We start from the raw sequence: 230,686 nt of genomic DNA, 5'->3' as shown, positions 1-230,686 counted from the left end.
ACGAGCGCGCTGGCCTCCTCGCTGCGGCCGGTCGCGGTGCCGACGGCGGTGAGGACGTCCTCCCAGGAGGCGGTGTAGTTCGCCGCGAGGGGGCCGATGGTGGGGGCGATCTTGGAGAGGGTCGCGTACTCCTCCTCGGTGAGGCCCGAGTAGGCGGCGACGATGAGGTCGGGGGTGAGCGCGGCGATCTCGTCGGTGTTGACGCCGTCGGCCTCGGAGTACGTGGTGGGAGCGTTCTCGCCGCCCCAGGCGGCGCCCAGCTCCTCGAGCTTCGCGTCGTTCCAGTCGGTGGAGGAGTTGGCGTTGCCGCCCCACTCGACCAGCGGCAGGCCGACGGGGACGATGCCCAGCGCCAGGACGGTGTCGCCGTTGACCCAGGAGACGGTCGCGATGCGGGTCGGCGCCGCGGCGATCTCGGTGGTCCCGTAGAGGTGCTCGACCGTCACGGGGAAGGCGCCGCTCGCGGCGGAGCCCGCATCGGACCCTGCATCGGACGCAGTGGAGCCGGTGCCGGTGGCGGTGCCGTCGGGGCTGCAGGCGGCGAGCGCGGGCAGGGCGAGAGCGGTGAGCACCACGGAGCGGCGCGAGAGGGACGGGGTCATGGCTGTCCTTGTCGACGGACCCCCGGGAGCGGGGGTGAGGCGAGCCTGACCTTATTACGCGCGAACGACGTTGCTCAATTGCTGGGCGCCGATGCGGCGCGGATCACGTCGGCGACGGCGCGCCGCGGCGGGTGACACCGGGGCACGACGGCAACAGCGACGGCGCGTTAGTCCTGCGCGCCGTCCTCGTCGGCCGCGTCGGCGTCCGCCGGGTCCTCGAGGCCGCCGACGCCTGCCTGGCGGTACAGCTCGATGAACTCGCGCGCCGTGTCGGGCCCGATCATCAGGCGCAGCACCGGGGAGACCTCGTAGTCGTCGCCCTGCTCGTCGAGCAGCCCCGCGCGCTGCAGCTTCGCGATCGCGGCCCGCACCTCTTTGGCGAAACCGGCCTCGTCGGTCGAGGTGGTGCGGCGGTAGGCGGCGAGCGCCTGCTGCAGCTCTGCCTCGGAGACGACGGTGCGCTGACCGCGGGAGGACTGGGTCAGCAGCATCTGACGCAGCACCAGCAGCAGCACCGAGTCCAGCCGGTTCAGGCCCGTCAGGCGGCGCAGCAGCTTCGGGGCGTCGGGATCGTCCTCGCTCTGCCGCACGAAGGCGACCTGGGCGTCGTCGTCGACGACGAGCTCGAGGAAGAGGTCCTCGAGGCGACGCTCGAGCGCGGCCCGGTCGCGCAGCAGCTGCGCGTAGCGGGTGGGGTCGCGGCGTCCGTCGAGATAGGGGCCCTGCAGGAGGTGCACCAGGACGCGGCGCGACTCGTCGACCAGGGCCGAGCCGGGGGCGGTGGGGGCGGCATCGACCTGCTGCAGCTGGTCCTGCGCATCGCTATCGGGGCGGATTCCGGTGCTCGTCACGGCTCCCTACCCTACCGGCGCGCACCGCCCCGCCGAGGCTCGCCCCCGGTCGATTTCCCCGAAAGCCGTGACCACGGCGACGGTGTTTGGTGGAATGCAGGGGCATCCCGTGATGCCTCCCCGACCCGGATGGGCCGGGGACCGACGGCAAGGAGCGACCATGTCCGACATCCCCATTCTTCTCATCATCGTCCTGGTCGTGGTGGTGATCCTCGTGATCGTCCTGGCCGTCGTGCTCGGCCTGCTCGGCGCCCGGAAGCGGCGCGAGGCCCAGCAGGCGGCGGACCGCCAACGCGCCGCCGAGCTGCGTGACGAGGCGCGAGCACAGGAGAAGGCCGTCCAGGATCGTGATCTCGCCGCCCGCGAGACCGAGCTCGAGGCCGATCGCGCCCGTCTGGAGGCCGAGCGCAAGGTCAAGGAGGCCGAGCAGGAGCAGATCGCGGCGGAGCGCCGCCGCGCCGAGGCCGAGGAGCAGCGCGCCGCCGTGGAGAAGGACCGCCCCTCGGTGCAGGAGCGGCTCGCCGAGGCCGACCGGCTCGACCCCGACACTCCCGATCCCGGTACTCCCGATCCCGAGCAGCGCGGCACCGCCGGCACCTCCGGAGCGGGCACCGCGGCCGGAGCGGGCGCCGAGCCCGCGATCGCAGGCGGTGCCGCCGCGGCGACGCACGAGGAGCGGTCCGAGGACCGCGCCGGCCGAGAGGCCGCGCACCGCGGTGATCAGCACGCCGAGGAGCACCCCGCCGGAGGCCACCGCGGCGATCCGCGCGAGGAGGTTCCTGCCCGCGACGAGGACCTCGGACGCCGGGACGACCTCGGACGCGGCGACGACGGCACCGACTATGCCGACCGTGCCGACCGTCAGCGTCACGGCGCCGGATCGGCCGCCGGGGCGGGCGCCGTCGGGGGTGCCGCTGCCGGAGGCTCCGCAGACCGTCGTGAGGGTCGCCCCGATGCACGACAGGACGACGGCGTGACGCGCGACGGCGTGACCGGGGACCGCTCCGTCGATCGCCGGGACGACGGCCCGTGGGTCGGCTCCGCGGCCGACAACCCCGACGTCGTTCGCGACACGCAGGGCGATCTGCACGCCCAGGACCGAGTCCGCGACGAGCAGCGCACCGACTCCCGCGAGGAGCACGTCGGGAGCCACGACGGCCCCGAGCACCACGGTGCCGGGACGCCCGCCGCGGCGGGCACGTCGGCGGTCGGCGAGGAGGGGCAGACGGACCGCCCCGCCCCCCGGCACCGCGGCATGCCCCCGGAGGAGCAGGACGGCGGGACCCCGGTGTTCGACCACCTCGAGTCGACCGAGGGGCAGGACATACGGCCGGCACACGAGGGCACGCGCCCCTCGCCCCATGGCGACGGCCAGTACGGTGCCGAAGCCGTGGAGGTCCGCCAGGCGGAGGAGGGCTACGCGGACCGCGATCACACGTCCCGCGACCGCGCGTCGGCCGACCCCGAGTTCCGCGCCCCCGAGGGCCCGGACGGGACCGAGGACGGCATCGTCCCGCCTGAGGACGGCGAGCAGCCCCGTCGCTGACCGCGGCGGAGCGACCTGACGACGAGGGGCGCCGGGGGCAGGGACGACCTGCCGTCGGCGCCCCTCCTCGCGTGCGCGCCCGTGCCACACTGACCGGCATGCCCGCCGACCCTGCTCCCCGCGCGCACTCCCCCGGCCCGCGCACCCGCATGGACGACCTCACCGTCGAGCGCGTGCTGCGCGTGGTCGAGGCGATCCCCGCCGGGCGCGTGGTCGCCTACGGCGAGGTGGGCGCGATCGTCGGCGTCGGCCCGCGGCTCGTGGGCCGGATCATGGGCACCTGGGGCTCGTCGGTGCCGTGGTGGCGGGTGACCAACAGCTACGGCGACCATCCGCTGCTGGCCCGGGCGCTCCCCCACTGGGAGCGGGAGGGCATCGAGCTGAAGCCCAACGGGCTGGGATGCCGGATGAGCCGCTACGGCGCGGATCTCGAGCAGCTGCGCGCCGACGCCGCGCCCGCGCTCGCGGAACTCGAGACCACGGCTGAGGCTGAGGCTGAGGCTGCGGCTGGAGCTGAGTCGATCTCGACCCCGCCCGTTCACTCCACGGGCAGGTCGTCCAGGAAGTAGTAGGCGGGGATCCGCGCCGCGTAGTCGCGTCCGTCCAGCTCGCGCCAGGTGACGATCTCGGTGGACCCCTCGCGCTCCTGGGCGTGGGAGGTGGCCAGGAACATCAGCCCGATCACGCTCGCGAGGCCCTGCTCGGCCGGCCGCTCCCGCAGCACCTCGCCGATCGACGCCTGGCCCGCGCGGCCGCGGACGTCGTTGACATGGGAGGTGAGGCCGACGAGGTCGATGTCGTTGGTGCGGACCAGGTCGGCGAGCACCTCGACGCTGAGCGAGGTCGCATCGTGCACCTCTGCCTCGGCGGGCGCGCCCGGATCGGTGGGGTCCTTGAGCCGGTGCTGGGCGACGGAGGACAGCCGCACCCGCGAGAGGTCGAGCTCGAGGCCGAAGGGCGCCCGCGTGGACACCTCGTCCTTCTGCGCGAGGGCCACGCCCTGCGCCTCCTGGAGCGCCTCGAGCAACACGCGGTGCTGGCGGAAATCCTGGGAGCGCACGAAGCGGGCCAGCGAGCGGTAGAGCTCCGTCTTGACGTCGAGCACCTCCTGCGCCGGCTCGTAGAGGTCGCTGAAGACGTTCGCGAGCCTCTCCCGCTCGGCCCGGCCGAGGGAGCGGGCGAAGTCACGCTCGAGGAGCCGGTCGACGAGGTCCTGGGTGGTGCGGGTCTGCACCGGGTCGTTGAGCATCCGGAAGAAAGCGGTGAAGGTGCGGCCCACGGTGGACTGCCCCAGCAGGTCGTCGCCCGCGAGGAGCTGCTCGAGGATCTCGCCGCGCGAGGACTCCGGGGAGAGGATCTGCTCGCGCAGGTGCAGGTCGACGGCGCGCAGGTCCTCGCGGTACTGGAGGAAGTCCCCCGAGAGCTCGGCCGCGATCTGCAGGATGTCCCGCAGGCGGTCGACGGAGGCCTCGGGGCTGGGCAGCATCAGCTCGCCCTCGGCGAGGTCGCGGATCTCCCGCTCGATGCTCTCGCGGCGGCGCTGCAGGTCGGCCAGGCGCACATCCCGGTCGGTCTCGGTCTCCTCGGCGAGCCGCTCGAACTGCTGCACGACGAGCTGCAGGCGCGACTCGGTGGTGGTGCGCCGATGCTCCTCGAGCGACGCGATGAACTGGATCGCGTCGATCGTGGCCGGGGACGGCTCGAAGGTGGTCTCGGTGCGCTGCGGGTCGTCGCGACGGGTCAGGTAGCCCTCGCGGACCCAGCCGTCGACGTACTCGGCGGCGCTGCGCCCGGCGCGGCCCTCCCCGAGGTCGGAGTCCTCCTCGATCCCGGCGCCGTCGGCCCGGTGCTCGTCCTCGTCGTGGAGCAGCGCGAGATGCGCGCCGACGCGGGCGATGAGCTCGCTGCGCGGCAGGCGCCGGTCGCCCGCGGGGAAGGTGGCCTGCAGGATCGCAAGGACGGCGGGTGCCTTGGTCGCGGCGAGCAAGCGCCAGGTGCTGGCCCGACGCAGCTGCTCGTAGGCCTCCTTGCGCGCGGACACGGCGTCGCTGCGGCGGTCGGTCCACCGGTTCGGCTCGGTCGTGGTCACGAGGAGCGAGTCTAGCCAGGCGCGGCGGCGCGTCGTGGCACGGCGCCGCGGCGACGTGCCGGCCGGCCTGGTGGTGACGCCCCTGGCTCGTCGTCAGGCCAGCCCCATGGCCACACCCCCGGCCGATGGCCACGCCCCGCCCCGAAGCCACACCGAGTGCTGCCTTTGGACCGTCACCGCAGCCCCGAGGCGGTCCAAAGGCAGCACTCGGCGGCGCGGGACCGGAGCGGGGCGGAAGCGACGGGACCTGAGGAGCGACGGCCCCGGGACCGTCGGCCAGGTCCGGCGCGCGCCGCCCGATCCCTCGATACACTCATCCGTGAACGTTCACGCCTCGCGACTGCCAGGAGACTCACCGATGAGCACACCCCTCCCGACCTCTGACCGCACCGACCGCTGGTGGGAGGAGCTGCCGGCCGGTCGCAGCCGCCTGGCCGGACGCGCCCACCTGAGCACCGACGCGCCCGTGCTCTCCCTCGACGGCACCTGGGACTTCCGCTACGGCCAGCGGGCCGACGGCACGGGCCTCGGCGAGCCCGCCCCGATCGAGGTACCGGGACTGTGGCAGCTGCAGGGCTACGGCGCCCCGCAGTACACCAACGTCATCTACCCCATCCCGCGCGACGTGCCGCACGTGCCGGACGAGAACCCGACCGGTCACTACTCGCGCACGCTCCCCGTCCCCGCCGAGTGGGCGGAGCAGCTCGCCGCCGGTGCCCGGATCCTGCTGCGCTTCCAGGGCGTGGACTCCGCGGCCAAGGTCTGGATCGACGGCGCGGAGATCGGCGTGACCGCCGGCTCCCGCCTCACCCAGGAGTTCGACGTCACGGACGCGCTCGCCGCGCCCACCCCCGAGGGCGGCCACCGCCTCGACGTGCGGGTCGTGCAGTGGTCGGTCAACACCTATGTCGAGGACCAGGACATGTGGTGGGCCTCAGGGATCTTCCGCAGCGTCGACCTGCTGCTGCGCCCCGCCGGCGGGATCCACGACCTCGTCACCCACGCGGACTTCGACCCCGCGACCGGGGAGGGCCTCCTCACCGCGTCCGCCTACGGGGTCGACGGAGAGCTGGTCCCCGCGACGATCCGTGTGCCCGCGCTCGGCCTCGAGGCCGCGGCCGACGGCACGGCGATCGCCGTCGGTGCCGTCGACCCGTGGAGCGCCGAGACGCCGACGCTCTACGACGCGACCGTCACCACCGCCGACGGCGCGGAGACCGTCACCCTCCGCCTCGGCTTCCGCCGCGTCGAGATCGACGGCGACATCTTCCGGGTCAACGGCGAGCGGATCGTCTTCCGCGGCGTGAACCGCCACGAGGCGGACCCGGTCGTCGGCCGCACCCAGCACCTCGCGAACCAGGACCTCGACGTGCAGCTCATGAAGCAGCACAACCTCAACGCCGTGCGCACCTCCCACTACCCGCCGCACCAGCGCTTCCTCGACGTGTGCGACGAGCTGGGTCTGTACGTGATCTGCGAGGGCGACTTCGAGACCCACGGCTTCCACGCCGACTCGACGTGGGGGGAGGACGGCTCGGGCGCCGCGGAGGGTCCCGCCCGCAATCCGCTGTTCCGGGAGTCGCTCGAGGAGCGCAGCCGCCGCTTCGTCCGCCGCGACCGCAACCACGCCTCGATCGTCCTGTGGTCGATCGGCAACGAGGCGGCCTCCGGTCCGGTCACCGAGGCGATGGTGGCCGCGGTGCGCGAGACCGATCCGACCCGCCCGGTGAGCTACGAGCAGGACTACGCCGCCGAGTACGTCGACGTCTTCTCGCTCATGTACTCGACCGTCGACGAGTCTGAGCAGATCGGTCGCCGCGCGCTGAGCGAGGAGTACCAGCAGAAGCTCACCGACATGCTGCGCGGCTTCGCGCTCGACGTCCCCGACGGCCACTTCACGGATCCGCCGGCGCTCACCAAGCCCTTCCTGTGGATCGAGTTCGCGCACGCCATGGGCAACGGCGCGGGCTCGCTGAAGGAGTACATGGAGCTCACTGAGCGCTATCCCGCGCTGCACGGCGGCTTCATCTGGGAGTGGATCGACCACGGCCTCGTCACCACCGACTCCGACGGGAACGAGATCTACGGCTACGGCGGCGACTTCGGCGAGCGCCTGCACGACGGCAACTTCGTGGCCGACGGCCTCGTGCTCCCCGACCGCACCCCCTCGCCCGCGCTGCTCGACGCGAAGCACCACTACTCCCCCGTCGGCCTCTCGGTCGCGCCGGACCGGGTGCGGATCCGCAACCGCTACGCCTTCCGCGACCTCGCCCACCTGCGGGCCGAGGTCTCACGCGACGGCCAGCGCAGCTGGACCCCGCTCGAGCTGCCCGCGATCGCCCCGGGCGCGGAGGCGGACCTGGCCCTGCCCGGCGAGGCGTCGGCCGCCGTCGTGGTGCGCGTCCTGCAGCGGGAGCCGGAGGGCCCGCTGCCCGCCGGACATCTCATCGTCGCCGCGGACCACGTGGACGCCGAGCGGCTCGCCGCCGAGTCCGCCCCGGCCCCCGCACCGGCCGTCGCCCCTGTGTTGGCGGAGGACGGCTCGTGGTCGCTGGGCCCCGCCCGCTTCGACGACCTGGGGCGCCTCGTCGCCCTCGGGGACCTCGCGGTCGAGCACTCCTACGCGGACCTCTACCGGGCGCCGGTCGACAACGAGCGTGCCCGCACCCGCTACCCGCTCGAGGCGCGCTGGAAGCGGATCGGGCTGGACGTGGCGCGTCGGCGGCTGGTCGACATCGCCGCCGACGGCGAGGAGCTGGTGATCCGCAGCCGTCTCGGCCTCGACGGCAGCGCGATCGGCGCCGACGTCCTCGAGCGCTGGCGCGGGGATGCCGACGCCGTCGAGGTCACGGTGACGATCACCCCCTCGTCGACCTGGCGCGAGGACCTGCCGATGCCGCGGATCGGCTGGACTCTCGCGCTCTCCGGCGCGCCGGGCGAGGTCGAGTACGACGGCTACGGCCCGCACGAGTCCTATCCGGACACCGGCGGCGGCACCACCTTCGGCACCCACCGCTCGAGCGTCGCGGACCTGCAGGTGCCGTACGTCTTCCCGCAGGAGAACGGCAACCGGGCGGGCGTGGTCCGGGCCGTGCTCGACGCCCCGGCCGGCGGTCTCGAGCTGCGTGCTCCGCAGGGTCTGGGCCTCGCGGTCCGGCCCTGGTCCACCGCGGAGCTCGACGCGACGGACCACGACGGCGCGCTGCGAGCCGACGGCCGCACCTGGGTGACGCTGTCGGCGGCGCTGCAGGGCGTCGGCTCCGCGGCGTGCGGCCCGATCCCGCTGCCGCAGTACGTGCTCTCGCCGCGGGAGGAGACCTTCTCGTTCCGCCTCGCGCCGCACCGCGGCTGAGGCCCGCTCCCTCGGGACCGATAGCCTGGGGGCCGACGTCGATCACTCCCGGTCGGCGCGGTCTCGAGGGAGCAGCATGTCGCAGGGGTACGGAGCAGGGGACGGACAGCAGCAGTGGGGCGCTCCGCCGCCCCCGCCGCAGGGATCGGGACAGCCGCACGAGCAGGACCAGCCGGGCCAGCAAGCCCAGCAGGCGCCGGCCTGGGAGCAGCCGGCACCCGCCCCGCAGGCGAGCCCGGCTCCGGCCTGGGGGCAGCCCTCCGCACCGGCGGCGAGCCCGGCTCCCGCCTGGGGCCAGGCCTCGCCCCCGCCCGCGCCGCAGCAGTCCGCCGCGCCGATGGGCGGCTACGCGGGCTCCGCGTCCGCTCCCGGTGGCTACCCGGGGACCGCTCCCGCCGCGACCTCCGGCGCGAGCCCGGGCCTGCGCAAGTGGCTGAACATCTCGGTGATCACGCTGCTCGTGCTGCGCACGCTGGTCGGCGTCGGCGCCGTCATCCTCGGCTTCGCTGTCGGATTCTCCTCGGGTGCGGGCCTGGGCTATGACGGCACCATGGCGGTCGCGGGCATCGGGGCGATCCTGCTGTTCCTGCTCCTGGGCGTGGTCGTCCTGGTCACCCTCGCCGTCCTGGTGCTCTCGATCATGGTGGGGGTGCAATCCTCCGGCCGGACCCGGATCGGCGCCTTCGTGATCGCGGGGACCCTGGTGCTCTCCTGGTTCGCGTACCTGATCCTGGTGTTCGCGCAGAACGCCGTGACCGAGTCAGTCGCCGGCTCCGTGGTCGTCCTGATCCTGCAGCTGCTGCACTGGCTGCTGGTGGTCGTCGCGCTCGTGGTGGGCCTGATGATGATCCGCCGCGCGGCCGCGCAGACCGCCTGAGAACCCACCCCCGCGGTGCCGCCGGCACCGCAGCCCCCGACGGGAGCATCCTCAGCCGCCGAGCAGGAGGGTGCTCCCGTCGGTCGTCACCAGGGCCCGGCCGCCGCCCACGGGCTGCACGTCAGTGATCTCCGCGGCGGTGCGCAAGGAGAGCAGCTCCTGGCCGCTCGCGGCGTCGAGCACGCGCAGGCGCTGCAGGGGGCGCGGGTCGAGGGCCCGCTCGCGGGGCAGTCGCTCGAGGACGACGACGCTCCCGGCGCCGAGGCCGCCGCGCAGGGTGCGCGGATCCCCCAGGAGCGGGGCGGTCCAGGTGTTCTCCCCGGTCGCGAGGTCGTGGGCGACGAGCTGCGAGGCGTCGTTGGCGAGCACCATGCGGGAGCCGTCGAGGCCGATCCGGGCGACGGGGGTGAGGATCTCTCCCGCCGCCTCGCCGCCGGGCGCGGTCCAGGCGGCCCGCTCCGCGGAGGCAACGATCTCGCCGGCCACGTCGGTGCCCGCCTCGGTGCCGGTCGCGAGCACCCGGCCGTCCTCGAGCCGCACCTCCCAGGCGCCCGCCGGGGAGGGGTCCGAGGTCCACAGCACGGAGCCATGGCGGAAGGCGGTGACCGTGAGCGCTCCGTCCTCCGCGGAGCAGGCGGTCAGCACGACCGGCGCGTCCTCCTCCAGCGAGGCGGGGGCGGGCGCCGGGGTGGTCGCGGCGATCCGGCAGTCCTGGTCCGGGGTGGCGAGCACCTGGCCGACGGGGAAGCCGGTCGCGGGGTCGAGCTGGACCCAGCCCTGCACCGGATCGGCGTGCAGCGGCACGTCGCCGAGCACACCCGTGGCGGTCACGGCGTCGAGGAGTCCGGCGGGGGCGTCCGGCCGGGCGGGCACGCTGACCCCGACGGGGTCCGGGCCGCGCGACGCCCCACCGCCCGCCCCGTCCGCAGCGTCCGCCGCGCCACCGGTCACGGTCCACAGCGGCTCGGTGGGGGCCTCGAGGTCGACGCCGCTGATCCGGCAGACGCCCTCCGCACAGGCCCGCACCACGAGCACGTCCCCCGCGAGCGCGAGCGGCTCGCCGGCGACCTCGGACCAGCGCTGCAGGCGGCCGTCGGAGGCGGGGTCGATCTCCGTCACCCGGGTGACCCCCGCGCTGACCTGCACCAGGCGGGTCCCGTCGGCGGAGAGCGCGAGCACGTCCCCCGGGGCCGTCTCGAGCTGAACCGCGCCCGCACCGGGGGTGAGCAGCTGCGCGGAGCCGTCGGCCCGGCGCACCAGCACCGGGGAGCCGGCGACGGGGACCGAGGCGACCGCGTCCCCCTCCGCGAGCGGCGCGATCCGCGTGCTCGCCCGCTCCGCGAGGTCGTCGGGGCGGGCGGCGCGCACGGCCGGGAGGATCAGCGCCGCGGCGAGCACCAGCGCGAGGCCGAGGGCCAGCACCCGACGGGCCCGGGGCCCCGGGCGGGCGCCCGGCAGGGCGAGGATCGCGGCGCCGACCGCGCCGCCCGCGAGGACTCCCGCGAGCAGGCGCAGCCAGCCCAGCAGCAGGTGCCCGGCGAGCAGCGCGGCCACCCCGGCGAGCGCCGCGAGCACGACCGCCAGGCCGAGAGCCAGGACCGGGTCGAGGCCGTCACCACGCCTCGTCCCCGCCCGGTCTTCCCCCGCGACGTCCTCACTCACCGCCGGGTCACCGCGGCGAGCCGTAGTAGTCGCCGGTGCGCTCCTCGCGCAGCGCGTCGAAGTCGCCGGTGCCGAGCGCGGCCCGGATCTCGTCGACCAGGCGCACCACGAAGCGCTCATTGTGGATCGTGCACAGGGTCGAGGAGAGCATCTCCTTGGCCCGGAACAGGTGGTGGACGTAGGCCGCGGTGTAGTGGGTGCAGGTGTAGCAGTCGCACGTCTCGTCGATCGGGGAGAACTGCCGCCGGTAGCGGGCGCCGGTGAGGTTCACGCGGCCGGTGCGGGTGTAGACGGCGCTGTTGCGGGCCACGCGCGAGGGTGAGACGCAGTCGAAGGTGTCCGCGCCCGCAGCGATCGCGGTGAACAGGTCGTCCACCTCGCTGATGCCGAGCAGGTGGCGGGGCCGGTCCTCGGGCAGCTCGTCGGTCACCCAGCCCACGATCGTGCCGAGGTTCTCCTTCTCGAGCGCCCCGCCGATCCCGAAGCCGTCGAAGGACCAGCCCTCCACGTCCATCGCCCCGAGATCCTGGGCGGCCTGCCGGCGGAGGTCCTCGTACTGGGCGCCCTGGATGACGCCCCACAGCTGCTGATAGGGGCGGTGGGTGCGCTCGGCCGTGAGCCGGGCGTGCTCGGCCAGGCAGCGCAGCGCCCACAGCCGGGTGCGCTCGAGCGCCCGCTCCTGGTAGCCGCGGGAGTTCATCAGGGTGGTGAGCTCGTCGAAGGCGAACATGATGTCCGCGCCGAGGCCGTGCTGGATCTGCATCGAGACCTCGGGGGTGAAGCGGTGCTCGTCGCCGTTGATGAAGGAGCGGAAGGTGACCCCGTCGTCGTCGACGTGGGCGAGGCGCTCCTTCCCCTCGGCGACCGCGTCGTCCTCGCCGGAGGCGGTACGGGCCTTCTCCCCACCGGAGAACTCGGAGGAGAGCACCTTGCGGAAGCCGGCGCCGAGGCTCATCACCTGGAAGCCGCCGGAGTCGGTGTAGGTGGGGCCGGGCCAGTTCATGAAGGCGCCGAGCCCGCCCGCCTCGTCGACCAGGTCATGACCGGGCTGGAGGTAGAGGTGGTAGGCATTGGCGAGCAGCGCCTGGGCACCGAGGTCCGCCATCGACTCGGGCAGCACCGCCTTGACCGTGGCCTTGGTGCCGACCGGCACGAAGGCGGGGGTCGCGATCTCTCCGTGCGGGGTGGTGATCACCCCGGCGCGGGCCTTCTCGCCGTGGCGGGCGGTGACCGCGAAGCCGGTGCTCTCCCGTCCGGGATGCGCGGAAGGCTCCAGAAGGGGGCCGGAGGGGGCGGCGGGGCGAGCGGCGGGCTCAGGGCTGCTGTCGGCGGAGGTCACCGGCACATGCTCCCATGACCGGGGGCAGCGGGCGGCGCTGTGGGAGGATGCGGGCGGCGCATCCGGTGGGGGCCGGCACGGGGAGCTCCTGCCTCCTCCGCACCGGTCGCGACCGCAGGAGCACCCATGTCCGAGACCCCCTCCCCCGTCCCGTCCCCGGGCGGGCGCCTGCGCCTCTGGGCGACCATCACCGCGATCGCCGCGCTGCTCCACGCTCCGCTGCTCCTGCTCCTCCAGATCCCCGCGCTCTGGGTCTCCGAGGCGGCGGGCGGACTCGTCGTCGCTCCGATCATCGTCGTCGGCACCGTCGCCGGGGTGATCGTCGCCCTCGGAGTCGCGCAGATGCTGCGGCACGGGCGCCTCGACCCGGACCGGGTGGCGATGCTGCCGCTCGTCGCGTTCGGCCTCCTCGTCGGGCGCGAGCTGGTCGCACTGCTCTCGACGCTCGCCCGGATCGTGCTCGCCCTGGGCACCTCCCCGCGGGGCGACGTCGCCGTCCTCGGGTGGCTGAACCTCGCCACGAGCGCGGTCACCGGCCTGATCACCCTCGTCCTCGCCGGGGTGTGCCTGCTCATCGCGGCGACCGCGTCTCGTCCGGCCTCGCGGGGAGCCCGCCTTCCGCTGCGGGTCCCCGCCCTCGTGGGTGCCCTGCTCGTGGTGGTCGTGCTCTCGGCCCTGATCCAGCTGACCCTGGAGTTCGCGATCGATGTCCTGTCGGGGGCGGGCCTGGACACCTTCGCCGCGGTGCAGGCGATGCTCGCCGTGTGGTCCCTGGTCGCCGGGCTCGTGGGCCTCGGTGCCGTGCTGCTGGCCGGACGTGCCGAGTCCCTGCTGCGCTGGACGGCCATCGTCCTGATCGCGCTGTTCCCCCTGATCGGGGCCCTGCAGACGCTCTTCCAGCGCTTCCTGCTGGCACCCTCGAGCGGGCCGTGGTCGGCGGTGCCGTCGGACCTCGCGCTGTTCGTGAACCGCATCGTCGCGCTGCTCCAGCCCGTCGGCCTCGGGATCTGCGCCGTGCTGCTGGTGGTCGGCCTCGTGCTCGAGCTGGGGGGCCGGGGTCGTGCGCGGCGCTGAGCACCCGATGGTCCCGGGCCCTGACGCGCCGTAGGATCGCGGGGTCCGCTCGACCCGATCCCAGGAGTCCCTCCGATGTCGACGCCCTCGGCCCCTCGCCCCGTGGGAGGAGGCGATCGCGATCACCTCGCCCGCTGATCCCCCGGCGCCGCGCCGGGGTGGTCGTCGGGCGCGCGCGCTGAGCGAGGAGGAGACCGCCCGCCAGGAGGCCCTCGCCCGCGCCATCGCCGAGGAGCAGGAGGCTGCGCGCCGCGCCGCGGCACCGGCAGACTCGCTCGAGGACTGGACCCAGGACGGCGAGCCGGTGTCGGCCCCCGTCGACCCCGCCCCCGAACCCGCCCCCGCGGGCGAGGCACCTCCCGCGGGACCGATCGCGGATCCCACGCCCTGGCTCGCCGCCCCGCTGCCCTCGCAGACCTCGACCCTCGACGACTGGCTCCAGGGACCGCTCGAGTCCTACGCCGAGCGGGAGGCGGAGGACGCCTGGTCCACCGCGGGCTCCGTGGCGGGCACGTGGCGGCCGCAACGGGAGCAGGCGGCCCCCGCCCCCGACGAGGACGCCGCGGGGACGCTCCCCTCCGACCCGTCGGCCGCCACCGTCCCCGCGGGCACCCAGCGGCGGGACCGCCCCGCCTTCCGCGCCGAGCTGCACGGACTGCGCGCCGTGGCGCTCGGCCTGGTGGCCGTCTACCACATCTGGCTCGGCCGGGTCTCGGGCGGCGTGGACGTCTTCCTCTTCCTCTCCGCCTTCTTCCTCACCGGCACCTTCGTGCGGCGCCTCGAGAGCGGGCGCCCCCTCGCGATCCCCCGCTACTGGCTGCACACCTTCAAGCGCCTGCTGCCGCCCGCGGCGGTGACGATCCTGCTCGCCCTCGCGGCGACGGCCGCCTTCCTGCCCGCCTCGCTGTGGCCGACGGTGATGCAGCAGGCCGTCGCCTCCGCGGTCTACCTGCAGAACGCGCTGCTGGTGCTGCTGCAGGTCGACTACCAGGCGCGCGATGCGGGAGCCGCCTCCCCGCTGCAGCACTTCTGGTCCCTCAGCGTGCAGGGGCAGGCCTTCGTCGTGTGGCCGCTGCTGTTCGCCCTCGTCGTCCGCCGGGCCCGGCGGGGTCGGCCGATCCGTCGACCGCTGCTCGCGATCATGGCTCTGATCGGGGCGGCGTCCCTCACCTGGTCGGTGCTCTCGACCCAGTCGCAGCAGCAGGTCGCCTACTTCGACACCGCGGCCCGGCTGTGGGAGTTCGCGGCCGGCTCGATGCTGGCCCTGGCCCTGCCCGCCCTGGACCGCTGGACCGGGGCGCGGCGCCCCGAGGAGGAGCGGGCCCCGCGACTCGGAGCCCTGCGCGCCCTGACCGGCTGGGCGGGCATCGCCCTGCTGCTCGCCACGGGCATCGTGCTGGACGTGTCCTCGCAGTTCCCGGGCTGGATCGCGATGGTGCCGCTCGCGGCGGCGGGCGCCGTGGTGGTCGCGGGCCACTCGGGGCGGCGCTGGGGCGTGGACGCGCTGCTGTCGACCCGGCCCGCGGCCTTCGTGGGCGACATCTCCTACGCCCTCTACCTCGTGCACTGGCCGATTTTGGTGGTGTGGCTGCACCACAGCGGCCAGGAGCGGGCGGGCCTGCTCGACGGCGCCGCGGTCCTCGCGGGCTCGGTGGTGCTCGCCTGGATCCTGACCCGGGCGATCGACGCCCCCGTGCGCCGCTCCCGCTGGCTCGAGGCGAGGCCCTGGCGAGCGCTGACCGCGATCGCGCTGAGCCTCGCCCTCGTGCTCGGCGCGAGCGGCGGCTGGTGGACCTGGCTGAACCGCCAGCCCGAGCCGGTCCCCGCGGCCCAGGGACAGGAGCTGCCCACGGACGAGGTCGCGACCGAGGCCCCCGCCGTGCTGCGCCCCGCCGGCTGGCAGCTGGGCGGGCAGTGGCCTTCCCTGCCCGAGTCCTGCAGCGGCGCATGGGCGCCGTCGGTCGTCTTCCGCAACGTCCACTGCGAGCAGCTGCTGCCCGCCGGCTCCGAGCCCGCCGAAACCATCGTGGTGGTGGGCAGCTCCCACTCCCGCCAGTACATCCCCGCGCTGATCCCGCTCGCCGAGGAGCGGGACGCCCAGATCGTGAACCTGTCGATGGACGGCTGCCCGTTCCTCGCCGGGGCGGAACGGGACGCCTACTGCGCGGGCTACGACGAGTGGGTGCTGTCCTACCTGGACTCCGTCGACGTGGACACGGTGCTCGCCACCATGACGCTCACCTCCGCGGACTCCGCCGAGGAGGTGCTGCCCACCGGCGCGGACACCGCCGTGCAGGCCCTGCTCGACCGCGGCCTCGACGTGATCGTCACCCGGGACACGCCCCGCTGGCCCGCCGACCAGTTCCAGTGCGCGGAGTCCGTGGTCGACGACGGCGGCACCCCGGCGGACGCCGACGCCGCCTGCGGCGCGGAGGCCTCCGCGAAGTTCGCCGCCGAGAACCCCGCCGCCCCGCTCGCGGCGCTCACCGGACCGGACGCGAGCGTGACCCTGCTGGACCTCAGCGACCAGATCTGCCCCGACGGACGCTGCTCCCCCGTGCTCGGCGACGTCTACGTCTACATGGACGACGACCACCTCACCCGGTTGTTCGTCGAGGAGACGCTCGCCCTCGCCGCCACCGAGAGGCTCACCGCAGCCGGGTTCTGAGCCGTCGCCGGGCCGCTACGATCGGACGGTTCCGGGCCGAGAGGCGGCCCCGAGCAGAAAGGGGTGCCCGGCGTGGACGCTCTCGCAGTGCCGGCGACGATCCTGGCGGCGCTCGCGGTCGTGGTGATCCCGGGTCTGCCCGCGGTGCTCGCGCTGCGCCTGCGTCCCCTGACCGCCGCCGGGATGCTCGCTCCGATGTCGCTGCTGGTGGTGACCGTCGCCGCGGAGGCGGGGCGTCTCCTCTCGGTGTCGTGGAGCCCGCTGTCGCCGCTCGTGCTGGGGCTCGTGCTCGGCGGCGGGCTGTGGCTCGTCGGCCGGCGCCGCACCCCGCCCGCCGGCCCCGCCGCGCCCGTCGACGCCGCCGCGGAGCCCGCGCCCCGCTGGCTGCCGCGCCTCGCCGTCGGCAGCGGACTCGGAATCGGCGGCGGCGTGCTGCTCGCGCGGTCGCTGCGGATGATGGGCTCGGTCGACGCGCTCAGCCAGACCTACGACAACGTCTTCCACCTCAACGCGGTGCGCCACATCCTGCGCGAGCACGACGCCTCCGCGTTCACGGTGGGCGGGATGACGTCCCTGCCCGGTGAGGAGGCGTACTACCCGGCGCTGTGGCATCAGGCGGCGAGCCTCGTCGTGCAGCTCTCCGGGCAGGAGATCATCCTCGCCTCGAACGTGCTGATGCTGCTGGTGGGCTGCGTGATCTGGCCGGTGGGGCTGATGGCGCTCGTGCGCGCGGGCACGCCGGCGGGGCCGACGGGGGTGTTCGCCGCGGGCGCCCTCGCGGGGGTCACGGCCGCGTTCCCGCTCTCGCTCATGTCCTGGGGGATCCTGCTGCCGTACCTGCTCTCGGTCGCGATGATGCCCGTGGTGGTGCTCGGCGTGGCCCAGCTCGCCGGGCTCACCCCCGCGGGGCGGGAGCGGCTGCGCCCGCTGCAGCTCGCCCTGGTGCTGGTCGCGGGCTGCGGGGCCGCGGCCGCCGCGCACGGCCAGGGGGTGTTCGTGGGCCTCGCCCTCGGCGTGCCGATCCTGCTCGCGGGAGCCGTCGCCGCGACCGTGCGGGCGCGCCGCGGGGAGTCGTCCTGGCGCGCGGTCGTGGTGCTCGCCCTGCTCGGCGGGGCCACCGCGGTGCTCGGCGTGGCCGGCTCCCTCCTCGTGCGCCCCCCGCAGAGCTCGGCCCTCTGGACGCCCAACGCCTCCCTCGTCGAGGCGATCGGGCAGGTCGGCTCGCTCTCCCCGAACGCGACACCGACCTTCGTGCCGCTCGGCATCGTGGCCGCCGGATGCCTCCTCGCGGTCGCCCTCACCGCCCGCTCCCGCTGGATGCTCGCCCCGTACGCCCTCGCCGCCCTGCTCGGGATCGCGACCCGCGCCACCCCGGAGGGGGACCTCCGCTACCTGCTCACGGGCGTCTGGTACAGCGACAACTACCGGGTCAGCGCGATCCTCCCGGTGATCGCGGTGCCGGTGCTGGCCGTGGGGCTCGACGTGATCGTGCGCGTCGTCGCCGCGCGCGTCCCGGCCCTGCGCGACCTCCGCTCCCCGCGCCGACCGCTGATCGGCGCCGTCGCCGTCGTCGCGAGCGTCGCGACAGTGCTCGGCCTGTCCGTGACCTCCGAGGCAGCCCGGGTGAACATGTGGTACCTCGAGCAGGACTGGCACGGCGACCAGCTGCTCACCCAGGACGAGCTGACGCTGCTGCGCCGCCTCCCCGAGCTGGTGCCCGAGGACGCGGTGATCGCCACGAACGCCTGGAACGGCTCCTCCCTCGCCTACGCCGTCTCGGACCGGCAGGTGCTGAACACCTTCATGGGCTTCCAGGCCGAGCCCGAGGTGCACCTGCTCAACGCCGAGCTCGACGAAGCGCAGCGGGACCCCGAGGTGTGCGACGCGGTCGAGGAGCTCGACGTCGAGTACGCCCTCGACTTCGGGCCGCAGGAGCTGCTGGGCCGCTCCGCGACCTACACCGGCCTCAACGAGATCTCCGAGACGGGCGCCGCGGAGGTCATCGCCCAGGAGGGCGACGCGAAGCTCCTGCGCATCCTCCCGTGCCGCATGTCCGATGGTTCAATGACCGGATGAGCACCTCCACGGCCGCCGCGCCCTCCCCCCGTGCCCGCTCCGTCGCCCTGGACCTCGGGGCGTTCGTCACCGCCTCCCCGTCGAGCTTCCACGCCGCCCGCGAGGCGGCCCGCCGGCTCGAGGCCGCGGGCTTCACGGAGCTGGTCGAGACCCGCCGCTGGGAGCGCGAGGACGTCTCCGGGGACCGCTACGTGCTCCGCGACGGATCCCTCATCGCCTGGTCCGCCCCGGAGGGCACGGACGCCGCGACGCCGCTGCGGATCGTCGGCTCCCACACCGACTCCCCGGCCCTCAAGCTGAAGCCGAACCCGCGCCTCGGCGGCGAGGGTCTCGCCCAGGTGGGCGTCGAGATCTACGGGGGGCCGCTGCTGAACTCGTGGCTCGACCGCGAGCTGCGCCTCGCCGGCCGCCTCGCCCTCGCCGACGGCCGCACCGTGCTCGTGGAGACCCCGGGCCTGCTGCGCGTCCCCCAGCTCGCGGTGCACCTGGACCGCGGCGTCACCAAGGACGGCCTCACCCTGGATCCGCAGCGGCACATGCAGCCGCTGCTCGGCTTCGCCCCCGGCGACGTGCTCGAGGTCCTGGCCGCGCGCGCCGGGGTCGCACGGGACGAGGTCGTGGGCTTCGACGTGGTCACCGCCGACTCCCAGGCGCCCGCGCTCTTCGGTGCCTCCGACGAGTTCCTCGCCTCCGGGCGGCTGGACAACCTCAGCTCGGTGCACGCCGAGGTGGAGGCGCTGATCGCGGTCGCCGCCGGAGACCGCGCGGAGACCGCCGTGGGCCCCGCGCCGCTCGCGCTGCTGGTCGCCAACGACCACGAGGAGGTGGGCTCCGCGACCCGCTCGGGCGCGGCCGGGCCCTTCCTCGAGGACGTGCTGGTGCGGGTCCACGCCGCGCTCGGCGGGGACGAGGCGAGCCGCCGCCAGGTCCTCGCCTCCTCGCTCGTGCTCTCGGCGGATGCGGGGCACGCCGCGCACCCCAACTATCCCGAGCGGCACGACCCCGTCACCCGGCCCCGCCTCGGCGAGGGACCGATGCTGAAGATCAACGCCAACCAGCGCTACGCGACGGACGCCGTCGGCATCGCCGCCTTCGTCGCGGCGTGCGAGCGGGCGGGCGTGCCCCATCAGAGCTTTGTCTCGAACAACGCCATGCCCTGCGGCTCGACCATCGGCCCGATCACCGCGACGCGCCTGGGGATGACCACGATCGACGTGGGCATCACCCTGCTGTCGATGCACTCGGCCCGCGAGATGTGCGCGACCGCGGATCCGCTGCTGCTGCAGCAGGCCTGCGCCTCCTTCCTCCGCGGCTGAACGGACCCGCACTCCCACGATGTCCTCCCCCGCGCCCTCCTCCTCCACCGCCGAAGCCGCCGGCGTCGGTGCTCACCCCGCCTCGCACGCGGGCCGCTTCCGGCCCGAGCTGCACGGGCTCCGCGGCGTCGCGATCGGCCTCGTGGTCCTCTACCACGTGTGGTTCGACCGGGTCTCCGGCGGCGTGGACGTCTTCCTCTTCCTCTCCTCCTTCCTGCTGGTGGGCACGTTCATGCGCCGGGTCGGTGCGGGGCGGCCGACGGCCCCGCTCGCCTACTGGGCGCGGACCTTCAAGCGGCTGCTGCCGCCCACGACGGTGGTGGCGCTCGCGACCCTCGCCGGGGTGTACCTGCTGCTGCCCGCGGAGCGCTGGATGACCGCGATCACCGACGCGATCGGCTCGGTGCTGCACGTGCAGAACTGGGTGCTGATCCGGCGCGGCGTGGACTACTACGCGGCGGAGGAGGTCGGCGCCTCGCCCTTCCAGCACTTCTGGTCGCTGTCCATCCAGGGGCAGGTGTTCCTGCTGTGGCCGCTGCTGATCGGCGCGGCGGTGCTCGTGGCTCGCTGGCGGCGCTGGTCCGTGCGCCCCGTCCTCGCCGTGGTCTTCACCCTCGTGCTGGTCGCCTCCTTCGCCTGGTCGGTGGTCTCGACCGCCACCCATCAGGAGATCGCCTACTTCGACACCGCCGCGCGGCTGTGGGAGTTCGCGGCCGGCTCGCTGCTGGGGCTCGCGCTGCCCGCCCTCGAGGAGCGGCGCGAGCGCTCCCGCGGCCGACGGGCCCGGCCCCGCGTCTCCCCCGTGCGCGTCGCGGCCGGCTGGGCGGGGATCCTGGGGCTGCTCTCCTGCGGCCTGCTCGTGGACGTGCAGGGCGCGTTTCCCGGCTGGATCGCCGCCTGGCCCCTCACCGCGGCGGCGCTCGTGCTGTGGGCGGGAGCGACGGGGAGCCGACTGGGCGTGGACCGGCTGCTCTCGAGCCGTCCCGCGGCGCGCCTGGGCGATGTCTCCTACGGCCTCTACCTCGTGCACTGGCCGCTGCTCACCCTGTACCTGGCCCATGCCGGGAAGGCCCGCGCGGGACTGCTCGACGGGCTGGTGCTGATCCTCGTCTCGCTCGTGCTCGCCTGGCTGCTCACCCGGCTCGTCGACACCCCGATCCGCCGCTGGCCCTGGGCGGGGGCCCGGGCCTGGCGCGGCGGTCTCGTGGTCGCGAGCTGCCTCGTCCTCGCGCTCGCCCCGATGCTCGGCGCGCGCGAGCACCTGCTCGGCGAGCAGCGCGAGGCGGAGGCCCGCGCGGTCGCCGACAACCCCGGCGCCCGCGTGCTGGACCCGGGCTTCACCGTCCATCCCGACGCGAACCCCGATGCCGCGCCGCTGCCGTCGACGGCCACGGTCCCCGGCGACTGGGTGGTCAGCGGCACGCTCTGCTCCGGCGACCTGGAGCCACGACCCGACGTCGAGCCGAAGCGGACCTCGTGCGGCATCGTCGAGGGCGATCCGGAGGGAAAGGTCGTGATCAGCGTCGGTAACTCCCGCATCGAGCAGTTCACCGGAGCCCTCATCCCGCTCGCCCAGGAGAACGGCTGGACCCTGATCACGCTGTGGAAGGGCGGGTGCGTCTACGCCCCCGACGCGGAGGTCTCCCCCGACTGCGATGCGTGGAGCGCCCAGGCCCGCGAGTACATCGAGCGGGTCTCACCCGACGCCGTCCTGGTCCACTCCACGTTCCTCTCCCCGGAGCTCGAAGAGACGGTCACGCCCGGGATGGAGACCACGCTGCCCGACCTCACCGCCGCCGGCATCGAGGTGATCGCGCTGCGGGATCAGCCGCGCCTCGCGGTCGAGCCGGTGCCCTGCACGGAGGAGAAGGGCGCCGAGGACCCCTCGTGCGCCTCCCCGCTGCCGGAGCCGCTCTCCCGCGAACGGCCCGATGCGGCGCTGCTCGCGGAGCAACCGGACGGAGTCGTCCCGCTCGACGTCAACGATCTGATCTGCCCGGACGGCGTCTGCTCGCCGGTGATCGGCAATGTGCGGGTCTCGCTGGACCGCGATCACCTCACCGGCACCTACGCCGCGTCGATGCAGGACGCGGTCGCGGCGCGCCTCGAGGAGACCGGCTTCCGCTGGTGAGGGCTCAGGCCCCGTCCTCCACGGCTCCGCCTGCGCGCTCCTCGATGTCCGCCTGCAGGGCGCGGGCAGAGGCGACCACGGGGTGGTCGGGGCCGTGGGTGCGCAGGGCGTCCTTGCGCAGCTCGTCGACCTGGTACCAGGCGTCCTGCAGGTGGCCGAGGTCGGCGGTGGCCCGGGCGAGCTCCTCGCGCACGGCGAGGGTCTCCGCGGTGGTGGCCTCGCCGGCCTCGAGCAGGTCGAGGAGGCGACGGGTGGCCTCGTGGAGGCGCTCCTGGGGCGTGCTCATCGGGTCTCCTCGGCGGTCGGGATCGGAGCGGTGACGGATCGGGAACGGATCGGCGGCTCCCGATCCTACGGGGCGGGGACCGCACAGCCCGCGTCGGGCAGAATGAGCAGGTGCCATCGCCCCGCTCCCGGAGGATCCCATGACCGTCGCCCCGCTCCCCGTCCTGGTGCCGGACGCCGCCGGGGCCGCCGACGACCTGCTCGCCGCGCTGCGGTCGCGGGGCCTCCCCACCGACCACTCCCCCTTCGTGGAGCTGCGCGCCCAGCGGGACGGCGACCTGCGCGCGGCCCTCGCCGCCCTCGCGGCCGGGGAGGTCGACCGCCTCGTGGTGACGAGCCCCCGTGCCGCCGAGGTGCTCGCCGAGGGCGGGGACCTGATCGTCCCCGCGGGCACCGCCATGGCCGCCACCGAGGCCACGACCGCCGCCGTGCTCGCCGCGGCCGGGGTGCCGGATGCCCGGGTGCTCGAGCGGGAGGAGACCGACCCGGGCTTCACCGCGGCCCTCTCCCCAGACGCCGGGGAGCGTCTCCTGCTCGTGGGATCCACCGCGACCCCGCCCGCCCTGCGCCCCGCCCTCGAGGCGGCCGGGGCGCGCGTCACGCTCGTGCTCGCCGTGCGGGTGCGCACCGTCGGCCTCGACCCCCAGCTGGTCCGGGATCTGCGGCGCCCCGCCTATGGCGCGCTCGTGCTGCGCAGCACCCTGCTCGCAGATCTCGCCGGTCACCTGGGCATCCATCGCGACATCCGGGTCGTCGCGGCCGACGACGCGGTGGCCGCGACGGCCGAGGCCCGCGGCCTCGTGGTCCACGCCGTCGCGGGCTCGACCGGGGCCGAGGAGCTCGCCACGGCGGTGCTCTCCGCGCTCGGCACGCGGATCGTGCACGACTGAGCGCGGCGGAGGGAGAGCGCTGATGGAAGTCAACCCCTACGAGGCCCGTTTGCGGCTGCTGCAGCAGATGGACGGCGTCCAGATGCAGCGGGAGGCCGCGCCCGACGAGGAGACCGCCGGCTGCCCCGGCTGCCCCTATTTCTGGACCTGCCCCGTCCCGCATCGGGGTGAGGAGGTGCGCGCCCCCGCGGAGATCGAGCTCGAGGACGTCGCCGAGGCGCTCGGTCCGCGGCGCGCCTTCCGGCCACGCGACGAGTCCGACGTCGGCTGGAGCGACACCTGGGTGGACGAGGAGGGGCTCACCGTCGACGCCCCGGAACCGGCCGAGGAGCTGGAGGCCGCGTTGGACTCCGAACCCCCTGACGGGCCCGCGAGCGAGCCCGCCCGACGCGGCCCGCGCACCTGGTTCAGGCGCCGCCGCTGACCCCGCCGCCGTCCGCGCGGCCGGAGAGACGGGCGAGCAGCGCCCCGGACAGAACGGCGGGCGGCACGGTGCGGTCCACGCGCATCCATCCGGCGGGGACGGGGCTCTCGCCGCCCTGCTCAGGGCCGTGGGCGACCTCCCGACCGGCGGAGATGTCGATGCCGAAGATGGTGTGGAAGGCCTCGACGTAGTCGTCGGCGAAGCCGGTCTCGGCGAGGTGCCGGGCGCGCTCGGCCGGCTGGTGCATGACCTTCGCGAGGATCCGGCGCACGGATCGGTCGAGCTGGTCGGCCGTCTCGGGAGAGACCTCGCGGCGCAGCCGGTCCACCTCGAGGTCCGCGGCCTCGGCGACCTCGCGGCGCAGCGCGGCCATCGCGGGGTCGATGCGCCGCACCTCCTGCTGCACCCGGAAGGCCTCGACGTTCTCGGCGACGATGGCGCGGGCGGTGGCGAGGGCGGGGTCGTCGGCCCGGTCCGCCTCGGTCGCGAGGTCGGCGAGCCCGATCACGGTCACGCCCTTGAGGTGCCGCACCAGCGGGTGCAGGTCGGAGTGCAGGGCGAGGTCGAGCACGACGACACCGCCCGTGCTCGCACCCGCGCCGAGGAACTGTTCGGGGAAGAGGGAGGTGCCGCGCCCGGAGCAGGCCAGCACGAGGTCGGCGGCGGCGAGCGCCTCGTCCAGCTCCCCGGCCTCGACGGCCCGGGCGCCGTGGCGCTGGGCGAAGCCGAGGGCGCGGCCCGACGGGGAGAAGACGCGCAGGTCGCGGGCGCCGCGGCGGGTGAGCTCGGCGAGACCCAGGCGGGCGTAGGCGCCCGTGCCGACGATCAGGGCGCTGCGTCCCTCGAGCCCGCCGAGGGCCGCGGCGGCGCGGTCGAGGGCGACGGCCGCCCCGGAGCGGCCGGCGGCACCGACGGGGGCCTGGGTCGCGACCTGCTTGGCGCAGCGGAAGCCGTGCTGGAAGAGGTCGTGGAGCATCGAGGTGGTGCGTCCGCCGCGGCGCGCGACCTCATAGGCCTGGCGCACCTGCCCGGCGATCTCCGCCTCGCCGACGACGAGGGAGCGCAGCCCCGAGGTCATCTCGTAGAGGTGCTGGGGGACGGGGGCGTCCATCGCGGCGTCGAAGCACAGCGAGACCACCTCGCGGTCGAGGCCGCTGGTGCGGGTGACCGCGTCGATGACGAGCTCGATCCCCTCGTGGAAGCGCTCGGTGTCGAGGTACACCTCGAGGCGGTTGCAGGTGCTCACCACGACCTGCCCGGCGAGCAGCGGCGCCCCGCCGTCGTGACGGGTGCGCTCGAGGGCGAGCTCCTCGAGCACGGCCGGCAGGGAGTCGGCGTCCCGGGTGAGGGCGTCGAGCATGTCGAGGTCGAGGTGCTCGTGGGTGGCGCGGAGAGCGGCGAGCATGATCGCCAGTGTAGGCCCGCCCGACGAGGCCCCTCCCGACCTGGGAGCCTCGAGCGGCGGGAGTGTGCACAATGGGGGCGCCATGGAACAGAACAGCACGTCAGAGCGCACTTTTGCAGACAACCTGTCAGATCGATCGCGACAGTCGTCAGATCCCCGGATCGGTGCAGGCGAGAGCCTCGCGGGCGCCCCGGCGCAGCCGGGACCGGCCCCTGCGGGGACCCCGTCGGACGGCCCCTCGACCCTCCCCGCCGAGCATCCGGCGCTCCGCCCGCAGGCCCGCGGCGGTGTGGCCGACGCCTCTCTCCTGCGGGAGCTGCGAGGTGACCGGGATCCCGCGGCGGCGCCGAGCGTGTGGTTCATGCGACAGGCCGGCCGCTCGCTGCCCGAGTACCGGGCGCTGCGCGAGGGCACGACGATGCTCGACTCCTGCTTGCGCCCCGACATGGCCGCCGAGATCACGGTGCAGCCGGTGCGCCGCCACCGCGTCGACGCCGGGATCTTCTTCTCGGACATCGTCGTGCCCGTGCGCGTGGCCGGCCTCGGCGTGGAGATCCGGCCCGGGGTGGGGCCCGTGGTCGAGCACCCGCTGCGCACCGAGGCGGACATCGACGCCCTGCCCGTCCTCGGGGACGACTACGAAGCGGGCCTCGAGCCGATCCGCGAGGCGGTGCGCCGCACCGTCGCCGAGCTCGGCACCACGCCGCTGATCGGCTTCGCCGGCGCCCCCTTCACCGTCGCCAGCTACCTGGTCGAGGGCGGGCCCAGCCGCGACCACCTGCGCACCCGCGCCCTGATGCGCGACCGCCCTGCGCTGTGGGCGCGCCTCGCGGCCTGGGTCGCCGAGCTCTCGGGCCGCTTCCTGCGTGCCCAGGTGCTCGCGGGCGCCTCCGCGGTGCAGCTCTTCGACTCCTGGGTCGGCTCCCTCGGCGCCGCGCAGTACCTCGAGCACGTGCAGCAGCACTCGGCCGCGGCGCTCGCGCACGTCGCCGACCTGCCGGTGCCGCGGATCCACTTCGGCGTCGGCGCCGCGCACCTGCTGCCCGAGATGCACGCCGCGGGAGCGACCGTGATGGGCGTCGACCATCGGCTGCCCCTGGACCGGGCGCTCGAGCTGCTCCCCGCGGGCACCCCGCTGCAGGGCAACATCGATCCGGCGGTGCTGTTCACCGCAGAGGAGGCCCGCTTCGCCGAGGCCCGCGCGGTGCTCGCCGCGGGCGCCGCGGCCCCCGGCCACGTGGTGAACCTCGGCCACGGCGTCCCGCCGGAGACGGATCCCCAGGTCCTCACCGACCTCGTCGCCTTCCTCCACGCCCAGGGCGGCGCGCGGGCATGAGCTCCTCGGTCCTCGTGGTTGGCGGCGGTCTCGCAGGCCTGCTCGCCGCGCGCGAGCATGCCCGCGCCGGCCGACGCGTGGTGCTGCTCGAGGCGGCCCCCGTGGTCGGCGGCGCGATCGCGCAGACGCATCTCGGTCGGCTCGCCCTGAACGCGGGCGCCGAGGCGTTCTCGATCGGCCGCGGGGCGGTCGACGCGCTGCTCGCCGAGCTCGGGATCGACGGCGCAGCCGTCTCCCCGCGCGAGGGACTCGGCTCGCGGCTGGTCTCCGCGGCGGGCGTGCACCGGGCGCCCGGTGGAGGCCTGCTCGGCATCCCCGGCCGGCCCCTCGCCGCCGACGTCCGCGCGGTCCTCGGCACGGCCGGCGCCCTGCGCGCGGCGCTCGAGCCGCTGCTGCCGGCACGGATCGGGGCGCGTCCCGGGGCGACGGTCGCCGAGACGGTCTCCCGGCGGCTCGGCCGACGGGTGCTCGAGCGGCTGGTCGCCCCGATCGTCGGCGGGGTGCACTCCGCGGATCCCGCGACCCTCGAGCTCGCGGCCGCCTCCCCCGCCCTCGTCGCCGGCCTCGCGCGCCACGGCTCCTTCGTCCGGGCGGTGCGGGAGATCCGCGGCGCCGACACGGCGAGCGCGGGCACCCGGGTGCGCTCCCTCGCCCCGACCATGGCGGCCCTCCCCGCGGCGCTGCGCGCGGACCTCCTCGCCCGCGGCGGCCTGCTGCGCACGGGGGTCGAGGTCGTCGAGGCCGGCCGCACCGGGGACACCTGGTGGGCGCGCACCGCGAGCGGAGAGACCCTCGAGGCGTCGGAGCTGGTGCTCGCCGGCCCGCCGGACATGACCCGCGCCCTCCTCGCCGAGGCGGCGCCGGAGATCGCCGCCGCGATCCCGCAGGCCCCGTCGGCCGCCGTGCGGCTCGTCGCGCTCGCTCTCGACGCGGAGGCGCTGGACGCCTTCCCCTCGGGCACCGGGGCGCTCGTCGCCCCCGGCACCCCGGGGATCCGCGCGAAGGCGCTGACCCACGCGAGCGCCAAGTGGGAACACGTCGGCGAGCAGGTGCGCGCCGCCTTCCCGGACGCCGCCTCCCCGCACCTGGTGCGGCTCTCCTACGGGCGGCCCGGCGAGCCGTTGCCCGAGCGCGAGGGGATCGAGGGGCTCGCCCTCGCCGACGCCTCCCGCATCCTCGGGACGGAGCTCACCCGGGAGCAGCTCCTCGGCGCGGTCGTGATCGACTGGGACCGCGCCATGAACCAGGCCCTGCCCGGCCACCGCGCCGCCCTCGACCACCTCACGGCGCTCCTCGCCGAGGAGCCGACCCTGCACCTGACCGGCTCCTGGCGGGCCGGCACCGGCATCGACGCGATCGTCCGCGCCGAGCACCACCATGGCTCGCACCCCACCGCAGAAGGGACCCCCGCATGACCGAGACCCAGCCCACCGCCCCCGCCGCACCCGACACCGCCGCGGCGGCGTCGGACGCAGCGGATCACGAGCAGATCGCGCAGACCACCCGGTACACGAGCTACACCGTTTTCCGCCGCCTCGCGGGGCTCGGCGACGAGGGGGAGATCAGCGCCGCCGAGGCGACGGCGGCCCTCGCCGAGACCGTGTCCCTCATGGAGGCGAGCGCGGAGGACGGCTCGCTCGAGATCCTCGGCTGGTACGACGTCTCCGGCTTCCGCGCCGAGGACGACCTGATGCTGTGGCTCGCCGCGGACCGTCCCGAGACCCTGCAGGCCGCGCTGCGCGAGCTCGAGCGCTCCCTGGTGGGCTCCTGGCTGCACCGCGAGTGGGCGGCCGCGGGCGTGCACCGGATGGCGGAGTTCTCCCGCGGCCACGTCCCCTCGTTCATGGTCCCGGGCTTCGAGCGGAAGCAGTGGATCACGGTCTACCCCTTCGTGCGCTCCTACGACTGGTACCTGCTCGAGCAGGACGAGCGCAACCGCATGCTGCGCGAGCACGGCCTCCTCGGCCGCGACTTCCCGCAGGTCAACGCCAACACGGTCGCGGCCTTCGCGCTCGGCGACTACGAGTGGCTGCTGTCCTTCGAGGCCGACGACCTGCATGATCTGGTGGACATGATGCGCCACCTGCGCTACTCCGATGCGCGTCTGCACGTGCGCGAGGAGCTCCCCTTCCACACCGGCCGCCGCCTCGACGCCCTCGAGGACGTCGCCGCGCTGCTGATCTGATCCCGCCCGCCCGAGCCCGACCACCGAGCCCGACCCCCTCCACGAGGACACCACGATGACCGACACCACCGCGCCGATGCCCGCGCCCCGCGCCGCGGCCCCCGACTCCCCCACCCATGCGCGACGCGGCGAGGCCCGCCCCTTCGACGCGATCCTGTTCTCCTCCTTCGGCGGCCCCGACGGGCAGGAGGACGTCATCCCCTTCCTGCGCAACGTCACGCGCGGACGCGGGATCCCCGACGAGCGTCTGGAGGAGGTCGCGGGCCACTACCGCGCGCTCGGCGGACGCAGCCCGATCACCGCGCAGAACGAGGCGATGATCGCCGCGCTCGCGGCGGAGCTGGCGCGCCGCGGCGTGGACCTGCCGATCTACTTCGGCAACCGCAACTGGGCGCCCTACAACGCCGAGGCCGTGCGCGCCCTGCACGCCGACGGCCACCGCCATGCTCTCGGCCTCGTCACCAGCGCGTACTCCTCGTACTCCTCGTGCCGGCAGTACCGGGAGGACTTCGGCATGGTGCTCGAGGAGACCGGTCTGGCCGGCGAGGTCACCATCGACAAGGTCCGCGTCTACTTCAACCATCCCGGCTTCCTCGCCCCGGTGGTCGACGGCCTCGGCGCCGCCCTGGCGAGCCTCGCCGCCGAGGGGCACGACAGCGAGCGCGTCGCGGTGCTGTTCTCCACCCACTCGGTGCCGACCTCGATGGCCGAGGCCTCCGGTCCGGAGGAGACGCGGGTCGAGGGCTCCGGCGGCTGGTACGTCGAGCAGCACCTCGCCGCCTGCCGGTGGGTGATGGACCAGCTGCACGACGACGCTCCCGAGCTCCCGGACTGTCAGCTCGTCTACCAGTCCCGTTCCGGGGCGCCGCACATCCCGTGGCTCGAACCGGACGTGAACGACGTCATCGCGCAGCTCGCCGAGGAGGACGCCGCGGACGCCGTCGTGGTCGTCCCCATCGGCTTCGTCACGGACCATGTCGAGGTCGTGTGGGACCTGGACACGGAGGCGAAGGAGACCGCCGCGGAGAAGGGACTGGCCTTCCGGCGCGTCGCGACCTCCGGGGAAGATCCCCGCTTCATCGCCGCCCTCGCGGATCTCGTCCAGGAGCGGCTGGACGCGTCCTTCCCGCGCCAGGTGGTCACGGACTTCGGGGGCACCCCGGACGTCTGCGGGACGAACTGCTGCGCAGGTCGCCTGTGCCGGCCCACCACGAGCGCGGTGGACTCCGCGGCGGACGTCGAGCGGGCGCGGGCGGAGCGTCTCGCCGCCGCAGACGCCGCCGCCGGGGGCGTCGGCACGGCGGGCGCCGGATCGCTCTCATGACCGCCGCCCCGCTGCGGATCGGCACCCGTGCCTCCGAGCTGGCGCTGACCCAGTCCGGGCACGTCGGCGCGGCGCTCACGGCCGGCACCGGACACGAGGTCGAACTGGTGCACGTGAGCACCCACGGCGACCGGGACCGCACCAGCCCGCTCGCGCAGATCGGCGGGACCGGCGTGTTCGTCACCGCAGTGCGTCAGGCGCTGCTGGACGGCGAGGTCGACGTGGTCGTCCACTCCTGGAAAGACCTCCCCACCGCGCCGCTGGACGAGATCACGCTGGCCTGCACCCCGGTGCGGGAGGATCCGCGCGATGCCCTGTGTGCCCGCGACGGGCTCACCCTCGCGCAGCTCCCGGCCGGGGCGCGCGTGGGCACGGGGTCGCCGCGCCGCGGTGCGCAGCTGCTGCGGGCCCGCCCCGATCTCCAGGTCGTGGGGATCCGCGGCAACGTCGAGACGCGCCTGAACCGGACCCTCGGCGAGGACGCGGACCTCGACGCCGTCGTGCTCGCCGCCGCGGGCCTGCTCCGGGTGGGCCGCGAGGCCGCGATCAGCGAGCTCCTGCCCGTCAAGGTCATGCTGCCCGCGCCCGCCCAGGGCGCCCTCGCCGTGGAGGCGACCACCGCCGCGCTCGCGCAGGCGCCCTGGTTCGCCGCGCGGCTCACGGCGATCGACGACCCGGCCACCCGCGCCGCGGTCACGGCCGAGCGGTCCCTGCTGCGGGCGCTCGAGGCGGGCTGCTCCGCCCCGGTCGCCGCGTTCGCCGAGCTCGAGTCCGCATCCTCCGGGGCCGCGTCGCTCGGCGCGGAGCACAGCGCGGAGTCCCCCGCCGTGCAGACCCTGCGTCTGCGCGCGCTCGCGATCCGGCCCGACGGGACCCGGGTCGTCGAGGGCGAGGCCCGGATCGACGTGGACCTCGCCGCCGATGCGCTCTCCGGGCCGGGCTCGGTCCCGGTGGCGCTCGGCGAGAAGCTCGCCGCGGACCTGCTCTCGCGCGGCGCGGGCGAGATCCTCGCGGAGGCCCGCGCCTGATGCGCTCTCCCGGGACGCCCGCCTCGCCGGCCGCGCCGGCCCCGACCGCGCGACCCGTGCTGGTCACGCGGCCCGCCGGACGGGGCGAACGTCTCGCCGCCCTGCTCGAGGCGGAGGGGTTCGCGGTCGAGCACGCGCCGTTGACCCGCCTCGTCCCCAGCGACGGCGAGCAGCTGCGGGCCGCCCTGGTCCAGCTGGCCGCGGGCGGGTTCACCCATCTGGTGGTCACCTCCCGCACCGCCGCCGAGCGCCTGGCGGGCACCCGTGTCCCGTCGGGGACCGCGGTCGTCGCCGTCGGCGAGGGGACTGCCGCGGCGCTCCGGGCGGCGGGGATCCCGCCCACCTCCGTGGCCGACGGCTCCGGCGCGGCCCTCGCCGCCACGATGCCGCCGGCGGCCCCCGGCGACCGGGTGCTGTTCCCGGCCTCCGCCGCCGCCTCCCGCACGGTCCCGGACGGCCTGCGCGAGGCCGGCTACACGGTGGTGGAGGTCGAGGCCTACCGGCCCGAGCACGTCGACCCGCCCCCGTCGGCCGCCCGGGGCCTGCCCGTGGGCCGCTACGCGGCGATCGTGCTGACCAGTCCGATGATCGCCCGGCGCGCCGCCGGGATCGGCGTGCACCCCACGACCGCGGTGGTCACCCTCGGGGACCCGACCACCGAGGCCGTGCGCGCCGCGGGCCTCGTCCCCGCGCGGCAGGCCCGCACCCCGTCCGACGAGGCGCTCGTCCTCGCGGTCCGCGAGGCCCTCTCCCCGCCGCCCGACACCTCCCCGCACCCCCGTTCGAAGGAGACCCGATGACCCGCCCCGCCGCCCCCGGCCCGCTGCCCGTGGACCGACCCCGTCGACTCCGCACCAGCGCGGCCATGCGCTCCCTCGTGCGGGAGACCACGTTGCGCCCCGCCGATCTTGTGCTGCCGATGTTCGTGCGCGAGGGCGCGACCGAGCCCGTCGCGATCTCCTCCATGCCCGGTGTGCAGCAGCACTCCCTGGACTCGCTCGTGCGCGCCGGCGTCGAGGCGGTCGAGCGCGGCGTCGGCGGGCTGATGCTCTTCGGCGTGCCCGCGTGGAAGGACGCCGTGGGCTCGGGCGCGACCGACCCCGAGGGGATCCTCAACGTGGGGCTGGCCCGGCTGCGCGCCGAGCTCGGCGACTCGACGGTGATCATGGCGGACCTGTGCCTCGACGAGTTCACCGACCACGGTCACTGCGGGGTGCTCGACGACGACGGCCGGGTCGATAACGACGCGACCCTCGAGCGGTACCGCGCGATGGCCCTGGCCCAGGCGGAGGCCGGCGCGCACCTGCTGGGCCCCTCCGGGATGATGGACGGCCAGATCGCCGCCGTGCGCGACGCCCTCGACGCCGCCGGGCATCTCGACGTGGCGCTCTACGCCTACACCGCGAAGTACGCCTCCGCCTTCTACGGCCCCTTCCGAGAGGCGGTGGACTCCTCCCTCACCGGTGACCGCCGTACCTATCAGCAGGACCCCGCGAACGGCCGCGAGGCGCTGCGCGAGCTGGAGCTCGACGTCGCCGAGGGCGCGGACCTGGTGATGGTCAAGCCCGGTCTGCCCTATCTCGACGTGCTGCGGGACGTCGCCGCCGCCTCGCCCGTGCCGGTCGGCGCCTACCAGGTCTCCGGCGAGTACGCGATGATCGAGGCTGCGAGCGCGAACGGCTGGGTGGACCGCGACCGGACCGTCCTCGAGTCGCTCCTGGCCTTCCGCCGCGCGGGTGCCTCGACCGTGCTGACCTACTACGCGAGCGAGGTCGCGGGCTGGTTCGCGGACGGCCTGCCGCCGCACCTGCGCGAGTTCCGCTGAGCCCGGCTGAGTTCCGCTCGGCTCGGCGACCCGCACCTGATCTGACCCTGACCTGCCCCTCCACGACCCCGGGAGATCCCTCATGACCACCGCCCTCTCCGAGGAGCTGTTCGCCCGTGCCCGCCGCGTGATCCCCTCGGGCGTGAACTCGCCCGTGCGCGCCTTCGGCTCGGTGGGCGGCACGCCCCCGTTCCTGACCAGCGCGAAGGGCGCCCTGCTCACCGACGCCGACGGTACCGAGTACGTGGACCTCGTCGGCTCGTGGGGGCCGATGATCCTCGGCCACGCCCACGAGGGGGTCGTCCAGGCGGTGCGCGAGGCGGCCGGACGTGGCCTGTCCTTCGGCGCCCCGCAGCCGGGAGAGGTCTCGCTCGCGGAGGAGGTGGCCGCCCGAGTCGCGCCGGTCGAGCGGCTGCGGCTCGTCAACTCCGGCACCGAGGCGACCATGAGCGCCCTGCGGGTGGCGCGCGCCGCGACGGGCCGCGACGTGGTCGTGAAGTTCGCGGGCTGCTACCACGGGCACGTCGACGCGCTGCTCGCCGAGGCCGGCAGCGGGGTCGCGACGTTCGCGATGCCCGGATCGGCCGGGGTCACGGCGGCGACCGCGCGCGACACCGTCGTCCTGCCCTACGGCGACCGTGAGGCGGTGCGGGCCCTGTTCGCCGAGCGCGGCGCGGAGATCGCCGCGGTCATCACCGAGGCCGCACCCGCGAACATGGGCGTCGTGCCGCCGCGGGACGAGGCCGGGATCGGCTTCAACCGCTTCCTCGCCGAGACCGCGCACGCCGCGGGGGCGCTCCTGATCAGCGACGAGGTGCTCACCGGCTTCCGTGCGAGCCGCGAGGGCTACTACGGCATCGACGGCGACGGCTGGGCGCCCGACCTCCTCACGTTCGGCAAGGTGATCGGCGGCGGCCTGCCCGTGGGCGCCTTCGGCGGACGCGCGGACCTCATGGATCTGCTCGCCCCGGCCGGTCCCGTCTACCAGGCGGGGACGCTCTCGGGGAATCCGCTCGCGACCGCCGCGGGCCTCGCGACCTTCGCGGGCCTCGACGAGGCGGCGTACGCGGCGTTGGATCGGGCGTCGGTCGCGCTGCAGCAGCTGGTCGCCGAGGCGTTCACCGCGGCCGGGGTGCCGCACGTGATCCAGACGGCTGGGACCCTGTTCTCGGTGTTCTTCCGCGACGAGCCGGTGCGCACTTACGAGGACGCGAAGGCGCAGGACACCGCCGCGTTCACCCGCTTCTTCCACGCGATGCTGGAGGGCGGGGTGTATCTGCCGCCGTCGGCGTTCGAGGCCTGGTTCGTCTCGACCGCGCACGACGAGCGGATCCTCGACCGGATCGCGGCGGTTCTGCCCGGCGCCGCGCGGGCGGCCGCGGAGGGCTGAGGGTCTCGGGCCGCGACACGGGCCCGAGCCGCTCCGGCCCGGTCTCGCGCACCGTGCCGCCGACGCTCGTCCAGCGGATGCGGTGTCCCTCGAGCCCGAGGACCTTCTCGACGGCGAGGGTCTGCCCCTCCTTGTCGTTGCACCAGGCGCACAGGCCCTGTCCGTTCTCGAGAGTCGTCGGGCCGCCTGCGGAGACCGGGTCGATGTGGTCGATCTGGCGGATCGGCGCTTCGCAGAACGGGCCGCGGCAGGTCATATCCCGCCAGCGGATGAACCGGGCGAGACCGCGCGGGAAGGCGCGGGCGCGGGACTCGACGCCGACCAGCTCACCGCTGGTGGGATGCGTGTAGAGGCGGCGGAGCTGGAGTCTCGCCTCGGCGGCGTCGTCGCCGAGCGACCTGTCGAGCCCGCGGGCGAGGTCGCTGAGCGGCCCGGACATCGCCTCTCGGATCGCCTCGGGCGGGACGACACCGTATCCCTCGAGGTGGGCGGCGTCCCCGCCGCGGGGCGAGAACAGGGTCCGGTCCGTGATGATCACGCCCAGATCGAGGACGGTCGGGTCCATCTCTTCACTGCGGCCCAGGAGGGTATCCGCGAGGACGTCGGCCTGGATCTGCTGGTGGCCGCGCCGGTCGCCGTGCGCCCGCAGACGCTCCGCCTCGAGCGAGAGGCGCTTGCCGATGAGTGCCGCGTCCACCGCCGGCAGATGCGCGGAGACGGTGGCCATGCCGTGATCCCCGGGCCGCACCGTGACGTGTCTCCGGGTGCGGGCGTGCCGGTGGCGGCGGGCCTCCCCGCCCGGATCAGCCAGCTGCACCGCCTCGTCGACAGCACGGCCCCAGCGGGTGCATCCTGCCCCGTCGAGCTCGACGATCCGGATGCCGAGCTGCTCGTCGACCTCGCGCCTCTGCGCGGAGGTGAGCGGGGCGGTGGAGCGCGCCGCACCGTGGACGACCGACGGGGCGGCGTGCCCGGTGGCGAGGGCGCGGAGCAGGTGCGGCATGTCCCGCACCAGCCGCCGGCAGGTGGCCAGGCTGCCGCGGGCCGCGGCGGGCGAGCGCCGGGTGATCATCGACAGCTCCCTCGCGGTGAGGCGGTCCGCCCTCGCCTCGATCTCCTGCTCGGGCGGGATCTCGGCATCCTCCTGGGCGTCCTCCTGGGCGGCCTCCGCCGATGCCTCGGCCCGGCGGTCGCGGGAGATCGCGTCCCCGAGACCGACGACGGCTCGGGCCTCTAGGGCCTCGAGCGCGCTGAGCGACTCGTGGATCACGCCGAGCAGCGCCGAGAAGTCGCCCCGATCCCGTTGCGCCGCGTCGAACATCCCCGCGGGGTCGGTCGCGCACTCGACGAGCAGCTCTCGCACGTCGGCGAGGAGGATCGAGAGGCCGACGGGACCGTCAGCGCGCAGGGCGTCGAGGAGCGGGCGATGGGCCTCCCCCATCGCCCCCTCGATCATCTGCGCGATCCGACTCATACCTAGACCCTACGCGTCGAGAACCAAGAAATCGAGACCTGTTTCGAACTGTGGATAACGTCGTCCGTCCTCCCGCGAGCACCCCCGAGCCACCGTGGACAGCGGGCCAGACGAGCGCCGCTCTGCATATCATGCGCCCAGGTCATCGACCAGGGTGGCCAGACAACGTGGAGAACCATGGACTGGGGAGGAAGCATCCCCCGTGCCACGACGGAGAATCTCGAGAGAATCTCGTCGACAACCGCTAACCCCCACAGACTTGGGGTTATTCGAGCCCTATTCCCCCAAGTCTGCGGGGCTTAGCGGGGACGCGGGGCCATCGGGAATCGTCACCCCCGCCCCGTAGGATCCCCGCAGACCCCGCCCCATCCCCGGACACACAGGACGCCATGGCCCGCCGCACCGCCACCCGCCCGCCCGCGATCACGCCGCTGCGCCTGCACGATCTCGAGCCTGCCGCGGCCGAGGACCTCGACGCCCATCAGCTCCACGAGGCCCTGTCGCTGCACGACGTCGATCTCTCCGGTCGCGACCTCGAGGGGGCGACCCTCACCGAGTGCGAGCTGGTCGGCGTGACCGCGGCGTCGGCGCGGTTGCAGCACGCCCGGATCCTCGAGACCCGCCTCGAGCGCTGGGACGCCCCGGTGCTGGACGCCTCCCGCTCCACCTGGCGAGAGGTGGAGCTGCTCGGATCGCGACTCGGCGCCCTGGACCTCTACGACGCGGAGATCCGCTCGACCCGCATCGTCGGCAGCCGGATCGGCTGGTTCAACCTGCGCGGGAGCACCCTCGAGGACGTGGTGCTCGAGGACTGCACCCTCGAGGAGCTCGACCTCTCCGGGGCGACGGCCACCCGGGTGCGGCTGCGCGGCTGCCGCGTCGACAGCCTGCTGCTCGCCGGGGCGCGGCTGCAGGACGTGGACCTGCGCGGCCTCGAGGTCGGCAGCATCGCGAACCTCGAGGCCCTCGCCGGGGCGACGCTCGACGCGGAGCAGGTCGCCGCGCTCGCGACCGCCTTCGCGAGCCACCTGGGGATCCGCGTCGATGGCTGAGCTCGCCCGGCTCAGCGGCGGCCGCTGAGCTCCTGCCGGCGGGAGCTGATCACGCCGGTGTCGAAGCCGGCGAGGTGCAGGCCGCCGTGGAAGCGGGCGTGCTCGATCTTCACGCAGCGGTCCATGACCACGTCGAGCCCGCCGGCCGCGGCGATCGCCGCGGCCTCCTCGTTCCACGAGGCGAGCTGGAGCCACAGCGCCTTCGCCCCGACCTCGACGGCCTCGCGTGCGACGCCCGGGAGGTCGACGTCCTTGCTGAATACGTCGACGATGTCCGGCACGGCCGGCAGGTCCGCGAGGGAGGCATACGCCGGCTGCCCGAGGACCTCGCTCGCCCGCGGGTTGACGAAGTACACGTCGTACGGCGAGCTCGGGAGCAGGTAGGTGCCCACGAAGCAGCTCGCCCACGCCCTGGATGCTGATGCCGTTGTCGCTGCTCACGCCTGCTCCTTCCGGGTGCAGCCGGTGGCCGCGGTGATCACCTGGTCGAGGCCCCAGGAGATCTCCTCGACATCCTCGAGGCCCAAGGCGATGCGGAGGAGATCCGACCGGACCCCGCCCGCGATCAGCTGCTCCGGGGAGAGCTGCTGATGGGTGGTCGAGGCCGGGTGGATGACGAGCGTGCGGGCGTCGCCGATATTCGCGAGGTGCGAGGCGAGCTGCAGGTTCTCGATGACCGCCTCGCCCGTGGCGCGGCCGGCCCCGGGCGGCTGGTGACGGGTTGCCCGAATCGCCCTCGTTCCCCGGGGCCCGATTGCTACCGTGGCCGGAGCGGCGTACGGGGGCGCGCCGCAGGACCTCGAGGGGGCGGCATGGCATTCCTGGGGATGGATACGGAGCAGGTGCGGGCGCACGCCCAGCAGATCCGCACGGGCCGCAGGCGGCTCGGGACCCGTCGGGCGGCGCTCGAGGGCCTGATCGCGCAGAGCGAGGAGTTCTGGCGCGGGGAGGACGCCGAGCAGTTCCGGCGGAGCTGGCACTCCGGTGCGGGAGCGCTGTGGCGGGAGGGCCTCGAGCGCCTGGGCGGGTTCGCGGACACCGCCGATCAGGACGCGGACGAGCAGGAGCGCACGTCCGATCCCGGCGGCGCGACCGGCGGCAGCGGCGGAAGCACGGGCGAGGCGGGGACGACGGCTGACGGGACCCGGAGCTACGTGCCGCGCGGTCCGCTGTCCTCCGACGGGCCGCTGGTGACGGACGAGGTCGCCGAGGCCTGGAGCGGGATGACCGACGAGGAGCGGCGCACGGTCGCCCAAGAGATCGTCGACTCGCACTTCGAGGACTACGGCATGGAGCCCGTCGAGCTGATCGTCGAGGACAAGGGCGCGGAATGGTCGGGGGGCTGGAGCGAGAAGGACAAGCGCCTGACCATAACCGAGGCGTGGCTCGAGGACCCCTCCTCGACCGCCGTCTTCGCGCACGAGGTGCGCCACGCCGCCCAGAGCGAGTTCGCCCGCCGCACTGATCCCACCGGATTCCTCTGGTGGCGGGACGACAAGGCGGCGGAGTACGCGCAGATCGAGCGCGACCACGGAGTCTCCCGGGAGCAGATCGAGAGCTGGCGGGGGAACATGCCGGAGTACGGCGGTGACTACATCTCGCCGCCGAAGGAGCTCGCCCCGGACGCGACCTCCGCCGAGCGCCAGGCCTACGACGCGCAGTGGAACCGCTACGAGCAGCAGCCGCTCGAGCAGGACGCGCGCGCCGTCGGCGACGGGTACTCCCGGGGCCTGGACCTCGACGAGCTGCGAGAGTTCCAGGAGCGGGCCGGCGTCGACCCCTCCTGATCAGCCCCTCGACCACGACCGCCGCCCCGCCTCGGCTCTGGCTCAGCCTCGGCGCCGCTGTCGTGGGCGATGGCGCGCTGTCCCCGGTCACAGATCGGGTTGATACCCTGCCGACATCGGATTCCGGCGGTCGGGGGACCGCCGATGAGAACGTGTGATCAGGGATGAGCAGGGGGAAGAGCATGGAGTTCCTGGGGATGACCCCGGAGGAGGTGCGCGAGCACGCGCAGCGGATGCGGGACGCGCAGCGGCTGCTCGAGGAGCGGCACGGCGTCCTCGACGCGCGCATCCTCTCGAGCGAGGAGATCTGGCGCGGCACCGACGCGGAGCATTTCCGGGACCGCTGGGGCGCCGAGGTGTCCGTGCAGTGGCAGGAGGCCCTCGCGCGCCTCGGCGCGGCCGCGGACACCGCCGAGACCGAGGCCGACGACCAGGACTCGGCCTCCGACGGCGGAGGCGGTGGGACGCCCGGCGGCCAGGGGCGCTCGGAGGGCGACGACGAGATGGTCGTCGCCAAGGGCGAGCCCGGAGACGGCGTCGCCGGCGACGAAATCCTGGATTCCAAGGTCCAGACGGCGTGGCACGGGATGGAGGAGGACGAGAAGAAGAAGGTCCTCCAGGCCATGTTCGACGAGGAGATGGAGAAGTACGGCCTGGAGCCGGTGGAGCTGGTCTTCGAATCCGACCTGCAGGCAGCCGGGGAGTGGCGACCGGACGAGCGGGTGATCGCGCTGAACGACTCCGAGAGCGCGCTGTCGGACGCCCATATGCTGCTCGTCCCCGTCCACGAGGTGCGCCATGCCGCGCAATGGGATTTCGTGGACCAGACCGAGCCCGGGCGCTGGGACTGGCTTCCGTTCGTCGACTCGAAGGCGGAGGAGTACGAGAGCATCGAGGAGGAGCACGGCGTCACGCGCGAGGAGATCGAGGACTGGCGCGAGAACAGTCGGCCCGGCGAGTACATCGGATGGCGGGAGGACCCCGAGGCCTACGAGGCCCAGCCCGTCGAGTTCGACGCGCGAGAGCAGGAGGACGTCGTCGCGAAGAGCATGACGCTCGAGGATCTGAACCGCCTCGAGAGGAAGGCCGGCCTCCCCGAGTCCCGCGTCATCTGATCTGTCCGCCCCGCACCGTCCGCCCGAAACCGACCCGAGAAGAGGCACCGTGGAGTTCCCCGACATCGTGGAGGCGTTCCTCCTGGACCCGACCCCGGCGACCCGGCGGCCGCTGCGCGCCGCGATCCTCGCCGACCCGACCTTCGACCCGCACCTCTCCCTGCGTGCTCTGCTCGGCGCGGAGCCGACCCCGCAGGCCGTCGTCGATACGATCACCGCCCGGATGCCGGGGCTGCTGCTCTCGCCGCAGGGGCACGGCCTCCTCGCCCGCGCGCATCAAGCCCTCGGCGACGAGGCATCGGCCCGCCGCGAGCGGACGCTGAGCGCCGTCTCCCTCCGCGAGATCGCGGCCTCCGGCGCCGGCACCGAGGACTCCCCGCTCGAGGTGCTCCGGCTCCAGGACGAGTACGACCACCTGCAGGCCGCCGACCGCCGCACCACCGTGCAGAGGCTCGACCGCACCGATGCGGGCGAGTGCGACGTGCACACCCTCGAGGACGGCTCCGAGCTGTGGTTCCGCCTGCTGTGGCGGACCCCCGCGGCGGGCTGACCCCTCCCCCGCTGCGTCTCCGCCTCAGGTGCCGGACGTCGTCCCCTCGAGGATGCTCAGCACGTCCGCCTCGCGGAAGCCGAGCGACCGGTTCAGCGCGAGCATCGGCTCGTTGTCGAGCGCCGTGTAGGTCTGGATCCAGCGCGCCTGCGCCGCCTCGGGCACGGCGCGGAGGTTCTCGAGGTTCGCGAGCTTGAGGGCCCGGCCGATGCCGCGGCCGCGATGGGCGCGTTCGACGAGGGTGTCGTCCTGGGTGAGGATCTCGGGGTCGTGACGGTTCACGAAGATCTCCGTGTAGCCCACCGCTGTCCCCTCGAGAAGGGCGAGGCCGCGCACGAGGGTCCAGCCCTGCTCGTCCATGCGCTGCTCGGAGCGGCGCAGGTCCTCGACCTCGCCGCGGGAGGCGGGGCGGGTGAGGTCGCCCATCGGCACGTCGGCGTCCATCTGCGTTGTCAGCCGTGCCCAGTCCTCGACGAGGTCCTCGGGGCAGGCGCCGTGCCAGGTGCGGATCTCGAGACCGGGCGTCGGGGCGGGGGTCGCGGCCTCTGTCTCGGGCGGCAGTGGCATGGCGCGCAGCAGGCGGTGCTCCTGGTTCCCGATCCGCATCCCCTGGTCCCGGGCGAAGGCGACCCCGGCCTCGGAGGAGGTCTCGGCCTGGACGACGGAGGCGTGCCCGTCGAGCGCCGCGCGCGCGGCGGCGGCGAGCGCGCGGCCGACGCCGCGGCGGCGATGCCCGGGCAGCACGGAGAGCTCCACCTGGGCAGGGTTGCCGGGATCGACCTCGGCGCCGGCCGCGCCGACGGGCTCGTCGTCGAGGCGCGCGAGGAGCAGCACGCTGATGCGGCCCGGCTTCGGGTTGCCGTACTGCGCGAGGGTCGACTCCTCGCTCGCCCACCAGACGGCGTCCCGGCCTGCGGTGTAGCCATCCCGCAGGAGGGCGTTCCAGGCGAGGAGCGCCTCGCGGTCGGCGGGGTCGACGGGGGTGATCTGCACAGCGGTCATGCCCGCCATCCGATCACGTCCCGAGCGCGGGATGCACGGGATTTCCCGAACCCCGGGAACAGGGGGCTCCGGGGGGGGGGGGGGGGGGGAGGGGGGGGGGGAGGGGGTGCCTAAGGTCGTGCCAGGATCGGTGGACTTTCCCCCCCCCCCCCCCCCCCTTCCCCCCCCCCCCCCCCCCCCCCCCCCCCCCCCCCCGCTACCGCGCGGTCACCGACGAGGGGCGGCGGGGGCACGGTGGCGGGCGGCGGCGAGGGGCGGCGGGGGCGCGGGGCAGCGGGGGCGCGGCTCAGGCGCGCGGCGGGCGCGGCGCGGCCAGCCGCGCGTCGAGCATCGCCCGGATCCCGGGCCACTCGAGCGACAGGATCGAGTACACGACGGTGTGGCGGATCGACCCGTCAGGCAGGATGCGGTGGGCGCGCAGGATCCCGTCCTGCTGCGCACCCAGGGCCTCGACGGCGCGGCGCGAGGCGAGGTTCAGGTGATGGACCCGGAACTCGACTCGCAGCAGGTCGAGGGCGTCGAAGGCATGGCCCAGCAGCAGGCGCTTCATCGCCGTGTTCACGCCGGTGCGGTGCACGGAACCGGCCAGATAGGTGTTCCCGATCTCGAGGCCCCGGTCGGCGAGCGCCAGGTTCATGAAGGTGGTCAGCCCCACCACGCGCTCGTCGGCCTCGCGCACGACGGCCCAGGCCAGCCGGGTGCCGGCCTCCACCTCGGCCCGCAGCGCGGCGACGGAGCCCTCGACCGCCTCCGGTGCCGGGACGTGCGGGGCGAAGGGCAGACGGTGGATGGCCCCGTCGGCAACGACCTCGCGGAGCCCGGGCACGTGCCGCGCCTCCAGCGGCTCGAGGCGGAGGCCGTGGCCGGCGAGGGTCACCGGCTCCGGGCGGGCCGGCTCAGACATGCGACCGCTGGGCGTGCTGCTCGATCGCCATCTCGTAGTAGCGCAGCAGGTCGTCGGAGGCGTTCTCCCAGGAGAATTTCTCCGCCTCGGCGCGGGCGGCGGTACGGATCGACGCGCGCAGCGACGCATCGCCGAGCCGGTCGAGCGACCGGTCCAGGCTCGGCTCGTCGTCGTGGTCGAAGAGCAGCCCGTCCACCCCGTCGGTGACCTGCTCCATCGTCGGGCCCGAGCGGGCGGCGACGACCGGCAGGCCGGAGGCCATGCCCTCGAGGATCACGAGGCCGAGGGTCTCGGTGACCGACGGGAACACGAACGCGTCGGCACTCGCGAAGGCGCTCGCGAGCGTCTCCCCGCCCATGAAGCCGGGGAAGGTGGTCGCGGTGCCGCGGAACATCTCCTCGAGCTCCCGGCGGTACGGGCCGTCGCCGACGATCGCGAGGGCCACGTCGTCGCGGCGGTCCATCATCGGCCGCAGCCGGTGGATCTCCTTCTCCGCGGCGAGGCGGCCGACGAACACCAACAGCTTCTTCTCCGGATGTCCGCCGGTGAGCCGCGCGCGCATCTCCTCGCTCGCGAAGCGGGGATGGAAGGTCTGCGTGTCCACGCCGCGCCGCACCACATGGAGGTTCTGCAGGCCGTGCTCGGCGAGTTCCGCCTTCATCGTCTCCGAGGTGGCGATGTTGACCTCGGCCATCGCGTGGTTGCGCTTGATCTGCCACCACACCGCGGGCTTCCCCCAGCTCCACGCCCGGTACAGGTCGAGATAGCGGGGGATGTGGGTGTGATAGCTGGCCACCAGCGGGATCCGCTGCCGGCGCGCGGCGAACGCCCCCGAGGAGGCGAGCAGCAGGGGCTGCGCGGCGTGGACGACATCCGGGTGGAAGCCGCGGATGATGCCGTCCACGGTGGGGCTCGGGAGGGTGAAGCGCCGATGCTTGTAGAACGGCAGCGTCACCGGGCGGATGCCCACCACCCGTGCCCCGTGATGCTCGGTCACCCCGAGATCGGGGGCGATCACCATGACCTCGTGCCCGAGGTCGGTGAACCGCTCGACGGCGTGGCGCAGACGCGTCACCACGCCGTCGACGGAGGGCAGGAAGGTCTCCGTGACGATCGCGATCTTCACGGAATCCGGCTCACTTCCAGGTGACGGTGGGCATGACCAGCTCGCGCTTGACGCGATCGGTGTTCTCGAGCGCCACGTTCAGCACCTCGGTGAGGTGCTCGTCGGTGAGCAGGTGCGGCTGCAGGCCCAGGTCGAGGAGGTTGGTGTTGACCGCGTTGTAGTAGTGGTCGTACTTCTCGACGCGCGGGTTCTCGGTCGGGGCGATCGTCACGTCGAGGCCCACGTCCTTGGCGACCTTCTGCACCTTCTCGGCGAGCTCCTTGACGGAGAACTGCTCGGTGAACTGGTTGTAGACGCGGAACTCGCCGCGGTCCGCGGGGTTCTCGCACGCGATCTCGATGCAGCGCACGGTGTCCTGGATGTCCAGGTAGCCGCGGGTCTGCGAGCCGTTGCCGTAGACGGTGAGGTCGTGGCCGATCGCGGCCTGGATGATGAAGCGGTTCAGGGCCGTGCCGAACACCGCGTCGTAGTCGAAGCGGTTGACGAGGCGCGGGTCGCGGCGGGTCTCGTCGGTCTCGAGGCCGTAGACGACGCCCTGGTTGAGGTCGGTCGCGCGGATGCCCCAAATGCGGCAGGCGAACATGATGTTGTCGCTGTCGTGCACCTTGGTGAGGTGGTAGAAGGAGCCGGGCGCCTTCGGGAACGGCAGCCGGTCCTTGCGGCCCTTGTGCTCGATCTCGATCCAGCCCTCCTCGATGTCGATGTTCGGCTGGCCGTACTCGCCCATGGTGCCGAGCTTGACGAGGTGGCAGTCGGGCGCGAAGTCCTTGATCGCCCACAGCACGTTGAGGGTGCCCTCGACGTTGTTGCGGTGGTTCTCGATCGCGTGCTCGCGGTCGATCATCGAGTACGGGGCGGAGCGGTGCTCGGCGAAGTGCACGAACGACTCGGGCTGCAGGTCGCGGAAGATCGAGGCGACGGCCTCGTAGTCCGTCAGGTCGGCGATGCGGACGGCGATGTCCTTGCCGGAGACCTCCTTCCACGCCGCGACGCGCTCCTCAAGGGAGAGGATCGGGGTCATCGAGTTGGACCCGAGCTCCACGTCGATCTCGCGGCGGACCAGGTTGTCGACGATCGTGACGTCGTGCCCCTTCTCCGACAGGTACAGGGCAGTGGGCCAGCCGCAGAATCCATCTCCACCGGCGACGACGATCTTCATTGCGAGAGTCCTCCAAAGGGTCCAGGTCCCGGCGTGCGAACGGACACCACAGCCGGATTGTGAAACGTCGTGTCCGCTCTTAACGTAGTGCAGGTCGGGTGCCGCTCAAAGACGACGGACGCCCGCGTGAACAGCGGAGGAACAGGCCATGACCAATGCGTACGACGACGGCTCCGAGACGGCCGCTCCTCTCGCTCCCGACACTGTAGCCGCGCCCGGAGGCGCGATCCTGGGGGTCGCCGGAACCGCCCCGACGCCCTCGCAGCACGCCCAGCACGCCCCGCCGCGACCGCGTCCGCTGCCGGACACCTCGCGCCGCGTCCTGGTCATGGGGATCGTCAACCGCACCACCGACTCCTTCTTCGACGAGGGCCGCACCTTCGCGCTCGAGAAGGCGGTGGAGGCGGGCCGGGCCGCCGCGGCCGCGGGCGCCGACCTGGTGGACGTGGGCGGTGTGAAGTTCGCGCCCGGGGAGGCCCTGCCCGTCGCCGAGGAGATCGAGCGGGTGGTCCCCGTGGTCGCGGCGCTCCGCGCCGAGCTCCCGGCCGACGTGCTGCTCTCGGTCGATACCTTCCATGCCGAGGTCGCCCGCGAGGCCATCGCCGTCGGTGCCGACCTCATAAACGACACCACCGGGCTCTCCGATCCGCGGATGTGCGAGGTCGTCGCGCGGACCGGCGCCTCGCTCGTGATCACCCACTCCCTCGCCGCGCCGCGTCAGCCCTATCCGCATCCGCAGTACGACGATGTCGTCGAGGAGGTGCGGGACTTCCTCGCCGCCCGGCTCGAGCGCGCCCTCGAGGCGGGCGTGCCGCGGGACCGGATCGTGCTCGACCCCGGCCCGGATCTCAACAAGAACACCCTGCAGACCCTCGAGATCCTGCGCGAGTGGCGCGAGTACACGGGGATGGGCCTGCCCGTGCTCGCGGCGCTGTCCCGCAAGGACGTGATCGGCGAGACGCTCGGGCTGCCCAAGGAGGAACGGCTCGAGGGCTCGCTCGCGGCGGCCGCCTGGGTGATCGCGCGGGGCGCGCGGATCCTGCGAGTCCACGACGTCGCCGAGAGCGTGCGCCTGGTGCGCATGCTCGAGGTGCTCGCCGGGTGGCGGGAACCGGCCGGCCCCTTGGTCCACAACGTCTGATCGGCCGGTCCACGGGCCGCCGGCCGCGTCTCCCCTCAGGAGTGCGCGGCGAGCACCGCGTCGGCCAGGCGCGGCATGACCTCGCGATGGGCGTCGCAGAAGTCGTGGGAGGTCCCGACCACGAGCGCCAGGTCGGCCTCGCGGTCCACCCAGAAGGCGGTGCCGCGCATCCCGAAGTGGCCGAAGGTCCCCGGGCTGTTGCCCGACCCGGTCCAGTGCGGGCTCTTGTGCCCGCGCACCTCGATCCCGAGCCCGAAGGGGTTGGGGCTCTGCTTGCCGAAGCCGGGCATGATCCCCACCAGCTCGGGGAACGAGGGGGTGGTCAGCTCGGCGTCCCAGCGAGGCTCGAGCAGGGTGGGGCGGAGCAGCTCGGCGGCGAGCAGGGCGAGATCCGCGAGCGGCCCCGCGGCGCCGACGGAGGCGGACCCCTCCCACTCGAGGCGGGTCATGCCGAGCGGCTCGGCGAGCTCGTCCCGCACCCAGTCCTCGAGGTCGCGGCCGGTCGCGCGCTCGAGATGCCGCCCGGCCTCGTCGATCCCGAAGTTGGAGTAGTGCCGGCGCAGCCCGGGCGCCTGCAGCGTCGACTCGGACTCGTAGAAGTACCCGGAGGCGTGCGCGAGGAGATGACGGAGGGTCGAACCGGGAGGCCCCACCTCGTCGTCGAGGCTCATCAGGCCCTTCTGCAGGGCGAGCGCGCAGGCGAAGCCGGTCACGGTCTTGGTCACCGAGCGCCAGGGCCGCACCCGCTCGAGGTCGCCTCGCGCCTCGCGCACCCCCTCGGGGCCGAGCACGATCGCCGCGGCCTCGAAACCGAAGTCATCGAGCGCGCCGAGCGCGCCGAGCTCCTCGTGGGCACTCACGACCGGGCCCCGAAGCGCGCGAGGATCGCGTCGGTCAGCGGGGGCCAGGCGCGCACGTGGTCGGGGCCGAAGGGCCGCTCACCCAGGAAGCAGGCGGTCAGGCCCGCCTCCGGATCAGCCCAGAGGAAGGAGCCGGACTGGCCGAAGTGGCCGACGGTGCGCGGCGAGGAGGCGGAGCCGGTCCAGTGCGGGTCCTTGTGATCGCGGATCTCGAGGCCGAGGCCCCAGTCGTTCGCGCGCTGCCGCCCGTAGCCGGGCAGGATCCCGCCGAGCCCCGGGAACTGCACGCTCGTGGCCTCGCGCCACAGCGCCGGGGAGATCAGGGTGGGCGCGAGCAGCTCGCGGCCGACGGCGAGCAGGTCCCGCACGCTGCCGTGGTAGCCCGCGGCCGGGGAGCCGGTGGGGTCGAGGTCGACGAGGTCGAGCCCGGCCACGACGGTCTGCTCGACCCACTCGGGCATGTCGTAGCCGGTGGCGTCCTCGAGGTGGGCGGCGAGCACCTCGAAGCCGGTGTTGGAGTAGTTGCGCCGCTCCCCGGGCGCGCCGAGCAGCTCCTCCCCCGTGAAGGGATAGCCCGCGGTGTGGGCGAGGAGGTGGCGCACGGTCGACCCCGCGGGGCCCGCGGGCTCGTCGAGCTCGAGCAGGCCCCGTTCCACCGCCACGAGGACGGCGAGTGCGGCGATCGGCTTGGAGACGCTCGCGAGCGGCCAGGCGCGCGTCGCATCGCCCTGGATGTGGAGCACCCCTCTCGCGTCCGCGACCCCGAGCGCGTGGGCGAAGTCGACCCCGACCTCGAGCGGCGTCGGATCGGGCGGCGGGGCGGTCTGCGGCGTCACGGGGCCACTATGGCACGGCGCTGCAACGGGGCCCGTGCGGGTCCCGGCGAACGCCCCGACATCCGTCCAGAAAACCTACCGCCGAGAAACCAGTGCCCGACCTGCGCCGTCACAGAATCCTCACAAACCGCACGTCCGGCCAGCATCTTTTCCCTCTTGTTTACTCTTTCTTGACTCTCGATACTGGATCCACCGCCGACCCCAGCAGTCGCACATCCGATCCCTGAGGGGGGACCGTCATGACCATCCATCTGATCGAGAGACCAACCGCGCCGGAGCCGCCCGACCGGCTCACGCCGGGCCGTCGGACCCTGCTGCTGGGCGTGGGGACGCTCGGCGCGGGGCTCCTCGCCGGCATCGGACCCGCGAGCGCCGCGAGCACCCTGCGCAAGGGATCCAAGGGCGCCGAGGTGACAACGCTGCAGAAGAAGCTGTGGGCACTGCGCTACTGGTGCGGCACGGCCGACGGCTCTTTCGGACATCTCACCCAGCAGGCCGTCTGGGCGCTGCAGAAGTCCGCCGGGCTCTCGAAGGACGGCGTGGTCGGGCCGAAGACCTGGGCGGCGCTGAACAACGGGGTGCAGCCCTACCGCCGGATCACGAGCGGCATCGGCTTCGAGGTGAACCTCTCCCGGCAGGTGATGATCCTGACCACCCAGGGGCGTCTCGGCTACATCCTCAACACCTCGACCGGCAGCGGGGAGCGCTACTACTCCGGCGGGCGCTGGAAGACGGCGACCACCCCGAAGGGCGACTTCTCGATGTTCCGCCTCTACTCGAAGGGCTGGCAGAGCGGCCCGCTCGGGGACCTCTACCGCCCCGGGTACTACGACCGCGGCTGGGCCGTGCACGGCTCCTCCTCGATCCCGCCGTACCCCGCCTCGCACGGCTGCTGCCGGATCTCGACGGCGGCCACCGATCTGCTGTGGTCGGTCTCGTGGTTCCGCGAGGGCCGACGGGTGCTCATCTACTGAGCGGCCCCGCCGAGCACGCCCACGACACGAGCGAGGGGCCCGTCGCGCGCGACGGGCCCCTCTTTCACGCCTCCTGCACGAATCCCTCGCCGCCTCGCCGCGCCGAGGGCGGTCCGGTGACCAGGTCGCGCGCTACGATCAGGAGGGCGACCGGCCCCTCCTCCTGGGGCGACCGACTGGACAGCGAAGGACCACCGTGGGGATCTTGGATCGGATCGAGCGCGGCCTCGACCGCGGCGTGACGAGCGTGTTCTCGCGCGGCGGCGGCCAGCTGAAGCCGCTCGACCTCGCGCAGGGGCTCAAGCGCGAGTGCGACGACCAGATCCAGGTGCTCGACCGCACCCGGACCCTCGCCCCCAACGTCTACACGGTCTACCTCCACTCCCAGGACTACGACCGCTTCGACTCGTGGCAGGACACCCTGCTCGACGAGCTGCAGCGGGTGGTCATGGAGCACGCCGACAAGCAGCGCTACATGTTCGTGGGCGCGGTCTCCGTGGACCTCCAGCGCGATGACGAGGTCCGCGCGGGCCGCTTCGAGACCGAGTCCCGCACCGAGCGGGGCTCCGTCGCGCCCGCGACCGGCGCCGCGCAGTCCGCCGCGGGAGGCAACCCGATCATCGAGATCGACGGCCAGCAGTACCTGCTCACCGGGCCGGTCACCGTGATCGGGCGCGGCGGCGACGCGGACATCATCCTCGAGGACACCGGCGTGTCCCGGCACCACCTCGAGCTGCGCGCCGACGTCGACGGCGCCCTCGTGGCGACGGACCTCGGCTCGACCAACGGCACCTTCGTCGACGGCGAGCGGATCCGCACGCCCGTCACCCTCCACGACCGGTCGCTGCTGAAGATCGGGCGCACCCGGCTGACCGTGCTGCTCCCCGCGGCCGGTCAGGCCCAGTGGTGAGCGGCCGATGAGCGAGCTGACCCTGATCGCCCTGCGCCTGGGCCTGGTCCTCGCGCTGTGGCTGTTCGTCGTGGCGGTCGTGCTGGTGCTGCGCAACGACCTCTTCGGCACCACCGTCGTGACCCGGTCGAGCAAGGACCCGCGCCGCGACCAGCGCCCCGCGAGCTCCCTGCCCGCGGATCCGACCGCCCGCACCGGCGCCGACGGCACCGCGCGCACCGATCCCGAGGTGACGCAGGCGGCCATGGTGGTCACGGCCGGCCCGCTGCGCGGCACCTCCCTGACCCTGGGCTCGACCCCGATCCTGATCGGCCGCGCCCCCGAGTGCACCCTCGTGCTCGACGACGACTACGCCTCCAACCGGCACGCCCGCGTGTTCCAGCGGGAGGGCGAGTGGATGGTCGAGGACCTCGGGTCCACCAACGGCACCCTGGTCTCGGGCCGGCGCATAGAGGGCGCCGTCCCCTTCCGCCCGGGTGCCCAGGTGCGGATCGGCCGGACCGAGATCGAGCTGAGACGAGGACCGCGATGAGCATCGCCCTGCGCTACGCCGCCCGCTCCGACGTGGGCCTCGTCCGCTCCAACAACCAGGACTCCGGGTACGCCGGCAGCCACCTGCTGGTGGTGGCCGACGGCATGGGGGGTCACGCCGGCGGCGACGTCGCCTCCTCGGTCGCGATCGGCCGCCTCGCCCGCCTCGACTCCGAAACCCCCGCCTCCGACATCGTCGCCTCCCTCGAGGAGACGGTGCTCGACGCGAACCAGGAGATCCTGCGCCGCGCCCGGGATGAGCCGCAGCTGCGCGGCCTCGGCACCACCATCACCGCCCTGCTGCGGGCCGAGGGCAAGTTCGCCCTGGCCCATATCGGCGACTCCCGCGCCTATCTGCTGCGGGACGAGGAGACGGTGCAGGTCACCAAGGACCACACCTTCGTCCAGCGCCTGCTCGACGAGGGCCGCCTCACCGAGGACGAGGCGGAGCGCCATCCGCAGCGCTCGGTGCTCATGCGCGTGCTCGGCGACGTCGACGCGGAGCCGGAGCTGGACCTCTCCCTGCGCCCCGCCCATGCCGGGGACCGCTGGATGCTCTGCTCGGACGGGCTCTCGGGCCTCGTCTCCCTCGACACCATCGACGCGACCCTCAAAGCGATCGACGATCCGGGCGAGTGCGCCGACGAGCTCGTGCAGCTGGCCCTCAAGGGCGGCGGACCGGACAACATCACCTGCATCATCGCGGACGTCGTCGACCTGGACGAGCTGCCCCGCGGGGCCGAGGCCCCGTCGACGACCCCGCAGATCGTGGGTTCGGCGGCGCGCAACCGCCACGCCCCGACGAGCGCCTCCGGCCCCGCCGCGAAGGCCGCGGCCCTCACCCGCGAGTCCCCGGAGATCCCCTACGAGGACGAGGACTTCAGCGAGGAGGAGCCGCCGCGGCGCAGCCCCTGGCCGGCCCTCGCCGCGGTGATCCTGCTCCTCGCCCTGATCGGCGGGGCGCTCGCGGCCGGCTACGCCTGGAGCCAGCGGCAGTTCTACGTGGGCACCAACGGCACCCATGTGGTGATCTACCAGGGGATCGCCCAGGACCTCGGGCCGATCTCGCTGTCCGAGCCGCTCGAGGTCACCGACATCGCCCTCGAGGACCTGCCCCAGATCACGCGGGAGCAGGTCGAGGCCACCATCTCCGCCGGCGATCGGGAGGACGCCGACCGCATCGTCGAGCGGCTCGAGGCGGCCGCCGCGGCCGACGCCCCACTGCCGGTCCCGCAGCCGTCCGACGGCGGCGGCGCGAGCGATGCGGGCGGGGCCTCCGACGGCGGGACGTCGTAGTGGCCACGATCGTCTCGTACACCGCGCACCCGCGTCGCCTCACCCAGGCGCTGCTCCTGGTGCTCGCGGCGGCGATCGGTCTGGGCGCCTACTCCCTCGTGGCGCTGGGTCGCTACGAGCAGCTGCCCGAGCAGCTCCCGGCCGTGGCGATCGGCACGGGCGTGCTGATCGTGCTGCTCCAGGCCGCGGTCATGTGGCGGGCCCCCTACGCGGATCCGGTGATCCTGCCGATCGTGGTGCTGCTGAACCTGCTGGGCATCACCGTGATCGAGAGCGTCCACGCGGCCAACGAGATCTACGGGATCCGCACCTCGGCGAGCGCCGACCGGCAGATGCTCTGGGCGATCATCGGCGTGGCCCTGTGCATCGGCGTCCTCGTGCTGCTGCGCGACCACCGCCCGCTGCGCCGGTACACCTGGATCAGCGCCGTCGTCGGCGCGGTCCTGCTGCTGCTGCCGCTGGCCCCCGTGATCGGCGACTCCCGCAACGGCTCGAAGATCTGGATCAACATCGCCGGCTACAGCTTCCAGCCGGCCGAGCTCGCGAAGATCGCCTTCGCGATCTTCTTCGCCGGCTACCTGGTCTCCCGCCGCGACACCCTCGCCCTCGCGGGCCCGAAGGTGCTCGGCATCCAGCTCCCCCGCTGGTCGGACTTCGGACCGATCCTCGTGGCCTGGGGCTTCGCCATGGCGGTGCTCGTGCTCCAGACCGACCTCGGCACCTCGCTGATGTTCTTCGGCCTGTTCGTGGCGATGCTCTACGTCGCCACGGACCGGCTCAGCTGGCTCGTGATCGGCGCGGTCATGTTCCTGCCGCCCGCCGTCTTCGCCGCGACCCAGATGTCGCACGTGCAGACCCGCATCACCTGCTGGCTCGACCCGCTCTCGCGGGAGAACTTCTCCAGCTGCGAGCAGATCGGCCAGGGCCTGTTCGGCCTGGCCAACGGCGGCCTGTTCGGCACCGGGCTCGGGGAGGGGCGGCCCGACGTGGTCCCCCATGCGGAGTCCGACTTCGTCTTCACCTCCTTCGCGGAGGAGATGGGCATGGTGGGCTCCTTCGCCCTGCTGCTGCTGTACCTGCTGCTGGTGCAGCGGGCGCTGCGCGCCGCCGTCGGCATCTCCGACGGCTTCGGCACCCTGCTCGCCGGCGGGCTCGGCTTCGTCCTCGCGCTGCAGGTCTTCGTGGTCGTCGGCGGGCTCACGAGGGTGATCCCGCTGACGGGCCTGACCCTGCCCTTCCTCGCCGCGGGCGGCAGCTCGCTGGTGTGCAACTGGATCATCGCGGGGATCCTGGTGCGGCTCTCGGACGCGGCCCGTCGGCCCGCCGCCCGCCAGGTGCCCGGCGCCGCGGCGCCGCCCGCCCGGCGCGAGGCGGAGGCGAGCGCATGAACAAGCCCCTTCGCCATGTGTGGCTCGTCGTCGGCGTGCTCTTCATGCTGCTGTTCACCTCGACCACCTACTTCCAGGTGATCGCCCAGGACCGGCTGAACGACAACGCGAACAACCGCCGCACCCAGTACAGCGAGTTCGGGCGGCACCGCGGGGCGATCGTCGTGGACGGCACCGCGATCGCGACGTCCGTCGAGTCCGACGACAACTACCGCTACCTGCGCACCTACGACCCGGGGGCGATGTACGCCCCGGTCACCGGCTACTACTCGGTGATCTACGGGTACACCGGTCTCGAGCGGAGCCTGAACGACACCCTCACCGGCTCCGCCGACTCGCTCTTCTACCACCGCATCGCGGACATCCTCTCGGGCCGCGACGGCCAGGGCGCGACCGTCGAGCTGACCCTCGACGCCGCCGCCCAGCAGGCCGCCTGGGATGCGCTCGACGGGCGTCGCGGCGCGGTCGCGGCGATCGACCCGTCCACCGGCGCGGTCCTCGCCCTCGTCTCCTCCCCGAGCTTCGACCCCAACGAGCTGGCCTCGCACGAGGGCGGCTCGGTGCAGGAGGCCTGGGCGGCGCTCAACGACGACCCGGACCGCCCGCTGACCAACCGCGCGATCGCCGGCGACCTGTACCCGCCGGGCTCCGCCTTCAAGCTCGTGGTCGCGGCGGCGGCGCTCGAGACCGGGGACTACACGGCGGAGACGGAGATCCCGGGACCCGGCACGTTCACGCTCCCGAACTCGTCCTCGGTGATGAACAACTTCTCCGGCGGCCGGCAGGACCCGTGCGGGCCCGGCGACGCCTCGAGCCTCGCCGAGGCGCTGCGCCAGTCGTGCAACACGTCCTTCGCGCAGCTCGGCATCGCGATCGGCGAGGAGCAGCTGCGGTCCACGGCCGAGGAGTTCGGCTTCGGGCAGCGGCTCGAGATCCCGCTCTCGGTGACCCCGTCGACCCTCGGCGAGGACCTCGACGACGCCCAGCTCGCCACCAGCTCGATCGGCCAGTTCGAGACCCGGGTGACCCCGCTGCAGATGGCGATGGTCGCCGCGGGCGTCGCGAACGACGGCGTGGTCATGCAGCCGCAGCTGGTGCAGTCGGTGCACACGGCCGACCTCGCCACGGTCTCCGAGCTGACTCCGCAGGAGCTGGGCCAGCCGCTGACCGCCGCGAACGCCGCGCAGATGCGCCAGATGATGGTGGGCGTGGTCGAGGACGGCACCGGCACGGCCGCCGCGATCGAGGGCGTCGAGGTGGGCGGCAAGACGGGCACCGCCCAGTGGGGCGAGGGCCGCGATCCGCACTCGTGGTTCGTGGGCTATGCGAAGGTCGACGGCCGCCAGGTGGCGGTGGCCGTCGTGGTCGAGGAGGGCGGATACGGCTCGCGCACGGCGGCGCCGATCGCCCAGGACGTGATGGAGGCGGTGATCCGAGGATGAGGACCGAACCGGGGCTGATGCTCGAGGGACGTTACGAGCTGACCTCGCTGATCGCGACCGGCGGCATGGGCCAGGTGTGGAAGGGCCTCGACCGCGAGCTCGACCGCGAGGTCGCGGTGAAGGTGCTGCGCGAGGAGTACGCGGGCGACGAGGGCTTCCTCAAGCGCTTCCGCGCCGAGGCCCGGCACACCGCCGCGCTCTCGCACGACGCGATCGCGGCGCTCTACGACTACGGCGAGCTCGACGGCCGCGCCTACATCGTCATGGAGCTCTGCCCCGGCCGACCGCTCTCGGACATCATCGAGGAGAACACGGGGGGCCTGCCCGAGAAGCGGGTCATCTCGGTGCTGATCGACCTCGCCCGGGCGCTGGACGCCGCGCACTCCAAGGGCGTCGTGCACCGCGACGTGAAGCCCGAGAACGTGCTCGTGGACGAGACGCGCGACTGGGCCGTGAAGATCACCGACTTCGGCATCGCCCGCAGCAAGGACCAGGCTCGCCTGACCAAGACCGGGCTGGTGATGGGCACCGCCCAGTACCTCTCCCCCGAACAGGCGATGGGCAAGCAGGCCACCTCGCTCTCGGACATCTACGCGCTCGGGATCGTGGCCTACGAGATGCTGGTCGGCCACCGCCCCTTCACCGGCTCGAGCCAGGTGGAGATCGCGATGGCGCAGGTCAAGCAGCAGCCGAAGGAGCTTCCGGACACGGTCGGCGCCGATCTGCGCAAGCTCGTGATGATGTCGCTCGCGAAGGCGCCCGCGAACCGGCCCCGCTCCGCGGCCGCGGTCGCCCGGATCCTCGAGGCGATCCAGCGCGGCGTCGAGCCCCGCTTCACGACCGGCGCGATCCCCGTCACCCGGGTCGAGGACCACGACTGGACCGGGGAGAACGCCCTGCAGCGCCGGGACGGCGAGGGATCCGGCGGCGCCTCCGGCGGGCCGACGCGCACCGCGGCGATGCCGCTGCCGATGTCGGGTCGCGGCCGCGGGATCCGGCACCGCTCCGGTCCCTCGGCCCGGTCGGCCCCCTCGGGGCTCTCGGCGAGCTCCGCGGGCGGCGCCCCGCGCGCGCGTCCGGCGGGCCCTGTGTCGTCCGCCCGCTCCGCCGCGTCCCCCTCCCCCGTCCCGTCGGAGCCCCGCCCCGCGGCGGATCCGGCGCTGCGCGGCGCGGACCGGGCGTTCACGGCGGGCTCCTTCGACACGGTGGACACCGCCGCCTCGGGGCGGACCGCCCGCGGCACCTCGACCGGTCGCCGGCTCGGCCCGTTCTCCGTGCCGGGGCTGGTCCTGCTGGTGCTGCTGGTGGTGGTGATCCTCGGGGCGGTCGCCGCGGGGCTCGGGCTGCTGCCCCTCGGGGAGCTCGGCGCGGCCGGGTCCGGAGCCCTCGACGGCGTCGGACAGGGGACGAGCGGACAGCTGTCAGCATCTACGATGGTCGGATCAGCCGTGGAGGACCACGGCACGAGGTCAGGTGTTCTGTGAGCGAAGAGAAAGTGGTCCTGGGCGGCCGCTACACCCTGGGGAGGATCCTGGGGACCGGTGGCATGGCCGAGGTGTTCCTCGCGGAGGACACGCGACTGCACCGCACGGTCGCCGTGAAGGTGCTGCGCTCCGACCTGGCGCGCGATGAGAGCTTCCAGGAGCGGTTCCGGCGGGAGGCGCACAGCGCCGCCTCGCTGAACCATCCCTCGATCGTCGCCGTGTACGACACGGGCGAGGAGAAGCAGACCACCGTGACGGGGGCCGAGGTCTCGATCCCGTACATCGTCATGGAGTACGTGCACGGCACGACCCTGCGCGAGCACATCTCCCCCGAGCAGCCGATGGACGCGCACCGGGCCGGGGAGATCATGGCCGCGCTGCTCAGCGCGCTCGAGTACTCGCACCGCGCCGGGATCGTGCACCGCGACATCAAGCCCGGCAACGTGATGATCACCGACTCCGGTCAGGTGAAGGTCATGGACTTCGGCATCGCCCGTGCGATCGCCGACGCCACGAGCGCGATGACCGCGACCCAGGCCGTCATGGGCACCGCCCAGTACCTCTCCCCCGAGCAGGCGCGCGGCCAGCTGGTCGACGCCCGCTCCGACATCTACTCCGCCGCGTGCGTCATGTTCGAGATGATGACCGGGCGGCCGCCGTTCACCGGCGACACCCCCGTCTCGATCGCCTACCAGCACGTGCGCGAGCAGCCGCAGCCGCCGTCGGCCCTGAACCCGGCGATCACTCCCGCGATGGACGCGGTGATCCTCACGGGCCTGGCCAAGGACCGCGAGCAGCGCTACCCGAGCGCCGTGGCCTTCTCCCGCGACATCGCCGCGGTCGTCGCCGGTCGCGCCCCCGCCCTGGTGGGCGGTGCGGTGCCGACGGGCGCGGACGGCGAGACGACGACCGTGCTCAGTCCGGTCGACGATGCGACCGAGGCGATCCCGGCCGCGGCGATGACCGGCGTGCACGGGGCGACCAGTTGGTCCACGGGCCAGCACGCCCCGCTGCGGCAGGGTCCGCCGACGGGGCAGGGCACGGCCGTCGCCGAGGACGAGCACCGGCGCCGCCCCTGGTGGCTGATCGCGCTGCTGATCGTCGCGGCCCTCGCCGTGATCGGCGCCGCCGCCTGGTTCCTGATGCCCCGCGAGCCCGCGGGTCCCGAGATGGTGGCCGTGCCCGACGTGGCCGGCTCCACCGAGGACGAGGCGCGCAGTGAGCTCACGGACCTGGGCCTCGAGGCCGAGTTCGCCCCGACCGAGTCCGAGGACGTCGAGGAGGGCCTGGTCATCGACACCGACCCGCCCGCCGGCCAGGAGGTCGAGGTCGGCTCGACGGTGACCGTGAACATCTCCGCGGGCCCCGAGGCGGTCGAGGTCCCCGACCTCTCCGGCATGACCGAGGAACAGGCGACGGCGGAGCTCGAGCCGCTCGGCCTGACCCTCACCGTCGCCGGCGAGGAGGACGACGCCGAGCGGGAGGCCGGGCAGATCACCCGCAGCTCCCCGCAGGCCGGCTCCACCGCTCAGCGTGGCGACACCATCGAGGTGACCGTGGCGACCGGGGAGTTCACCGTGCCCGACGTGAGCGGGCTGACGCTCGACGCCGCCACCACCATGATCGAGAGCAGCGGCTTCGAGGTGGACTCCACCACCCGTGTCGATGCCGAGGCGACGGCCGGCACCGTCGTCTCGCAGACCCCGCCCTCGGGCGGCAAGGCCCCCGTCGGCTCGACCGTGTCGCTCGTGATCGCGGAGGCCCCCGGGCCGGCGACCGTCCCGAACGTGACCGGCCGCAGCTACGAGGACGCGAAGGCGCTGCTCGAGGAGCAGGGCTTCGGCACCTCGCGGACCGAGGAGGCCTCGGACTCGGTCGCCGAGGGCCAGGTGATCCGCACCGATCCGGGCGCGAACGAGGAGATCGACCGGGAGGGGACGATCGTCATCGTGGTCTCCTCCGGTCCGGAGCCGACGCCCACGCCGACGGAGACGCCGACCGAGACCCCGACGCCGACGGAGACGGAGACGGAGACGCCCACGGCGGATCCGACCACCGAGCCGTCGGCCGGGAACGGCAACGGGAACGGCAACGGGAACGGGAACGGGAACGGCAACGGGAACGGAGCCGGCAATGGCGGCTGAGGGTGCGCGCGCCGCACGCGTGCTGGTGATCGACAACTACGACAGCTTCGTCTACACGATCGTCGGCTACCTGCAGCAGATGGGGGCCGAGACCGTGGTGGTCCGCAACGACGAGGTGCCCGAGGGGCCGGACGGCGCCGTGGACCTCACGGGCTTCGACGGGGTGCTCGTCTCCCCCGGCCCGGGCACGCCCAGCACCGCGGGGCGCGCCCTCGACGTGATCGGCGCCTGCGCCGAGGGGGCCGTACCGATGCTCGGGGTGTGCCTCGGCCATCAGGCGCTCGGCCAGTTCTTCGGCGGCACCGTCGACCATGCGCCGCAGCTGATGCACGGCCGCACGAGCGAGCTCACCCACGAGGGCCGCAGCGTCTTCGCGGGCGCCCCCTCCCCGATGACCGCGACCCGCTACCACTCGCTCACGGTGGTGCCGGAGTCGGTGCCGGAGGTCCTCGAGGTCACGGCCCGCACGGCCGACGGGATGATCATGGGCCTCGCCCATCGCGAGCTGCCCCTGCACGGGGTGCAGTTCCATCCCGAGTCCGTGCTCACCGAGAATGGGCACCTGATGCTGGGGCGCTTCCTCGAGCTGTGCGACGGCCGCGACGCGGTGGAGCGCTCCGCGGGGCTGAAGCCCCTGATGACCGCCGGCTGAGCCGGGGGGTCAGCGTCCGGGCGCTGCCCCGACCAGCCCGTCGTTGAACGGCAGGTACGGGGCGAGCGCCGGGAACACCCAGGTGAAGAGAACCGCGACGATCCCCAACAGGATCAGCACGGCGAGCACGATGCGCAGCCACAGCGGGCCGGGCAGCAGGCGGAACAGGGCGGCGTACATCAGGCCTCCTCGGCGAGCGCCTCGGGGATCCCGTCGGCGCGATCGGTCCAGTACGCGAACTCCGCGTGCACGATGTAGCGCTCCCGCGCGGAGAACATCGGGTGGCAGGCGGTGAGCGTGAGCATCGCCTGCGTGGGATCCTCGCCGGGGCTGCCCGGGACGGGCGCGATCACCTCGACCTGCGAGGGATCCACGACCAGGGTCTCGGTGACCTCGTAGACGTAGAACGCCTCCTCCGTCTCCACCACGATCGGGTCGCCGACCTCGAGGCGGGCGATGTCCTCGAAGGGGCGGCCGTAGGTGTTGCGGTGGCCCGCGACGGAGAAGTTCCCGACCTGGCCGGGCAGCGCGGTCTCGGGGTAGTGGCCCACGCCCTTGACGTTGAGTACCTCCTCGAGGCTCACGCCCTCGGCGAGCGGGACGCTCTCGCGGTCGAAGGCCGGCACGTGCAGGGCGCCGAAGACCATCGTGTCCGCGGGCGTCGCGGGGACCGGCGGCGGGCCCTCCTGGCGCGGCGCGATCTGCTGCTCGTCGACCCCGCCCCACTGCTCCTCGAGGCCCGTGAGGATGCCGTCCTGCTCGCGGCCGGCGAGGACGTCGGTCCACCACAGCTGCCAGAGAAGGAACAGGGCCAGCAACGCCCCGGCGGTGAGCAGCAGCTCGCCGAGCACGCCGACGATGGTCGAGGCGGCACCGCCGCGGCGGCGGGAGGCGCGATGGGTCCCGCGGGTCATTCAGCCTGCTCTCGCCGAGTCGAGCGTGAGGGACCCCTCGAAGGCCGGGAGGGTCGCGGTCTCGAGGGTCTCGACCTTCTCGCCGAGGCCCACGTAGTCCACCCACTCCCGGTACACCTGCACCCCGGGCGCCTGGTCGAGGGCCGCGAGCATCTGGTCGGTCGGTCCGATCACGGTGATCACGAAGGGCGGCGAGTAGACGCGCCCCTCGAGCAGGAGCGTATTGCCCGCGCAGCGGAAGGCGGATCCGTTGACCACCCTCTGGTCCTGCAGCATCATCGCCTCCGCCCCGCCGGCCCAGAGCGCGTTGATGTACGCCTCCATGTCCTGCTGGTGGACCACGAGATCGTCCGGCTCGAGGCCCTCCTGGGTGCCGATCGCCCCCTCGGGCGCGTCGGTGAGGGTGATGCGCAGGGCCGGTCCGGAGACCTCGCTGAGGCCGACGGCGTCGCCGACCCGCTCGGTGCGCTGCTGCACGGAGGCGCCGCCCGAGTCCTCGCGCAGGGACTCGATCTCGGCGCGCTTGTCCGCGTTGTCCTCGGTGAGCCGCTCGATGGTGCGTCCTCGCTCACGCAGCACCCCGGCGACGTCCCCGGACTCGTCGCGGATCGAGCCGCCGCCCGAGAGCCGGCCGGTGGTCGCGAAGAGGACGCCGCACAGCACCATGACCAGGGCGACGCCGAGGCGCCCGGGGCGCGGGGTGCGCCTCGTCGGGTCCGGGCCGTCCCGGTCCGCGTCCTGCGCCATGGGCCCCTCCTCGCGTCGCGCCCTCGGTGAACCACCATTACCCTAGGCCACAGTCCGCACCCGTGGACCCGCGCGGAGCGCCGCGCGTCCGGCCGCCCCCGAGGAGCACCGTTTTCATGGCCAGGAGCACGAGGAAGTCGTCCGCCCGCGGCAAGTCCGCGAAGAGGCGCCCCGCGAGCACGGCGAAGGCCGCCCCCGTGGAGTCCCCGGCGGAGGAGACGGATCTCGACGAGCTCGCTGAGGTGGACGAGGCGGACGAGAAGGACGCCGCGGACGAGAAGAGCGCGAAGAGCTCCCAGGGCGCGAAGAGCGCGAAGGACGGCCCCTCCCGCGCCGGCGGCAAGGACCCTGTCTCGACGAAGGGCGCCGCAGGGAAGAAGGCGGGCGCGAAGAAGGCCGGCGCCAAGGACTCCGCCGACCGCCCCCGCGGCGGCGAAGTCGCCGAGAAGGCGAAGGACTCCACCCGCACCGGTGCGAAGAAGGCCGCGGCCCAGGAGAGCCGGCGCGGCCCGCGCCGCGTCGCCACGGTCACCCAGAACCCGCGCTGGCTGGTGCCGGCCGCCCTCACCTTCCTGCTGCTGGGACTGTGCTACCTGGTCACCTTCTACCTGACCTCGGGGCAGCTGCCCCTGCCGATCGGCGACTGGAACCTCGCGGTGGGCTTTGGCGCGCTGATGGTCGGCGGCGGCATGTTCATGTTCTGGAAGTAGCCCTCCCCCGGCTCCGCGGCCCGGCGATCCCCCGACGGGTATCCTGTGCGAGTGCCCCACATCACGGTGGGCGCTGACCTGCACACCGCATGATCCCCGGGGGAGACCATGACCACCAACTCGGTGCGGCGCCGTCTGGCAGCCGTCCTCGTCCTGCCACTGCTGCTGGTGCTGGCCGGCTGCGGCAGCTTCACCGCCGACTTCGAGGTCACCTCGGCCGAGAGCATGACGCTCAGCTTCGACATGGCGGTCGATCCGACCTATCTCGAGGGCACCTACTCCTCCGCCGAGGAGATGTGCGCGGACACCGAGGACGGCGAGTTCGCCCCCGGCGCCGAGGCCGTCGAGGTCGAGGCCTACGAGGAGGACGGCCTGTGGGGCTGCCGCGCCTCGGGCGCGGTGGACATGTCCCAGCTGGGCTCCGAGTTCTCCGTGACCGAGGAGGACGGTGAGATCCACCTGACGATCGACATGGGCGACTCCGCGGGGCTCTCCCAGGAGGACCTCGAGCTGGTGTTCGGCGATGCGATCGACGACTTCGAGTTCCGCGTCTCCTTCACCTTCCCCGGCGACGTCATCGAGTCCCGCGGCGGGACGATCGACGGCAACACCGTCACCTACACCGACATCATCGACTTCACCCAGGGCGTGGACATCACCGCCGAGGCCGGCGGCGGCTTCGGCTGGCTGATCATCGTCATCGTCGTGGTCGTGCTCGGCTTCCTGCTGCTGCTGGCGATCGCCGCAGTCATCTTCTTCGTGATGCGCAGCCGCAAGAAGGGTGGCTCCGGCACCCCGGGCGCCCCCGGCGGCTACGGCGGCGTCCCGGCCGCCCCGATGGCCCCGTCGGCGCCGCAGAGCCCCGCCTTCGGGCAGTCCCCGCCCCCGGCCCCGCAGCAGGGCCAGGGCCAGCAGTGGGGCCAGTCCTCGCCGCCCCTCGCCCCGCCGGCACCGCAGCAGCCCTGGGGCCAGCCGGGTCAGCAGGGTCAGCAGCCGTGGAACCAGCCTCCCGGCCACAACCAGCAGTACGGCCAGAATCAGCAGCCCGGTCAGAACCAGAACCCGGGTTGGTGAGTCCGGGGCCGGTGCGCCGCCGGACCTCTCCCACTCGTGTGAGCAGGGTCATGGGTCCCGGATTGGCGTCCGACCAGCCGAGGTACTAGTATCGGTGAGGTCGGTTTGACCGGCAGGCGCCCGTAGCTTAACGGATAGAGCATCTGACTACGGATCAGAAGGTTGGGGGTTCGAATCCCTCCGGGCGCACCACGGGAGCCCCGGTCCGACGAGAGTCGGGCCGGGGCTCTTCCCGTTCGTCGATCGCACGTCGACCCGTCGTCGGGCTCCCCCGACCGGAGGAGGGGCCGCCATGAGGATCTCGGCCAAGGCCGACTACGCGGTGCGCGCCGCCGCGCAGCTCGCCGCCGCGGAGGAAGGCCGCACCACCGCCGCGGACGCCCTCGCCCTCGCCCAGGACGTGCCCGCCCGCTTCCTCGAGGGGATCCTCGGGGATCTGCGCCGCCAGGGCCTGGTCACCAGTCGTCGCGGTGCGGGCGGCGGATACGTGCTGGCCCGTCCCGGCGCCGAGATCACCGTGGCCGACGTGATCCGGGCGGTCGACGGCCCCCTCGTATACGTGCGCGGGGAGCGCCCGCACCAGCTCGAGTACACCGGCCCCGCCGAGGACCTCCCCGAGGTCTGGGTCGCCCTGCGGGCGAGCGTGCGCAACGTCCTCGAGCAGGTCACCCTCGCGGACCTCGTGGCCCACGACCTGCCGCGTTCGGTCCGCGCGCTGACCGCCGCCGAGGAGGCATGGCAGAACCGCTGAGCGCATAAGTTCCACTTCGCGCACTCCATATGTCTCACGATGACCTGGGGACTTGATTCCGACCATTCCGGTCGGATTAACTTCCTTCGTGCGGACGGTCCGCATCCCTCTCGGAAGGAGTCGCGCCATGAGACGACTCGTCCTGCTCGCCCTGGTCGGTCTCGCGGCCCAGCTCGTCGACGGCAGCCTGGGCATGGCCTACGGGGTCACCTCCACCACGCTGCTCCTCGCGATCGGCACCAACCCCGCCTCCGCCTCCGCGACCGTGCACCTGGCCGAGATCGGTACCACCCTCGCCTCGGGCGCCTCGCACTGGCGCTTCGGCAACGTGGACTGGAAGGTCGTGCGGCGCATCGCGCTGCCGGGCGGGATCGGCGCCTTCCTCGGCGCGACCTTCCTCGCGAACCTCTCCACCGAGGTCGCCGCCCCACTCATGAGCGGCATCCTGCTCGCCCTCGGCGTGTACGTGCTGCTGCGCTTCACCGTGAAGGGCATCGACCGGCGCAACATGGGCAAGCCGCTGCGCCGGCGCTTCCTCACCCCGCTGGGTCTGGTGGGCGGCTTCATGGATGCCACGGGCGGCGGCGGCTGGGGTCCCGTCGGCACTCCGGCGCTGCTCGCGAGCGGCCGCATCGAGCCGCGCAAGGTGGTCGGCTCGATCGACACCAGCGAGTTCGTGGTCTCGGTCGCCGCCTCGCTCGGCTTCCTGATCGGCCTCGGCACCGCCGGCATCGACCTGGCCTGGGTCCTGGCCCTGCTGGTCGGCGGCCTGATCGCCGCCCCCATCGCGGCCTGGCTCGTGCGCCTCGTGCCCGCGCGGGTGCTCGGCTCCGCCGTCGGCGGCGTGATCGTGCTGACGAACACGCGGACCATCCTGCGCAGCGACCTCGTCGGCGCCGCTCCCGCGGTCGTCTCGGCGGCGCTGATCGCCGTGGCCGTCGTCTGGGCCGCGGCCGTCGCCTGGTCGATCCGCGCCCATCGCCGCGAGCGCGCCGCCCTCGACGCCGAGGCGGAGGCCCTCGAGGCCGCCTCCCGCGACGAGGCCGCCCTCGACGGCGTCCGCTGAGCCCCTCCCCCGCCGAGAGGCCGCGGCTCAGTACCCGTGCGGGTCGTCGCCCTCCGCGACACCGGTGACGTGCTCCGCATGGGAGAGGGTCTCGGTCAGGAGGCGCCGCACGTGCTCGTCGGTGGCGCGGTAGAAGGCGAAGGTGCCCTCGCGACGGCTCGAGACGAGCCCTGCGAGGCGCAGCTTGGCGAGGTGCTGGCTCACCGCGGCGGGCGTCGCGCCCACCGCCTCCGCGAGCGCGTTCACGCTGTGCTCGGCGCCGAACAGGGCCCACAGCAGCTTCACCCGGGTCGGATCCGAGAGCATGTGGAAGGTGCTCGCCGCGATCCGGGCGTGCTCGTCGTCGGGGACGTCGCGGCGGGGCCTCACGTGCATGGCCACACCCTAGCCTTATCTTGCTATCTGCATGTCTGCGCAGATACATTCGCGCCATGGCTCCGCCACACGACCACGACCACGACCACGACCACGACCACGACCATCATCACGGCCCGCTCGGCCGCCTGCGCCACGCGCTGACCCCGCACAGCCACGACCACGGCGAGGCGATCCGCACCGCCGAGGAGGCCAGCGCCGTCGGCATCCGCGCCGCCTGGATCAGCCTCGCCGGCATGGGCGCGACCGCGGCCCTGCAGATCGTGATCGTGCTGCTCAGCGGCTCCGTCGCGCTCCTCGCCGACACCGTCCACAACCTCGGCCATCTCGCCACGACGATCCCGCTGATCATCGCGTTCCGCCTCGGCCGGCGCGCGGCCACCCGCCGCTACAGCCACGGCTTCCGGCGCGCGGAGGACCTCGTCGGCCTGCTGATCGGGGCGATGATCGCGCTCTCGGCGGCGCTGATCGTGGCGGAGTCCGTGCGCGGGCTCCTCGACCCGACGGAGATGACCCATCGCCCCTGGGTGCTCGCGGCGGCGCTCGTCGGCGCGGCCGGGAACGAGCTCGTCGCGATCTACCGGATCCGGGCGGGTCGGCGCATCGGCTCCGCCGCCCTCGTCGCCGAGGGGCAGCACGCCCGCACCGACGCCCTGACCTCGATCGCCGTGGCGCTCGGCGTGATCGGCGCCTGGCTGGGCCTGCCCTGGGCGGACCCGCTGATCGGGCTGCTGATCGCGGCGGTCGTGGTCGCCGTGCTGATCTCCTCGATGCGCACCGTGGTCCGGCGCCTCATGGATGGGATCGAGCCGGACGTGCTCGACCGCCTCGAGCAGTCCGCCCGGGGTGTCGCGGGGGTGCGCGAGGTGCGTGCCGCCCGCGCCCGCTGGACCGGGCACCGGCTCGAAGCGGAGCTGGAGATCCTGGTGGACCCCGCCGCGAGCCTGCGCGAGGGAGCGGCCGTGGCCGCCGCAGTCGACGCGGCGCTCCACGACCGGCTCCCCCACCTGGACCGGGCGCTGATCCGGCCCGTTCCCGCCGACTGAGGCCGGCTCAGCGGCGGGCGGCGATCGCCTCCCGCACGGAGCTCCAGCCCTGCAGGATCTCCCGCGCCTCGGGGTCCGCCTCCGCGGCGACGGCCTCGGTGCGGGCCTCCTCGAGCAGCTCGTCGATCACGACCCGCCCGCCCCGCTCCACCGAGGCCACCGCGGCCTCGACCATCGCGAAGCTGAGGATGTTCTCGTGCACCGCGCACATCGGGGTCCGGCCCTCGCGCAGGGAGGTCACGAACTCGATGATCGAGGCGTCGATCTGGTCCGGCTCCGGGGTCTGCATCGCCTGGTCGATCGCGGCCTGCAGCGCGACGGTCTCCGCCTCGTCCTCGGTGCCCAGCTGCGGGGTGCCGCGGCCGTCCCAGGTGGCCGAGCCGTGCTCGGCCCCGATCCGCCAGTCGCTGTTCCAGAAGGTCGGCAGCCCGCGCGCGTTCCACGAGCCGTTGTAGACGAAGAGGGACGAGGTGCCCTCCCCGTCGGCCATCTCGAAGGTGCAGGTCACGGTCGCGTCCCCGGCGTACACGCTCCACTGCGGGCTCGCGCCGATCGCGGTGACCGCGACCGGATCGGTGCCGGTGATGTAGCGGGCCGTGTCGAAGGCGTGGATGCCCATGTCGCGCAGCAGCGGATGCTGCTGGGTGCGGCGGAAGCCCTCCATCTCCGTGAACAGGGAGAAGAAGGCGCTGGTCAGGGCCGTCGGACCGTGAGCTGAGACGAAGCGCTTGAGCTCCCGCACCTGCGGGAAGAAGCGGCGCGACTGGGACACCATGAAGGGCACCCCGGTCAGCTCCGCATGCGCCATGAGGCTCAGCGCCTCCGGCAGGGTCTCCGTGACCGGCTTCTCGCCGAGCACCGGGATCCCCGCGTGGAGCGCCTTGACGGTCACCGGATGGTGCGCGACCGGCACCGTCGGGTTGATGAGGATGTCCGCGCCGAGCTCGACGGCGAGGTCCACGCCGTCGGTGCCGACGGCCACGGCCGACGGGTCGGCGACGCCGGACTGGGCGATCGCCTTCTCCGGGAGGTCCTCGGCGAGGTCGGCGACGCCCACCAGCTCGGTGACGGGGCTCGCGGCGATCACCCGGGACCACCACTGCCCCATCCCGCCGGCGCCGACGACGACGGCCCGCAGCGGGGCGGCATCGGCGGCGCCGGCGAGCGCGGCGTTCGGATCGGCGATGCGGGGCTCAGATGACACGCGAGACCTCGTCGCCGCGGAACCAGTCGCGGGGGGCGTTGGCGATCTTGATCGGCGCGGCCTCGCGCTCCTCGGGGCGCGCCCACACCGCGGCGTTGGCGAGCACCCGCTGGATCTCCGGCTGGTGGTAGACGGGATACTCCTGGTCGCCGGGGCTGAAGTAGAACACCTTGCCCTTGCCGCGACGGAACACGCAGCCCGAGCGGAACACCTCGCCGCCGGTGAAGGAGCTGACGAACACGAGCTCGTCCGGGGCGGGGATGTCGAACATCTCGCCGTACATCTCCTGGGCGGGGACGATCAGCGGATGCGGGACGCCGCGGGCGATCGGGTGGGAGCCGTTGACGGTCCACACCCGCTCCTCCTCGCCCTCGTTGCGCCACAGCAGGTTGCAGGTGGTGCCCATGAGGGCCTTGAAGACCTTCGAGTAGTGGGCGGAGTGCAGGGGCAGCAGGCCCATGCCCTCGTGGACGCGGCGCACCACGCGCTCGACGACCGCGTCGGGCACGTCCTCGTGCGCCATGTGCCCCCACCAGGTCAGCACGTCGGTCTCGGCGAGGACCTCCTCGGAGAGGGACTCCTCCACGTCGTCGAGCAGGGCGATGCGCACCTCGGCGGCGACGCCGTCCTCGGCGAGCACGCGGGTCAGGCCCTGCGCGATCGTGGTGTGCATGCCCTCGGGGTAGATCTCCTGCACCCGGGGGTCGACCTTCTCGTGGCGGTTCTCGCCGTACACGGTGATGCGCAGCGGCGCATCCTTGCTCGCCGTCATTCCAGTCCTCCAGAGGTCTGTGCTCAGCGTCGGGAACGTTCCCGGCGCGTTCGGTCCGGCCCATCGTAGGGGCGCGGAGGGCGCGCGTCAGCAGAGGATCGCCGCGTGATCACCACCCGATCCCCGCGACTCCTGATGGGTTACCCGGAGGTAGAGGAACCGTGACCAAGGCGTGACCGACGCCTCATATCCGCTGGGCTATGGTCGTCCGCAGGTTCCCTCAACGGCGAGGGAACCTGCCCCTCTCCCCCGCGCTCAGCTGGTGCGGGAGCGCTCGAGCAGGCCGTCGCGCGCGGTCCGCTCGCGGAGCGCCTGCGCGGTCTCGCCGTGGACGCGCATCGCCCGCTGGCGGCCCATCGTCCCGCCGAGCACCAGGCCCGCCCCCGGGCCCCAGCGGTAGACCACGTCCGTCGCATGGTCGCCCTCGCGCACCTCGAGCTGGGCCGTGAGGTGGAAGGCCCCGCCCGCGAGGGCGCCGAGCAGGATGGTGCGGCCGCGGCTGCCCCGCTCGTAGTCGATCCGCGTGCCGTCCTCGCGCGCGAGCGTCCAGCCGCGTGCGGTGAAGAAGTCCGCGAGCAGGGCGCGGGTGGACTCGCCGTCGCCGCGGAGGGTGAGGATCAGCTGGTCGCCGCGGGGCTGGTTCATGCGACTCCTCCGACGGGCGGCCTGGCGTCGCCCAGGCGGCGCAGCTCGGCGTTGACCAGATGGGGCTGGTCCCGGTGCTCGTGCGGGTCCCGTCCGGCCCCGAGCGCGAGCGCGATCTGCAGCACGTCCCCGTGCGCGACGAGCACCACGCGGTGGCCGTAGCCGCCCCTGGCGAGCTCGTCGGCCGCGCGGAGCGCCTCGGCGACCCGTGCCGCGACGGAGGCGACCGGCTCGACCGAGCCGCCCTGCTCCGCGCGCTCGGCGTCGAGCGCCCACACGGACTCGTAGGCCGTCGTCGGCCCCTCGTCGTGGACGCCGAAGCCTCGCTCGCGCAGCCGCTCGTCCACCCGCGGCGCCCCCGCGCCGATCCCGGCCGCGAACACCTCGGCGGTCTCCCGGGCCCGCGCGAAGTCGCTCGTGACCACGATCGTGGCGGCGTCGAAGCCCGCCGCCCGGGCCTCCTCGGCGCATTCGTGCACCTGGGCCCGACCGCGAGCAGTCAGTCCCACCTCCTGCAGGGCGCGCGCCCCCGGCAGGGAGACGATCACGCCCTCGACGTTCGCCGTCGACTCCCCGTGCCGCAGCACGTGCACCTCGCCCACGGCGGCCTCAGCCCTCGAGGACCTTGCCCGGGTTCAGGTTCCGTCCCGGGTCGGTGGCGGCGAAGAGGCCCTCGACCATCCTGCGGCCGACGGGCCCGAGATCCTGCTCGATCCACGGCCGGTGCTCGATCCCCACCGCGTGGTGGTGGGAGACGGTCGAGCCGAGGTCCACGAAGGTCTGCTGCACCGCGCTCTTGGCCCGGTAGTACTGCTCGAGCGCCTGCTCCTCGGAGGAGTACGGGAAGGCGAAGGTGAAGTAGAGGCAGGCCCCGGCGTGGTAGCTGTGCGACATGTGGCAGAACATGAAGCCGGGCAGGTCCTGCTCGGCCTGGGTCCGCTCGAAGGCCTCGTAGACCTTCGCGTGGACCTCGTTGATGGAGCCCCAGGTCGCGCCGGTGTCGCAGACGTCGCCGAAGACGCCGTGGTCCAGCAGGAAGTCGCGCAGGTAGGGGGTGTCGAACTTCTTCTGGTCGTACACCTTGCCGACGCTCGCGCCGAGGGTCACGCCCCCGTTGGCCTTGACGATCTTCTTCACGATCGCCTTCTGCTGCTCGACGGACGCCTTGGACCCCTCGAAGCAGACGTAGCTCAGGCACATCTCCTCGGAGGTGTCCCAGCCCTGCGAGCGGAGGTAGGCGAAGATGCCGTCCTGCACCTTCGCGGAGACCTTCGCCTTCGTGGTGGTGGGGATCTTGCTCGACAGGGCGAGGGAGAACTTGGTCTCCGGCCCGTCGGAGAGGCGGGTGAAGGTCGGGGAGACGTCGGTGCTGCGCGCGATCGCGTGCATCCCGCGGATCCCGTGCTCCCAGTCCGGGTACATGTAGCCGATCACCTGGCGGACCGGGGTGCGACGGTGCACCTGCACCGTGACCTCGCTGATCACGCCGAGGCGACCCTCCGAGCCGAGGATCATCTCGTGCACGCTGGGCCCCGAGTCGCGGCCCGGGATGGGCTTGGTGACGGCGACGCCCTCGGGGTGGAGCATGCGCAGGCCGCGCACGATGTCCTCGATGTCGCCGTACTTGTCGGACTGCATGCCCGAGGAGCGGGTCGCCGCCCAGCCGCCGACGGTCGAGTAGGTGAAGGAGTCCGGGAAGTGGCCGACGGTCCAGCCCTTCTCCTGCAGCTGCTCCTCCATGTCGGGCCCGTACATTCCCGGCTGGATGCGGGCCAGGCCCGAGGTGTCGTCGATCTCGAGGATCCGGTCCATCCGGCCCAGGTTCATGGTCACCACCGGGCGCTCCTCAGCCACGTCCGGGGTCACGGAGCCGGAGATGCAGGAGCCGCCGCCGTAGGGGATCAGCACCAGGTCCTGCTCGAGGACGATGCGCAGCACCGCGGCGATGTCCTCCTCGCTGCCGGGGTAGACGATCGCGTCGACGAGGCGGCCGAAGTCGCCCGTGCGCACCCGGAAGAGGTCCGGCAGGGAGCGGCCGAAGGAGTGCAGCACGCGGAACTCGTCGTCGGTGCGCACCTCGGTTTCGCCGAGCGCCGCGACCAGCGCTTCGCGCGCCGCCTCCGGCAGGCGGGAGGCGGGGACGTCGAGGGCGGAGAGGTCCGGCTCGACGACCTCGGGGGCGTTCACTAGGTCGACGCCGACCTCGCGCTGGGCGAGCTCAACGAAGGCGGGACGGTTCTCGACGGAGAAGGAGACGTCGTCGAGCCCCCACCCCCACCACTTGTGACGCTTGACGTCGGCGGCGGTGGTGTTGCTCATGCGGACTCCTCGTCCCCCGGCAGCGGACGCCCCAGGATCGTCTCGTAGTTCTCGTCGTACAGGGCCTGCACCCGCTCCCGGATGCGGCCCATGAACGCGACGGCCGACTCGCCCTCCTCGGCGAGCATCGGCTCCCCGAACACCACGCCGACGGGCGGGCGGCCGGGCACGGGCCAGCTGCGGCCCTTCGGCATGGCCTCGTGGGCGCCGACCATTGCGGCGGGGATCACGGGCACGCCGACGGAGATCGCGAGCGCGGCCCCGCCGGGCTTGAAGTCGGCCATGCGGCCGGTCTGCTGGCGCCCACCCTCGGGGAAGACCAGGATCGGCACCCCAGAGCGCAGCAGGCGGCGCGAGAAGCCGGAGTTCTTCCGCGATCCGTCGCGGTCGATGGGGAAGGCGTTGAACAGGGCGCGGACGAAGAACCGCCGGTACCAGACCCGGAAGAAGTAGTCCGCGGCGACCCCGGTGGAGAGGAAGCGCGCCTGCGCCCAGGGCAGGCCCTGGGCGAGCATCGGCGCATCGGTGTGGCTGGAGTGGTTCGCGACCAGCACGAACGGGCCGCGGACCGTCTTCACGCGACGGTGCACGACGGTGCTGGGCGTGATCGCCGAGCGGACCACGAGGCGGAACACGCCGCGCTGCAGCACGAAGCGCAGCGCCGAGCGCCAGCGCGAGCGGTACTTGGCGAGGTCGCCCTCGGGGGCCTCCCATCCCTCCCCGCGGGACCGCTCCGAGAGAGAGCGGATCAGGCGACGGCCGGGATCGTTCGCGGGCGTGCTCACCGGATCAGCGCTCCCGGTTGCGGCGGTGGCTGAGCAGCGCGCTGAGCCGTGCGACCAGGCCGCGGGGCGTGGTGCGCAGCACGGCGGAGATCAGCTTCCAGCGCGTCGAGGGGATCGAGACCGGGCGGCCCCGGGCGACATCCTTCAGGCAGTCCTCGACGAGGCGATCGGCGTCGAGCCACAGCACGCCCGGGATCGAGGAGCCCTTGATGCCGGCGCGCGAGTGGAACTCGGTGCGCACCCATCCGGGCATGAGCGCCGTGACCTGCACGCCGGTGCCGGCGAGCTGCACGCCGAGGGACTCGGAGTAGTTGCCGACCCACGCCTTGATGGCCGAGTAGTTGTTCTGGGTGACGAGCGCGGAGACCGAGCCGACGTTGATGATCCAGCCGTGGCCGCGGTCCCTCATCGCGCGGCCGGCGGCGCCGCCGAGCTTGAGGACCGCGCGGATCATCACCTCGAAGCCGAGATCATGCGCGGAGATGTCCTCGTCCAGCAGGCCCGCGCGCACCGAGAAGCCGGCGTTGTTGACGAGCACGTCGACGGGATCGACAGGGGTCTCGAGCCGGTCGGCGACGCGCTGCTGGGCCGCGCGGTCCGCGAGATCCGCCACGATCGTCTCGACCTCGACGCCGTGCTCGGCGCGCAGCTGTGCGGCGCTCTCGGCGAGGCGCTCGGCATCCCGTGCGACCAGCACCAGCGCGGTGCCACGACGTGCGAATGCTCTGGCGAATGCGGCCCCGATGCCCGCGGTGCCGCCTGTGATCAGGGCCCTGTGCATGGCGGCTACGATACACTAGCGCCGCCCTGACCAGCGCAGGTGACGCCCCAGGTGGGGCCATCCCCCACCCCGCTCCCGCCTCCCGGGACGCGCCCGCGGGACGCGCTCGCGCGACAGCTCTCCATCACCCGTCCACCAAGGGAATCCATGTCGAACACCCCCGCCCCTGCCGCTCCGACGACGACCGCCGGAGGCGCACCGCGCGGGGAGCGTCGGATCCTCCTCACCGGCGTCACCGGCTTCCTCGGCCAGGCCGTGCTGCGCTCCCTGCTCGAGACCACCGAGGACGTCCGCGTCCTCGCGGTGGTGCGCCCCAAGGGCTCCGTCACCGGCCGCAAGCGCCTCGAGCAGCTGCTGCGCAAGCCCGTCTTCTCCTCCTGGGCCGAGGAGCTGTCGACGGCGGGCGGCGCAGAGGACGGCAAGGAGGACGGCGCGACCGCCGTCGACGGGAAGGCCGCACTGCAGGAGATCTTCGACGCGCGCGTCGAGGTGCTCGAGGGCGACCTCACCGACATGCCCGCGATCGAGGTCCCGCTCGACGTGGTGATCCACTCCGCGTCCTCGGTGTCCTTCGACCCGCCCATCGACGAGGCCTTCCGCACCAACGTCGGCGGTGCCCGCAACCTGTACCAGGCGCTGCTCGACTCCGGCCAGGACCCGCACGTGATCCACGTGTCCACCGCGTACGTCGGCGGCATCTCCAAGGGCCTCCGCCAGGAGGGCTCGCTCAACGCCGACGTCGACTGGCGCGCCGAGTACGAGGCCGCGCTCGCCGCCCGCGAGCGGGTCGACGCGGAGTCCCGTCGGCCGGAGACCCTGCGCTCGCGGATCCGTTCCGCGACCCTGCGCGACGGGCGCATGGGGCCGAAGGCCGTCGCCGCCGCCTCCGAGGAGGCGCGCCGCGCCTGGGTCGACGAGCGCCTGGTCGACTTCGGCCGCACCCGCGCCCAGTCCGTCGGCTGGACCGACATCTACACCTTCACCAAGGCCATGGCCGAGCAGGTCGCCGAGGAGATGTGGGCCGGCAACGGCCACCGCGTCTCCTTCGTGCGCCCCTCGATCATCGAGTCCGCGATGCAGAAGCCGTACCCCGGCTGGATCGACGGATACAAGGTCGCCGACCCGCTGATCATGGCGTACGGCCGCGGCGTGCTGCCCGAGTTCCCGGGCCTGGCCGACTCGATCCTCGACGTGATCCCCGTGGACCACGTGGTCAACGTGATCGTCGCCCTCGCCACCCAGGAGGTCGACCGCCGCGGGGACGACGCCTACTTCCAGGTGGTCTCCGGCGCGTCGAACCCGCTGCCCTTCCACGAGATGGTCACCGCGGTGCGCCAGTACTTCCTCGAGCACCCCCTCGAGGACGACAAGGGCCGGCCGATCGCCGTGCCGGAGTGGTCCTTCCCCGCGGTGGAGATGGTCGAGCAGCGCTTCCGCGCCAAGGAGCTCTCCGCGAAGCTCGGCTCCGCCGCGATCGCCTACCTGCCGGCGACCCGCCGCACCCGGGAGTGGACCTCGAGCCTGCACCGCGCGACCTCGGGCCTGTCGACCCTGCGCAAGTACATCGAGCTGTACCGCCACTACACGAAGACGGAGATGGTCTTCGACGACGCGAACACCCGGGCGCTGCGCGCCTCGCTGCCCGCCGAGTTCCTCGCGACGCACGAGTTCGACGTCACCGCGATCGACTGGACGGACTACTTCCAGCAGCAGCACCTGCCGGCGGTCACCGAGCTGACCAAGGCCTACTCGCGCGCGAAGTCCGCGCAGAAGCGCCGCGCCGAGCGTCCCGCGAAGCCGCTCGCCGAGCGCTCCGACGCCCTCGCCGTCTTCGACCTCGACGGCACCGTGCTCGCCACCAACATCGTGCAGCAGTACATCGCGGTGGTCCGGGCGACCCGGCCGCGTCGCACCTGGCCCGCCGAGCTGGGCGGCCTGCTCACCGCCGTGCCGGGCTACCTGCGCGCCGAGAAGCGGGACCGCTCCGAGCTGATCCGCCTGGTCAACCGCCGCTACAAGGGCTACCGCGCCGAGGAGCTGCGCGAGCTGATGCGCGGCGAGGCGGGGCGCCGGATCCGCGCCTCGATCCGCCCCGAGGCCCTCGAGACCCTCGAGCGGCACCGCGCCGCGGGCCACCGCACCGTGCTCGTCACCGGCGCGCTCGACGTGCTCGTCGAGCCGCTCGCCGAGCTGTTCGACGAGGTCATCGCCACCCACATGGACGAGGACGCGGGCGGTGTGATGACCGGCTATCTCGCGACCCCGCCGGTCGTGGACGAGGCCCGCGCCAACTGGCTGCGGAAGTACGCCGACCAGACCGGGACCGACCTCGGCGCCTCCTACGGCTACGGCGACTCCCACGCCGACGCCGCCTGGCTCGACCTCGTCGGCACCCCGGCCGCAGTCTCCCCCGACCTCGGCCTGTACGCCGTCGCCAAGAAGAAGCGCTGGCAGATCCTGGAGTGGTGAGGGCAGGGCGGGTTCACCTCCCCTCCCCCCGCCGCCCCTGCTGCTGCTGAAACTCCGTGTCAGGCGTGACCTCACGCCCTGAGCGGCGTCGAGGTCATGCAGGGCGCGGAGTTCCAGCAGACGTCGATCCCGCGCCGCCCTGTACCCAGCCTCCAGCCCCGTCCCGGCCCGGCCGGCGGGGAGTCCTCCCCATCGCGACCTGGGCAGGTGCCTCCTAGGCTCGGATGACCGACCACTGGAGGAGGACACCATGTCCCGTTCGATCATCGCCCGAGGCGCCGCCCTCGCCGCCACCGCCGTGCTGGCCCTGACCGCCTGCGGCGGCACCGACGCGGAGCCCGAGCAGCAGCCGGAGCAGGGGGTCGAGCAGGAGCCCGCGGCCGAGGGCGCGGAGGCAGAGGACGAGGCCGAGGATGCCGAGGCGGAGCCCGCGGAGGGCGAGGCGGAGTCCGCGGAGTCCGAAGCGGAGGAGTCCGAGTCCGGTGAGTCCGGCGCCGGGTCCGTCGCCGAGGGCACGGTCGTCGAGATCGGCACCGAGCTCACCGACCCCGACACCGGCGACGTCATCACCATCGTCTCCGCCTCGCGGAACATGCCCACCGAGTACTACAAGGCCACCGACAACCCCGACGGCGAGATGATCTACCTCGAGGTGAAGGTGGTCCCCGGGGAGCAGTACGGCGGTGTCGTCAGCCAGCAGGACTTCGTCGTCGACGACGGCGGCGAGGAGGTCAACTACGCCTCCACCGCGGACGACGAGCTGACCGCCGCGGGCTTCGAGTACTTCGACGGCGCGCCCCGACGCGACGGCGAGGCCACCGGCTTCATCCCGATCTACCTCGAGCAGGCCGGTGAGACCCTGAAGGGCGCCTATATCCGGCCGGAGACCGAGATCCTCGGCGAGGACTCCTCCATCCCGGAGTTCCGCGGCGAGTTCGAGATCCCGGCCGCCTGATCCGCCGGCCTGCCCGGTCCGCACCTGCTGGAAATCCGCGCCAGGCGTGACCTCGAGCCCTCAGGGGCGTTGAGGTCACGCCTGGCGCGGTCTTTCAGCAGCTTCGCCTCCCCAGCGTCCGGCGCGGCTCCCGGGACCGTTCCTCCCCACCCCGCCTCCGTCCCCAACTCCTCCGCCGCTGAGGCGCCGAGCGGCCGGCCCCGGCACGGTGAGGGGATGTACGCCCCAAGCACCTTGATCCTCCCCGCTGATGCCCGTCCCCGCCTCCGTCCCGTCCGGGCGCCCCGCAGCAGCCACCACCTCTCCTCCGCCGACACCGGGCTGATCAGTCGGACGGAGATGCTGGCCCGCGGCGAGACCGATGCCTCGATCCGGGTGGCGGTCCGCGACGGCACCCTCCGCCGCGTCGCCCAAGGCTGGTACGCCCTCGATGACGCCCAGCCCGGAACGATCGCGCCGCTCCGCCATGGTCATCGCCTGACCTGCATCAGCGTGACCCCGATGCACGGCCTGTGGACTCCGCACGGCGACAGCTCGGCCCGACCCGGGCAGTCGATCTCCCGCTTGCACGTCTACCGGTACCAAGACACCCGCGACACTCCGCCGAGGATGGCCGGACATCCCACGCCGCACCGCGGGTGGCCCGAGCAGGATCCCGTGGCCTCGCTCCCTCTCGCCCTCGAGCACGCGATGCGCTGCCAGGACGGCGAGACCGCGGCGATCCTCCTCGAGTCGGCGATGGCGCAGGGCCTGCTCGACCCGGTGGAGGTGACGGCGCTGCTGACCGCCGCCCCCGCCACCGTCCGCTCCCGGATCGGCCGCCTCTCGACGGCGAGCGACTCGGGCTCCGAGACCCGGGTGGTGCGCTGGCTGCGGCGCCGCGGATTCACGGTCGAGCAGCAGGTGTACCTCGAGGACGTCGGGTACCTCGACGCCTACGTGGGCGGGATCTTCCTGGAGATCGACGGTCGCGGGCCCCACACCGCGCAGGAGGTCTTCGAGGCGGACCGCGCCCGGGACCTCACCGCGACATCCCTCGGCCTGCAGGTCCTCCGCATCAGCTACCAGCAGGTCTGGCTCGACTGGGCTCGGACGCAGCGGAAGATCCTCGCCGCGATCCGGCAGGTCGGCCCGTTCGGCCGGGCCAAGGTCCGAGCGCTGGCCGGGCGACGGTCGGCCGCCGCCTGATCGGCCGCTCGGCCCGGTCCGCACCTGCTGAAACTCCGCGCGTGGCGTGACCTCAAGGGCCCTGAGGCGCTGAGCTCACGCAGGACGCGGAGTTTCAGCAGCCGCGTCACAGCACCGAGGCGAGGAAGCCCTTCAGGCGGTCCGACTGCGGCTGGTCGATGACCTGCTCCGGGGTGCCCTGCTCGACGATGCGACCGTCGTCCATGAACACGACACGGTCGGCGACCTCACGGGCGAAGCCCATCTCGTGGGTCACGACGATCATGGTCATGCCGCCCTCGGCCAGCTCCTTCAGCACGGTGAGCACCTCGGCCACCAGCTCGGGGTCCAGGGCCGAGGTCGGCTCGTCGAACAGCATCAGCTCGGGCTCCATGGCCAGGGCCCGGGCGATCGCCACCCGCTGCTGCTGGCCGCCGGAGAGCTCGGACGGGTAGTGGTCGGCCCGGTCGGCGAGGCCCACCCGCTCGAGGAGGCCCAGGGCCGCCTCGCGGGCTTCGGCCGTGCTGCGCCCCAGCACCTGCACGGGCGCCTCCATGACGTTCTGCAGCGCGGTCATGTGCGGGAACAGGTGGAAGCGCTGGAAGACCATGCCGATCCGGGAGCGCTGCTGAGCGATCCGGGAGGAGGACAGCTTCTGCCAGCGGCCGTCGGGCAGCGTCTCGGTCTCGTAGCCCTGCACCACGCCGTCGATCAGCACGCGCCCGGCGGTGGGCTCCTCGAGCTGGTTGATGCAGCGCAGCAGGGTGGACTTGCCGGAGCCGGACGGCCCGATCAGCACGGTGACCTCCCCGGCGGCGACGGCGAGGTCGCAGCCCTTGAGGACGTGCAGGTCGCCGAACGTCTTGTGGATCCCGTCGAGCCGGATCAGCGGCTCGGCGGCGGCGGCACCAGCGGCAGTCTCGGTCATCATCAGAGCTCCACCTCCGGGAGGGAGTCCTTGGGGGTCGTGCCGGCGCGGTTCACGGCGGCTTGGCGGGAGCGGCGACCGGTCGTCGGAGCGCCGGGGCGGTCGTCGAAGCCGCGGCCGAAGTACCGCTCGAGGAAGTGCTGACCGACCATCAGCACCGACGTGATCGCGAGGTACCAGATCGCGGCGACGAGGAGCAGCGGGATCGGCGCGTACAGCTTGTTGGCGATCGCGTTGGTCGCGAACGTGAGGTCGAGCGTGAAGGGCACGGCGAGCACGAGCGAGGTGGTCTTCAGCATGCCGATGGTCTCGTTGCCGAGCGGCGGCACGATGACGCGCATCGCCTGCGGCAGGATGATCCGGCGCAGGATCCGGCCGGGCCGCATGCCCAGCGCCTTCGACGCCTCGGTCTGCCCCTTGTCGACCGAGTTCAGGCCGGAGCGGATGATCTCCGCCAGATAGGCCCCCTCGTTGAGGCCGAGGCCCACGACCGCGGCCCAGAACGCGGGGAAGTAGTCGCGGGTCTCGAGCGCGAAGAGCTCGGGGCCGAAGGGAACGCCGAGCACGATCTTCGGGACGATCACGGTGAACAGGCCCCAGAACACGAGCTGCGTGTACACGGGCGTGCCGCGGAACACGAAGATGTACGCCCAGCTCACGGCGCGCAGCACGGGGTTCTCGCTGCGGCGCATGATCGCGGCGGTGAGCGCGACGGCGGTGCCGAGCATCATCGACAGCGCGGTGATCAGCAGCGTCCACCCGACGCCCTGTACGACCTTCACGTCGAGGAGGTACGTGAAGACGGTGCCCCAGTCGAAGACGGGGTTGGTCACGAGGAAGTTCACGAGGCCGACGGCGATCAGGGCGACGACGACGGCGCTGATCCAGGTGCCGGGGCGCGGCGGACGCTTGGCGCGGATCCGCGCGGGGACCGGGTCGGTGACGGGGGCGGAGGTCTGTGTGCTCACTGCTGGGGGTCCACTTCTGAGGTCTCGATCATGCCGCTCTCGTTGCCCCAGGCCGCGAGGATCTCGCGGAGGGCACCGGTGTCGATCAGGTGCTGGACGGCGCCGCGGATCGCCTCGGCCAGCTCGGGCTGGTCCTTGGCGACGACGATGCCGTTGAGGGCCGCGTCCTCGATCTCGCCCACCTGCTCGAGGGTGTCGCGGGAGCGGTCCACGGCGTAGGCGACGACGGGCGAGTCGCCGATGAGGACGTCGGCCTTGCCACCCGCGACCGCGGTCGCGGCGTCGGCGTTGCCGACGTAGGGCTGGTCGATGATCCCGGCTCCGCCACCGTCGCGGCACTCCGCGTCGCGCTCGACGACGACGTCGTCCATGTAGGTGCCGACCTGGTGGGCGACGCGGCTGCCGCAGAGGTCGGGCGGGGTGATGTCGTAGGGGTTGCCCCGCCGGACGGCGTAGCTCATGCCCGCGGCGAAGTAGGACACCATCGAGACCTGCTCGAGCCGTTCGGGGTTGATGGTGAAGCTCGAGATGCCCACGTCGTACTTCGCGCCGATCGACGGGATGATCTGCGCGAACACCGCGGACTCGGTGCGGGTGGCGAGCCCCAGGACCTTGCCGATGGCGGCGAGGATGTCCATGTCGTAGCCGACGGCCTCCCCGTCGGAGCCGACGAACTCCCCGGGCGCGTAGTTCAGCGCGGCGCCGTTGACGAGCTCGCCGCGCTCGCGGATCTGGGCGGGGACGAGGGCGGCGAGATCGGCCTGCTCCTCGATCCCGCTGAGGTCGATCTCGGGGATCGCGTTCGTCTCCGCGTCGAGGCGGACGGACGCGTCGGTGCAGGCGGCGAGCGTGGGCGCGAGGGCCGCCCCGCCGAGGGCGACCGGCAGCGCGCGCAGCAGGGTGCGTCGACGGGGCTGGGTGCGAGTCACGAATGGAAGCTTATGCACTCTTGTGAATGACTGAGAAATCCGTGAGGTGTGGACCTCACCGGGACTCTTCGCGCGGCGAGCGTCAGTCCGCCGCCTGTGCCCCTCCCGCGAGCTCCTCCTCCGCGTCCAGGTCCACGCTCGCGCCCTCGAACTGCGAGCGGTACAGCCGCGCATAGGCGCCGTCGGCCTCGAGCAGCTGCTCGTGGGTGCCCTGCTCCACGATGTCCCCGGACTCCATCACCAGGATCAGGTCCGCGTCGCGGATGGTGGAGAGGCGGTGGGCGATGACGAAGCTGGTGCGGCCCTCGCGCAGCCGGTTCATGGCCTGCTGCACGAGCACCTCGGTGCGGGTGTCGACCGAGCTGGTGGCCTCGTCGAGGATCAGCAGACTGGGCCGGGCCAAGAACGCGCGGGCGATCGTGACCAGCTGCTTCTCGCCCGCGGAGAGCGTGGACTCGTCGTCGTCGACGATCGTGTCGTAGCCCTCGGGGAGCTGCCGCGCGAAGTCGTCGACGTGGGTCGCGCGGGCCGCCTCGAGCACTTCCGCGTCGGTCGCGTCCAGCCGGCCGTAGCGGATGTTCTCCCGCAGGGAGCCCTTGAACAGCCACGTGTCCTGGAGGACCATGCCGGTGCGCTCGCGCAGCTGGGCGCGGGTGAGGTCGCGGATGTCGGTCCCGTCGATCGTGATCCGGCCGCCGTCGACCTCGTAGAAGCGCATCACGAGGTTCACCAGGGTGGTCTTGCCCGCCCCCGTCGGCCCGACGATCGCGACCGTGTGCCCCGGGTCCGCGACGAGCGAGAGGTCGCGGATCAGCTCCCGCTCGGGGCTGTAGGAGAAGCGGACGTGCTCGAACTCGACCCGGCCCTCGCCGATCGTCGCGGCGGCGCCCGGCACCTCGGTCTCCGCCTCCTGCTCGTCGGCGTCGAGCAGCTCGAAGACCCGCTCGGCGCTCGCCACGCCGGACTGCAGCATGGTCGCCATCGACGCGACCTGCGAGAGCGGCTGCGTGAACTGGCGCGAGTACTGGATGAAGGCCTGCACGTCGCCGAGGGTCATCTGCCCGGAGACGATCCGCAGCCCGCCGACGATCGCGATGACGACGTAGCTGACGTTCCCCACGAACATCATCAGCGGCATGATCAGCGAGGACACGAACTGCGCGCCGAACGTGGCGCGGAACAGCCGGTCGTTGCGCTCCTCGAAGCGGGCGCCGACCTGCTCGCGGCGGCCGAAGACGGTCACCAGCGAGTGGCCGGTGTACGCCTCCTCCACCTCGGCGTTGACCACGCCTGTCGCGTCCCACTGCTGCGCGAACAGCTTCTGGCTGCGGGAGCCGACGAGCCCGGTGACCAGCAGCGCCACCGGGATCACGGCGAGCGCGATGAGCGAGAGCTGCCACGAGATGGTGACCATCATGATCAGCACGCCGAGCACCGTGAGGATCGAGTTCACGAGGCCCGTCACGGTGTTCATGAGGGTGTTCTGGATGTTGTCGATGTCGTTGGTGACGCGGGAGAGGATCTCGCCGCGCTTCATCCGGTCGAAGTAGGCCAGCGGCAGTCGGTGCAGCTTCTCCTCGACCTCGCGGCGCAGGCGGGAGACCATCCGCACCAGGATCCGGTTCAGCGCGAGGCCCTGCAGCCACATGAACAGGGCCGAGACGATGTACAGCAGCACCGCGAGCAGCAGCACCTGGTGCAGCGCCGAGAAGTCGATGCCCTGCCCGGGGGTGAGGGTCATGCCGGAGAGCATGTCCGCGTACTGCTCCTGGCCCTCGGCGCGCAGCTGGGCGATGACCTGCTCGGGGTCGGCGCCCGCGGGGAGGGTGCGGGAGATCAGGCCGGTGAAGATGAGGTCGGTGGCGCGGCCGAGAATCTTCGGTCCCACCACGGACAGCACCACGGAGATGACGCCGAGGCCGATCGCGGCGAGGAGGTAGGGCCGCTCGGGCCCCATCTCGCCGAGCAGCCGCTTCGCGGAGGGCCAGAAGTTCTTCGCGGACTGGCCGGGGCGCAGCCCGCGCTGGGCGTCCTTCTCCGCGGCGATCTCGTCGGCAGGGCTGGTCTCGCCGGGGCTGGTCTCGACGGGGGTCGACTCGTCGGTGCTCATCACGCGACCTCCTCCTCGACGCCCTGGGAGCGCACGATCTCGCGGTATGTCTCGGAGCTCTCGAGGAGCTCGGGGTGGGTGCCCTGGGCGACGACCCGGCCGTTGTCGAGCACCAGGATCAGGTCGGCGCCGACGATGGTGGTGACGCGCTGGGCGACGATCAGCACGAGCGCGTCCTCCGTCTCGGGGGCCAGCGCCGCGCGCAGCCGCGCATCGGTGGTGAGGTCGAGCGCGCTGAAGGAGTCGTCGAAGAGAAACAGCGAGGGCTTCGCCGCGAGGGCCCGGGCGATGCACAGCCGCTGGCGCTGGCCGCCGGAGACGTTGGTGCCGCCCTGCGCGATCGGGGAGTCCAATTGCTGCGGCATGGCGGCCACGAAGTCGCGGCCCTGGGCGACGGTGAGGGCGTGCCACAGCTCCTGCTCGTCGGCGTCCGGGCGGCCGAAGCGGAGGTTGCTCGCGACGGTGCCGGAGAACAGGTAGGGCCGCTGCGGGACGAGGCCCACGCGGTCCCAGAGCACGCGGGCGTCGAGATCGCGCACGTCGTGGCCGTTCAGCAGCACCCGCCCCTCGGTCGCGTCCATGAGCCGCGGGACGAGGTTCAGCAGGGTGGTCTTGCCGGCGCCGGTGCCGCCGATGATCGCGACGGTCTGCCCCGCGCGGGCGGTGAAGGAGATGTCCTCGAGGACGGGCCGCTCGGCGCCGGGGTAGGTGAAGGAGACGCTGTCGAAGCTGAGCTCGATCGGTCCCTCGATCTCGCGCACCCCGTCGGTGCGCTGGACGACGGAGGTCTCGGTGCCGAGCACGGCGCTGATGCGCTCGGCGGAGACCATCGCGCGCGGGATCATCATCGTCATGAAGGTCGCCATCATCACCGCGATGAGGATCTGCATCAGGTAGGCGATGAAGGCGGTGATCGAGCCGACCTCCATCTGGCCGGCGTCGATGCGCGGCGCGGCGACCAGCAGCACCAGCACGCTGGAGATGTTCAGCAGGAACATGATGATCGGGTTGATGAGGATCATCAGCAGGCCGATGCGGCGGTTCAGCTCGGTCAGCTCGTGGTTGACCTCGCCGTAGCGCTCCCGCTCGCGGTCCTCGCGCACGAAGGCGCGCAGCACGCGGATGCCGGTGATCTGCTCGCGCAGCACGCCGTTGATGTCGTCGATCCGACCCTGCATCTGCTTGAACAGCGGGGCGGCCCGCAGGATGAGGGTGCCGACGGCGATCAGCATGACCGGCACCATCACGGCGATCAGCCACGCCATCCCCGGCTCGACCCGCAGTGCCAGGACCACGCCGCCGATGCCGGTCACCGGGGCCTGGACCAGCATGTTGAGGGTGAAGAACACCAGCATCTGGACCTGCTGGACGTCGTTCGTGGACCGGGTGACGAGGGAGGGCGTGCCGAACTCCGCCATCTCCCGCGGGGAGAACGAGGAGACCCGGTCGAAGACCTGCGAGCGCAGGTCCTGCCCGACGCGCATCGCCGAGCGGGCGGCGAAGTAGTTCGCGGCGATCAGCGCGATGATGTTCCCCAGCGAGATCAGCAGCATCAGCCGGCCGAGCTCCCAGATGACGTCGACATCCGCCTGGGCGACGCCGTCGTCGATGATGTCGGCGTTGAGCGTGGGCAGATAGAGCGCTGCCACGACGCCGCCGATCTGGAAGAGCACCACGAGGGCGATCCAGAGCCAGTAGGGCCTCACGGCGCGCAGCGCCAGACGCAGCAGGGTCACGATGCTCCTTCCGGGGCGCCGGCCGACCGGCCGCGCACACCGGAGCAGGGTAGTCCTCCATCGTGGGAAGGTCCTCAGGTTTTCGGCAGGTGTCCGGGGCGGTGCTCTACCGTGGTCGCCGTGAACCGTCCCGCTCAGCGCATCCTGCTCGTCGTGCTCGCTCTCGTGCTCCTCATCCCCGTCGGGGTGATGGGGCTCGGCGGGGTGCTCGGCGGCGGGGACGAGGCCGCCGAGGACACGCCGTCGGTGATCGCCGAGGAGCGGCCGACGGTGGATCCCGCCGAGCAGCCGATCCGCCCCGAGCTGCCCCGTCCGGAGGAGCCGGCCGGGATGACGGAGCAGAGCGCGGCGGGGGCCGAGGCCACGCTCACCTACGTGCTCGAGTCCTATGCGTACATGATGAGCAGCGGCGACATCTCCGTGTGGGAGAACTCGGTGGATCCGAACTGCTCCGTCTGCACGACCTTCCTCGCCAATGCGGAGACTCTCGCCGCGCAGGGCGGCTACCTCGTGGACGGCGAGTTCACGGTGCACGGGACGACCTTCACCGGCACCGGGGAACCGCCCGCGACGGGCGAGGTCACGGCGGACTTCTCGCAGGAGGCGTCGATCCTGGTGGACGACCCCACGCTGCAGGCCAACGAGCTCGAGGCGGTCTCCGGGCAGCTCATCGCGCAGGTCGCCTGGGACGGCGAGCGCTGGCGCATCACCGACATGTCCATCGCCCCCGACGCGGCGGAGTGACGCGCCCCGCTCACTCCACCCGGTACAGGAACAGGTCGGTCCGGTAGGGCACGCCGACGGTGGCTCCGCGCGGGTGGCCGAGGTGGTCGTGGAGGTACCAGTCGAGGTTCGCGAGCACCTTGGCGCGCCGCTCCTCGGGGGCGGTGATGACGTAGCTGCGGGTGCGGGCGAGGTCGATGACGTCCTGGGTGGGCATCGGGTCCTCCCACACGTGGGCGGCGCGGTGGATCCGGCGCAGTCCCGCGCCGACCTCGGGCTCGAAATCCTCCCGGTGGATGTCGCCCGCGTGCATGATGCGGCTGAGGCGGTGCACCCAGGGGATCGTCACGTCGAGCATGTTCCAGACCAGGACGAGCACGCCACCGGGCGCGAGCAGCCGAACGGTCTCGGCCGACGCCGCCGGGGCGTCGAACCAGTGCCAGGCCTGGGCGACGGTGACCAGCTCGGCCGATGCCGCGGGCAGCCCGGTCGCCTCGGCCGGGGCGAGGTGCGTCCGCAGCCGTCCCTCGGGGCCGCGTCGGCGGGCGGTCTCGAGCATCGCCGCGCTCGTGTCGACAGCGGTGACCTCGAGCCCCCGCTCGGCGAGCGCCCAGGACAGCTTCCCGGTCCCCGCCCCGAGGTCGATCGCGCGCCGCGTTCTCTCGGCCCCGTCGGCCCGGTCGACCGGAGCGGGGAGGGCGGCGAGCATCTCGTCGAGCGCCGGCGCGGGGTAGCCGGGCCGGAGCCGGTCGTAGTCCTCGCCCTGCTCGGCGAACGCCCCGGCCAGCACGCTCTTGCGCTCGGCGCTGCCGAAGCGCGGGGCGTCGCGGGAGGAGATCGGGGGCACTGCCTCCGGCCCCGGGCTCACCGCGCTTCCCGGTGCGCGACCCAGGAGCGGTGGAGTCCCGCGTAGATCCCGCCGGGGAGGGCGACGAGCTCGGCGTGGGTGCCGTGCTCGACGAGGTGCCCGCCGTCGAGGACCATGATCCGGTCGGCCCGTTCGGCGGTGGAGAGGCGGTGGGCGATGGTGATCGTGGTGCGGCCGCGGGCGAGGCCGTCGATGGCCTGGGCGAGGCGGACGTCGGCCGCGGGGTCGACGGCGCTTGTCGCCTCGTCGAGGACGATGACGTCGGGGTCGGCGAGATAGGCGCGGGCGAGCGCCACGAGCTGCCGCTCCCCCGCGCTGAGTGACTCGCCGCGCTGGCCGACGGGGGTGTCGAGGCCGTCGGGCAGCTCGGCCGCCCAGGCGTCGAGTCCCAGCTCGGCGAGGGCCGCGAGCATCTCCTCCTCCGTCGCCTCCGGCCGGCCGTAGCGCAGGTTCCCGCCGACGGTGGTGTCGAAGAGGAAGCCCTCCTGCGGCACCATGATCACCCGCGTGCGCAGGGAGGCGTAGGGCACCAAGTTCAGCGGCACCCCGCCGACCTCGATCGTCCCGGAGGCGGAGTCCATCATGCGGGTGAGGAGCTTGGCGAAGGTGGTCTTGCCGGAGCCGGTCTCGCCCACGATCGCGATGCGGGAACGGGCGGGGATGTCGACGTCGACGCCGTGGATCACCTCGGGACCGGTCGGGTAGCGGTAGCGGAGCGCGCGCACGGTGATGTCGAGCGGCCCGTCGGGCAGCGGCGTCGCGCCGGGGACGGGATCGGAGCGTCGCCCGGTGTGCGGGTCCATGGAGCCTGCGGGGTCGGCGACGTCGGCCGGGGTGTCGAGCACGCCGAGCACGCGCCGCCAGCCGGCCACCGCGTTCTGCGCTTCGGAGAGCATCTCGATGCCCATGCGGACGGGCTGGCTGAACAGCGACACGAGGAACACGAAGGCGATGACGCCGCCCGCGGTGAGGTCGGCGCCGGGCAGGTCGAGGCCGAGCGCCCCGGTGCCGAGGAGGATGCCGACCACGACCACGACGGCGGTCGCGAGCCCGTCGGCCGTCTCCGAGAGGAAGAACGAGGCGGACTGCGGCCGCAGCACCGAGAACTGGGCGTCGCGCACCCTGCCGATCCGCTCCTGCTGGGCGCGGCGGGTGCGTTCCTCGGTGCCGTAGGCGCGCAGGGTCGCGGCGCCCACGAGGGACTCGGAGACGGCGCCGAGCATGCCGCCGACCCGCGTGCGGACCTCCTGGAAGCGGGCCCGGATCCGCTTCTGCAGGGCGCCCATGATCAGCAGAATCGGCAGGTAGCAGATCCACACGGCGAGCGCGAGCGGCCACGAGTACGCGACCATCACTCCGGTGGCCAGCAGCAGCTGGAAGCTCATCACCACGAGCATGATTCCGCCGAAGCTCATGAACTGGCTGACGGTGTCGACGTCGCTGGTCACGCGCGAGACCAGGGCCCCGCGCTGCTCGGTGCCCTGGGTGAGCAGGGAGAGGTCGTGGATGTGGCGGAAGGCGCGGGTGCGCAGGGTCGCGAGCGAGGTCTCGGCGAGGCGGAACAGGCGCCGGTTCATGAGCACGTTGCAGCTCGCGGTGACCAGCAGGACGAGGGCGGCGAGGCCCGCGGCGGAGGCGACGAAGGGCAGGTCGGGCCGCTCCGGCGCGATGATGCCGCGGTCGAGGATGGACTGCACCGCGATCGGCACGACCACCTTGCCGGCGGTCGCGATGACGGCGAGCAGCAGGGTGATCCACAGCCCGCGCAGCAGCTCGGGGGTGAGGGCGAGGCCGCGGCGGATCGTGGTCAGCGCGCCCTCGTCGGCCTGGGTCTCCCCGCCGAGGCGGGAGGAGGCGGGGGCGGTGCTCATCGGTCGTCCTCCTCGTGGTCGTCGCAGCGGTGCCGTTCCTCGGCGTGCTCCTGGGTGCGGCGCCGTGCGGCGGGCACGGCGAGCGCGGGGTCGGGGCCGTCCGACGGCGGCGGGCCGGAGGCCTCGAGCAGGCTGTGGGAGATGGCGGCCTCGTCGTAGGCGTCGACGAGGGCGCGGTAGCCGGCGCTCCCCGCGCGCAGCTCCTCGTGCGTGCCGGTCGCGGCGACCCGGCCGTGGTCGAGGAAGACGACCTGGTCGGCGAGGGAGATGGTCGACTTGCGGTAGGCGATCAGCAGCAGCGTGGACTCGGTCATCTCGCGGCGGATCCCGTCGAGGATCGCGAGCTCGACGCTCGGGTCGCAGGCGCTGGTGGCGTCGTCGAGGATCAGCAGTCGGGGCCGACGGGCGAGGGCGCGGGCGAGGGCGATGCGCTGGCGCTGGCCGCCGGAAAGGGACCCGCCCCGCTCCCCCAGCTCGGTGTCGAGACCCTCGGGCAGGGCGTCGACGAAGTCTTCGGCCTGGGCGACGCGCAGCGCCCAGCGCACGGTCTCCTCGTCGATGTCCTCACCGAGGGTGACGTTCCCGCGCACCGTGTCGTCGAAGACGAAGGCCTGCTGGAGCACGAGGGCGACGTCGGCCGTGAGCGCCTCGGCGGTGAGGGAGCGCAGCTCGGCGCCGTCGAGGCGGATCTCGCCGGAGGTGGGAGGGACCAGGCCCGCGGCGAGCAGGGCGAGGGTCGACTTCCCGGAGCCGGTGGCGCCGACGACGGCGAGCACGCGGGTGCCGGCGACGGGGTCCGCGGTGAGGGTCACGCCGTAGAGGGCCTCGGAGGTGCGCGCGGCGGCGGGCCGCTCCGCGCCGCCGCGGCCGAGGATCACCTGGGCGGGGTCGTCGTGGTAGGCGAAGGAGACGTCCTCGAGGGTGAAGCGGCCGGGGCCCGCGGGCAGGGCGTCGGGGCCGTATTCGCGGCGCTCGGCGACGTCGAGGATCTGCTGCACACGGCCGCCGCCGACGACGGTGCGGGAGAGGTCGCCGAGCACCCAACCGAAGGAGCGGATGGGCAGGGACATCAGCGTGAACAGGTAGGACACCTCGACGAGCTGGCCGGTGGTGAGGTGCCCGTCGCCGATCCGCCACGCGCCGAGGACGGCGATCGCGAGGATGCCGAGGTTCGGGAGGGCGTCGATCGCGGGGTCGAACCAGCCGCGCACGTAGCCGAAGCGGATGCCGGTGTCCCGCAGCCGGTGGGCGGAGCGGGTGAAGCGCTCCTCCTCCACGTCCTCGCGGCCGAGAGACTTCACCACGTTCGCGCCGTCGAAGGACTCGTGGGCGATCTCGGCGACCTCGGCGCGCAGCTGCTGCGAGCACATGGCGAGCGGGGTCGCATAGTGCTGCAGCGCCACGTTCAGCACGATCAGCGCGAGGATCAGCGCGACCATGACCAGCAGGATCACGGGGTCGATGGCGGCGACCACGATCGTCGCGTAGACGAGCAGCACGACGGTGGACAGCGCGAAGGGGAAGGGCGCCATGGCGAAGAAGGTCGCCTCGACGTCCGAGTAGACGGAGCTGAGCAGGGTGCCGGTGGACTGGCGGCGGTGCCACAGCAGCGGCACGCGCGCGTAGACGGCGGTGAGCCGCTCGCGGTAGAGGCGGAAGAGGTCGAACTGGGTGGCGGCGGCGAAGATGCGGCGGGCCATGACGGTGACGGCGCGGGCCACGGCGATGCCGAGGATCGCGAGGCCGCCGGCGATGACCAGGCCGAGCTGCGGCTCGCCGGACGCGAAGCTGGGCACCACCACGTCCTCGGTGACGCGGCCGATGATCGAGCTGGTCGCGATCTGCAGCAGGGCGAAGGCGATCGCGCCGAGGACGGCGAGGGAGAACCAGCCCTTCTGCTCCCAGGAGCCCTTGAGCAGGCGTGCGAGGCCGGGGAGGAGGACGGAGGGGCGACGGGTCGGGGAGGGAGCGGAGGCGGGGTCGGAGGCGGTCATGCGGTGACGAAGTGCCAGACGACGGCGAGCGCGAAGACGATCGTGGAGAGCATGGCGAGGCCGAACTCGATGAGGATGCCGGTGCCGAGCGCCTTGATCGCGACCCAGGCGGAGCTGAGGCCCCGCGACCAGTCCTTCAGGCGCAGCGACTCGGCGACGTACAGCCCCACGAGGAAGCCGACGGGCAGGCCGACGACGGGGATCACGAAGATGCCGACGATGCCGGCGGCGATGCCGACGTAGATCGGCCACATCGGCACCTCGGCCGCGTGGAGCTTCTTCCCGGTGAGGACGTAGCTGGTGACCATCCCGGCCGCGCCGAGCACGAGGACGATCCCGAAGGCGACCCAGCCGGGTGCTCCGCCGACGACGATCGCCCAGATCAGCGTCGCGATGACGAGGGTGATGGTGCCCGGCAGGACGGGCACGATGATCCCCGCGAGGCCCACCACGTAGGCGAGGCCCACGAGGACGGTCACGATGATCTGGACGGTCAGGGAGTCGACCATGGGATGTCCTCCGGGGAGCTGGGGGTGGCCGCGTGCGGACCGGCCGTCCGCGTGATCGTTCACGGGACGGCGGGGCGGTGTCGTCGGCAGCAGTGGTTCAGGGGTGGCGACCCCGCCACCGGGGCCTCGTCCATCCTATCGGGCGGCCGTCGCGTGCGGCAGACCGGCGACGGCTCTCGACGAGGGCGGGCTCAGACGTCCACGCAGTATCCGAGGGACAGGTCCTCGGCGTTGCGCCCACGGATCCCCCAGTTCACGCGCGGGGTCTCGTGGATCGTCACCTCCACGGCGTGCGGTGGGGTGCCCGCATCGCGCTCGATGCGGGCGAAGAGCTCCTCGATCAGGGCGCGCTTGGCGGCATCGGATCGTCCCTCGAACATCGAGATCTCGATGATCGTGTAGTCGGTGCCGCGGTCCGGCGGATGGAGGAAGTCCTCGTCCGACAGCGCGATGAAGCGCTGGAACCTCTTCTCGGGCGGATAGTCGAGCGCTGACATGACGGCGCCGTGGATGGCCTCCGACAGGGCCGCCCGGCGACGATCGATCGACTCCCGATGCCCGTACACGATGATCTGCGCCATGGGGCCCACGGTACGTTGCGCACGGAGGGAATCGGAGCGGCGTGGGCGGCTCTGCCCATCGCCGGGGGCCGTGAGCACCCTGGACCCTCTCGACCGATCACGGGAACGCGAGCGTGCGCCGGGATCCCGCGGGCTCAGGGCAGGCGCACCACCTGGCCGGCCCAGGAGAAGCCGCCGCCGAAGCCGACCAGCAGGGCGGTCGCGCCGGAGGGGATCCGCCCGGCCTCGCGCATCCGCGAGATGGCCAGCGGGATCGTGGCGGCGGAGGTGTTGCCGGAGGTGATGATGTCGTTGGCGACGATCGCATCCTCGCGGAGCCCGAGCGCGGCGGCGAGCGGCTCGATCATGCGCAGGTTCGCCTGGTGGGGGACGAAGACGTCGATGTCCGCCATGGTGAGCCCGGAGGCCTCGACGATCCGCTGCGAGATCTTCGGTGCCTCGCGCAGCGCCCAGCCGAGCACCTGGCGGCCCTGCTGCGCGAAGGCGGGACCCTCGCCGTTGATGGTGACGGCGTCGGCGAGCTCGGGGACGGTGCCCCACACGACCGGGGAGATGCCCGGCTCGTCGGCGGCGCGCAGCACCATGGCGCCCGCCCCGTCGGCCGTGAGGATGCACGTGGTGCGGTCGGTGTAGTCGGTGACGGCGGAGAGCTTCTCGGCGCCGATCACGAGGCTGGTGGTGCTCGCCCCGGTGCGGATCGACATGTCGGCGACGGCGAGGGCGTGCTCGAAGCCGGAGCAGGCGGCGCCGACGTCGAAGGCCGCGGGGGCGGCCAGGCCGAGCTGCTGGGCGACGCGGCCGGCAGCGCTCGGGGAGCGCTCGTAGTTGGAGCAGGTGGCGACGATGACCTGGGTGACCTCGGCCGGATCGACGCCGGCGTCGGCGAGCGCGGCCCGCCCGGCGAGCGTGGCGAGATCGCCGACGTCGACCCCGTCGGCCGCGATCCGGCGCTCCTGGATGCCGGTGCGCTGGCGGATCCACTCGTCGCTGGTCTCGACCAGCTGCTCGAGGTCCGCGTTGGTCATGATGCGGTCGGGGCGGTGGTGGCCGGTGCCGATGATGCGGGATCCAGCAGCGGGAGTGGCGGGGGCGGCGAGGCTGACGGGGGTGGCGTTCATGCTCCCGAGGGTATTCCGGGTGGGCTGTGTACCGTGCGGCCCGTGAGCGAGCTGCTGAACCTGGCCGTGGTGGGCGTGGTGGGCGGGCTCGGCGTGTTCGCCGTGGCCCTCCTGCCGGCGTGCTGGCTGCAGCGGCGGCGCTTCGGGCGGATCCGGCCGGACCGGCTCCTGGCGATCGCCGTGATCTGCGTGTACACGATGACGCTCGCGGGCCTCACGATCGCGCCGGCCTACGACGTGGCCCTGACCTGCCGCTCCCGCACCGGCGGCGCGCTGCGGGCGGATCCCTTCCACACGCTGCGCGAGGTGCTCGCCCTGCGTCGCGCGGGCGGGAGCTGGTGGGCGGTCGCGACGAGCTTCCCGGTGGTGCAGGTCGCGCTGAACACGGCCCTGTTCGTGCCGCTGGGGATGATCCTGCGCGGCGTGTTCCGGCTGGATGCGACGGCGTCGGTGGCGATCGGGCTGATGCTCTCGGCGCTGATCGAGGTCACCCAGTTCACCGGGGCGTTCGGGATCTACCCGTGCGGGGTGCGGATCGCGGACATCGAGGACCTGCTCGCGAACTGGCTCGGCGCTTTCGTGGGTGTCCTCCTCGTCCCGCTCGCGCGGCGGTTGCGGGTGCCGCTGTTCGTGCACGCGGACGAAGACACCCGGCCAACCGATTCCGTGCTGTGACCCTCAGGCGGTGATCGTCACCGTCGAGCGGTCGTCGGCGCCGCGGCGCACGTGGATCTGCTCGGCGATCTGCGCTTTCATGTCGCCGACATGGCTGACGATGCCGACGGTGCGGCCCGCCTCGGCGAGGCGGCCGATCTCGCGGACGACGGTCTCGAGGGTCTCGGGGTCGAGGGATCCGAAGCCCTCGTCGATGAAGAGGGTCTCCATGCGCACTCCCCCGGCCTCGCCGGTGACGATGTCGGCGAGGCCGAGGGCGAGGGCGAGGGAGACGAAGAAGGTCTCGCCGCCGGAGAGGGTCTCGGGGACGCGCACCTGGTCGGTGCGGCGGTCGAGGACGAGCAGGTCGAGGCCGGTCTTCTTCGCGCCGCGGGCACCGGTGTCGCGCTGCAGCTCGAGCTCGGAGCCGGAGAAGAGGGCGAGGCGGGCGTTCGCGGCGTCGATCACGGCGTCGAGCCGCCACATCAGGACGTAGGTGGAGAGCTGCACCCGTTCGCCGTCGGCGGAGCGGCCGGTCGCGAGGTCGGCGACGCGGACCACCACGCTGGCGTCCTCGCTGACGGTGCGGACCTGGGCGGAGGCGGCGGTGAGCGCGTCGCGGGCCTCGGCGGTGCGCTGGGCGATGCCGCGGAGCCGGGCGGCCTCCCCGGCGGCCTCGCGGGAGGCGGCGCGGGCGGCGGTGAGCTGCTCGCCCGCGGCGAGGAGGGCGGCCTCGGCCTGCGCACGGGACTCCTCGGTGGAGGTGGTCTCCGCGATGCCGTCCTCGGCGAGGCCGTCGGCGAGGCGGGACTCGTCGACCGCGCGGGTCTCGAGCTGCTTCTGCCGGGCGGTGCGGTCCGCGGCGGGGAGCACGGCGGCGCGGGCGGCCTCGGCAGTGACCAGACCGCTGGTGGCGAGGGCGCGGTCGGTCTCGACGGCGAGCTCGGCGGCCTGCTCCTCGGCGGAGGTGCGGCTGCGCAGCGCCTCGAGCAGGGCGGTCGCGGCGCGGGCGCGGGCGGTGTGGGCGCGGCGGCGGGAGGCGATCGAGGGATCGTCCCCGCGGGCGACGGCGAGGCGGTCGCGGTCGACGTCGAGTGCCCGGGCGATCTCGCGGATCGCGGCGTCCTCCCGCTCGACCTCGAGGGCCTCCCGCTGGCGGGCGGCGGCGGTCTTCTCGGTCTCGGCGTCGAAGGCGGTGAGCCGGGCCTCGAGCTGCTCGGCGCGGGTCGCCGCGGCGGTCGCGGCGGTGACGGCGGCCTGACGGGTCTCCACCGCGGCGCGGGCGGTCTCGGGGGTGTGCTCCCCGGCCGCCTCGCGCAGGGCGGCGAGCTCCCGCTCGGCGAGGGCGAGGGCCTGGGCGGAGGCGGCCTGGGCCTGCTCGGCGGTGCGGCGCGCGGCCTCGGCGTCGTCGACCTGCTCGGGACCGACGGCATCCTCCGAGGGGTCCGCGGGACGAGGATGCTCGAGGGAGCCGCAGACGGGGCAGGCGGTCTCCGCCTCGAGGTCCGCGGCGAGCTCGGCGGCGATCCCGGCGAAGCGACGGCTGCGCAGCGACGCCTCCTCCGCGGCGCGCTCCTGGGCCGTGCGCAGAGCGGTCGCCGCGGCGGCCCGGGCCGTCTCGACGGCGCTGGCCTGCGCGGCCGCGGCGGTGGCGGCCCGGTGTGCGTCCTGGGCGGCGGCGAGGGCGAGCTGCGCCTCGGCCCGTCCCGCGGCGGCGGCGCGAGCTCGGTCGCGGTCGCCGACGAGCGCGACCCGGGCGGCGGGGCGCTCCTCGTGCTCCGCCGTGGCGGCGTCGAGCCGCTCCTGGCGCGCCGCGAGCGCGTCCCGTCGGCCGCCGAGCTGCTGCTCGCGTGCGGGCAGGGCGGTCTCGAGCTCGACCAGGTCGGTGAGCGCTCCAGCAGCGGCGGTGGCCTCCGAGGCGGCGTCGGAGAGCTGGTCCGCGGGGAGGTCGACGAGCTCGGGGTGGTCCGGGCGCGTGCGCGTGACCAGCTCGGCGAGGGACTCGATCGCGCGGGACGCGGCCGCGGAGGCGGTGTCGCGGCGGCGCAGCAGGTCGACGACGGGCCGGGCGGTCTCGTCGGCCGTGAGCGCGGTGCGGGCGCGCTCGACCTGGGGTGCCTCCTGCTCGAGTCGCGCGGCGAGCTGGTCGAGCTGGTGCCGGCGGTCGAGGCGGGTGCGGGCGGTGCGGGCCGCCTCGGCGGCGGTGCGGGCGGCCTGCTCGGCGGCGGAGGCGACGTCGGCCGCGGCTCCGGCGGACCGGGCGCGGTCGTCGACGGCCGCGACCTGCGCGTCGGCGGCGGCGGCGAGGGGCTCGAGGCGCAGCGCCGCGGCGTGCTCGACGAGGGCGGTGCTCGTCTCGTCCTCGAGGGCCGCAGCCTCGGTGAAGCGGGCCAGCGCCGTGCCGAGGGTCTGCTGCGCGGCGTCGACCTCGCGCTTCGCCTGCTGGCGCATCCCCTCGAGCTGCTTCTCGACGGCGGCGTAGGTCTCGGTGCCGAACACGCGCTGGAGGACCTGCTGACGCTCCCCCGTGCCGGCGCGGAGGAAGCGTGCGAACTCGTTCTGCGGGAGCAGGACCGTCTGCGTGAACTGCTCGCGGGTGAGGCCGACGGCGCGCTGCACCTCGCGGCCCACCTCGTCGAGGCGGCTCGCGATCACCTCGGAGCCGGAGCCGGATCCGGCGGCGTCGGCGATCGCGGCGGGCAGCGCCTGGGGCGAGCCGATCCGCCACAGGACGGCCTTGGGGTGCTCCTTCGTGGTGCCGCTGCCGCGCATCTTGGGACGCTGGAACTCGGGCTGGCGACGCACCCGGTGCAGGCCGGAGCTGGTCTCGAAGACGAGGTCGACGACGCTCGGTGCGGTGGGGGCGGCGAACTGCGAGCGGATGCGGTCGGCGCTCGTGGCGCTGCCGGCGACCTGGCCGTAGAGGGCGTACACGATCGCGTCGAGAATGGTGGACTTGCCGGAGCCCGTCGGCCCCTCGAGCAGGAAGGTGCCGCTCGCGCCGAGGGCCGCGAAGTCGATCTCGACGGTCCCGGCGAAGGGGCCGATGCCGGTCAGGCGGAGGTGGTGGAGCTTCACGAGGCCTCCTGCTCGCGGCGGACGGCGGCGTAGGCGCGCTCGAGGACGGCGTGCTCGGCCTCGGTGGGGTCGCCACCGGTGACGTGGGTGAGGAACTCGTCCATCACCTCGAGCGGGTTCTGCTCACGGCGCACCACCGGGGTGCCCTCCCGGGCGGCGCGGCCCTCGGGCGCGTACTCGGTGAGCAGCAGGTGCGGGTAGGCCTCGCGCAGCTGCTCCTGCAGGTGGGCGGGGCGGGCGGGGTCGGTGACGACGGCCTTCAGCCAGTCGCCGGCGTGCTCGGTGCGGCGGGCGAGGATCTCCTCGAGGGTGCCGCGCAGCTCGGTGAGACGACGGGGGACGGGGGTCTCGACGCGGCGCACCTGGGCGGTGGTGTCGGGGGCGCCGAGCTCGACGAGGAGCACGGACTTGCGGTGGCTGCGCTCGGAGAAGGAGAAGGCGAGCGGGGAGCCGGAGTACCAGGCGGGGGCGCCGACGAGCGCGGAGAGGTCCTGGCAGCCGTGGAGGTGGCCGAGCGCGAGGTAGTCGAGTCCGGCGAGGACCCCCGCGGGCACCGAGTCGACGCCGCCGACGGAGAGGTCCCGCTCGGAGTCGGAGCCCTCGCCGCCGGTGACGAAGGTGTGGGCGAGGACGACGGTGCGGGCGCCGGGGCGGGTCGCGGCGCGCTCTCGGACGCGGTCGAGCGCGGCCCGGGTGACGGCCGCGTGGCTGCGGGCGAGGGGTTCGGCGTCGGGGCCGGCGAGCTCGGCGCGGGCGCGGTCGGGCTCGAGGTAGGGCAGGCCGAAGAAGAGGACCTCCCCGTGCTCGTCCTCGACGCTCACGGGATGCTCGAGGCCGGGGAGGTCGGTGAGGAGGTGGATGCCGCCGCGCATGAGCGAGCGTCCGAAGCCGAGCCGCTCGGGCGAGTCGTGGTTGCCGCTGGTCAGGATCACGGTCGCGCCGGTCGCGGCGAGGCGGGCGAGTGCCCGGTCCAGGAGGGTCACGCTGCTCACCGCGGGCACGGCGCGGTCGTAGACGTCGCCGGGGACGACGACCACGTCGACCTCTTCGGACTCGACCAGCTCGACGAGCCAGTCGAGGAAGGCGGCCTGGTGCTCGTGCAGGTCGACCTTGTGCAGGGTGCGGCCCAGGTGCCAGTCCGAGGTGTGCAGGATCTTCATGTCTCCGAGCCTAGGGGCGGGGTGCGACGGGCGAGTGCGCGGGGCAGGGCCCGCCATGTCAGAAGGGAGGCGGGCCGGGGTCGCCCCATCCCCCGGGCGGGGGCTCGAGCGGTGGGTAGGGCGAGGGGTCGAGTGGTGGGCGATGCGGAGTGCCGCCCGTCGGCGGCGAGGCGGACTCCTCCCCCGGAGCGGTGTGCTCGGCCGGAGCGGTGTGCTCGGCCAGACCGGTGTGCTCGGCCGGAGCGGGATCGGTGCCCGGAACCGTCGGGGCGGGTGAGGGCAGGTCGGAGCCCGGTGGGTCGAGCAGCTCGGCGATGTCCCAGTCGGTGGGAGCCGGGAAGTCCGCGGAGTCCCCTCCACCGGGGTCCGGCACCGGCTCCCCGGCGCGGATGCCCCGGAGGAAGCTGGACCAGGCGGCGGTGAGCACCTCGACCATGCGCAGACTCGCCGCGTCGAGGTCGTCGATCACGGTCACCGCGTCCCCGGCGCCGCCGATCCGCCAGCGGGTGCGGCCCGGCTCGGTGGGAGCGGTGGGGATCCGGACGGGGTCGAGGAGTCCGGTGGTCTTGTCGAGGTGGTGCTGCCAGCACAGGAGATGCAGGTTCTCGAGGTCGGTGGGCCCGCCCGCGCCGGGGGTGCCGCGGCGGCACTCCTCGAGGTGGTCGCACTCGGACGCCCAGGAGCTGGGGCGGGTGCAGCCGGGCACGGCGCACTGGGCGCTGCGCAGGCGCAGGTGCTCGAGCATCGCCGGGGTGGGCGTGTACCGCTCTGCGGGCAGGGGCAGGAAGGCCCCGCTGCACGGATCGGTCAGCACGCGGTACCAGACGTCCGCCGCACCGGCGAGGCTGCGGGCCATCGACGGCGGCAGCGGGGTCGTGCCCTCGAGCATTCCCGGCTCGTCCGACGCGCCGAGGAGCGTGAGCGCCGGGATCGTGATGTTGAGGCGGAAGCGTGGGGCGGGCACCTCGACCCCGCCGGCGTCGAGCTGGGCGGAGGTGAGCAGCGCGAAGCGCAGGCGCGTGAGCGACAGGGCGCGACCGCTCTCGAGGACCGTCCCGTCCGGGTCGTGCGGGATCGGAGCACCCTCGCGGAGGGCGGCGCGCTGGGCGGCCTGGACGGCGCGCGCCGTCTCGTCGAGCTCCGTGAAGGTGGCGAGGATGTCGGGGATCGGGCCGGTGATCTGCAGGATCCCGACGCCCGGCTGCGGCGACGGGAGCAGCTCAACGGACCGCTCGAGACACGATTCCCGATCCGGCTGGTCCTCCCGCTGGCGGAGCAGCTCGATAAGACCCTTCAGCAGGGTGAAGAATCGTTCCGAGGTGATATCCGTCGACCAGGTGGAGAGGATCTCGTCAAGCTGACGACGAGAATTATCCGACAGCGCCCGCGAACCCTTCAGGATCCGCTCGAACCAGGCGACGGAGAGGCCTCCCGCCTCGAGCCGGTCGAGCGCTCGCGGGAACAGATGGACGGCCTGATACGCGTCCCGGAGGCGCCACCCCGCGGCACCGCGGGTCACGCGGAGGGCGAGGGCGGCGCGCAGGGTGTCGACCTCGCCCACCTCCTCGCACTCCTCGTACTCGCCCTCGAGCTCGTGGAGCGCGGCGAGAGCGCGATACTGGCCGACGAGGGCTCGGGCGGCGGCCCGCTCGGCATCCCAGACCCGCTGCGATGCCTCGCTGAGCTGGGGATCATCCGCGCAGCCTCCCCGCACCGGGAGCGCCTCACGGGTGCCGGGAGTGCGACCGGAGACCTCGCGGAGGCGCAGCGGGAGCGAGGCGAGAAGGGCTGGGTCCGCGACCGCCGACCCCGCACCCGCGGGCACCGCCTCGCCCGCGTCCGCAGCACTCCGGGAGCGGGACGAGGAGCCCGACGAGGAGCCGTCGATCGGCACGACGCCCATGACTCCCACCCCCTCTCCGCTGCCCGTCGGGGAGGGCGCAGGAGCAGCGCCGAGAACTCCCCCTCGAACACCTCCACCCTAATCTCACCCAGCCCTCCCGGAAACCCCTATGAGCATATTTGTGGATAACTTCCGCGCCACGGCAGTTGATCGACGAAACGTACCACCGGAGCGGAATTGTTCCTCCACAGAAAAGGGTTATCCACAGGGTTTATCCACACCTTCGAGCGGAGGTGGAATCGTGTGTCGGACCCCGGGTGTAGAGGGGGTCAGAAGCGAGAGGCGGGCGGGCAGGCAGGGCGAGAGGCGGGCGGGCGGGCGGCCGGCGGGCGGGCAGGCAGGGCGAGAGGCGGGCAGGCAGGCAGGCAGGCAGGGCGAGAGGCGGGCGGGCGGCCGGCGGGCAGGCAGGCAAGCAGGGCGAGAGGCGGGCGATCGGTGCGTGCTCCTGCCGGACGCCGCCGCCCGGCGCCGCACCGCTCCCCTACACTCGGGCGCTGGACACGGGGTGCGCCAGGCGCGCTGAGATCACACCCGTGGAACCTGATCTAGTTCGTACTAGCGAAGGGATGTCCGCATGAGCTCGGATTCTCGCACCCTCTTTCCGCACGTCCGCACGCCGCAGCACACCCGCACGGCCACGCCCGCCATCACGGCCGCACCCTCCCTCCCCCGAGTCCTCTCGATCGCCGGGACGGACCCGACAGGAGGCGCCGGCACCGCGGCGGACCTCAAGTCGATCACCGCCGCGGGCGGCTACGGCATGACCGCGATCACCGCCGTCGTCGCGCAGAACACGCACGGCGTGCGGGACATCCACCTCCCGCCCGCCGCGGTCCTCACCGCGCAGCTCGAGGCGGTCTCCGACGACGTCGAGCTCGAGGCCGTCAAGACCGGCATGCTCGGCACCGCCGAGATCATCGACGCGGTCGAGGCCTGGCTCCGCGCGCATCCGCCGCGGGTGCTCGTCATCGACCCGGTCATGGTCGCGACCAGCGGCGATCGTCTCCTCGCCCCCGAGGCCGAGCAGGCGATGCGGCGCCTGTGCCGGCTCGCGACCGTCATCACCCCGAACCTCGACGAGCTCGCGGTGCTCACCGGCGAGGCCCCCGCGCGCACCGAGACAGCGGCCCTCACGCAGGCCGAGCGCTTCGCCGCCGAGACCGGTGTCGCCGTCGTCGTAAAAACCGGCCACCTCGACACCCGCGCCATCACCACGACCTGGATCGCGGCCGACGGCAGCCGACACGCGGTGCGGACCAGCCGCGTCGACACCACCAGCACGCACGGCACCGGCTGCTCCCTCGCCGCCGCGCTCGCCACGAGGCTGGGCGCCGGCGACGATCCCCGCACCGCGCTGACCAGGGCGAGCCGCTGGCTGCACGAGGCGATCCAGCACGGCGCGGCGCTGCGGGTGGGCGGCGGGAACGGGCCCGTGGACCACGGCCACCAGGCCCGCCGGCTCGCCGCGGCGGGATCGTCGGTGCCCTGGCTCACCGCCGACGCGGTGCCGGCCCGGCTCGAGGCACCAGCGGATCTCCACTCCGCCGACGGGCCGACCGACGCACCCACCCCCGCCCCCGCCGTCGCCCCCGTCGGCCCCTGGACCGCCGCACTGTGGGAGGCGGGCGCGCCGCTCGCCGCGGCGATCGACGCGTCGGGCTTCGTCGCGGCGCTCGTGGACGGCAGCCTGCCGGAGGAGCAGTTCAGCGTCTATCTCGCGCAGGACGCCCACTACCTGCAGCGCTACTCGCGGGCACTCGCGGCGCTGGCCGCCTCCGCCCCGGACGACGAGGCGCGCGCCTTCTGGGCCGCCTCCTCACGGACCTGCCTCGAGACGGAGCTCGAGCTGCATCGCAGCTGGCTCGCACCCCGGCCGGAGGCGGCGAGCCTGCCCGTCGGCCCCGTCACCAGCGCGTACACCGACTTCCTGCTCGCCCGCGCGCTCGGCTCCCCGCATGCGGTCGGCGCGGCGGCGGCCCTGCCCTGCTTCTGGCTGTACGCGCAGGTGGGGGCCGGTCTGCCGGAGGTCCCGGCCGATCATCCCTATCGCGACTGGCTCGACACCTACCGCGATCCGGACTTCGTCGCGGGGGTGCGCGGAGCCCTCGGCATCGTCGAGCGGGAGCTCGCCGCGGCGAGCCCCGAGGTGCGAGCGGAGGCGGCGCGGGACTTCCTCCTCGCCTGCCGTCACGAGCTCGAGTTCTTCGAGCAGGCCCGCCGATGAGCGCGGCCACGATCCCCGCCGCCACCACGCTCCCCGCGGAGGGCCGGGCCGCCCTGCGTGCGGGCGTGGTCGGCAACTGGATCGACAACATCCACGTGTTCCTGCCGGTCACGGCGCTGGCCCCGGCGATGCTGGTGCTCGCGGGGCCGTCGGCGACCGCATCGACGGGGGCGCTGATCATCGTCGCGATGCTGCTGGGCCGGCCCGTCGGCGGGGTGGTGTTCGGGCGGATCGCGGACCGGCTGGGCCGCACCCGCACCACGAAGGTCGCGATCGCGGGGACCGCCGCCTGCGCGCTCGCGATCGCCGCCGTCCCGACGCACGAGCTGCTCGGTCCCGGCACCGTCACCCTGGTGCTGATCCTGCGCTTCCTCGGCGGGATCTTCGTCGCCGGCGAGTACTCGGCGGCGATCCCGCTGGCCATGGAGTGGTCCGCGCCGCGCCGGCGGGGGCTGATGAGCGGGCTGATCCTGTCGATGGCGCCGTGGGCGCAGGCGTCGATCGCCTTCGCGGTCGCGGTGCTGCTCGCCGCGCTCGGCCCGGATGCCTACGCGGTCTGGGGGTGGCGGGCGCTGTTCGTCGCCGGCGCCGCGCTGTCGATCGGGATGATGCTCTACTACCGGCGGCACGTGGTGGACGCGCCGATCCTGCACCGTACGACCACGGCCCCCGCGCCCACCGCCCCTGCCCCGTCGGCCCCGCGCCTCGGACGCTGGGCGCCCGCCTTCTGGCAGGCGTTCGTGCTGATGACGGGGCTGTGGCTGCTCACCGACTCGACGGTGCTGCTGCTCACGGCGCGGCTCGCGACCGACTCGAGCCTCTCCCCGGAGGCGGTGCCGCTCGCGATGGGCGTCGCCGCGATCGCGCAGGCGCTCGCGATGGCGGCCGCGGGGCACGTGTCGAGCCTCGTCGGCCGACGCCGGCTGCTGGTGGTCTGGGGAGCGGTGGCCGCCGTGCTCGGTCCGGTGCTGTGGTGGGCGGCGGTGCACGCCCCGACGCTCGCCGCGGCGGCCCTGTTCGCCGCGCTGCTGCAGGTCGCGACGGTCTCCGCCTACGGGCCGATCGCCGCGTACCTCTCCGAGCGGTTCCCCGCGGCGGTCCGGTCGACGGGCTACGGCTCCGCCTACAGCCTCTCCCTCGTGCTGCCGGCGCTGTACCCCTTCTACGTGCCGGCGCTCGAGCCGCTGCTCGGCCGGGACGGGACGGTGATCGGCATGGTCGTGCTCGGCGGGGCGCTCGTGGTGCTCGGCGCGCTGCTCGGGCCGCGGCTGTCCCCGCGCGACCTCGACGCCGATCTCGACACGGTCGCGGAACGGGGCCGGCGATGACCGCGGCTCCTCCTCCCGACCCGCTGCTGGACTCGGTCCGGCCCGTCCTCGCGGCGGTCCGCGAGCGGGCGCCGCTCGTGCACTGCCTGACGGCGACCGTGTCGATGAGCCTGGTCGCGGACGGCCTGCTCGCCGCGGGCGCCCGGCCGATGATGACCGAGACGCTCGCCGAGGCACCCATCATCACCACGCTCGCGGACGCGCTGCTCATCAACCTCGGCACCCTCTCGACCGACGCGATGGAGGGCATCCCCGCGACGGTCCGGGTCGCGCGCGCGGATGCCCGGCCCTGGGTGCTGGATCCGACGGCGATCGGGATCGCGCCCGTGCGCACCCCGCTCGCGCGGCGGCTCCTCGCCGAGCGGCCGACGGTGGTGCGCGGCAACGCCTCGGAGATCCTCGCCCTGGTCGGGGAGGGATCCGGGGGTCGCGGCGCCGACGCGACCCATGCCGCGGAGACCGCCGAGCGGGCCGCGGCACGGATCGCGGAGCGCACCGGCGGCGCGGTCGCCGTCTCCGGGCCGGTGGACCTGCTGGTCGGCGTCGGCCGACGGGAGCGGGTCGCGCGCGGCTCCGCCCTGCTCGCGCGGGTCACGGGCACCGGCTGCCTGCTCGGTGCCCTCACCGCGGCCTGCACCGCCGTCGCCGAGGACGCCCTCGTCGCCGCCCGCGCCGCGACCGTCTGGCTGGACCTCGCCGGGGAGGTCGCGGCGACCCGCGCCACCGGTCCCGGCTCCTTCCGGATGCACCTGCTCGACGCCCTCGACGAGATCGGACGCTGACATGACCCGCACTCCCCTCCCCCTCGATCTGCGCTGCTACCTGGTCACCTCCGGCGTAGGCCGCCGCACCGTTGACGTCGCCGCGCGGGCCGCCGCGGCGGGGGCCGGCGTGGTGCAGGTGCGGGCGAAGCAGGCAAGCACCGCGGCGCTGCTCGAGCTCGTCCTCGCCGTCGCGGAGGCCGTGGAGGTCGCGCGCCCGGCGACGCGGGTGCTGGTCGACGACCGGGCCGACGTCGCCGCGGCCGCCCGGGCCCGCGGCGCGCACGTCCACGGCGTGCACCTGGGCCAGGACGACCTGCCGGTCGCCGACGCCCGGGCGCTGCTCGGCGACGACGCGATCATCGGCCTGACCACGGGGACCCTCGAGCTGGTGCGGGCGGCGGAGCCCGACGCCCGCCGCCTCGACTATCTCGGCGCGGGCCCCTTCCGCCGCACCCCCACGAAGGACTCCGGCCGGGAGCCGCTGGGGGTCGCCGGCTATCCGGCGCTGGTCGCCGCGACGAGCCTGCCGATCGTCGCGATCGGGGACGTCACCCCCGCGGACGTCCCCGCGCTGCGGGCGACGGGGGTGGCCGGGGTAGCGCTCGTGCGCGCGGTGATGGACGCCGAGGACCCCGCGGCAGTGGTGCGGGAGGTGCTGCGGGCGTAGCGTCGAGCCATGACTCCTCAGACTGCCGGCACGACCGTCGACGTGCTCGTGATCGGCGGTGGACCCGTCGGCGAGAACGTCGCCCAGTACGCCGTCGAGGGCACCGACCTGACCTGCGCGATCCTCGAGCGCGAACTGCTCGGCGGCGAATGCTCCTACTACGCGTGCATGCCGTCGAAGGCGCTGCTGCGCCCGATCGACGTCGCCCGCGCCGCCGCGCAGCTGCCGGGGATCAGCACCCCGCGCCTCGAGCCGGAGTCGCTGCTGGCCCGGCGCGACGACTGGGTGTCCCACTACGACGACGCCGGCCAGGTCTCCTGGGCGGAGGGCGCCGGGCTGCGCGTGCTGCGCGGTCACGGCCGGCTCGTCGGCGAGCGCGAGGTCGAGGTCGAGGCGGCCGACGGGACGAGCACGCGGGTGCGGGCGCGGCGGGCGGTGGTCCTCGCGACCGGCTCGGTGCCCGTCGTACCGGAGCCGCTGCGCGACCTCGCGCCCTGGACCTCGCGCGATGCCACCGGGGTGCAGGAGGTGCCCGCGCAGCTGCTGATCGTGGGCGGCGGCGTGGTCGCCGTCGAGGCTGCGACGTGGATGGCCGCCCTCGGCGCGCAGGTGCGGATGCTGGTGCGCGGGGAGACGCTGCTCACCGGTCTCGAGCCCGCCGCGGGACGGCACGTCCTCGAGGCGCTGCGGTCCCTCGGGGTCGAGGTCGAGCTCGGGGCGGAGGTCGTCTCCGCCTCCCGCGAGGCGGTGGAGGACACCGGGCTCGGCCGGATCCACGGCGGCGGGGTCACCGTGCAGGTGCGGGACGCCGACGCGACACGCGAGATCACGGCCAACGAGATCCTCGTGGCGACCGGGCGGCGGCCGCGGCTGGACGACGTCGGCCTCGAGGCGGTCGGCCTCGCCCCCGAGAACGTGCTCGCCGGACTTCTGCCCGCGTGGCTGCACGCCGTCGGCGACGCGAGCGGGGAGGCGCCGCTGACGCACTGGGGCAAGTACCGCGCCCGCGTGATCGGGCAGGAGATCCGCGCGGCGGCGACCGGCGAGGCGGTCGAGCCACGGCCGACGGCGGTGCCCGTGCCGCAGGTGGTGTTCACGGATCCGCAGGTCGCGGCCGTCGGGCTCACCGAGCGCGAGGCCCGGGGGCAGGGGGTCGACGTGGTCACGGCTGAGGTGCCCTATGGCGCGGCGGCCGGCACCGCGCTGCTGCGCGACGACGTGACGGGCACGGCGAAGATCGTCGTCGACACCCGCACGGGCGTGCTGTGCGGAGCGACCTTCGTCGGCCCCGAGGCGGCCGAGCTGGTGCACGCGGCGACCGTCGCGATCGTCGGCCGCGTGCCGGTGCACGTGCTCCGCCACGCCGTGCCCAGCTATCCCGCCGCCTCGGAGCTGTGGCTGCGCCTGCTCGAGGAGCTGCCACGAGAGCTGCGGGCGGGCTGAGCCCCGGGCGTCCGATGACAGATGGCACTGGCGTCGGCCGCGGGGATCGGCTGTGATGGAGGGGACCGACCCGATCCGTCGTCCGCTCCGAGGCATGCCAGGAGGATCATGTTCCGCCGACTGCAGCGCACCCGCCAGCTCCGCCGCGCCAAGCCCGGTGACGGCCGCGAGCTCAGCCGATTGCGCTGGTGGCAGATCCTCACCCGCACCCAGTTCGCGCTGCCCTCCTCGACCGCCGCCGGACGACCCGAGCTGTACGTCGTGGACGTGCACCATCTCGCGAGCGACCTCGAGGGCGGAAAGCTCGCCGAGGGCACCCGGCATCCGAAGATCGCGCTGTACCGCGACGGCCGCCGGACCCACATCGCCGATTCCCCCGTCGCCTTCGAGGTGCCGGGCGGGGTGATCGAGGCGGCCGTCGGCGACTACGGCCTCACCCGGATGCACCTCGTGCCGGAGGACGGCGGGGAGGCGACGACGCTCGTGCCGCACCCGCGCTCCCTCGAGGGCCGACGCGCCCGCTTCGGGCGGCGGCATCCCGCCGCGAGCCGGCTGATCGGACTGCTCGCGATCGTGATCCTGCTGATCGGGGTGGTGCTGATGCTGCCGCAGGCGGCGGAGCTGATCACGAGCATCCCGCCCGTCGCGGACCGGATCGGCACCTTCACGTCCCCGATCAGCCTGCCGGGGTGGCTGAACATCTCCCTGCTCATCGCGGGCGTGCTCGCGGCGACGGAACGGGCGCTCACGCTGCGCAATCACTGGCTGATCGACGCCGAGACCACCTGGACCTCCTTCGTCTGAGAAAGGCGCCATGACCCTGAGCTCCCCCGACCCGATCTTCGCCGACCCGCGCCTGGCCGCGTGCTACGACACGTTCGACGGCGAACGCGACGACCTGCCCCCGTACCGCGCGATCCTCGCCGAGCACTCGGCCCGCACCGTGATCGACGTCGGCTGCGGCACCGGCTCCCTCGCCACGCTGCTCGCCGCCGACGGCCTCACGGTGACCGGTGTCGACCCGGCCCTCGCCTCCCTCGACGTCGCCCGTCGGAAGCCCCATGCCGAGGCCGTGACCTGGCGGCACGGCACCGCCGAGGACCTGCCGCCCCTCGGTGCGGATGCCGCGGTGATGACCGGGAACGTGGCGCAGGTGTTCGTCACCGACGAGTCCTGGGCGGCGACGCTGCGCGGTATCCGCGGGGCGCTGCGGCCGGGCGGGGTGCTGGTCTTCGAGACCCGTCGGCCCGGGCGCCGTGCCTGGGAGGAGTGGCAGGCCGACACCGCGGAGACGCTCCACGAGGTGCCGGGCATCGGCCCGGTGCGCCAGCGGCAGACGGGGGTCGAGGTCGCGCTGCCGCTCGTGACCTTCTCCGACGAGTTCCGCTTCGCGGACGGCATGGTGCTCACCTCGACCTCCACGCTGCGGTGGCGGGACGAGGCCGAGCTGCGGGACACGCTCGCGGCGACCGGCTTCGACGTCGAGGAGATCCGCGAGGCGCCGGACCGCCCGGGCCGCGAGTACGTGGTGATCGCCCGGGCGGTCTGAGAGGAGCGCGGGACTCAGGCCTCGGGAGTCGTCCCGGTGTAGAAGCCGTAGGTCGCGTCGGCATTGCGCTCGGCGAGCGGGGCCTCGGCACCGGAGGCGATGTGGGCGACGGCCCAGCCGTCGGCCGCGCCGCGGTAGAAGGAGCGGCCCTCGTCGGTGCCGGCCCAGGCCTCGGCCTCGGCGGGGCTGAGCGAGCCCTCGACCCCGCCGAGGTGCAGGGACAGGCCCAGCAACCCGCCGTCCCAGCCCACGCCCGTCGCGCCCGGGCCGAAGGTCTCCCACATCTCGGCGGGGACGTCGGCGGTGCGGCTGGAGTGCTCGAGCTCGAAGGCGGTGCGCTCGGCGTCGACCTCCTGCAGGCGCACGGTCACCCACGAGACGCCACCCATCGCCTCCCAGGTCGCGGAGAACTCGGCGGCCCCTTCGGCGGGCGGCTCGCAGACGGTGATCTCCCCGCCCGCGTTGCCCTCGAACTGGTATCGGCCGCCGAGGCGGAGGTCGCCGCTGACCGGGAGGAACCAGCGCTGGATGCGCTCGGCGCTGGTGACCGCCTCCCAGACGTCGGCGAGCGCGGCGGGATAGGTCTGCTCGAGCGACTGGATGTGCATCTCCTCGCCGTCGCGCTCCTCGACGCGGTAGCTGCGGGTGACGGAGCGGAGCTGAGCGGGGACGTCGACCATGGGGATCTCCTACGGGGTGGCGGCGGAGCCGCGAGGTGGATGGATCGGTTGGATGGGGCGGGTACGGGTCAGGCGCTGCGGGGCTCGGGGGCGGCGCGTGGATCGGGCGGGGCTGCGGACACCTGCTCCGCGTCGAGGCGTCGCCGGCGCTTCCCACGGGCGAGCTCGGTGCCGAGCGCGTCCAGCCTCGGGAGCCAGAAGCGCTCGAAGGGGGTGAGCCAGTCGCTCGCCTCGCGGGGGCCGCGGGGGCCGACCGAGTACATCCGACGGCGGCCCTCCGCCCGGACCTCGACGAAGCCGTGGTCGCGCAAGACCTTCAGGTGCTGGGAGACGGCCGGCTGGCTGATGCCGAACTCCCCCTGCACCACCTGGCCGATCTCGCCCGCGCTGCGCTCCCCGGACTCGGCGAGGAGCTCGAGGATCCGTCGCCGCACCGAATCGCCGAGGACGTCGAGCGCGTGCATGCGGCCATGCTCCCGCGCCGGGTTATATAAGTCAATGCTTATATACAGGGTGCGGGGAGAGCGTCGGCACGAAGGGCCTGATTCTCAGCCACATTCGGGCCAGAAATGGTTGAGAATCTGGCCAAACACAGCGCGCACGCGGCAGTCTCCGCCGAACTCTGCTCGCCCCGACCCTCTCCCGGCCCATCTGTTGGAAAACCGCGTCAGGCGTGACCTCAGTGCCTGTGGAGCGTTGAGGTCACGCCAGGCGCGGAGTTTCAGCAGCGGGGACGTGAGCAGGTGGGGTGGGGTGGGGTGGGGCGGAAGGGCTGGGTTGGGCTGGGTGGGCAGCGGGGGCGGGCCGGCGTCAGCGACGGGCGAGGAGGAGCCCGCGGTAGGCGAACCCCACCGCGACGAGGACGAGGCCCGCGACGATCGTGCTGCCGGGCAGGGCCGCGACCAGCAGGAGACAGCCGACCAGCCCGATCATCTGCAGCGCCCTCGGGAACAGCCGCCACTCCCCCTCCTGCGTGAGCGCGGCGAGGTTCGCGACGGCGTAGTAGAGCAGCACGCCGAACGAGGAGGCCGCGATCGCGACCAGCACGCTGTCGGCCAGGAGCACGAGCAGGAGGATGACCGCGGCCCCGGCGACCTCGGCCCGCTGCGGGACCGACCAGCGCGCGCTGACGTGGGCGAGCGCGGGCGGCAGGTCCCGCTCCCGGGCCATCGCCAGCACGGTGCGGGACACGCCCGCGACCAGGGCGAGCAGTGCACCGGAGGCCGCGGCGACGGCCCCGATCGTCACGATCACGAGCCACGCCCCGCCCGCGCCGACCGCCGTCAGCGCCGCCCGGAACGGGGCCGGGCCCCAGCCCGCGCCGTGGGGGTCCAGCCCCACCAGGACCAGCACGATCGACAGGACCAGGTAGAGCGCGCACACCGCGGCGAGAGCGATGAGGATCGCCCGCGGGATGGTGCGACGCGGCTCGACGACCTCCTCGCCGAGGGTCGCGACGCGCGCGTACCCGGCGAAGGCGAAGAACATCAGCGCCGCCGCCTGGGCGAGGGCGAGCAGCACGCCGACGGTCCCGCCCTCCCCCGCCCCGGCGACGGCCGCGAGGCCGCCGTCCCACAGCCCCGCGGCCTGACCGGCGAGGGGGCCGGGGACGGCGGAGAGCTCGGGGAAGCCTCCCGTCGGGTCGCCGCCCGCCCCCGGGTCCGCGCCGCCGGTCGCCCCTGCCCCGCGGCCGAGCACGCCGACGATCAGCCGGACCCCGGTGAGCACCAGGGCCGCGATCGCGACGGTGACCAGCACCCGGGCGAGCGCGGCCGTGCGGGTGATGCCGACGAGGTTCACGGCCGTCAGCAGCACCACCACGGCCGCCGCGACCGGTCGCTGGAACGGCTCCGGCACCAGATACGCGGCAATGACCAGGGCCATCGCGGCGCAGGAGGCGATCTTGCCGATCACGAAGCACCAGCCCGCGAGGAAACCCCACCAGGGCCCGAGCTGCTGGCGGCCGTAGTGGTAGGTGCCGCCCGAGCTGGGGTGCTGGGCGGCGAGCTGTGCGGTCGAGGTGGCATTGCACAGGGCGACGGCGGCGGCGATCAGCACCGCGAGCGGGGCCAGGGCTCCGGCGAGGTCCTGGGCGGCGCCGACGGAGACGAAGGCTCCCGCCCCGATCATCGAGGCGAGTCCGATCACCACGGCGTCCCCGAGACGGAGTCGGCGGGAGAGGGCGGGCGCGGCGGGCATGGGGCTCCTGGGGTGTGTGGGGGGTTAGGGGTCTAGAGGGGCGGCGGTGGAACCGTGTCCATGAACGGGACGTGAGCGGCCCGAGACCTGCGATATGCAGGGCACAGGCCGCTCACGTCCCGTCGGTGGACAGGAACCCGGTGGGGTTCAGGCGGGGATCAGCCGGGGATCAGGCGGCCGAGCGGTCCCGGCCCTTCCCGTGGCCCTGACCCTTGCCCTTGTCGTGGCCCGTCCCGTGGCCGTGGCCCTTGCCCGGGTGCTCGGAGTCAGGGTCGCAACGGTGGACGCCGTGGCCCTTGCCGTTCTCCTGGCCGCGGCCCTTGCCGGTGCCGACGCCGTTCTGGCGGCATTCGCCCTGGCCCGGCTCCTCCGGCTCGCCCGGCTCCTCGACCTCGGGGAACTCGCCGCCCACGCCCACGATGATCGGGTCGTGGTCCGAGGACCCGAACGGCCCGGACTCGTAGAGGTCGGTGGCGTTGTTCTGGTAGCGCGCGTACTGGGTCATCACGGACTCGGCGCCGTTGATCTGCCAGTCGGTCGCGCCGGTGACGCGCTCGGCGGCGGAGGGGTTCGCGAGCACGTGGTCGAGGGAGCCGACCATCCCGGAGTAGCTGTAGGACCAGCCCTCGGGGTCGAAGGTCTCGCCGAGGTTCACGAAGCCCTCCGCGTAGAAGAGCTGCAGCGGCTCCTCCTGGGTGTAGGAGTTGAAGTCGCCGCCGTGGAAGACGTCTTCGACGCCGGCCGCGGCCGCGATCTCGTCACCCCAGGCCAGGAGCGCGCCCGCCTGCTGGAGGCGGGAGGTGCGGGAGTTGCCCTGAACCGGGTCCGCCTCGAGCCCGGCGTCCTCGGCGTCGGCCGACCCCTTGGACTTGAAGTGGTTGATGGTGAACAGGAACGGCTCGCCCTGCACCGTCTCGCCGGTGCCGTCGGCCGCCTCGAGGGGTGCGAACACCTGGCCGATCGGCTCGCGCGCGTTCTCGAAGGCGGGGTCGCCGGCGAGGATCTGCACGGAGCCGACGGGGGTGACCTCGGCGGGCTTGTAGATGATCGCGTTCGTGATGGCGTCCTGGCCGCCGTCGAGGCCGAGCGCGGCGTACGCCTCGCCGGTGGGGATGTAGGCCCAGGTGCCCTCGCCGTCGTGCGCGTTGAGGGCGGCGACGAGGGTCGCGGTCGCCTCGTCGACCTCCTCGCCGATCCGGGCGGAGTTCTCGATCTCGGTCAGGCCGACGACGTCGGCGCCGGTGCCGGAGATCGCCGCGACGATCTTGGACTGCTGCCGCTCGAGGTCGTCGGCATCCCACGCGCCGCGCAGGTCGCAGCCGCCGCGCACGTTGGTGCCGTCGCCGTGCATGTTCGTGTACGGCTCGCAGCCGGGGGTGTCCGCGCCGAGGGTCGTGAAGTAGTTCAGCACGTTGAAGGTGGCGAGCTGGAGGTCGCCGCCCACCTCCTCGGGGGCGTCCTGGCGGGTGTCCTCGAAGTCGATCCCGTCGGTCGCGGCGGACTCCCACGGGGTGGTGGTGTTCAGCCGCCACTGGTCGAAGGAGTAGGCGACGACGACCGGCTCGGTGAAGTCGACGGCGGCGCCGACGCGCACGGGCTCCTCGGTGGTCAGCCAGCTCATCGGCTGGGTGGGGTTGGAGGAGAAGTTCGTGGACTTCCCGTCGTCGAGGAGGACCAGGTTCTCGGCCTGCGCCTCGTAGTAGGCGGTGGCCTCCGCACCGGGGCGCAGGATGTCGCCGGCCTGCTGCAGCGGCTCGTCGCCGATGGCGAGGCCCACCTCGCCGTAGCTGCCGGTGCTGTACACGTCGGTGACGGTGAAGTCGCCCGCGCCGGGCAGGTAGAGCATGTGCTCGATGCTCTCGCGCTGCTCCTCGGCGGTCGGGAAGCCGCCCTCGAGGGTGAGCGGCTCGATGGTGCCGAGGCTCTCGGGGAGGATCTCGAGGCCGGTGGAGCCGACGGTGATCTGCGTGGACCCGTAGTACTCGTTCACGGTGCCCGTCACGCGCACCGAGTCGCCGATCGCGACCTGGGAGACGGTGGCGGCGGAGTACACGAACACCGCGGTCGAGCCGGTGTGGGTCGAGAAGTCCAGCGCACCGCCGGTGCCGGCGGTCTGGATGACGTAGCCGTTCAGGCCGCCGGTCGCGTAGACGGCGGTGACGACGCCCTCGGTCACGACATCCTGCCCGACGAGCGGGCTCGCCGCGCCGGTGCCCTGGATCTCGGCGATGCTCGCCGCGGTCGCGTCGCCCGGCTCCTCGGGCTCGCCCGGCTCCTCCGGGTCGGTGCTGCCGTCGGTCGAGCTGGTGGGCGTCGGGGCGCCGACGACGAAGTCGGTAGAGTTCTCGCCGGTCGCGGCGACGCGGGAGACCGAGGTCGGGTTCGTGGTGCCCGGGGCGGGGGCGGTGCCGGAGAAAGTGCGCGTCGAGGAGCCCCAGCCGACGAGGTCCACGACGGCCGGGTTCTCGGCGCAGACGGCGCCGGAGCAGGCGAGGGTGCCGCTCGCGTCGGTGAGGGCGAACGCCCCGCCGGTGCCGGACGCGGCGATGGTGCCGGTCGCGTCGGGGGTGGGGAGCGCCTCGGTGCCCCCGCTGCCCTGCGCGAGCTGGATCAGGAAGTTCCCGCCCGCGGGGACGACGCCGGAGAGGGTCACGGAGCTGCTCGCGCCGAAGCTGCCGCCGGCCGACGAGTACTGGAGGGTCCAGCCGGTGATGTCGACGTCGGCGTCGGACGTGTTGACCAGCTCGACGAAGTCGTGCGTGTAGGTCGCGCCGGAGTTGCCGCCCCCGCCGTAGACCTCGTTGATCTGGACGGCGCCGGGGGTGACCACGGCGGCCTGCGCGGCGGGGGTGAGGGACGGGGCGAACGAGAGGCCGAGCGCGATCGCGGCCGCGGCGGCGCCGACGCGCAGCAGGCGCGGGCCCGCCGAGAGGGTGACGGTGGGGGGCATGGGGAGAGCTCCTGGGGGCTGGGAGGGGGAGGCGGAGAGCACGACGGAGCGGCCGCGCCGCGAGGGCGCGACCCCTCCGTCGTCAGGTCGGGTCAGCGGCGGGAGAGCCGGTGACGCAGGCCGAGGGCGCCGAGTCCCGCGAGGGACAGGCCGCCTGCCACCGCGAGGAGCGGGGCGACGGTCGCGCCGGTGCGGGGCAGGTCGGAGCGGCCGTTCGAGGAGGACGAGCCGCCCGTCGAGGACGAGCCGCCGGTCGAGGACGAGCCGCCGGAGGACGAGCCGCCGTCGGTCGAGGAGCCGCCGTCGCTCGGGGCGGGGGTCTCGTCGTCGCCGTCGCTCGGGGCCGGGGTCTCGGTGTCGTCGTCACCGCCGCCGGGGGCCGGGGTCTCGGTGTCGTCGCCGCAGATGTCGGTCGGGGCGCCGCCGGAGGTCCAGGTGAAGGCCGGGATCTCGTAGACGATCTCGGTGCCGGTCTCCGGGGTGGCGGTGATGGTCAGCGGGACGACGGTGCCCTCGGGGACGCACAGCCAGTCGGTCAGGGTGACATCGGCCGCGAGGCCGTCGACCCCGTCGATCGCACCGTAGGGCGCCTCGAAGCTGCCGTACTCGCCCGCGTCGACCGTCACCGAGGTGATCTCGGGGGCGCCGAGGCTCTGGGACTCGAGGCCCGCGAGGCGCAGCACCGGGTCGCGGTCGACGCCGGCCTCGGAGTCGTACTCGCCGCCGTCGACGATCTGCAGGTCGATTTGGCGCTGCGAGTAGTCGGGCGCGAGATCCGGGTTCGCCGCGAGGTAGGAGATGAACGCGTCACGATCGAGCACGCCGGAGTCGCGGACGTCCTGCGCCTCGGAGAGCGCCCACATGTTGTCGCCGCCCTCGAAGAGGAAGCTCGCGGTGACGATGGTGTAGGTCGCGTCGGGGTCGATCGGCTCGCCGTTGATCCGGATGTCGAGGATCCGGTCGTCGGTGCCGCGGGTGCTGTCGAAGACGTACTCGACGTTCTCGGAGACCGAGAAGGCGAGGAAGGACTCGTCGCCCTCGTCGACGCCGCCGCCGTCGGCCGTGCGCTGCCACTGCTCCTCGAGCATCTGCTTGAACTGGGCGCCGGTGACCTCACCGGAGTTCAGGGTGTTGCCGAAGGGCACCATGCTGTTGGCCTCGGCGTAGGTGACCACGCCCTCGCCCTCGCCGCGCTCCGACTCGGCGTCCCACAGCTCCGCGCGGATGCCGCCCGGGTTCATGAAGCCGATGACCTCGTTCTCGCCGGCGAGGCCCGCGTCCTCGAGGTACCACTTCATGGAGTCGGCGAGCATGTTGCCGGCCGCGGAGTGGCGGTAGCGGTTGTCGCCCTTGGTGGTGGCCTGGTTGCCGACCTCCTCGAGCGGGACGCGAACGCCGTCGACGTAGCCGGCCTTGGAGTCGTCCCAGGAGGTGGTCACGTCCCCGGCGACGGTGCCGACGGGCTCGGCGCCCACCTCGGCGGCGTCCGCGATCGCGCCGTCGGCGATCGCGGTGACCTCCTCGGTCACGGAGGTGGAGGTGGCGCACTCGGCCTCGGTGGAGCGCAGCTCGGGATCGGCCACGGCGTCCCAGTCGCCCTCGGCGTCGCGCTCGAGGGTGACGGCGCCGAGGTTCGCGGCGCTCGAGCCGGTCTGGATGATCGCGCGGGTCTCGCCGTCCTCGCCGGGCACGGCGGCCTGGTAGGCGTAGGTGCGGTGCGAGTCGCCGTTGAAGATCGCGTCGACCTCGGCGTCGGTCTCGGTGACGATCTTGTCGAAGATCGGGTCGGTGTTCGCCGGGGCCTCGCCGGGCTCGGCGTCGGTGCTCGCGCCCTCGTGGTAGACGGCGACGGCGAGGTCGTACTCCACGCCGTCGGCCTGCAGCTCGCCGATCACGTCGTTGACGGCGTCGACCGGGTCGCCGAAGGTCAGGCCCTCGATCGCGACGGGGCTGACCTTGCCGACGGTCTTGGTGGTGACGGCGCCGATCACGACGACCTTCACGCCGTCACGCTCGATGATCGTGTACGCCTCGTGCACGCGCTCCCCCGAGGCGTCGTAGACGTTCGCCGCGAGGTCCGGGAACGCGGTGCGCGGCTCGATGCGCTCGAACAGGTCGTCCTGGCCCTGGTCGTACTCGTGGTTGCCGATCGCGGAGGCGTCGACGCCGAGGGCGTTCAGCACGTCGATCGTCGGCTCGTCGTTCTGCACGGCGGACTCGAAGGAGGAGCCGCCGACGTTGTCGCCCGCGGAGAGCAGGAAGGAGGTCGCGCTCTCGGCGCGCACACTCTCCACCTGACAGGCGAGGGCCGAGGCGCCGCCGAGGGCGCCGTGGAAGTCGTTAAAGCCCATCAGCGTCACCTGCTGGCCGGGCTCGGCGGCGACGGCGCCGAGCGGCACCAGGGCGCCGGAGAGGGCGAGGGCGGCGGCACCGAGGCCGACGGCCGCGCGGCGCGGGACGCGCCGGACGGAGTGTTCGAACATGGAGGTCTCCTGGGAGCGAGATGGGAGCACACGGAGTGCGCTTCGTCATTCCATCGCATGTCGCGCAGGACACGCCCGGAAGTCTCCGAGCTGGGACCGTTCTGTCACCTTGAGTTCACCAGGCATAACGGTTCTTGTTCATCGGCCCCGATCCCTTGACCGGGGCTTGGGGACCTCTTGACCGGACCGGGAGGTCAGCCTTCGGCGCCGCGCCCGAACTTGCGGTGGTCGGCCTGCTCCTCGAACATCCGCGCGGCGCGCAGCGAGTTCACCTCGCCGACGACCGGGTTCGGCTGGTGGGTGGCGCGTGTGCCGCCGTACAGCGAGAGCAGGTTCATCGCGACGGCGCGCTGGTTGCGGTGGCCGAGCATCTTGGTGACGTGGACGCCCAGCCAGGCGGCCCAGCCGAGAGAGCCCGTCAGGCCCGGCAGACGCGGGATCTCGGCGATCGCGGCGTGACGGCCGATGGTGGCCATGGTGCCGAGGTCCGTGTAATGGAACTTCTGGCGCGGCGTGCCGGCGACCTCCGCGGCGATCGCCTTCGCGGCGGCGCGGCCCATCTGCACCGCGGGCTGCGCGAGCTGCGGCAGCGCCTCGTCCTGCGCGGCGATGTCGCCCGCGGCGTAGACGCCCGGCACGCCCTTGACCTGCAGGTAGTCGTCGACCATGATCCGGCCGCGCTTGTCCTGGGGCAGGCCCCAGTCGGAGACGACCTCGGGCACGCCGACGCCGGCCGCCCAGATGGTCACGTCGGACTCGAGCACGGTGTCGTCGTCGAGGATCACGTGGTCGTAGCCCACGGACTTGACGCCGTGGCCGAGGCGCAGCACGACACCGCGGTCGGCGAGCTCCTCCGCGGCGTACTCGCGGAAGTCGGGGCGGAACTCCTTGATCAGCTCGGTGCCGCGCTGGATGATCGTCACCTGCAGCGTCCCCGGATCCATCTCGGGGTAGAGGATGTCCAGCTCCTGCATGCGGAAGTCCGCGAGAGCGCCCGCGATCTCGACCCCCGTCGGCCCGCCGCCGACCACGCACACGTGCAGCTTGTCGTGGTGCGAGGTCACCTCGCGGGTGGCCCGCTCGAGCTCGGAGAAGAGACGGTCGCGGATCGCGAGGGCCTGCGAGCGCGTGTACATCGGCATCGCGTGCTCCTCGGCGCCCGGGGTGCCGAAGTAGGTGGTGGTGCAGCCGTTGGCCACGATCAGGTAGTCGTACTCGAGCTCCTGGGTGCCCTTGGTGCCCTCGTCCAGGGCGACGACCTTCCGCTCCGGGTCCACGCCCACGACCTCGCCCTGGCGGTAGCGCATGTTGGGGATCTTCAGCGACAGGCCGCGCAGGAACATGGTGACGTCGCCCGGGTTCAGGCCCGCGGTCGCGACCTGGTACAGCAGCGGCTGGAAGGTCTTGTAGACGTTGCGGTCGATGAGGGTCACGCGCACGCGGGCGTCGCGCAGGGCGCCGACGGCGTGCGCCCCGGCGAAGCCGCCGCCGAGGATGATCACGTGGGGCCAGCTCGCGCCGTCCTTCGCGGGGACGATCGGACGACGGCTGAGGAACGGCATGACCATGAGTGCGGACTCCTTCGGGGGACGGGCGGCCACGGGCGGCGGGAGCTCGGGGCCGGGTCGTCGGGGAGATGAGACGGCGGAGCGTGCGGTCTGCGGGCGGCGGCGAGGTGGCCCCCGGGGGACGGTCCCGTGGGTCGGGCCCGACGCCGGGGACGGGGGCGCAGGGGCGCCGTCCGAGTCCTCGCCGATGCTACCCACTCGCGCGGGGCGGGGACACCTGGGCGGGGCCGATGAGGTCGCGATTCACAGCGTGTCTGCTGGGTCACGGGGGCACGGCGGGCGGGGTCAGGGACCCCAGGCGGACACCGCTCCCACGACCAGGAAGGCGGCGCATAGTGCCCCGATGGCGAGCACGCCGAGGGTCGCGGCGAGCATCGGCAGACCGCCGCGGAGCAGCACTCCCGCGGTGTGCAGGTCGTCATGGGCGCGGCGGTAGCCCGTCGCGGCGAGGGCATAGGCGAGGACGGCCAGACCCGCGCAGAGGATCCCGCCGACGACGGCCACCGGCCCCAGGTGCGAGACGGTGAAGCGCATGGCCAGGAGGCTCGCGACGGCGAAGGACAGGCAGGTGCGGCGCCAGGCGAGGAGGGTCCGCTCGGGCTGCAGGCCGGTGTCGAAGACGGCGTCGGGGGGCGGGGCAGGCGGTGGGTGCGGAGCAGCCGGCGGAGGCTCGGCGGGAGCCGACGGGGGCTCGGCGGGGGCGCTCACATCCACATCCCGATGCTCACCAGCGCCGCCGCGACCAGAACGCCGACGACGATCACGGCGCCCGCGCCGAGTCCCGGCAGCGGCGCGGCCCGACGCAGGGAACGCTCGGTCGCGCGCCAGCCCCACCAGGCCTGCAGGGCGCAGAGGGTGCCGAGGACCAGGAAAACGCCGGCCGCGGCGAGGCGCCAGCCGGTCGCCGCGGGCAGGGCGAGGGCCTCGAGGGCGAAGGCGCCGGCGTACATCGCGAGGGAGGTGCGCAGCCAGGCGAGGAAGGTGCGCTCGTTGGCGAGGCTGAAGCGGGGGTCGGGCTCCGCGCCCTGCCGGTAGACCGAGGCGGGGAAGCGTCGGTCGACGGGCGCGGGGGCGGGCGCCTGCGCGGCGGGCGCGGGCCCGGGAGTGCCGGACGCAGCCGGCACGGGGTCGGCGGAGGCGGGAACGGGGGCGCTGCTGTCCTGGTGCGCCGCGGAGGTGCGACCTGGGCCGACGACCTGGGGCGCGGCAGGATCGAGGTGGTGCGACTCGTTCCGGGACGCCGCGGGATCCGACGGCACGGCGGGGTCCTGAGGTGCGGCGGCGTCGGGGGGCGGGGTCACGTGGGCTCCTCGGGATCGTCGGGGTCGGCGGGGCGCGGCTGCATCCATCGTTCCACGGGGCCATCCGACCGATCCGATCGGGTTTCCCTGTCTCGGCCGCCTCGCTGGGGGTGGTCCCGCCTCCGGCCCGCCCCGGCCGCGCCGCGCTCCTCCCCCATGCGCTCCGGCACCCCCGCCTCGACGGTCCCCGGTCGACGGTGTCGGCCGGCGAGCCAGATCGGGGGCGTTTCCGGCTCGTGGGCCGACCTCGTCGACCTCCCGTTCCACTCCGCCCGAGTTGATCGACCTCCCGTACCACTTTCCTGGAACATTCCGTCGATCAACTGGGCGCGGGGCGGACCTGGGTCACCTGACCCGGGCTGGCTGTCACCGGCTGGCGGTCCCGGCCCTGCGGTCCCGGACTGCCTGACGCGAGCTGCCTGGTCTGAGCGGCCTTTTTCGGGCTGCCTGCTGGAACTCCGCGCCTGGCGTGACCTCAAGCTCTGTGAGGGGCTGAGGTCACGCCAGACGCGGTGTTTCAGTCGGGAGGGGGCGCGAGGGACGGGTCCCGGTCCGCCGACACCGCACCGGTCGTCCCGGCAGGGTCGACAGTGTCGGCTGGCGAGCCAGATCGGGGGCGGTTCTGGCTCGGGAGTCGACAGTGTCGACCTCCCGTTCCACTTCGTCCGAGTTGATCGACCTCTCGTTCCATTTCGCCCGAGTTGATCGACCTCCTGTTCCACATTCCTGGAACGTCTCGTCGATCAACTGGGCGGGGCAGCGGGTGGTGTCGTCAGCGGGCGCGGCGGATGAGGGCGATGAGCAGGTCGGCGTCGTCGCGCAGGGGATGTTGGGCGAGCGGGGCGTCCACCGGCCCGTTCTCTGCCCCATCCACGGGCCCGGCCTCCGCGCCAACCCCCGCGCCGCTCCCCGCCTCGTCACCCGCCTCCGGGAGCGGGGCGGCGTAGCGGGCGGCGGTGTGGGCTGCGGCGATGCGGTCGGCGGCGGCGCAGTGCTCGGCGGTGACTTCCTGGTCCCCGGCGGCGATCTGGTCGAGGAGGTCCGCGAGGGCCTCGCGGGGCGGGAGGGCGCGGTCCAGCTCGAGCGGCCGCGGCGGTTTCCCCCAGGCCCCGGTCCAGCCCAGCAGCCGCATCACCCGGGTGCGGACCCGCAGCTCCCAGGACACCTCGGTCCACGCCATCCGTCCCGCCCCGCGACGCAGCCGCTCCGTCTCGATCGCGGCGGCACCACCACCTCCCGAGCGACCGCCAGTCCCGGCCCCAACCCCACCAGTCCCTACTCCCCCGGCCCGCTCGAGAAAGGCGGCCCAGCGGCCGTCACGGCGGCGCATCCGTCGGCGGCGCAGCAGCACCACGCCGCCTACCGCGGCGGTCGCGCCGAGCGCGGCGAGGGTCAGCGTGAGCAACAGCCCACCCTCGACCCGGTCGGCGTTCTCGGGGGTCAGGAGGGCGCCGCCGCCGTCGGAGGCCGTGGCCGCGGACTCGGTGGGCTCCGCGCTCTCGGTCTCCTCCGCCGACGGGGTCTCGCTCGGGGTCTCCTCGGTGGGCGTGTCCTCCACCGGGGCAGTCGGCTCGCTCGCCCCGCCGCCCGTCGCCGACTCCTCGAAGCCGGGCTCGGTGACGCCGTTCGCGGCGGCGGAGGGTGTCGGCTCGAAGCGCACCCAGCCGTGCTCGGGGCCGAACCACACCTCGGGCCAGGCGTGCGCGTTCGAGGACCGCACGGTCCACCCGTCGGCGCTCTGACTGCCGGCGGTGAAGCCGATGACCACCCGCGTCGGGTAGCCCTGCGAGGTCATCATCAGCGCGAACACGCTCGCGAACTGCTCGCAGTAGCCGATGCGATCGGCGAGGAAGCTCTCGAGGGGGTCCTCGCCGGCGGGGGTCTGCACGGTCAGCGAGTAGCGGAAGCCGCGGAAGTACTCCTGGTAGGCGAGGGCGGTGTCGAAGGCGGTCTCCGCCCCGGCGTCGGCGGCGATCTGGTCGGCGAGGTCGACGGCGACCTCCGGCACCTCGGACGCATCGGTGTAGCCGGCGTCGAGCGGCTGGGCGAGGACGGCAGGGTCCACGGCGCGCAGCTCGTCGGCCGTGGCGCCGTCGTCCTCGCTGGTGACGGTGTACTCGAGCCCCACGAGCCCCGCGCGCAGCGCGGAGGAGTCGACCTCGCCCGGGGTCGCGCGCAGCGTGAGGGCCTCGGCGAGGGACGGCTCGGCGGTCTCGAGGGATCGGATGTTGGCGGGCACGGGGAGCCGGTCGCCGTAGTACTCGAGCACCTCGATCCGGGTGCTGGCGGTCTCCGCGCCGGTCCCGCCGAGGAGGGTGCCGTCGGCGCGCGCGTCGGAGAAGACCGTCGCGCCGACGTCCAGCTCCTCCCCCGCACCGGTGGCCCGGAAGGTCTCCCCGTCGAAGCTGTTCAGGGTGCGCACGCGCAGGTAGCCGGGCGGGGCGGCGTCGGTGGTGTAGCGCAGCACCTCGGTGTTGCCCTGGTCGAGCAGGGTGCGGCGCACGGAGACGTCGTCGTCGATCATCACGGGGCCGAGCCGCGGCAGGTCCCGGTTCTGCCACTGGTTCACGAGGTCCATCGACAGCGCCATGCGTGGGGCGACGAGCTGCGGGAGGGCCGCGCCGAGCGGCAGGGCGAGGGCGGCGACGAGCACGGCGGCGATCGCGGTCACGGCGCCGGGGCCGACGGGGGCGGTCAGCGTGCCCGGCGGGCGCGGGGCCGACGCGGCGGCGGGGTGGAGGGCGTCGGCCGCAGCGTCGGAGCCGGACGCGCGACCAGGCACCGGATCGGGGTGGAGCGTGCGGGTGCCGAGGATGAGCGCGGCGGCGAGGACCGGCCCGGCGACGGTCAGCCAGCCGCCGCCAGTGGGGACCTGCAGGGCGGGCAGCAGAATCGTGCCGAGCAGCGCGAGGCCCACCGGGGTGTGCCAGCCGAGGTCCACGTAGACCAGGTCGAGCACGAGCGCGCCGAGGGCCAGCAGCAGCACCACCAGCACCGTGGCGCGGGCGCCGAGCACCACCGGGGCCATGGAGGCGGTGAGGTCCGCGGCGGCGGCGGGGAGGATGTCGGCCTGGGCGGTGAGGATCCGCAGCGGCAGGTCGGAGAGGCTCACGAGCCCCTGGCTGAGCTCCATCACGAGCACCAGCAGCGCGACCACGGCCAGCTGCAGCACGGGCACGAGCGCGGGCCGGGGCACGAGCATCCGCAGCACCATGCCGGAGACGATGACGATGCCCGCGGCCGCCGCGGTCAGCTGCAGCCAGGCGCTGCCGTCCAGCAGCAGGGACAGCGGGGTCGAGGCGAGCAGCACGGCGGCGAGGAGGAGCAGGGAGCGGGCCACGAGGTGCCCGCCGGTCGGGGCGGGTCGGCCGATGAGGCGGCTCATGCGGGACTCCCTGGCTCGGGGGCGGTGAGGAGGTCGTCGAGGCTGTGCGCGAGGGTGCCGGTCACGAGCGTCCAGGCACCGAGCCGGCGCCGGGTGGGGACCGACGGGGGCACGGCCGCCGACGGGGGCGCGGGCGCGGCAGGGTCTGCCGGATCGGACCGCAGGGCGAGCGCGGTGCGGTGGCTCGAGCGGCCCGCGAAGCGGTCGAGGTCCAGGCCTGCGAAGGGCTCGCCGTCGTCGAGGCCGAGGGCCAGGGCGAGGGAGGTCAGGCCCGCGGCGTGGTCGTGGCCCACACGGGCCGGCTCGTCGTCGAAGTCGACCTCGGCGAGCGCGAGCAGGCCCGCGCGCAGCTCGAGGGCGTCGGCCTCCCCGCCGAGCGGCGAGGCGGACTCGAGCCCGCGGCGGCGGCCGGTGCGGGTGATCTCGTCGCCCGAGGCGTCGAGGATCCGCACCTCCCAGCCGTGGGCGCCGAGCACGTCCAGGAGGGTCGCCGCATGGGAGACGAGGCGGTCCTCGACCGCGGGCGTCATGCCGGGCCGCGAGGTGGTGTCCAGGACGACCATGGCGCTGCGCCCGCTGACGGGCTCGTCCTCACGGGTCATGAGCTGGCCGGAGCGAGCGCTGGCCCGCCAGTGGATGCGGCGGATGTCGTCCCCGGCGACGTAGGGGCGGGCGATCGGGCCGATCTCGCCGACGCCGATCCCGGCGCCCTGGTCGGCGCGGCCGCCCAGGCCGGCGGTCCGCGCGGCGAGGGGTGTGAGCGCGGTGATGACGGGGACGCCGGTGATGCGCAGGGCGTCGGTCGAGGTGCGGCGGAGCTGGAAGAGGCCGAAGAGGTCGCGGAGCAGCAGAGAGCAGGGGCCGAGGCGGTGCGCGCCGCGGCGGCCGACGGTGAGGGCGTGCGGCATGCGGTTCTGCAGAGGCAGGTCGCGCTCGCCGCCGAGCGCCTCGGGGAGGTGCTCGCGGAGGATCCCGCGGCCCAGCGGCAGGAGCGGCCGGCCGGTCAGCTCGATCTGCACGCGGGCGCGGCCGCCGACGGCGACGGCGTCGTCGAGCACCCGTCGGCGGAGGCGCAGCCCCGTCCCGGCCAGGAGGATCGCCGCGGCGCCGACCAGGAGCAGCAGGAGCAGCGCCGCGGCGACCGAGCGCAGCGGCACGAGGTTCGTGAGGTCGGCGAGGAGCCAGCAGACGACGGCGAGGACGGCGAGGAGCACGCCCCGGGCGGTGGGGCGCAGCACCGTCCCCGGCCGGGCGCTCACCACTGCGGGGTGTCGGAGAGGACCTGGTCGAGCAGCTCCCCCGCGCTCGCGCCGCGGGACAGGGCCTGCGGGGTCAGGTGGAGGCGGTGGCGCCACACGGGGAAGATCACCGAGCGGACGTCGGCCGGTTCGACGAAGACCCGGCCGTCGAGGGCGGCGTTGGCCTTCGCGGCGCGGACCAGGTGCACGGCCGCACGGGGCGAGGCGCCGAGGGTGACCTGGGGGTGGCGGCGGGTGGCGTCGGCGAGGCGGACCACGTACTCGAGCAGCGGCGGGGCGGCGTGGATCCGGCGGACGGCCCGCACGTGGGCGGCGATGACCTCGGGGCTGGTGCGGGCGCGGAGCGCGTCGATCACCTCGCGGTCGCCGTCGGCTACGGGCCCGGCCTGGACGCCGAGCATGCGGGTCTCGGCGGAGCGCAGCGGGTAGCCCATGGAGGTCTGCGCGAGGAAGCGGTCGCGCTGCGCCTCGGGCAGCCGGTAGGTGCCCTCCATCTCCACGGGGTTCGCGGTGGCGACCACCATGAACGGCTCGGCCAGCGCGTAGGTGGTTCCGTCGACGCTGACCTGCCGCTCCTCCATCGCCTCGAGGAGCGCGGACTGGGTCTTCGGGGAGGCGCGGTTGATCTCGTCGGCCAGCAGCACCTGGGTGAAGACGGCGCCGGGCCGGAACTCGAACTGGCTGGTCGCCTGGTTGAAGACGCTCGCGCCGGTGACGTCGCCGGGAAGGAGGTCGGGGGTGAACTGGATGCGGTGCCGCTCGGCGCCGAGGGCCGCGGCGAGGGACTTGGCGAGCATCGTCTTGCCGACGCCGGGGATGTCCTCGACGAGGAGGTGGCCACCGGCCAGCAGCACCAGCAGGGCCAGGCGCGTGACCTCGGGCTTGCCCTCCACGACGGTCGCGATCTCGTCCATGACCGCCTGGGCGGTGGTGGCGATCTCGCGGGCGTCCGCCTCGGTGAGGGCCGACGACTCCCTCCCGGCGCGGCGGCGGGCCGTCGGGGCGGCGGGGGCGCCGGCAGCCGACGGGGTGGGCTCCGACGGGGTGGGCTGGGTCATCGCATGCTCCTCCGGATCTCCGCCGCGAGGTGCGCACGAAGGCTTTGCCCGACCATGAACGGCTTCGGGCCCCCGGCGCGCTGGGCTCCCCTAGAGTATGACCGGTCCTTTCTGTTTTCCGAGGAGTCTTCCTGTGACAGCCCGCCGCCTGCCCGCCGTCCGACTCGGCGCAGGCCTCGCCCTCTCGCTGACCTGCGCCGTCGCCGCCCTGACCGGGGTGGCCGCACCGGCGTCGGCGGAGGGCCCCGCGCCCGCCGCTCCGCCGGTGGTGTGCCAGGGAGCGCAGCTGAGCGTGAGCGCGTCCACCGCGGAGGTGGGTCAGACCCTCGCCGTGGAGGGCGTGTGCTTCACGCCGCGCAGCACCGGCCAGCTCACCCTCATCGGTCCCGACGGCAACACCTCCCATGCCGTGACCAGTGACGAGTCCGGGACCGTGGTCGCCTCCGTGACCGCGAGCTCCGCCGGGGAGTACACCGTGATGGTCGAGGTGGACGGGGTGCAGGAGACGGCCCAGTTCGTGGCCTCGCCCGTGGAGGACGACGGCGACGGGGACGGGACGGACGGCAGCGAGGAGCCGACCGAGCCCGCAGAGCCGACCGAGCCCGCGGAGCCGACGGATCCGTCGGACCCCACCGAGCCGGCCGATCCCACCGATCCTGCCGAACCAACCGAGCCGGTCGAGACGACGCCCGATGAGGACGATCCGTCCGACGGGGAGACCCCGGGCGATGACGGCACCGACGACTCCGGCACCGCCGACGGCTCTGACTCCGACGATGACTCGGCCGTTCCCCCGTCGGACGAGGAGGACTCGCAGGGCGGGGACGAATCCGCCGAAGGCGAGGACGACTCCGCCGAAGCTGGCGACGGCACGGACGAGAGCGGCGTGGACGGGTCCGACGCCGGCGCCGATTCCGGACTGGCCGACCAGGACGGCTCGGCCGAGGCCGGCGTCGACGAGGACGGCACGACCGAGGACGGCTCCGACTCCTCCGACAACTCCGCCGAGGACGGCGCGTCCGCGGACGGCACAACCGAGGACGAGCCCGCCGAGGAATCCGACAGCACCGGGGACGGCACCGCCGACGGCGAGGACATCGTCCTCACGGGGCCCTCCCCCGCGATCCCCACCACCTCCGAGAGCTCCGACGACGCGCAGCAGGACGCCCCGCGCGAGGATCTCGCCACCACCGGCTTCCCCGTCGGCCCCGTCGTGGCCGCCGCGCTGCTCGCCCTGGGCGCCGGAGGGGCGGCACTGTGGGCCCGGTCCCGTCTAAGCCGCTGATCCGCCGCGCGATGTTCGTCCAATCGCGCACGGACGCCCCTGCAGGATCCACACTGTGCCCATGACCCGTGTGCAGGACATCCTCGCCCTCATCGTGCGGCCGACGGGCGGCGCGACGTGGAAGCAGCTGTTCTTCTGCGCCTTCACCCTGCTGTTCGCGGTGACCGTGTGGGCCTCGGCGGCGGAGCGGCTGGTGCTGCTGGAGTTCGTCGCGGGCCTCGCGATGCTGCTGGGGACGACCGTGCTCGCGGTCTGCGTGCCCTGGGATCGACTGCCCGCGACGGCGGTCGCGGCGGTGCCGCTGCTGGACGTGGTGCTGGTGGCGCTGCTGCGGGACAGCATGCGCGACGTGACCATCGCGTTCTCGCTGCTGGTGTTCGTGCCGACCCTGTGGCTCGTCGGCACGTTGCGCGCCCGCGGGGTGTGGCTGTCCACGCTCCTGGTGACGCTGCTGTTCTCGGTCCCGGCGATGGTGCGGAACGTGCCGCTCGACGGGTCGCTCGCGGTGGTCAGCTCGCTGCTGCTGCCGACGACCGTGCTGGGGATGGGCCTGCTGGTGCTGGGCGCGCTGACCTCGATCGACCGCGAGTCCGCACGGGCCCGGCACGCGCTGACCATCCAGACCCAGCTGCTCGAGGCCAGCGCGGCGCAGGAGTCGCAGCTCGAGGCCGTCTTGAACAGCATCGACCTGGCCGTGGTGGTGGTCGACCGCGACGGGGTCTTCGACCGGCAGAACCCGGCGATGATCGAACAGGGCCTCCGCGCGCAGCAACTGTCCGGAGCGGCGAGCACCCAGGAGCGGGACCTGCTGCTGCGCTTCCCGGGGACCTCGCGGGAGATCCCGCTGGACCGTCGGCCGGTGGCGCGGGCCCTCGCCGGGGAGAGCTTCTCGAACTACGTCGTCTCCGTGGGTCCCGACGGGGACAGCATCAATCTCGCGGCCTCGGCCCGGCAGATCACGGACCATCTCGGGCACTCCGACGGCGCGGTGGTGGTCTTCTCCGACGTCACCGAGCTGTACGAGTCCGTCTCCGCGCAGGAGCAGTTCGTGGCGACCGTGTCCCACGAGCTCCGCACCCCGCTGACCTCGGTGATCGGCTTCCTCGAGCTGGCCCAGGATGACGAGGCCCTCGCGGAGGACACCGCCCACTACCTCCAGATCGCGAGTCGCAGCGCCGACCAGCTGCAGCAGCTGGTGGAGACGCTGCTGTTCACGCATGTGCAGCGCACAGCCCGCGCCCCGATCGAGCGCACGCCGCTGCGGCTCAGCGATCTGGTGGACGAGGCCTGCGACTCCCTCGGTCCCGCGATCGCGGGGGCGGGACTGACCCTGGAGCGGCACGTGCAGGAGACGCGGGCCGTCCCGATGAACCGGGAGCTGATGATGCAGGCGCTGAACAACCTGCTCTCCAACGCGGTGAAGTACACGCCGCGCGGCGGGACGATCTCCGTGCGGGCCCGCGACGTGGACGGCGCGGTCGCCGTGTCCGTGCGGGACACCGGCATCGGGATGACGCCCTCGGAGCAGTCCAAGCTGTTCACCCGGTACTACCGCACGGGCACCTCGAGGGAGCAGCACATCCCCGGGCACGGCATCGGCCTCGCGCACACGCGCCAGGTTGTGCTGGACCACGGCGGCCAGCTGTCGGTCCGCTCGAAGGCCGACGAGGGCTCGCTGTTCACGCTGTGGATCCCCTTCGAGGAGGGGATCATGCTCGAGCAGCCCCCCGAGCCGGGCACGCGCACCGGCGCGATGGAGCTCGGCGGCTGAGGGGTCAGGAACGACGGATCCCTCCAGGTGAAGGCGACTTTCAGACATCTGCCTCAGACGTCGGTGCGTGCGGTTATGCTCCGCTCATCCCGCCGGGCCTTTCCTTCTCTGAGGTGATACGTGAACGCCCTCCTCCGCCGCGCCGCGACCCTGACCCTGGTCGCGCCGCTCCTCCTCACCGGTGCCGCCGTGGCGAGCGCCGACGGTCCCGACGCCGGTGTCGGTGCCGCTGAGAGCTCCTCGACCCCGACGGACGGCATCGCGCTGCGCGCCGCGGTCGCCGCCCCGATCGTCCCGGTCGCGCCGGTGATCGACCTCGAGGACCGGACCTACACCATCCCGGACGTCGCCGGGCTGCGCTACATCGACGACGACGGCTACTACCTGACCCCGGGCGTGCACGAGCTGGAGGACTGGGCCACCGTCGTGGCGCTGCCCGCCCCGGGCTCCTCGATGGTCGGGACCTACGCCTGGTCGATCGACGTGAGCGAGCTCGAGCCGGGCTGGACGCATGTGGCCGCTCCCCTGCCGCGCGTCGACGTGGGGGCCCGCCTCGTCACCGTTCCGGATGATCCGCGCGTCGACTTCTACCCCGAGGAGGGCGACTCGCTCGAGCCCGGCGTCACCACCGTGCCCGCCGACGTGGACGAGCTGTGGCTGTACGTCGTCGCCACCGACGAGGAGGCGTACCCGGTGGTGGATGCCCTCGGGATCGCGTTCACGCCGATCGTCGGCTACTCGCTCCAGGAGCCGACCTTCGATCTGGCCGCCGGCACCTTCACGATCCCGGACGATCCGCGGATCGCGTACTACGTCGACGACGTGGAGACGCCGGCCGGCACCTACCGGGCGTCAGGCACGATCACGATCGACATCGAGATCATCGACCCCCAGGCGGCCTATCACTGGGACGAGACCTCCTGGACCGTCACGTTCCCGACGAGCACCAGCCCCTTCCTGGACGTGAAGCCCGGCCAGGAGCATTACGAGCACATGGTGTGGATGTCCGACGCGAAGATCTCCACCGGCTGGAAGGTCTCCGGCGGCTACGAGTACCGACCCCTCGCCCCCGTGAACCGCGACGCGATGGCGGCTTTCCTCTACCGCATGGCCGGATCCCCGAAGGTGACGCTGCCGAAGTCCTCGCCCTTCACCGACGTGAAGCCCAGCCAGGAGCACTACACCGCGATCATCTGGGCCTACCAGGAGGGCATCACCACCGGCTGGACCGTGAAGGGCACGCGCGAGTTCCGACCCACCACGCCGATCAACCGCGACGCGATGGCCGCCTTCCTCTACCGCTTCGCGGGCGAGCCCACGACCGCCGCCGCCTCGAGCTCCTGCTTCCGGGACGTCTCCCGCACCCAACAGTTCGCGAAGGAGATGTGCTGGATGAAGACCCAGGGCATCTCCACCGGCTGGTCCGACCGCACCTACCGCCCGCTGCAGTCCGTCAAGCGCGACGCCATGGCGGCATTCCTGCATCGGTACGACGCGGCGTACTGATCAGTACGCGGCGGCCGACACGATGCGGCGCCCCGTCCAGCAACCAGCTGGGCGGGGCGCCGCTGCGTTTCAGGCGGAGGCCGCCGCGGCAGGAGCCCGCAGGTCGAAGCGCACCCCGGTCAGCTCCTCGGAGGCCTCCCAGAGCAACCGCGCCATCTCGGTGTCGCGGGCGCGGTCGGAGCGCTCGACGAGGCCGGGCTCGCCGCGGGTGCCGAAGCGACCCGTCGGCCCCACGAAGCTGTCGCCCGGGAGGTCCGGGTCCACGGCGGCGCGGAGGGTGGGCAGCGCCCCGGCGTCGGCGTCCTGACCGACCCACGAGATCAGCCGCTGCTCCACGGCGGAGACGATCCTGCCGCGCCGGTCCCGGCGCAGCAGATCGGTGCCCGCGAGACCGGGATGGGCGGCCATCGAGAGCACTTCGGAGCCAGCCGCGACCAGTCGGCGCTGCAGCTCGGCGGTGAACAGCAGGTTCGCGAGCTTCGACTGCGCGTAGGCGGGGAAGCGACGGTACTCGCGCCGCTCCCAGTTGGGGTCGTGGAGGTTGATCGCGCCGGAGCGGTGCGCGATCGAGGACACCGTGACCACGCGACCGGTGATCCGCGGGAGCAGCCGACCGGTGAGCGCGAAGTGGCCCAGGTGATTGGTGCCGAGCTGCAGCTCGAAGCCGTCGGCGGTGCGGCCGAGCGGCGGGGTCATGAGCCCGGCGTTGTTGATGAGCAGGTCGACGGGACGGTCGACGCCGTCGGCGAATATCTCGATCGAGGCGAGGTCGGCGAGGTCGAGGCGGCGCACCTCGACGTCCCCGGTCATGGTCGAGGCGGCGAAGATCCCCTTGCGCACGTCGCGGACGGCGAGGATCACCTTCGCGCCGTGGGCGGCGAGCTGGTGGGCGGTGGACTTGCCGAGGCCGGTGTTGGCCCCGGTGACGATGGCGGTGCGTCCGGTCAGATCGGGGAGCGAATCGGCGGTGAATGTTGCCATGGACCACAATGTAGACAGCGACAACTGTGTTGTCAACGGAAACATAGGTAGGATCCAGGCGTGACCGACACCGCCGAGCGCCCCTACCACCACGGCAGCCTGCGCGACACCCTGCTCCGCGCCGCCGAGGAGACCCTGCGCGGTCAGGGCCAGGAGGAGCTGTCCCTGCGGGAGCTGGCGCGCCAGGCCGGGGTGAGCCATGCAGCGCCGCGGCGACACTTCGCCGACCGCCAGGCCCTGCTGGACGCCCTCGCGATCACCGGCTTCGAGCGGCTCGGCGCGCAGGTCACCGCCGCCGTCGAGAGGGCCGATGCGGACTTCCCCTCCCGCCTGCGCGCCCTCGCCCACGCCTTCGTGCGCTTCGCGACGCGGGACGCCGCGCTGCTCGAGCTGATGTTCTCGAGCAAGCACCGCGAGGGCGCCGAGGAGGTGCGGGCCTCGGCGCGCAACGCCTTCTCCTCGCTCGACGAGGTCATCGAGCAGGGCAGGGAGACCGGCGCCCTGGACCTCACCGACCGTGCCCGCGGCGGCATCGTGCTGGTCGCCTCGTTGCAGGGCATCGCGACGATGATCAACGGCGGCATGGTCGAGCCGGAGCTGCTCGAGGAGCTCACCGATCAGGCGGTGGAGCAGTTCCTGCTCGGGTGCGCGGCGGGCTGAGCGCGCCCCTCGTCCGAGGAGACGCCACGTGTCCTCGCCGAGCACGGCGGCCCAGCGTTCAGGGACCCGCCCTCCACGGCCGCATGGGGGCCACGAGGTCGATCTCGTCGCGGACGACGCCGCGCACTCCCCCGGCCCCTCCCGCCTCGTCGGGCACGCGCTCGACGTTCGAGGCCAGAGGGATCTGGTGGGAGGCGCTCTCGAGGATGTGCATCAGGTAACCGGCGGTGTTGGGCAGAGCGATCACATCCCCCACGGCGACTCCCTGGGGGAACACGAGCCGCCTGCGCAGGATCAGCTCCGCCTCGATGCAGTAGGCACCCACGAGGTAGCCCGCGAGAGGTTCTGACCGGTCGATGCCGGCACGGACCAGCACCGGGTCCACGAGGAAGTCATCGGAGGTGGACCGGCACTGGGTGCGGTTCATCTCGAGCCCCACCAGCGGGACGCCATCGCTGGTGCTGGTGCGCTGGATGACGCGGGCGAGCGTGAGTCCGCAGCCGTCCAGCATGGACCTGCCGGGCTCGCAGCGCAGCTGCACCCGCCGATCCCGTAGCGCGCGTCGGGCCGTCGTGCCGGGACGGATCTCCTGACCCAGCACGGCCTCCAGCCAGCCGCCGCGGAGGGTGCGCTGATGGTACGGGTACACCTGGCGCAGCGGCTCACCCCTCCACACCGGGGACTCGCGCGGTTCCCCGCTGCTGCGCAGCGCGTGCGGAGAGGGCGCCGACGGAGGAGCCGACGCCGCCGTGCCCGCGTCGTGGGCGGTCCAGAACGCCTCCCACTCCTCAGCGGACTCGAGATAGCTCATGGGCACGCCGCCGCCGATGTCGACGAAGGCGTCGTGCGTGGCCAGCCCGCGGTGACGAAGGCTGTCGATCAGGTCCAGCGACTCCCCGAGCGCCTCGGCTCGAGCAGCCGGGTCGTAGCCGTGCAGATGGAAGTGCACGCCCTGGACCTCGAGCCGAGGGCCGATTCCGCCAGCATCGATGAGGCGCAGCCAGGTCTCGGCGGATTCCCCGAACCGCGTGGCCGGGATCAGGTCCGTGGGACGGGGCGCGAGGCGCAGTGCGACGGGGAAGGGCTCGACGCGTCCCACGCCGCCGCCGCCCTGAGCCGCCGGTGCGAGCTCGTCCGCGAGGCGGCGCGCGGCGGCGACCTCGTCGAGGTTGTCCAGGACGAGCAGGGAGCGCGACTCCAGCACGAGGCGCAGCAGCGGATCGGGCTTGATGGCGGCCGTGACCACGACGTCCTGCGGCGGCACCCCGGCGTCCAGCACCTGGCGCAGCTCACGCTCGCTGCCGACGTCCAGGCCCAGTCCGGCGCGATGGGCCGCTCTGACGAGGCCGAGCGTCTTGTTCGCCTTGCGGGCGACGAAGATGCGGAAGTCCACGCCCTGCGCCTCCGCCACGGACGTGAGGTCCCGGGCGTTGCGCGGGAGCGCCGTGAAGTCGTGGACGTTCAGCGGGCTCCCGAACTCCTCGAGGAGCTCCGTGCACGCGGCGGGGTCCGCCAGCAGCTCGCGCATCCAGGGCTCGAGCCGGGCGGAGAGCGGCGGATCGCCGTGGCAGGCGCTCCGCAGGGCGGTCTCGTGGTTCACGCAGGGTCCTTCCGGTTGTCAGCGACGGCCCGGGCATCCGGGAGGAGGTCTCGCGGCCCGGGGGCGCCTCGCGGCCCGGGGGCGCGGAGTCTCTCCATGATCCGCAGCGCCCAGCGGTGCGCGTCGTCATGCAGGTGCCGGTTCAACGTGTCATTGCCGATCACGTGGTCCTCGGTGGGGCGTCCGATGAGCGCCAGCCCCGGTGACCCGCTCGCGGGGGCCCCCGTCGCGGAGACGGAGGCCTCGACGGATCCGGCCTCGTCGGTCCGTGCACCCCGTCGACCGGGGCGCGTCCGCACCAGCCCGCGGCGCCGCAGTGCGGTGATCAGCTCATCGTCCACCTGCGTGACCCCGGGCGGTGCGAGCACCGCGTCGATCACCACGTCGACCTCTCTCCCCCGCTCCACGCATTTCGCGGTGCACTGCGCAGGTCCGTGCGGTGCGCCATGCACCCCGCTGCCGTCGATGCGGGCGCCGGCATCCATCCAGCTGAGGTCCACCAGGCCGCCATCGATCAGGGCCAGGAGCTTGCGCGCGGAGACGAGCGGCGGCCCGAAGGCGAACCGTTCGAGCGTCCGCGCGGAGCGGTGAAGGCGCCGCCATTCGTCCTCGGGCGCCTCGGTGCCCCGCAGACTGCGCGAGATCTCCGGGTAGAGGGTCTGCCACATCCGGCCCAGCGCCCACGCAGGTCCAGGGCGCCGGGTTCCCTGGGCGACGTCGACGCTGCGACGCAGGGCGGTCGCGGCCCGACCGCTCCCTCGCGGGAGATCGGGTTCCGCTCCGGTGAGCAAGGTGTGCTCGACCTCGTCGCGAGCACCGTCGCCGAGCATGGCGGTCGCGGCGTCGATCACGATCTCCAAGACGTCATCCGGGCCGATCCCGGCGCGTCCGGGAGCCTCGGACCCGCCCGTCTCCGTGCCGGCGCCGGGTCCTCGCCGCTGTGCGGAGGCGAGTCGGGCGCGGGCGCGGGCCGCCGCTCGCTCCGCGCCGTCGGGGAGGGTCGAGCCCGGGTCCGGCTTCGAGTCCAGCAGCAGCCCCTCCCGGGAGACGGGGCGGATCACGGCCGGTTCCCGCCCCCCGCGCGCGATCGCGAGCCGCCGTGCACGCCCGCCGACCTCCGTGAAGACCGTGCCCCGCGCCTCCGTGAGGGACAGGCAGGCGTCGAGGAAGGTCAGCGCCGCTCCTCTCACGGCCACGCGGGATCCGGGCGGAACGCGGTCGAGCGAGAGCATCTCCTCGGTCGGGAGCACGGCGGGGATCAACGGGGTGCGGGAGCTCCAGCTGCGACTCAGCGCCCCCGGGTGCGCGGAGGCATGCCCGGTGGCCAGCAGCACCTCGTCCACCTCGTCGACGTGATCCGCCCCGGCCACGAGGCGCCATCCGGTCTCCCGGCGCTCGAGGTCGCTGACGCGCGCCGATATCCGGTGCAGACCCGCGTGCCGGGAGAGGCCCCGCTCCATGCGCTGCCATCGCTGGGCCAGGTACTCGCCCACCACCGCCCGCGGGGGGAAGGGGTCCGAGGCCAGATCCGGATAGGGGCCGGCGACCCAGTCGCTGAACGCCGGGAAGTCTCCGGTCGCCGGCTCGTCCAGGATCGCAGCCGTGACGTTCAGCCGCAGATGATGGGGCTGCCGGGGGTCGTAGGCCGAGCCCGTCCCGGGGGTGCGCACGTCATCGATCACCGTCACCTCCAGGCCGCCCCGCACCGCGACCTCGGGGCCTGCCTGGGACGCCAGCTGCGCGGTGAGCTCCTCCAGGGCGTAGAGCGCCTTCGGCCCGGCCCCCACCACGGCGATCCGCAGAGCCGGCCGGGGCTCCGCGAGCCGACGTCCGTCAGTCACGACGTGCGGTCCTGCGCAGGTCGTCGATCCCCCGGCGGATCCGCTGCCCGTCGGCCCCTAGAGTCTTCAGCGTCCAGGCATCGTCGTAGACCGTGTCGAGGTAGGGGACGCCGCCGTCGTGCACGATGAGGACGACGCGGGATCCGACCTCGAGCGTGGGCACCAGGCCGCCGAGGGCGTGGACTATGCCCCCGGTCGATGCGCCCGCGAGGATGCCCTCGCTGCGTGCCAGATGCCGAGCGCCCACCACGCTCTCGAGAGCGGAGACGCGGATGACCTGGTCGGGCTCGACCTGCCTCGAGAGATCGGTGACCAGTCCCGCACCCATTCCGGGGAGGGGGCGCGGGGCCGCCTTCCCCCCGAAGAGCACGGACCCCACCGCATCGACCGCGACGGTGCGCGTCGCCAGGGAATGGTCCCGGATGTAGGCGGAGCAACCGCCGATCGTGCCCGTCGTGGACACTGCCGCCATCAGCACGTCCAGGTCTCCGCCGGTGGCCTCCGCGATCTCCCGCATGGTCCCCTCGTAGTGGGCTCGCGGGTTCGCGGGATTGCCGTACTGGTACAGGTTGACCGCGCCGGGGATCTCCTCGAGGAGCTGCTCGACCCGGTGAAAGCGCGCCGTGAGCAGGTCCCCGGTCTCCGGATCAGGCTCCGAGACCATCGAGACCTCTCCGCCGAGGGCCTCGATGGTGCGCACCGTGGTCGCGTTGGTCCGGGCGTCGAGGACGCACACGAAACGCAGGTCATGGGCACGGCAGGCACGCGCCAGCGCGACGCCGAGATTCCCGGACGAGGATTCCACCACCGTGCCGCCCGGCGACAGGCGCCCCGACCTCAGCGCCTCACGGACCATGCCCAGGGCGGGCCGGTCCTTCGTGGAGCCGCCGGGGTTGACGGACTCGAGCTTCGCCAGGATCTCGAGGCCCGACTCGGGGAACAGCGACCTGAGCCGCACGAGCGGCGTCCCCCCGATCGCTCCGCCGATTCCCTCCACGATGGTGGAGGGCGGCGCCGGGAATCGATCGGGACCGACAGGGGCGAAGTCCTCAGCCCCAGCCCGCGACACGACGGTCTGATCGTGTTCGGTCATCGAAACAACTCCCTCACGAAGAGTGCGGCGATCAGGGGAGATTCGTCGCGTCTGCTCACCCTACAGTCAGCAACCGGAGCGCCCGGCGCATCGGGTGGAGCACGTGGGCCCGGCGCCTCACCTCGCAGTCGGCGGCCGGTGATAACGTGCTGTGGTCTGCGCCACTCAGGACGGCATCCGTGGTCCCCGCAGACGTCAGATCGAGACGAAGGAGCTGTGCGATGAACAAGACCGTTGACGTCCCGAATCCGTCGGGAGCTCAGCGCACGCGGCCCGAGAACGCGGAGGGCGGGTTCCTCGCGTCCGACGCGCTGGCCAAGAACCTGCAGCGGGTGCTCGTAGAGCTCACCGCCCTGCATCTCGTGGGCAAGCAGGCCCACTGGAACATCGTGGGCCCCAACTTCCGCGACCTGCACCTCAATCTCGATGAGGTCGTGGACATCGCGCGGGAAGCCGCGGATGACGTGGCCGAGCGGATGCGCGCACTTCATGCCACGCCCGACGGTCGACCGGCGGTCGTGGCGGAACAGAGCTCCCTGCCCGAGTTTCCGCAGGGAGAGGTGCTCACGCACGACGCGATCGACCTGGTGACCTCGGCGATCGAGGCGACCGTGGCCAGCATGCGCGACGTCCACGACGAGGTCGACGAGGCCGATGCGACCTCGGCTGACATCCTCCACGGCATCATCGAGAAGCTCGAGCAGCAGGCCTGGTTCATCAGCGCCGAGACGCGCACCCCGGCCTCCTGACTCCGCCGACGGCGACACCCGTCCCTCGAGGTCGGGCGGGTGTCGACCGTGGCCCCGTCGGTCCCGTGCGCGCTGGAGTCAGGGGAGAGGAAGTGCCACGGCACCTGAGAGACCGGTGGCGACTGTCCGAGGGAGGTGGAGCCCAGCGATGGATCACGACACGTCCGATGGTGTGCGCGTTCTCCTGGTGTCGGATCCGGGGCTTCCGACCCGACGCGCACAGTCCCTCAGGGATGACCTCCAGAAGTATCTGGCTGAGGAGTTCCGCCCACCGGTGGAGGTGCATACCCGCACGGCGATGCTCCGCCTGAGGCCCGATGACTCCCTCGACCTCGATGATGCCGTGCAGATCGCGCGGGAGTTCGGGCACCCGGACGTCGTACTGCTGTTGACGGAGCTTCCCCGGCTCACGGATGGACGGCCTCTGATCGCGGAGATCTTCCCTGAGGAGAACGTCGCGGTGATCTCGTGTCCGACGCTGGGAGCGTTCGCGACCCGGCGACGGATCCTGGACACCCTCATGGACTGCATCCTCAGGATGACTCATCCGGCTGGCCCGAGGGGTCCGTCGCGGTTCGGTCGATCATGGCGTCACTGGAACGACGCCGACGACGCGGGAGCGCACTCGACTCTCCACGCCGGCATGGCGCTCGGCGGCGTCAGGATGGTCCTCGGGATGGTCGCCAGCAATGAGCCCCTCAAGACCGCTCCACGACTCTCGAGCGCCCTGGCAGCGGCCTCCGCCACGGGGGCCTTCGGCATCTTCTACAGCTCGATCTGGGCGATGTCCACGTTCCTCTCCACACCGCGCCTGCTCAGCATCGGGGCCCTCGGGATCGGCGCCATGATCCTCTGGCTGATCCTCAGCAACGTGTTATGGGATTCGCCGAAACGGAGCTCTCTGGCCCGCGTCGTGCTGCTGTACAACCTCTCCACGGTCATGACGCTGCTGGTCTGCGTGGCCGCCCTCTACCTGGCTCTCGTTCTCGTGATCCTGATAGGTGGACTGATCGTGATCTCGCCGGAGTACATGACCGAGATCATCGGTGAGGAACCGACCTTCGCGACGTACCTGGACATCGCGTGGCTCAGCGCGGCAATGGGTGTCGTCGCCGGCGCCCTCGGCTCGAGCTTCGACCGCGAGACGAATCTCCGCTCCCTCACGCACGGGCAGCGTGAGCGCCAGCGCCGATACACCGAGGAGAGCGCGCCCGGGTCAACCCATCAACCGTCGTGATCCTGCTCCGGATGCCGTAGGGTCGACAGGTCCCGGAGCAGGCAGTCGAAACTGCCCCTCCTCTCCCCACCCGTACAAGGAGTGATCATCATGGGCTTCATCGGAGCTCTCATCTCGTGGCTCATCATCGGCGCGGTCGTCGGTCTGATCGCCCGCGCGATCATGCCCGGCAAGCAGCACATGGGCATCGGCCCGACCATCGTTCTCGGCGTCGTGGGCGCGCTCGTCGGCGGCTTCATCGGCGGACTCTTCGGACCCAAGGGCGTCAGCGGCGTCTTCTCGGACCCGTGGAGCGTGTGGACGATCGTGCTCTCCGTCATCGGCGCACTGATCGTGATGGTCGTCTACGGCCTCGCCACGGGTCGTCGCCGCTGAGCGGTCGAGTACACCGCGACGCGCCCCCTTCTCCCTCAGGGAGAGGGGGGCGCGTCGTTGCCCGGGCCTGCGTCCGCCGTCGATCCGTCGCGATGCCGTCGGTTCCGAGCGCGCAGAGGTGGAGCCAGCGCACGAGCCGATGTGCATGGGCGGGCCCGCCGGCATGTCCGATGCCCAGCGGCTGGCAGCTCCTCCGCCGCCTCTCAGGCTCCGCCGTCGGACGGCGAGCCGCCGGCGAGCACCGTGCGCACCTCGTCCTGGTCCAGGGCCCGCCACGGCGAGGAGTCGGCGTTGGCGTAGGCGCCCTCGGGACTGTCGCCCTGGGTCCACCAGCGGGCGACGTAGAGGGTCCCGTCGAAGAGGACCATCGACCCGGCCTCGTAGACGCTCTGGCCGTCCCACGCGGGGGCGGTGCCCGCGGGGATCTCGACCTTCGGGGCGGGGGTCTCGCCCGGCATGACCGGGCCCACGAGGGTCCACGGGGCCTCGAAGTCCTGCAGCACGGGGTTGTCCGGGGCCTCGCCCTGGTTCCACCACTTCGCGATGTAGACGTTGCCGTGCCACACCACCTTGGAGCCGGCGGTGTAGGGCGAGTCCTCGTTCCAGACCGGGTAGGGGCTGGTCTCCGGGTCGTCCTCGACCACGGCCTCGGCGGCCTCCTCGCGGGTGCGGGCGGCGGCGGAGTCGTCGGGGGTGCCCGTGAACCCGGCGGAGAGGAGCTCGGCGTAGCTCGCGTCGCCCTGGTCCACGCCGCTGCATGAATCGGAGACGACGCTCGTGTCCGGGTAGTTCGCGCCGCAGGTGCGGTCGCGGTTCATCGACCACATCGACATCCTCCCCACACCGTTCTCGCGCGCGAAGGCGTTGAGGCGTCGAGCGTCGTCGAGGGTGAGGACGTCCTGCGGGAGGTCGTTCTGGCCGATCATCGGGGTCGCCCCGATCTTGGTCCACAGCGAGGCGGGGCCCTGGTGCATGCCGGCCGCGTCGTAGAGGATGCCGAGCTGGCGGTGCAGGGAGGTGAGGGACTCCTCGGCCGCCGCGGCGAGATCGTTCTCAGCATCGAGGTTCATCGTCATGGCGTTGATGCCGGCGAGGTCCACGCCCGCGTCGAGGAAGGCGGCGACCGTGTTCGTACCGTCTTCGGTGAGGCCGGTGGTGGCGATCGGGAGGGTCAGCCAGACGGCGAGCTCCTCGCCGTCGGCCCGCTTCTCGGTCTGCAGCTGGGCGACGGCCTCGGCGCGGCGGGCCATCGCCGCGGGGTCCTTTAGCGCCTCACCCTCGAGGTCGAGGTCGATGGTGGTGAGCGTGTAGCGGTCGATGACCTGCTCGTAGGCGGCGGCGAGCTGCTGCACATCGGTGCAGGCGTCGCCCAGCTCGGTGTTGAGCAGGCCGCCGAAGCTGACCACCACGTCCCGGTCCTGGTCGCGCAGCCGCTCGATGCGGCGGTCGAGGTCGAGATCGGTGCCGGCCTGGTCGAGGGTGTAGGCGGTGCCCCAGGTGGGGGTGCAGCTCTGCGGGTCCGCGGCGACGATGAAGGAGAGGACGGCCGACTCGCTGCCCTCGCCGGTCTCCGCCTCGAAGGCGTAGGTGGGGGTCGCGGTGACGTCGACGTAGCCCGCGAACCAGGGCGAGCCGTGGGATCGGGCCTGCGCCGCGTCGCGCTCGTTCCGCACGAAGATCCACCCCGCAGTGATCACCACGGCGAACACCACCAGAACCGCGACCAGTCGCGGAACCGACAGCCGACGCCCATCGAAACGACTGCTCATCTCGCCTCCATCCGACACGAATTCGTCCAAGTCGGACAGATGCCTATAGTAGCGACAGCGCAGCAGCGCACCGGGCGCGTCCAGCGCTCTCATCTTCCTGCGGTTCTCGGTTCTTCGCGCGCGTGCGCGAGCGCCCCGGACGGCGGCGATCGACCCGAGGAGTGCCATGACCGCGCTTCAGGACCAGTCCGTGCAGGCGGAAGAGGCCCCGGCCCGCGTCCGCGCCCACCAGTGGGGCGCCGAGAGGTCCACCCGGCCGCTGCCGATCCTGCACCGCCGCCCGCGCTCCTCCACGATCACGCTGGGCCGGCTCGCGATCCTGGCCACGGTGATGTGCTGGGCGATCTACGTGATCACCACGGTGCTGCGCCAGCTGGTGGAGAACGACGACTTCGACCTGCGGCTCACCCTCGAGCTGGTCTCCTACCTGGTCACCGTCACCTTCCTGACCTTCTCGGCGCTCATGTACATGCTCGCGCGGCAGGGAGCGCTGTACCGCTTCCGGGATCATCTGCGCACGCCGCGGGAGGAGCTCGACCGCCACTTCAGCGACGGCTACGACAAGCTGGTCACGGTGCTCATCCCCTCCTACGTGGAGGAGGTGGGCGTGGTCCGCAAGACGCTGTGGTCCGCGGCGCTGCAGGAGTTCCCGCGGCTGCGGGTGGTGCTGCTGGTGGACGACCCGCCCCACCCCACGGCGCCCGAGCGGATCGCCTCCCTCGAGGCGACCCGTCTGCTGGGCCCCGAGATCGAGGCGACGCTGCAGGAGCCGCGCCTGCGCCTTGCCCAGGCCGCTGCGGCCTTCGCCGAGCGGGAGGATCCCGAGCGGACCGACGGCCCCGCGGAGGCCGCTCGCCTGGCGGAGCAGTACCAGTACGCCGCGCAGTGGCTCGAGGAGATGGCCGCCGCGGAGCGGATCGAGGACCACACCGACAACTTCTTCGTGGACGAGGTGCTGCGGGGCCTCGCCGCGGACCTCGGGATCACCGAGCTCGCGCTGCGCACCGCCGCCGCCCAGGGCGAGTCGCCGAGCCGCGAGCGGCTGGGCCAGCTGTACGACCGGCTGGTGCGGATCTTCACCGCGGAGGTCACCTCCTTCGAGCGGAAGGCCTACGCCTCCCTCTCCCACGAGGCGAACAAGGCGATGAACGTGAACTCGTACATCTCGCTGATCGGCCGGGACTGGCGGCAGGAGGACACGGCCGACGGGCCGGCGCTGCGCCCCGCGGAGCCCGGCGACGAGGTGGCCCTCTCGGTCCCGCCGAGCCAGTACCTGCTCACCCTCGACGCGGACTCGATGCTGCTGCGCGACTACTGCCTGCGCCTGGTGGAGTTTCTCGAGCAGCCCGGCAACGAGCGGGTCGCGGTCACCCAGACCCCGTACTCCTCGTACCGCGGGGCGCCGACCCGGATCGAGCGGCTGGCCGGGGCGACCACGGACATCCAGCACATCCAGCACCAGGGCATGACCTACTACGGGGCGACGTTCTGGGTGGGGGCGAACGCGGTGATCCGCACCGAGGCGCTCGAGGACATCGCGCACACCGAGACCGTGGGCGGCTTCCCGATCACCACCTACATCCAGGACCGCACGGTCATCGAGGACACCGAGTCCTCGATCGACATCGGCGCGCACGGCTGGACGCTCGAGAACTACCCGGAGCGGCTCTCCTACTCGGCGACCCCGCCGGACTTCGGCTCGCTCGTGGTGCAGCGGCGCCGCTGGGCGAATGGCGGGCTGATCATCTGGCCCAAGCTCGCCTCGCTCGTCGCGGAGCGGCGCCGACGCCGGGAGCCGGTGCTGCTGCGCGAGGTGCTGCTGCGCACCAACTACATGGCCTCGATCACCTGGGCCAGCTTCGGCCTGCTCTTCCTGCTGGCCTATCCGTACGACTCGCGCCTGCTGAGCGTGTGGGTGTTCCTCGCGGCGGTGCCGTACTTCTGCTGCATGGGCGCGGATCTGCGCTACTCCGGCTACCGCTTCAGCGACATCTTCCGGATCTACGGCTTCAACCTGGTGCTGCTCGCGGTGAACCTCGCGGGCGTGCTGAAGTCGCTGCAGCAGATGCTCTCCGGGGAGAAGATCCCCTTCGCCCGCACCCCGAAGGTCGCCGACCGCACGGCGGCGCCGGCGCTCTACATCCTGGTGCCGTGGGCGATCGTGGTGTTCTCGGTGGTGACGATCTACCGCGACGTGAACGCGCAGAACTGGGGCAACGCCGCCTTCGCGACGCTGAACGCGACGCTGTGCCTGCTCGCGATCCTCTCCTACATCGGCCTGCGCAACTCGGTCGTGGACGTGGTGCTGGGCCTGGTCGACTGGATGTTCGTCCCCGTGCGCAAGCGGCCGGCGCACGGTAAGCGCGCGGAGGCCGGAGCCGCACCGGAGCCGGAGCTGGACTGGCGGGCGCTGCTCTACCACGGCGACGGCACCCCGGACATGCCGCGGCCCACCGCGCACCTGGAGCGTCAGCGGCGAGCCTCGAGCCGCTCCCGCACCTGGGACCGGCCGATCCACCGCTACGCCTCGACGCCGGGCGCGGCACCGCTGGTGCGCACCGCCGAGATCACGGAGCTGGGATCGGAGCTGGAGGGCGTGGAGGACATCGCCGTCGAGTTCGCGGCGGCCTTCGTGTCCATGTGGCCGAAGCGGCTGCACAACCTCCGCGAGGCGGTCGTCGCCGAGAATCTCCCGGCGATCCGGGATGCGGTCGGCTCGGTGCGCGTCTCCGCGATGATGATCGGTGCCGATCGGCTGGAGAGCGCGGCCGATCACCTGCTCGTGGAGGCGGAGACGGAGGGCCCGGCGGCGGCGCGGCAGCCGTTGGCCGAGCTGGTCGAGGTGGGCGAGGCGACGGTGCGCGCGATGCGCGCGGAGTTCTTCCGCGAGGAGTCCGCCGGGCACGGCCGGCATGCGGCCGAGGAGGCGCGGGCGGCCGACGGGAGCTGAGCTCCCGGCCGGGCTCAGCCGGGCTCAGCTAGCGTCTGCTGAGCTCAGCTGGCCTCGGACTCCGCGTCGGCGGCCGGGACATCCGACTCCGCGGCGGCGCGGGCGGGGCGGGCGACGATCGCCTGCAGCTGCTCGCGGAGCATGCGGGGGCGGAAGGGCTTGGTGAGGTAGTCGTCGGCGCCGGCCTCGAGGCCCTTGCGGGCGTCGTCCTCGGTGGAGCGGGCGGAGAGCATCACGATGTGGCCGGCGACGATGCCGGTCAGCTCGGTGACGACCTGGTAGCCCTCCATGTCGGGCAGGCCCACGTCCACGACGCAGAGGTCGGGGCGGAGCGAGAGGGCGGCATCGATGCCCGCCTGGCCGTTCTCCACGACCGTCACGCTGTAGTCGTCCTGCGTGAGGATGACCCGCAGAAGCATGCGGATGTCGTCATCGTCCTCGACCACCAGTGCGGTTCTCACGAGGCCTCCTCACGCCGTGCGCGCGGTCTCTCCGCACGCTCGCCGGGCCAGACTACTGTCCATATTCGTCCCCGCCCAGGGGGTGAAGGTCCCCTCTCGACGCCTACGCAGAGATGTCCGACACATCCGATTCGGGGTACTTACGGGTAACACGAAAGTGTCACTTCCCAGGGCGTCGAAACCGCCGATCGACGGGGAGTCGTCGGCACCCGCCCCTACACTCGCGAGCATGGCGAAACCCCTCAGGGAACAGCACATCGCGGTCTTCGGCGAGTCGGGCAGCGGCAAGACGGTCCTGCTCTCCTCGTTCTACGGCGCGTACCAGGAGGCGGCGTTCCAGTCCGCCAGCCCCTTCCACGTGGTCGCGGACGACATCGGGCAGGGGCAGCGGCTGCTGAAGAACTACTACGGGATGAAGCGGGCCACGCAGCTGCCCGCCGCCACCCGCTTCGACGCGAGCAGCTACGCCTTTTCCCTGCGGCTGCGGCCGGGGCTGGACGCCGACGGCTCGGCGCAGCCCGCGGCCGGGAGCCCCGGCGTCGCCGCCCCGATGGCGCCCGAGTCGTCCCCGTCCGCCACGACGGCCAAGGCGCCCAAGCCGGCCAAGCCGCCGAAGCCCGGCAAGAGCGCCCCGGCCGGGATGCCGCTGGCCCGGATCGTGTGGCACGACTACCCGGGCGAATGGTTCGAGCAGGACGTGAGCGGCCCCGAGGAGGCCGCACGCCGCGTCGCGACCTTCCGCTCCCTGCTGGTCTCCGATGTGGCGGTGCTGCTCATCGACGGGCAGCGGCTGCTCGAGCACCGCGGCGAGGAGGAGCGCTACCTCCGCCCCCTGTTCACCGGGATCCAGAACGGCCTGCTCAGCCTGCGCACCGAGATCCTCCCGAAGGGGGAGCCGCTCGTCGATGCGCCGCGGATCTGGATGCTCGCGCTGTCGAAGGCGGACCTGCTGCCGGAGATGAGCACCCGCGACTTCCAGGAGCTGGTGATCGAGAAGGCGGCCGACGAGCTGGGCCTGCTGCGCGAGACCCTGCGCAGCTTCGTGCGGGCCGGGGACGCCCTCGCCGTGGGCGAGGACTTCCTGCGGCTGTCCTCCGCCCGCTTCCAGCCGGGCACGATCGACGTGAGCACCCGGGTGGGGCTGGATCTGCTGCTGCCGGTCGCGGCGATGCTGCCGATGCAGCGGCACCTGCGCTGGGCGCGCACGCTGGAGATGCCGCGCAGGGTGGTCGATGACCTGCTCAGCGGCGCGGACGGGGTGAAGGCCGTGCTGCCGGTCCTCGCGACCGGGCTCGGCGTGGCGGCCCGCGCCCCGCTGCCCCCGCAGATCCGGACGGTGCTCAAGGGCGCCTCGGTCGCGGTCTCCGCCGGCGCTGTCGTGCAGCTGCTGGACCTCGTCGGGGACGATCTCGTCGCGGCGAACCGTCGGGCGATGGCCCGGAAGGACCACCTCTCCGCGGTGCTCACCGGCTTCCTGCTGGACCTCGAGCGGGGCGAGCGGGACGGCACGCTGGTGCGGAGCCCGCGATGAGCCTGCTCTGGGCCACCCGGGGTCGCACCTGGGGGTTCCGCGTCCTGCGCTGCACCTTCCCCGGTGATCCGCTGCGCACCTACAGCCCGGCGCTCGCCGCGCTCGGCGACGCCGCGGAGGGTTTCCGCCGCGAGGGCGGCATGATCGCCCTCCGCCTCCTCGACCCCGAGGGCCGCCGTGACCGGTCCGGTCGGCCGATCCCCCATGAGTTCGTGGCCGACGGGCCGGACGCCGACGGGCTCGACAGCCTCGAGCGCGCCCGGGAGCGGCTGTGGCCCCTGGTCGGAGAGGAGTACGGGGCGATCTGGGATCACCCCTCCCCCGCATGATGTGATGTGAGCGGCATTCATCGCCCCGGGGGTCTCCCCCTGCTCCCCGGACTTGCCGATAATGTCCCGGTCCGGACGCTTCCCCGAGTCCCCGCCCGCTGAGAAGGAAGCACGTCGTGGCCGATCGACCTCACCCCACCGCGCCGCTGGCGGCCGTCGTCGCCCCCGCTTCGGGCACGCGGCCGAAGCAGCTGTACTTCGCGGGGCTGGTCCTCGGCTATACGCTGCTGGTGGCCATCTCGGCCCTGGAGATGGTGCTGCAGCCGCAGTTCCTCGCGGCGCTGGGACTGATCGCGGTGACCACGGCGCTGGCCCTCACGGTGCGCTGGGACAGCCGTCCGCTGGCGTGGGCGGCGCTGATCCCGGTGCTGGACATCGCGGGGGTCGCGCTGCTGCGCGATCACATGCGCGAGGTGTCGATGTCCCCGTCGCTGCTCGCGCTGATCCCGGTGATGTGGCTGTCCGGCCGGCTGCGCCGGACAGGTGTGCTCATCTCGCTCCTCGCGGTCACGCTGGCGATCTCGGTGCCCTCCCTGGTGCGCGGCGGGGAGCTGGACTCGATGATCCTCGCGCACGCGCTGCTGCTGCCCCTCACCGTGCTACAGATCGGTCTGCTCACCGTGGGGGCGCTCGACCTGCTCGACCGGCGCTCCGAGCGGCTGCAGGAGATCGTCGCGGAGCGGGAGACGGTGATCGACGAGATCGACGCCTCCGCGCAGCTGCTGCAGAGCATCCTGGACACGGTGGACGTGGGCATCGTGGTCGTCGACGCGGAGGGCCATGACCTCCTCATGAACGCCCGGCAGCGACGGATCCACGCGCTCGCCATCCCGCCGGACAACCCCGACCCGAACGAAGCGGAGCTGCTGCTGCGGTACCCGGGCACCGCCCTGCCGATCCCGGCGGAGGAGCGCCCGGTGCGTCGGGCGGTGCTGCAGGAGTCCTTCAGCAACTACCTGGTGGCGATGGGTCCGCTCGGCGAGGACGGCACCGCCTTCTCCGCCTCGGCGCGGCAGATCCTGGACCGGAACGGCGAACGGGCCGGGGCGGTGGTGGTGTTCTCCGACGTCACCTCGTACCTCGAGATGGTCCGCTCGCAGGAGCAGTTCGTCGCCTCGGTGTCCCATGAGCTGCGCACCCCGCTGACCTCGGTGATCGGCTATCTGGAGCTGACCCAGGACGACCTGGACCTGTCCAAGGAGACGGCGGGCTACCTGCAGGTCGCGCATCGCAATGCGGAGCAGCTGCTGGTGATCGTGGAGGACCTGCTGCAGGACCAGGTGAGCCGCTCCGGCGCGGAGAAGCTGGTGCTACGGCCCGCCCGCCTCTCCGACATCGCCGCCCACTCCGTGGAGTCCTTCGCGCTGCGCGCCGAGGAGGCGGGGATCGACCTCATCTCGGAGCTGCAGCCCACGCCGGAGATGCCGCTGGACGCCGCCCGCATGCAGCAGGCCGTCGACAACCTGCTCTCCAACGCCGTGAAGTACACCCGCCGCGGCGGGACGGTCACGGTCGCCACCGGGATGGTCGAGGGGCACGCGGAGCTGCGGGTCACCGACACCGGGATCGGCATGACCGCGCAGGAGCAGACCAACCTGTTCGCCGACTTCTACCGCACCGAGACCGCCCGCAACAGCGACATCCCCGGCCACGGCATCGGCCTCTCGCTCACGCGGCGGATCGTGGTCTCCCACAACGGGCAGATCAGCGTGCGCTCCCAGCCCGGGATCGGCTCGACCTTCCGGATCCGTCTCGCGGTGGAGTAGGGCGGGTCGGGCCGCGGGTCAGGAGCGGGCAGGCCGCGCCGCGGGTCAGGAGCCGACGAGCAGCGCGGAGCTGTTCGCGCGGTGGACGACGAGCGGCGCCGGTCCGTCGTTGCGGAGGCCGACGCGCAGGCGGGCCGTGGAGCCGCAGGGCTCGGCGGGCAGGATCGCCTCGAGGTCCGTGGAGAGCATCCGATGATGGCGCAGCAGGTCGATGTGGTCGGGCTCCGTCGACTCGACCGCGAGCTCCGCACACACGGCGCCGTCAGCGTCGAGCAGCTCGAGGCGGGCGGTGAGCGTCGCCGTGGAGCCGGCCTCGTCGAGGGCGTCCTCTCGGCACCAGGCCCGTCCTTCCTCGCGAGAGCCGTTCACCACGGTGCAGGTGGTGAGGTGGAGGGTGGTGAGGCCGCGCAGGGCGTCGTCGTCTTCGCTGGTGAGATCGAACGCGGCAGCGAGCACGGTGTCCACGGCGCCGGGGGCGAGGGTGCGCGGCAGGTCGTCCGTGGTGGCCTCGGCGGCGGAGCCGTCCACGGGGGCGGCGCGCCAGCTCGCCTCGACCTCGAAGGCGGTGCCGGCGGAGGCGACGTCGTCATAGGGCGCGGAGAGCTTCACGTCGCAGGTGATCGCACCATCGGCCGACGGGGTGACGAGCACCTGGTTGCGGTACGCGGTCCGCTCACCGGTGCGCAGGTTCTGGGTGCCGCCGCGGTAGTCGCCGGGCCCGCCCGCCTCGGGGGCGCAGCTGACCAGCACGCCGAGGTACATCGCCCAGCCCTCGGAGTCGGCGGGCTTCTCACTCACCACGTCAAGGGTGACCAGGTAGGTCTCCCCCGCACGGCCCCAGAAGGTGTGCTCGGCGATCCGCGCCTCCTCGGGGACCGTCAGCGTGGTGCGGTCGATCGTCGAGACCGGCGGCTCAGGGAAGGGCGGCGGGGTCTCCGTCGCCGCGGGGGCGCCCGGCCCCGACTCCGGCGCGCCGCCGTCCCGCCGATCCAGGACCACCACGGCGAGGACCGCCACGAGGGCGAGGACCAGGAGGGCGCCGAGGAGGGTCGCCGGGGGGCGGGGTCGACGCGGGGTGTCCGAGGAGGAGGCGGGCATCGCGGTCCTTCGCAGGTGGGGCGGCGTCCAGGAGCAGGGTAGCGGGCGGGTCTGCGCCTACTATGTGGGAGTTCGCGTCCCCGGCCCGGAGGTCCCATGCCGTCCCCGCTCTCGACCCTGCGCAAGGCCCTGTGGCACTTCCGGCACGGAGGCATGGAGCAGCTGCGTCTGTGGTGGAGCCGGACCGAGACCCGGCGGGCCCGCCCCTCACGATCGACCGCCTCCGCCGTCGGTGCGGCCCCCGCCCCCGCGGTGCGGAACTCGGATCTCGCCCGCGACGGCTTCCCCTTCCCCGAGGTGCGCGAGACCCCCGAGTACGCGCCGGTCCCGCGGCACGTCCTCTACTTCCTGCACAACGCGCTGCCGTACCACTCGGGCGGCTACGCGACCCGCACCCACGGCCTGCTCACGGAGCTGAACCGGGCCGGCTGGGACGTGGACGGCGTGACCCGGCTCGGCTACCCCTACGACATGCCGAAGATGGCGGACGTCCCCGACCTGCCCGCCCGCGAGGTGGTGGGCGAGGTCGACTACCACCACCTGCTCACCGGGCGACAGATCGAGAAGAAGAACCCGATGTTCGACTACACCGAGCGGTACGTCGACGCCCTTCTCCCGCTCGCGCGCGCGGAGCGGCCGGCCATCCTGCACGGCGCCTCGAACCACTGGAACGGGCTCGCCGCGGTGAAGGCCGGGAGCATCCTCGGCGTCCCCTCCGTGTACGAGGTGCGCGGCCTGTGGGAGGTCACCCGTGCCTCCCGCGACCCCGAGTGGGGCCGCAGCGACCAGTACCGCTACCTCGCCCGGATGGAGGCGGACACCGCCCGCGCGGCGACGAGGGTCATCGCGATCACCGAGGCGCTCAAGGCCGAGCTGGTCGAGCGCGGCGTGGCCGCCGAGAAGATCACCGTGGTGCCCAACGGCGTGGACACCGAGCGCTTCACCCCCCTCCCCCGCGACGAGGAGCTCGCCGCCCGGCTCGGCGTCACCGGGAGGACGGTGATCGGCTACGTCGGCACCGTCGTCGACTACGAGGGGCTGGACCTGCTGCTCGAGACCGCCGCGTCCCTCCGCGCGCGCCGCGACGACTTCCACGTTCTGATCATCGGCGACGGCGCGAAGCTCGAGGAGCTGCAGGCGAGCGCCACCACGCAGGGCCTCGACGACGTCGTCACCTTCACCGGCCGCGTCCCGCACGAGGAGGTCGAGCGCTACTACTCGATCATCGACATCACCCCGTTCCCGCGGCTCCCGCTGCCGGTGACCGAGATGGTCTCCCCGCTCAAGCCCTTCGAGGCGATGGCGATGGGGAAGGCCGTGGTCGCCGCCGACGTCGCCGCCCTCGCGGAGATCGTCACCCCCGGGATGAACGGGCTGCTGCACGAGAAGGGCAGCGCCGCATCGCTGACGGCGCAGATCGAGCAGCTGCTGGACGAACCGGAGCTGCGTGCGCGGCTGGGTGCCCAGTCGCGGGATTGGGTGGTCTCCGAGCGGGACTGGCGGCAGCTCGCCGCAGCCGTTGCCGGGGTGTACGCGGAGATCACGGCGTGAAGCCCGCTGCCCGTCCCCAGGATCCGCCGCAGCCCCCGGGACTCGATCTGTGGGCGTCGCGTCGCCAGACCTTCCAGGTCTCGGTCGACTCCGCGGAGGTCACCCGGCTGCTCGCCCGCCGACTCACGATGGCTCCGCACCCCGAGTGGACGCTTCCCGAGGAGCCCACCTGGACCGAGGACCCCTTCGAGGACCGCAACTGGTGCTTCCAGTACCACTCGCTGCGATGGCTCGAGCCGCTGCGTCGCGCTGCGGTGAAGCGCAACAGCGCCGCCCTCGAGATGTGGCTGTACTACATGCAGGACTGGACGGCGAAGAACCCCCGCGGGAATGCAGCCTCGGACTGGGCATGGGTGGACATGGCCGACGGGCTCCGTGCACAGCAGCTGTGCCTCGCCGCGCCGCTGGTGTGGCGGCGCGCCACCGAACATCTGCCCTGGATCGAGGCGACGATCCGCGATCATGCCGAGCACCTCGCGGACCCCCACCACATGGGCAATGCGAATCACGCACTGCACCAGCAGGAGTCGCTGTTCCTCTGCGGCCGGGTGCTCAAGGAGGAGAAGTACTGGCAGCTCGCGAGCCGGCGCATGAGCGCTCTGCTGCGGGAGCAGTACGACGAGCAGGGGATGAACGCCGAAGGGGCGCCCGCCTATCACCACAACAACTTCCTCTGGTGGGAGAAGGCGCTGCGGCGCTTCGACGTGGAGCAGCTGCCCCGGCCCGACGGCTCGGAGCGGCACCTCCACGCCCCGGAGGAGATCGCCCACGCCACGAGGCCAGACGGCACCCTGGTCTCCATCGGGGACACCGATGTGCTGCGCCCGCACAAGATCGACAGTCCGTTCACCGATTACGTGACGACGGACGGCGAGGAGGGGACTCCCCCCGATCAGTCGGTCGCTGTCTACGACGCGGGGTACGTCTTCGCGCGCAGCGGCTGGGGCGACGAGCAGCGGCGCTATGCCGAGCAGACCTACTACACCCTGCGCTTCGGTCCGGCGCGGCGGGTGCACGGCCATCCCGATGGGACCTCGCTGACCTATTCGGCGCGGGGGGTGAACTGGGTGGTGGATCCGGGCAAGTACCAGTACGGCAAGAGCATCCCGCGCCATCACTTCGTGTCCCGAGCAGGGCATTCCGTGCTCACGATCGAGGGCCGCAAAGCTTTCCGCGACGCCTTCACGGACCTCTCCCGGCAGGTCGTCGGCGAGCGCCATCATGACTTCCTGCTCGAGGACCTCTCCGTCGACCGCGTCGACCTCACCCGCCGGGTCATCTACTCCACCCAGGGCGAGTACCTCGTGGTGATCGATCGCGCGAGGGCGTCCCGCAGGATCACCGGCGTCCAGCGATGGCAACTCGGTGCGGACGTCGAGGTGACGCTCGACGATCATCGTGCGGATCTCTCGGCGCACGGGGAAAGCGCGGCGCTCTGGTTCGACCCGGACGCGCTCGACCTCTCGAGCGTCCGGGCCCAGGACGATCCGTTCGACGGGTACGTCTCGGTGGGCTGGAAGAAGCTCGCCCCGGCGACCGCTGTCCTCGCCCGTCGCTCCGGCTCCTCGCTCCGCTACGTCACCATTCTCGGGGCAGGGCACGGTGCGCCGGTCGAGGTGACGCTCCGTGCGGACGACGGGTCGGAGACCCTCGCCCTGGAGGTCCGCACCGGCCGCGGAGCGGAGCTGGTGTCGATCACGTCCGAGGGCGTGGAGATCACGGACATCGACTCGGCACGCTGAGCCGCTCGATCAGGAGACCGGACGGGTCTCCATCGTCACCATCGAGGTGCCGGCACGGTGCACGAGGAGGCCCGCGGGCCCGTCATTGCGCAGGTTGATCGAGGTCCGGATGGTGGGCCCGCACAGCTCGGTCGGGACGGCGACCGACTTCGCCACGTGGTAGAGCTGGTGATGACGGTAGATGTCGAGGTACTCGGTGCGCCGACCGGAATCGATCGTTCCGCACACCTGGCCGTCGGCGCCGATGACGTCGTAGCGCACCTCGAACCGGAAGTGGCTGCCCGTCGGGTCGATGACGTCTTCGGTGCACCACTGCGTCCCGTCCTCGGTGGATCCGCCCGGCCCCGTGCAGGTGGTGAGCTGCAGCGAGGTGAGCACGTCGAGCCGCCGCTGGGCGAGCTCCTCGACCGCCACGTCCCGGGTGAGGAGCACCTGGCTCGATGACGCCGGGATGACCACGGGCAGGCTCTCGGCGGGCTGGGCAGGGAGCGCGAGACCCACGGGCTCGGTCACCTTCCACGTGACGTCGACCGCGAAGCCCGTGCCCTGGGCGGCGAGGTCGGCGTCCGGGGCGTTCGCGAGCATGCTGCAGGTGATGACCCCGTCTCGCGCCGGGGTCATCACGAGCTGGTTGCTCAGGGTCACCGGCTCCCCGGTGAGCAGGTTCTGCGTCCCGCTCAGCGTCGCGACGCCGCGGCCGTCCTGATCGGTGCACTGCAGGGTGAGTCCCAGCATGAAGCCGTACCCGGGAGATCCAGCGGGCTTCTCGGCGTCCACGTCGAACTGGAGCAGGTACGTCTCACCCTCCTCGACGGCGAAGGAGGTGCGATCGGTCCGCTGCTTCTCCGGGAACGTCATCGAGAGCCTCTGCACCGCGCTGAACGGAGCCACGGAGGGACCGGGGGAAGCGCTCGCGGATCCTGCGTCCGATGGATCCGGGGAGGTGGGCCGGGTCGAGTCGGCCGTGGGGGCCGGCTCCGGGTGCGTCGTGACGCGTCCGTCGAGGACCAGCACTGCCAGCAGGACCAGGGCGAAGAGGCCGGCGAGGGCGACGACCACCCAGCGAGTGCGCCGGATGTGACGTCGGGACTCTGCCTCTGGCACATCGGCTCCTTCTGCGCGGATCGGTGACGGATCGAGCGTACCGACGTGACACAGCCGGGCGGTGCGGGTGGTGGCCGATCCCATGTCCAGGCGGTCCACCCCACGGGGCAGATGAATCTCCGGTTGCCTGTGCGAAAACGCTGGATGAGCGGAGCGCCACCGATTTGTGACATCTGACAAGAACCGTCCCGGAACGCGTCATCATCCGAGATCCGCCGTCGCGCACCAGAGCCCTGCCCGCTACGGTAGGAGCGTTCTCGACCCTGCGGTCGGCACCCTCTCTCCCCTCAGGAGTCCCCTTGAGTCCCAATGTCCCCCTCGACACCGTGGCTGTGATCGGCCTCGGCTACATCGGCCTCCCCACGGCCGCCGTGCTCGCCCAGGCGGGCAAGACGGTGATCGGCGTGGACATCAAGCAGAGCAACGTCGATGCGATCAACGCCGGCAAGGTGCCGTTCGTCGAGGAGGGGCTCGAGACCGTCGTCGCGGGCACCGTCGCCCAGGGCAAGCTCTCCGCGCAGACGGAGACCCCCGAGGCCGACGCCTACATCGTCTCCGTCCCCACGCCCTTCAAGGGCGACCACGATGCGGATCTGTCCTACATCGAGGCGGCCGCTCGCGGCATCGCCCCGAAGCTGACCGGCGGTGAGCTGGTGGTGCTCGAGTCGACCTCGCCCCCCGGCGCGACCGAGCACATGGCCGACGTGATCCTCGAGCTGCGCCCCGAGTTCACCAAGGAGCCGAACCTCCCGAACTCGGTGTACTTCTCGCACGCCCCGGAGCGGGTGCTGCCCGGCCGCATCATGATCGAGATGGTCGACAACGACCGCATCATCGGCGGCCTCTCCCCCGAGGCGGCGCAGCTGAACCGCGACCTCTACGCCAGCTTCTGCAAGGGCGAGCTGCTGCTCACCGACGCCCGCACCGCCGAGATGGCGAAGCTGACCGAGAACGCCTTCCGCGACGTGAACATCGCCTTCGCGAACGAGCTCTCGATCATCTCCGAGCGACAGGGCATCGACGTGTGGGAGCTGATCGAGCTCGCCAACCACCACCCGCGCGTGAACATCCTCCAGCCCGGCCCGGGCGTGGGCGGCCACTGCATCGCCGTGGACCCCTGGTTCATCGTCTCCGCCGACCGCGAGTTCTCGAACCTGATCCGCACCGCCCGCGAGGTCAACGACTCCAAGCCCGAGCTGGTCCTCGAGAAGGTCCTGCAGAAGGCGGACAAGTTCAAGAACCCCGTCGTCGCGGCCCTCGGCATCGCCTTCAAGGCCAACATCGACGACCTGCGCGAGTCGCCCTCGAAGGACATCGCCGTCGCGCTCACCGACCGCCTGCCCGAGGGCCAGGTGCTCGTGGTCGAGCCGAACATCGACGAGCTCCCGAAGGAGTTCGTCGACAAGACCAACGTCGAGCTCGCCGAGCTCGAGGACGCCGTGGACCGCGCGGACATCGTGCTGGTCATGGTGGACCACGATCCCTTCAAGGAGTTCGACCGCTCGACGCTCCAGGAGAAGGTCGTCATCGACACCAAGGGACTGTGGCGCTGACAGCGTCATGAACCGTTCATGACCAGGACCCGCTCCCGTCGACATCGGCGAGAGCGGGCCCTGTCATGCTGAGCCCCGGTCACCGGGCCACCCGCTCCTGCTCCCCCTCGCACCACGGAACGAGACATGACCTTCGACGACGAGACCCGCACTGACGCCGAGATCGAACTCCTCCGCGCGAACGAGGCAGCGACGGACCCGATCGCCGCCTTCCGCTCCCGGGAGTCCTATCGCCAGCAGGCCGAGGACCTCCGGTCGCAGCTGAAGGCTGCGCGGGACGCTCTCGCCGATGCGGAGAAGGCGGCCCGCTGGCAGAAGAAGAAGCGCGCCGAGGCCGAGACCGCGCTGAAGACGGCGGAGGCCGCCGCCTCCCGCGCGGAGAAGGCCGACGCCGCCGCCCGCCGCCGCATCGAGGTCGTCGAGGCCTCTCGGGACAGGTACAAGGACGAGGTGCAGCGACTCAAGGATGACCTCGTGCGGGTGCGCGGCTCCCGCACCTTCAAGGTGGGCAAGGCCGTGCTGAGTCCAGTGCAGGTGTTCCGTTCCTCCGGGAGCGAGAAGGTCACGGCGAGCCCGGCTGGCACCGAGAACCCGACCATCGAGGAGCCCGCACCGACCGAGGCGGCGACTCCCGCCCCGGCGAAGACCCCCGCCCCCGTGTCCTCGTCGACGGCCGCGACCCCCTCATCCGCGGGATCGCCGCGCCCTGCCGCCGACGGCTCCGAGTGGGAGTCCCATCTCCCCGTCGGGCAGCGGGATCTCGACACCCTCCGCCGCGAGTTCGAGATCCATCCCTCGCCCGTCACGCTCTACCGGGTCATCAACCGCACCTGGTTCGGCCACGGCATGATCGAGGAGCCCGCGGCCCTGGCGATCGCGCACCCGGAGCTGGTCGAGCAGCTAGGCGCGAAGGAGAAGGGGATCATCGAGCGGGTGCTCGGTGATGATCGTCTGCGTCGCGAGGGCGTGACCGTGCCCCCGCGCTCGAGCGGAGCCGTGTTCCTCCCCGAGCCGTCCCGCGTCATGTACTGCGTGCACTCCACGCCCGTCTTCAACTCCAACGGATACTCGACCCGCACCCGCGGCGTGGCCAAGGGGCTCCAGCACTCCGGCGCGGACGTCCGCGTCGTCGCCCGCGCCGGCTATCCCTGGGACCACAAGGCCGACAGACCCAAGCCGTCGCAGCGTCGCGTCGTCGAGGAGCTCGACGGCGTTAGCTACGTCCACATGCCCGGCTCCGGGCTGGGGACCGTCCCGATGGATCACTACCTCATCGAGGCCGCGGACGCCTTCACCCGCGAAGCCCTGCTGCAGCGCCCGGAGCTGATCCAGTCCGCCTCGAACTACCGCACCGCCCTGCCCGCGCTGATCGCCGCCCGCCGCGTGGGAGTGCCGTTCGTCTACGAGGTGCGCGGCTTCTGGGAGCTCTCGCAGGTGGCGAGCAAGCCGGAGTTCGAGGACAGCGAGCAGTACCGGACCATCGCCGATCTCGAGACCCTGGTGGCTCGTGAGGCGGATCACGTCCTCGCGATCACCCGTCAAGTGCAGGAGGACCTCATCGCCCGCGGCATCCCCGCGGAGAGAATCACGGTCGCCCCGAACGCCGTGGACACCGACGAGTTCGTGCCCCTCCCCCGCGACGCCCGCTACGCGGAGGCCAAGGGGATCCGCACCGATGTCCCCGTCATCGGCTTCGCCGGCAGCATGGTCGCGTACGAGGGCCTGGAGACCCTCGTGCGCGCCTCCGCCGAGCTGACCGAGCGCGGCACCGAGCACCAGGTGGTCATCGCCGGCTCGGGCGCGGAGGAGAAGACCCTCGTTTCTCTGAGGGACGAGCTCGGCGCGGCCGCCGTGCATTTCGTGGGCCGACTGCCGATGGACGAGATGCCGCGCCTGCTCAGCACCTTCGACATCATGCCGATCCCCCGCCTGTCGCTGCCGGTCACCGAGATGGTCTCCCCGCTGAAGCCGCTCGAGGCCTTCGCCTCGATGAAGGCCGTGCTGCTCTCGGACGTCGCCCCGCATCTCGACCTGGCCGGCCCGGAGCAGGCCCGCGCCCGGCTCTTCCGCGCCGGCCATGTCACCTCCCTGGCCGATGCGCTCGACGAGCTGATCGCCGACGCGGACCGCTGCCGCGACCTGGGCCGCACCGCTCGCCTCTGGACCCTCGACGATCGCACGTGGAACGCCGTGACCGCGGAGATGCGCCTCGCCCACCAGGATGTGCTCCGGCACGGCGACGAGTCCGCCTCCGCGGGACGCACCTTCGACACGTTCACGGTGGGCCTCATCGCCGACGAGTTCACCACTTCCACGCTCTCCGCCTCGATGCGGATCGTCCCGCTCGACCGGTCCCGCTGGCGCGAGCAGCTCGACGCGGAAGGGCTCGACCTCGTGCTGGTGGAGTCCGCGTGGGAGGGCAACGGCGGTCAGTGGCACCGGGGCGTGGGCGCCTATGAGCCGGAGGAGCACCGCGACATCCGCGAGCTCCTCGCCCACGCGCGCGAACGGGGGATCACCACCGCCTTCTGGAACAAGGAGGACCCGATCCACATCCGTCGCTTCCGGGCCACCGCGGCGCTGTGCGACCACGTCTTCACCACCGACGCGGCGATGATCCCCACGTACCTCTCCACCCCGGGGGCTGTGACCCGCACGGCCTCGGCGATGCCGTTCTACGCCCAGCCGCTGATCCACAATCCGCTGCCCGCGGAGCGGCCCTACCGGCACACCGTCGCCTACGCCGGCACCTACTACGGCGACCGATACAAGGAGCGCTCGAAGGAGCTCTACCGGATGCTCGAGACGTCCTCGGCGTTCGGGCTCACGATCTACGACCGCCAGGCCTCGAACCCGGACTCCCCCTACCGCTTCCCGCCGGAGTTCGCGCACCACAGCGAGGGGGCGCTCCCCTATGACGAGGTCATCGACTCGTACAAGACGCACCTCGCCCACCTCAACGGCAACTCGGTCATGGACTCGCCGTCGATGTTCTCCCGCCGCGTGGTGGAGATCGCGGCGTGCGGCGGCATCGCGCTGTCCGGTCCGGGCCGCGGCGTCGAGGAGACCTTCCAGGGGATGATTCCCGTCTCGAAGGACGCCTCCCTCTGGCGGGCCCTGCTGCATGCCTGGTCCACCGATCCGGTGGCCCGCGTGCACGAGGCCTGGCGCCAGATGCGCGCCGTGCACCGCTCCCACACCGTGCAGAGCGCGCTCACCGTGCTGCTGCGCACCACGGGACTCGCCGTCGACGCAGCGCCCCGCGAGGGCTACGCGGCGGTGCTCACCGAGCGGTCGAGCGAACTCGTCGCCTCGCTGCTCGCCCAGTCCCAGCGGCCCGCCGAGGTGTTCGTCCCCGGCGGCCCGTCCGAGGTGACGGCCCCGCTCACGGCAGCACGGATCACGGTGCGCGACTCCTCCGAGGCCGGCTCGCCGGCCGCCGCCTGGATCGGCATCGTGGACGAGCCGCTCCCCCGCACCTGGTTCGAGGACCTCCTGCTCGCACCCCGCTTCGGGACCTGGAACCGAATCGACGCGGAGATCGCCGACGGCTCCGCCGAGGGCCGCACCCTCGCCACCCTCGGTGCGCTGGACGGCTCGGTGCACGGTCTCGTGCGATCCGAGCGCGCCGCCGCTCACCCGACCGTCGAGGCCGCCCTGCGGGCGCACCACGACTCCGCCGTGCGGCTGCTCGTCGTCGGGCCCCGGGAGACTCCCGCGGAGGCCGTCGCGGACGCCGAGATGACGACCACCGTGCCGCGGAGGGTCCTCATCGCCGGGCACGACCTCAAGTTCGCCGGCGCCCTCATCGAGGAGCTCGAGCACTCCGGGCACACCGTGCTCATCGACCAGTGGGATAACCACACGAAGCACGACGAGGACCGCTCGAGGGAGCTGCTCGCCCAGGCGGACGTCGTGTTCTGCGAGTGGGGTCTGGGCAACGCCGTGTGGTACTCGAAGCACCTCGGTACCCATCAGCGCCTCGTGGTGCGGGTCCATCTGCAGGAGCTGGACCGGCCCTTCCTGCGCCGGATCACGCACAAGAACGTCGACGCCTTCGTGTTCGTCGGAGAGCTGATCCGTCGCGCTGCTGTGGAGAGCCACGGAGTGCCGGCATCCCGCTCTCATGTGGTCCCCAACTTCGTGGACGTCGAGGGTCTCACGCTCCCCAAGGACGAGGACGCCCGCTTCCACCTGGGCTTCGTGGGCATGGTGCCTCAGCGCAAGCGGCTCGATCTCGCCGTCGCGCTGCTCGAGCGGCTGCTCGAGCAGGACTCGCGGTTCCGCCTCTTCGTGAAGGGGAAGCGCCCCGAGGACTACCCGTGGATGGCGGACCGCCCGGAGGAGATGGCCTACTACGACGCCCTCTCGGCGCAGATCGAGCGCGTGAACTCCCGGTTCCCCGACGCCGTGCAGTTCGATGGGCACGGAGCGAATATGGACCAGTGGTACCGGAAGATCGGAGTGGCGCTGTCCGTCTCCGACTTCGAGTCCTTCCACTTCACCGTGGCCGATGGCGCCGCGAGCGGCGCGCTGCCGGCATCCCTGGCCTGGGCCGGTTCCGATCTCCTCTACCCCCGGGAATGGCTGAGCGGAACCGTTGAGGACATGGCGACGTCGATCCTCACCCGCCTCGACCAGTCCCGGGACGAGGCCGACGTCATCGCGTCGACATACTCCGAGCAGGTGGTGCTGCCGCGCCTCGTCGAGCTCGTCGCCCCGGCTCGCCCCTGATCGAAAGGCTCTGCATGACCTCCGTCTACGCCCACAAGACCGTGGTTCGCGGCGACTCCGGGAACCTCGGCGACATGATGGGATTCCACATCGCCGACTGGATCCTGGGCGCCGATTCGTACTCGCGGCTCGGCATGCGGCAGAAGGAGTCCCTGCCCGGCGGCACCGTGGCCCTGGTCGGCTCCCTCGTCGCAGCGCTCGCCGAGTCCCCGGCCACGATCGTCGGGGGCGGCCTCATCAACGGGAACTCCCGTCGGTACGGACCGGACGTGCGGATCGAGGCGGTGCGCGGCTTCCTCACCCAGGCGCTCGTGGAGCGCGATGCGAAGCAGCTGCCCGCGGTGATCGGTGACCCCGGTCTGCTCCTGCCGCGGATCTCTCCCATGACGCCGTCGGAGACCCGCAAGCCTCTCGGCTTCATCATCCACGACGTGGACCGCGAGGAGTTCGCTCGGCTCTACCCCGACAGGGTCGAGGACATCGTCGACAACTACGCACCTCGCGACGAGTTCGTCGCCCAGCTGTCGCGCTACCGGGCGATCGCCTCGACCAGTCTCCACGGCTGCATCTTCGCCCACGCCTACGGGGTGCCGGTGGCGCCCTTCGTCCTCACCGACAAGGTGTTCGGTGGCGACTTCAAGTTCCGCGACCACTACTCGGTGTTCGGGATCGACGTGCGCCGCGCTCCGCTCGCCGGCTCACCGGACGATCTCCTGTGCACGGTGCTGGAGTGCCCTCAGCCTCCGGCCGGCAAGGTCGCCGATCTGATGGACCTGCAGCACGAGGCCATCACGTCGGCCCTGCGCTGACCGTTGAGGCCCGCTGAGCTCACGCAGAGCTCAGAGCGCAACCCGCCGGGTGAGCACCTCATCACCGAAGCCGTCGAGGAGCTCGACCACGAGCTCGTCAGCCTTCGCGCGCGAGGAGGGCGCCCAGGATCCCCAGGCCGTCTGCGGGCCGGACGCCTCGACCGGGCGTCCGTTCGAGACCAGCTCTGCCGTCCAGGTCAGGTGTCCGACTCCGTCGGGCAGGTCGCTCTGCACGTGAAGCTCCGCTCCGTCCCAGTCGACGGTGACGCGCCGTGAGATCTCCTCCGCCACGACGGCGAGCGGCTCGGGCCTGCGTACGGGGTCATCCCTGAAGTAGTCCGCCGCGTCGAGGTGGCGCACGGTCGTCAGGACGTCGTCCGCGGAGTGGGTGAGCCGGTGCAACAGGTAGACGAGCTGGTCGCGTGACGGCGGGGTGTGTCCGGGCGCGACGTCCGCGATCCAGATGACCTTGTCGCGGTCCCGTCGCCAGACCCCCCTGTCGTAGCGCGTGTACCCCTGGGACCGCAGGTAGGGACGACAGTGGTCGAGGAAGTGGACGTCGGTCGCGTTCTGCAGGTAGAAGAGTCGACCCGGCCCCTGGGACGGCAGGGAGTCCAGATGGGATGAGACCACGCCGTGGCGGCGGAGGACCTCGCGGCCGACGTCCTTGTAGTCGGGACCGCCGAGCTCCTGGGCACTGACCGGGAAGGCCGTCGTCAGGTAGTCGACGACGAAGCGACGGGAGTACTCCAGGATGTCCGTCTGAGGGTTCCAGGTGAACACGGACGGACCACCGGGGAGTGCATGTCCCATGGCCAGAGCAGAGAACCCACCCGCCGAGCCGCCCACGAGCCACAGATCCGTGCCGAGACGAACGGAGAGCGGGCTCAGCAGCTCGATCAGCGCCGATCGCGTGTCGTGGTGAGCGCTCCCCGCGTACCAGGCGATGGCGATCTGACCCGAGAGCTCGATCCCCGGGTCCGAGATCGCGATGAAGGCATGCCCCGTGGACGCGGCGAGACCGCTCCCGGAGAAGAACGGCGGCGTCTTGGTCTCCCGGTCCGAGATCGCTCCGGAGAAGATGACCAGCACGGGCTCATCGATGCTCTCGAAGGGGCTGCCCCCCGTGAGGATCTCGATCTGGCGCGCTGCACCGCTCCCGATGACGTGGATGCCATCCTCTCGGACGGACGCCGCGTGGAACGCCTCGACGTCGGCCCATCGCGTCTCAGGATGTCGGAACACCGGCTGCTGGAGGCGGGCTTCATCCAGGGTCTGGTTGCTCGTCATGCTCACACCCTCTCGCTCTCGGCTCGGTTCGTCGTGCCATCGGCCGCACGGACGTACGCCCTCACCGTCACCCCGGCAGGTGCCTCCTCGAAGACGGCTTCCGAGTCGGTGGAGTACCACCGCGTCGCGATCCGCTCGGTGCCGCGCATCAGGTAGTAGCAGACCTTCAGTCCCTTGCCCGGCTGGAAGGCGAGGTTCGAGTCCACGGCGACGTCGTTGCCGAGGCGACGCACGGAGACCTTCAACGGCACCGCAGCGCCCGGAACGCCGAACCAGAGTCGGCGATCATCGCGGGGGACGTCGTCGCGGGGGATCGTCGCGACCGACCCCGGATCGTCGACGTGCACTCGACCGAAGCGCTTCGTCTCGAGATACTCCTTGCCCTGGCGGGACAGGTTCTGGCCCCATCGCATGTAGACGAACCCGGGGGTGTATCCGCCCGCCGCATAGAGGCCGATGTTCCTGCGCGCGAAGCGCTCGTGGAACTCGACGTCAATCCGCTCCGGAACGGCGGAGGGTGAGAACGCTGCGATCGCGTCCACGGACTCCGGGTGGTCGATGACGTGGAACTTCTCACCGGTGAGCGACCGCTTCAGCTGGGCGGAGTCGACGTCGATGCCGTCGTCGCCGGCGTAGCCCACGAGGGTGTCCAGCATCCCGAGCGCCAGGACTCCGTCATGCTCCACGGCGGGATCGAAGCGTGCGGCGCTCGCGATCGCGCAGATCGTCTCGGTCTGCCACGGCATCCAGAGGTCGTCGTCGTCCAGGCCCACCCTGATGACGCAGGGATAGCGATCGAGATGAAGAGTCCGATGCGTCTCCCGGAACATCTGCTCCCGGTACGGGGAGTGGAGGTTCGGCTTCTTCTGCCAGTCCACTCGCTCCGGGTCGCCGCCCTCGTACCCCTCTGCCGGATGCTCGTACTCGAAGATGCGGATCCTGGTGCGTGAGCTCGCCGGTGGGGTGCGCAGCAGCTCGAGGAGTCGGTCGATCCAGGGGCGTTTGTCGGACGAGATCTGGATGGTCACCAGGAGCTCTGCGTCATCGGGCACCTGCTGCGCCTGCAGCGAGGCCAGCGTGTGCTCGAAGCGGGCGAAGTACCGATCGAGGATCTCGGCGTCCTGCTCGTAGTCGCAGAAGAGGATGTCGAGGATCACGAGGGTGTAGGCGGGTTCCGCCTCGGGCTCGCGGTGGAGCAGCTCGAGGTCCTGCCGGGTCCCGGCCTTCGTCACGTCGCATCACATCCGTTCGGTCCTGGGACGGGGCCACCGGCGAGCTTCCGCGGAAGCTCCGGCGCTGGCCAGCGTATCCCAGGGACGCTCCGGACCATCGTTACTGCCCTCCTTTTGGGCCTCAGGACAGGAAGGTGTCACTCCCCCGTCACCTGCCGGAAGGTTTATCCAGAGGAGCGGCCCGCATTCCTCGTATCCCGGTACGATCGATGAAGGTCCGAGGGCGAGCGGTTCCGAGACCGACAGCGCCCAGCGAGGTGGTAGCTCCCGGACTTCACGGGGAGACGCCCCGGAACGACGACATCGGAGGCCGACGTCAGCATGGCGATGGACAGCGCGGAGGTTCGCACCTTCATCTACGGCAGCTGCGTGAGCCGCGATACGTTCAAGTACCTGCCGGAGCGCTTCGTCCTCCACCGGTACGTCGCCCGGCAGTCCCTCATCAGCGCGGGCAACTCCACCACCGGGGTCAAGGAGAAGCTCTCCCCGCTCACATCCCCGTTCCAGCAGCGCATGGTCGCCGGAGATCTCGACGGCAACCTGTACTCGTCGCTGAAGAACGCCGGCGATGCGGTGGAGCTGATCCTCATCGACCTCGTGGATGAGCGCGGCGGTGTCGTCGCTCTCGGCGGCGGTTACGCGACGAAGCTCAACGAGTTCTGGGGAGCTGGCGGCAGGGAAGCCTCTCGCGGCGCCCACCTGCTGCCGTTCGGCACGGATGAGCACTTCGAGCGATGGAGTGCGGGGGCGGAGCGCTTCGTCGCAGAACTCCGGGAGCTCGGGCTTCTCCATCGGGCCGTCGTCCTGCGGGCTGACTGGGCGTCGACTTACGAAGACGGAGACGCTTTCCCCGTCCCGGACTGGATGACGCCACCCGCGGAGGCCAACGCGGCGTACGGGCGGTACTTCGACCACCTGAGCACCCTCGGACTTCGCATCATCACGCTCCCCCAGGAGCTCGCGCATACGAGTCGCGACCACGAGTGGGGAGCCTCGCCCTTCCACTACCAGGACGCGGCCTATGAATACTTCGCGCAGGAGATCCAGCAAGCCACCGCGCTCAGCGAGACGCAAGACACGGGTCCGGCGGATCGAACCACCCGCGTCCACCTCGACCGCCGAGACACCGCAGCGTGGGGAGCCTTCACCGACCTCCAGTCACCCTCGGAGATTGCCGAGGCGGACCTCAGCAGCGGCTTCCTGACCGTCTGGCAGGACGGACTGCCCTTCGACCTCCTCGTGGATGACATCGGCGCGGAGACGACGCTGGTTAGCTTTCATGCCGCATTGGGCGGCTCGGGACTCAAGCCTCCGATCTTCACCGCGCGCACGGTGAGCGACGGCATCGGCCTCAATCGGATCTTCGTCTCCGACCCCGGCCTGCTGGCCGGCGAAGAGCTCGGTCTCGCCTGGTACCTCGGCACCTCGAAGGTGGACGCGACGAAGGTGCTCGTGGAGATCATCACGGCGCTCCAGGAGCGAATGGGAGCGAAGCACCTCGTCTTCTTCGGGATGTCCGGCGGCGGGTTCGCCGCGCTGAACCTGTCCCACGAGTTCCCGGGTTCCCTGGCCGTTCCCGTGAACCCGCAGACCCGGATCCTCGACTACCTTGAGGAGCACTGGGACGACCTGGGACGACAATGCTTCGGCGCCAGCACTGCGGAAGGATCTCGGGAGATCCTGGAGGCACACCCGCGAGCCGACCTCCGGCGGGTCTATGCCGAGGGTTTCGAGAACACCGTCATCTACGTCCAGAACGCGTCAGACGGCCACGTGCGCACCCAGATGAACCCGTGGCTGGAGATCGTCGGCGGGCAGGCCGAGGTCTCTGTCCTGCTCGGGGACTGGGGTCGAGGGCATGTTCCCCCGAGTGCACGGGACCTCAAGCCGATGCTCGCTCACCTCGCCGACGCCCACGGTGACTGGCGGCAGATCGCTGACACGTGGGGAGCAGCTCCCTCACCGTCGCGCGAGGACATCGACGAGAAGACGGCGCGTTAGCGTGGGGTGCCCAGCTCACGGGGACTCGACGAGCGCACGCAACCTCGCGGTTGGGTGCCCGCAACCTCCGCGACCACTGGATGGGAAACCATGTCCTGATGGTGCTGCCCTGTCGCGCAACACGCCTACCCTGGTGAGACGCCCCAGGGCCACCGCTACCCACCGACACGCGAGACGCATACACCTCGCGCAGACCTTGAGAAGGACGGCCGAATGAAACCCGGTGACCGGATCACTTTCACCTGGCGACCCGACGAGCCGGTGAACGCCTTCGAGTGCATGCTCGTCACCGCCGGGCGGGAGATTCCGGCTCGCGCCTTCGCCGTTGCTGTCACCGCAGTCGATTCGTCCGGAGAGCGGATAACTCCTGAGAGCGACGCGTGGTTTCATTCCGACCTCCTCGGCACCGACTGCCAGTACGCGCCCGCGTCCGATGCGACGACCGCGTCCCGCCTCAAGGCCTGGACCAGCGCGTCGATCCCTGACTCGTTCCTGATCGAGGCAGTGGCCTGGCCGTCCGGCGGGGATGACATCCCCGTGGTCATCGCCCTCGGGATCTCGGCTGTCCCTGAGGATCCCGGAGCGCCGAGGACCTGGCAGCTCCTCCACCCGCAGGAGAACCACGCATGAGCGAGGAGAACGTCACCATGGCACCCACCGACTTCGTCTCCGTCATCATCGGGTTCAAGGACTGGGGCCTCGAGAGGCTCGAGCTCTCGGTCCGTTCGATCCACGACTCGCTCTCCGGAATCGACCACGAGGTCATCATCTCCGACTACGGCAGCGAAGACGCCGACTCGATCGCGGCGTCCGCGGAACGCGTCGGTGCTCGCCACGAGATCGTCGAGACGAACGGCGAGTGGTCACGTTCGCGGGCGCTCAACGCGGGCGTGCGCGCCTCACGCGGCGAGATCATCCTCGCCACCGACGCGGACATGCTCTTCACTCCGCGCTCCCTGAGCAGGGTGGTCGAACAGATCCAGCAACAGCCCCAGGAGATCGTCATCCTCCAATGCCGGGATCTGCCCATCGGCTACTCCCACGAGGTGGTGAGCCGCGAAGGTTTCGACTGGGAGCGGTTCGCGTCGATCGGTCAGATCCGTCCTCGCTGGGGAATGGGCGGCCTCGTCGCGATCACCCGCGAGAACTGGGAGAGGTTGCGCGGTTGGGACGAGCGGATGCACACGTACGGGGGCGAGGATGTCGATCTCGGCAAGCGCGCCCAGGCATTCGGTTCCCGCATCAACTGGCTCGACGAGCCCGGGATGGGGATGTTCCACATCTGGCATCCCTCGAGCGGAGCGAGCGCCGCCCGCTCGAAGGAAGCAACTGCCGCTATTGCGGAAAACCGACGGATCCATTCCACTGACGCCACGTTCGCTCGGAACCGCGTCCAGCCCCGGTACCTCCCGAAGGGCATGGTGCCGCTGGTGACTGTGCTCGTCGACACCGTCTTCCACGGAGTTACGACCCTCTCCGAGACACTGACCAGCGTCCTCGGGCAGAGCGTCCAGGACATCGAGATCATCGTGCCCGACGACGTCGATGTGCCGGCCGATCCGCGCATCTTGCGCCGCCCGGCGAACGACGTCAGCCCTCGGGGCACCTTCACGACCTCTGTGCGCGCAGGTGAGATTTGGGCCGAGGACCGCCTCGAGAATCTGCTCGCCCTCTGGGCACCCGGGGTCGGACTGATCAGCGATCGCACGGCCCACCTGCTGCGGGACGAGGAGGGAGAGGCACTCGCTCCGCTGAACATCCTTCCCGCCGGGATGCCGTCGCCGCGGACCACCGTGGTGCGCAGCGCGCTCCTCCCCTCCCCCGTCTCGACCTCCTCGGAGAAGTGGAGCGGAGTCATCCGCTCCGTGGCCTCGAGCGGCGCACACTGGGTGCTCCCCGCCAGCAGCCGTCACGTGACCGTGGCGGACCTGATCACCGATGAGGCGATCGCATCCGAGCGAGCGTTCGACGAGCTCACGCTCCGCACGGCATTCGAGAGGTGCGGCCTCACCCCTCCCGAGATGCCTGAGGTGAAGGTCTCGGCGCTCGGCGTGCTGGCCAATGCAATCCTCTTCGGTCGAGCTCTCACCCTCGAGATCGAGGCACCTGGCACCGTCGATGTCACGTCGATCGACGAGCTCGTGGCCGACGATCCTCGATGGAGCCGCCGCAGTGTGCGAACGAGCGAGGGATCGATTCTCGAGCGCGAACTTGTCTGGACCGGCTCGGACGCCACCTATGCAGCAGACGTCACTCGACGTCTGCACGGAACAGGCGCCCTCCTCCGCAGTCGTTACGCGCGGGAGGATGACCTCGCCCCGGAAGACGACAACAATGCTGCGACTTCCCTCGTGCGCACCGTTGAGAAGACGTACGGCATGCCTGGGAAGGACGGGGCATGGCTTGTCGTGTCCGCCGATGGCGAGACCTCGAAGGAGCTCCACAGAGCCCTGTCCTCCGCGCCTTCAGTCACCGTCGTCCTGCGCCGCGTGCTGGAAGTCGATGGCGCCGAGAGCTCGTGGCTGCTCGGCAGGTTCCGAAACGGGAACCCTGCTGAGGCGCTGTCCCTCGCAGCCTCGCTGCCCCATGCCACAAGCGTCTCGGTCATCGAGCTCCCCCTCCGTACCGCAGGAAATGAGGCGACCCGATGAAGTTCACCTATGTGCCGCCGACACCTCAGGGATGGGCGGAGATCCAGACTTCACGCGTCGACTTCGATGCCCACCCACCCGTTGATCGCCTCCGCGTGTGCTGGCCATTGGGCGAGGCCAATGTCGATCGCACGGCGGTCGCAGCCTCCCTCGTGTTCGCGCCCTGGACAGCAGGTCGATGCGATTTCCTCCAGCCCTTCTCTGCGCTCACCGGCCAGCGGATCACGGAGTGGTTCCAGGAGGCCCCGGTGTGGGTCAGCCCGACACCGATCCGCGCAGGCGGACTCTCCTTGCCTCGTGGTCGCCGGCGGTTCCGGCTCAGCGGTGACGGTGGCGATGAGCTGCGGCTGACATTGGTGGACTCACTGCTCGGGAGCAGTGAGTCCGACGAGGAGGTCCGAGTCGCCTCCAACCTCAGCGTATTGATGGCTAATGCTCCGACCACGGCAGCCTCGTTCGCAATGCGTCTCGGGGTGGCCGTCCTCGTTGCCGACTCGCTCTCGGTCAACGAGTTCATCGATCCTGAGTTCGCCGCCGAAGCGCCGCAGTCATTCACCCACGCTCAGCGTCTTCTGGAGAGCGTCGCACTGGGACTCCGCGATGCCTGATCAGACGACTCGTCGGCTTGTCGTCGCTTTCAATTTCCCGCCGTTCACCGACGGCAGCGCCGTCACGGTCGCCAAGCGCATCATCGAGGCGGACGTACCTGTCGATGTCTTCTCGGCGGACCTCAGCTCGGTGCGCGCTCGAGATGAGTCCCTGTGGGACCTGGTGTCACCGTGGATCCGCGATCATCAGACGGTCAAAGTCCCCATCCTCTTCGCCGACGAGCGCAGCCTGGTCCCCTTCGTCACGGCCGGCGAGACTGCAATTCGGAAACGGGGCACCTCGTACGACGAGGTGTACTCAAGATCGATGTGGCCGCACTCCCACTTCCTCGCCGCTCGACTGCGTACAGCCGGACATGCCGACCGCTGGATCGCAGAGTTCTCCGACCCGATCCTGTGGCACGTCGACGGGACACCGCGACCATCGGGAACAACCTCGCTGAAGGGATCGAACCTTCGACTACTGCGCGCTGTCGATCACCGCAGCCAGACATTTCTGCGCAACAACGCAACCGTCCTCGCGTGGGCGCAGTTCATCCCCTTCCTCCTGGCCGACCAGCTTGTCTTCACGAACGAGCAGCAACTGACGGTCATGCTCAGCGACGCGCCGGAATGGATGCGCGCTGGCGTCGAGAAGAAAGCTGTCATCGCTCCGCATCCAACGCTCGGTTCAGAGCACTACCGAGACGAGAGCGAGCCGACCGCCACCCCGAGCAGCAGCCGATACTCCATCGGATACTTCGGCACCTTCTACCCCAACCGGGGCGGCGGCGAGTTCCTCGAGGCCATCAGTCTCCTGCCAGCCGAGATGCGCGAACGGCTTGAGCTCCACGTCTTCACCGCCGATGCAGGCACACTGCTCGACGTCGCCGCGCGACTCAATATCAGCGACTGCGTCCATCGCCGACCTCCCCTGCCATTCCGAGACTTCCTGCGGGTATCCGGGCGCTACGACGCACTCCTCGTCAACGACATCGCCACATCACCGTTCGGAGTGCCATCGCCTTTCCTGCCCTCCAAGTACTCCGATTATGCAGGGAGCTCGGCGGCGACCATGGCGATCACGCTTCCCAGCAGTCCACTCGACAACAAACCCGCCCGTTGGCGCGCCCATGTCGGGGACGTCGACGGAATCGCCAGGATGCTGGCAAGCGCGATCACGGTTGGCTGACTCGCCACCACACTTCTCGTAGTTATTTCTGCCTTACTTGGCGAAGCGATCCGGAAGCTCCTGAGTCCTACAGCAGCACCCCCACGGGGACACATGTATCCCAGCTAATACTTACTAGAAATTTCAATTCCAAACTCATTGCAGCGCCGGGGCATGGAGGCTAATCCGACCTCGATTTACCGGCTCTTCGCAGATGAGGGTGTAGGAGCTGTCAGCGCGGCGGTGTCTGGGTAGACGTCGAGGTCTCCCGATGATGGAAGTTCCTACGCTCGCCATCTGGAAGACCTCGACGTGCTCAACGCTACCTTCACCGCGCCCGATCTCGATACCTTCTGCCAGCTCGACCGCCTGGGCCTGACCGTGACGGGGCAGCGGATCGAGCCGCATCGATCGGTGCTGGAGTGTCGCCTACTCGAACCGGACAACTGGTGCCACGGTTGCGGCCAGCAGGGCGTCTCCCGGGGCACCGTGGTCCGGCGTCTCGCCCACGTTCCGCTGGACTGGACAGCCACGGTGCTGCAGGTCAGAGTGCGCCGATACCGTCGCCCGGACTGCTGCAGCGTGTGGCGGCAGGACACCACTGCCGCGGCCGAGCCCCGGGCCGTGCTCTCCCGGCACGACGCTCTCTGGGCACTCAAGGGCGTGGTAATCGATCGCTTGTCCGTCGCCCGGATCGCCACCGGGCTCTCAGTCGCCTGGAACACCGCCAACGACGCGATCCTGGCCACCCGCCAGGACCTGCTGATCTACGATCCCACCCGCCTTGACGGGGTCCGCGTGATCGGCATGGACGAGCACGTGTGGTCCCACACCCGCCGAGGAAGCAAGTACGTCACCGTCATCATCGACCTGACTCCGATCCGCGACGGAAGCGGCTCCTCCAGGCTCCTGGACATGGTCCCGGGACGCTCGAAGAGAGTGTTCAAGACCTGGCTCGAGGGCCAGACCGCCCAATTCCGGGACGGGGTCGAGGTCGTCGCGATGGACGGGTTCTCCGGCTTCAAGACCGCGACCGCCGAGGAGCTATCCGAGGCGACCGCGGTGATCGACCCCTTCCACGTCGTCGCCCTGGCCGGCGAGAAGATCGATCAGTACCGCCAGCGCTTCCAACAGACCACCCTCGGCCATCGGGGCCGATCTGGGGATCTGCTCTACGGGATCCGGCGCGTGCTGCACACCGGCGCTGACCTGCTCACCAACAAGCAGATCACACGCCTGAAGGCCGTGTTCGCCAGCGACGAGCACGTCGAGGTCGAAGCGACCTGGGGCATCTACCAGCGCATCGTCACTGCCTACCGACACCCCGACCCGGCGACCGGGAAGGGCTCTCTGCAAGCAGTGATCGACGATCTCTCCGAAGGAGTGCCCACGTAGCTCACCGAGCTGATCACCCTCGGCCGAACCTTGAAACGGCGGGCCCTGGACGTGCTGGCCTACTTCGACCACCCCGGCACCAGCAACGGTCCCACCGAAGCGATCAACGGCCGGTTCGAACACCTCCGCGGCACCGCCCTCGGCTTCCGCAACCTCGCCTACTACGTCATCCGATCGCTACTGGACACCGGGGGATTCTGGACCGAACTACACCGTCATCTGCGAAGAGCCGATTTACCTCGAAGATACAGAACGCGGGCACGTCAAGCTACTCACAAGATCTCCATCAATGCCGAGCGAGGAGAATGCGCGGAACCGACCAAAACCTCCGCTAGCCGAAAGTCCCTGAACAACACTATAAAAGTGCATCGAGGGCTGTCACCACCGAGGCTCTGTTGACACTGAAATTGCTCGACATGTCAGGCGTCCCCTCTTCGGCGAGCCCTTGGACGCCGACATAGACCCCACCCTTGTGGCATGCAATGTCATAGAAGAAGTCGTGCGGCATCGCCTCCGTAGCTAGTGCCAGAACGCGAACCCCTTGGGGGCAAAACGCCAAGCTGGAGAAAGCTGCCCCGAGATTCCCGGCGACAACCTTTGCGTCTGCAAAGGTAGCAATTTGCTCTTCGAGGCTCATGCTCTCCGTTGCCACCCGCCGAAAACCGCATTTCTCAAATATCGACCAAATCTCATCCTCATTTCGAAGATGGCGACGTCCGTAGGAATTTCGCGAAAGGTACAGTCTTTCGATGCCCGATCCCTCAACCCCGCGATTCATTCGGGCAAGAAACTCTGTCGCCTCAGGGGCCTTGTGGGCTGGATGCCGGCTTACCAATCCTGGAACGTGCAATTCTTCGAAAACGGCATCCTTGCGAAAATCGTGCAGTAGGACATCATCATCCTGGTATCCAAGGATCCGAAGACTGTCCCGTATCACACGCCCGATCGGACCATTATGGGCATCCACCACGAGTAGCGGTCTCTCCTCGGTGTGCCGTGCATCCAGGAGGCTCAGCCGAGCGAGAGAGTCATACAACCAGTGGCCATAGTTTGCATCCCATGCAGACTTTAGCAACACGTGACGACGCCCTTCGACCTTCCCATAATGGACCGTCGGAGCATCGTAGCGCTTACTGAGCCAGCGTTGCCCACCAGCGACCTGGAAAAACCTCGGCGTCTCTTGCAAGTTCTGCACGCAGTTGAGCGACTCGCTCGCAATATCTCCATATTCATCGGTCACGATACCCCCGAAGGTAACTCGTCCATTGCGGACCGTTGCGGAGTGGGCGGCCGGAAACTCAACCACCCCCTCGCCCACAAGGCCGTCAAGGAGCCTTGAAATCCGCTCGGGGGCATCGAGCAGATTCGCTCGAAGTCTGGCGTACGGAGTGAAGTTAGCGATGGTTACATTGCTAGCGTCCCTAAACTCACTTACATGCTTTCGGGAATACGCCTTCCCCGAATTCAGTTTCTTGCGCAGGACCGCAGTTTTCTGCTGGAATTCAATAGATCCGACCGAATCAAGGATCGCCCTCGAGAAGCGATCCGTAGTGCCATACTCGAAAGTTGCTCCCGTGACAAATCCGGCCAGCTTCAATAACTCGTCGAATGTGCTGACTCCGCGATCCCCGTACTTCGGTCGAAGCGAACCGAAGCTCGTATGCAAATCTTCAACAATATACACTCCGTCGCCCTCTAGGGCGGGGAACAGCGCATTGATTGCAACTGTCTGGTCTGACAGGCGGTGCGTTCCGTCATCAATGATGATCGACGGCCGGGCGTCACCCAACGCTGCACTCAGGTCTGCCATTGTCCAAGACTCGATCTTCACAGGCACAACTCGATCGATGCCAAGCAACTCATGCGACGGTTCTCTGTCGACAATAAGAATGGTCGCACTGGAGAAATATCGGGACCAAGTTCGGGCGGAGCTTGGATCCCTTCCTCCAATCTCCATCAAAGTAATTGGCTTATCCCTCCAGCGCTCGAAAAGGCTTTCATACGAGGATAAGTAGTCGTGGATCGCACTGGACTTATCCGTGCCCTCCTCTACACCTATCGAATCGAGTGAGAGGTGGAGTTCGTCCGACATGTTCCTAGTCCTTCAGTGGGAGAAGTCGCACGGACGGCTCTGACCCGTAAACTTCCATCGGATTGCGGCGACAGTCCTATCAGCAGCCTTCCCGTCCCCATATGGATTAACCGCATTCGCCATCCCCGAGTAAGCCTCGTCGGAGTCCAGCAACAGGGAGACCTCGTCGATCAGGCGCTGCTTGTGTGTGCCGATGAGCTTCACCGTGCCGGCCACGACCGCCTCCGGGCGCTCGGTGTTCTCCCGCATCACCAGCACCGGCTTGCCAAGGCTGGGCGCTTCCTCCTGGACGCCGCCGGAGTCGGTGAGCACCACGTCCGCAAGGCTCAGCACCTGGGTGAACTGTGCGTAGGCGAGCGGCTCGATCAGGTAGACGTTGTCGAGTCCCTGCACAGCCGGCTTGATCGCCTTCCGCACCTTCGGATTCTTGTGGATCGGGAACACCACCGTGAGATCCGGGTACTTGCGCGCCAGCTCGGCCACAGCCTGCCCGATGTCCTCCATCGCAGTGCCGAGGTTCTCACGGCGGTGCGCGGTCACCAGGAGGACTCGGCCTGCCGTGCCCGTCTCCTTGGCTGCGCGGAGGGCTTCCAGGCGCTCATCGTCGAAGTCCACCCGGAGGTGCTCGGTGGCGTACATCAGAGTGTCGATCACGCTGTTGCCCGTGATGACGATGTCGTTCTCGCGCACATCCTCCCGCGTCAGGTTGGCCTTGCTCGTCGAGGTCGGCGCGAGATGGAGGGTGGCGATCTGGCTCGTGAGCTTCCTGTTCGCCTCCTCGGGGAAGGGCGAGTTGATGTCCCCGGAACGGAGTCCTGCCTCGAGATGGATCACCGGGATCTGGCGGTTGAAGGAAGCCACCGCAGCGCCCATCACCGTCGACGTGTCCCCCTGCACGATGACGGCATCTGGCTTCTCCTGCTCGAGGATCTCGTCCACCCCGGAGATCACCTTCGCGACGATGGTGTTCAAGGACTGACCGGCGCTCATGATGTTCATGTCATGGTCCGGGACGATCTCGAACATCGTGTTCACCTGGTCGAGCATCTCGCGATGCTGGCCCGTGACCACGGTGATGCTCTCGAGCTCTCCATCCGCCTCGATCGCCTTGATGATCGGGGCGACCTTGATCGCCTCGGGCCTCGTGCCATAGATGGTCATGATGCGAAGGGTCATGAGTGCCGTCCTCGTTGGTGGGTGGAAGAAGATTTTTTGCGGTCATCGGAACGTCGGTCGCTGGGGAACACAGTTCCAGGGAAACGTTGGGCGTGCATCTGGCGATCGAAGATCGCGGTGAAGGGATCCGGCTCGATCTCAGGGACGTTGTCCGAAACGGTGGGAGTGTTGTCTTCGGGAAGTGAGAGGTTCGATGCGGATCGCTGGGCATCTCCCTGAGCGATCGCGTCCCGCAGGATCGCCATGGCTTCGTCCTGACGGTCTCGAGCCATCCGGTAGGTGAAAGAGCGGTACATCGAGGAGACTTCTTTTGTGTCTCCATCCATCACGACGCGCCCGCGCTCCATCCAGATCACCCGCGAGCACACGTTTTCAATCGCGCGCGGCGCGTGATTGACCATGAAAACTGTCCCGGCGTTCTCCAGCAGCTCGTCCATTTTCGACTTGGATCGCCTGGAGAATGTCGCGTCTCCCGTGGACAGTGCTTCGTCGACCATGAGGATCTTGGGCTGCGCCATCACCGAGATCGCGAACTTCAGGCGGGACGACATACCGGAGGAGTAGGTGCGCATCGGGAGATCCACCGCGTCGCCGAGCGCGGATAGCTCGGCAGCCTGCGGCATGAGCTCTTCTGCCTGCTCGGGCGTCATGCCGAGCGCGAGGAAGCCAAGCTTGATGTTCTCTGCCCCGGTGAGGTCGCTCATCAGTGCGGCACTTACACCCAGCAGCTGGGGGCGTGCGCTGGTGTAAATCGACCCGGCTGTCGGGGGCTCGACCCCCGCGAGCATCCGCAGTAGCGTCGACTTGCCGGAGCCGTTACGGCCGATGATTCCCACGAATTCACCTTCGCGCACCATCAGATCCACGCCGCGCACCGCAGAAACAGAGACCATCGACCGCCGTGGGGCGAGCTTGCCGAGCAGCCCACTCCGCGGGGCCCGATCTGTGCGGGGAACCTTATAGCGCATCCGCACGTGGTGCGCGACGACGGTTAGTGGTGACTCCACTGGTGCGACCCACAGCGATTCCTGGGCGTCGTCATCGTCGAGGGGAGCGTGATCAGCCGAGCTCTCGTCCATAGCTCTCCTCCGCTCGCCAGAAGTACACAAAACCGACCACCAGGATCCCTATTGCCCACAGGATCGCGATCGTCCATGCTCGTAGATCAGGCACCTGGCCGTCCAGCAGGACAGTCCGCATCATGTCGATGATCTGGTACAGGGGATTCATCTCGAGAACCGCGATGGCAGCCGGGTTGTCCACGAAACGTGTAATCGGGAACATCACGCCGGACCCGTACATCAAGAAGCGGCTGACCACTCCGAGCACGTTGGCCATGTCAGGTACGTGGAACCCGATTCGGGCAGTGATGAACAGAAGGCCCAGATTCAGGACAGTCTGGATCACAAAGATCGGGATGAGGAGGATCCATGTGAGCTGAGGGAAGGCGTGTGGTGGGATCGCGATGATCGCGAAGCACATGACCCCCATCGTGAACACGGCAGTCATCGTCGCCTGAAGCACTGCAGCAATCGGAATGGACGCTCTCGGGAAGGTGAACGCCTTGATCATCGCCTTGTTGCTTCGCAGCACGCTCGCACCGCCCGCGATGGAGGTCGACGTCGAACGGAACAGGAGGATCCCGATAAGCAGGAACGCTGGGAAGTTGTCCATGCCGCGACCAGCGTCGAGCACGAGCCCAAAGATGATGAAGTAGAAGCTGGCGTCAACGAGTGGCCGCAGGATGAGCCAGATGTTCCCCAGGCGCATGCGGGAGTTCTGCGTGGATGCCCGGTGGTGGGCGTCGTACCAGATGAAGTGCCTGCGCTGCCACAGCTGGAGTAGGTATTCCCCCAGGGGCGGTCGCACGCCGATCCGCGAGAGTCCGCTGGGATCGAGACCCTTGGCCTCGAGCGCACGCTTCACGTCGGAGGTGCTCTTCACCTCACTCGCCACTGATCGTCTCCTCGGCATCCTGGTGCGCGACCGACCGGTACGCGCGCATGTATCGTCTCATCAATGCCGTCCAGGTCCTCTCGGCGGCCAGCGTCCTGCCGGCGTCGGCAAGGGAATCGCGCCTCGCAGGGTCTGCGAGGAGCTTGATGAGCGACGCAGCCAACGCGACAGGATCGTCTGCTTCGACCGCGACACCGATGAGTTCCCCCTCTCCGTCTGCGATCGTCTCCCGCAGGGCGTTGAGGTCGCTGACGACCACTGGACGACCGAGCGCCAGCGCCTCTGCGGGCTTCTGCGGGGTGACGGTGCGGGTGACCTCAAGATCCTTGCGAGGCACCACGACCACATCCAGCGACTGCACCCACGTACGGGCCTCTGCGAGGGAGACGCGCCCCGGCATGTGCAGACGAGCCTCGAGACCGAGGTCAGCAGCGAGCGCAGCCAATCCAGGGGCAGCGACGCCGTCGCCCACGAGAACGACGTGGAGCTTCTCCCGCAGATCCTCCGGGACTCGGTCATCAGTGACGATCGACGCGACCGCACGCAGCAGGACGTCGAACCCCTCGTAGTCCACGAGTGCGCTGACGGCGCCCACGGCGAGCGCACCATCGGGAATGCTCGATGTCAGCGCGGCACGGGCCTCGGCAGGAGTGAGTTGCTCGTCCAGGAGGGTCTCGTCCACTCCGTTCGGGACCAGCGTGATCTGCCGCGCGGGCACGCCCAGTTCCACGAGAACGTCCGCCATGGTCCTGCTGAGCGTCACCACGGCGCCGGCCTCCCGGGCCAGCGACGCTTCTGCCGAGACGATCCGCTGCACCTTCTCGGACCGGGCCGCCACCTCGCGCGTCTCCGTGCTCCGGTGGGAGGCGATCCAGGTCTGCTCCATGAGGCCGCGCACCTCGAGGATCCACGGGATGCCTGTCGCGACGCTCACCGCCTGGGCGACCAGGGCATTGCGGTAGTCGGTCGTGGCGTGGAGGACGTGCGGGCGGAAGGCTGCGACGAGCCGGAGCGCCTCGGCGACCTCCTGGTCCAGTCGCTCCTCCGGGGTGGCTCCGAGGGTCGCAGGAAGGGTTCTGTGGTAACGGATCCCGTCGACCACGTCCTCGTCCTCGCAGAACGGCTTCCCGACCATCACGGGGTAGCCGGTGCGGGTCAGCGCGAGGGACTCGATTCCCTGTGCCGCGAGGGAGGTGAGGATGTTATGACTGCGCAGTGCGTAACCGGACTGGGTATGCGGCAGGGAGTTCGTGAGGAGGTGGAGGATCCGAAACGGACCGTCCTCGGTCGGCGGCGAGAGCTCCTCCGAGTCGACGGCCGGCACGTGGAGCCGTCGGCCGTCCGCGAGGAGGTCGAGCTCGCTGCGCAGTCGGAGTGCCTGAGCGGTCGTGCCGCGGCCTGCGGCATCGAGGGCCCTCACCGCACCGGTGAGATCGCCCTGGGCCCACAGCCCTCGAGCGCGAGTGGTCGCCCCAGCATCCGGAGGGAGGAGATCGACGCGGTCCAGGAGCACGGCGACCTCTCCGGCAATGCGGGATCTCGTCGCCCGGGTGTCGGCTACGTGCGAGAGTGCCGCAGCTTCCTGCCCGGCCATGTAGGCGCCCAGCGCGGCGAAGCCCGCTCCGCGAGGCAACCGCTCGGCGACGGACTGCATACCGTGTCCCAGCCGGCGTCGCGCCGCCATCGGGAGCCGTCGACTCACTTGAATAGCGAGCAGGGCCGGATCATCCAGCAGATGCTGCACCGCTGACTGCACGAGGAGTCGTGCGTTGCGCGCGAGCAGGCGTGGATGCGGCACGTTTCCCCTCGAAGATCGAATGGCCCCTTGGACCCTTTCGATCTTAGCCGGGTGCCGCCTGCGGAGCCGTGTCCGAGCCCTCTGTTCCCGCTGGCTGTTCACTTACCCACCACCGGGCGGCGTCCTTTCACCTGGTGGTTTCCCGGCGGCCACCCAGCGTAAAGCGCGGAATCCCGGGTGGCCGGAGCCAGGACGCCACGCTCATCCCCCCGCCGACCTCTCACCTTCCGAGGAACTCCCGCAGCGCCTCCGCCTGGTCCCGCACCGCGAAGCCGGTCGCCTCGATCTTCGCCAGGTCCAGCACGGAGCGGCGGGGGCGGGGGGCGATGCTACCGTCGCCCTCGGAGCGGTGCTGCGCGGCATAGTAGTCGGCGGTCGGCACCGGGGTCACGCGCCCCGGGTCGTGGCCGGTGAGGGTGAAGACCTGCTGCGCGATCCCGGCCCAGCTCGTCGGCTCGCCGGCGGCGGACAGGTTGTAGGTTCCCGGAGCGGGGCGCACCGTGAGCAAGTGCTCGATACCGGCGGCGAGGTCCTCGGTGAAGGTCAGGCGCCCGATCTGATCGTCGACCACGTTCGGGTCGATGCCGCGCTCGGCGAGGCTCGCCATGGTGGCCACGAAGTTCCTCCCCTCCCCCACCACCCAGCTCGTGCGCACGATGTAGTGGTCCGGGAGGGTCTGGACGACGCGGTCGCCGGCGGCCTTTGTCTGACCGTAGACGCCGAGCGGGCTGAGCGGCTCGTCCTCCGCATGCACCTCGAGCGTCCCGTCGAACACGTAGTCGCTCGAGACGTGCACGAGCGTCGCCCGCTGCTCGAGCGCCGCCGCGACAAGGCGAGCCACGCCGTCGGCGTTCGTCACCCACGCGTCCCGTCGGCCGTCGGGCGTCTCCGCGAGATCGACCGCCGTGTATGCGGCGGCGTTGACGATCACGCCGTACGGCGAGAAGTCGAAGCCGGCCACGGACTCGGCATCCGCCACGTCGAGGCGGTCCCGGCCCACGAGGTCCACGTCGGACCGCTCTGCCCAGCGCCTGGCGAGCGCCCTGCCCAGCTGCCCGGTCGCGCCGACCACGAGGGTGCGCCGGGGCGGGACCGGGGTGACGTCCTGCAGGCGCGGGTGGGCGAGGTCCTTGGCGGAGAGCTCGGCCTGCTCGAGCGGGATCGGCCAGGGAATCGCGACCGTCTCGTCGGCGAGGTTCAGGAAGGTGTACTGGGCCTGCGCCGCCGCGGACCAGTGGTCGGTGACCAGGTACGTGTACGCGGCCGGGGCCTCGAGGGTCTGGAAGGCGTTCGCGACGCCGCGGGGCACGAAGATCGCCGTCTCCGGGGTGATCTCATGCCAGTAGGCCGTGCCGAAGGTCTCACCCTCGCGCAGGTCCACCCAGGCGCCGAAGACCTTTCCGGTGGCGACGGAGATGTACTTGTCCCACGGCTCGGCATGGAGTCCGCGCGTGACGCCTACGGCCTGGTTGAAGGAGATGTTGTTCTGCACCGGCTGGAGGTCCGGGAGGCCGGCGGCGAGCATTGTCGAGCGCTGCCAGTTCTCCTTGAACCAGCCGCGGGTGTCCCCGTGCACGGGCAGGTCGAGGACGAGCAGCCCCGGGATCGGGGTCTCGTGGACGGCGAGCTCCGCCACGGTCACTGCCCCGCCTTCGCGTACTTCGCCTCGGTCTCGGCCTTCTGGCCGCGCCACCAGTCCTCGTTCTCGCGGTACCAGTCGATGGTCGCGGCGAGCCCGGCCTCGAAGTCCCGGTAGGCCGGGGTCCAGCCGAGCTCGTCGCGCAGCTTCGTGGAGTCGATCGCGTAGCGCAGGTCGTGGCCGGGACGGTCGGTGACGTGGTCGTAGTCGTCGGCCTCCCGGCCCATCTGCTGCAGGATCAGCTCCACGACCTCCTTGTTCGACTTCTCGCCGTCGGCGCCGATCAGGTACGTCTCCCCGAGGCGGCCCGTCTCGAGGATGGTGAGGACAGCGCTGGAGTGATCGTCGGCGTGGATCCAGTCGCGCACGTTCTCCCCGGCCCCGTAGAGGCGGGGGCGGATGCCGTCGATCAGGTTGGTGATCTGGCGGGGGATGAACTTCTCGACGTGCTGGCGGGGGCCGTAGTTGTTGGAGCAGTTCGAGATCGTCGCCCGCACCCCGAAGGAGCGCACCCAGGCGCGGACCAGCAGGTCGCTGCCGGCCTTCGTCGAGGAGTACGGGCTCGAGGGGTTGTACGGGGTGTGCTCGGTGAAACGCTCGGGGTCGTCCAGCTCCAGATCCCCGTAGACCTCGTCGGTCGAGATGTGGTGCAGCCGCGTGCCGTGCGTCCGCGCCGCCTCGAGCAGGGTGAACGTGCCGACGAGGTTCGTCTGCAGGAAGGGGCTCGGGTCGTTCAGAGAGTTGTCGTTGTGGGACTCCGCGGCGTAGTGCACGATCGCGTCGCCGTCGCCGGTGAGCGGGGCAACCAGCTCATCGACGAGGGCGGCGTCGGCCACGTCGCCCTCGACCAGGCGCACCCGATCCTCGGGGAGCCCGGCGAGGGATGCGCGCGATCCGGCGTAGGTGAGCTTGTCGAGCACGGTGACGCGGGCGTCGGTGTGCGCGAGGACGTGGTGGACGAAGTTGCTCCCGATGAAGCCGGCGCCGCCGGTGACGAGCAGGTGGGGGGACGTCATGAGGGCATCTCCTGGTCCGGGGACGGCTGGGCGTGCACAGGGCGCTGGGCGAGCTCGCGCTCGAGCATGTCGAGCAGGTACCGCCCGTAGCCGGACTTCACGAGCGGCTCGGCCCGCTCGCGCAGCTCGTCGTCGCTGAGGAAGCCCATGCGCCAGGCGACCTCCTCCGGGGCGCCGATCGAGAGGCCCTGCCGCTTCTGCACGGTGCGGATGAACTCGCCGGCCGCCGCGAGATCGTCGAAGGTGCCGGTGTCGAGCCAGGCGGTGCCGCGGGTGAGGACCTCGACCTGCAGGGAGCCGTCCTCGAGGTAGGTGCGGTTCAGGTCCGTGATCTCGAGCTCGCCCCGGGCGGAGGGCGCCAGGGCCTTCGCCCGCTCGACCACTGTGGAGTCGTAGAAGTAGAGGCCCGGGACGGCCAGGTTCGAGCGCGGTTGGGCCGGCTTCTCCTCGAGGGAGAGGGCGCGGCCGTCGGCCCCCATCTCGACCACGCCGTATGCCCGCGGATCACTCACCCAGTAGCCGAAGACGGCGGCACCTTCGAGCTCCGAGTACCGACGCAACTGAGACCCCATACCCTGACCATAGAAAAGGTTGTCGCCTAGCACCAGCGCGGCCCTTTCACCACCCAGGAACGCCTCACCCAGTACGAACGCCTGCGCGAGACCGTCCGGCGAGGGCTGGACCACGTACTGCAGGCGCACCCCGAAGCGTTCCCCGTCGCCGAGGACCCGCTGGAACGCGGCCTGGTCCTGCGGGGTGGTGATGACCAGGATGTCCTGGATCCCGGCGAGCATCAGGGTGCTCAGCGGGTAGTAGATCATCGGCTTGTCGTAGACCGGCATCAGCTGCTTCGAGACGCCGATCGTCAGGGGGTGCAGACGCGAGCCGGTGCCGCCCGCGAGGATGATTCCGCGCATGCACCCAGTATGACAGCCCGCAACTCTCAGGCACCGTCATCCTGCAACCTAAGACCAGCCACGCTCTCCACGGCACGCGATGCACGCGGCGATCCCTTCGAACCGATGGGATTTCGATCCACCCTCCCTCAATCCCAGTCGACAGCATTACGTGGATCCATATTCCCATCGGGAAATAATATACGAGACCGCCAGAACGAGAAGTTGACATCGATCTTCTCAACTATGACTAGTATCACTAGGCGTCTTCATTGAGCGGTACGTCGAATACGCGAGTAGCATCAACGTCGCCACTCCAACGCAGAAAGATAGTTGCGCGATTAACGGCGACATCTTGAGGGATCCCCTCAAAGAGATGCCGACTCTCTTGCAAATAGGCAGTCCTGGTTAACATCGAGCCACCAGCATATACGTAGATCGCAGATTCGCATGACCGCGGTAGATCCTCTAGTTCCACAACTAGTCTGCCCTCAGTATCAGTTCTACTCATTCGAGCTCTGACGCCCGAGAGATCTACTTTCGCAACTTCGTCACTGAACGTCCACGGGGCCACTTCCAGACTATTCTGAGGCACCGGTTCGCGCCGCGGCGAGTACAAAGAAACAGAAACGTCACCACTGAGGGCATCGCCTTCTAGAACTCGCACCGGAATATCAGGGGGCATGTAAACATCTTGAATAGACTCCGTCACGATCAGTAGCGAGCGGACGGACGCCTCGTTCTTGGCCGCCAGCCGCGCAACCCTTTCAATCAGCGCACCATGCCAGGCATCCGGCAATCGCCCGCGCCAGGAATCCACATTGTACCCAACGCGCTCGACTGCGAGCCGATCGAAATCGAACGTAGGAATGGATCTCCTTCTAACCTCCTGCGTAAGAGCTAGATTCTTCTGGTCGTGATACTTCTCGTTCGCTCGCTCCGCGGAAGCAACTTCCCAGATCCCCACATTGCCTTCTGACCTAAAATCCTCAGGCCAGGGCTTCGCCTCCAGTGGAAGTGCGTTCAGATCAGAATCGGCCTTCTCGATAATATCGAAAATGACCCGTCCGTTGGAGTAATCGTGCGCGTTCAACATTGCTGATGCAGCTTCGAACTCGGGGCGCGCCAGCGGGTAGAGTGTTCGCGTCCCGCCAACCCTCATCCACTCGACGTTCCCCGCATGGGCCCGGCTCCTATACTCGTCAAACGAGTACTCGAGCTGATCGATAACTCCGCCTTGAACGATCGACATCGAGTTAACAAAGGAGTTTTGCGCGGACACATAGAAATCGGCAGGTATTCGCGCGTCCTTCACAAGATGCTCGAACAAACTCGCCAGGTCCTCGCGCGATCGGTCCGGAGTGCCGAAAGCCCTATTCCACCAAAGCGGAAATCCTGCTTTATATCCGGCGCCGATATAGCTCCTATAGTACTCCCCGCCCATGCCCATAAAGCTGACTTCGTTTTTCTGCTCAACGAGCGATGCGCGCGGAGAGATTTCAAACACTTCATTCGCTCTCGAGTCAAGTGTGTCGTCAAGGACTTCCTGGAACGTCGCAGGAACCGCGACACCATTCCCCGACACCTTCCAATCGAGTCCATAACGGTCAACCATCTTCGAGGCCAGCTCTAGGTCGCGCCGGAAAACTTCCCCACTCGCACCTATCGCTGTCGATCGATCGGAGACCACTTCGAGGTCGTCGGCAATTCCTCCTGCTGCAAATACGGCCATCAGCGCACGGGAGTCTCTGCCGCCTGAAAGGGAGAAAGTTCTCCGCTCTGCGCCCACAAGCGCCGCCTTGGAGTCCTCAACCATCCCCTCAATGCCACGCTCAATGAGCGTGTCATAGTCCAGATCATCCAGCAGCGGTTCTGGCCGGTCAAGGATGCCTACTCCGCTACGCCCAGCAACGATGGCCGATTTGCGCGGGAGCACCTGGATCCCTGACGAGAACGTTCGATCGGAAGATCTAGTCCGAAATAATGCCACATTGCTGACCAGGTGCGGCAATGCAACGTCCCAGTTTACTTCCCCCGTAGACAATCCCCTCTTTCCTAGTTCAGAAAGTACGCCTCGCTGAGTAAGTCCAGCAATTAGAGTTGAACGCCCCGGGTGCGCGCGCGACGACACGATTGCGTAATGCACTCTGCCGAAGCCGAAATAGTCAGACATGATCATAAAGTCGCCATTATCAGCTCCGCTCCTAAGAATCGCCATCCATTCGCCAGTTCCTCGAGCGAGATCTACCAGCTGAACGGAACTCGGAGGTAGGTCACCCAATTTATACGCCCCAGCATAGCTGGCTGTTTCAACGTGTCCAGAAAGGCCGAGGAGCACCCAGTCCTCAAGTCCAGGAAATCGCCTTGAACTTGGCATCGAGCCGATGCCATCTATGACTACTACTTCCATCATCCGTCGCCGGGGGGAATGCTGCATCTACAAAACCTTCCTTTCGTTCATCGAATGTCGATACTCTTGCATGGAGCACCTCTCATACATTGGAATGTCGCGTCCAAATGAAACTTTATTCACCTTGCCTTGAACACTACACGCAAGCTCGAGGATCAAGTCGATCGAGAGGTGGACGTTCTTGCCATGGGTTGATAGCTCGCCAATCTTCATCGATAAGATCGGTACTACAATTTTGATTAGAATGGATAGTGACGGCATGCTTGGCGTGATGTCGATCATACTTGCAGAGTTGGGATTGGACAACAACCTCGTCTCGTCTCAGAGTCGCACAACGAGTGCGGAAGCCTTTGACCGCGGTAGCAGGCGAGCAGGGCCTGATGAAGACCTGGGTCAATCCGGAAAAAACTCCGGTCGCCCCCAACAGCCTCCAGGACGGATCGTCAAACATCAGTGATGCGATTCTGTAGGCTCTGCAGAAAGTTGCGAGCTTAACGTTCCGTGCCCGAATGAACTATGCGCGGGTCACATGAGAAGTGCAGGCCGTCCCCGACAGTCTCGTCCATCGATGTTGTAACCCCGAGGACTTAGGGAGAAAGTCGCTACTTAATTTTTCAACACAGATCGCGCGTGCCTACTTAATGCGCTTGCATTCTGCTGTAGATAGAGCGACTGCCCGTCGCCAGTCTTTCCGATGCCTGCTGTAATCAATTGCGAGTGTCGCCGAATCGACCGAGGTACTGAAGGCGTCGACACCGGGACTGAATTTGCTGCTTTAGAAATTATTCTCATGCTCCTTTCTCCCGTGATGATGATTCCGCGCATGTCGGCCAGTATGTCAAAGGGGTGTGGCGAGCGGGGGTGCATCTCGCGTCGTCGCAGGTGAGGACAGATGACCGCCGGCCGATCCCCCGACCCTCTGCCATGGCCCGTAACCGAGGCGGAGACCGCTCACCCCGCCCGCTCCCCGATCAGGCTGAGCCGGTCGTCGGCGAACACCGCCACCCGGCCGGGGGCGACCGGGGTGACCCACCAGACCGAGTCGGTCGTGGTGAGCGATCCGGTGACCCGCCCCGTCGCCGAGTCGACGGCGAGGACCCGGCGGGCGTCGGCCTGGTCCTCACCGACGAGGAACGGGTTGCGCCCCGTGTCGCCCTCCGGCGCGTAGTACACGGCGACGGCGCCGTGTGCAGCGTCCACTCCCGGGATCGAACCGCCGGGGACCTCGAGGGTCCAGATCTCCTCCGCCGTGGCCGGATCGACGCCACGGAGCCGCTGCTGCTGTCGCTGCACCACCACGTCCGTTCCGGGCACCCCGGCGACGGCGTCCGCGTTGACCGAGAAGTAGGCGAGCGGCCCGATCTCCTGCCAGGCCCCCGTCGCAGGGTCGATCGCCGCCGCGTCGCCGACCCGGCGGGCCCGAGCCCCGCTCTCCGGCTCCTCCGCGGTCGCCTCGGCATCGTCCGGTGCCGCGTCGTCGTCCCCGATCTCGAGACCTGCGTAGATCCAGTCGCCCACGGCCACCGAGCTGTCCAGGCAGGGGGCGTCCTCCTCCCAGTCCACCTCCCCGCTCGCGCTCCAGCCGCGCAGCCGGCACATCCCGGCCTGCGCCGACGGCTCGCCCTCGACGACCACCACGTCGCCGAGCACGGCGATCTTCGTCCCCGCCTCGGTCGTCTCGAGCACGGACCCGGTGGCGGGGTCGACGAGCGACACCGGGCCCAGCTGCTCGCCCGTCTGCCGCCCCGCGAACACCGCGCCGACCTCGGGGATCTCCCGCGGTGCATCGTCCGCGAGATCCGTCTGGCGGTAGAGGACCGACAGCAGCGCAGCACCGCTCTGCCCCGGCATCGACCAGACCTCTGCCCCGTCAGGACCGATCCCCACGACACGGCACGTGGACTCGTCACGACGGTCCGCGCAGCTGGTGACCACGAGCGTCCCCGCGAGCGAGGCGATCGGATCTGCGAACGCCCGGTCATCCACGTCGAGGTCCACGCCCTCCCCCGCGAGCGTCGACCAGGTCCACAGCAGCTCGCCCTCGGGAGAGATCCAGCGGGCCTCGACGCTATCCCCCGACCCGGAGAAGCGCGCGAGCACGTGCCCGTCGGCCGCGACCTCGAACCCGCGGGCGCCGCCGAAGGTGCTCGCCTCCTGCACCCACAGCTCTTCGCCGCTCGCCACGTCCACCGCGTGCAGACCCGCCTGATCCGTGAACAGCATCCGCTCGCCGTCGGAATGGATCACGCCGACGAGCCCGTCGGTGCGGAGGACCCAGAGCGGATCGCCGCTGCGCTCGAGAGCCGCGACGCGCCACGGCACCACGACGGCAAGCGCGAGGGCGAGCACCAGCAGCATCGTGCCGAGGACGCGCCAGCGGGTGGTCGGCAGCGCCGAGAGACAGACGAGCATCCCCAGTGCGGCGAGCGCGAGGGCGAGCAGGTACGCGATGAGCCCCCAGCCTGTCCACAGCACCATGCCGATCGCCACCGCTCCCCCGAGCACGACCGCCGCCCCGACGCCGAACTGCCGAGTCCGCTGCCCGTCCCCCATGAGCCCTCCCCCGATGACCTCGCTCCGGGCGGTTTCCGGTCCCGGCTGGTCAGGATATCGGGGGTGGCGGGGGCGGGATGGGGAGGAGACCCCATGGGGTTTCGCGGGGCCGTCGAGCCTGCCTCGCGGTTGCGCGCTGTGCTTCCCCTCGTGGAAGCACAGCGCGCATCGGCGAGGCCCACCGACGGTGGGCCGCTTCTCTCACGTGTCCGCAGGGGGAGGCCAGTGACCCGCGAGTCCCGGGGTTGGCTATGAGTTGACCCTCCGGATGCCTGCACGTCCCGCCGCTAGGCTCGCCCTGCTGCTCGACGTTTCCCTGCGGGAGCAAGGCCGTCGCACCGGAGGTTTCGCCCGCTGAGCGTTCATGACGGGAAGCTCGCCGGGCAAAACGGTGAGGGATGGGGCTTGGGCGGGCTGTGGTTGGCGGGCCGGGGCGAGCGACGCCGTCGGGATGGGCTGTCCGCCGATGGGATCCCAGCGGCCCGTGCCCGGCACAGAGCGGGGCTAGGGCCGCTCACGTCCCGTTGGTGGACAGCCCGGCCGGAACCGGACCTCCCCAGCCCGGCCGGGACCGGACCTCCCCAGCTCCACCGGAACCAGACCCCCAGGCCAGCCGGGACCCGACCTCCCCACCCCGACCGAGACCAGACCCCCCACCCCCGTCGGCCGCCCCGCCGACCCCCTCAGCAGTCGCCGACCAGCCGCAGCAGCACGCGGGCGCCGAAGCGGATGGCGTCCACGGGCACGCGCTCGTCGATGCCGTGGAAGAGGGGGGCGAAGTCGAGATCAGCGGGCAGCTGGAGCGGGGCGAAGCCGTAGCCGTCGATCCCGATCTGGGAGAGCTGCTTGTTGTCGGTGCCGGCACTGAGGCAGTAGGGGATCAGCTCGGCGCCCGGGTCCTCGGCGAGGATCGAGCGGTGCATCGCCTCGACGAACGCGGTCTCGTGCGGGGCGTCCAGCGACACCCCGATCTTGTCGATGATCACCTCGACATGCTCACCGGAGAGCTCGTCGATGAGCTGCAGCAGGTCGTCCTGGTGGCCGGGGAGGAAGCGGCAGTCGAGCTCCGCCTCCGCGACCTGCGGGATGACGTTGCCCTTGTACCCGGCGTGGAAGGTGGTGACGTTCGCGGAGTCGGCGAGGGTGCCGGCCACGAACTGGCGCGCCCCGCCGAGCAGCGGCAGGAACGACTCCGCGTCGTCCTCCTGCCACGGCGTGCCGGTGATCTCGGAGACCCGGTCGAAGAGGGTGCGGACGCTCGCCACGTACTCGCGCGGGAACTCGTGCGCGTCGATCGCGGCGACCGCCTGGGAGAGGCGCACGATCGCGTTCTCGTCGTTGGGGACCGAGCCGTGGCCCGCGCGTCCGGTCGCGCGCAGCTTGAGCCAGGCGTAGCCCTTCTCGGCCGTCTGCAGCAGGTAGGCGCGGACGTCCTCGCTCGTGTCCTTCCGCGGCAGGGTGATGGAGTAGCCGCCCACCTCGCTGATCGCCTCGGTGCAGCCCTCGAAGATCTCGGGGTGGTGCTCGATCATCCAGCGGGAGCCGTAGGTGCCGCCCGCCTCCTCGTCGGCGAACATGACGATGACCAGGTCGCGCGGCGGCTTCTGCCCGGTGCGGGCGAGGTGGCGGACGACCGCGAGGATCATCCCGTCCATGTCCTTCATGTCCACGGCGCCGCGGCCGTAGAGCATCCCGTCGATCACCTCGGCGGCAAAGGGATCCACGGACCAGTCCTCCGCCGCGGCGGGCACCACGTCGAGGTGGCCGTGCAGCACCAGGCCGCCGCGCTCGCGGTCCTCGCCCTCGAGACGGACGACGACGTTGGCGCGGCCCGGCGCGGACTCGAGGATCTGCGGCTTCAGGCCCACCTCCTCGAGCTGGGCGACGACGTACTCCGCCGCTTCCCGCTCCCCCGGACCCCAGGTCTCCGGGTCGTGGCCGCCGTAGTTGGAGGAGTCGATGCGGATCAGTTCGCGAGTGATGCGCACCGCCTCGTCCTGGACGAGGGCGAGCTGCTCGGGGGTGGGGTCGGCGAGGGTCACGCGGTGGGTCCTTCCAGCGGGGTCGAGGTCGGGGTCGGGGCGGCGGTCAGCTCCGCGAGGAGCCGGCCGACGGGGGTCTGGGCGGGGACGGGGGCCGACGGGGTGTCGGCGCCGGTATCGGAGGCAGCCGGAGTTCCGGTCGCGGCCGGTGCGTCGGTCGTGGCGGCGTCCACTCCCAGCAGAGCACGGATCCGCTCGGCGCGGGAGACGTCGCCGGTCGCGGCGGCGAGCTTCGCGCGGCGGGCGTCGGCCGAGAGCGGGGTGCCGGGAGCACCGTGGGGTCGCTGCACCGAGGCGCGGTGGACGGCGCCGCGTGCGGCGTGCACCTCGACCTCGGCCCAGAAGTCGCGGCGCCCGCCGGGCAGGGGCTCCCCGGGGACGTGCTCGCGGCGCACCTTGGCGGCGAGGGCTGTGACCTGCGGGTCCAGGGGGCGCGGGGACAGCTCGGCGAGGTCGGGGGTGCGGCCCAGCAGGATCAGGGCGAGGATCGCCTCGGCGCTGAAGCGGGCCTCCTCCCCGGTGGCGGGGGCGATGTGGACCAGGGCGGCGTCGGCCCCCGGGCGGACCCGCACGACGACCTCGCGAATGGCCTGCGGGTCGAGAGCGGGGGCGAGATGCGCAGCGGCATCCGCCATCGACATGGCGGCCGAGCAGAACGGGAACCGCTTCTGCCAGATCCCCGGGCTGTGGATCGCCCAGGACTCCCCGAACCCCTCGACGAGCGCCGCCCGCTCCCCCTCCCCCACGCCGAAGGCCGCGAGCAGGCCGGAGAGGCCGGTGACCGCGGCGTCGGCCGTGTGCAGACCCGACTGGGCCCACTGCACCGCCTCCACCCCGGCCTGTGCCGCGAGGCCCGCGTGCAGCGGCTTGCCGGGGGTGCCGAACTGGGCCCGCACCCCGCCGGAGCGGGACGCGGCGATCGAGAGGGCGGTCGCGGTCTGCTCGGCGTCCAGGCGGAGCAGGTGCGCGCCCGCGGCCGCCGCGGCCACCGCCCCGGCCGTGCCGGTGGGATGCCAGCCGGCGGCGTAGTGCGCCGGGCCGAGGGTGCGGCCGAGGCGCGCCATCGCCTCGAGGCCGACCACGTAGGCGGCGTACAGCTCGTCGAGCAGGCGGTCGTCCGCGGCGAGGGCGAGGAGGGTGGGGACCAGCACCGCGGAGGGGTGGCCGCGGACGTCCTCGTGAGTGTCGTCAAGATCCAGCAGATGCGCCTGGAAGCCGCCGACCAGCGCCGCGTGCGCCGCGGTCAGCCCCGGGGTCGCGGGGTCCGTCGGATCCCCGGCACCGATCACGGGGCGGGGCACGGCCGGTGTGCCCTGGTCGCGGGCCCAGGCGAGCAGCCGGTCGCGGTCGGCGAGGGCGGAGGGGTCCTGGGCGACGGCGAGGGACGCGGCGATGACGTCGCTGAACGCCTCCGCGGCCGCCTCCCGCAGCGCCCCCGCGCTCGCGCGCCCTGCGGCCGAGGCACCCCCGTCGGCCGCCGCGCTCGCGCGATCGCCGTCGCCGAACGGATCGGCGGCGGTGACCGCGCGGGCGAGGACGCCTGTCATCAGCCCGGCAGACCCTGCGGGTCCAGCGGCGAGGCGCCCTGCGGACCGGAGCCCCGCCCGTCGGACCCCGACTCGTCGGACCCCGTCGGCCGCAACACCCCACCCGTGGCGTGCTCGCGCAGGAACCGGCGCGTGCGCTCCTCGCGCGGCTCGCGGATCACCTGGCGGGCCGGGCCCTCCTCGACGATCCGACCCTCGTCGATGAACACCACCCGATCCGCGACGTCGGCCGCGAAGGCCATCTCGTGCGTGACGATGACCAGGGTGATCTCGCGGTCGGCGAGGTCGCGGATCACCGCGAGCACCTCGCCGACGAGCTCGGGGTCCAGGGCGCTGGTCGGCTCGTCCAGCAGGATCGCCGCCGGATGCACGGCGAGCGCCCGCGCGATCGAGACCCGCTGCTGCTGACCGCCGGAGAGGGTCACCGGGAACTGGGTCTGGGTGGCGCCGACGATGCCCACGCGCTCGAGCAGCTCGCGGGCCTCCCGCTCGGCGTCGGCCGTCGCCACGCCCTTCGCGGTGAGCGGGTCCATGACGTTCTGCAGCGCGGTGCGGTTGCGGAACAGGTGGTAGCTCTGGAACACCATCGCGGTCTTCGAGCGCAGCGCCCGCACCTGCTCCCGAGGGATCCGCGGGGCGGTGACGCTCGCGCCATCGATCTCGATGGTGCCGGAGTCCGGGGACTCGAGCAGGTTCAGGCAGCGCAGCAGGGTGGACTTGCCCGAGCCGGACGGCCCGATGATCGCCACCACCTCGCCGCGGCCCACGTGCAGGTCCACGCCGTCCAGGACGGTGTTGTCGCCGGACCTCCCGCGGAAGGTCTTCGACAGGCCGGTCACGTCGATCATGCTGCGCTCACCTCACGTATGCGCGGCTGAGCCGCTTCTCGAGTCGGCCCTGCAGGAAGGAGTAGCCCACCACCAGCAGCCAGTACACCAGGCCCACCACGAGGAAGGTCTCGAAGAACCGGAAGCTGGCCGAGGCGATGATCTTCGCCTCCGCGAACAGCTCCGTGAGCCCCAGGGTGAAGGCCACCGACGTCTCCTTGAGCAGGGAGATGAAGATGTTGCCCGTCGCCGGCAGGGCGTTGAACGCCGCCTGCGGGATGATGTAGCGCCGGTACACCTGCGGGGAGGACATGCCGGTCGCGAGACCCGCCTCCAGCTGGCCGCGGTCCACGCTGGTCAGCGCCGCCCGGAAGATCTCCGCGAGATAGCTCGACTCCTTGAGCGAGAAGCCGATGATCGCGGCGGTCAGCGCGTCCATCGTGGACATGGCGGGGATCAGCTGCGGCAGGCCGTAGTAGATGAGGAACAGCTGCACCAGGGTGGGGATGCCGCGGAAGAACGACACATACACCTGGGCGAGCGGGTCCAGCACCGGCACCCGCAGGAACCGGATCATCGCCACGAGCAGGCCGATGAGGATCGCGAAGGCCATCGAGACCACCGCGATCAGCAGCGTGACCGGCAGGAGCTTGAGCAGCTGGGGCAGGACCTCCAGCATGTACCCCGGATCGAGATCGATACCCATGGATCAGCCTCCGGTGTAGCCCTCGGGCTCGGTCACCACGTCGTCGCCGTAGTACTTCTCCGACAGCTCCAGGAGCGTGCCGGCCTCGCGCAGCGCCGTGATCTGCTCGTTGAACTGGGCGACGAGCTCCGAGCCCTTCTCGAACGGGAAGGCGACGGACTCCCAGGCGATCGGCTCACCCACGAACTTGAGGTCCGCGCCGGACTTCTGCATCTCCGCGTAGAAGATGCCGGAGGACTGGATGTAGCCGTCGACGCGCCCGGCGAGCAGGTCCTGCATCGCCCCGTCACGGGTCTCGTAGGTGCGGATCTCGACGTCCACGCCGTTCTCCGCCGCCCAGGTCTCCAGGTGGGTGGTGTTGTTCGAGCCGAGCACGCCCGCGATGGTGTGGCCGGCGATGTCCGCGAGCTCGTTCAGCTCGGTGTTCGAGCCGAGCGCCCCGACGACCGCGCCCATGTACGCGTAGGGCTCGGTGAAGTCGTACTGGGCCGAGCGCTCCTCGGTGACCGCGACGTTGTTCGCGACGGTCTCGAGCTTGCGCGCCTCGAGCTGGCCCATCAGGCCCGAGAAGTCCGCGTTGGTCCAGGTGACGGAGCGGCCCAGGGCCTCGGCGATGGTCTCGATGAGCTCCACGTCGAAGCCGATCAGGGTGCCGTCCTCCTGGTAGGAGTTCGGGAAGGACTGGCCGGTGGAGCCGGCGCGGATCGCGCCGCTGTCGTCGCCGCCGGAGCAGGCGGCGAGGACCGGCGGGAGGGCCAGGACCGACAGGGCGGAGAGGGCGAAGGTGCGACGCTTCATGAGGAGAGTCCTTCCAGGAGGTCGGCGTGACGGGTGCGCCAGCCGGCGTAGGCGGGGGGATCGAGGGGGCGGAGATAGAAGCTGGTGAGATGGCCGAGGCCGAGGTCCGCGCTGCCGACGGGCTCGAAGCCGAGGCGCTGATAGTAGGCGCCCAGCCACGGATGGTCGGCGGCCGTTCCGAGGGAGACCGCCGGGGCGTGCAGCTGCGGGATCAGCACCTGGTCGATGAGGGCCTGGATCAGCAGCGCCCCGGTGCCCTTCGGGGCGAGGGTCGGGTGCGCCGCGAGCCAGCCGATGTGCGGCAGGCCCAGGTGCCCCGGGTTCGGGCCCCACGGCAGCCGGAGGGAGATGGAGCCGACGAGGGTAGCGGCGGGGGTGGCACCGGCGGAGGCGGCGCCTGCGCTGGTGACGTCGGCCGTGATGGCGTCGACCGTGAGCCCGTAGGCGAGGTTCTCCCGCAGGTGGCGGGAGATCTGCGCGTCGTCCGCGGTCGCGGCGGCGAAGTGGACGCCCAGCCGCTCCGGCTCCGCATAGGCGGCGTGGAGCAGCTCGCGGTACTCGACGAGGTGGGACTCGTCGAGCAGCACGAGGGTCGGGCTGGAACCGGCGGGCGCGGTCATGCGCTCTCCGGTGCGGGCAGGGCGTCGTCGGCCGCGGCGAGCACGGCGTCGATCGCGTCGGCCGTCTCCCCGAGGTAAGCCGTCGCCTCGAGCCAGGAGCGGATCGTCGCGGGATCGAAGTGGGCGGAGACGCGCTCGTCCTCGGCGAGGACGTCCGCGAGGTGCCGGTCCTCCTCGACCGCGGTCATCGACGCCGCGTAGACCACGTGGTGCGCCGTCTGCTTGCCGAGCTCGCGACCGATCTCGAACATCGCCTTCTCGGAGAGGATCAGCCCGCCCTGCAGCTCGAGGTTGCGGCGCATGGCGTCCTCGTGGACCACGAGCCCGCCGAGGATCGTGCCGAGGGTGCGCAGCTGCGAGGCGAGGTAGAGGTGGATCTCCGGCAGCGCGATCCACTCGGCGCGCCACGAGATCGCGTCCCGCTCGTGCACGGTCGCGGCCCCGTCGAGGATCAGGGCGTGGGCGTGCTTGATCGGGGCGGTCAGCGCCGCCGCACCCTCAAGCAGGGCCGGGTTGCGCTTGTGCGGCATCGTGGTCGAGCCGATCTTCCCGGCCGTGAACGGCTCCTCGACCTCGCCGATCTCGCTGTGCATGAGGGAGGACAGCTCGGTCGCGATCTTGCCGAGGGTGGTGGAGACCAGCGCGAGTACGCTCGAGTACTCGCCCATCCGGTCGCGGGCCGCCTGCCAGGAGATCCGCGGCGCGGCGAGGCCCAGGTGCTCGAGGGTGGCGCGCTCGATCTCGCGGCCGCGGCCGTCGAAGCTCGCGTAGGTGCCGACCGCGCCGGAGATGTTGCCGGTGAGGACGTGGGCGGTCGCGACCTCGAGGCGGTCCAGGTGGCGCAGCACCTCGTCGAGCCAGATCGCGGTCTTGAAGCCGAAAGTCGTGGGCAGGGCCTGCACATAGTGGGTGCGGGCCGCCATCGGGGTGTCCCGGTGCGCGATCGTCAGCGCGCGCAGGGCCTGGCCCACGGCGACCAGGTCGCGGCGCAGCACCGCGGCGGCCTCGCGGATCTGCAGCACCGCGCCGGTGTCGACCACGTCCTGGGTGGTGACGCCGAAGTGGACCCACTCGCCGTGCTCGCCCGCGGCGGCCTGCAGCGCGGAGACGGTGGCGTTCAGGGAGTGCATCGCCTTCGCGCCCTCGGCGGCGATCGCGGCGAGGTCGAAGTCCCCGGCCGCGGCGGCATCGATCGCGGCGGCGGCCTCGGCCGGGATCACGCCCAGCTCCCCCTCGGCGACGGCGAGCGCGGCCTCCACGTCGAGCTGCCGACGCAGGCGGTTCTCCTCGCTCCAGATCGCCCGCATCTCCGCGGTGCTGAAGCTGTTGCCGATGGTCAGCATGTCCACGACGTGCGATGACACGGATGGCCTCCCGAGCGTGGGGCGGGGTCCGACGGGGCGGGTCGCAGCGCGGCTCGGCCGTCCGCATGCCCTGACCGGCATGGGGACCCGGCGAGATGGTTGATGACGAACATAAGCGTACGTGATGTGGGATCGCGCGGGCCGGGACGTGAGGCGGCTCATGCGGGGGCGGCGGGGGACGTGGGGCGGGGCGGGGCGGCGGAGCACGGCGGGTCGAGGCGGTCATGGACGTCGGTCAGCCGCGTCGACGCTGTCATTGCTGTCGGTATTCGCGCGCATTCTGACAGCAACGACAGTGTCGCGCCGCGCGGGCGGGACCTCGCGGGCGGGAGCTCGCGGGCGGCGGCGGGACGTACCCTGCCGGGATGAGCCTCACCCCCGCGCAGATCCGCTCCCTCCCCACGGCCGTGCTGCACGACCACCTCGACGGCGGGCTGCGCCCGGACACCGTGCTCGCGCTGAGCGCCGAGCTGGGCATCGAGCCGCCCGCCCGGACCGCCCCCGAGGTCGCCGACTGGTTCCACGATGCCGCGGACTCCGGCTCCCTCCCCCGCTATCTCGCGACCTTCGACCGCACCCTCGCGCTCATGCAGCGGCCCGAGGACCTCCGCCGCATCGCCCGCGAGTTCGTGGAGGACATGGCCGCCGACGGGGTCGTCTACGCCGAGACCCGCTGGGCGCCCCACCAGCATCTCGAGCGCGGCCTCACCCTCGAGGAGGCGGTCGAGGCGGTGCAGGCCGGGATCGAGGAGGGGATGGCCGCGGCGTCGGACGCGGGGACGCCGATCCTCGCCGGGCAGCTGCTCTGCTACCTCCGCCACCTCGAGCCGACCGAGGACCTGGTGCGCCTCGCCGATGCCCACCGCGACCGCGGCGTGTGGGGCGTCGACCTCGCCGGGCCCGAGGCCGGGTACCCCGCGTCCCGCTTCCGAGCGGTGTTCGAGCTCGCTTGCTCGCTCGGGGTGCGGGTGACGATCCATGCCGGGGAGGGCGACGGGCCCGCCTCGATCGCCGACGCCCTCGACTGCGGCGCCGAGCGGATCGGGCACGGGGTGCGGATCGCGGAGGACCTGGGCGGGGACGACGCAGGGGCCGAGGCTGGTGGGGCCGGGGCCGTCGCCGCGCGGGTGCTGGCCCACGGGATCTGCCTCGAGGTGTGCCCCAGCTCCAACCTGCAGACAGGCATCGCGGCGACGATCGCCGAGCATCCGGTGCCCCGGCTCGACGCCGCCGGCTTCCGCCTCGCCGTCTCCAGCGACAACCGGCTCATGTCCCGCACCTCGACCAGCCGCGAGCTGACCCTCGTGGCCGAGGCCTGCGACTGGAGCGTGCACGACCTCGAGCGCGTCACCCTCACCGCCCTCGACGCCGGCTTCGCTCCCGCCGCAGCCCGGGAGGCGCTGCGACGGCAGGTCGTCGTCCCGGCCTACGCCCCCGCGCGGTGAGCTGACGGGCGGGGCCCCGGCCCCGGGGCAGAACTCCTGACCTGGGTGGCCGAATCCTCGGCCCGGCTGGCAGACCCGACCCCGCCTCCGACCGTCGCCCCAGGGCAGAACCCCCACAGACTTGGGGGTATTCGGCGCGTATTCCCCCAAGTCTGCGGGGGTTTCGGCGCGAGGTGGCGGGGAGACGGGGCAGCCGGGCCGTGGGAGGCGGGGCGGGCTCGGCGGACGGAGCGGGGCACCCCGCCCCACCCAGCGCCCCTACTCCACCCGCATCCCCGCGGGGCCGGGGCGGGTGACCAGTGTCGTGGCGCGGTCGTGCGCCTGCCCGGGGCCGGAGGCACGGTAGCGGGCGAGCCAGTCGGCGGCGAAGACGTCAGCCCCCGACGTCGGCACGAGCCCCCACACGCTCCCGCCGAAGCCCGCCCCGAAGGCGGAGGCGGCCCGCGCCCCCAGCTCCTCCGCGAGGCGCACCAGCTCGATCGTCTCCGGAACCTGGTTCCCCAGATGCGTGGCGGCAAAGCGCTGCGAGGTGCGCACCGCCGCCGCGAAGGCGTCCAGGTCGCCGTCCCGCAGAGCCCGGTGCGCCGCCGGCACCAGCTCGGCCGACTCGCGCACGAACTGCTCGAGCCGCTCCCGCTCCGACCCCGGCTCCGCCACGAGCAGCAGCGGGGCGAGCCGCGGCTCCTCGTCGACCGCGACCGGCCCCGCGAGATCCTCCCCGAGCACCCCTCGCAGCGCGGCCTGCAGGCTCGCGTCGGCCCGGCCCGTGCGCCGGTTCCACCGGGCGAGCAGCTCGCCGAGCAGGGCGGGGCCGCGGTTGTACGCCTCCTGGGCGCCGCCCGTCTTCTCCGCGAGCACACCGCTGACCGCGACGACAAAACTCCACTCCTCCGGCAGCGCGACCCGGTCCAGGATCCGCATCGGATCGAACTCTGCGTAGGAGAGCATCCCCGCCTCGCTCGTGAGCATGCCCGTGTGGTCGAGCGAGCCGCCCGAGGTGCCGACCCCCGTCCGTCCGGCGAGCGTGCCGAAGGTCTTCCCGTTCTCGATCGACGCGGCGTAGCCGGCGACCGCGACCCGGTCCGGGATCTGTGCCTGCCAGGTCTCGGTCGAGGGCAGTCCCGCGAGGTCGGCGAGGGCGAGGGCCGTGCCGGTCAGGAGGGCCGAGGAACTCGACATGCCGGAGGCCGGCGGGAGCGTCGAGGAGATCTCGAGCCGGGCCGCGGGCAGCGCGCCGAAGTTCGCGGTCAGGCGGTCCAGGACCGTCTGCAGGTAGCGGCCCCAGTGCCCCGCAGGCAGGCCCGCCTCCTCCCCCGCCCGCAGGCGGAGCGAGCCGTCGACGACGTCGGTTGTGGCCTCGAGCGTCCCGTCGGCCCCCGCGATCACGGCGGCGTGCACCGTCACGCCGCGGTCGACGGCGCAGACCAGCACCCGGCCGCCCCCGTAGTCGGTGTGCTTGCCGAGCACCTCGAGACGACCGGGCATCTGCCAGGTGACCTGGGCGGTGCTCACAGGGAGACCTCGACGCCGGCCAGACGGCGCTCCACCTCGTCGATGTCGTCGCGGCGCGAGAGGTCCAGGACCCCGCCCGCGAAGGGGATGACCTGCACGTGCGAGAGCTCGCGGACCGCGTCGACGATCTCCAGCTCCCCGCGGGCCGACGGCGCGATCCGCGCGCACGCCGCGAAGATCTCCTCGGTGAAGGCGAAGGCGTTCATGGAGACGAGGGCGTGCTCGCCCGCGGCCTCGACGGTCGCCGCATCGGGCTTCTCGAGGATCGCCTCGAGGCGGCCGCCCGTCTCCTCGAGCAGGGCGAAGGCGGCGATCCGGTCCTCGGGGATGTTCGACTCGGCGACCAGCGCCGCCCGGTCGAAGCCCAGCAGGGCGTTCCCCTCGGCCTGCAGCAGCGCGCCGATGCCGCCCCTCGGGTACAGGTTGTCGCCGTTGACCATCACGAACGGCTCGGAGCCGACGGCCTCGCGCGCCGCGGCGACCGCGTCGGCCGTGCCCCGCGGCTCCGCCTGGACGGCGAGCTCGACCCGCAGCCGTTGCGGCGCGACCCGCTTCAGGTGCCGGGTGAAGTCCTCGTGCTCCGGGGCGACGACGAGGATCGCGCGGGTGATGCCCGCGTCGGCGAGCGCGCTGAGGGAGTAGTCGATCAGGCGGTGCGCGCCGATCGGCATGAGCGCCTTGTGCCCGGACGCTGCGGCGGCCGCCTGCTCGGGGGTGAGGGCGGCATCGGTCGACGCGCCGGCGGCGCGCATGCGCGAGCCGAGACCGCGGGCCAGGACGACGGCGGTGGTGATCATGCTGGTCATCGTAGACGCGCGGTGGATCCTCGGTGCCGCGCCGCGGACCGCTCGCTCCGCTCCACGCCCCGGCCGGCACTGGTGACGCACAAGACAGCCCGTGCGGGGCCCCGGGGCTTGCGCAGGGCCGCGGTGGTGGCAGGATTGCCGCTCGTGTCAGAGCACACCTCGGGCGACTCCCTCCGCGGAGAACCCCCCGCCGACCCGTCGGCCACCGCGGACGACTCGTCCGACCCCGCCGAACCCTCCTTCGCGCCCCGGCCTCGCGACCACGGCGACGACCACGACCACCCGCACCGCAACCTCGACCACTCGGGCACCGAGCGTCGGCCGAAGCCGCTGCCGCTGCTGGTCCTGGGCGCGCTGGGCGTCGTCTTCGGCGACATCGGCACGAGCCCGCTGTACGCGCTGCAGACCGTCTTCTCGACCCACCACAACGCAGTCGCCCCCACCGAGGCGGACGTGCTGGGCGTCGTGTCGGTGGTGCTGTGGTGCCTGATCCTCATCGTCACCGTCACCTACCTGGGTCTGATCATGAAGGCCGACAACCAGGGCGAGGGCGGGATCCTCGCGCTCACCGCGCTGATCGGCCGCAAGCTGACGGGCCGCGGCTCGGGCCGGGAGCTGAAGGTCGCGCTGGTCCTCGGCGTGGTCGGCGCGGCGCTGTTCTACGGCGACTCCGTGATCACCCCGGCGATCTCCGTGCTGTCCGCCTTCGAGGGCATCGAGACCACCGGTTCCGTCTCCAACGCGGTGATCGTCCCCGGCGCGGTCGTGGTGCTGACCTGCCTGTTCGCCGTGCAGCGCTGGGGCACCGGCCGCATCGGCGGCACCTTCGGGCCGATCATGGTGACCTGGTTCGTGGTGCTGATCGCGATGGGTCTGCCGCAGATCGTCGCGAACCCGTCGATCCTCCGCGCGATCTCCCCGCACTACGCGCTCGCCTTCGTCGTCGACCGCCCGGTGGTCGCCTTCATCGCCCTCGGCGCCGTGGTCCTCACCATCACCGGCGCGGAGGCGCTGTACGCGGACATGGGGCACTTCGGACGTCGGCCGATCCTCGTCGCCTGGGCCGCGCTCGTGCTCCCCGCGCTGGTCATCAACTACTTCGGGCAGGGCGCGCTGATCCTCGCCGACCCGACCGCGATCGTGAACCCCTTCTTCTCGCTGGTGCCGGAGGCGCTGCGCCTGCCGCTCGTGGGCCTCGCCGCCGCGGCCACCGTGATCGCCTCCCAGGCCGTGATCTCCGGGGCGTTCTCGGTGTCCCGGCAGGCGACGCGGCTGTCGCTGCTGCCGCGCCTGAAGGTCACGCAGACCGACCGCGAGCAGGGCGGACAGATCTACATCGGCCTGATCAACCTGATCCTCTTCGCGGGCGTGCTCGCGCTCGTGCTGGTCTTCCGTCGCTCCGAGGCGCTCGCCGCCGCGTACGGCCTCGCGGTCACCGCGACGATCATCCTGGTCCTCGCCCTGTTCCTGCTGTACGCGCTGAAGATCCGCCGCTGGCCGCTGTGGCGGGTGCTGCTGCTCGCGGTCGTGGTGGGCGGTCTGGAGCTGGTGCTGCTCGCCGCGAACGTCGTCAAGATCCCCGCCGGCGGCTGGCTGCCGCTGGTCATCGCCGCGGCGCTGACCTGCATCATGCTCACCTGGAAGCGCGGCTCGCGGATCATGTTCGGCCGACGCCGCGAGATGGAGGGGCCGATCCACGAGTTCGTCACCGGACCGGCGCGGCAGGCTCGACGCGTGCCCGGCCTCGCCGTCTACCCGCACGGCGACCCCACCACCGTCCCGCTCGCGCTGCGCACCAACGTCGCGATGAACCAGGTGCTCCACGAGCACGTCGTGATCGTGACGATGAAGCATCTCGGCGTCCCGCACGTCCACCGCGACGACCGCGTCCACGTCGACGACCTCGGCGACCCCTCCGACGGGATCGTGCACGTCACCTACCTGGTCGGCTTCCACGACAGCCAGGACGTCCCGGCCGCGCTGCGCACGGCGGTCGAGGAGCTGGGCGCGCCGCATCGGGCGGGTGGGGCGGCCGGGGCCGAGGCGGTTTGCGCCCCGGACTGCACCGCGCACTGCCCCGAGCTGATCGTCGATCCCGAGCAGGCCGTGTACTTCCTGTCCGTTTTCCGCATCGAGCCGGGCAGCGACGACGCCATGCCGCGCTGGCAGCGGGTCCTGTTCCGCCAGCTCGAGAAGGCCTCGGCGAACCGCACCCAGGTGCTGCACCTGCCGCCCGCGCGCACGGTCGTGATGGGCGCAGAGTCGGTGCTGTAGCGCGGGGCGCGCCGCGGTTCAGCGGCGGACGACGCCCTCGAGGATCTCCAGGTACCGGGCGGCGAGCACGTCGTCGTCGGCGTTCTCGGCGATCCAGCGTCGGCCGCCGTCCCGCACCGCCGTGCGCGAGCGGTCCGCCGCGAGCTCACGCCACAGCGCAACGAGCGCCTCCTCGTCCTGCGGCGGCACCACATCGCCCGCCCCGGCGGCGCGCACCACCCCGGCCGCCTCCCCCGCGAGCAGCGCGGTGATGTGGCGCCCGGTCGCGAGCACCTCGTACAGCTTCGACGGGACCGTCCACGCGAAGGGCGCCCAGTCCCGCAGCGACACGATCACCGAGTCCGCCCACGCGTACAGGGCGTCGACCTCGGAGTGCGGGACGCGCGGCAGCACCTCGACCGGCGCGCCCAGCTCATGCGCGAGCGCGGCGAGAACCGGCGCCTCCACCCCGTGGCCGACGATCCTGACCTGCACCGGGACCCCCTCGGCCCGCAGGCGCGCGGCAGCGCGGACCACCGTGTCCAGGCCCTGGGAGCGGCCCATGTTGCCGAGGTACAGGCAGCGCAGCTCCGCATGGTCGCCGGGCGTGTGATCGCGCTGCCGCGGCACTGCGGCGAGGTCGGTCCCGTTCCGCACCACCTGCACATCCACGATGCCGCGCTCGTGGAGGACGTCGGCGAACAGCTCGGTGGTGGTGACGACCGCGCGCGCCGACCGCTGCCAGCCGGTGACCTCGCGATGCACCCGCTCCTTCGCGAGCGCGACCCCCCAGTCCAGGCCGCGACGCACGGTCGAGCGGCGCGGAGCGTGCGCCACCTCAGCGGGCAGGGCGCCGACCGGTCCGACATGCGTGACCAGATCCGGCCAGGCGTCGCGCATCTCGACCACCAGCGGCACGTCCCACAGCATCGAGAGCACCCGGCCCACCAGCAGCGTCGGGATCGCGGGGGCGGTCGCCACGATCACCTCGGGGCGATGCTCGCGGCGGCCGAAGCGGTGCAGCAGCCGGCGCAGCGAGTCGGCCGCCGCGACGGCATGGTCCGCGGTGCGGGTGCCGATGTCGGCCCGATGCGGCAGATACGCGGTGCGCAGGACCGTCTCCCCCTGCGCTCCCCGCTCCACGGCGCCGACGCGATGGTCCCGGCGCTGCTGCCGGGTCGGCCGACCCCCGGGATAGTGCGGCACCGGGGTCGCGACCGTCACCTGGTGTCCGACGGCCAGGAACCGTTCCACGAGCGCCGACCAGCGACGCTGCGGGGCGCCGAACTCGGGCGCGTAGTAGTGGGAGAGCAGCAGGATCCTCATCCGGCGGCGGCCTCCTCGAGGCCCAGGGCGCGGGCCGCCTCCTGGAGGGTCGCCGGGTCGGCATGGCCGAGGGCGGGCGGGCGGATCCCTGCGCGGGCGGCGGCGCCGTCGAGCCGCAGGTGCAGCTCGGGTCCGTGCTCGGCCGACGGGGTCAGCTGCGCGGCGATCTCCGCGGTCGACGCGGCGAGGGCCGCGGCGGGCAGCAGGATCGCGCGGGAGCTGAAGTGCCGGCGGGTCACGGAGACGGCGGCCAGGTCACCGCTGCGATCGTGGAGGTAGACATCGCGGACACGGCCGACGCGGTCACCGTCGGCGCCATGCACCTCGACCCCGGCGAGCAGCTGCCAGCGGGGATCCGTGGTTGCGGGGGTGGTGGATGAGGGGGAGGGCGACGGGGACGCACCGGGGACGGAGTCGGCCATGCCCTGGTCTCCTGTCCCGCCGCGGGGCGCTCTCAAGTCGTCGTCGTGATTCCGGGCGAACGGACGCTCGATCCCCTCACCCCTGCCGCTGCCCTTCGCCGACCCCGACCCGTCGAAGCGCGCGGAACCGTGTTGTGCAACGGTGGAAACATACTACTCACCCCGGACACGTCCCGCGGCCAGCGGTCACAACGCCCGCCGGGAACCGCTACGACAGCCCTTCCCCTGGTCAGCGCTGCAGACTGGGGGGAATGAGCGCCGGATTCCCCCCAGTCTGCGGCGTTACCCAACGGTTACAGCGAGGGGCGAGGTCGCGGGACGAGGGCGACGGGATCTGCGAGAAGGTGAGGCGCGCGGGGCAACGGGCGCGGGGCGGGGCCCTGAGCGCGGGCGACGGGCGGGGCCCTGAGCGCAGGCGACGGGCGGGGCCCTGAGCGCAGGCGACGGGAGGGGCGCGGAGCAGGGGCGACGGGAGGGGCGCGGCGTGGGGCGGGGGATCGCCCCCGCCCTCCGGTCGCCTCAGGCGCGGGCGGCGATCAGCTCGGCGATCTGGATGGCGTTGAGCGCGGCGCCCTTGCGGAGGTTGTCGGCGACGGCGAAGAGCACGAGGCCCTTGCCGCCCGGCACGGACTGGTCCTGGCGGATGCGCCCCACGAAGGTGCCATCCTTCCCGGCCGCGTCGAGCGGCGTGGGCAGGTCCACGAGGGTCACGCCCGGGGCGGCCGCGACGATCTCCTCCGCGCGCTGCGGCGTGATCGGACGGTCGAACTCGGCGTGGATCGACAGCGCGTGGCCGGTCATCACCGGCACCCGCACGCAGGTCCCGGCGACGGGCAGGTCCGGCAGGCCGAGGATCTTGCGGGACTCGTTGCGGAGCTTCTGCTCCTCGTCGGTCTCCCCGGAGCCGTCGTCGACCAGGTTGCCGGCCATGGCCAGGACGTTGAAGGCGATCGGGGCGACGTAGGTCGAGGGCTCCCCGAGGGAGACCGCCGAGCCGTCCAGCGCGAGCTTCTCCATCTCGTCGGCCCCGGCGCGCACCTGCCCGGCGAGCTCCGCGACCCCGGCGACGCCTGAGCCGGACACCGCCTGGTAGGTGGAGACCTTCAGCCGGGCGAGTCCCGCCTCGTCGTGCAGCGCCTTGAGCGCGGGCATCGCGGCCATCGTGGTGCAGTTCGGGTTCGCGATGATGCCGCGGGGCGCCGACTCGATGGCCTGCGGGTTCACCTCGGCGACCACCAGCGGGACCTGCTCGTCGCGGCGCCAGGCGGAGGAGTTGTCGACCACGGTCGCGCCGGCCTCGGCGAAGCGCGGGGCGAGGGCCTTCGAGGTCGAGCCGCCGGCGGAGAAGATCGCGACGTCGACGCGCTTCCCGTCGGACGTGATGTCGGCCGTCTCGGCGTCCTCGACGGTCAGCGGCAGGCCGGCGTACTGCACGGTCGTCCCGGCGCTGCGGGCGCTCGCGAACACGCGCACGTCGCGGTGGGGGACGGCGCGGTCGGCGAGGAGGGCCAGCATCACGCGGCCCACCTGGCCCGTCGCGCCGACGACCGCGATCACGGGGCCGTCAGGGGTGAATCCGGGGCTACGCCCCATGTCCACCGCGAGGGCGGGGAAGAGCGGTGTGTTCTGCTCGGTCATCGTCCGGTCCCCCCGTACACCACGGCCTCGGTCTGCTCGGCGTCGAGGCCGAACGCGGAGTGGATCACCCGCACCGCGTCGTCCAGGCGCGACACCTCGGTGACCACGGACAGGCGGATCTCCGAGGTCGAGATCATGTCGATGTTGATGCCCGCCTCGCCGAGCGAGCGGAACAGGGTCGCCGACACCCCCGGGTGCGACTTCATGCCCGCGCCGACCACGGAGACCTTCCCGATCTGGTCGTCGTAGCGGACCTCCGAGTAGCCGATCGTCTCGCGCGCCGCCTCGATCGCCGCGAGCGCCGCCGGCGCGTCGGACTCCGGGAGCGTCAGCGAGATCGCGACCGTGTCATCGGTGGTCGACGTGTTCTGCACGATCATGTCGATGTTCGCGCCGGTCGCGGCGACCACGTCGAACAGCAGCGCGGCCTTACCCGGCGAGTCCGGCACCTCGACGACGGTGATCTTCCCCTGGCTGCGGTCGTGCGCGACGCCGGAGATGATCGGGGCCTCGAGGCCCGGGGCGGGGACGAAGTCCATGGGGAGCTCCTTGCTCGGATCGGCGGCGTCGCGGCGGACGACGTCGGCGGTGCGGACGGTGACGTCGGGGTCGATGGGGATCACGCGCTCGGGGTCGTCGGACACGATCGTGCCCAGGCGCCCGGAGTACGAGGAGCGCACGTGCAGCGGCACCCCGTACCGGCGGGCGTACTCGACGCTGCGGACCATGAGGATCTTCGCGCCGTTCGCGGCGAGGTCCAGCATCTCCTCGCAGGAGATGAACGGCACCCGGCGGGCCGACGGCACGATGCGCGGATCCGCCGTGAACACCCCGTCGACGTCGGAGTAGATCTCGCAGACGTCGGCCTCGAGCGCGGCGGCGAGCGCGACCGCCGTGGTGTCCGACCCGCCGCGGCCCAGCGTGGTGATGTCCTTCGTGGTCTGGGAGACGCCCTGGAAGCCGGCGACGATCGCGACCGATCCCGCCTCGAGCGCGTCCCGGATGCGGCCGGGCGTGACCTTGAGGATATGGGCGCGGCCGTGCACCTCGTCGGTGATCACGCCCGCCTGCGAGCCGGTGTAGGCGCGGGCGTCGACGCCGTCCGCGTTCAGCGCCATCGACAGCACCGCCATGGAGATCCGCTCCCCCGCGGTCAGCAGCATGTCCAGCTCGCGCGCCGGCGGAGCGGGCGTCACCTGCTCCGCGAGGTCGATCAGCTCATCGGTGGTGTCGCCCATCGCCGAGACCACCACGACCACCTGATGGCCCGCCTTGGAGTACTTCGCAATCCGGTCCGCCACGCGCTTGATCGAGGTGGCGTCGGCGACGGAGGATCCTCCGAACTTCTGGACGACCAGGCTCATGGGCGCGTTCCTTCGGGTGGCGAGGCGGGTGGGGGCGCGTTGGTCGCGCGCGCGGGGGCGCTGGCACGGCCGACGGTGGCGGCCAGTCTACGAGGGGCTCCGCGGCCGACGGCGGCACGGGCCGCGTGGCGAGACGGGGGCGCAGGTCAGGGGTGGGTTCGCAGGGTGACGTGGGGCACGTGGGGTGGGCGGGGCGGGTGGGGCGGCCGGGGCGGCACCGTCCTCAGCCCCGAACCCGGAACCCCCACAGACATGGGGGAATACGCGCCCCATTCCCCCATGTCTGCGGAAGTTCTCGGGGTCCGCCTGCGCCGGGGGTGGCCCGATCCCCGGCCCCGACCCCGTTACCCCCACGAACATGGGGGAATACGCGGCTCATTCCCCCATGTCTGCGGAGGTTCTCGGGGTCCGACTGCGCCGCGCCTTGCTCTGGGGCTCTGGGGCTCTGGGGCTATGGGGCCGCCGATGCCCTGGGGAGGAACGGTCGCCCAGCTCGCTGGCCTCGGCATTGTGTACCGTCCGAGGGCAGCGAGCCCCCACGGGGACACCCTGTGGTCATGCCTCGCCGACCCTCCCCGATCCCGCCCGCTCTCCCCCGCCCCGTCTTCACCGCCTCCGAGGCGCGCGCGGTGGGGGTGAGCACCGATCGACTCCGCGCGCAGGACATCCGCCGCCTGGCCTACGGGCTGTACGCGGTGGCCGACGTCGACCTATCGGAGCGCGCGGTGCTCACCGCGATCACGCGCACGGATCCCGATGCCGTGGTGAGCGGGTTCAGCGCCGCCCGACTCCTCGGCCTCCCCCTGCCGCCGTGGGTCGCACCGCCTCGACCTGCCGCCGGCGGGTCTACCGCGCCGCGAGCCGGATACTTCCTGAGCGCCGGCGCCGACTCAGGTCCACCGCGCGCCTCCACCCCGAGTCCCACGTACGTCGCCACCGCGGAACCCGGTGCCCCGGTGCTCCATCTGACCTCCCAGAGCACTCGGCGGGATCACTCGTTCATCCGCTGGCGCCAGCAGACGCTCCCTGCGGAGCAGATCATCACCGTCGGCGATCTGCGCCTGACCGACCGCGTGCGGACCTGGCTCGACCTCGGGACGGAGCTGCGCCGCGAGGAGCTCGTGGCGATCGCCGACCATCTCGTCCGCCGGCCACGACCCTGGGCCGAGAACCGGAGCGACCCCTATGCGACTCCCGAGCAGCTCGCCGAGGCGGTCGAGGAGCATCCCGGTCGGGGCCGACCCCGTTTGCGAGAGGCGCTGGCGCTGAGCCGGGTCGGCGCCGACTCCGCGGCGGAGACTGCCGTGCGTCTCGCGCTCGGGCGGGCGGGGATCCCCGAGGCGGAACTGAACCGGGAGATCGTCGAGAACGGCGTGCGCCTCGGGGAGCCGGATCTGTCCTGGCCGCAGTGGAGGGTCTGCCTCGAGTACGACGGCGCCCATCATCGCCGCAGGGAGCAGCATCGTTCCGACATCCGCCGCCGTGAGCAGCGGGAACGGCACGGCTGGATCGAGGTCCAGGCCATGGCCGACGACCTCGCCGACGGCTTCCGCTCCACGGTGCGCCGCCTGGAGCGGGCCCTCCGCGAGCACGGATGGAGCCGGGACGGGTGAGGACGCGGTCGCGAAAACGCGCTTCCGGAGACGGACCCGGACGCGGCGCGACCTACCCCTCGGCCCGCGGGTCGAGAACGGCGGCCGCGGCGGCGCGATGGTCGGCGTCCCCGGTCTCGAGGGCGTACAGGCCATAGCCGAGGGGGCTGGCGGAGTACATCTCGGTGCAATGCTCGGCGAGCCCGTCCCACACCTGACCGCCCCCGGCGACATACCGCTCGAGAGCCACCTCGAACACCTCGGGCGGGGCGCTGACCTGAAGGAACATCAGGTCCTTGGCGGGGTCGCCGATTGCGGCCGTGGTCCAGTCCAGCACGGCCGAGATGGTCTCCCCCTCGACCAGGGTGTGCGCCGGGTAGAGCTCGCCGTGGGTGAGCACGGTGTGCTGGGGCCAGTAGCGGTCCTCGCCGATCCACGCCTCCCAGCGGCCCCGCAGCTCCGGGGCGATCCGGAACTCGGCGGCGACCCGCTCGAGGTCGCGGCGCCAGGTCGCGCGGAGGTCCTCGGGCGTGCGCACGTCGATCCCGGTCGCCGCGGCCTCCGCGGGGTCGAGCCCGTGGAGCTGGGCGACGACGTCCCCGAGGCTCGCGGCGTACGTCGTCGAGGTCATGTCCACGCGCCACTCGACCTGGCCGTCCGCCGTCATCTCGAGCCCCGGCAGACCGGGCAGCAGCGGATAGGCGATGAGCTCCGACGTGTGGACGCGCCAGTCCGGCACCGCCACGTCGAGACGGGGACCGACCATCCGCAGCAGGCGCGCCTCGACCTCCGCGCGTGCCAGCACGTCCGGCCGACGGGGGATGCGCAGCACCCAGTCCTCGCCGTCGGCGGCACGGGCGAAGGCCACCCGGAAGTCGAGCCCCAGCTCCTCGACGCGCACCGACGCGGGGTCGACGTCGAGCCCGTGCCTTTCGGCGAGCGCGGTGATCCCTGCGGCGTCCGACGGCAAAGCAGGGGTGTCCGACGGCGGAACAGCTGCGTTCGACGACGGAGCAGGGGTGTGCGGGGCGTCGCTCATCGACCCAGCGTGACACCCGGGACCGACGGGCGCGAGCGAATTCCGTCGGCCGCCTCCCCACGCCCCGCGCGCACCGGGTATCGCAAGCCGGGTGGCGCGAGCCGGGCCCCATGAGCCGTGCCTCACGAGCCGAGCCTCGCGAGAACCTCCGCACACTTGGGGGAATACCGGCTCTATTTCCCCAAGTGTGCGGGTGTTCTCGCGGAGAAGGGCGCGGGGCCGGGCCCCGCCCCGCGCTCACTCCTCCGGGACGTCGCGCTCGATCTCGGCGAGCCAGGCGGCGGAGGCTGCGTCGGACGGCATCCGCCAGTCCCCCCGCGGGGACAGCGACCCGCCGGCCAGCACCTTCGGGGCGTTCGGCAGGGCGGACCGCTTGAACTGGTTGGTGAAGAAGCGCTTCGTGAAGACGGTCAGCCAGTGCTTGATCTCGGCGCGCGAGTACGCGCGGTGGTCGGCCTCCGCGTACCCGGCCGGCCACTCCCCCGCCGCCTGGTCGCCCCAGGCCTGGTGGGCGAGGTAGGCGATCTTGCCGGGGCTGTAGCCGCGACGCAGCACGTGGTAGAGCGTGAAGTCGTGCAGGGCGTAGGGGCCGATCGAGTCCTCGGTGGACTGCGCCTTCTGCCCCGGGGCGGTGGGGATCAGCTCCGGCGAGATCTCGGTGTCCAGCACGGCGCGCAGAACCTCGGCGGTCGCGGCGTCGAAGATCCCCTCGGCGATGACCCAGCGGATCAGATGCTGGATGAGGGTCTTCGGCACGCCGGCGTTCACGCCGTAGTGAGACATGTGGTCACCGACGCCATAGGTGCACCAGCCGAGCGCCAGCTCCGACAGGTCGCCGGTGCCGACCACGATGCCGCCATGGTGGTTCGCGAGGCGGAACAGGTAGTCGTAGCGCATCCCGGCCTGGACGTTCTCGAAGGTCACGTCGTAGACCGGCTCGCCACTGCCGGCCGGGTGGCCCATGTCCTTGAGCATCTGGGTGGAGGCGGGGCGGATGTCGATCGTCTCGAAGCTCGCGCCGATCGCCCGCGAGAGCAGCTCGGCGTTGGAGCGGGTGTGCTCAGTCGTCGCGAAGCCCGGCATCGTGTACGCGAGGATTTCGGATCGGTCACGGCCCAGCCGGTCCATCGCCTGCGCGCACACGATCAGGGCGTGGGTGGAGTCCAGCCCGCCGGAGACGCCGATGACGGGCCGCGCACCGCCCGGCTTGTCGCCGCCGATCTGCTGCAGCCGCCGCACGAGCCCCGCCACCTGGATGTTGTACGCCTCGTAGCAGTCCTGGGCGAGGCGCGCCGGGTCGTCGGGCACGAAGGGGAAGCGGTCGTGCGGCCGACGCAGCGGCCCGGTCGCGGGCGGGGTCCGCAGCTCGGGCAGCTCGGCGCCGGTCTCGGCAGAGCGCGCGTCGTGCTGGGCCTGGGCGGCGCGTCGTCGGCCGCCGAGGAGGATCGGCGCGGGCACGTCGTCGTCGTCGACGTCGTCTGACTCGTCGTCCCAGAGGTCGGCCGGAGCCCACGGCCCGAACAGGTTCGTCTCGTTCCAGGTCTGGTACTTCTCGAGCGCGTCGGCGTGGGTGCGCCGGTTGTCGTCGAAGGTGTTCTGCCGGCGCCGCTCGGCGACGATCCGGTCGAGGTCGACGTCGACGATCGTGTGCCGCACCCCCCTCGGGAACCGCTCGGACTCCCCGAGCAGGTCGCCGCACTCGTACACGAAGGTCTGCCCGTCCCAGGCGAGGTCCGTCGTCGACTCGCCCTCGCCGGCGGCGGCGTAGACGTACGCGCTCTGGGTGCGGGCGGAGGCGGAACGGGCCAGCAGCTTGCGGTCCTCGGCGCGGCCGATGGTGATCGGGGAGCCCGAGAGATTCACGATCACGGTCGCGCCGGCGAGCGCGGCCTCGGCCGACGGCGGGATCGGCACCCACATGTCCTCGCAGATCTCGACGAAGAGCTTCAGCCCGGGCACGTCCTCGACCGTGATGATGCCGTGCGGGGCGAGCGCGGCGAACTGTCCGCCGAGCCGCACCTGCTCGTTGCAGGCGTCGTCGCCGGGCGCGAACCAGCGCCGCTCGTAGAACTCGCGGTAGGTGGGGAGGTTCTGCTTCGGGGTGATGCCGAGGATCTGCCCCCGGTGGATCACGACGGCGCAGTTGAAGACGCGGGAGCGGTCCTTCGCGCGCAGCGGGGCGCCGAGCACGATGATCGGCATCAGCTCCTCGCTCGCCTCGAGCACGGTGAGCACCGCCTGCTCGGCCGCGTCCAGCAGCGGTTCCTGCATGACCAGGTCGTCCAGCGAGTAGCCGGTCAGCGACAGCTCGGGGAAGACCGCGATCCCGACCTGCTGGTCGTGCAGGTCGCGCAGCACCTCGAGGTGGCGCTCGGCATTCGTGGCCGGGTCGGCGAGCGCCACCGGCAGCGTCACCGCGGCGACGCGCACGAAGCCGTGGTCGTAGATCGAGGCGTGGGGGTGGCCGACGGGGTCGGCGGCGGCTGCGGAGGGGCCGGTGGGCTGGGTCGCTGCGCTCATGGTGCCGAGAGTAGTGGAGGGCGTCGCGGCGGGCAGGGTGTCGCGGAGGGCAGGGCGTCGGGAGGGGCGGGGCGTCGAGAGCGGGTCGGCCCAGTGTCCGCCAAAGGGACGTCAGCGGCACGAGGCCTGTCATATGCAGGTCTCGTGCCGCTCAGAGCCCTTTCATGGACAGCCCTGACCGCTCCTCCCTCTGACGCCCAGCCCACACCCCGTTCCCCCTGGCGCCCAACGCCCGCCCCGCTGCGGTAGCTTGAGCCGGTGCATCACCGTGACAGCGCAGGCAGGAGGGCGAATCGATGAACTCCCGACGTCCCCTTCTGGGCTGGCTCCTCGTCGCCCCCAGCCTGATCGGTGTCACCGCCTTCCTGATCCTCCCCGTGCTGCTCGCGTTCCTCGTCTCGCTGTTCCGCTGGGACCTGCTGGGCTCGCGGGAGTTCGTCGGCCTCGAGAACTACACGGCGCTGCTCACCAGCGGCTCCCTCGCCAACTCGCTCCTGGTCACGGCACTGTTCACCCTGATCTCGGTGCCGGTCTCCCTCGCGATCGGGCTGGTGCTGGCCACGCAGCTGGTCCGGGCGCTGCCGGGATCGGCGATCGTGCGGGTGATCGTGGTGATCCCGTGGGTGTGCGCGCCGCTGGCCCTGGGCGTGGTGTGGAAGTGGATCTTCCAGCCGTCGGTCGGCGCGCTGAACCAGATCCTCGGGGTGCGCATCGAGTGGCTGACCGATCCCTCGCTCGCGCTGCCCGCGGTCGCCTTCGTGGCGATCTGGCAGAACGTCGGCTACATCTCGCTGTTCTTCCAGGCCGGGCTCTCGCGGATTCCCGGCTCGATCTACGAGGCGGCGCGCCTGGACGGGGCGGGGCCGGCGCAACAGCTGTGGCACATGACCATCCCGCTACTGCGGCCCACGACGTTCTTCCTCGCCGTCACCCAGGTGGTCGCGAGCTTCCAGGTGTTCGACACGGTGTTCGCGCTGACCGGCGGCGGTCCTCAGCACCGGACAGAGGTGATCGCCTCGCTGATCTACCAGGAGGCCTTCGTCTCGAGCCGGCTCGGCCGCGCCAGTGCGATCGCCGTGATCCTGTTCCTGCTGCTGGTGGCGATCACGCTGGTCCAGCAGCGGTGGTTCTCCCGCCGCATCACCTACGACCTGAGCTGAGAGGAGGAGCGAGATGACTGCCCACACCGCCCGTCGGCCCCGGAGCGCCACCGCCCTGGGACGCCGCCTCCTCGGCAGCGCCGCCACCTACCTCGTGCTCGCCGTCGCGGCGGCGCTGACCCTCGGCCCGTTCCTGTTCTCGGTGATGACCGCGCTCACCTCGACGCAGCAGTTCGCGCAGCAGGGGCCGCTGTCGATCCCGGCGCCGCCGGTGCTCGACAACGTCGTCGCCCTGTTCACGCCGACCTCCACCTCCGACGGTCTCGTCACCCCCGTGGCGGTGACCATGCAGATGGTCGCCGTGATCCTGGTGGGCCAGATGGTGTTCTCGGTACTCGCCGCCTATGCCTTCGCCCAGCTCCGATTCCCCGGACGTGACCTGCTGTTCTGGGTGTACATCGCGACGCTGATGGTGCCGCAGGTGGTGGTCGTGGTGCCGCTCTACCTGATGCTCAGCGAGGTCGGCCTGCGCAACACCTTCTGGGCGCTCGTGCTGCCCTTCGTGCTCGGATCCCCGTACGCGATCTTCCTGCTGCGGGAGAACTTCCGCGGCGTCCCGACCGAGCTGATGGACGCGATGCGGATCGACGGCGCGGGGACGCTGCGGCTGCTGTGGCACCTCGTGGTCCCGCTGAACCGGCCGATCATCGTCACGCTCGTGCTGATCACGGTGGTCACGCACTGGAACAGCTTCATGTGGCCGATGGTCATCACCTCGGGGCCGCAATGGCAGACCCTCACCGTCGCCACCTCCGCGCTGCAGTCGCAGTACAACAACAACTGGACCCTGGTCATGGCCGGGACGACCCTCGCGATGCTGCCGCTCGTGCTGCTCATGGTGGTGTTCCAGAAGCAGATCACCCGCTCGATCGGCGAGGCGACGCTGCGGTAGGCGGGGCGCGGGGTCGGGGGCGGGGCGGGCGGCGCCGCGCCACTCGAGTTCATACCCCTCCCCCGTCGGACGCCGGCTGCGGGGATACTGGGAGGATCCCCCGGGGCCTCACCTCCCGGGGCGGATCCGCTTCCGGAAGGAACCCCATGCTTCGCCGCATCACCCGCCGCACCGTCCTCTCCTCCCTCGCCGCCGCCGGCCTGCTGACCACCGCCGCGGCGTGCTCGCCCTCGGGCGGCTCGGGCTCCGGCTCGGGCTCCGGCGGCGACGGCACCGCGAGTGATGCCGGGGGGAGCACCGGGGGCGACCAGGGCACGCTGACCTTCCGCCTCTGGGACCAGAACGCAGTGCCCGCCTATGAGGAGTCGTTCGCGGCGTTCACCGAGGCCAGCGGCTGGAACGTGAGCATCGACGTGGTGCCGTGGGCGGACTACTGGACGCAGCTGCCCCTGGACATCGCGAGCGGCGACGCGGCCGACGTCTACTGGCTGAACTCCGCGAACTACGTCCAGCTCAAGGACTCCGACGCCCTCCTCGACATCAACGAGGTCATCCCCGACGGCGCCGCGCAGTGGGAGCCGTCCGTGGTCGAGCTGTACACGCGCGACGGCGGCCTGTGGGGCGTGCCCCAGATCTGGGACTCGATCGCGCTGTTCTACAACGCGGCGCTGCTGGAGGAGGCGGGGGTGGACCCGTCGGCCCTCGCCTTCGACCCGGCCGCCGCGACCGACTCGCTGCGGGACGCGGCCCGCGCGCTGACCCTGGACGGCGCGGGTCTGCACCCGGGCGAGGACGGCTTCGACCCGGACACCCGCGCACAGTTCGGGTTCAACTCGCAGGCGGACCGGCAGGCGATCATCGGCCCGATGCTGGCCGCGAACGGCGCCGAGTGGCAGAGCGAGGACCAGTACACCTTCGCCTCCCCCGAGGGCATCGCCGCGTTCCAGTACATGGCCGACCTGATCAACGTCGAGAACGTCGCCCCGAGCGCCGCGGACACCAACGAGAACGGTGACTTCACCCGCGACCTGTTCACCCAGGGCAAGCTCGGCCTGTTCCAGTCCGGCCCGTACAACCTGCTGGCGATCTCCGAGGGCGTCGCGGACTCCTTCGAGTGGGCGCTCGCGGCACCGATCGCCGGCCCGGCGGGCCCGAAGTCGCTGGTCCACGGCGTGGTCGCCGCGGGCAACGCGCAGGCCGACGAGTCGCAGCAGCAGGGCATCGCCGAGCTGCTCACCTGGCTCGGCTCGAAGGAGGGGCAGCTGCCGCTCGCCGAGAAGGGCGTCTCCTTCCCGGGCCATGTCGAGGCGCAGGACGCCTTCATCTCGTTCTGGGAGGGCAAGGGCGTGGACGTGAGCGTGTTCGTCGAGGCGGCGAAGAACGCTGCGGAGGCGGACACCGGGGCGCGCGCGAACGCCGGGCTGACCGCGGCGATCCCGATCTTCCAGGAGGTCTTCATCGGCCGGCTCACCGCCGAGGAGGGCATCCCGCAGGCTCAGGAGGAGGGCAACGCGGCGATGGCCGGCTGAGCCGACGGGCGGCCGTCGGCGGCGGCGTCCCGAGTCGGCTCCATCCCGAGCCGGCGGCGCCGCCGGGACCCGGTGCGTCGGCGCCGCCCTCCACGGATCCGCCACAGATCGTGCCCGGAACGTGCCCGCGCGGACGGCCCGGGTGCGGGCGCGTCCGTGCGAGGGTGTGCTCATGACACAGAACACATCCTCGCCCGGGGGCTGGGCACGAGGATCCCAGGGGGATCAGTCAGGGGTCGGCGCGGCCGACGGGTACGGCTGGGCCGGGGGACCGACGTCCGCCGGTCCCACGGCAGCGGCTCCCGGCGTCGGCCCCGAGCCCGGCCCGGCAACGGCCCCCGGCATCGTCGTCGAGCACGTCAGCCGGGCTTTCGGCAGCGTGCAGGCGGTCTCCGACCTGAGCTTCACCGCGCCGCGCGGGGCGGTGACCGCGCTCGTCGGCCCCAACGGCTGCGGCAAGTCGACGCTCATGCTCATGCTCGCCTCCCTCCTCGCCCCGGACACCGGGCGAGTGCTCGTGGACGGCGTCGACCCCGCGCAGGACTCGCCCGCGGTGCGCGCCGCGGTGGGCTGGATGCCGGACCAGTTCGGGGCCTGGGACTCGCTGCGGGTCTCCGAGGTGCTCGAAGTGATGGGCCGCGCGTACTTCCTGCCGGCGGACCGCCTGCGCCGTCGGGTCGACGAGCTGCTGCACCTGCTGGACCTCGACACCCTCGCCGCGCAGCCCGCCCATGTCCTGTCCCGCGGGCAGAAGCAGCGGCTCGGGCTCGCCCGTGCCCTGGTGCACGAGCCGCGGGTGCTGATCCTGGACGAGCCGGCCTCCGGCCTGGACCCGGCCTCGCGCCGACGCCTGCTGCGCGTGGTCCGCTCCCTCGCCGAGTCCGGCACGACCGTGCTGGTCTCCAGCCACATCCTCTCCGAGCTGGAGGAGATGGCCGATCACGTGGTGCTGATGGATGCGGGCCGCGCTGTGACCTCCTCGTCCGTGAAGGACCTGGCCCGACTCGCCCGTCCGTGGCGCGTCTCCTCGCTCGACGCCGCGGCGCTCGATGCGGCCCTCCGCCGCCTCGGCGTGCGCCACGACGGGGTGACCCCTCCGGATCACACGCCGAGCGGCCACGCCGAGGCCCGTGTGACCCTCCCCGACGAGACGACGGCGGCGCGCCTGCTCGCGGATCTCGTCGGCGCCGACGCCCGCGTGGTCGGCTTCGCCCCGGAGACCGGCCGTCTCGAGGCGGCCTATCTCGCTTCCCATGCCGCCCGCCGCGAAGGAGCCCTGTGATGAGCCAGCCGCAGAACCCCCAGCAGCCCGCGCAGCAGCCCGCCGCGCCGCACCCGTCGGCCCAGCAGCCGTCGGCCCCGCACCCGGCGGCAGCCCACCCGTCGGCTCCGCAGCCGCACGCCGCCCCGACCGCTCCCCGCAACGCCCCGCTGAACGGGACGCTGTCCCTGCGGCTGCGCGGTCTGCGCCTGGTGACCTCGCTCGAGCTGCGCCAGCGGATCCGTTCGCGGAAGTGGTACGTCGCGCTTGGGGTGTGGACGCTGATCCTGCTCGGCCTCGGTGGGGTCGCGCTCGTGCCGACGATGCTCTCCTCGGGCTGGTCGGAGGTGCGCTGGATCGCCTCGATCACCTTCAGCCTGCAGGCCATGCTGGTGCTCGCCGCCATGCTGCTGGTGGTGCCGGCGCTGTCCGCCGGATCGCTGAACGGCGACCGCTCCGCCGGGACCCTCGCGATCCTGCAGGCGAGCCTGGTCAGCCCGCTCGAGATCGTGCTCGGCAAACTCATCGCCGGCTGGGTCACGGGGCTCGCCTTCCTCGTGCTCGCCCTGCCGTCGGTGCTGCCGACGATGCTGCTCGGCGGGATCGCCCCCCTCTACGCGCTGCGGCTCGTGGTGGTGATCGCGCTGCTGACGCTGTGCGTCACCGCGGTGGGCCTGGGCCTCTCGGCGATCACGCAGCGCCAGCTCGGCTCGGTCGTCCTCGCCTACGTGATCGTCTTCGGGGTGACCGCGGTGCTGCCGATCGTGTGGGGCACCAGCGCGGCCGTCCTCGCGGAGGAGCGCACCGTGACCACCTGGACGTACGACTACGAGAACTGGCCGGAGGACGGCTCGAGCCCCGCGGAGATGCAGTGCATCGAGCAGGAGGAGGAGCGCACGGTGCTGCGGCTGGACCTCACGATGCCGCTCATGTGGGGCAATCCCGTGGTGCTGCTCGCCGAGGCCGCTCCCACCCTGGGCACGGACTGGTGGAACGACGAGGCCGACGGGTCGCGGGCCGACGTTCTCACGCTGACGAAGCTCGGGATGCGCACCGCGGCGACGCCCCTGCATCCGAGCCACTTCGTCAGCTGCTCATCGGACACCCCCGGCTATCCGACGGACCTCGGCTCGGCGCAGAACCGGCCGCTGTGGCCGATGGGCTTCGGCCTGTGGATCCTCGCCGCGGCCGCCTCGCTCACCGTCGCGGTGCTCCGGCTGCGGGTGCCGATCCGTCATCTCGGCGCGGGGACCCGGATCGCCTGAGCGGGTGGGCCCGCGGCTGGGCCGACGGACCCGCGGCTGGGCCGACGGGCCCGCGGCTCAGAGCTCGCGCAGCCCGGTCGTCGACTCCGGGACCTGGTGCTCGCCGCCGTCGGCGTCCCGCCGGCGCCCGCCCGCCAACGGTTCCGCCGTGCCGTAGCCCGCGGCGGCGACCCCACTGGGCCCCGACCCGTCCCCGGCCCCGAAGTCGGGCAGATGTCCCGCGGCGAGATCGGCCGCGCGCACCTCGGTGGGCCGGGCGCCGGGGGCGGAGTCGTCGACCCACAGCCGCTCCCCCGCGGCGTCCAGGTCGAAGATCTCCAGCGCGTGATCCCCGCCCTGGGCCTGCAGGCGCTTGCGCAGCGCGGCGCGGACGGCCGGATCCTGGGCGCGGTCGGTGCGGGTGCCGAGATCGGGGGCGACCAGGGCGTGCGGGGTCTCACGGCGCATGACGTCGCCGGCCGGCCCGTAGAGCACGTACCGCAGCCCCGAGCGCAGCGAGTGCGCGGCGCCGCCGCTGAGCAGCGGCACGAGCACGAGCGCCGCCATGACCAGGGCCGTCCAGATCAGCGGGGTGCCGACCCCGAGGAGTGCGACGCCCGTGCCGGCGGCGACGAGCCCGAGCAGCGCCACGAGCGCCGCGAGCACCCCCGAGAGCGTGACCGCCCGCGCCTCCCACGGGTTCACGCGGGCGCGATGGACCCACTCGCGATAGGTGCGCTCGTCGATCACCTCGGCCCGCGCCCCCTCGGCGAGCCGCACCGCCACACCCGGGACGAGGCTCAGCCCGAGCACGACCAGGCCGAGCAGCGGCGTGCCGAGCGCGATGATCTCCCAGGTCAGGATGGGTTCGAGGGCGGCGAGGTCGTCGATCGAGAGACGGGTGAACATCGAGACGGCGTCGGCGATCCCGAACACCAGCCAGCCCAGCACCGCGGCGGCAGGCAGCACCCAGGTGAGCGTCGAGCGGCCGATCACGGCGAGGGACCGGGCCATGCCGCGCGGGCTGAGCCCGGCGCCCGCCTCGGGGGTGCCGGGGACGGGCGGGAGGTGGCGACGATCCTGCGCGAGGACCCGGCGGGCGGCGGTGCGGCGCGCGACGGGGTCCCGACCGATCCGCGCCGTGACCTCGATCGCCGCGTACGGCTCGACGCCGAGGAGACGCGGCGCGGAGAGCAGGCGGCGCACCAGCAGCCACGCCCCCATCACGGCGAGCAGGGCGAGGCTCAGCGCGGTCAGCTGTCCGGCGCCGACCCCCGCCCACGGCTGCGGCACGCCCACGGCCGCGAGCAGCGGCGCGAGCAGCAGGGCCAGCACCGGCGGCGCCATCACGGCCGCTGTCGCGAGATCCCGCACGGCCTTCTGGAAGGACTCCTCGGAGAGGAAGCGGCGCGGCTCGAGGGCGGCGATCCGCGAGCTCGCGACCGGCAGCAGCACCGCGCTGGCCAGCGTCGCGATCGGGGGGATGAGCAGCAGCGCCGCCCACAGCCCGCTCGGGCTGAAGCCCAGCCCGAAGAGGGTCGCGCGGAGATAGGCGGCGTCCCCGATCGCGAAGAGGAGCGCGAAGGCCCAGAAGGTCGGCGCCGCCCCCCACACGTACAGCAGCACGAACACCAGCCAGAGCCCCAGCAGCACCAGTCCCGGCGCCCAGGAGCGGCGCAGCAGGCGCCCGGTGAGGGCGCGGCGGGACTCGAGCAGGATCTCCGTCGGCGGGAGGAGCGAGGTGTCCTCGCGGGGCAGGCGCGGCGGCGGGGGCAGGTCCCGCAGGGGTGGCAGTGCGCGGTCCGACGGGGAGGTCATCGGGCTCTCTCAGACGGTGCGGCGGCCCAGGAAGGCGCGCCCCAGGGTCATCTCGTCGGCGTAGTCGAGGTCGCCGCCGACGGGCAGGCCGGAGGCGAGGCGGGTGACGGTCAGCTCGAGCGGGGCGAGCAGGCGGGAGAGGTAGGCGGCGGTGGCCTCCCCCTCGATGTTGGGATCGAGGGCGAGGATGACCTCCTGGGTCTCCCCGGAGCCGAGGCGGCTCATCAGCTGGGTGATGCGCAGGTCGTTCGGGCCGACGCCGCCGATCGGGTCGATCGCGCCGCCGAGCACGTGGTAGCGGCCGCGGAACTCGCGGATCCGCTCGATGGCGACGATGTCCTTGGACTCCTCGACCACGCAGATCACCTCGTCGCTGCGGCGGGCGTCCGCGCAGATGCGGCAGCGCTCGTCGGCCGAGACGTTCCCGCAGATCTCGCAGAAGCGCACGGTGTCCTTGACCGTGATCAGGACCTCCGCGAGACGGCGCACGGAGGCCTCGTCGGCGTCCAGCAGATGGAATGCGATCCGCTGCGCCGACTTGGGGCCGATGCCCGGCAGCCTGCCGAGCTCGTCGATGAGGTCCTGGACGATGCCTTCGTACACGACCTCAACTGTAGTCATCGGCACCGACGGCGGCGGCCGACGGGGGCCGGGTGTGGATGTGCGGTGCGCGGCATCGGGCGCAGCGGCGGGCGAAGCGTGCCTGCGTCCTATCCCCCCGATTTAGTCCATCGCCCGGAGGAAACCGGCTACGCTGACCGGACCCCGCAGATCCACCGCCCGACGCCGCCCTCCCGGGAGCCGTCGGCCGGAGTGGCCCTGCACCCCGCGGATCGCCCGAGGAGAACCATGGTCCACCTGCCCTCCGCCCTGCTGGACGCCGTGCACGAGCGGGTCCTGACCGGGCTCGGCGACGCGCCCGCTGGCCGCGAGATCGCCGACCGCGTCGTCGCCTACCTGCGCAACACCTCCGAGACCACGGTCAGCGTCGACGAGGACGGCACCACCTTCGTGATCACCGGGGACATCCCCGCGATGTGGCTGCGGGACTCCGCCGCGCAGCTCACCCCTCTGCTGCGCCTGGTCGCGGCCGGGGTCGGCCCCGAAGAGGACCGGGCGGTGCTGGTGGATCTGCTCGCGGGCCTGCTGCGTCGGCAGTGGCAGCAGATCGTCCTGGACCCGTATGCGAACGCCGTCAACCGTCGGCCGGACGCCTCGCACTGGGACTCCGATGACACCGACCGCGAGAACCCGTGGGCGTGGGAGCGGAAGTTCGAGCTCGACTCGCTCTCCTACGGGCCGGACCTCGCGTGGCGGCTGTGGCGGGCGACGGGCGACACCAGCTGGGCCGGGGAGCAGTTCGTGGCGGCGGCGCGCACGATCCTGGAGACGGTCCGCACGGAGCAGCACCACGAGGAGCGCTCGACCTACCGCTTCCGCCGCGCCGGGGTGCCCGCGCAGGACACCCTGGCCCGCGACGGCCGCGGCTCGGAAACCGCACCGAACGGCCTGGTCTGGGCCGGGTTCCGGCCGTCCGACGACGCCTGCGAGCTGGGCTACAACATCCCCGGGAACCACTTCCTCGCCCTCGCGCTGGAGCGGCTCGGCGACCTGCTCGAGCAGGTCGCGGACGAGGGGGACGAGGCCGCGGAGGCGCGGCGGCTGAGCGCGGAGATCCGGGAGGCGCTCGCGGCGCACGGTCAGATCGACGGGCCCGACGGGCGACGGATCTGGGCGTACGAGGTCGACGGTCTCGGGAACCACGTGTTCCTCGACGACGCGAACGTGCCGAGCCTGCTGGGCCTGCCGTACCTGGACTGCGCGGACGCGTCGGATCCGGTGTACGTCGCCACGCGCGCCGCGGTGCTGTCCGGCGCGAACCCGTACTTCTACGAGGGCGCGCAGCTGCGCGGCGTCGGCTCCCCGCACACCCCGCCGGACCACGTGTGGCCGATCGCGAAGTGCATCGAGGGCCTGACCTCGGCGGACGATGCGGAGCGCCTCGCGATCCTGGAGACGCTCATCGCGACCGACGGCGGCACCGGGATGATGCACGAGGGCGTGCACGTGGACGATCCGACGCGGTTCACCCGCGAGTGGTTCTCCTGGTCGAACTCGATGTTCTGCGAGCTCGCGCTGGATCTGGCGGGCGTGCACCGCTGAGCGGCGGGCCGAGAGGGGATGCTTGATCCCGGCGCGGGCTCGCCGCGCAGGGGCGGCGCGCTCACGGGGCCGGCCCAGGCGGCCGACGGAGGTCGCGGGGCCGTCGACCGTCGGCTGGTGCGCTCCTCAGCGCAGAGGGGTACGGTCGGTCGCGTCCGTGACTCGGAGCGCCTCAGCCCGAGCCCATCTCCCGAACAGGAACCGCCTCGATGACCCCGCTGCCGCCCCCGTACGACGCCGCCGATCCGGCCGCCGAGACCCAGGTGACGACCGCGCCGGAGGTCCCGACCGCGGTGGTGCGGCGCCGGGACTTCCCGATGTTCGAGATGCCCGACCTGATGGACGGCACCTTCTCGCACCTGGTGTCGGCGCTCGCCGAGGCGGGGATCGCCCCGATCGGTCCCGCGTTCTCGTTGCATCACCGGGCGCCCGTGCAGACCGCCGATCTCGAGGTGGGGCTGCCCGTGGACCGTCCGCTGACGGAGGGGATCACGCTGCCGAACGGCTTCGAGGTGGTCGGGTCGGTGCTGCCGGCGGGACGCATCGGCTGGATCAGCCACGTGGGCAGCTACGGCGGGCTCGCCGAGGCCTGGGGCTCCTTCACCGAGGACATCGGCGAGTCCGAGGAGCAGATGACCTACCCGTTCTGGGAGATGTACGTGACCGAGCCGACCCCGGACACCAACCCGGCGCACCTGCGTACGGACCTGTTCAGCCTGCTCGTGCCCCGCGAGGGCTGAGTTCGCGGTGGCAAGGTTCGCAGGGGCCTGCGCTCACCAGGGCTGAACCCGCCGGGACTTGCGCTCACCAGGGCTGAACCCGCCGGGGCCGAGCCCGCGGCGGCGGCTGAGTCCGCGGCCGTGGGAGAGCCCGCGGCGGCGGGGTCACATCTGCGGGGTCTCGTCGATGATCTCGAGGACCCGGCCGCCGAGCACGCTCTCGATCACCTCCCGGCCGCTGCGCGAGGACACCTCCGCGTCCTCGTCGTCGCGCGAGGCGCCGCCGGTGGGATCGACCTCCGGCTCAGACTGAGCACCGGGCCGGCCGACGCGTCCGCGCTGCTGGTTCGCGGTGCGCGAGGCCATCGCCGCCTCGCGCACGAGCGCGGCGCCGCTGCGGGGAGCGGGGGCCTGATCCGCGGGGGCCGACGGCGCGGCCGACGCAGTCGCCGGTGCAGGCGCCGCCGCAGATGCAGCCGCCGCCTGCGGTGCGGGGTCGCCCGCAGCGGCGATCCCGGCCGTGCCCCACGAGGCGGCCGCGCGGGCTGCAGCGGAGGGCGCCTGGGCTGCAGACTGTCCGTCCACGGGCGGACCGTCCGACCCCGAATCGTCGGGGCTCTTCGGCGACTCGGGGCTCAGCGGCGACGCGGGGCTGTCCGCACCGACGGGGCTGCTCGGGCTCATCGGAGAGGGGCCGCTGGATGGGCTCGCGGGGCCGGAGTGCGCATCGACCGCAGACCACTCGCCGGGCGCGGGGCCGCCCCACGACGGCGCGCCCTGGTCGTCCGCGGCGGTAGCCGCTCCGGCGGGTCCGCCGACGGTGGCGCCTCCGGCGGTGGAGTCGCCGGAGGTGGAGCCGCCCGACGGGGGCAGCGAGCGGACCACGCGGCCCTCGGCGAGCGCGCGGCGCAGAGCCGCCTGGCCATGGGTGCGCGGTTCGCCGTCGGGGACGGAGTCGCGTCCCTCGTCCTCGACCTCGAGCACCTCGCCGGCGGGCACCGCGGAGGCGGCGTTCCCGGGACCGGACTCCTCGTCGACGCTGCCGCCATGGCGTTCGAGCAGGTCGGCCCACCGCGGCTTGACGGACGCCGACGCGTCGGACGCCGCTGCCGCGTCCGTCGCCGGGGCCATTGACTCGCGTCCGGTCCCTGCCGAGGCGCCAGCACTGCGCGGAGCCGCAGCGCCGGTCGAGGGGTTCGTGTCGACCCGGGCCCCGGCGGCCGATGCCGCGGGACGGCGCTCGCTCAGCCGGGCGTCGTCGGCGTCATGGGGCGGGTAGTCGTCCTCGGGGTCCGGCGGGAAGGGGTCCTCCGGCTCCGGGGGGAAATCCTCCGAGGCTGCTGCGGGAGCGGGGCTCCTCCGGGCGTCGGGACGCGAGGGACCGGGCGCCGAGTCGCTCCAGGGAGCGCTGCCGCCGCGAGGACCCTGCGCGGCCGCGGCTTCGCTCCGGGCGCGGGGTGCCTGCCCGGGACCGTGCTCATCGCGCGGGGAGGGGGCGGGGCCGGCCGGCTGCGACGGGCCACCCCCGGCAGGACCACCGGCAGAGCCACCGCCAGCAGGTGCGCCGCCAGTCGGACCACCGGCAGAGCCACCGCCAGCGGGCGCGCCCCCGGCCGGGCCGCCGGCCGGACCGCCGCCAGCAGGGCCTCCCTCGGTCGGGCCACCGTTGCCGGGGCCCTCCCCGACCACGGCCTCCACCGCGACGTCGCCCCCGAGCACGCGCCGTGCGGCGTCGGCCAGGTTCTGCGGCGCCGTGCCGCGGTGGTACGCGGCGAGGAGCCCGTCCGTGCGGAAGCCGATCACCAGGGAACGCCCGCGGACAGCATTGAGCTGGGCGTTCTGCGCGATGAGCGCCCAGGCCGGCCGACGGATCTGCTGCAGCTCGTCGAGGATCGCGCCCCAGCGGCCGCGGACCTCCTGCTCGTCAAGGCCGTCGCCGCTCGGCGCGGCACCCTGCGGCGCTGCACCCTGCCGCGTCGCGCTCTCCGCGGCCGACCCCGGCGACGTCCCCGGCTGCGGGCCCGCGGACCGCGCGGCGCCGGACGGTGCCTCGGCAGGCCGCCCCGCCGCCTCCCCCGGAGTCCCGGATCCCGCAGCGGGCGCCGCCGGGGGCGGGGTCTGCTGCTCGGGACGGGATGCGCCCGCACCGGGTCGCGCGGTCGCGATATCGCCCCATCCGCCGGCACCCTGCTCGACGGGCCGCTGCTGCGGGGCGGCCGACTGCTCAGTCCGCTGGGCTGGCTCGGATGTCGGCCGACCCCCGCGGGACTGCCGGGACGCGGTGGCGCGCTCCTGCGCGATGCGCCGCGCCTCCTCCCGGCCACCGCCGGCGGGAGCTCCACCTCCGGCGTCGGCCGGACCGGGCCCGGCGGGAGCCCCTCCGCGCGTCGGCCCACCGGCGGCTCCCGGCCCGCCCGCTGCGCCTCCGCGGGAACCGGTGCCCGCGGGAGCTCCGCCCGTCGGCGCCGCGGCGACCGCACCCGCCCGCTCGTCGCGCAGCACCAGTCGCGCGGCCAGCAGCTCGAGGTGGAGGCGCGGCGAGGTCGCGCCCGACATCGTCGAGAGGGTCTCGTGCACGAGATCGCCGCACAGCGAGAGGTCGGCCGGAGAGAAGAGGGTCGCCTGCTGGCGCATGCGCTCGAGCTCGTCGGCCGGGACCTGCGGCAGGAGATCCGCGCCGCGATCCGGGACGGCGGCGAGCACGATCAGGTCGCGCATCCGCTCCAGGAGGTCCTCGACGAAGCGGCGCGGCTCGTGCCCGGTCGCGAGCACCTGCTCGACCGCTCCGTAGAGCGCGGCGGCGTCCCGCTCGGCGACCGCGGTGATCGCCGTGTCCAGCAGCGCCGTGTCGGTGAAGCCGAGCAGCGCGATCGCGGTCGGGAAGTCGAGGCCGTCCTCCCCCGCGCCGGCCATCAGCTGGTCCAGCACCGACATCGAGTCCCGGGCCGAGCCGCCGCCCGCACGCACCACCAGCGGCATCACGCCCTCACCGACCTGCACGGACTCCGTCTGGCAGACCTCCTCGAGGTACGGGCCGAGGATCTGCGGCGGGATCAACCGGAAGGGATAGTGGTGGGTGCGGGAGCGGATGGTGCCGATGACCTTGTCCGGCTCCGTGGTCGCGAAGACGAACTTCACGTGGTCCGGCGGCTCCTCGACGAGCTTCAGCAGCGCGTTGAAGCCGGCCGAGGTCACCATGTGGGCCTCGTCGATGATGAACACCTTGAAGCGGTCGCGGACCGGGGCGAAGGAGGCGCGCTCGCGCAGCTCGCGGGCGTCGTCCACACCGCCGTGGCTCGCCGCGTCGATCTCCACCACGTCGAGGGAGCCGGAGCCGCCGCGGGCCAGGTCACGGCACGAGTCGCAGGTGCCGCACGGGGTGTCCGTCGGCCCCTCGGCGCAGTTCAGGCAGCGGGCGAGGATGCGGGCGGAGGTCGTCTTGCCGCAGCCGCGCGGGCCCGAGAACAGATAGGCGTGGCCGACCCGTCCCGCGCGCAGCGCACGCCGCAGGGGCGTGGTGACGTGGTCCTGGCCGATCACCTCGGCGAAGGACTCCGGGCGGTAACGACGGTACAGAGCGGTGGCCACCCCGACAGGCTAGTCGAGGCCGCCCACAGCCACGCCCGGATGGGGACGAGCGGGCATTGGGGAGGAACGGTCCTCGTCCACACTCGCGGCGCGTCCACACTCCCGGCGCGAGCGACTCCGCGCGGGCGCTGCTCATGGAATCATCCTCGGCATGACCCCGCCCTCGCCGCGCACACCGCCGACCGGGCCCGCGTCTTCCGAGCGCAGGCCCCTGCTCGTGGTGCTCACGGGACCGATCCTGCTGATCCTGGTCCCCGCCGCGACCTTCCTGATCGCCGCATCCGCGGGGAGCGTCGGCGGGCTTCCCTTCGTCGTGATCGCCGTGATGCACCTCCTCGCGCTCGCCGGGGCGGGCTGGCTCGCACTGCGCGGCCTGCGCGGCAGGGAGCCCTGGCGGGCGGGTGATGTGGTCGGACCGCTCCTGATCGCGATCGGCGTCGGCGGTTCGTTGGTCCTCGACCTCCTCCTCGCCGACGCCCAGGGGATCCGGCAGGGGGCTCTGTTCCGGGTGCGGCACGCCATGGCCCTGCCCGAGGACACGCCCTTCGTCCTCTCCGTCGCCCTCGCGGCCGCCGCGCTCGTCGCCGCGGCCGTGGCGATCGTCGGCCCCGCGGTGCGCGGCCGGCTGCAGCGGAGGGACCGCGAAGGCCGCGAGTCGCCGTCCGGCCGCCCGCTCCGGGAACCGCGCCCCATCCGCTATGCGACCGGCCCGAAGGACTCAAGGCTGACGCGTCTCGTCTCCCCGGTGACCCGGGTGCTGATCGTGCTCAGCGGTCTCGCCTCCCTCGTCTGCCTGCTGCTGTTCTCGCTGCGTCCGTTCGACCCGGACACGGCGGAGCTGCTGACGATCGCCGTCGTCTTCCTCCCGGTACTGCCGATGCTGTGGGCGGTCGTCGAGACGCTCTGGCGGCTCGATGCCGAGATCGGTCCAATCATGAACTCGCTGCGGCTGACGATGGCGGTGCCGGTCCTGGTGTCCGTGGTCGTCTTCGTGCCGCTGATGCTCGTGAGCCTCCTGCCCCCGATCTGGCGCGGCTTCTCGACCCACCACATCACCCTGATCGGCGACGACGGCCTGGTGGCGGCCGACGCCCCGGTGGTCGGTTTCCTGGGGCTCGGCGCCCTCACCGCGATGGGACTGGGGATGGTAGGCGCCCTGGCGGCGAGCGTCTTCGTGGTGATCCCGGCGGTCGCGATCTTCCGGCCCGACGTGATGATCGGCGAGAACCAGCTCAACACCGACCCCGAGCACCGACGGGCCAACACCACGGCGGTCCGGCTGATCGCGGCGGTGATCGTGATGATCTTCGTGCTGTCGATCTTCCTCGCCCTGTACTTCCAGGACGAGCTCCCGGGCTGGCCGGCGGTCGTGTCCCTGGTGGTGCTGGTGGGGCTCGTCGTCGCGGTCTGGGCGATGCAGCGGGTGGACCACAAGGCGCGGGCGCGCTCCGGCACCTCGGCACGGGTACGCAGCCCGTTCGATCCGAAACCCGCGGAAGTCTCCCCGTCCGAAGAGGAGCCGACGAACGACGCTCCCGACACGTCGCGCTGAACCGCTCCCCGGCGGTCGCGGGCGGTGGGGAGTTCTCTCCATGTCCTCCGGCGCGGAGCTCCCCTACCCTTCTCGACCATGACGGGATTCCTGGGGGCCGACACCGAGAAGGTGCGCGAGCAGAGCGAGCTGACCACCACGAGCTCGGAGACGCTCGAGCAGCTGGTCGAGGCCGCGCTCGCGCTCTCCCATCAGGTCGCGTGGGTGGGGACCGACGCCGATGCCTTCCGCGCCGACTGCGACCAGGCCCGCCAGCGCCTGCGCGAGGTCCTGCGGACGCTGCGTCAGCGGGCCGACGAGCTCCTCGAGCACGCCGACGAGCAGGACGACTGCTCCTCGGGCCACGGGTCCGGGGCCCCCGGACTCCCCTTCGGTCCCTTCGGCCCGATCGGCGCCCCGTTCGTTCCGTTCTCGCCCTTCGGGCCCGGCGGTCCGTTCGGGCCGGGTGGTCCGCTCGACAAGATCAACCCCTTCCGGGACGGCGGCCCGCTCGATCGGGTCCTCGGCGAGGACGCCCCGTTCCCGCCCTTCGGCCCGATCAACGCCCCGCTGGGGCCGGACAATCCCCTCAACAGGTTCGTCGAGAAGAACCTGGACATCATCCTCGGCAACAACCCGCTCGAGCGGGCGAAGAACTGGGGCACCGAGGCCCTCTCCAAGGGGTGGGAGTGGGGGACCGAGAAGACCGGGGAGTGGCTCTCGAGCTCCAAGGACTGGTTCGACGACTCCAAGTTCGCCAAGAAGGCGTTCGACCTGACCCGGAAGGGGGTCCCTGTGATCCCGGACCTCTACGAGATCGGCAAGGCGGCGAGCGAGGGCGACGCCGAGGCCGTCCTGTGGAAGACGAACCGGGCTGCTTTCGAGGCCATCCCCGGTCTGACCGTGGCGGACCTCATCGGGGGCGAGATCACGTCGCGCCTCGGGGACGAGCACACCGTCTTCGGCACCGACATCAAGTGGAACGAGGGCACGCCGCTCGACGGGGTCGAGGCGTACCTGACGCAGAGGACTCGCGAGGTCGGGGTCACCGACTCGGGCGAGCAGCTCGGCACGCAGATCGCCGACGCTCACGGTGTCGAGAACGAGCTCGGTCGGAACCTGCTGAAGTCCGGCTTCGGGGTCGGCGTCAGCCAGACGATCGGCGGGCCCGCCGCCTATATCTTCGATCAGGTCACCCCCGGCGACACGCGCGGCGCGGCCGCCAAGTTCCTCTACGACAACCTCACCTGATCCCGGCGGAGAGGGCCGCACCCACCTGATCGCACCGCACCCGCCCGGCCCGGACTCGCGGAGCCGCTGGGCGTCGGCGAGGTGGGAGCTCCACCGCGCCCAACCGATCGCACCGCGCCCCCGATCCACCGCGCCCGTCCGATCCCGCCCGCTCCTACCGCGCCCGCCGGGACCGGACCCCGGTCCCTTCGCACGAATCCCGGTACATCTTGTACATGATGTACGGTCATTCTCATGAAAATACCGGTCCTCCTGACGGCCGCTCGGGCGGCGGTGAGCAACGCGGTGGTGTCGACCGCGGAGTTCCGTGCGCGACTGAGCGAGTTCCTCGAGCGCGCCAACCACCAGCCGGTGAAGATCGTGAGCCGCGGCGCTCGACCGCGCGGCGTGCTCGTCTCCGCCGACTTCTTCGAGCGGGCCTGCGAAGCACTCGGCGACGAGCCCTACACCCGGCCCCCGAAGTCCCGGGACGAGCAACTCCTGGAGGATGCCCTCGACATCCTCGAGGGCCTCTGAACCCCGCCCCCAAAGCGTCTCTAATGTGATCCCCTAGCAATCATGTTGAAAGCGAGCGCACCGCTGGGTAGCGTTCTCGGCCGTGAGCACACCCACCACCTCCTCCCCCACGGCGACCCCGTCGGCCCGGCGCAACCCGCTGGCCGCGATCGCCCGCATCCCCTTCGGCTGGCAGGTCCTCGCGGGCCTCGTCCTCGGCGTGATCCTCGGTCTGACGGCCGCCGCGATCGGTCCCGTCGCCCCCACCGACTCGAACCCCGACGGTGCGAACTGGCTCGCCGTCACCCTGGACACCATCGGCACGATCTTCGTGACGCTGCTGAAGGCCCTGGTTCCGCCGCTGATCTTCCTCGCGATCGTCACCTCGATCGCCAATCTGCGCAATGTCACCAACGCCGCGCGCCTGGCCTGGAAGACCCTGCTCTGGTTCGCGATCACCTCGCTGATCGCCGTCTCCATCGGCATCGCCCTCGGCGCGATCACCTCCCCGGGCGCGAACTCCGGCGTGTCCGCCGACGCAGCCGAGGCCTCCTCCACCCAGGGCGGCTGGCTCGACTTCCTCACCGGCCTGGTCCCCTCGAACTTCCTGGGCATCGCCGGCTCCACCCGTGACGACGGCTCCGTCTCCCTGAGCTTCAACGCCCTGCAGATCCTGGTCATCTCGATCGCGGTGGGCATCGCCGTGCTCAAGGTGGGCGAGAAGGCCGAGCCCTTCCTCAAGGTCACCGGCTCCGCCCTCGAGATCGTGCAGAAGCTGCTGTGGTGGGTCATCCGCCTCGCCCCGATCGGCACCATCGGCCTGCTCGGCAACGCCGTCGCCTCCTACGGCTGGGACGCGATCGGCCAGCTCGGCCTGTTCACCCTCGACGTCTACGTGGGCATGCTCCTCGTGCTGCTGGTCGTCTACCCGGTGCTGCTGAAGGTCAACGGCCTATCCATCGCCTCCTTCTTCCGGGGCGTGTGGCCGGCGACCTCCCTCGGCTTCGTCTCCCGCAGCTCGCTGGGCACCATGCCGATGACCCAGACCGTCACCGAGCGCATGGGCGTCCCCCGCCACTACGCCTCCTTCGCGGTCCCGCTCGGCGCCACCACCAAGATGGACGGCTGCGCCGCGATCTACCCCGCGCTCGCCGCGATCTTCGTCGCGAACTTCTACCAGGTGCCGCTCGGCATCACCGACTACCTGCTCATCGTGCTCGTGTCCGTGCTGGGCTCGGCCGCGACCGCGGGCATGACCGGCGCGACCGTGATGCTCACTCTGACGCTGTCCACCCTGGGCCTCCCCCTCGAGGGCGTCGGGCTGCTGCTCGCGATCGACCCGATCCTCGACATGGGCCGCACCGCCCTGAACGTCACCGGGCAGTCCCTCGTGGCCGTGATCGTCGCCAAGCGCGAGAGGATCCTCGACCAGCGCGCCTACGACGCCACCCGCCGCACCTCCTTCCAGGCCATCCAGGCCGAGGAGGCGGGGCAGGCGGACGCCGACGCCGCTCCCGGCGATCGCCGCTCCGCCTCCGCGGGCGTCTGATCCAGGCGAGGGTGAGTCCGGGCACCGCGCCCTGGCCCACCCCCGCCTGAGCTGGATACACTCGGCGCGTCCCCATCCGGCCCGCCCCCGCGGGCTCCAGGGTGCATCTACCTCGGGTCCGTCACGCGGACCGTCCAAGGCGGCACCACCGTCGAGGAGGTCCCCGACCCATGACCCTGCCGACCACCGCCGCACACCCCGAGGCCACCGCGCCGCCGACGCGCCCCACCACCCTGCGCGCCGCCGCGGGCTCCTCGTACTTCCCGGTCGCCTTCCTCGCCCGCTTCCCCTTCGCGATGATGGTCGTCGGCACCCTGACGCTGGTCGTCGCCGCCCGCGACTCGATCGCGCTGGGCGGGCTCAACTCGGCGGTCGTCGGGCTCGGTGGCGCACTCGTCGGCCCCCTGCTGGGCGCCGCCGCCGACCGCTACGGGCAGCGTCCCGTCCTGCTGATCTCCGGGATCGTCAACGCGCTCGCGCTGCTGGCGCTCGCCTGGATCGCCTTCAGCCCGCTCCCCGATGCGGCCCTGCTCGCGGCGGGCTTCGCGATCGGTGCCTCCGCCCCGCAGATCGGTCCGTTCTCCCGCAGCCGCCTGGTCGCGCTGATCCTCACCCGTCTGCCCGCGGAGCGCCGCGCCCGGGCGATGAACGGGACCATGGGCTACGAGTCCGCGGTCGACGAGACCGCCTTCGTCTTCGGGCCCGTGGTGGTGGGCATGCTGGCCACGACGCTCTCCCCCGCCGCGCCGATGATCGGTGCCGCCGTGCTGATCCTGGTGTTCGTCACCGCCTTCGCGCTGCACCCGACCGCCCTCACGCAGCCCGCCGACGACACCCAGGCCCCCGTCGGCCGTGCGTCCGTCGACCGGGCCCCCGTCGACCAGGCTCCCGCGCGGGAACTGTTCACGCCCGCGATCCTCGTCGTCGTGGGGGGCGCGCTCGGCGTCGGCCTGTTCTTCGGCACGGTCCTGACCTCGCTGACCGCCTTCCTCGGCGACCTCGGGCGCGGCGAGTCCGCGGGCCTGCTCTACGGGGTGATGGGCGTCGGCTCCACGGTGCTCGCGCTCTCCGTCGGACTCTGGCCGGAGCGGTTCCGACTGCACGCGCGGTGGCTGGTGTCCGCCGCGCTGATGCTCGGGGCGATGCTCCTGTTCGCCTCGGCCGACGGGACGACCGGCGTGGTCGCGGCGATGGCGCTCGCAGGCATCGGCATCGGGCCGACGGTGGTGACCCTCTACAGCCTCGCCGCCCAGCACAGCCCCCACGGCCGCTCGGCGACGGTGATGACGATGCTGGGCTCCGCCACGATCGTGGGCCAGTCGGGGGCCTCCGCCCTCACCGGGGCGGTGGCCGAGTCCTCCGGGTCCTCGGTCGCGATGCTGCTGCCCGCGGGGGCAGCGCTGCTGGTCGTGCTCGCGGCGGTGGTCAACGCGCTGCTGCGGCCGGACGGCGCGGCAGCGCCTCAGCGCCGCAGCACGTGACGCAGCGCGTCCTCGAGGCGCGCGTGCGCGGGGACGAAGCCGCTGTCCTCGAGCCGTGCGGAGGAGACGTGCTGGTCCACGTGGATCAGCTCATCGGCCGCGGCGGCGCCGAGCGCGAGCCGCGGCCCGAACGGCGGCACCGGCACCAGAGCGGGGCGGTGCAGCACCTCCCCCAACGTGCGCGCGAACTCGCCGGCGGTGACCGCGTGCGGGGCGACGCCGTTGAGGGGCCCTGAGACCTGGGCCGAGAGGGCGGCGTGGGCGAAGACCCGCACGATGTCGTCGAGCGAGATCCAGGAGGTCATGGCCTTGCCGTCGGTGAGGCGCCCGCCCATCCCGGTGAGGAACAGCGGCAGCTGGGGCAGCAGGGAGCCGCCCCCGTCGCTCAGCGCCAGGCCGGTGCGCACGTGGGCGACCCGAAGGCCCGCCTCCTCGGCGGTGCGGCTCGATCCCTCCCAGTCCCGCACGAGATCGGCCAGGAAGCCCTCCCCGCCGGGATCGGACTCGGTGAGCAGCTCGCCCGGACGCCGCGGCCCGTACAGACCGATCGCCGAGGCCTGCACGAGAGCCGACGGTCCGTCCCGCATCCCCGCGAGGGTGCGGGCGATCAGCGCGGTGCCGTGGACGCGGGAGTCGCGGATCTCGCGTCGGGCGGCGGGGGTCCAGCGGGTCCCGATCGAGCGGCCGGCGAGGTTGACGACCACGTCGACCCCCTCGAGCTCGGCCGGATCGAGCTCCCCGGCGCGAGGGTCCCAGGAGATCTCCCCTGGGCCGGCCCCGCTCCCCCGGACCATGCGGCGCACGGTGTGCCCGCCGGTCTCGAGCAGGGCCGCGAGCTGGGTGCCGATCAGGCCCGAGGAACCCGTGATCGCGATCGTGCGACGGGGCAGGTCGCGCCAGCGGGCGTGGAAGGCGAGATCGTCGCGCAGCTGGCGGGCGCGGAAGGCGAGCAGCCGACGAATCTGCGACTCGGCGACTGGGGCGAGGCGCTCGAGGTGCCGGGGGAGCTCGAACTCGATGCTGTCGCGGATCGCGGTGCCGGCCCCACCCGCGACGCCGCCATCAGGCGCACCATCGCCGCCGGAGAGGGTGTCGACCTCGAGGCGATGCTCGTGCCGCCAGGTGCGCCAGGGCCCGCGCACCTGCTGGTCGACGAAGTGACCGGCCGGATCGCTCTCCACATGCCGCAGGAGCCAGTGGGGACGGAGCGGCGCCGGCAGCAACGGCGGGCCCAGGCGGGCACCGACGAGCCGTCCGTCCCGCATGCCACCGACCGACGGGTCCTCGACGGAGGCGAGACCGGGCGGGGTGAGCCGGACCAGCGCGCCGGGCCGGTCGTACCAGGCCAGGACGTCGGCCCGCGACTGCGCGACCCGGTGGACGGTCTCGATCCTCACTGCGGCTCCCTGTCTCGGGGACGTGGTCCGGTGCCCGGTGGGCGCGGTGCGCGGTCCCGCGGATGCGGCCGCGACCTCATGGACGTGGACCGGCCACGTTACGCATCCCGGGGTCGCGGGGGAAGGGCCTGGCCGGGGCGGGTCGTGCCACCGGCGACGGGAGAGCCCGGAGGGACCAGGCCGCGCGGAGCGCCCGGGGCGAGCGAGGCGCCGACGCGCAGGACCAGCCAAGCCACGCCGATCCACAGCGCCCAGGAGACGAGGTCCAGCAGCCAGGCGGTGCCGGGGTCGAGCGGCCCGAGCACGTTCTGCTCGATGGCGACGCGGACGCTGTTCAGCAGGCCGTGGCCGACCACGGCCGCCCAGGCCGTGCCGGAGATCTCGCGCAGCGCGCCGAGCAGCGGCGCGACGGCGAGGATCGCGCCGAGGTAGGCGATGGCCTCCCGCGGCGCAAGACCCAGGGCGAGCACGATCGGCAGATGCCAGAGCGCCCACATCGCCCCGATGAGCAGGGACGACCCCCAGAAGCCGAGGGGTGCGAGCTGCGTGTGCAGCCAGCCGCGCCAGCCCGCCTCCTCGCCGATCGCGAAGATCGCCTGCATCACCAACACCATCGGCACGGCGAGCAGCAGGGCGGAGAGCGAGGCGGCGTCGGCCGCGAGCGGCACCCCGGCGACGACCCCGATCAGCACCCGGGCGAAGGGCACGAGGGCGAAGGCCGCGGCGCCTCCGAGCACGGCGACCAGCAGCAGCGGCCAGGACGGCACCGACAGCGCCAGCGAGCGCCACCAAGGCTCGCCGCGGCGTCGCACGATCAGCGCCGCGACCAGGGGGGACAGCTGAGCGAGGGGCACGACGAGGCCCAACAGCGCGACCGGCAGGACGCCGAGGGCGATGGGGAGCGACAGCCCCGTGGTCACGGCGAGCGAGATCGCGAGGAAGAGGCCGACGCGGCGCAGGTCTGGGCGAGCGCCCGCGGAGTGTCCGCCGGCAGTGGAGGGAGCCGAGGGGTTCGCCGGAGTCGGAGGAGTCGAGGAGGACGGGGAGGCGGCGGGAAGCGAGGCCAACGGGAGCTCCTGGGGGCGGGCGCCTCGCCTGTTGCGCTGCGCGTCGCCGCCCACGCTAGGAGCGGGGACAGCGGGCCGGGAACGGGGGTGTCCGCCTCCGCGACGTGGGGAAAACCCCCGGGGCGTGTAACGACCCCTCGTGCACCTGCCAGAGCCCACCTGCCCTTGCTGCCGTCAGGCCCTGGGGGAGTTCAGCGAGATGACACCGCACGAGGGGTCGCGCTCGATTCTACAGATGCCTCCCGAGCACGTCATGTCGGAGCGGCCGGATGTCACCCGGTTCACCGATTCCGAGCGTTGTCCGTGCATTGCAGTCGGATAACGGACAGGGGTTGACGTGCCCGGCGTCGCCCGACGCGCTACTGTTCCCCCACGGCGATGTCGGTGATCGGGCTCACAGGCGTGCCCGAGAACCGTCCGCCCTCCACCTTCCCCCTTCCCCGTCCCCCTGGAGACCCCATGTTCTTCGACACCTTGATCACCGGGGCCAACAACCTCGTGTGGTCGCTCCCCCTGGTGGGCCTGCTGCTGCTGACCGGCCTCTTCTTCACCCTGCGCACGATGTTCCTGCAGGTGCGCTGCATCCCCGACATGCTCTCCCAGTTGAAGAAGGGCGAGGCCTCCCCCGACGGCACCTCGTCGTTCCAGTCGCTGATGATGTCCCTCGCCGGCCGCGTCGGCATGGGCAACATCGGCGGCGTCGCCACCGCGATCGCCATCGGCGGCCCCGGCGCGGTGTTCTGGATGTGGCTGATCGCGTTCCTCGGCGCCGCAACCTCCTTCATCGAGTGCACCCTCGGCCAGATCTACAAGGAGAAGGACAAGGACACCGGCGAGTACCGCGGCGGCCCCGCGTACTACATCGAGAAGGCGTTCCGCCACACCAAGGCAGCCCCCGTGATGCTCGTCTACGCGATCGTGTTCTCGATCGTCACCGTCATCGCGATGTGCTTCTTCCTGCCGGGCGTTCAGGGCAACGGCATGGCCTCCGCGGCCTACGAGGCGTGGGGCCTGCCCCACTGGGTCACTGCCGTCGGCGTGGTCATCCTGCTGGCCTTCATCATCATCGGCGGCGTCAAGCGCATCGCCCACTTCGCCGTGATCGTCGTCCCCGTGATGGCGATCCTCTACATCATCGCGGCGCTGATCGTCTTCTTCATCAACTTCGATCAGATCCCCCACGTCTTCGGGCTGATCTTCTCGAGCGCCTTCGGCGCCAACGCCATGTTCGGCGCGATCGTCGGCAAGGCCATCGAGATGGGCGTCAAGCGCGGCCTCTACTCGAACGAGGCGGGCCAGGGTACCGGTCCTCACGCGGCCGCCGCCGCCGAGGTCTCGCACCCCGCCAAGCAGGGCTTCGCGCAGTCCTTCGCCGTCTACATCGACACCCTGTTCGTGTGCACCGCGACCGCGTTCCTGATCATCTCCACCGACATGTACCAGGTGTTCCAGGGCCCCGATGAGGTGCTCATCTACGAGGGCTCGGTCCCCGAGGGCACCGACTACGGTCCCGAGTTCGCCCAGAACGGTTTCGAGACCGTCTTCCAGGGACTCGGCCCGACCTTCGTGGCGATCGCGCTGTTCTTCTTCGCGTTCACCACCATCGTGGCCTACTACTACATGGCCGAGGTCAACCTGACCTACCTCAACCGCTGGATCCCCAACCGCACCGCACGTCGCGCCCTGGTGCGCTTCCTGCAGGCGCTGATCCTCGTGGCCGTCGTCTACGGCTCGGTGACCACCACCGGCAACGCCTGGGCGCTGGGCGACATCGGCGTCGGCGCGATGGCGTGGCTGAACGTGGTCGCGATACTCATCCTGCAGGGCCCCGCTCTCAAGGCCCTGAAGGACTACCAGCAGCAGAAGAAGGCCGGGAAGGACCCGCAGTTCGACCCGCGCCCGCTCGGTATCCGGAACGCCGAGTTCTGGGAGCTGCGGGCCGACGGGCTCGTCCGCCAGGGCGAGACCGGGGACGAGCTCGAGAAGAAGGCCGCCGACCGCTGAGTCGGCTCCTGAGCGATCCCTGCACAGCGGAGGGGGGGGGGGGGGGGGGGGGGGGGGGGGGGGGGGTGGGTCGGGTGTTGAGTTGCCG

176 protein-coding genes, 1 tRNA gene, 1 other RNA gene, 4 pseudogenes and 1 riboswitch (1 of these 183 cut by a window edge) are annotated in these 230,686 nt (G+C 72.2%); of the genes and pseudogenes, 89 read left to right on the top strand and 93 right to left on the bottom strand.

Going from position 1 to position 230,686, the window contains the following annotated elements:
• On the bottom strand, nucleotides 1-602 hold the 5' portion of the coding sequence (locus V1260_RS08620; RefSeq protein WP_329746406.1) for an ABC transporter substrate-binding protein. 469 nt of this gene lie to the left of the window's left edge; 602 of the gene's 1,071 nt are visible here — the first part of the coding sequence; it begins with the start codon at nucleotides 600-602; the stop codon falls past the left edge of the window.
• 167 nt (nucleotides 603-769) lie between these two features.
• The gene (locus tag V1260_RS08615) at nucleotides 770-1,453 is read right to left on the bottom strand and encodes a DUF4194 domain-containing protein (protein ID WP_329746405.1); all 684 of its coding nucleotides are present in this window, start codon (nucleotides 1,451-1,453) and stop codon (nucleotides 770-772) included.
• 160 nt (nucleotides 1,454-1,613) lie between these two features.
• On the opposite strand from V1260_RS08615, the gene V1260_RS08610 reads away from it, so the two are divergent.
• Together V1260_RS08610 and V1260_RS08605 are read left to right on the top strand one after the other, a co-directional pair.
• Nucleotides 1,614-2,999, top strand: coding sequence for a hypothetical protein (locus V1260_RS08610; protein WP_329746404.1), 1,386 nt, complete (start codon nucleotides 1,614-1,616; stop codon nucleotides 2,997-2,999).
• A gap of 98 nt (nucleotides 3,000-3,097) precedes the next feature.
• Nucleotides 3,098-3,568: an MGMT family protein gene (locus V1260_RS08605; RefSeq protein ID WP_329746403.1), complete on the top strand. Its 471-nt coding sequence runs from the start codon at nucleotides 3,098-3,100 to the stop codon at nucleotides 3,566-3,568.
• Here V1260_RS08605 and V1260_RS08600 read toward each other — a convergent pair.
• The gene (locus tag V1260_RS08600; RefSeq protein ID WP_329746402.1) at nucleotides 3,538-5,088 is read right to left on the bottom strand and encodes a DUF3375 domain-containing protein; all 1,551 of its coding nucleotides are present in this window, start codon (nucleotides 5,086-5,088) and stop codon (nucleotides 3,538-3,540) included. The two genes, V1260_RS08605 and V1260_RS08600, sit on opposite strands and share 31 nt — an antisense overlap.
• 358 nt (nucleotides 5,089-5,446) lie before the next feature.
• On the opposite strand from V1260_RS08600, the gene V1260_RS08595 reads away from it, so the two are divergent.
• Both V1260_RS08595 and V1260_RS08590 read left to right on the top strand, forming a co-directional pair.
• Nucleotides 5,447-8,440: a glycoside hydrolase family 2 TIM barrel-domain containing protein gene (locus tag V1260_RS08595; protein WP_329746401.1), complete on the top strand. Its 2,994-nt coding sequence runs from the start codon at nucleotides 5,447-5,449 to the stop codon at nucleotides 8,438-8,440.
• 76 nt (nucleotides 8,441-8,516) lie between these two features.
• On the top strand, nucleotides 8,517-9,317 hold the full coding sequence (locus V1260_RS08590) for a hypothetical protein (RefSeq protein ID WP_329746400.1): 801 nt from the start codon (nucleotides 8,517-8,519) through the stop codon (nucleotides 9,315-9,317).
• Between the two features lie 51 nt (nucleotides 9,318-9,368).
• Here V1260_RS08590 and V1260_RS08585 read toward each other — a convergent pair whose 3' ends face one another.
• On the bottom strand, nucleotides 9,369-10,979 hold the full coding sequence (locus V1260_RS08585; protein ID WP_329746399.1) for a hypothetical protein: 1,611 nt from the start codon (nucleotides 10,977-10,979) through the stop codon (nucleotides 9,369-9,371).
• Between the two features lie 7 nt (nucleotides 10,980-10,986).
• On the bottom strand, nucleotides 10,987-12,324 hold the full coding sequence (tgt, locus tag V1260_RS08580) for a tRNA guanosine(34) transglycosylase Tgt (RefSeq protein ID WP_442878142.1): 1,338 nt from the start codon (nucleotides 12,322-12,324) through the stop codon (nucleotides 10,987-10,989).
• A 120-nt stretch (nucleotides 12,325-12,444) separates the two neighbouring features.
• Between tgt and V1260_RS08575 the strand changes: the two genes are divergently transcribed.
• From V1260_RS08575 to V1260_RS08555, 5 genes are all read left to right on the top strand, one after another.
• Nucleotides 12,445-13,392 carry a hypothetical protein gene (locus V1260_RS08575; RefSeq protein ID WP_329746398.1) on the top strand — a complete coding sequence of 316 codons (948 nt, stop codon included), beginning with the start codon at nucleotides 12,445-12,447 and terminating at the stop codon, nucleotides 13,390-13,392.
• Nucleotides 13,393-13,696: 304 nt separating this feature from the next.
• Nucleotides 13,697-16,060 (top strand): acyltransferase family protein, encoded by a 2,364-nt coding sequence (locus tag V1260_RS08570; protein ID WP_329746397.1) that lies wholly within the window; start codon nucleotides 13,697-13,699, stop codon nucleotides 16,058-16,060.
• A gap of 72 nt (nucleotides 16,061-16,132) precedes the next feature.
• Nucleotides 16,133-18,136, top strand: coding sequence for a DUF6541 family protein (locus V1260_RS08565; protein WP_329746396.1), 2,004 nt, complete (start codon nucleotides 16,133-16,135; stop codon nucleotides 18,134-18,136).
• On the top strand, nucleotides 18,133-19,452 hold the full coding sequence (locus V1260_RS08560; protein WP_329746395.1) for a M18 family aminopeptidase: 1,320 nt from the start codon (nucleotides 18,133-18,135) through the stop codon (nucleotides 19,450-19,452). The genes V1260_RS08565 and V1260_RS08560 overlap by 4 nt, the downstream gene beginning before the upstream one ends.
• Nucleotides 19,453-19,471: 19 nt before the next feature.
• Complete coding sequence (locus tag V1260_RS08555; protein ID WP_329746394.1) at nucleotides 19,472-21,583, top strand: acyltransferase family protein; 2,112 nt, start codon at nucleotides 19,472-19,474, stop codon at nucleotides 21,581-21,583.
• A gap of 4 nt (nucleotides 21,584-21,587) precedes the next feature.
• Here V1260_RS08555 and V1260_RS08550 read toward each other — a convergent pair whose 3' ends face one another.
• Nucleotides 21,588-21,869, bottom strand: a complete 282-nt coding sequence (locus V1260_RS08550) for a hypothetical protein (RefSeq protein ID WP_329746393.1) — start codon at nucleotides 21,867-21,869, stop codon at nucleotides 21,588-21,590.
• A 139-nt stretch (nucleotides 21,870-22,008) separates the two neighbouring features.
• Between V1260_RS08550 and V1260_RS08545 the strand changes: the two genes are divergently transcribed.
• Together V1260_RS08545 and V1260_RS08540 are read left to right on the top strand one after the other, a co-directional pair.
• Complete coding sequence (locus V1260_RS08545; protein WP_329746392.1) at nucleotides 22,009-22,758, top strand: uroporphyrinogen-III synthase; 750 nt, start codon at nucleotides 22,009-22,011, stop codon at nucleotides 22,756-22,758.
• A gap of 22 nt (nucleotides 22,759-22,780) precedes the next feature.
• The gene (locus V1260_RS08540; protein WP_329746391.1) at nucleotides 22,781-23,182 is read left to right on the top strand and encodes a hypothetical protein; all 402 of its coding nucleotides are present in this window, start codon (nucleotides 22,781-22,783) and stop codon (nucleotides 23,180-23,182) included.
• On the opposite strand, the gene V1260_RS08535 is transcribed toward V1260_RS08540, so the two are convergent.
• Complete coding sequence (locus V1260_RS08535) at nucleotides 23,166-24,587, bottom strand: glutamyl-tRNA reductase (protein ID WP_329746390.1); 1,422 nt, start codon at nucleotides 24,585-24,587, stop codon at nucleotides 23,166-23,168. The genes V1260_RS08540 and V1260_RS08535 overlap by 17 nt on opposite strands.
• 289 nt (nucleotides 24,588-24,876) lie before the next feature.
• Between V1260_RS08535 and hemE the strand changes: the two genes are divergently transcribed.
• From hemE to hemL, 8 genes are all read left to right on the top strand, one after another.
• Nucleotides 24,877-25,923: a uroporphyrinogen decarboxylase gene (gene hemE, locus V1260_RS08530; protein WP_329746389.1), complete on the top strand. Its 1,047-nt coding sequence runs from the start codon at nucleotides 24,877-24,879 to the stop codon at nucleotides 25,921-25,923.
• Entirely contained in the window at nucleotides 25,920-27,338 is a 1,419-nt protein-coding gene (locus V1260_RS08525) for a protoporphyrinogen/coproporphyrinogen oxidase (RefSeq protein ID WP_329746388.1), read from the top strand. Before hemE ends, V1260_RS08525 begins: the two co-directional genes overlap by 4 nt.
• Nucleotides 27,335-28,108: a hydrogen peroxide-dependent heme synthase gene (gene hemQ, locus V1260_RS08520; RefSeq protein ID WP_329746387.1), complete on the top strand. Its 774-nt coding sequence runs from the start codon at nucleotides 27,335-27,337 to the stop codon at nucleotides 28,106-28,108. The genes V1260_RS08525 and hemQ overlap by 4 nt, the downstream gene beginning before the upstream one ends.
• 55 nt (nucleotides 28,109-28,163) lie before the next feature.
• Nucleotides 28,164-29,432: a ferrochelatase gene (locus V1260_RS08515; RefSeq protein WP_329746386.1), complete on the top strand. Its 1,269-nt coding sequence runs from the start codon at nucleotides 28,164-28,166 to the stop codon at nucleotides 29,430-29,432.
• Nucleotides 29,429-30,460, top strand: coding sequence for a hydroxymethylbilane synthase (gene hemC / locus V1260_RS08510; RefSeq protein ID WP_329746385.1), 1,032 nt, complete (start codon nucleotides 29,429-29,431; stop codon nucleotides 30,458-30,460). The genes V1260_RS08515 and hemC overlap by 4 nt, the downstream gene beginning before the upstream one ends.
• Nucleotides 30,460-31,260 (top strand): uroporphyrinogen-III synthase, encoded by an 801-nt coding sequence (locus tag V1260_RS08505; protein WP_329746384.1) that lies wholly within the window; start codon nucleotides 30,460-30,462, stop codon nucleotides 31,258-31,260. The genes hemC and V1260_RS08505 overlap by 1 nt, the downstream gene beginning before the upstream one ends.
• Nucleotides 31,257-32,285, top strand: a complete 1,029-nt coding sequence (gene hemB / locus V1260_RS08500; RefSeq protein ID WP_329746383.1) for a porphobilinogen synthase — start codon at nucleotides 31,257-31,259, stop codon at nucleotides 32,283-32,285. Before V1260_RS08505 ends, hemB begins: the two co-directional genes overlap by 4 nt.
• Before the next feature lie 82 nt (nucleotides 32,286-32,367).
• Nucleotides 32,368-33,675 carry a glutamate-1-semialdehyde 2,1-aminomutase gene (hemL, locus tag V1260_RS08495; RefSeq protein WP_329746382.1) on the top strand — a complete coding sequence of 436 codons (1,308 nt, stop codon included), beginning with the start codon at nucleotides 32,368-32,370 and terminating at the stop codon, nucleotides 33,673-33,675.
• A gap of 133 nt (nucleotides 33,676-33,808) precedes the next feature.
• Here the strand turns inward: hemL and V1260_RS08490 are convergent.
• A pseudogene (locus V1260_RS08490) lies at nucleotides 33,809-34,996 on the bottom strand (DUF222 domain-containing protein); the annotation flags it as partial.
• A 542-nt stretch (nucleotides 34,997-35,538) separates the two neighbouring features.
• Between V1260_RS08490 and V1260_RS08485 the strand changes: the two are divergent.
• Nucleotides 35,539-36,201 (top strand): pentapeptide repeat-containing protein, encoded by a 663-nt coding sequence (locus V1260_RS08485; RefSeq protein ID WP_329746381.1) that lies wholly within the window; start codon nucleotides 35,539-35,541, stop codon nucleotides 36,199-36,201.
• An 11-nt stretch (nucleotides 36,202-36,212) separates the two neighbouring features.
• Here the strand turns inward: V1260_RS08485 and V1260_RS08480 are convergent.
• Together V1260_RS08480 and V1260_RS08475 are read right to left on the bottom strand one after the other, a co-directional pair.
• Nucleotides 36,213-36,626, bottom strand: a pseudogene (locus V1260_RS08480) (CoA-binding protein); the annotation flags it as partial.
• A 12-nt stretch (nucleotides 36,627-36,638) separates the two neighbouring features.
• Nucleotides 36,639-36,899: pseudogene (locus V1260_RS08475) on the bottom strand (PLP-dependent transferase); the annotation flags it as partial.
• A 114-nt stretch (nucleotides 36,900-37,013) separates the two neighbouring features.
• On the opposite strand from V1260_RS08475, the gene V1260_RS08470 reads away from it, so the two are divergent.
• The 3 genes from V1260_RS08470 to V1260_RS08460 all read left to right on the top strand — a co-directional run bounded on the left by V1260_RS08470 (nucleotide 37,014) and on the right by V1260_RS08460 (nucleotide 39,653).
• Nucleotides 37,014-37,988, top strand: coding sequence for a WXG100 family type VII secretion target (locus V1260_RS08470; protein WP_329746380.1), 975 nt, complete (start codon nucleotides 37,014-37,016; stop codon nucleotides 37,986-37,988).
• 182 nt (nucleotides 37,989-38,170) lie between these two features.
• Entirely contained in the window at nucleotides 38,171-39,103 is a 933-nt protein-coding gene (locus V1260_RS08465) for a hypothetical protein (RefSeq protein ID WP_329746379.1), read from the top strand.
• Between the two features lie 49 nt (nucleotides 39,104-39,152).
• A complete protein-coding gene (locus V1260_RS08460; protein ID WP_329746378.1) occupies nucleotides 39,153-39,653 on the top strand; it encodes a hypothetical protein in 501 nt (166 codons plus the stop codon).
• A gap of 24 nt (nucleotides 39,654-39,677) precedes the next feature.
• On the opposite strand, the gene V1260_RS08455 is transcribed toward V1260_RS08460, so the two are convergent.
• From V1260_RS08455 to V1260_RS08440, 4 genes are all read right to left on the bottom strand, one after another.
• Nucleotides 39,678-40,655: a GNAT family N-acetyltransferase gene (locus V1260_RS08455; protein ID WP_329746377.1), complete on the bottom strand. Its 978-nt coding sequence runs from the start codon at nucleotides 40,653-40,655 to the stop codon at nucleotides 39,678-39,680.
• 286 nt (nucleotides 40,656-40,941) lie between these two features.
• Nucleotides 40,942-41,559 carry a GNAT family N-acetyltransferase gene (locus V1260_RS08450; RefSeq protein WP_329746376.1) on the bottom strand — a complete coding sequence of 206 codons (618 nt, stop codon included), beginning with the start codon at nucleotides 41,557-41,559 and terminating at the stop codon, nucleotides 40,942-40,944.
• A complete protein-coding gene (locus V1260_RS08445) occupies nucleotides 41,552-42,685 on the bottom strand; it encodes a glycosyltransferase (RefSeq protein ID WP_329746375.1) in 1,134 nt (377 codons plus the stop codon). The genes V1260_RS08450 and V1260_RS08445 overlap by 8 nt, the downstream gene beginning before the upstream one ends.
• 10 nt (nucleotides 42,686-42,695) lie before the next feature.
• Entirely contained in the window at nucleotides 42,696-43,844 is a 1,149-nt protein-coding gene (locus V1260_RS08440; protein WP_329746374.1) for an NAD-dependent epimerase/dehydratase family protein, read from the bottom strand.
• Between the two features lie 148 nt (nucleotides 43,845-43,992).
• Here V1260_RS08440 and folP point away from each other — a divergent pair, with 148 nt between their 5' ends.
• Entirely contained in the window at nucleotides 43,993-44,985 is a 993-nt protein-coding gene (gene folP / locus V1260_RS08435) for a dihydropteroate synthase (protein WP_329746373.1), read from the top strand.
• A 35-nt stretch (nucleotides 44,986-45,020) separates the two neighbouring features.
• Here folP and V1260_RS08430 read toward each other — a convergent pair whose 3' ends face one another.
• Nucleotides 45,021-45,845, bottom strand: a complete 825-nt coding sequence (locus V1260_RS08430; RefSeq protein WP_329746372.1) for a serine hydrolase domain-containing protein — start codon at nucleotides 45,843-45,845, stop codon at nucleotides 45,021-45,023.
• Nucleotides 45,842-46,681, bottom strand: a complete 840-nt coding sequence (locus tag V1260_RS08425; RefSeq protein ID WP_329746371.1) for a serine hydrolase domain-containing protein — start codon at nucleotides 46,679-46,681, stop codon at nucleotides 45,842-45,844. Before V1260_RS08425 ends, V1260_RS08430 begins: the two co-directional genes overlap by 4 nt.
• A gap of 239 nt (nucleotides 46,682-46,920) precedes the next feature.
• Here V1260_RS08425 and V1260_RS08420 point away from each other — a divergent pair, with 239 nt between their 5' ends.
• The 9 genes from V1260_RS08420 (at nucleotide 46,921) to V1260_RS08380 (ending at nucleotide 57,502) form a co-directional block, all read left to right on the top strand.
• The gene (locus V1260_RS08420) at nucleotides 46,921-47,655 is read left to right on the top strand and encodes a L,D-transpeptidase family protein (RefSeq protein ID WP_329746370.1); all 735 of its coding nucleotides are present in this window, start codon (nucleotides 46,921-46,923) and stop codon (nucleotides 47,653-47,655) included.
• 196 nt (nucleotides 47,656-47,851) lie between these two features.
• Entirely contained in the window at nucleotides 47,852-48,565 is a 714-nt protein-coding gene (locus V1260_RS08415) for a DUF3662 and FHA domain-containing protein (protein ID WP_329746369.1), read from the top strand.
• Nucleotides 48,566-48,572: 7 nt separating this feature from the next.
• The gene (locus V1260_RS08410; protein WP_329746368.1) at nucleotides 48,573-49,097 is read left to right on the top strand and encodes an FHA domain-containing protein FhaB/FipA; all 525 of its coding nucleotides are present in this window, start codon (nucleotides 48,573-48,575) and stop codon (nucleotides 49,095-49,097) included.
• On the top strand, nucleotides 49,094-50,392 hold the full coding sequence (locus V1260_RS08405) for a PP2C family protein-serine/threonine phosphatase (protein WP_329746367.1): 1,299 nt from the start codon (nucleotides 49,094-49,096) through the stop codon (nucleotides 50,390-50,392). Before V1260_RS08410 ends, V1260_RS08405 begins: the two co-directional genes overlap by 4 nt.
• Nucleotides 50,392-51,780: an FtsW/RodA/SpoVE family cell cycle protein gene (locus V1260_RS08400; protein WP_329746366.1), complete on the top strand. Its 1,389-nt coding sequence runs from the start codon at nucleotides 50,392-50,394 to the stop codon at nucleotides 51,778-51,780. Before V1260_RS08405 ends, V1260_RS08400 begins: the two co-directional genes overlap by 1 nt.
• Nucleotides 51,777-53,222, top strand: coding sequence for a peptidoglycan D,D-transpeptidase FtsI family protein (locus tag V1260_RS08395; RefSeq protein ID WP_329746365.1), 1,446 nt, complete (start codon nucleotides 51,777-51,779; stop codon nucleotides 53,220-53,222). Before V1260_RS08400 ends, V1260_RS08395 begins: the two co-directional genes overlap by 4 nt.
• Nucleotides 53,219-54,706, top strand: coding sequence for a serine/threonine-protein kinase (locus tag V1260_RS08390; protein WP_329746364.1), 1,488 nt, complete (start codon nucleotides 53,219-53,221; stop codon nucleotides 54,704-54,706). The genes V1260_RS08395 and V1260_RS08390 overlap by 4 nt, the downstream gene beginning before the upstream one ends.
• A complete protein-coding gene (pknB, locus tag V1260_RS08385; RefSeq protein WP_329746363.1) occupies nucleotides 54,703-56,850 on the top strand; it encodes a Stk1 family PASTA domain-containing Ser/Thr kinase in 2,148 nt (715 codons plus the stop codon). The genes V1260_RS08390 and pknB overlap by 4 nt, the downstream gene beginning before the upstream one ends.
• The gene (locus V1260_RS08380; RefSeq protein ID WP_329746362.1) at nucleotides 56,840-57,502 is read left to right on the top strand and encodes an anthranilate synthase component II; all 663 of its coding nucleotides are present in this window, start codon (nucleotides 56,840-56,842) and stop codon (nucleotides 57,500-57,502) included. Before pknB ends, V1260_RS08380 begins: the two co-directional genes overlap by 11 nt.
• Before the next feature lie 9 nt (nucleotides 57,503-57,511).
• Here the strand turns inward: V1260_RS08380 and V1260_RS08375 are convergent, their stop codons facing one another.
• Genes V1260_RS08375 through V1260_RS08365 form a run of 3 tightly spaced genes read right to left on the bottom strand, consistent with a single transcriptional unit; the run spans nucleotide 57,512 to nucleotide 59,163 of the window.
• Nucleotides 57,512-57,682: a hypothetical protein gene (locus V1260_RS08375; protein ID WP_329746361.1), complete on the bottom strand. Its 171-nt coding sequence runs from the start codon at nucleotides 57,680-57,682 to the stop codon at nucleotides 57,512-57,514.
• Complete coding sequence (locus V1260_RS08370; protein ID WP_329746360.1) at nucleotides 57,682-58,416, bottom strand: class E sortase; 735 nt, start codon at nucleotides 58,414-58,416, stop codon at nucleotides 57,682-57,684. Before V1260_RS08370 ends, V1260_RS08375 begins: the two co-directional genes overlap by 1 nt.
• Nucleotides 58,417-59,163 (bottom strand): DUF881 domain-containing protein, encoded by a 747-nt coding sequence (locus tag V1260_RS08365; RefSeq protein ID WP_329746359.1) that lies wholly within the window; start codon nucleotides 59,161-59,163, stop codon nucleotides 58,417-58,419.
• A 116-nt stretch (nucleotides 59,164-59,279) separates the two neighbouring features.
• Between V1260_RS08365 and V1260_RS08360 the strand changes: the two genes are divergently transcribed.
• From V1260_RS08360 to V1260_RS08340, 5 genes are all read left to right on the top strand, one after another.
• On the top strand, nucleotides 59,280-59,873 hold the full coding sequence (locus V1260_RS08360; RefSeq protein ID WP_329746358.1) for a cell division protein CrgA: 594 nt from the start codon (nucleotides 59,280-59,282) through the stop codon (nucleotides 59,871-59,873).
• 108 nt (nucleotides 59,874-59,981) lie between these two features.
• Nucleotides 59,982-60,947: an LppM family (lipo)protein gene (locus tag V1260_RS08355; protein ID WP_329746357.1), complete on the top strand. Its 966-nt coding sequence runs from the start codon at nucleotides 59,982-59,984 to the stop codon at nucleotides 60,945-60,947.
• Between the two features lie 116 nt (nucleotides 60,948-61,063).
• Nucleotides 61,064-61,139 (top strand) — tRNA-Arg (locus V1260_RS08350).
• A 100-nt stretch (nucleotides 61,140-61,239) separates the two neighbouring features.
• Nucleotides 61,240-61,698, top strand: a complete 459-nt coding sequence (locus tag V1260_RS08345) for an RrF2 family transcriptional regulator (RefSeq protein ID WP_329746356.1) — start codon at nucleotides 61,240-61,242, stop codon at nucleotides 61,696-61,698.
• 127 nt (nucleotides 61,699-61,825) lie between these two features.
• Nucleotides 61,826-62,764 (top strand): sulfite exporter TauE/SafE family protein, encoded by a 939-nt coding sequence (locus tag V1260_RS08340; RefSeq protein ID WP_329746355.1) that lies wholly within the window; start codon nucleotides 61,826-61,828, stop codon nucleotides 62,762-62,764.
• A 27-nt stretch (nucleotides 62,765-62,791) separates the two neighbouring features.
• On the opposite strand, the gene V1260_RS08335 is transcribed toward V1260_RS08340, so the two are convergent.
• Nucleotides 62,792-63,139, bottom strand: a complete 348-nt coding sequence (locus V1260_RS08335; protein WP_329746354.1) for an ArsR/SmtB family transcription factor — start codon at nucleotides 63,137-63,139, stop codon at nucleotides 62,792-62,794.
• Between the two features lie 56 nt (nucleotides 63,140-63,195).
• Here V1260_RS08335 and V1260_RS08330 point away from each other — a divergent pair, with 56 nt between their 5' ends.
• Nucleotides 63,196-64,185 carry a cation diffusion facilitator family transporter gene (locus tag V1260_RS08330; protein WP_329746353.1) on the top strand — a complete coding sequence of 330 codons (990 nt, stop codon included), beginning with the start codon at nucleotides 63,196-63,198 and terminating at the stop codon, nucleotides 64,183-64,185.
• Between the two features lie 7 nt (nucleotides 64,186-64,192).
• Here the strand turns inward: V1260_RS08330 and V1260_RS08325 are convergent, their stop codons facing one another.
• The 7 genes from V1260_RS08325 to V1260_RS08295 all read right to left on the bottom strand — a co-directional run bounded on the left by V1260_RS08325 (nucleotide 64,193) and on the right by V1260_RS08295 (nucleotide 70,691).
• Nucleotides 64,193-65,389 carry a Gfo/Idh/MocA family protein gene (locus V1260_RS08325; RefSeq protein ID WP_329746352.1) on the bottom strand — a complete coding sequence of 399 codons (1,197 nt, stop codon included), beginning with the start codon at nucleotides 65,387-65,389 and terminating at the stop codon, nucleotides 64,193-64,195.
• Entirely contained in the window at nucleotides 65,379-66,161 is a 783-nt protein-coding gene (locus V1260_RS08320; protein WP_329746351.1) for a ThuA domain-containing protein, read from the bottom strand. The genes V1260_RS08325 and V1260_RS08320 overlap by 11 nt, the downstream gene beginning before the upstream one ends.
• 255 nt (nucleotides 66,162-66,416) lie before the next feature.
• Entirely contained in the window at nucleotides 66,417-66,806 is a 390-nt protein-coding gene (locus V1260_RS08315; RefSeq protein ID WP_329746350.1) for a hypothetical protein, read from the bottom strand.
• Entirely contained in the window at nucleotides 66,803-67,408 is a 606-nt protein-coding gene (locus tag V1260_RS08310) for a histidine phosphatase family protein (RefSeq protein WP_329746349.1), read from the bottom strand. The genes V1260_RS08315 and V1260_RS08310 overlap by 4 nt, the downstream gene beginning before the upstream one ends.
• Nucleotides 67,409-67,415: 7 nt before the next feature.
• Nucleotides 67,416-69,125: an FAD-binding oxidoreductase gene (locus V1260_RS08305; RefSeq protein WP_329746348.1), complete on the bottom strand. Its 1,710-nt coding sequence runs from the start codon at nucleotides 69,123-69,125 to the stop codon at nucleotides 67,416-67,418.
• Nucleotides 69,122-69,910, bottom strand: a complete 789-nt coding sequence (locus V1260_RS08300) for a lysophospholipid acyltransferase family protein (RefSeq protein ID WP_329746347.1) — start codon at nucleotides 69,908-69,910, stop codon at nucleotides 69,122-69,124. The genes V1260_RS08305 and V1260_RS08300 overlap by 4 nt, the downstream gene beginning before the upstream one ends.
• A gap of 4 nt (nucleotides 69,911-69,914) precedes the next feature.
• Nucleotides 69,915-70,691, bottom strand: coding sequence for an SDR family NAD(P)-dependent oxidoreductase (locus tag V1260_RS08295; protein WP_329746346.1), 777 nt, complete (start codon nucleotides 70,689-70,691; stop codon nucleotides 69,915-69,917).
• A gap of 147 nt (nucleotides 70,692-70,838) precedes the next feature.
• Between V1260_RS08295 and V1260_RS08290 the strand changes: the two genes are divergently transcribed.
• From V1260_RS08290 to V1260_RS08280, 3 genes are all read left to right on the top strand, one after another.
• Complete coding sequence (locus V1260_RS08290; protein WP_329746345.1) at nucleotides 70,839-73,160, top strand: HAD-IB family hydrolase; 2,322 nt, start codon at nucleotides 70,839-70,841, stop codon at nucleotides 73,158-73,160.
• Between the two features lie 250 nt (nucleotides 73,161-73,410).
• Nucleotides 73,411-74,115 (top strand): hypothetical protein, encoded by a 705-nt coding sequence (locus V1260_RS08285; RefSeq protein WP_329746344.1) that lies wholly within the window; start codon nucleotides 73,411-73,413, stop codon nucleotides 74,113-74,115.
• Nucleotides 74,116-74,331: 216 nt separating this feature from the next.
• The gene (locus tag V1260_RS08280) at nucleotides 74,332-75,303 is read left to right on the top strand and encodes an endonuclease domain-containing protein (protein ID WP_329746343.1); all 972 of its coding nucleotides are present in this window, start codon (nucleotides 74,332-74,334) and stop codon (nucleotides 75,301-75,303) included.
• 106 nt (nucleotides 75,304-75,409) lie between these two features.
• Here V1260_RS08280 and V1260_RS08275 read toward each other — a convergent pair whose 3' ends face one another.
• The 5 genes from V1260_RS08275 to V1260_RS08255 form a co-directional block, all read right to left on the bottom strand.
• On the bottom strand, nucleotides 75,410-76,213 hold the full coding sequence (locus V1260_RS08275; protein ID WP_442878141.1) for an amino acid ABC transporter ATP-binding protein: 804 nt from the start codon (nucleotides 76,211-76,213) through the stop codon (nucleotides 75,410-75,412).
• Entirely contained in the window at nucleotides 76,213-77,178 is a 966-nt protein-coding gene (locus V1260_RS08270) for an amino acid ABC transporter permease (protein ID WP_329746341.1), read from the bottom strand. The genes V1260_RS08275 and V1260_RS08270 overlap by 1 nt, the downstream gene beginning before the upstream one ends.
• Complete coding sequence (locus V1260_RS08265; RefSeq protein WP_329746340.1) at nucleotides 77,175-78,107, bottom strand: ABC transporter substrate-binding protein; 933 nt, start codon at nucleotides 78,105-78,107, stop codon at nucleotides 77,175-77,177. Before V1260_RS08265 ends, V1260_RS08270 begins: the two co-directional genes overlap by 4 nt.
• 82 nt (nucleotides 78,108-78,189) lie before the next feature.
• Nucleotides 78,190-80,217, bottom strand: a complete 2,028-nt coding sequence (locus V1260_RS08260; RefSeq protein WP_329746339.1) for an ABC transporter ATP-binding protein — start codon at nucleotides 80,215-80,217, stop codon at nucleotides 78,190-78,192.
• Nucleotides 80,217-81,953: an ABC transporter ATP-binding protein gene (locus V1260_RS08255; RefSeq protein ID WP_329746338.1), complete on the bottom strand. Its 1,737-nt coding sequence runs from the start codon at nucleotides 81,951-81,953 to the stop codon at nucleotides 80,217-80,219. The genes V1260_RS08260 and V1260_RS08255 overlap by 1 nt, the downstream gene beginning before the upstream one ends.
• 120 nt (nucleotides 81,954-82,073) lie before the next feature.
• Between V1260_RS08255 and V1260_RS08250 the strand changes: the two genes are divergently transcribed.
• On the top strand, nucleotides 82,074-82,697 hold the full coding sequence (locus tag V1260_RS08250; RefSeq protein WP_329746337.1) for a DUF6318 family protein: 624 nt from the start codon (nucleotides 82,074-82,076) through the stop codon (nucleotides 82,695-82,697).
• Between the two features lie 10 nt (nucleotides 82,698-82,707).
• Here V1260_RS08250 and V1260_RS08245 read toward each other — a convergent pair whose 3' ends face one another.
• The 6 genes from V1260_RS08245 to V1260_RS08220 all read right to left on the bottom strand — a co-directional run bounded on the left by V1260_RS08245 (nucleotide 82,708) and on the right by V1260_RS08220 (nucleotide 89,617).
• Nucleotides 82,708-83,523, bottom strand: coding sequence for a class I SAM-dependent methyltransferase (locus V1260_RS08245; RefSeq protein ID WP_329746336.1), 816 nt, complete (start codon nucleotides 83,521-83,523; stop codon nucleotides 82,708-82,710).
• Between the two features lie 17 nt (nucleotides 83,524-83,540).
• Nucleotides 83,541-85,415, bottom strand: coding sequence for an ABC transporter ATP-binding protein (locus V1260_RS08240; RefSeq protein WP_329746335.1), 1,875 nt, complete (start codon nucleotides 85,413-85,415; stop codon nucleotides 83,541-83,543).
• Complete coding sequence (locus tag V1260_RS08235) at nucleotides 85,412-87,409, bottom strand: ABC transporter ATP-binding protein (RefSeq protein ID WP_329746334.1); 1,998 nt, start codon at nucleotides 87,407-87,409, stop codon at nucleotides 85,412-85,414. The genes V1260_RS08240 and V1260_RS08235 overlap by 4 nt, the downstream gene beginning before the upstream one ends.
• Nucleotides 87,406-87,918 (bottom strand): DUF456 domain-containing protein, encoded by a 513-nt coding sequence (locus tag V1260_RS08230; RefSeq protein WP_329746333.1) that lies wholly within the window; start codon nucleotides 87,916-87,918, stop codon nucleotides 87,406-87,408. The genes V1260_RS08235 and V1260_RS08230 overlap by 4 nt, the downstream gene beginning before the upstream one ends.
• Before the next feature lie 191 nt (nucleotides 87,919-88,109).
• Nucleotides 88,110-88,499, bottom strand: coding sequence for a tautomerase family protein (locus tag V1260_RS08225; RefSeq protein WP_329746332.1), 390 nt, complete (start codon nucleotides 88,497-88,499; stop codon nucleotides 88,110-88,112).
• 134 nt (nucleotides 88,500-88,633) lie between these two features.
• On the bottom strand, nucleotides 88,634-89,617 hold the full coding sequence (locus V1260_RS08220; RefSeq protein ID WP_329746331.1) for a beta-ketoacyl-ACP synthase III: 984 nt from the start codon (nucleotides 89,615-89,617) through the stop codon (nucleotides 88,634-88,636).
• Nucleotides 89,618-89,659: 42 nt separating this feature from the next.
• Between V1260_RS08220 and V1260_RS08215 the strand changes: the two genes are divergently transcribed.
• Nucleotides 89,660-90,292 (top strand): VanZ family protein, encoded by a 633-nt coding sequence (locus V1260_RS08215; protein WP_329746330.1) that lies wholly within the window; start codon nucleotides 89,660-89,662, stop codon nucleotides 90,290-90,292.
• 3 nt (nucleotides 90,293-90,295) lie between these two features.
• On the opposite strand, the gene V1260_RS08210 is transcribed toward V1260_RS08215, so the two are convergent.
• Genes V1260_RS08210 through V1260_RS08200 form a run of 3 tightly spaced genes read right to left on the bottom strand, consistent with a single transcriptional unit; the run spans nucleotide 90,296 to nucleotide 96,412 of the window.
• Nucleotides 90,296-93,349, bottom strand: coding sequence for an SMC family ATPase (locus V1260_RS08210; protein WP_329746329.1), 3,054 nt, complete (start codon nucleotides 93,347-93,349; stop codon nucleotides 90,296-90,298).
• The gene (locus V1260_RS08205; RefSeq protein ID WP_329746328.1) at nucleotides 93,346-94,509 is read right to left on the bottom strand and encodes an exonuclease SbcCD subunit D; all 1,164 of its coding nucleotides are present in this window, start codon (nucleotides 94,507-94,509) and stop codon (nucleotides 93,346-93,348) included. The genes V1260_RS08210 and V1260_RS08205 overlap by 4 nt, the downstream gene beginning before the upstream one ends.
• 58 nt (nucleotides 94,510-94,567) lie before the next feature.
• Nucleotides 94,568-96,412, bottom strand: a complete 1,845-nt coding sequence (locus tag V1260_RS08200) for an HNH endonuclease signature motif containing protein (RefSeq protein WP_329746327.1) — start codon at nucleotides 96,410-96,412, stop codon at nucleotides 94,568-94,570.
• 491 nt (nucleotides 96,413-96,903) lie between these two features.
• Nucleotides 96,904-96,996: riboswitch (TPP riboswitch) on the top strand.
• Between V1260_RS08200 and V1260_RS08195 the strand changes: the two genes are divergently transcribed.
• The 7 genes from V1260_RS08195 (at nucleotide 96,987) to V1260_RS08165 (ending at nucleotide 104,387) form a co-directional block, all read left to right on the top strand.
• Nucleotides 96,987-98,636 (top strand): bifunctional hydroxymethylpyrimidine kinase/phosphomethylpyrimidine kinase, encoded by a 1,650-nt coding sequence (locus V1260_RS08195; RefSeq protein ID WP_329746326.1) that lies wholly within the window; start codon nucleotides 96,987-96,989, stop codon nucleotides 98,634-98,636. It overlaps the preceding riboswitch by 10 nt.
• Nucleotides 98,633-99,964 (top strand): MFS transporter, encoded by a 1,332-nt coding sequence (locus V1260_RS08190; RefSeq protein ID WP_329746325.1) that lies wholly within the window; start codon nucleotides 98,633-98,635, stop codon nucleotides 99,962-99,964. The genes V1260_RS08195 and V1260_RS08190 overlap by 4 nt, the downstream gene beginning before the upstream one ends.
• Nucleotides 99,961-100,746, top strand: a complete 786-nt coding sequence (thiM, locus tag V1260_RS08185; RefSeq protein ID WP_329746324.1) for a hydroxyethylthiazole kinase — start codon at nucleotides 99,961-99,963, stop codon at nucleotides 100,744-100,746. Before V1260_RS08190 ends, thiM begins: the two co-directional genes overlap by 4 nt.
• Nucleotide 100,747: 1 nt before the next feature.
• Nucleotides 100,748-101,395 carry a thiamine phosphate synthase gene (locus tag V1260_RS08180; protein WP_329746323.1) on the top strand — a complete coding sequence of 216 codons (648 nt, stop codon included), beginning with the start codon at nucleotides 100,748-100,750 and terminating at the stop codon, nucleotides 101,393-101,395.
• A gap of 9 nt (nucleotides 101,396-101,404) precedes the next feature.
• Entirely contained in the window at nucleotides 101,405-102,838 is a 1,434-nt protein-coding gene (locus V1260_RS08175) for a dihydrolipoyl dehydrogenase family protein (protein WP_329746322.1), read from the top strand.
• A 108-nt stretch (nucleotides 102,839-102,946) separates the two neighbouring features.
• Nucleotides 102,947-103,642 (top strand): hypothetical protein, encoded by a 696-nt coding sequence (locus V1260_RS08170; protein ID WP_329746321.1) that lies wholly within the window; start codon nucleotides 102,947-102,949, stop codon nucleotides 103,640-103,642.
• Between the two features lie 10 nt (nucleotides 103,643-103,652).
• Nucleotides 103,653-104,387: a class I SAM-dependent methyltransferase gene (locus V1260_RS08165; RefSeq protein ID WP_329746320.1), complete on the top strand. Its 735-nt coding sequence runs from the start codon at nucleotides 103,653-103,655 to the stop codon at nucleotides 104,385-104,387.
• A gap of 14 nt (nucleotides 104,388-104,401) precedes the next feature.
• On the opposite strand, the gene V1260_RS08160 is transcribed toward V1260_RS08165, so the two are convergent.
• From V1260_RS08160 to V1260_RS08110, 11 genes are all read right to left on the bottom strand, one after another.
• The gene (locus V1260_RS08160) at nucleotides 104,402-105,067 is read right to left on the bottom strand and encodes an SRPBCC domain-containing protein (RefSeq protein WP_329746319.1); all 666 of its coding nucleotides are present in this window, start codon (nucleotides 105,065-105,067) and stop codon (nucleotides 104,402-104,404) included.
• 68 nt (nucleotides 105,068-105,135) lie between these two features.
• A complete protein-coding gene (locus V1260_RS08155; protein WP_329746318.1) occupies nucleotides 105,136-105,531 on the bottom strand; it encodes an ArsR/SmtB family transcription factor in 396 nt (131 codons plus the stop codon).
• A 346-nt stretch (nucleotides 105,532-105,877) separates the two neighbouring features.
• Nucleotides 105,878-107,266: an APC family permease gene (locus V1260_RS08150; protein WP_329746317.1), complete on the bottom strand. Its 1,389-nt coding sequence runs from the start codon at nucleotides 107,264-107,266 to the stop codon at nucleotides 105,878-105,880.
• A gap of 169 nt (nucleotides 107,267-107,435) precedes the next feature.
• Nucleotides 107,436-110,216: an ExeM/NucH family extracellular endonuclease gene (locus V1260_RS08145; protein WP_329746316.1), complete on the bottom strand. Its 2,781-nt coding sequence runs from the start codon at nucleotides 110,214-110,216 to the stop codon at nucleotides 107,436-107,438.
• A 92-nt stretch (nucleotides 110,217-110,308) separates the two neighbouring features.
• Entirely contained in the window at nucleotides 110,309-112,699 is a 2,391-nt protein-coding gene (locus V1260_RS08140) for a 5'-nucleotidase C-terminal domain-containing protein (RefSeq protein WP_329746315.1), read from the bottom strand.
• A gap of 194 nt (nucleotides 112,700-112,893) precedes the next feature.
• Nucleotides 112,894-114,267, bottom strand: coding sequence for an NAD(P)/FAD-dependent oxidoreductase (locus V1260_RS08135; protein WP_329746314.1), 1,374 nt, complete (start codon nucleotides 114,265-114,267; stop codon nucleotides 112,894-112,896).
• A 285-nt stretch (nucleotides 114,268-114,552) separates the two neighbouring features.
• Entirely contained in the window at nucleotides 114,553-114,975 is a 423-nt protein-coding gene (locus tag V1260_RS08130; RefSeq protein WP_329746313.1) for a DUF202 domain-containing protein, read from the bottom strand.
• The gene (locus V1260_RS08125; RefSeq protein ID WP_329746498.1) at nucleotides 114,972-115,391 is read right to left on the bottom strand and encodes a YidH family protein; all 420 of its coding nucleotides are present in this window, start codon (nucleotides 115,389-115,391) and stop codon (nucleotides 114,972-114,974) included. Before V1260_RS08125 ends, V1260_RS08130 begins: the two co-directional genes overlap by 4 nt.
• A 949-nt stretch (nucleotides 115,392-116,340) precedes the next feature.
• On the bottom strand, nucleotides 116,341-118,953 hold the full coding sequence (locus V1260_RS08120) for a transglutaminase family protein (RefSeq protein ID WP_329746312.1): 2,613 nt from the start codon (nucleotides 118,951-118,953) through the stop codon (nucleotides 116,341-116,343).
• Nucleotides 118,950-120,212 (bottom strand): DUF58 domain-containing protein, encoded by a 1,263-nt coding sequence (locus V1260_RS08115; RefSeq protein ID WP_329746311.1) that lies wholly within the window; start codon nucleotides 120,210-120,212, stop codon nucleotides 118,950-118,952. Before V1260_RS08115 ends, V1260_RS08120 begins: the two co-directional genes overlap by 4 nt.
• On the bottom strand, nucleotides 120,209-121,270 hold the full coding sequence (locus tag V1260_RS08110) for an AAA family ATPase (RefSeq protein ID WP_442878140.1): 1,062 nt from the start codon (nucleotides 121,268-121,270) through the stop codon (nucleotides 120,209-120,211). Before V1260_RS08110 ends, V1260_RS08115 begins: the two co-directional genes overlap by 4 nt.
• A gap of 133 nt (nucleotides 121,271-121,403) precedes the next feature.
• Here V1260_RS08110 and V1260_RS08105 point away from each other — a divergent pair, with 133 nt between their 5' ends.
• The 3 genes from V1260_RS08105 to V1260_RS08095 all read left to right on the top strand — a co-directional run bounded on the left by V1260_RS08105 (nucleotide 121,404) and on the right by V1260_RS08095 (nucleotide 125,832).
• Nucleotides 121,404-122,555, top strand: a complete 1,152-nt coding sequence (locus V1260_RS08105) for a hypothetical protein (protein ID WP_329746310.1) — start codon at nucleotides 121,404-121,406, stop codon at nucleotides 122,553-122,555.
• A 61-nt stretch (nucleotides 122,556-122,616) separates the two neighbouring features.
• Nucleotides 122,617-124,326, top strand: a complete 1,710-nt coding sequence (locus V1260_RS08100) for a sensor histidine kinase (protein ID WP_329746309.1) — start codon at nucleotides 122,617-122,619, stop codon at nucleotides 124,324-124,326.
• Between the two features lie 120 nt (nucleotides 124,327-124,446).
• On the top strand, nucleotides 124,447-125,832 hold the full coding sequence (locus tag V1260_RS08095) for an S-layer homology domain-containing protein (protein WP_329746308.1): 1,386 nt from the start codon (nucleotides 124,447-124,449) through the stop codon (nucleotides 125,830-125,832).
• Between the two features lie 69 nt (nucleotides 125,833-125,901).
• Here the strand turns inward: V1260_RS08095 and V1260_RS08090 are convergent, their stop codons facing one another.
• Entirely contained in the window at nucleotides 125,902-126,813 is a 912-nt protein-coding gene (locus tag V1260_RS08090; RefSeq protein WP_329746307.1) for an oxidoreductase, read from the bottom strand.
• A gap of 60 nt (nucleotides 126,814-126,873) precedes the next feature.
• On the opposite strand from V1260_RS08090, the gene V1260_RS08085 reads away from it, so the two are divergent.
• A complete protein-coding gene (locus V1260_RS08085) occupies nucleotides 126,874-127,473 on the top strand; it encodes a TetR/AcrR family transcriptional regulator (protein ID WP_329746306.1) in 600 nt (199 codons plus the stop codon).
• Nucleotides 127,474-127,531: 58 nt separating this feature from the next.
• Here the strand turns inward: V1260_RS08085 and V1260_RS08080 are convergent, their stop codons facing one another.
• The 3 genes from V1260_RS08080 to sbnA are packed head-to-tail and all read right to left on the bottom strand — an operon-like array spanning nucleotide 127,532 to nucleotide 132,007.
• Nucleotides 127,532-129,073 carry a Y4yA family PLP-dependent enzyme gene (locus V1260_RS08080; RefSeq protein ID WP_329746305.1) on the bottom strand — a complete coding sequence of 514 codons (1,542 nt, stop codon included), beginning with the start codon at nucleotides 129,071-129,073 and terminating at the stop codon, nucleotides 127,532-127,534.
• Complete coding sequence (locus V1260_RS08075; RefSeq protein ID WP_329746304.1) at nucleotides 129,070-130,914, bottom strand: FAD/NAD(P)-binding protein; 1,845 nt, start codon at nucleotides 130,912-130,914, stop codon at nucleotides 129,070-129,072. The genes V1260_RS08080 and V1260_RS08075 overlap by 4 nt, the downstream gene beginning before the upstream one ends.
• A complete protein-coding gene (gene sbnA, locus V1260_RS08070) occupies nucleotides 130,907-132,007 on the bottom strand; it encodes a 2,3-diaminopropionate biosynthesis protein SbnA (protein WP_329746303.1) in 1,101 nt (366 codons plus the stop codon). Before sbnA ends, V1260_RS08075 begins: the two co-directional genes overlap by 8 nt.
• A gap of 221 nt (nucleotides 132,008-132,228) precedes the next feature.
• On the opposite strand from sbnA, the gene V1260_RS08065 reads away from it, so the two are divergent.
• The 3 genes from V1260_RS08065 to V1260_RS08055 all read left to right on the top strand — a co-directional run bounded on the left by V1260_RS08065 (nucleotide 132,229) and on the right by V1260_RS08055 (nucleotide 134,368).
• Nucleotides 132,229-132,756, top strand: a complete 528-nt coding sequence (locus V1260_RS08065) for a Dps family protein (protein WP_329746302.1) — start codon at nucleotides 132,229-132,231, stop codon at nucleotides 132,754-132,756.
• Between the two features lie 148 nt (nucleotides 132,757-132,904).
• Nucleotides 132,905-133,993 carry a hypothetical protein gene (locus tag V1260_RS08060; protein ID WP_329746301.1) on the top strand — a complete coding sequence of 363 codons (1,089 nt, stop codon included), beginning with the start codon at nucleotides 132,905-132,907 and terminating at the stop codon, nucleotides 133,991-133,993.
• Nucleotides 133,994-134,083: 90 nt separating this feature from the next.
• A complete protein-coding gene (locus V1260_RS08055) occupies nucleotides 134,084-134,368 on the top strand; it encodes a GlsB/YeaQ/YmgE family stress response membrane protein (RefSeq protein WP_329746300.1) in 285 nt (94 codons plus the stop codon).
• A 203-nt stretch (nucleotides 134,369-134,571) separates the two neighbouring features.
• Here V1260_RS08055 and V1260_RS08050 read toward each other — a convergent pair whose 3' ends face one another.
• Nucleotides 134,572-136,137: a chitinase gene (locus tag V1260_RS08050; protein WP_329746299.1), complete on the bottom strand. Its 1,566-nt coding sequence runs from the start codon at nucleotides 136,135-136,137 to the stop codon at nucleotides 134,572-134,574.
• A 166-nt stretch (nucleotides 136,138-136,303) separates the two neighbouring features.
• Between V1260_RS08050 and V1260_RS08045 the strand changes: the two genes are divergently transcribed.
• Entirely contained in the window at nucleotides 136,304-139,087 is a 2,784-nt protein-coding gene (locus V1260_RS08045) for a glycosyltransferase family 2 protein (protein WP_329746298.1), read from the top strand.
• 44 nt (nucleotides 139,088-139,131) lie between these two features.
• Here the strand turns inward: V1260_RS08045 and V1260_RS08040 are convergent, their stop codons facing one another.
• Complete coding sequence (locus V1260_RS08040) at nucleotides 139,132-139,548, bottom strand: response regulator transcription factor (protein WP_329746297.1); 417 nt, start codon at nucleotides 139,546-139,548, stop codon at nucleotides 139,132-139,134.
• A gap of 229 nt (nucleotides 139,549-139,777) precedes the next feature.
• On the opposite strand from V1260_RS08040, the gene V1260_RS08035 reads away from it, so the two are divergent.
• The 3 genes from V1260_RS08035 to V1260_RS08025 all read left to right on the top strand — a co-directional run bounded on the left by V1260_RS08035 (nucleotide 139,778) and on the right by V1260_RS08025 (nucleotide 143,174).
• A complete protein-coding gene (locus V1260_RS08035) occupies nucleotides 139,778-141,079 on the top strand; it encodes an ATP/GTP-binding protein (protein WP_329746296.1) in 1,302 nt (433 codons plus the stop codon).
• Nucleotides 141,076-141,408: a hypothetical protein gene (locus tag V1260_RS08030; protein ID WP_329746295.1), complete on the top strand. Its 333-nt coding sequence runs from the start codon at nucleotides 141,076-141,078 to the stop codon at nucleotides 141,406-141,408. Before V1260_RS08035 ends, V1260_RS08030 begins: the two co-directional genes overlap by 4 nt.
• Before the next feature lie 116 nt (nucleotides 141,409-141,524).
• On the top strand, nucleotides 141,525-143,174 hold the full coding sequence (locus V1260_RS08025) for a sensor histidine kinase (RefSeq protein ID WP_329746294.1): 1,650 nt from the start codon (nucleotides 141,525-141,527) through the stop codon (nucleotides 143,172-143,174).
• Nucleotides 143,175-143,219: 45 nt separating this feature from the next.
• On the opposite strand, the gene V1260_RS08020 is transcribed toward V1260_RS08025, so the two are convergent.
• Entirely contained in the window at nucleotides 143,220-144,272 is a 1,053-nt protein-coding gene (locus V1260_RS08020; RefSeq protein WP_329746293.1) for a hypothetical protein, read from the bottom strand.
• 96 nt (nucleotides 144,273-144,368) lie between these two features.
• On the opposite strand from V1260_RS08020, the gene V1260_RS08015 reads away from it, so the two are divergent.
• Together V1260_RS08015 and V1260_RS08010 are read left to right on the top strand one after the other, a co-directional pair.
• Complete coding sequence (locus V1260_RS08015; RefSeq protein ID WP_329746292.1) at nucleotides 144,369-145,823, top strand: glycosyltransferase; 1,455 nt, start codon at nucleotides 144,369-144,371, stop codon at nucleotides 145,821-145,823.
• Complete coding sequence (locus V1260_RS08010; RefSeq protein ID WP_329746291.1) at nucleotides 145,820-147,565, top strand: heparinase II/III domain-containing protein; 1,746 nt, start codon at nucleotides 145,820-145,822, stop codon at nucleotides 147,563-147,565. Before V1260_RS08015 ends, V1260_RS08010 begins: the two co-directional genes overlap by 4 nt.
• Before the next feature lie 9 nt (nucleotides 147,566-147,574).
• Here V1260_RS08010 and V1260_RS08005 read toward each other — a convergent pair whose 3' ends face one another.
• On the bottom strand, nucleotides 147,575-148,669 hold the full coding sequence (locus tag V1260_RS08005) for a hypothetical protein (RefSeq protein ID WP_329746290.1): 1,095 nt from the start codon (nucleotides 148,667-148,669) through the stop codon (nucleotides 147,575-147,577).
• Between the two features lie 299 nt (nucleotides 148,670-148,968).
• Here V1260_RS08005 and wecC point away from each other — a divergent pair, with 299 nt between their 5' ends.
• From wecC to V1260_RS07990, 3 genes are all read left to right on the top strand, one after another.
• Nucleotides 148,969-150,222, top strand: coding sequence for a UDP-N-acetyl-D-mannosamine dehydrogenase (gene wecC / locus V1260_RS08000; protein WP_329746289.1), 1,254 nt, complete (start codon nucleotides 148,969-148,971; stop codon nucleotides 150,220-150,222).
• Between the two features lie 126 nt (nucleotides 150,223-150,348).
• Nucleotides 150,349-154,956 (top strand): glycosyltransferase, encoded by a 4,608-nt coding sequence (locus V1260_RS07995; protein WP_329746288.1) that lies wholly within the window; start codon nucleotides 150,349-150,351, stop codon nucleotides 154,954-154,956.
• Nucleotides 154,957-154,970: 14 nt separating this feature from the next.
• Nucleotides 154,971-155,765 carry a polysaccharide pyruvyl transferase family protein gene (locus V1260_RS07990; RefSeq protein ID WP_329746287.1) on the top strand — a complete coding sequence of 265 codons (795 nt, stop codon included), beginning with the start codon at nucleotides 154,971-154,973 and terminating at the stop codon, nucleotides 155,763-155,765.
• Nucleotides 155,766-155,795: 30 nt separating this feature from the next.
• Here the strand turns inward: V1260_RS07990 and V1260_RS07985 are convergent, their stop codons facing one another.
• Together V1260_RS07985 and V1260_RS07980 are read right to left on the bottom strand one after the other, a co-directional pair.
• Nucleotides 155,796-157,055, bottom strand: a complete 1,260-nt coding sequence (locus tag V1260_RS07985) for a hypothetical protein (RefSeq protein WP_329746286.1) — start codon at nucleotides 157,053-157,055, stop codon at nucleotides 155,796-155,798.
• Nucleotides 157,056-157,057: 2 nt separating this feature from the next.
• Entirely contained in the window at nucleotides 157,058-158,287 is a 1,230-nt protein-coding gene (locus V1260_RS07980) for a hypothetical protein (RefSeq protein ID WP_329746285.1), read from the bottom strand.
• 321 nt (nucleotides 158,288-158,608) lie between these two features.
• On the opposite strand from V1260_RS07980, the gene V1260_RS07975 reads away from it, so the two are divergent.
• The 6 genes and pseudogenes from V1260_RS07975 to V1260_RS07950 form a co-directional block, all read left to right on the top strand.
• Nucleotides 158,609-160,288, top strand: coding sequence for a DUF6270 domain-containing protein (locus tag V1260_RS07975; protein ID WP_329746284.1), 1,680 nt, complete (start codon nucleotides 158,609-158,611; stop codon nucleotides 160,286-160,288).
• A 261-nt stretch (nucleotides 160,289-160,549) separates the two neighbouring features.
• The gene (locus V1260_RS07970) at nucleotides 160,550-160,918 is read left to right on the top strand and encodes a hypothetical protein (protein ID WP_329746283.1); all 369 of its coding nucleotides are present in this window, start codon (nucleotides 160,550-160,552) and stop codon (nucleotides 160,916-160,918) included.
• Nucleotides 160,915-162,939 carry a glycosyltransferase family 2 protein gene (locus V1260_RS07965; protein WP_329746282.1) on the top strand — a complete coding sequence of 675 codons (2,025 nt, stop codon included), beginning with the start codon at nucleotides 160,915-160,917 and terminating at the stop codon, nucleotides 162,937-162,939. The genes V1260_RS07970 and V1260_RS07965 overlap by 4 nt, the downstream gene beginning before the upstream one ends.
• Nucleotides 162,936-163,547, top strand: a complete 612-nt coding sequence (locus V1260_RS07960) for a hypothetical protein (RefSeq protein WP_329746281.1) — start codon at nucleotides 162,936-162,938, stop codon at nucleotides 163,545-163,547. Before V1260_RS07965 ends, V1260_RS07960 begins: the two co-directional genes overlap by 4 nt.
• Nucleotides 163,540-164,718, top strand: a complete 1,179-nt coding sequence (locus tag V1260_RS07955) for a hypothetical protein (RefSeq protein WP_329746280.1) — start codon at nucleotides 163,540-163,542, stop codon at nucleotides 164,716-164,718. Before V1260_RS07960 ends, V1260_RS07955 begins: the two co-directional genes overlap by 8 nt.
• A 291-nt stretch (nucleotides 164,719-165,009) precedes the next feature.
• Nucleotides 165,010-166,314, top strand: a pseudogene (locus V1260_RS07950) (ISL3 family transposase); the annotation flags it as partial.
• Nucleotides 166,315-166,447: 133 nt separating this feature from the next.
• On the opposite strand, the gene V1260_RS07945 reads toward V1260_RS07950, so the two are convergent.
• From V1260_RS07945 to purB, 17 genes are all read right to left on the bottom strand, one after another.
• Complete coding sequence (locus V1260_RS07945) at nucleotides 166,448-168,184, bottom strand: glycosyltransferase family 61 protein (protein ID WP_329746279.1); 1,737 nt, start codon at nucleotides 168,182-168,184, stop codon at nucleotides 166,448-166,450.
• 12 nt (nucleotides 168,185-168,196) lie between these two features.
• The gene (gene wecB, locus V1260_RS07940; protein WP_329746278.1) at nucleotides 168,197-169,360 is read right to left on the bottom strand and encodes a non-hydrolyzing UDP-N-acetylglucosamine 2-epimerase; all 1,164 of its coding nucleotides are present in this window, start codon (nucleotides 169,358-169,360) and stop codon (nucleotides 168,197-168,199) included.
• Nucleotides 169,357-170,439: an ABC transporter ATP-binding protein gene (locus tag V1260_RS07935; RefSeq protein WP_329746277.1), complete on the bottom strand. Its 1,083-nt coding sequence runs from the start codon at nucleotides 170,437-170,439 to the stop codon at nucleotides 169,357-169,359. The genes wecB and V1260_RS07935 overlap by 4 nt, the downstream gene beginning before the upstream one ends.
• Nucleotides 170,420-171,304 (bottom strand): ABC transporter permease, encoded by an 885-nt coding sequence (locus V1260_RS07930; RefSeq protein ID WP_329746276.1) that lies wholly within the window; start codon nucleotides 171,302-171,304, stop codon nucleotides 170,420-170,422. Before V1260_RS07930 ends, V1260_RS07935 begins: the two co-directional genes overlap by 20 nt.
• Nucleotide 171,305: 1 nt before the next feature.
• Nucleotides 171,306-173,114: a glycosyltransferase gene (locus V1260_RS07925; RefSeq protein ID WP_329746275.1), complete on the bottom strand. Its 1,809-nt coding sequence runs from the start codon at nucleotides 173,112-173,114 to the stop codon at nucleotides 171,306-171,308.
• A gap of 220 nt (nucleotides 173,115-173,334) precedes the next feature.
• Nucleotides 173,335-174,750 (bottom strand): sugar nucleotide-binding protein, encoded by a 1,416-nt coding sequence (locus tag V1260_RS07920; RefSeq protein ID WP_329746496.1) that lies wholly within the window; start codon nucleotides 174,748-174,750, stop codon nucleotides 173,335-173,337.
• 2 nt (nucleotides 174,751-174,752) lie between these two features.
• Nucleotides 174,753-175,769 (bottom strand): dTDP-glucose 4,6-dehydratase, encoded by a 1,017-nt coding sequence (gene rfbB, locus V1260_RS07915; protein ID WP_329746274.1) that lies wholly within the window; start codon nucleotides 175,767-175,769, stop codon nucleotides 174,753-174,755.
• Complete coding sequence (rfbA, locus tag V1260_RS07910) at nucleotides 175,766-176,686, bottom strand: glucose-1-phosphate thymidylyltransferase RfbA (protein WP_329746273.1); 921 nt, start codon at nucleotides 176,684-176,686, stop codon at nucleotides 175,766-175,768. Before rfbA ends, rfbB begins: the two co-directional genes overlap by 4 nt.
• A gap of 238 nt (nucleotides 176,687-176,924) precedes the next feature.
• Nucleotides 176,925-179,102, bottom strand: a complete 2,178-nt coding sequence (locus V1260_RS07905; protein WP_329746272.1) for a hypothetical protein — start codon at nucleotides 179,100-179,102, stop codon at nucleotides 176,925-176,927.
• A 924-nt stretch (nucleotides 179,103-180,026) separates the two neighbouring features.
• Entirely contained in the window at nucleotides 180,027-181,628 is a 1,602-nt protein-coding gene (locus V1260_RS07900; protein WP_329746271.1) for a hypothetical protein, read from the bottom strand.
• Nucleotides 181,629-182,311: 683 nt separating this feature from the next.
• A complete protein-coding gene (locus V1260_RS07895) occupies nucleotides 182,312-183,670 on the bottom strand; it encodes a M20/M25/M40 family metallo-hydrolase (RefSeq protein WP_329746270.1) in 1,359 nt (452 codons plus the stop codon).
• Nucleotides 183,667-185,217 (bottom strand): MmgE/PrpD family protein, encoded by a 1,551-nt coding sequence (locus tag V1260_RS07890; protein ID WP_329746269.1) that lies wholly within the window; start codon nucleotides 185,215-185,217, stop codon nucleotides 183,667-183,669. The genes V1260_RS07895 and V1260_RS07890 overlap by 4 nt, the downstream gene beginning before the upstream one ends.
• Nucleotides 185,217-186,065: an amino acid ABC transporter ATP-binding protein gene (locus V1260_RS07885; protein WP_329746268.1), complete on the bottom strand. Its 849-nt coding sequence runs from the start codon at nucleotides 186,063-186,065 to the stop codon at nucleotides 185,217-185,219. The genes V1260_RS07890 and V1260_RS07885 overlap by 1 nt, the downstream gene beginning before the upstream one ends.
• 7 nt (nucleotides 186,066-186,072) lie before the next feature.
• A complete protein-coding gene (locus tag V1260_RS07880; protein ID WP_329746267.1) occupies nucleotides 186,073-186,750 on the bottom strand; it encodes an amino acid ABC transporter permease in 678 nt (225 codons plus the stop codon).
• Nucleotides 186,751-186,753: 3 nt separating this feature from the next.
• Entirely contained in the window at nucleotides 186,754-187,548 is a 795-nt protein-coding gene (locus tag V1260_RS07875; protein WP_329746266.1) for a transporter substrate-binding domain-containing protein, read from the bottom strand.
• A complete protein-coding gene (locus V1260_RS07870; protein WP_329746265.1) occupies nucleotides 187,545-188,168 on the bottom strand; it encodes a GNAT family N-acetyltransferase in 624 nt (207 codons plus the stop codon). Before V1260_RS07870 ends, V1260_RS07875 begins: the two co-directional genes overlap by 4 nt.
• On the bottom strand, nucleotides 188,165-189,532 hold the full coding sequence (gene purB, locus V1260_RS07865) for an adenylosuccinate lyase (RefSeq protein WP_329746264.1): 1,368 nt from the start codon (nucleotides 189,530-189,532) through the stop codon (nucleotides 188,165-188,167). The genes V1260_RS07870 and purB overlap by 4 nt, the downstream gene beginning before the upstream one ends.
• Nucleotides 189,533-189,897: 365 nt before the next feature.
• On the opposite strand from purB, the gene V1260_RS07860 reads away from it, so the two are divergent.
• The gene (locus V1260_RS07860) at nucleotides 189,898-190,977 is read left to right on the top strand and encodes an adenosine deaminase (protein WP_329746263.1); all 1,080 of its coding nucleotides are present in this window, start codon (nucleotides 189,898-189,900) and stop codon (nucleotides 190,975-190,977) included.
• A gap of 258 nt (nucleotides 190,978-191,235) precedes the next feature.
• Here V1260_RS07860 and V1260_RS07855 read toward each other — a convergent pair whose 3' ends face one another.
• Together V1260_RS07855 and V1260_RS07850 are read right to left on the bottom strand one after the other, a co-directional pair.
• Nucleotides 191,236-192,489 carry a GHMP family kinase ATP-binding protein gene (locus tag V1260_RS07855; protein WP_329746262.1) on the bottom strand — a complete coding sequence of 418 codons (1,254 nt, stop codon included), beginning with the start codon at nucleotides 192,487-192,489 and terminating at the stop codon, nucleotides 191,236-191,238.
• On the bottom strand, nucleotides 192,486-193,286 hold the full coding sequence (locus V1260_RS07850) for a sugar phosphate nucleotidyltransferase (RefSeq protein WP_329746261.1): 801 nt from the start codon (nucleotides 193,284-193,286) through the stop codon (nucleotides 192,486-192,488). Before V1260_RS07850 ends, V1260_RS07855 begins: the two co-directional genes overlap by 4 nt.
• 153 nt (nucleotides 193,287-193,439) lie before the next feature.
• Here V1260_RS07850 and V1260_RS07845 point away from each other — a divergent pair, with 153 nt between their 5' ends.
• Nucleotides 193,440-195,569 carry a potassium transporter Kup gene (locus tag V1260_RS07845; RefSeq protein ID WP_329746260.1) on the top strand — a complete coding sequence of 710 codons (2,130 nt, stop codon included), beginning with the start codon at nucleotides 193,440-193,442 and terminating at the stop codon, nucleotides 195,567-195,569.
• Nucleotides 195,570-195,587: 18 nt separating this feature from the next.
• Here the strand turns inward: V1260_RS07845 and V1260_RS07840 are convergent, their stop codons facing one another.
• From V1260_RS07840 to V1260_RS07825, 4 genes are all read right to left on the bottom strand, one after another.
• The gene (locus tag V1260_RS07840; protein ID WP_329746259.1) at nucleotides 195,588-196,874 is read right to left on the bottom strand and encodes a glycosyltransferase family 4 protein; all 1,287 of its coding nucleotides are present in this window, start codon (nucleotides 196,872-196,874) and stop codon (nucleotides 195,588-195,590) included.
• Complete coding sequence (locus V1260_RS07835; protein ID WP_329746258.1) at nucleotides 196,871-197,296, bottom strand: PRC-barrel domain-containing protein; 426 nt, start codon at nucleotides 197,294-197,296, stop codon at nucleotides 196,871-196,873. The genes V1260_RS07840 and V1260_RS07835 overlap by 4 nt, the downstream gene beginning before the upstream one ends.
• A gap of 519 nt (nucleotides 197,297-197,815) precedes the next feature.
• A complete protein-coding gene (locus V1260_RS07830; RefSeq protein ID WP_329746495.1) occupies nucleotides 197,816-198,889 on the bottom strand; it encodes an aspartate-semialdehyde dehydrogenase in 1,074 nt (357 codons plus the stop codon).
• A gap of 41 nt (nucleotides 198,890-198,930) precedes the next feature.
• Nucleotides 198,931-200,298 carry an aspartate kinase gene (locus V1260_RS07825; RefSeq protein ID WP_329746257.1) on the bottom strand — a complete coding sequence of 456 codons (1,368 nt, stop codon included), beginning with the start codon at nucleotides 200,296-200,298 and terminating at the stop codon, nucleotides 198,931-198,933.
• A gap of 557 nt (nucleotides 200,299-200,855) precedes the next feature.
• Here V1260_RS07825 and V1260_RS07820 point away from each other — a divergent pair.
• Entirely contained in the window at nucleotides 200,856-201,911 is a 1,056-nt protein-coding gene (locus V1260_RS07820) for a hypothetical protein (RefSeq protein WP_329746256.1), read from the top strand.
• 52 nt (nucleotides 201,912-201,963) lie between these two features.
• On the opposite strand, the gene V1260_RS07815 is transcribed toward V1260_RS07820, so the two are convergent.
• Together V1260_RS07815 and V1260_RS07810 are read right to left on the bottom strand one after the other, a co-directional pair.
• The gene (locus V1260_RS07815; RefSeq protein ID WP_329746255.1) at nucleotides 201,964-202,929 is read right to left on the bottom strand and encodes a macrolide 2'-phosphotransferase; all 966 of its coding nucleotides are present in this window, start codon (nucleotides 202,927-202,929) and stop codon (nucleotides 201,964-201,966) included.
• Between the two features lie 237 nt (nucleotides 202,930-203,166).
• Nucleotides 203,167-205,449, bottom strand: a complete 2,283-nt coding sequence (locus V1260_RS07810; RefSeq protein WP_329746254.1) for an NAD(+) synthase — start codon at nucleotides 205,447-205,449, stop codon at nucleotides 203,167-203,169.
• A 296-nt stretch (nucleotides 205,450-205,745) separates the two neighbouring features.
• Between V1260_RS07810 and V1260_RS07805 the strand changes: the two genes are divergently transcribed.
• The 5 genes from V1260_RS07805 to V1260_RS07785 all read left to right on the top strand — a co-directional run bounded on the left by V1260_RS07805 (nucleotide 205,746) and on the right by V1260_RS07785 (nucleotide 211,556).
• A complete protein-coding gene (locus V1260_RS07805; protein ID WP_329746253.1) occupies nucleotides 205,746-206,609 on the top strand; it encodes a carbohydrate ABC transporter permease in 864 nt (287 codons plus the stop codon).
• 13 nt (nucleotides 206,610-206,622) lie between these two features.
• Nucleotides 206,623-207,501, top strand: coding sequence for a carbohydrate ABC transporter permease (locus tag V1260_RS07800; protein WP_329746252.1), 879 nt, complete (start codon nucleotides 206,623-206,625; stop codon nucleotides 207,499-207,501).
• A 146-nt stretch (nucleotides 207,502-207,647) separates the two neighbouring features.
• The gene (locus tag V1260_RS07795; protein WP_329746251.1) at nucleotides 207,648-209,030 is read left to right on the top strand and encodes an ABC transporter substrate-binding protein; all 1,383 of its coding nucleotides are present in this window, start codon (nucleotides 207,648-207,650) and stop codon (nucleotides 209,028-209,030) included.
• 172 nt (nucleotides 209,031-209,202) lie between these two features.
• On the top strand, nucleotides 209,203-210,312 hold the full coding sequence (locus V1260_RS07790; RefSeq protein WP_329746250.1) for an ABC transporter ATP-binding protein: 1,110 nt from the start codon (nucleotides 209,203-209,205) through the stop codon (nucleotides 210,310-210,312).
• A complete protein-coding gene (locus V1260_RS07785; protein WP_329746249.1) occupies nucleotides 210,312-211,556 on the top strand; it encodes an ABC transporter permease in 1,245 nt (414 codons plus the stop codon). Before V1260_RS07790 ends, V1260_RS07785 begins: the two co-directional genes overlap by 1 nt.
• A 57-nt stretch (nucleotides 211,557-211,613) precedes the next feature.
• Here V1260_RS07785 and V1260_RS07780 read toward each other — a convergent pair whose 3' ends face one another.
• Both V1260_RS07780 and recR read right to left on the bottom strand, forming a co-directional pair.
• The gene (locus V1260_RS07780) at nucleotides 211,614-213,353 is read right to left on the bottom strand and encodes a hypothetical protein (protein ID WP_329746248.1); all 1,740 of its coding nucleotides are present in this window, start codon (nucleotides 213,351-213,353) and stop codon (nucleotides 211,614-211,616) included.
• Nucleotides 213,354-213,362: 9 nt separating this feature from the next.
• Nucleotides 213,363-213,956 (bottom strand): recombination mediator RecR, encoded by a 594-nt coding sequence (recR, locus tag V1260_RS07775; RefSeq protein ID WP_329746247.1) that lies wholly within the window; start codon nucleotides 213,954-213,956, stop codon nucleotides 213,363-213,365.
• 246 nt (nucleotides 213,957-214,202) lie between these two features.
• On the opposite strand from recR, the gene V1260_RS07770 reads away from it, so the two are divergent.
• Both V1260_RS07770 and V1260_RS07765 read left to right on the top strand, forming a co-directional pair.
• Nucleotides 214,203-215,516 carry a glycoside hydrolase family 125 protein gene (locus V1260_RS07770; protein WP_329746246.1) on the top strand — a complete coding sequence of 438 codons (1,314 nt, stop codon included), beginning with the start codon at nucleotides 214,203-214,205 and terminating at the stop codon, nucleotides 215,514-215,516.
• A gap of 209 nt (nucleotides 215,517-215,725) precedes the next feature.
• Nucleotides 215,726-216,256: a transcriptional regulator gene (locus V1260_RS07765; RefSeq protein WP_329746245.1), complete on the top strand. Its 531-nt coding sequence runs from the start codon at nucleotides 215,726-215,728 to the stop codon at nucleotides 216,254-216,256.
• Nucleotides 216,257-216,400: 144 nt separating this feature from the next.
• Here the strand turns inward: V1260_RS07765 and V1260_RS07760 are convergent, their stop codons facing one another.
• Nucleotides 216,401-219,823, bottom strand: a complete 3,423-nt coding sequence (locus tag V1260_RS07760) for a DNA polymerase III subunit gamma and tau (protein WP_329746244.1) — start codon at nucleotides 219,821-219,823, stop codon at nucleotides 216,401-216,403.
• Nucleotides 219,824-219,974: 151 nt separating this feature from the next.
• On the opposite strand from V1260_RS07760, the gene V1260_RS07755 reads away from it, so the two are divergent.
• The 5 genes from V1260_RS07755 to V1260_RS07735 all read left to right on the top strand — a co-directional run bounded on the left by V1260_RS07755 (nucleotide 219,975) and on the right by V1260_RS07735 (nucleotide 226,130).
• The gene (locus tag V1260_RS07755; RefSeq protein WP_329746243.1) at nucleotides 219,975-221,375 is read left to right on the top strand and encodes a hypothetical protein; all 1,401 of its coding nucleotides are present in this window, start codon (nucleotides 219,975-219,977) and stop codon (nucleotides 221,373-221,375) included.
• 78 nt (nucleotides 221,376-221,453) lie between these two features.
• Nucleotides 221,454-222,605, top strand: a complete 1,152-nt coding sequence (locus V1260_RS07750; protein ID WP_329746242.1) for a WXG100 family type VII secretion target — start codon at nucleotides 221,454-221,456, stop codon at nucleotides 222,603-222,605.
• Between the two features lie 234 nt (nucleotides 222,606-222,839).
• Entirely contained in the window at nucleotides 222,840-223,121 is a 282-nt protein-coding gene (locus tag V1260_RS07745) for a type II toxin-antitoxin system prevent-host-death family antitoxin (RefSeq protein ID WP_329746241.1), read from the top strand.
• 82 nt (nucleotides 223,122-223,203) lie between these two features.
• Nucleotides 223,204-224,649, top strand: coding sequence for a dicarboxylate/amino acid:cation symporter (locus V1260_RS07740; protein WP_329746240.1), 1,446 nt, complete (start codon nucleotides 223,204-223,206; stop codon nucleotides 224,647-224,649).
• A gap of 170 nt (nucleotides 224,650-224,819) precedes the next feature.
• Entirely contained in the window at nucleotides 224,820-226,130 is a 1,311-nt protein-coding gene (locus V1260_RS07735; protein WP_329746239.1) for an MFS transporter, read from the top strand.
• Here V1260_RS07735 and V1260_RS07730 read toward each other — a convergent pair.
• From V1260_RS07730 to ffs, 3 genes are all read right to left on the bottom strand, one after another.
• A complete protein-coding gene (locus V1260_RS07730; protein ID WP_329746238.1) occupies nucleotides 226,112-227,527 on the bottom strand; it encodes a TIGR01777 family oxidoreductase in 1,416 nt (471 codons plus the stop codon). The two genes, V1260_RS07735 and V1260_RS07730, sit on opposite strands and share 19 nt — an antisense overlap.
• A 98-nt stretch (nucleotides 227,528-227,625) precedes the next feature.
• Complete coding sequence (locus V1260_RS07725; RefSeq protein WP_329746237.1) at nucleotides 227,626-228,594, bottom strand: CPBP family intramembrane glutamic endopeptidase; 969 nt, start codon at nucleotides 228,592-228,594, stop codon at nucleotides 227,626-227,628.
• A 125-nt stretch (nucleotides 228,595-228,719) separates the two neighbouring features.
• Nucleotides 228,720-228,816, bottom strand: an RNA gene (gene ffs, locus V1260_RS07720) — signal recognition particle sRNA small type.
• A 237-nt stretch (nucleotides 228,817-229,053) separates the two neighbouring features.
• Here ffs and V1260_RS07715 point away from each other — a divergent pair.
• The gene (locus tag V1260_RS07715) at nucleotides 229,054-230,598 is read left to right on the top strand and encodes an alanine/glycine:cation symporter family protein (protein WP_329746236.1); all 1,545 of its coding nucleotides are present in this window, start codon (nucleotides 229,054-229,056) and stop codon (nucleotides 230,596-230,598) included.
• Nucleotides 230,599-230,686 lie beyond the last annotated feature (88 nt).

Origin of the sequence: Brachybacterium sp. J144, from assembly GCF_036321705.1 — a bacterium.
Lineage (GTDB): Bacteria > Actinomycetota > Actinomycetes > Actinomycetales > Dermabacteraceae > Brachybacterium.
This window is presented reverse-complemented; position numbering and strand designations above follow the sequence as displayed.

Coding starts and splice junctions, on each gene's coding strand:
- V1260_RS07830 (WP_329746495.1), bottom strand. CDS start 198,889: ATGGGGCGTAGCCCCGGATTCACCCCTGACGGCCCCGTGATCGCGGTC.
- V1260_RS08450 (WP_329746376.1), bottom strand. CDS start 41,559: ATGTCTGAGCCGGCCCGCCCGGAGCCGGTGACCCTCGCCGGCCACGGC.
- V1260_RS07975 (WP_329746284.1), top strand. CDS start 158,609: ATGGCGATGGACAGCGCGGAGGTTCGCACCTTCATCTACGGCAGCTGC.
- hemB (WP_329746383.1), top strand. CDS start 31,257: ATGACCCGCCCCGCCGCCCCCGGCCCGCTGCCCGTGGACCGACCCCGT.
- V1260_RS08235 (WP_329746334.1), bottom strand. CDS start 87,409: ATGACCGCCTCCGACCCCGCCTCCGCTCCCTCCCCGACCCGTCGCCCC.
- V1260_RS08225 (WP_329746332.1), bottom strand. CDS start 88,499: ATGGCGCAGATCATCGTGTACGGGCATCGGGAGTCGATCGATCGTCGC.
- V1260_RS08145 (WP_329746316.1), bottom strand. CDS start 110,216: ATGCCCCCCACCGTCACCCTCTCGGCGGGCCCGCGCCTGCTGCGCGTC.
- V1260_RS07955 (WP_329746280.1), top strand. CDS start 163,540: ATGCCTGATCAGACGACTCGTCGGCTTGTCGTCGCTTTCAATTTCCCG.
- V1260_RS08110 (WP_442878140.1), bottom strand. CDS start 121,270: ATGACCCAGCCCACCCCGTCGGAGCCCACCCCGTCGGCTGCCGGCGCC.
- V1260_RS07990 (WP_329746287.1), top strand. CDS start 154,971: ATGACCTCCGTCTACGCCCACAAGACCGTGGTTCGCGGCGACTCCGGG.
- V1260_RS08420 (WP_329746370.1), top strand. CDS start 46,921: ATGACCATCCATCTGATCGAGAGACCAACCGCGCCGGAGCCGCCCGAC.
- V1260_RS08390 (WP_329746364.1), top strand. CDS start 53,219: ATGAGGACCGAACCGGGGCTGATGCTCGAGGGACGTTACGAGCTGACC.
- V1260_RS08340 (WP_329746355.1), top strand. CDS start 61,826: ATGAGACGACTCGTCCTGCTCGCCCTGGTCGGTCTCGCGGCCCAGCTC.
- V1260_RS08395 (WP_329746365.1), top strand. CDS start 51,777: ATGAACAAGCCCCTTCGCCATGTGTGGCTCGTCGTCGGCGTGCTCTTC.
- V1260_RS08030 (WP_329746295.1), top strand. CDS start 141,076: ATGAGCCTGCTCTGGGCCACCCGGGGTCGCACCTGGGGGTTCCGCGTC.
- V1260_RS07935 (WP_329746277.1), bottom strand. CDS start 170,439: ATGGACGAGAGCTCGGCTGATCACGCTCCCCTCGACGATGACGACGCC.
- V1260_RS08135 (WP_329746314.1), bottom strand. CDS start 114,267: ATGGTCATGCCGTTCCTCAGCCGTCGTCCGATCGTCCCCGCGAAGGAC.
- V1260_RS08155 (WP_329746318.1), bottom strand. CDS start 105,531: ATGCACGCGCTCGACGTCCTCGGCGATTCGGTGCGGCGACGGATCCTC.
- V1260_RS08590 (WP_329746400.1), top strand. CDS start 8,517: ATGTCGCAGGGGTACGGAGCAGGGGACGGACAGCAGCAGTGGGGCGCT.
- V1260_RS08345 (WP_329746356.1), top strand. CDS start 61,240: ATGAGGATCTCGGCCAAGGCCGACTACGCGGTGCGCGCCGCCGCGCAG.
- V1260_RS07750 (WP_329746242.1), top strand. CDS start 221,454: ATGACGGGATTCCTGGGGGCCGACACCGAGAAGGTGCGCGAGCAGAGC.
- V1260_RS07905 (WP_329746272.1), bottom strand. CDS start 179,102: ATGCAGCATTCCCCCCGGCGACGGATGATGGAAGTAGTAGTCATAGAT.
- V1260_RS08465 (WP_329746379.1), top strand. CDS start 38,171: ATGGAGTTCCTGGGGATGACCCCGGAGGAGGTGCGCGAGCACGCGCAG.
- V1260_RS08320 (WP_329746351.1), bottom strand. CDS start 66,161: ATGACGGCGAGCAAGGATGCGCCGCTGCGCATCACCGTGTACGGCGAG.
- V1260_RS08065 (WP_329746302.1), top strand. CDS start 132,229: ATGAACAAGACCGTTGACGTCCCGAATCCGTCGGGAGCTCAGCGCACG.
- V1260_RS08160 (WP_329746319.1), bottom strand. CDS start 105,067: ATGGTCGACGTCCCCGCTCAGCTCCGCTCCGTCACCCGCAGCTACCGC.
- V1260_RS08045 (WP_329746298.1), top strand. CDS start 136,304: ATGACCGCGCTTCAGGACCAGTCCGTGCAGGCGGAAGAGGCCCCGGCC.
- wecB (WP_329746278.1), bottom strand. CDS start 169,360: ATGACCCTTCGCATCATGACCATCTATGGCACGAGGCCCGAGGCGATC.
- V1260_RS07715 (WP_329746236.1), top strand. CDS start 229,054: ATGTTCTTCGACACCTTGATCACCGGGGCCAACAACCTCGTGTGGTCG.
- V1260_RS08515 (WP_329746386.1), top strand. CDS start 28,164: ATGACCGACACCACCGCGCCGATGCCCGCGCCCCGCGCCGCGGCCCCC.
- V1260_RS07790 (WP_329746250.1), top strand. CDS start 209,203: ATGACACAGAACACATCCTCGCCCGGGGGCTGGGCACGAGGATCCCAG.
- V1260_RS07765 (WP_329746245.1), top strand. CDS start 215,726: ATGACCCCGCTGCCGCCCCCGTACGACGCCGCCGATCCGGCCGCCGAG.
- V1260_RS07835 (WP_329746258.1), bottom strand. CDS start 197,296: ATGGCCGACTCCGTCCCCGGTGCGTCCCCGTCGCCCTCCCCCTCATCC.
- V1260_RS08545 (WP_329746392.1), top strand. CDS start 22,009: ATGACCGTCGCCCCGCTCCCCGTCCTGGTGCCGGACGCCGCCGGGGCC.
- V1260_RS08170 (WP_329746321.1), top strand. CDS start 102,947: ATGTTCCGCCGACTGCAGCGCACCCGCCAGCTCCGCCGCGCCAAGCCC.
- V1260_RS08365 (WP_329746359.1), bottom strand. CDS start 59,163: ATGGCGCAGGACGCGGACCGGGACGGCCCGGACCCGACGAGGCGCACC.
- V1260_RS07825 (WP_329746257.1), bottom strand. CDS start 200,298: ATGAGCCTGGTCGTCCAGAAGTTCGGAGGATCCTCCGTCGCCGACGCC.
- V1260_RS08150 (WP_329746317.1), bottom strand. CDS start 107,266: ATGCCCGCCGCGCCCGCCCTCTCCCGCCGACTCCGTCTCGGGGACGCC.
- V1260_RS07735 (WP_329746239.1), top strand. CDS start 224,820: ATGACCCTGCCGACCACCGCCGCACACCCCGAGGCCACCGCGCCGCCG.
- V1260_RS07885 (WP_329746268.1), bottom strand. CDS start 186,065: ATGATCGACGTGACCGGCCTGTCGAAGACCTTCCGCGGGAGGTCCGGC.
- V1260_RS08525 (WP_329746388.1), top strand. CDS start 25,920: ATGAGCTCCTCGGTCCTCGTGGTTGGCGGCGGTCTCGCAGGCCTGCTC.
- V1260_RS08120 (WP_329746312.1), bottom strand. CDS start 118,953: ATGAGCCGCCTCATCGGCCGACCCGCCCCGACCGGCGGGCACCTCGTG.
- V1260_RS08305 (WP_329746348.1), bottom strand. CDS start 69,125: ATGAGCAACACCACCGCCGCCGACGTCAAGCGTCACAAGTGGTGGGGG.
- V1260_RS08485 (WP_329746381.1), top strand. CDS start 35,539: ATGGCCCGCCGCACCGCCACCCGCCCGCCCGCGATCACGCCGCTGCGC.
- V1260_RS08335 (WP_329746354.1), bottom strand. CDS start 63,139: ATGCACGTGAGGCCCCGCCGCGACGTCCCCGACGACGAGCACGCCCGG.
- V1260_RS08240 (WP_329746335.1), bottom strand. CDS start 85,415: ATGAGCACCGCCCCCGCCTCCTCCCGCCTCGGCGGGGAGACCCAGGCC.
- folP (WP_329746373.1), top strand. CDS start 43,993: ATGACCAATGCGTACGACGACGGCTCCGAGACGGCCGCTCCTCTCGCT.
- V1260_RS08330 (WP_329746353.1), top strand. CDS start 63,196: ATGGCTCCGCCACACGACCACGACCACGACCACGACCACGACCACGAC.
- V1260_RS08375 (WP_329746361.1), bottom strand. CDS start 57,682: ATGTACGCCGCCCTGTTCCGCCTGCTGCCCGGCCCGCTGTGGCTGCGC.
- V1260_RS08090 (WP_329746307.1), bottom strand. CDS start 126,813: ATGGCAACATTCACCGCCGATTCGCTCCCCGATCTGACCGGACGCACC.
- thiM (WP_329746324.1), top strand. CDS start 99,961: ATGACCGCGGCTCCTCCTCCCGACCCGCTGCTGGACTCGGTCCGGCCC.
- V1260_RS08165 (WP_329746320.1), top strand. CDS start 103,653: ATGACCCTGAGCTCCCCCGACCCGATCTTCGCCGACCCGCGCCTGGCC.
- V1260_RS08595 (WP_329746401.1), top strand. CDS start 5,447: ATGAGCACACCCCTCCCGACCTCTGACCGCACCGACCGCTGGTGGGAG.
- V1260_RS08100 (WP_329746309.1), top strand. CDS start 122,617: ATGACCCGTGTGCAGGACATCCTCGCCCTCATCGTGCGGCCGACGGGC.
- V1260_RS07815 (WP_329746255.1), bottom strand. CDS start 202,929: ATGAGCGACGCCCCGCACACCCCTGCTCCGTCGTCGAACGCAGCTGTT.
- V1260_RS08295 (WP_329746346.1), bottom strand. CDS start 70,691: ATGCACAGGGCCCTGATCACAGGCGGCACCGCGGGCATCGGGGCCGCA.
- V1260_RS08275 (WP_442878141.1), bottom strand. CDS start 76,213: ATGATGACCGAGACTGCCGCTGGTGCCGCCGCCGCCGAGCCGCTGATC.
- V1260_RS07745 (WP_329746241.1), top strand. CDS start 222,840: ATGAAAATACCGGTCCTCCTGACGGCCGCTCGGGCGGCGGTGAGCAAC.
- rfbA (WP_329746273.1), bottom strand. CDS start 176,686: ATGCGCGGAATCATCCTCGCGGGCGGCACCGGCTCGCGTCTGCACCCC.
- V1260_RS08315 (WP_329746350.1), bottom strand. CDS start 66,806: ATGAACCAGCCCCGCGGCGACCAGCTGATCCTCACCCTCCGCGGCGAC.
- V1260_RS08535 (WP_329746390.1), bottom strand. CDS start 24,587: ATGCTCGCCGCTCTCCGCGCCACCCACGAGCACCTCGACCTCGACATG.
- V1260_RS08175 (WP_329746322.1), top strand. CDS start 101,405: ATGACTCCTCAGACTGCCGGCACGACCGTCGACGTGCTCGTGATCGGC.
- V1260_RS08195 (WP_329746326.1), top strand. CDS start 96,987: ATGAGCTCGGATTCTCGCACCCTCTTTCCGCACGTCCGCACGCCGCAG.
- V1260_RS07995 (WP_329746288.1), top strand. CDS start 150,349: ATGACCTTCGACGACGAGACCCGCACTGACGCCGAGATCGAACTCCTC.
- V1260_RS08205 (WP_329746328.1), bottom strand. CDS start 94,509: ATGAAGATCCTGCACACCTCGGACTGGCACCTGGGCCGCACCCTGCAC.
- V1260_RS08605 (WP_329746403.1), top strand. CDS start 3,098: ATGCCCGCCGACCCTGCTCCCCGCGCGCACTCCCCCGGCCCGCGCACC.
- V1260_RS08405 (WP_329746367.1), top strand. CDS start 49,094: ATGAGCATCGCCCTGCGCTACGCCGCCCGCTCCGACGTGGGCCTCGTC.
- V1260_RS07965 (WP_329746282.1), top strand. CDS start 160,915: ATGAGCGAGGAGAACGTCACCATGGCACCCACCGACTTCGTCTCCGTC.
- sbnA (WP_329746303.1), bottom strand. CDS start 132,007: ATGACCGAACACGATCAGACCGTCGTGTCGCGGGCTGGGGCTGAGGAC.
- V1260_RS08140 (WP_329746315.1), bottom strand. CDS start 112,699: ATGTTCGAACACTCCGTCCGGCGCGTCCCGCGCCGCGCGGCCGTCGGC.
- V1260_RS07795 (WP_329746251.1), top strand. CDS start 207,648: ATGCTTCGCCGCATCACCCGCCGCACCGTCCTCTCCTCCCTCGCCGCC.
- V1260_RS08180 (WP_329746323.1), top strand. CDS start 100,748: ATGACCCGCACTCCCCTCCCCCTCGATCTGCGCTGCTACCTGGTCACC.
- V1260_RS07820 (WP_329746256.1), top strand. CDS start 200,856: ATGCCTCGCCGACCCTCCCCGATCCCGCCCGCTCTCCCCCGCCCCGTC.
- V1260_RS08280 (WP_329746343.1), top strand. CDS start 74,332: ATGTACGCCCCAAGCACCTTGATCCTCCCCGCTGATGCCCGTCCCCGC.
- V1260_RS07840 (WP_329746259.1), bottom strand. CDS start 196,874: ATGAGGATCCTGCTGCTCTCCCACTACTACGCGCCCGAGTTCGGCGCC.
- V1260_RS07985 (WP_329746286.1), bottom strand. CDS start 157,055: ATGACGAGCAACCAGACCCTGGATGAAGCCCGCCTCCAGCAGCCGGTG.
- V1260_RS08190 (WP_329746325.1), top strand. CDS start 98,633: ATGAGCGCGGCCACGATCCCCGCCGCCACCACGCTCCCCGCGGAGGGC.
- V1260_RS08020 (WP_329746293.1), bottom strand. CDS start 144,272: ATGCCCGCCTCCTCCTCGGACACCCCGCGTCGACCCCGCCCCCCGGCG.
- V1260_RS08380 (WP_329746362.1), top strand. CDS start 56,840: ATGGCGGCTGAGGGTGCGCGCGCCGCACGCGTGCTGGTGATCGACAAC.
- V1260_RS07850 (WP_329746261.1), bottom strand. CDS start 193,286: ATGATCACCACCGCCGTCGTCCTGGCCCGCGGTCTCGGCTCGCGCATG.
- V1260_RS08610 (WP_329746404.1), top strand. CDS start 1,614: ATGTCCGACATCCCCATTCTTCTCATCATCGTCCTGGTCGTGGTGGTG.
- V1260_RS08540 (WP_329746391.1), top strand. CDS start 22,781: ATGGAAGTCAACCCCTACGAGGCCCGTTTGCGGCTGCTGCAGCAGATG.
- V1260_RS07945 (WP_329746279.1), bottom strand. CDS start 168,184: ATGTCGGACGAACTCCACCTCTCACTCGATTCGATAGGTGTAGAGGAG.
- V1260_RS08470 (WP_329746380.1), top strand. CDS start 37,014: ATGGCATTCCTGGGGATGGATACGGAGCAGGTGCGGGCGCACGCCCAG.
- V1260_RS07810 (WP_329746254.1), bottom strand. CDS start 205,449: ATGAGCGCAGCGACCCAGCCCACCGGCCCCTCCGCAGCCGCCGCCGAC.
- V1260_RS08260 (WP_329746339.1), bottom strand. CDS start 80,217: ATGAGCACCGACGAGTCGACCCCCGTCGAGACCAGCCCCGGCGAGACC.
- V1260_RS08560 (WP_329746395.1), top strand. CDS start 18,133: ATGAGCACCTCCACGGCCGCCGCGCCCTCCCCCCGTGCCCGCTCCGTC.
- V1260_RS08555 (WP_329746394.1), top strand. CDS start 19,472: ATGTCCTCCCCCGCGCCCTCCTCCTCCACCGCCGAAGCCGCCGGCGTC.
- V1260_RS07870 (WP_329746265.1), bottom strand. CDS start 188,168: ATGACCGCGCCCGCCGGTTCCAGCCCGACCCTCGTGCTGCTCGACGAG.
- V1260_RS08290 (WP_329746345.1), top strand. CDS start 70,839: ATGTCGAACACCCCCGCCCCTGCCGCTCCGACGACGACCGCCGGAGGC.
- V1260_RS07755 (WP_329746243.1), top strand. CDS start 219,975: ATGACCCCGCCCTCGCCGCGCACACCGCCGACCGGGCCCGCGTCTTCC.
- V1260_RS08410 (WP_329746368.1), top strand. CDS start 48,573: ATGAGCGAGCTGACCCTGATCGCCCTGCGCCTGGGCCTGGTCCTCGCG.
- V1260_RS08285 (WP_329746344.1), top strand. CDS start 73,411: ATGTCCCGTTCGATCATCGCCCGAGGCGCCGCCCTCGCCGCCACCGCC.
- V1260_RS08060 (WP_329746301.1), top strand. CDS start 132,905: ATGGATCACGACACGTCCGATGGTGTGCGCGTTCTCCTGGTGTCGGAT.
- hemL (WP_329746382.1), top strand. CDS start 32,368: ATGACCACCGCCCTCTCCGAGGAGCTGTTCGCCCGTGCCCGCCGCGTG.
- V1260_RS08200 (WP_329746327.1), bottom strand. CDS start 96,412: ATGGGCGTCGTGCCGATCGACGGCTCCTCGTCGGGCTCCTCGTCCCGC.
- V1260_RS07770 (WP_329746246.1), top strand. CDS start 214,203: ATGGTCCACCTGCCCTCCGCCCTGCTGGACGCCGTGCACGAGCGGGTC.
- V1260_RS08550 (WP_329746393.1), bottom strand. CDS start 21,869: ATGAGCACGCCCCAGGAGCGCCTCCACGAGGCCACCCGTCGCCTCCTC.
- V1260_RS08370 (WP_329746360.1), bottom strand. CDS start 58,416: ATGACCCGCGGGACCCATCGCGCCTCCCGCCGCCGCGGCGGTGCCGCC.
- V1260_RS08440 (WP_329746374.1), bottom strand. CDS start 43,844: ATGAAGATCGTCGTCGCCGGTGGAGATGGATTCTGCGGCTGGCCCACT.
- V1260_RS07785 (WP_329746249.1), top strand. CDS start 210,312: ATGAGCCAGCCGCAGAACCCCCAGCAGCCCGCGCAGCAGCCCGCCGCG.
- V1260_RS08035 (WP_329746296.1), top strand. CDS start 139,778: ATGGCGAAACCCCTCAGGGAACAGCACATCGCGGTCTTCGGCGAGTCG.
- V1260_RS08575 (WP_329746398.1), top strand. CDS start 12,445: ATGTCCGAGACCCCCTCCCCCGTCCCGTCCCCGGGCGGGCGCCTGCGC.
- V1260_RS07880 (WP_329746267.1), bottom strand. CDS start 186,750: ATGGGTATCGATCTCGATCCGGGGTACATGCTGGAGGTCCTGCCCCAG.
- hemQ (WP_329746387.1), top strand. CDS start 27,335: ATGACCGAGACCCAGCCCACCGCCCCCGCCGCACCCGACACCGCCGCG.
- V1260_RS08355 (WP_329746357.1), top strand. CDS start 59,982: ATGACCACCAACTCGGTGCGGCGCCGTCTGGCAGCCGTCCTCGTCCTG.
- V1260_RS08055 (WP_329746300.1), top strand. CDS start 134,084: ATGGGCTTCATCGGAGCTCTCATCTCGTGGCTCATCATCGGCGCGGTC.
- rfbB (WP_329746274.1), bottom strand. CDS start 175,769: ATGACGTCCCCCCACCTGCTCGTCACCGGCGGCGCCGGCTTCATCGGG.
- V1260_RS08505 (WP_329746384.1), top strand. CDS start 30,460: ATGCGCTCTCCCGGGACGCCCGCCTCGCCGGCCGCGCCGGCCCCGACC.
- V1260_RS08455 (WP_329746377.1), bottom strand. CDS start 40,655: ATGACCGCTGTGCAGATCACCCCCGTCGACCCCGCCGACCGCGAGGCG.
- V1260_RS08050 (WP_329746299.1), bottom strand. CDS start 136,137: ATGAGCAGTCGTTTCGATGGGCGTCGGCTGTCGGTTCCGCGACTGGTC.
- V1260_RS08230 (WP_329746333.1), bottom strand. CDS start 87,918: ATGGTCGACTCCCTGACCGTCCAGATCATCGTGACCGTCCTCGTGGGC.
- V1260_RS07960 (WP_329746281.1), top strand. CDS start 162,936: ATGAAGTTCACCTATGTGCCGCCGACACCTCAGGGATGGGCGGAGATC.
- hemC (WP_329746385.1), top strand. CDS start 29,429: ATGACCGCCGCCCCGCTGCGGATCGGCACCCGTGCCTCCGAGCTGGCG.
- V1260_RS07800 (WP_329746252.1), top strand. CDS start 206,623: ATGACTGCCCACACCGCCCGTCGGCCCCGGAGCGCCACCGCCCTGGGA.
- V1260_RS07805 (WP_329746253.1), top strand. CDS start 205,746: ATGAACTCCCGACGTCCCCTTCTGGGCTGGCTCCTCGTCGCCCCCAGC.
- V1260_RS07890 (WP_329746269.1), bottom strand. CDS start 185,217: ATGACAGGCGTCCTCGCCCGCGCGGTCACCGCCGCCGATCCGTTCGGC.
- V1260_RS07875 (WP_329746266.1), bottom strand. CDS start 187,548: ATGAAGCGTCGCACCTTCGCCCTCTCCGCCCTGTCGGTCCTGGCCCTC.
- V1260_RS08015 (WP_329746292.1), top strand. CDS start 144,369: ATGCCGTCCCCGCTCTCGACCCTGCGCAAGGCCCTGTGGCACTTCCGG.
- V1260_RS08360 (WP_329746358.1), top strand. CDS start 59,280: ATGGCCAGGAGCACGAGGAAGTCGTCCGCCCGCGGCAAGTCCGCGAAG.
- V1260_RS07780 (WP_329746248.1), bottom strand. CDS start 213,353: ATGACCTCCCCGTCGGACCGCGCACTGCCACCCCTGCGGGACCTGCCC.
- V1260_RS07860 (WP_329746263.1), top strand. CDS start 189,898: ATGAGCCTCACCCCCGCGCAGATCCGCTCCCTCCCCACGGCCGTGCTG.
- V1260_RS08220 (WP_329746331.1), bottom strand. CDS start 89,617: ATGAACGCCACCCCCGTCAGCCTCGCCGCCCCCGCCACTCCCGCTGCT.
- V1260_RS07900 (WP_329746271.1), bottom strand. CDS start 181,628: ATGGGGGACGGGCAGCGGACTCGGCAGTTCGGCGTCGGGGCGGCGGTC.